Origin of the sequence: Luteimonas sp. MC1750, from assembly GCF_016615955.1 — a bacterium.
Classification (GTDB): domain Bacteria; phylum Pseudomonadota; class Gammaproteobacteria; order Xanthomonadales; family Xanthomonadaceae; genus Luteimonas.
Genome location: NZ_CP067113.1, coordinates 2318142 through 2547882, shown reverse-complemented (window position 1 = coordinate 2547882; position 229741 = coordinate 2318142). Strand labels below are relative to the sequence as shown.

The following is a 229741-nucleotide window of genomic DNA, read 5'->3' as shown; positions in this document are numbered from 1 at the left end:
CAGGCGTCGCCCGAGGGCGGTCGGCACCACGCGTTCGCCGTCGGTGGTGAGCCAGCCGCGACCGATCGCCTCGCCGAGTTCGCCGGCGATCGCCGCGCGCGGCAGGCCGGTGCAGGCTTCGAAGTCGGCCAGGCGGAAGCCCTCGTGGAGGCGCAGGACGTTGAGCATGTACTCGAAAGGCAGGCGGGACGGCTCGACGTCCTCGTCCCCGCCCATGGCCGCCGCGGTCCCGGCCACGCCCATCCAGGCGGTGGGGTGCTTGAGCTTCCAGCGCCGCCGGACGCTCTGCGCGGCACCCAGGCTGATCTTGCCGTGGGCGCCGGCACCGATGCCGAGGTAGTCGCCGAAGCGCCAGTAGTTGAGGTTGTGCGCGCACTGGCGCCCGGGGCGTGCGTAGGCGCTGACCTCGTAGTGGTCGAAGCCGGCCGCGGCCAGCATCGCCTGGCAGTGTTCCTGCATGTCCCAGGCCAGGTCCTCGTCCGGGATCGCCTCGGGAGGCCGCGCGGCGAACAGCGTGTTGGGCTCCAGCGTGAGCTGGTAGTGCGAGACGTGCGCCGGCTGCAGGGCGAAGGCGCGCTCCAGGTCGCGCGCGGCACCGGCCAGGTCCTGGCCGGGCAGCGCGTACATCAGGTCGATGTTGATGTTGTCGTAGCCGGCGTCCTGGGCCAGCTTCACCGCGGCATCGGCCTCGCGGCTGTCGTGGATCCGGCCCAGGCGCTGCAGGCAGCCGTCGTCGAAGCTCTGGATGCCGAAGCTGAGCCGGTTGACGCCGGCCGCCAGGTAGCCCTCGAAGCGGCCGTGCTCGGCCGTCCCGGGGTTGGTCTCCAGCGTGATCTCGCAGCCGGGCGCGAAGCGCAGGCGCGCGCTGGCCTGCTGCAGGAAGTCGTCGATCGCGTCCGCCGGGAACAGCGACGGCGTGCCGCCGCCGAAGAACACGCTGTGCACGGTACGGCCCCAGGCCAGCGGCAGGTCGTGTTCGAGGTCGGCGACGAGCGCCTGCACATAGCCGGCGAAGGGCAGGGCGCCGCGCTGCTCGTGCGAGTTGAAGTCGCAGTACGGACACTTGCGCACGCACCAGGGCAGGTGCACGTACAGCGACAGCGGCGGCGGCACCAGCATGTCAGGCCAGTTCGTGCAGGCGCGCGCGCAGGGCGGCGAGGGCGCGGCCGCGGTGGCTGATGGCGTTCTTGCGCGCGGCCGGCAGCTCGGCGGCGGTCAGGCCGCTGTCGGCGTCCAGGAACACCGGGTCGTAGCCGAAGCCGCCGTCGCCGCGCGGCGCATGCAGGATGCGTCCGCGCCAGTCGCCTTCGACCACCAGCGGCTTCGGGTCGGCGGCGTGGCGCAGGAGCACGATGCAGCAGTGGAAGCTGGCGCCGCGCGCGTCGTCGGCAACGCCGTCGAGCTCGCGCAGCAGGCGCTTGATGTTGCGGCCGGCATCGCCGCCCGGCCCGGCGTAGCGCGCCGAATACAGCCCCGGCGCACCGCCCAGTGCATCCACGCACAGGCCGGAGTCGTCGGCCAGCGCCGGCAGGCCGGTCTCCCGTGCCGCGTGGCGCGCCTTGAGCAGGGCGTTCTCGACGAAGGTGAGGCCGGTCTCCTCGACGTCTTCGACGCCGAACCCGGACTGCGCGCGCAGTGCGAAACCGTCGCCGGCCAGCAGCTCGCGCAGCTCGGCCAGCTTGCCGGCGTTGCCGCTGGCCAGCACCAGGTCCATGGCTCAGCCCGCCAGCGCGGCCTGCTGCGCGGCGAACAGTTCGCGGCAGCCCTTTTCCGCCAGGGCCAGCATCGCGTCCAGTTCGTCGCGGCGGAAGGCGTGGCCTTCGGCCGTGCCCTGGAGTTCGATGAAGCCGCCACCGTCGTTCATCACCACGTTCATGTCGGTGTCGCAGGCGCTGTCCTCGACATAGTCGAGGTCGAGCACGGGCACGCCGGAATGGATGCCGGCCGAGACCGCGGCGATGGCGCCATGGATCGGATCGCGCTTCACGTCGCCGCGCTTCTGCAGCCAGCGCACGGCGTCCACCAGCGCCACGTAGGCGCCGGTGATCGCCGCGGTGCGGGTGCCGCCGTCGGCCTGCAGCACGTCGCAGTCCAGGGTGATGGTGCGCTCGCCCAGGGCATCGCGATCCACGCAGGCGCGCAGCGAGCGGCCGATCAGGCGCTGGATCTCCAGCGTGCGCCCACCCTGCTTGCCGCGGGAGGCCTCGCGGTCGGTGCGGGTGTTGGTGGCGCGCGGCAGCATCCCGTATTCCGCCGTGACCCAGCCGCTGCCCTTGCCGCGGAGGAAGCCCGGGACCCGGTTCTCGACGCTGGCGGTGCACAGCACCCGGGTCTCGCCGAACGCCACCAGCACCGAGCCCTCGGCGTGGCGCGTGAAGCCACGCTCGATGCGGACCTCGCGCATCTGGTCCGGCGCGCGGCCGCTGGGGCGAGGGGTCTGGGACATGTCGATTACCGCTGGAATGGCGTGCGAGTTTACCATCGGCACCCCGAACCACCGGATGCCGGCATGATCCGCAGCATGACCGCCTACGCCTCCGGCGAGCGCGCCACCCCGTGGGGGACGCTCGCCTGCGAGCTCCGCGCGGTCAACCACCGCTTCCTCGAGATCGGCTTCCGCGCGCCGGATGAACTGCGCGCGCTGGAGCCGCAGCTGCGCGAGCGGATTTCGGCGCGCGTCTCCCGAGGCAAGGTCGACCTGTCGCTGCGCCTGCGGCCGGTCGAGGGCGTCGCCACCCTGCACGTGGATCAGGCGCTGCTGTCGCAGCTGTCGGATCTCGCCGTGGACGCGGCGGCGCGATTCCCCGGCCTGCACACCCAGTTCGTCGACCTGCTGCAGTTTCCAGGGGTGATGCGTTCCGCCGCGCCGGAGCCGTCGGCCCTGCAGGCCGAGGTGCTGGGCCTGCTGGAAGAGGTGCTGGAAGCCTTCGTGGCCGCGCGCGAGCGCGAGGGCTCCAAGCTGGTCGCGGCGATGCTGGAGCGGGTGGACGGCATTGAACGCGTGGCCGCCGACGTGCGCGGCCTGGTGCCCGCCATCCGCGAAGGGCAGCGGCTGAAGCTGGAGGCGCGCCTGGCCGACCTGGCGCAGGCCGCCGACCCGGGGCGCATCGAGCAGGAACTGGTGCTCTCGCTGCAGAAGCTCGACGTCGACGAGGAGCTCGACCGGCTCGGCAGCCACGTCGACGAGATCCGGCATGTCTTCGACCAGCCGGAGCCCGTTGGCCGCCGGCTGGACTTCCTGCTGCAGGAGTTCAACCGCGAGGCCAACACCCTGGGCTCGAAGTCGGTCGACCGGCGGACCACCCAGGCGGCGGTCGAGCTGAAGGTGCTGATCGACCAGATCCGCGAACAGGTGCAGAACATTGAATAGCGGCGAAGCCCCGATGCGCGGGACCCTCTTCATCGTCGCGGCGCCCTCGGGGGCCGGGAAGTCCAGCATCGTCAACGCCTGCCTGGCGCGCGACCGCAACATCAGCCTGTCCGTCTCGTTCACGTCGCGTCCGCCGCGCCCCGGCGAGCGCCATGCCGAGCACTACCACTTCGTCGACGCCGCCGGCTTCCAGCGGATGATCGATGCCGGCGACTTCTTCGAGCATGCCCGCGTGCATGGCGACTGGAAGGGCACCGCGCGGCAGTCGGTGGAGCCGCAGCTGGTCGCCGGCCGCGACGTGCTGCTCGAGATCGACTGGCAGGGTGCGCGCCAGGTGCGCACAGCGGTGCCGGACGCGGTCGGGATCTTCATCCTGCCGCCGTCGCGCGCCGCGCTCGACCAGCGCATGCGCAAGCGCGGCCAGGACAGCGAGGAGGTCATGGCGAGGCGCCTGGCCGCCGCGCGCGAGGAGATGTCGCACTACGACGAGTTCGAGTACGTCATCGTCAACGAGCAGTTCGAGACCGCGGTGGACGAGATGTGCGCCGTCTTCACCGCCAGCCGGCTGCGGCGCGAGGCCCAGGCCCGGCGCCACGCGTCGCTGATCGCCGCGCTCCTGGACGGGGAATCCACCCCGGGTTGAGTGCAAGTGGTTGATTTCCGTGCCTTTGCTTGCGGCGCGGTCGGGCTTGCCCTATCATTTCCGGTCCCTCTTACCGTATCGACGGCCTGCCGGCCGCCAGGAGATTTATGGCCCGCATCACCGTTGAGGATTGCCTCCAGGTCATCGACAACCGCTTCGAGCTGGTCATGATGGCCGCCAGGCGCGCCCGCCAGCTTGCCAACGGCGTCGAGCCGCAGCTCGACAACAGCGAGAACGACGACAAGCCGACCGTGCTTGCGCTGCGCGAGATCGCCGCGCGCCGCATCGATGCCGACTACGTCGACGCCGTCGAGAAGTCCGAGCGCGAGCGCCGCGAGCGCGAGGCGCTGGAGTGGGCCGCGGCCGAAGTGGTGGCCGACGACGACCTGTCGAAGGGCGACGACTGACTCCGCCGGCGCCTGCGCGCCGCTGCGACGGCCCCGCTCCGGCGGGGCCGTTTTCGTTGTGGGCCCTGCATGCCCACGCGACCGCGTTGCCGGCCTGCGGGCGCACGCGTAGGCTCAGCGCATGAATGCAGCCGAGCTCGCGCTGGTGAAGGTGACCGTGCCCGGGGATGCGGATGTTCCCGCGTACATGCGCGCCCTCGAGGCCTCCGCGGCCTACCTGCCCGCGGACCAGCTGCGCCTGCTGCGGCGCGCCTGGGCCGTCGGCGCCGCGGCCCACGAAGGCCAGGCGCGCAAGTCGGGCGAACCGTACATCACCCACCCGGTGGCGGTGGCGGGCGTGCTCGCCGAGCAGAAGGTCGATATCGAGACGCTGGTCGCGGCGGTCCTGCACGACACCATCGAGGACACCCCGCTGACCCGCGACGCGCTCGCGGCGGAGTTCGGCGAGCCGGTGGCCGAGCTGGTGGAGGGTGTCACCAAGCTCGACAAGCTCCAGTTCGCCAGCCGCCGCGAGGCCGACGCCGAAAGCTTCCGCAAGATGATGCTCGCGATGGCGCGCGACCTGCGCGTGATCCTGATCAAGCTCGCCGACCGCCTGCACAACATGCGCACCCTGGGCGCGCAGTCGGTCGAGGCGCGCGAGCGCATCGCGCGCGAGACGCTGGAAGTCTATGCGCCGATCGCGCAGCGGCTGGGCATGAACCTGATCAAGGCCGAGCTGCAGGACCTCGGCTTCCGTGCGCTGTATCCGATGCGCCACCGCATCCTGGAAAAGCACATCCGCGCCCAGCCGATGCTGCGCCGCGAGGCGATGGCGCGCATCGAGGCGCAATTCGCCCAGCGCATGGCCAAGGAGGGCCTCGAGTACCGCCTGGTCAGCCGGGTGAAGTCGCCCTGGAGCATCTACAACAAGATGCGCGCCGAGGCCAAGACCTTCGCCCAGGTGATCGACGTCTTCGGCTTCCGCATCATCGTCGGCACGGTGGCTGGCTGCTACCACGCACTGGGCGTCGCGCACTCGGTGTACAAGCCGGTCGACGGCCGCTTCCGCGACTTCATCGCGATCCCCAAGGCCAACGGCTACCAGTCGCTGCACACGGTGCTGTTCGGCCCCTACGGCTCGCCGATCGAGGTGCAGATCCGCACCGAGGAGATGGACCTGATCGCCGAGCGCGGCATCGCCGCGCACTGGGCCTACAAGCACGGCGGCGGCGGGCCCAACAGCGCGCAGCAGCGCGCGCACAGCTGGATCTCCGGCCTGCTCGAGTCGCAGAGCGATACCGGCTCGTCGCTGGAGTTCCTGGAGAACGTCAAGGTCGACCTGTTCCCGGACGAGGTCTACCTGTTCACGCCCAAGGGCGAGATCATGTCGCTGCCGCGCAACGCGACCGCGGTCGATTTCGCCTACGCGGTGCACACCGACATCGGCAACCGCGCGGTGGCGGCGCGCGTGGACAAGCGCCTGGTGCCGCTGCGCACCCGGCTGGCCAGCGGACAGACGGTCGAGATCGTCACGGCGAAATCCTCGCAGCCGAGGCCGCAGTGGCTGGAGTTCGTGGTCACCGGCAAGGCGCGGACCGCGATCCGCCAGCAGCTCAAGCAGCTCGAGCACGAGGACGCGGTCCAGCTGGGCCACCGCATGCTCGACAGCGCGCTGGAAGACCTCGACAGCTCGCTCGAGCGCCTGCCGGCCGCGCAGCTCGATGCCTTCCTCGCCGAATACCGCTATCCGCGGCTGGAAGCCCTGCTGTCCGACGTCGCGCTCGGCAACCGCATGCCGGCGCAGGTGGCCCAGGCGCTCACCCACAAGGCACCGCCGCCGGGTGCGCCGCGCAGCCACCGCGACGACCGCATCCTGATCACCGGTGCCGAGCGCGGCGTGCTGACCTTCGCCAACTGCTGCATGCCGATCCCCGGCGACGACATCATGGGTTACCACACCGCCGGCCGTGGCGTGATGGTGCACCGGATCGAATGCCCGAACGTGGCCGAGTACCGCAAGTCGCCCGACCGCTGGGTCGACATCGGCTGGGACCGCGAGGTCACCGGCGACTACAACGTGGCGCTGCGCTTCCAGGTCGAGAACCGGCCCGGCGTGCTGGCCCAGGTGGCGGCGGCGGTGGCCAAGGCCGAGTCGAACATCGATGCCGTCGAATACCTGGAGCGCGACACCAACGTCGCGGTGATCCAGTTCGCCATCGAGGTCCGTGACCGCTCGCACCTTGCCGACGTCATCCGCAAGGTGCGGCGGCTTGGCGTGGTGCATGGCGTGCAGCGGCTCTGAAGCAAGGCGTGGGGCGCGCTGCGGCCGCGCACGATGGCCGCGGCCACGGGGCGCGGTCATAATCCCCGGCCACGCACCACGAGGATTCCACGCATGTCCAGGCAACCCGTCCGCACCGCCGATGCCCCCGCCGCGATCGGCCCCTATTCGCAGGCCACGCGCTGCGGGAACATGGTGTTCCTGTCGGGCCAGCTGCCGATGGACGCCGCCACCGGCGAACTCGTCGACGGCGACATCGCCGCCCAGGCGCGGCGCGCGTTCGACAACCTGCGCGCGATCTGCCAGGCGGCCGGTGGCTCGCTGGACGACGTGGCGCGCGTCGGCCTGTACCTCACCGACCTCTCGCAGTTCGCGGTGGTCAATGCGGTGATGGCGGAGTATTTCAGCGAACCGTACCCCGCGCGTTCGACCATCGAGGTGTCGGCGCTGCCCAAGGCCGCGCAGTTCGAAGTCGACGCGGTGATGGTCCTCGACTGAGGCAGTGGCAGCGGCGCGACGCAGCGCGGCCACGCCTGCACCCGGACTGGCGCCGGGCGGCAAGGCCGCGCTTTCCACCCTGCCCGGCGTCGGCGCGAGGATCGCGGAGAAGCTCGCCGCGCGCGGGCTCGAATCGCTGCAGGACCTGTGGATGCAGCTGCCGCGCGGCTACGAGGACCGCACGGCGCTGGTCCCGATCCGGCTGTTGCAGCCGGGCGTCGCGGCCCAGGTGGAGGGGCGGGTCGAAGCCGTCGAGCGCGGTTTCCGCTACCGGCCGATGCTGCGCGTCGCGCTCGGCGACGACTCGCGGGCCACCCTCGTGCTGCGCTTTTTCCATTTCCGCGGCCCGCAGGCGGCGCAGTTCCAGCCCGGCGTGCGCATCCGCGCCTACGGCACGCCGCGTCCGGGCCAGCGCGGCCTGGAGATCGTGCATCCCAGCTATACCGTGCTCGGCGATGACGCCGACGACGGGCTCGGCGATCGCCTCGATCCGGTGTATCCGGCCGTGGAGGGCGTCGGGCCGGCGACGCTGAAGCGGCTGATCGGCCACGCGCTGGACCGCCTGCCGGGCGACGACGTGCTCGAACTGCTGCCGGCCGGCCTGCTCGACGGCCTTGGCCTGCCCGGATTGCGCGAGGCGCTGCTCACCGTGCACCGGCCGCCGCGCGACGCGGAGGTGGCCGCCCTGCTTGCCGGGACCCATCCCGCGCAGCGCCGACTGGCGCTGGAAGAGCTGCTCGCGCACCACGTGAGCATGCGGCGACAGCGCATCGCACGCCAGGCGCACGCCGCCGCCCGGCTGGGCGTGGATGTGCTGGCGCAACAATTGCGCCAGCGCCTGCCGTTCGCGCTGACGGCCGCGCAGGAACGGGTCTTCGCCGAAGTACGCGCCGATCTCGCGCGCCCGGTTCCGATGCTGCGCCTGGTGCAGGGCGACGTCGGCTCGGGCAAGACGGTGGTGGCGGCGATGGCCGCGCTGATGGCGGTGGCGGACCGGCGCCAGGCCGCGCTGATGGCGCCGACGGAACTGCTGGCCGAGCAGCACCTGGCCAACCTGCGCGGCTGGCTCGAGCCGATGGGCATCGAAGTGGCCTGGCTGGCGGGCAAGGTCACCGGCCGCGCCCGCAGCCGTGCGTTGGCCGATGTCGCCGAGGGGCGTGCGCAGGTCGTGGTCGGCACGCACGCGCTGATGCAGCAGGGCGTCGCCTTCCACGACCTCGCGCTGGCGATCGTCGACGAACAGCACCGCTTCGGCGTGCACCAGCGCCTTGCCCTGCGCGACAAGGGTGGCGAGGGCGGACGCGTGCCGCACCAGCTGGTGATGACGGCGACCCCGATCCCGCGAACGCTGGCCATGGCCGCCTATGCCGACCTCGACGTGTCCGCGATCGACGAGCTGCCGCCCGGGCGCACGCCGGTGCAGACCGTGGTCATGGCCGAGGGACGGCGCCCGGAGCTGATCGAGCGCATCCGCGCCGCCTGCGCCGAGGGCCGGCAGGCCTACTGGGTGTGCACGATCATCGACGAGTCCGACGAGGTGGTCGCGCAGGCGGCCCAGGCGACCTTCGAAGGTCTGTCGACCGCGCTGCCGGGACTGCGCGTGGGCCTCGTGCACGGGCGCATGAAGGCGGCGGAGAAGCAGGCCGCGATGCGCGCCTTCAAGCAGGGCGAGACCGGCCTGCTGGTCGCAACCACGGTGATCGAGGTCGGCGTGGACGTGCCCAACGCCTCGCTGATGGTGATCGAGAACGCCGAGCGCCTGGGCCTTGCGCAGCTGCACCAGCTGCGCGGACGGGTCGGGCGCGGCAGCGCGGCGTCGAGCTGCGTGCTGCTCTACCAGCCGCCGCTGTCGCGCATGGCGCGCGAGCGCCTGGAAACCATGCGCGAGACCGGCGACGGCTTCGTCATCGCCGAAAAGGACCTCGAGCTGCGTGGCCCCGGGGAGCTGCTGGGCACGCGACAGACCGGCCTGGCCGCGTTCCGCGTGGCCGACCTGGCGCGCGACGCCGGCCTGCTGCCGCTGGTGCACGCGCTCGGCGAACGCCTGCTGCTGGAGCAGCCGGCGGTGGCCGAACGCCTGGTCGAGCGCTGGGTCGGCGGCGCCGCCCGGTACGCCTCCGCCTGATCGGGGATAATCCGCCGATGGACGAACGCATCCCGCTGCTGATCGATACCGACCCGGGCGTGGACGACGCCCTGGCCCTGCTCATGGCGCTGAGGGACACGCGGCACGAGGTCGTCGGCCTCACCATCGCCGCCGGCAACGTCGGACTGGAACACACGGTCGCCAATGCGCTGCGGATCTGCGAAGTCGCGGGTCGTGCCGAGGTGCCGGTGTTCCCCGGCTGCGACCGCCCGCTGCTGCACCCTGCGCCGGATGCCGCCAACGTGCACGGCGTCGACGGGCTCGGCGACGCGGGCCTGCCGCCGGCGGCGACGCGCGCGCAGTCGCGCCACGCAGCGGAGGCGATCATCGAGCTCTCGCACCGGCACGCCGGTCGCCTGCTGCTGGTCGCCCTGGGACCGCTCACCAACATCGCGCTGGCGCTGCGCCTGGATCCCATGCTGCCGACGCGCATCGCGCGCCTGGTGGTGATGGGCGGCGCGGTCACCGGCCACGGCAACATCACGCCCACGGCCGAGTTCAACGTCTTCTTCGATCCGGAGGCGGCGCACATCGTGTTCGACGCCTTCGCGCGCTTCGACCTCAGCGACTGGGAGGCGACGGTCGCCCATGGCTTCCTCCACGGGGACGTCGACCGCTGGCTGGCCGCGCCCGGCGCGGTCGCGGCCTTCTACGAGGCGGTGTCGCGGCATACCCGGCGCTGGTCGGAGGATGCCCGCGGCGACCGCTGGTTCTGCGCCGACGCGCTGGCGATGGCCATGGCGCTGCGACCCGAAGGCGTGGTCGAGGCCGAGGAGCGGCCGGTCGAGGTGGTCCTGGGACGCTCGGCCGCCCGCGGCGCGACCCTGGTGGACTGGCAGCGCCAGCTGGGACGCCCGGACCGCGCCCGGATCCTGCTGCGCTACGACCAGGCGGTGCTGGAGGACCAGGTCCGCGCAGCGCTTGGCTGACCGCGCTTGCAGGCGCTGGGAGCGGCCGCTATAATGCCGCTCTTTCCTCGCTGATTCTGGTGCCGTCATGAAGGCCGACATCCACCCCGCATACCGTGACGTCGTCTTCCAGGACGTGACCTCGGATTTCAAGATCCTCACCCGTTCCACGCTCTCCAGCAAGGAGACCGTGAAGTGGGAGGACGGCAACGAGTACCCGCTGATCAAGATCGAAGTCAGCTCGGCCTCGCACCCGTTCTACACCGGCCAGAACAAGCTGATGGACACCAGCGGCCGCGTGGACAAGTTCCGCAAGCGCTACGCCAAGTAAGTCCGGCGCAGGGTTCGCGTCGACGGCCGCCCCAGGGCGGCCGTTCGCGTTTCCGGGCGCGCGTCGTCGCCCTTCCGGGGGACGCAATGTCCCGCCTCGCGGCGCCGTGCATGCATACGGTGCCGAACGTCGCTATGCGATAATTGCGGCATCGCGTCAGACGCGATCCGCCTGATCCCCGTCCGCGCGCGCGCCTCGCGCCGGGCGTGACGCCAAGAAGGAGTGCGACAGTGTCCGCCATCGAGAACAAGGCCGGCGACGCGCCGACCGCCACCCTGCAGGTCGCCGGAGCTTCGGTCGAGTTGCCCGTGCTGAAGCCGACGCTCGGCAACGAGTGCATCGACATCGCGAAGCTGCCCAAGGCCACAGGCCGCTTCACCTACGATTCCGGCTTCACCGCCACCGCCAGCTGCAAGTCGGCGATCACCTATATCGACGGCGACGAGGGCGTGCTGCTGTACCGCGGCTACCCGATCGAACAGCTGGCCGAGCACTCGAACTTCCTTGAGGTGGCCTACCTGCTGATGAACGGCGAGCTCCCGAACCAGGCCGAGATGGCTTCGTTCGACCACGACGTCACGCATCACACGATGATGCATGAAGCGTTCAAGAGCTTCATCGGCGGCTTCCGCCATGACGCGCATCCGATGGCGATGCTCGTCGGCATGCTCGGCTCGATGGCGAGCTTCTACCACAACGACCTCGACTACGACGATCCGGAGCAGCGCCGCCTCGCCGGCATCCGCCTGATCGCCAAGCTTCCGACGATCGCCGCCGCCTGCTACCGCTATTCGATGGGCTGGCCGCTGAGCTACCCGCGCAACGAGCTGGGCTACGTCGAGCGCTTCCTGCACATGATGTTCGAGCTGCCGAGCGGCCCGCTCGAGCTGTCGCCGGTCGCGGCGAAGGCGATGGACCTGCTGTTCATCCTGCACGCCGACCACGAGCAGAACGCGTCGACCTCGACCGTGCGCCTGGTCGGCTCCACCGGCGCCAATCCCTATGCGTGCATCGCCGCCGGCGTGGCCGCGCTGTGGGGCCCGGCGCATGGCGGTGCCAACGAAGCGGTGCTGAAGATGCTCGGCGAGATCGGCGACGTGAAGAACGTCCAGTCGGCCGTCGACCGTGCCAAGGACAAGGAATCCGGCTTCCGCCTGATGGGCTTCGGCCACCGCGTCTACAAGAACTTCGACCCGCGCGCGAAGCTCATCCGCGAGATGACCCACCAGGTGCTGGGCGAGCTCGGCATCGACGATCCGATGCTCGAGGTCGCGATGCGCCTGGAAGAAGCGGCGCTGAAGGACGACTACTTCGTGCAGCGCAAGCTGTACCCCAACGTCGACTTCTACAGCGGCATCATCTACAAGGCGCTGAAAATCCCGACCGAGATGTTCACGGTGATGTTCGCCATCGCGCGCACCGCCGGCTGGGTCTCGCACTGGCTCGAGCAGCAGACCGACCCCGAGTTCAAGATCGGCCGCCCGCGGCAGATCTACACCGGCGCCGGCCCGCGCGACTACGTGGCGACCGACAAGCGCTGAGCCCAGGCGTTGCGCTGCTGGAAACCGACGCCCCGCACTGCGGGGCGTCTTTCTGTCCGCAGCCGGTAAAACCCGACGCTGAGCCGGGTGCGCTGAGGATGGCGCGTCGCCGTCCGTCCGGAGAGCATCGTCGGGTGACCGCGGCCACGGCGTGGCAGCAGGCGCGCGACGGGCAGGACGCCCGTCGGATCATTCCAGGGAGGACAGGCAGATGCAGGGCAGGACAGGACGTTCGGTATTGGCGGGACTGGTGGTGCTGGTGGCCGCGGCCGTGGGCCCGGCGGGGTCGTCGGAACTCGAGGTCAGGGCAGGCGTCGTGACCACGATCCAGCCGGTTGCCGCGGCAGCGGGCGCGGTCAGTGCCTCGACGAAGCGACAGCTCGGCGGCATGCTGGGTCGCGCGCTGGGCCAGGCGGTCGCCGGTCGCAGCGGCCAGTCGTACGAAGTCACGCGTGTCGCCGGCAACATCGGCGCCGACCTTGCAACCGGCGAGGGCAGCGGGCAGGTGGCGTCGCGCTACCTGCTGCTGGTGCGCTTCGATGACGCCACGGAATCCGCGTTCACCCGTTCGGGTGACCAGGTGGGGCGACTGCGTGCAGGCAGCCGGGTGAAGGTCGTGGGTGCCGGTGACGCGGCCACCCTGCTGCCGGAGTAAGCCGACCCTTGCCCGCGTCGGGCCGGCGGGTGCTCAGGTGCCGGCGCCCGGTGACCCGGGGCCGGCGGTCTCCTCTGCGGCTAGCAGTGTGCGCAGCTGGCTGGCCGAGGCGCGCTGCATCGGGCGCTCGTCGATGCTGGACAGCGGCGCCTGGCGCAGGGCATCCAGTGGCAGGACGACGAGTTCGAACGCCACGCCATCGGCGTGGAAGGCCCAGGCCGGCGCGTCGTGTTCGCGCGCGCGGTCCAGGCGCAGTCGCCGCGAGAGGGCTTCGGCCGGGATGCCGGCGTCGGCCAGGAACCGCGCGACCGCGTCGGCATCGTCCGCATGCAGGTGCAGCACGACCGGGGTGTGCGCGTCGGCCGTGCCGTCGAGCACGCGGCCGGCCAGTCGGGGGTGGAAGGCGTGGAAGAACTCCAGCGCGTGCAGGGCCGCCTCGCGTCGCGTGCGCAGGGCGTCGCTCTGGGCGTCGCGCTGGAACAGGCGCTGGTACTCGCGTAGTGCCTCGTCGATCTCGCGGTTGCGCGGCAGCGACGCGTCATCGCGGATGCCGAGGCGTTCGGCCGCCTTGAGCTTGGCCTGCTGGTAGTCGCGGATGCCGCCCTCGGCCATCAGTCGGGCGGCCTCGTGAGCGAGGCGGTGGCGCCGTTCGCTGGTGCGCCGCTCGGCGTGCTGTCGCGCGTGGTGCATGCGGAACCCTCCCTGCTGGCTCCGCAAGCCTAGCCGATGCCCGGATCAGAAGATGTCGAAGGCTTCCTCCGCCGGGACATCGTCGTCGTAGTCCTCGAACGTCGACTCCATGCGCTCGAGGTCCTCGGCCTTGACCCATTCGGTGATGCCGCCGTCGCCGCCAGGCAGCAGGCGGCCGCTGGCGCTGACCGACACCTTCACCATGCCGTCGGGAGGTTCGTTGGCCGCGATCGGCATGCCTTCCAGGGCGACGCGCATGTAGTCGATCCAGATCGGCAGGGCGGAGCGACCGCCGTACTCGCGGCGGCCCAGCGAGCGGTTGTCGTCACGCCCGACCCAGACCACGGTCGCCAGGCTGCCGCCGAAGCCGGAGAACCAGGCATCGCGGTGGTCGTTGGTCGAGCCGGTCTTGCCGCCGACGTCCTCGCGCCCGAGGGTCTTGGCCGCGGTGCCGGTGCCGCGCTGAACCACGTCGCGCATCATCGAGACCAGCTGGTAGGCGACCCGCGGATCGATCGCACGCGGTGCGATGACCGCGTTCGGGTCCGGCGGCGGCGCCTCCACGGCGCTGTCGGCGGCGGTGTCCGTCGCAGGCGCGGGGGCCGCGGCGCCGAGGTTGAAGCCGTCGACGACCGTGGCCGGCACGCCGGGACGGCCGCCGGCGCCGCAGCCGCGGCAGGCGATCGCCGGGTTCTCCTTGTGGATCACCTGGCCGTCGCGGTCGCGCACCTCGTCGATCAGCCAGGGCGTGACCCGGAAGCCGCCGTTGGCGAACACCGCATAGCCGCGGGTGATGTCGAGCGGGGCCAGCGACGGCGTGCCGAGCGAGATCGACAGGTTGGGCGGAAGCTCCGACTCGTCGAAACCCATGTGGCTGATGTAGCGGCGCGCGTAGTCCACGCCGATGGCGTCGAGCAGGCGCACCGACACCAGGTTGCGCGAGCGCACCAGCGCCTCGCGCAGGCGCATCGGGCCGACGAACCGGCCGTCGTCGTTTTGCGGACGCCAGTCCTGGCCACGGCGCATGCGGAACACCACCGGGGCGTCGAGCACGATGGAGGCGGGGTTGAAGCCGCGCTCGAACGCCGCGGCATAGATGAAGGGCTTGAAGCTCGACCCCGGCTGGCGACGCGCCTGGGTGGCGCGGTTGAACTTCTGGCCGGCGAAACTGAAGCCACCCACGAGGGCGCGCAGCGCGCCGGTGTCGTACTCCAGCGACACCAGCGTCGACTGGCCGCGTGGGAGCTGGTCGAGCTGCCAGGTGGGCTTCGCATCGGCGGCCGGGGCCGCGCCGTCCTTGCCCTTGGGCTCGACGCGGCGCACGCGGGTCAGGTCGCCGCGGGAGAGGAGCGCGGCCGGGTTCTTGCCGGTCCAGCGGCTGGAGGCGGCATCCAGGGTCACGACGGTGCCATCGGAGAGCACCACGTCGGCGGTGCCGGCGTCGGCGCGCAGCACGATCGCGGGCAGCAGTCCGCCCTGCGCCGGGATCCCGCGCAGGCGCGCGGAGGCAGCGGAGGCGTCCTCGTCGGCGGCGAGCTCGAAGCTCTGCTCGACCTTCGACCAGCCGTGGCGATGGTCATAGGCCATCAGCCCGTCGCGGACCGCCTTGTCGGCCGCCGCCTGCATCACCGGATCGATCGTGGTGGTGACGTGGTAGCCGCGCGTCAGCACGTCGCCGCCGTAGCGCTCGATCATCTCCTGGCGGACCATCTCGGCCACGTACGGCGCATAGACCTCCACCGGGCGCTCGTGCGGGCGCGCATGCATGTCCACCGCCTGCGCGGCGGTGGCCTGCGCGCGGGTGATGGAGCCGAGGTCGGCCATGCGCTCGAGCACGTAGTCGCGGCGGATCTTCGCGCGCTCGGGGTTGGAAATGGGATTGCCGCTGGAGGGGAACTTCGGAATCGCCGCCAGCGCGGCGACCTCGTCGAGATCGAGCTCGGCCAGCTGCTTGCCGTAGTAGAACTCGGCCGCCGCCGCAACGCCGTACGAGCGGTTTCCGAAGAAGCTCTTGTTGAGATACAACTCGAAGATCTCGTCCTTGGTCAGCTCGCGCTCCATCTTCATCGCGAGCAGCATCTCCTCGAACTTGCGCGTATAGCTCACTTCCGGGCTGAGGTAGAACTGGCGCGCGACCTGCTGCGTGATGGTCGAGCCGCCCGGCACGCCTTCCTTGGAGCCGGTCTTGGCGATGAGCCAGATCGCGCGCGCCACGCCCTTGTAGTCGATGCCGTCGTGCTCGTAGAAGCGGTTGTCCTCGATCGCGATGAAAGCCTGCTTGACCACGTCGGGCACCTCGGCGATGTCGACGGGGTAGCGGCGCATCTCGCCGAACAGCGCCATGAGGCGGCCGTCGCGGGCGTAGACGTACATCGGCTCCTGCAACTCGATGTTGCGCAGGCTCTCGACTTCCGGCAGGCGTGACGAGACCACGTAGTAGATGCTGCCCGCGGCCAGCGCGCCGAGGAGGATGGCGACGGCGGCGAGCAGCAGCAGCCAGCGGAACAGGCGGCGGAAACGTGACATCGATGGGTCCTGGAAGGGCAGGCCCTTGGCGGGCCGTGTCGAGTCGCGCAGTATATAGAGGAGCTGCCACCCCTCGAGAGGGCTGGCAGCGAGGGGTGACGCAGGGCGTCAGGACGTGACCAAGCGCGCAGTGCGGCACGATTTCGTGTGCCGCTTGTTGCCATCCGGTAAAAACTCCGTTATCTAATGCGTCGGGGCACGAAGCGCACGTAAGCGCCCGTGACATGGGGAGAAAAGCGTGGGGCTGATCACAAAAAGCCAGGCACCGCTCGTCGGGGTCGATATCAGTTCGACAGCTGTAAAGCTGTTGCAGCTGTCCCGGTCGGGCGACCGCTACAAGGTCGAGCACTACGCGGTCGAGCCGCTGCCGCCGAATGCCGTCGTCGAGAAGAGCATCGTCGAGGTCGAGGCCGTCGGCGAAGCCATCCGCCGCGCGATGTCGCGCTCGGGCAGCCGGGCGAAGCATGCCGCGGCGGCGGTCGCGGGCTCGGCGGTCATCATCAAGCTCATCCCGATGCCGTCCGACCTCGACGAGGACGAGATGGAATCGCAGGTCGAGCTCGAGGCCGTCAACTACATCCCGTACCCGATCGAGGAAGTGAACCTCGACTTCGAGGTGGTCGGGGCGATGCCGGGCAACCCGGAAATGGTGCAGGTGATGCTCGCGGCCTCGCGCTCGGAGAGCGTCGAGATGCGCGCGTCCGCGCTGGAGCTTGGCGGCCTCACCGCCCGCGTGATGGACGTCGAGGCCTTCGCGATCGAGAACGCGTTCGCGCTCCTCGCCGACACGCTCAACGTGCCGCGCGACGGCATCGTGGCCCTGGTCGACGTCGGCGCGACGATGACCACGCTCAGCATCCTGCGCAACGGTCGCAGCCTGTACACCCGCGAGCAGGTCTTCGGCGGCAAGCAGCTCACCGACGAGGTGATGCGCCGCTACGGGCTCTCCTACGAGGAAGCCGGCCTGGCCAAGCGCCAGGGCGGACTGCCCGAGAGCTACGAGATCGAGGTGCTGGAGCCCTTCAAGGAGGCGCTGGTCCAGCAGATCAGCCGCCTGCTGCAGTTCTTCTATGCCGGCAGCGAGTTCAACCGCGTCGACCAGGTGGTCCTGGCCGGGGGCTGCGCGTCCATCGCCGGCATCTCCGAGATGGTCGAGGAGCAGCTGGGCGTGCAGACCGTCATCGCCAATCCGCTTGCGCAGATGACGCTCGGTTCGCGCGTGCAGGCGCATGCGCTGGCACAGGACGCGCCGGCCCTCATGATCGCCTGCGGACTGGCCCTGAGGAGCTTCGACTGATGGCCCGCATCAACCTCCTCCCGTGGCGCGCCGAGCGCCGCAAGCAGCGCCAGAAGGAATTCGGCGTCATGCTGGGCTTCGCCGCGCTGGCCGGCCTGCTGCTGTGGTTCCTGGTCAACAGCTACTACAACGCGCAGATCGATGGGCAGAACACGCGCAACGCCTACCTGCAGGACCAGATCAGGCAGGTCGAGGCGAGCATCACCGAAATCGACGAACTCGATCGCCAGAAGGCACGTCTGCTGGCGCGCAAGGAAGTCATCGAGCAGCTGCAGGCCAACCGTTCGCAGATGGTCCACCTGTTCGATTCGCTGGTGCGCACCATTCCCGATGGCGTGGTACTGACCTCGATCAAGCAGGTTGGCGAGGCGCTGACGCTGGAAGGCCGCTCGCAGTCCAACGCCCGCGTCAGCACCTACATGCGCAACCTGGAGGGTTCCGGCTGGATGACCAAGCCCGACCTCTCGATCATCGAGGCGCGTGATGGCGTTGCCGGGCTGCCCTACGCCTTCACCCTTGCGGTGCAGCTGGCCAACCCGAACGCGCCGAAGGACGAGGATGGCGACGGGATCCCGGATGCGGTCCCGCCGGTCGACGCGGCACCCGCCGCGCAGGCCGCCGGCGCCGCGGACGCGACCGGCGTCCCGGAGGCAGCGCCCGCGACCGATGCCCCCGCGGCCGAGCCCGCACCGGTTGAAACAGCGCCCGTTGCCGAAGAAGGAGCCACCTCGTGAGCAAGCGCAAGATGTCGCTCAAGGAGCTGGACTTCAACAACATCGGCTCCTGGCCGCGCGAGTACCGGATCGGCTTCTGCATCCTGGTGGGCCTGCTGATCTTCGGCCTGCTGTGGTGGGTGCTGACCCGCGACAAGGGCGAGCAGCTCAAGGGCCTGGAGCGGACCGAGTCCGACCTGCGCGCGGAGTTCGAGACCAAGCAGGGCCGCGCCGCCAACCTCGAGCCGCTCAAGCTGCAGCTCGCGCAGATGGAGCAGCAGCTCCAGCAGATGCTGCGGCAGCTGCCCAGCCGCACGGAGATGCCCGACCTCATCGTCGACATCTCGCAGACGGCGCTGGCGACCGGCATCCAGAACGAGCTGTTCCAGCCCGGCCCGGAGACGCCCAAGGAGTTCTACGCCGAGAAGCCGATCGCGCTGCGGATGGTGGGGAGCTACCACCAGTTCGGTGCCTTCGTCAGCGGCGTGGCCTCGCTGCCGCGCGTGGTGATCATGACCATGCACGACATCCAGCTGAGGCCGCGGGGCGGCGACAAGGATCCGCGTGCCGGCATCCGTCCGGACTCCCCGCTCGAGCTGGCCGGCACGGTGAAGACCTATCGCTATCTCGACGAGGACGAAGCGGCCGCGCAGGAAGCTGCGGCGACCGCCGCTGCCGCCGGGGGGAGCCGCTGACATGGGTATGACATCCAATGCGCTTCGCGGCATCGCCTGCCTGGCCGCCGTCGCCGCCCTCGCCGGCTGCGGACGCGGCATCACCAGCGAGCCGGCAGGGGCGCCGAACCTCGAGGAGTGGGTCGCCAACGTGCGCGCCCGCCCCGCACCGCCGCTCGATCCGCTTCCGGTGATGCAGCAGTTCGAGACCTTCGAATACGCCGCCCAGGGCATGCGCGATCCGTTCAGCGCCGCCTTCAGCAATGAAGGTGGCGGAAGTGGCCCGCGCCCGGACTCGAACCGGCGCAAGCAGACGCTTGAGCAGTTTCCGCTCGACAGCCTCGACATGGTCGGGTCGCTGGGCGGAGGCAGCAGCCTCACGGCGCTCGTGATGGCGCCCGACAAGGTCACCTACCGGGTTGGCCCGGGCGTGTACATGGGCCAGAACGACGGCCGCGTCACCAGCGTTTCTGAAGACCGTATCGAACTCGTCGAACTCGTGCCCGATGGCGCGGGTGGCTGGCTGGAAAGGCCGGCCTCGATTGCGCTCGAAGACAATTGATTAGGGGAAGCCAGATGACCTTCACCAACGCGCAACGCCGTTCGTCGACCCAGCGGGCGCTGCCCCTTCGGGCAGGCACCTGCGGACTCTTCGTCGGCCTGCTCGCCGCCCTCGGCCCGGTCAGTGCCGCGCCGGCACCGGGCGTGCCGGTGGCCAGCTTTGCCCAGGCCGCCACGGTCGCGGCCGATCCGGCCAAGCAGGTCCCGGCCGAGGTGGCCGTGGCCGCCATCGACTTCAAGCGCGGCGATGGCGGCGCCGGCAAGCTGGTGCTGCGCTTCGACGGAGAGGGCGCCGCGCCCGACCTCCGCACCGAGGGCGGCACCGTCATCGTCAACGTCGGCAACGCCTCGCTGCCTGCAGCGCTGCAGAAGCCGCTCAACGTGACCGACTTCGCAACGCCGGTGCAGCGCATCGACGCGAACCAGGGCAGCAAGGGCACGCAGATCGTGCTGAGCACCCAGGGCGCGTTCGAGCCGCTCGCCTACCAGACCGGTCGCGACTACATCGTCGAGATCGTGCCGCGTGCCGCCGCGCCGTCGCGCGCGGTCGGTGCCGCCGCGGCCAACACGGTCGCGGCCACCGGCCAGACCGCGGTCCAGGCGGCCGCCCAGGGCGACACGCGCGCCTACCGCGGCCGCCCGGTGACGTTCAACTTCCAGGACGTGCCGGTGCGCACCGTGCTGCAGCTCATCGCCGAGCTGTCGGACCTGAACATCGTCGCCAGCGACAGCGTCACCGGTAACGTCACCCTGCGCCTGATCAACGTGCCGTGGGACCAGGCGCTGGACATCGTGCTGCAGGCGAAGTCACTGGACAAGCGTCGCAGCGGCAACGTGGTGTGGGTGGCCCCGCAGGCCGAGATCGCGAAGTTCGAGCAGGACATCGCGAATGCACGTATCGCGCTCGAAGAGAGTGCGGAGATGATCACCGAGTACATCCCGATCTCGTACGGCAGCGCCGAGGACATTTCCAAGTTGCTGACCGACGAAAGCAAGAGCAGCCAAGGTGGTGGCGGGGGGCAGGGTGCGCAGAGCCGCGGATTCCTCTCCGCCCGGGGCAGCCTGAGCCATGACCGTCGTACCAATACCCTGCTGGTCATCGATATCCCGCAGCGCGTGGAGGAAATTAAGCGACTGGTCGCGACCCTCGACAAGCCGGTTGATCAGGTCGTGATCGAGTCGCGCATCGTGATCGCGAATGAGTCCTTTGCCCGGGACCTTGGTGCGCGCTTCGGAATTCGTGGCGTAAAGGATCGTTTGGTTACGTCCGGATCGCTTGACTCCAACAATCAGCTTATAAATTCGTCGATCGCCGCGATCAACGATCCAAATACGACGCCCACATGGGGGCCGTACGATCAGGGGCTCAACAATGACTTCAATATCAATGACCTGAACCCTGCCTCGATCGCGTTCACCATCCTGGGCAACACCATCGACTGGGACCTCGAACTGCAGGCTCTGCAGCAAGAGCAGCGCGGTGAAGTGGTTTCCAATCCGCGCGTCGTCACGAGCAACCAGCGTGAAGCGATCATTCGCCAAGGTCGCGAGGTTGGGTATATGACGGTCACTGGCGGCCAGAGCAACAGCGTTCCTACCGTTCAATTCAAGGAAGCGTTGCTCGAGCTGAAGGTAACTCCGACCATCACGGCGGATGGTCGCGTCTTCCTCAACCTCGCGGTCAAGAAGGACGAGATCCAGGACTACACGACGATCACCGGTTATGGTTCCGTCCCCAACCTGGCCAAGCGCGAAGTCACGACAGCGGTGCTCATCGAAGACGGCCAGACGGTGGTGATCGGCGGCGTGTACGAGTTCGAGGATCGCAACTCGGTGTCCAAGGTACCGTTCCTTGGCGACTTGCCGATCCTCGGCAATCTGTTCAAGACCAAAAGCCGCTCCAAAGCCAAGGCCGAGCTGCTGATCTTCGTCACCCCGCGTGTCCTGCGCGTGGCGCCTCGCAGCTACTGATCCGCTCGCACGGTAGATCCACGACGGGGCCTTCGGGCCCCGTCGTCGTTCCGGGACCTGCGGTTGAACCAATGCCGGGCGATCAGGTCAAACTGGCCCCGGCGCAGTCCGCGCCGCCATCCGGCACTCCATGGACATCTCTTCCAACGAAGGCGCCAGGCTGCATGGCCTCTTCACCGGCCTGCGCGACGCGCTGGCCACCGAGATCATCGGCCAGTCGGCCCTTGTCGAGCGCCTGCTGGTGGCGCTGCTGGCCGACGGGCACCTGCTGGTCGAAGGGGCGCCCGGCCTGGCCAAGACCAGCGCGATCCGCGCCCTGGCCGCACGCGTCGAAGCCGACTTCGCGCGCCTGCAGTTCACTCCCGACCTGCTCCCGGCCGACCTGACCGGGACCGAGGTCTGGCGGCCGCAGGATGGGCGCTTCGAGTTTCTTCCCGGTCCGGTCTTCCATTCGCTCCTGCTGGCCGACGAGATCAACCGCGCGCCGGCCAAGGTCCAGTCGGCGCTGCTGGAGGCCATGGGCGAGCGGCAGGTCACGGTCGGTCGGCAGACCTATGCGCTGCCGGCCCTGTTCCTGGTGATGGCGACGCAGAATCCGATCGAGCAGGAGGGAACCTTCCCGCTGCCCGAAGCCCAGCTCGACCGCTTCCTGATGCATGTCCGCATCGGCTATCCGGAAGCCGAGGCGGAGACGGCCATCCTGCGCCTGGCGCGCGAACGCGCCATCGCGGCGCTGGAGGCACCATCGGTGCCGGCCGAACGGGTGTCCCAGGCCGACGTGATGGCCGCGCGCTCGGCGGTGCTTGCGCTGCACATGGCGCCGGCCGTGGAGCGCTACCTCGTCGAGATCGTGCTGGCCTCGCGCGACGCGGGGCGCTACGACGAAGCACTGGGACGCCGGATCGCCTGGGGCGCGAGCCCGCGCGGCTCGATCGCGCTGGAACGCTGCGCGCGGGCACACGCCTGGCTCGCGGGACGGGATTTCGTCACCCCCGACGACGTCCGCGCGATGGCGCCGGATGTGCTGCGCCATCGCGTGTTGCCCAGCTACGAAGCCACGGCCGAAGGCTGGGACGGCGAGCGTCTGGTGGAGGCGCTGCTGTCGCGGGTGCCGCTGCCGTGACCGGCCGGGTCGCCGCACCACAGGAGGCTGGCTGGAGAGCCCGCGCCAGCATCGCGGCGCCCAGCCCTGCCGGAGGTGCGGTGCATCGCCATGCAGGTCCCGATGCCAGCCCGGCAGCCGAGTCGGGCATCGCCCCGTCGCTCAACGAGCTCATCGCCCTGCGCAGCCTCGCGCACGCGCGTGGACCGGCACGTCGCGGGACCTCGGGACTGCGCGCGCAGGCCGCGTCGACCCTGCGCGGCCGCGGCATGGAATACGCCGAGTCGCGCGGCTACGCGATCGGCGACGACGCGCGCCACATCGACTGGCGGGTCACGGCGCGGACCGGCAGGCCCCACACCAAACTGTTCCAGGCCGAGCGCGAACGCCTCACGCTGCTGGTTGCCGACACGTCCCCGGCGCTCTATTTCGGCACGCGGGTGCGCTTCAAGTCGGTGCAGGCGGCGCGTGCGGGCGCGATCGCGGCCTGGCGTGCGGTCGCCGACGGTGACCGGATCGCGGCGCTGCGTGGCAGCCGCAGCGAGCCCCCGGTGGCGGCCGCGTCGGGCGCGCGCGGCGCGTTGCGCGTGCTCGATGCGCTGGTCCGCTGGTATACACGGCCTGCGGCCGACGATGCGGGCCTTGAGGTGTCGCTCGACCATGCCCGGCGCCTGCTGCGCCCCGGCTCCCGTCTCCTCGTCCTGGCCGATCCGGCGAGCGTTGCCGCGATTCCGGACCAGCGCTGGCCGGCGCTGGCCGCCCACCACGAGGTCGTCGTGGTCCTGTTGACCGATCCGCTGGAGATGCACCCTCCGGACGACCTGCTGGGCTTCGCGGCCGAAGCATCCGGGGGCCAGGAGCCACGCCGCGTCGAGCTCGACCTGGCCGACCCCGACCAGCGGCGGCGCTGGCAGCACGAATTCCCCGCGCAGGTCGCGTCCATCACCGGCGCGCTGGCCGCGCGGGGCGTGCGCGCGGTCGCGCTGTCCTGCGACGCCCCGAGCGATGCCTGGCTGGCGGCTGCCGGAGCGGGGCGCCGCTGATGGACGACGGGCTGGTGCTGCGCGATATCCACCTGTCCTCCGCGCCGCCCTGGTGGCCGCCGGCTCCCGGCTGGTGGTGGCTGGCGGCCGCGCTGCTGCTGCTTGTCGCCGGACTGGTCGCGTGGCGCCTGCACCGGCTGCAGCGTCGCCGGAAGCTCATGGCCTTCTTCGACGCCGAGACCGCGGCCGCGGATCCCGCGGGAACCGTCGCGGCGATCTCCTCCCTGCTGCGCCGCGCCGCCCGCCGGCGCGAACCCGACGGCGACCGCCTGGAGGGGGACGCCTGGCTGGCGTTCCTCGACCAGGGGCAGGACCCCCCGCGCTTCGACGGTGTCCGCGGAGAACTGTTGCTCGACGGCGCCTACCGCCCGCAGCCCGATCCCGGCGCCGTGGCCGACCTGCGCCTGGCCGCACGCGCGCGTTTCGTCGAATGGATGGATCGCCGCTGATGGGCACGTTTCCGGCATTCGGCGCGTTCGCGGGCTTCGCATGGCCGTGGATGCTGGCCGGCCTGCCGCTGCCCTGGCTGCTGCGCGCGCTCCTGCCGCCGGTGCGCGGCGGCGCCGGTCCTGCGCTGCGCGTCCCGTGGTCCGCCACGCGCCTGGCGAAGATCGTGGAGGGGCGGTCGATGGCACCGCGCACCCGGGGCATGCCTTGGCTGGCCTGGCTCGGCTGGGCGCTGCTCTGCCTCGCCGCGGCGAGACCGATGGCGTGGGGAGAGGTGGTGCAGCCGCCGCAGGTGGCCCGCGAACTGATGCTTGCCGTCGACCTCTCGGCCAGCATGGGCGAACGCGACATGCTGGTGGGCAACGAGGTGGTGGACCGGCTGACCGCCGCCAAGGCGGTGATCGCGGACTTCCTCGGCCGCCGCGAAGGGGACCGCGTCGGCCTGCTGGTGTTCGGTCGCGGGGCCTATGTGCTGGCGCCGGCCACGGCCGACCTGGCCACCGTGCGCGAGCAGCTGCTTGCAACCGAGGTCGCGCTGGCGGGTCGCGAGACGGCCATCGGCGATGCGATCGGCCTCGGCGTGAAGCGGCTGCAGGCGCAGCGCAGCGGCGAGCGCGTTCTCGTGCTGCTCACCGACGGCGTCAATACCGCGGGCGCACTCGATCCGGTGAAGGCGGCCGCGATCGCCCGGGACGAAGGCGTGCGCATCCACACCATTGCCTTTGGCGGGGAAGGCGAGGCGCTGTCCGTGTTCGGGTTCCGACTGCCTTCGGGTGGCAGCGAGATCGACGAGGACACGCTGGCGCAGATCGCGAGGATGACCGGAGGCCGCAGCTTCCGCGCCCGGGATACCGACGCCCTGGCCGGCATCTACGGCGAGATCGACCGCATCGAACCGGTGGAAGCGCGTGGCGAAGCGGTGCGGCCTCGCCTGGAGCGCTACCACTGGCCACTGGCGCTGGCGCTGGCCTGCGGAATGTTCGCCGCGGCCTGGTCCTTGCGCAGGCCGCGGCCATGACGCTTCCGTTCGGTGAGCTCGGATTCCTGCGCCCGGCGTGGTTGCTGGCCCTCCTGCTGCTGCCCCTGCTTGCGTGGCAATGGCGGCGCCGCGCGCGACAGCGCAGCGTGTGGCGCGCAGCGGTGGACCCGCACCTGCTGCCGCATCTGCTGGTTCCGGGCCGCGGAGCGGGGCGGGGCGCCTGGGCCGGAACCGTGGTGCTGGCCGGCCTCGGGCTCGCGATCCTGGCGCTCGCCGGGCCGAGCTGGCGCTCGGTGCCGCAGCCGTTGCAGGCAGGCGGCGGCGCACTTGTGCTGGCGCTGGACCTGTCCGGCGCCACCCTGGCCAACGACCTGCAGCCGTCCCGCCTGGCCCAGGCCCGCGCCCGCCTGGACGCGATCCTGCGCGCACACACCGGCGACGTGGCGCTCGTGGTCTATGCCGACGACGCCCACGTGGTCTCGCCAATGACCGATGACGCCGCCAACGTGTCCGTGTTCCTCGACGCCCTGGCACCCGACATCATGCCCGTCGACGGCGCGCGCCCCGGACGCGCCATCGACCTGGCCGTCGAGCTGCTGGTGGGTGCCGGCCATGCCCAAGGCGAGATCCTGCTGCTGGCGCCCGGCGCCGATACGGCCGCGGTCCGCGCCGCCGCCCGCGCCGCGGGCTCGGGCCATCGCGTCTCGGCGCTGGCGATGGGCACGGCGGAGGGCGCCGGCTATCGCGGCCGCGACGGCGGGATCCACCGCAGCGTGCTGGACCGCGGATCGCTGGAGGCGCTCGCGGCAGCCGGCGGTGGACGAGTCCATGACTGGAGCGCGTCGGTCGGCGAAGTGCTTGCCGGCCCGGGTGCCGGCGCGGGGAGGGAAGACGTTGTGGGCGTGGCAGGCAGCGCCCGGGTGCGCGAGGACGGCGGCTACTGGCTGTTGCCGGCGGCCATGGTGCTGCTGCTGGCCGTGTTCCGGCGCGGCGGCGTGCTGGCCGTCCTCGCGGTCTGCATGCTGCTTCCGGTGGCCCCGTCGTCGCTCGCTTCCACGTCCGCAGCCACGCCCGCAGCCAACGCGGCCGCCACCGTACCCCCGACCGCAGCCGCAACCACCGCGCCCGTCGCCACCGCCCGTACCGCCACTGCCCCCACCGCCACTGCCCCCACCGCCACCGCGTGGCGACGCGCCGACCAGGCCGCGCACGCGCGCAGCGTCGAGGCCGAGGCGGCCTATCGCCGGGGCGATTTCGCTGCCGCCGCCCGCGGGTTCGCCGGGCTTCCGGGCGCCGACGCCGCCTACAACCGCGGCAATGCGCTGGCACGCGCCGGCCGCTACGAGGAGGCCATTGCCGCGTACGACGACGCGCTGCGGCAGTCACCGGGGATGCCCGACGCCGCGGCCAATCGCGCCGCCGTGGAAGCCGCGATGCAGCGAGAGCCGCCGCCGGGCGCTGGCGGGGGCGGCGAGCGTCCGCCGGATGCCGGCGGGGACGGGCGCGGCGCCGGCCAGGACGAAGGCAAGCGCGGTGACGACGGGCAGGCACCGCCCGACCAGGACCCGGGCAAGGAGCCGCGTGGCGACGAACCCGGCCCGCAGCCTCCGCCGCGACCGACCGATGGCGGCGAAACCCCGCCGCCACCGGATCCAGCTTCGGAGGCCGACGCCCGGGCGCGCCAGCAGGCCGCCGACGAGGCCCAGCGCGAAGCCATGCAGCGCGCGATCGACGCCGGCGATCCGGATGGCTCGGGCACGGCTGACGATGACCCGCGCCAGCTCGCCGGCCAGAGCGAAACCACTGCCGCCCGCGAGCGCGAGGAGGCCAACGCCGCCTGGCTGCGTCGCGTGCCTGACGATCCCGGCGCGCTGCTGCGTGCGCGCTTCCGCAACGAACATCTGCGCCGCCGCGCCGGAGAGCGCTGACCCATGTCGAACCCGTCCCATTCCCGCCTGGGCTTCGCCAGGGTGCTGCTTGCACTGGTGCTGGCCCTGGCGCCCGCGCTGGCTTCGGCCGAGGTCCGCGCCTGGCTCGACCGCGACCGCATCGAGCTCGGCGAGACGGTCACGCTCAACATCGAGGTCGATACCGGCGGCCGTCCCGACTACGGACCGCTGGCGGGCGATTTCCGCATCGAACAGCGCAGCAGCCGACAGTCCTTCGAACTTCGCAACGGCCAGTCGGTTTCGCGCACGCTGCACGCGGTGGCGCTTCAGCCGCTGCGTGGAGGCGTGCTTACCGTGCCCGCGCTCGCGGTCGGCGGCGAGCGCACGGCCCCGCTCACGCTGACGGTGGCACCCGCCAGCGTCGCGCGGCCGCCCGCGCGCGGTCCCGCCTTCATCGAGGCCGAGGTCGACGATCCGTCGCCCTACGTGCAGCAAGCGGTCGGCCTACGACTGCGGCTCTACTACTCGGTGCAGCTGTTGTCGGGACAGCTCGACCAGCCCGCGGTCGATGGCCTCGGGCTCCAGCGCGCCGGCAGCGACCTGCAGTACACGCGCGAGGTCGGCGGCCGCCGCTTCCAGGTCGTCGAACGTCGCTACCTGCTGATCCCCGAGCGCAGCGGCAGGATCGAGCTGCCCGCCGCCACCTTCCGCGGGCGCGGCGTCGGCGGCTGGCTGGATGACCTCTTCGGCGACGGGCAGCGCGCCCTGTCCGCCGACGGCCCGGCGATCGCACTCGAGGTGAGGCCGGTGCCGGCCGCCGCGCCGCGTCCCTGGCTGCCGCTGCACGGCTTGCAGCTGCGCTGGCTGCAGGCGCCCGACGCCGCACGTGCCGGCGACGCGTTCACCGTCGAACTGGAGCTGGTCGCCGACGGCGCCACGGCGGCGCAGCTGGAGATGCCGATGCTGGCGGCCGATGCCGGCGCGCAGGTGTTCCCGGAGCCGGCCCAGCACGACGAGACGATCGAGGACGGGCGCCCGCGCGTGCGCATGGTGCGCCGCTACTCGGTGCTCCCCGCGCGTGACGGCCCGCTGCGGATCGAGGCGCCGGCCCTGGGCTGGTGGGACGTCGGCGCGAACCGCGCGCGCGAGGCGACGCTGCCCGCGCTCGAGGTCGACGTGGCGCCCGCCGCCGGCGCGGTCGGTGCGGGCGGGACCCGCGGCAACGTCGGGACCGGTGCCGCGCGCGGCATCGGTACGCAGGCGGCGGACGACAGCGGCCCCTGGGTCCGGCTGCCGGGCGTGCAGGGACCCGTGCACCGCTGGGCGCTGGCGACGGTGGTGTTCGCGCTGCTGTGGCTGCTCACCCTGGCCTGGGGCCTGCAGTGGCGCCAGCGCGGCCAGGCTGCGGCGGGGGCCGCCCTGGACGACGGAATCGCGGGTGCGAAGGCTGTGCCCAGGGCCCGCGGTCACGGTGCGGCGCTGCGCAAGGCGCTGGACACCGGCGACCTGGGCGAGGTCTCCGCCGCCCTGTGCGCGCTCGCCTCGCCGCCGGCCGCCGACCTCGACGCGCTGTCGATGCGCGTCGCCCCGGGCCCGCAGCGCGACGCCATCGGCCAGCTGCAGCGCGCGCGCTGGGGCCAGGACGGGGACGGCGCGGCCCAGGCGCGCGCGGCCGTGCGTGCCGCGTTCGCGCGCGGCGCGGACTGGATCGACGCCGACGAGGGCGGGGACGCGCTGCTCCCACCGCACTATCCCCGGTGAAGCGGCCGCTGAAGGCGGCCGCCGAGGGCGGCTGCGCGGCTTTGCTAAGCTCCGCCGTCCACACCGTTCCGGGGAAGACCGCATGACCGAGCCGACCGCGCCCGCCAGGCCGCGCATGCCGCTGCACTGGAAGATCGCCATCGGCTTCGTCGCGGGCCTCGTGCTGGGCCTGTTCGTGCACTACGGCATCGGTCGCGACACCGGCTGGGTGCAGGCCCTGACCGAGTACGTCACGCAGCCGTTCTCGACCCTGTTCCTCAGTCTGATCTTCATGATGATCGTGCCGCTGCTGTTCTCGGCGCTGGTGGTCGGCGTGTCGGAGATGGGCGACGTGAAGTCGCTCGGGCGCATCGGCTGGCGCACGCTGATCGCGACCGTGGTGCTGTCGGGCATCGCGGTGCTGCTCGGGCTGGTGATGGTCAACGTGTTCAAGCCGGGCGTCGGCGTCGATCCGGCGCTCGCGCAGCAGCTGCTGGCCGACAGCGCCGAGCGCACCGCGGCGATCGTCCGCGACAGCGGCGCGCAGCCCACCGGCGTGCAGATGCTGCTCGACATCGTGCCGCAGAACGTGATCGGCGCCGCCGCCAACAACGCCAACATCCTGGCGCTCATGTTCTTCGCGCTGATGTTCGGCGTCGGCATCGTGATGAGCCCGGACACCGCGCCGATCCGGACGCTGCGCCGCGGCATCGAGGGCATCTTCGAGATCTCGATGACCCTCATCGGCCTGATCATCCGCCTGGCGCCGGCGGCGGTGTTCTGCTTCATGTTCAACCTGGCCGTGCTGTTCGGCTGGGACCTGCTGCTGCGCCTGGGCGCCTTCGTGCTGGTGGTGGTGGGCGCGCTCGCGCTGCACATGCTGGTGACCTATTCGCTGGCGCTGAAGTTCGTCGGCGGCTATTCGCCGCTCAAGTTCTTCAAGGGGGTGCAGGAGGCGATGCTGATGGCCTTCTCCACCGCGTCCAGCAACGCCACGCTGCCCACCGCGCTCAAGGTCGCCGACCGCGACCTGCACCTGCCGACCAAGGTGTCGCGCTTCGTGCTCACCATCGGCGCCACCGCCAACCAGAACGGCACCGCGCTGTTCGAGGGCGTGACGGTGATCTTCCTCGCCCAGTTCTTCGGCGTGGACCTGACCTGGGGCCAGCAGTTCATGGTGATGCTGGTCTGCATCCTGGGCGGCATCGGCACCGCCGGGGTGCCCTCGGGCTCGCTGCCGGTGGTGGCGCTGATCTGCGCCATGGTCGGGGTGCCGCCGGAAGGCATCGGCCTGATCCTGGGCGTGAACCACTTCCTCGACATGTGCCGGACCACGGTCAACGTGACCGGCGACCTCGGGATCGCGGCGATCGTGTCCAAGGGCGAAGTGGACGCGCCGACGGACCTGATGGCGGACAGGCCCGAAGCCACGGGCTGACGCGGTCGAGCGGCCACCTTCGCTTCGTTCCAGTGCGCGCGGCCCGTCCCGCGCACAGGGGGTGTGCTCCGCCGGCCGTCTCCGCATCCTGCTCCCAGCGGCCGGGCGCCGGCCATCCATGGCCAGCTCTGCGCACACACCCTGTGCGCGGGACGGGCTCCAGCCATCTCCGGCTTCGGGAGTGAAGGCACGCCCAGCGCCCTCGCGTGCCGCAGCGCTCTTTTCAACCAGACCGCGACACGGGTTGCGTCCGTGGCGGGCGGCCTTGACCCATCCAAACCAGCGAGGTCGGAGCTCGGCTGCGGAAGACTCGCAGGGCAGGGGATGGGACAATGCGCGTTCCGCCGCCGTCCCCGCCCGCCGAGACCCATGACCAGCCCCAGCCGCCGCGACCTCGCCAATGCCATCCGCATCCTCGCCATGGACGCCGTCCAGGCGGCCAACTCCGGCCACCCCGGCATGCCCATGGGCATGGCCGACATCGCCGAGGTGCTGTGGAATGACTACCTGAACCACAACCCGGGCAACCCGAAGTGGTTCAACCGCGACCGCTTCGTGCTGTCAAACGGCCACGGCTCGATGCTGCAGTACGCGCTGCTGCACCTGGCGGGCTACGACCTGCCGATCGAGGAGCTGAAGAACTTCCGCCAGCTCGGCCACCGCACGCCGGGGCACCCGGAGAACTTCGTCACCGGCGGCGTCGAGACCACCACCGGGCCGCTGGGCCAGGGCTTCGCGAACGCGGTGGGTTTCGCGCTGGCCGAGAAGCTGCTGGCGCAGCGCTTCAACCGTCCCGAGTACGCGGTCGTCGACCATCGCACCTGGGTCTTCCTGGGCGACGGCTGCCTGATGGAGGGCATCAGCCACGAAGCCGCCTCGCTGGCCGGCACCTGGGGCCTGGGCAAGCTGGTCGCGTTCTGGGACGACAACCGCATCTCGATCGACGGCGACACCGCGGGCTGGTTCACCGACGACACCCCGGCGCGCTTCGAGGCCTACGGCTGGCGCGTGATCCGCGACATCGACGGGCATGACGCCGCCGCCATCAAGGCCGCGATCGACCAGGCGATGCAGCACGACGACCGGCCGGTGCTGCTCTGCTGCCGCACGACCATCGGCTACGGCTCGCCGGCCAAGGCGGGCAGCGAGTCCTCGCACGGGGCGCCGCTGGGCAAGGACGAGATCGTGGCCACGCGCAAGGCGCTGGGCTGGGAGCACGGCGAGTTCGAAATCCCCGAAACGATCTACGACGGCTGGCGTGCGAACAACGCCGGCACCGTGCGCGAGGAGCAGTGGAACCGGATGTTCGACGCCTACGCGCAGCGGCACCCGGAGCTGGCCGGTGAGCTGTCGCGCCGCTCGCACGGGGAATTGCCGGAAGGATTTTCCGCCGCGGCCGACGCGTACATCGCGAAGCTGCAGGCCGAGAGCCCCAAGGTCGCCTCGCGCAAGGCCTCGCAGATGGCGATCGAGGCCTTTGCGCCGCACCTGCCCGAGCTCGTCGGCGGCTCGGCCGACCTGGCCGGTTCCAACCTCACCCTGTGGAGCGGCAGCAAGTCGGTGGCCGGCGACGATCCCGACGCCAACTACGTCTATTACGGCGTGCGCGAGTTCGCGATGACCGCGATCTCCAACGGCCTGGCGCTGCATGGCGGTTTCATCCCCTATGACGCCACCTTCCTGGTGTTCAGCGATTACGCGCGCAACGCAGTGCGCATGGGCGCGCTGATGGGTGCGCACGTCATCCACGTCTACACCCACGATTCCATCGGCCTGGGCGAGGACGGCCCGACGCACCAGCCCGTCGAGCACCTGGCCAGCCTGCGTGCGATCCCCGGAAATGACGTCTGGCGCCCCTGCGACGCGGTCGAATCCGCCGTTTGCTGGAAGGCCGCGATCGAGCGCCAGGACGGGCCCGCCTGCCTGGTGTTCTCGCGCCAGAACCTTGCACCCCAGGCGCGCGACGAAGCGCAGGTCGCAGCGATCGCGCGCGGCGGTTACGTGCTGAAGGATTCCGTGGGCGCACCGGAGGTGATCCTGATCGCCACCGGCTCCGAGGTCGGCCTGGCCATGTACGCGGCCGCGCAGCTGGGTGACGCCGTGCGCGTGGTGTCGATGCCCTCGACCGATGTCTTCGACCGCCAGGACGCCAGCTATCGCGAATCGGTATTGCCGAACGCCTGCAGGAAGCGCGTGGCGATCGAGGCCGGCGTTTCCGACTTCTGGCGCAAGTACGTGGGCCTGGACGGCGCGGTGATCGGCATCGACCGCTTTGGCGCCAGTGCCCCGGCGGAGGTGCTGTTCCCGCACTTCGGCTTCACGGTCGAGGCGGTGGTCGACGCCGCGCGCGCGCTCTAGGCCGCGCGCGGGGAGGCGGCGGACATGGCGCAGCGCGAGTGGGTGGCCCGCGCCATCCACACCATCGAGGCCGACTTCAACCGCTCGGCCGACACCCACCTGATCCCGATGCCGCTGCCCGGCTATCCGGGCATCGACGTCTACCTCAAGGACGAGTCCAGCCACCCGACCGGCAGCCTCAAGCACCGGCTGGCGCGCTCGCTGTTCCTGTACGCGCTGGCCAACGGCTGGCTGCGCGAGGGCCGTCCGGTGATCGAGGCCTCGAGCGGTTCCACCGCGGTGTCCGAGGCCTATTTCGCCCGCCTGCTCGGCCTGCCCTTCATCGCGGTGATCCCGGCCTCGACCTCGCCGGAAAAGATCGCCGCGATCGAGTTCCACGGCGGCCGCTGCCACCTGGTCGACACCGCCTGCGCGCTCGATGCCGAGTCGCAGCGCGTGGCGCGCGAGAGCGGCGGCCACTTCATGGACCAGTTCACCTATGCCGAGCGCGCGACCGACTGGCGCGCCAACAACAACATCGCCGAGTCGATCTTCCGGCAGATGGCCGAGGAGCCGCACCCGGTCCCGGCCTGGATCGTCTGCAGCCCGGGCACCGGCGGCACCGCGGCGACGCTGGGGCGCTATGCGCGCTACCGCCGCCATGCCACGCGGGTGCTGTGCGTGGATCCGCAGGAATCGGTGTTCCATGACGCCTACCGCGCCGCGCTCGCTGGCGAGCCGTGGCGCGGCTTCACCCATCCGCGTGGCTCGCGGGTCGAAGGCATCGGCCGCCCGCGGGTGGAGCCGAGCTTCATCCCCAGCTGCGTCGACGGCATGCTGAAGGTGCCCGACGCGCTGGCCCTGGCGGCGATGCGCCACGTCAGCGCAACGCTGGGCCGTCGCGTCGGCGGCTCGACCGGCACCAACTTCGTCGGCGTGCTGCACGCCGCGCGCCGCATGCGCGACGCCGGCCAGGACGGTTCGATCGTGACCATCCTCTGCGATGCGGGCGAGCGCTACGCCCACAGCTACTACGACCCGGCGTGGTACCGGGCGAACGGCATCGACACGGAGGGCGCCGACGCGGTGATCGCCGCCGCCGTCGCCGGTGGGACGATCGGGGGCCTGGAACCGCTCGGCGAAGCCTGACTCCGGCGACCTGCGGCGCGCTTGCGGGGCCCGCGGCGGCACTTGACACGGGCGGCCAGGGCCTGGGTGCTGACGCCGGCTCACTCCAGCCGGTGGACCGCTTCCGCCAGCCGGCGCACCTCGTCCGGGTGGTGGCTGACGTAGAGCATCGGCAGCCTGACCTCGTCGCGCACGCGCTGCAGCCAGGGAATCAGCTCCTCGCGCCGCGCGTGGTCCAGGGCCGACAGGGGCTCGTCGAACAGCAGGATGGCCGGCTGGGAGAGCAGCGCGCGGCCGATGGCCACCCGCTGCGCTTCGCCGCCGGACAGGTTGGCGGTGCGTCGGCCCAGCAGCCCGCCGATGCCGAGCAGGGCGACCACCGCATCGAGTTCGAAGCGCGGCCCCTCCGCGCTGCCGGCGTGGCGGCCGTAGAGCAGGTTGCCGCGCACGTCCAGGTGGGGGAACAGCCGCGCGTCCTGGAACACGTAGCCGACTCGGCGCCGGTGCGCCGGCAAGTCGATGCCGCGCGCGCTGTCGAACAGAACACGCCCGTCGACCTCGATGCGTCCCGCGCGCGGCTTGACCAGCCCGGCGATGGCACTGAGCACCGTGGTCTTGCCGGCACCGGACGGGCCGACCAGGGCGATCACCCGCGCGGGGTCCTCGATCGTCACGCGACGCTCGAACCGCCCGCGACGCAGCTGCACGTCGAGGCTCAGCATCGTGCGAGTCCCCCCGGCGGCGTGCGGCTCACGCGTCCTCCCCGTCATCGCGCCGGCCCTGCTGGCGTCGCACCAGCCACTCCGACGCCAGCAGCGCGAGCAGCGAGATCGCCACGGCCACCGCCGCCAGCCGCCAGATGCCGATCTCGCCGCCGGGCACCTGCATCAGCTCGTAGATCGCCGAGGACAGCGTCTGGGTCTCGCCCGGGATGTTGGAGACGAAGGTGATGGTGGCGCCGAACTCGCCCAGCGCCTTGGCGAAGGCGAGCACGCCGCCGGCGACGATGCCCGGCCAGGCCAGCGGCAGGGTGACCGTGGCGAAGACGCGCCACGGACTGGCGCCCAGGGTCGCGGCCGCCTGCTCCAGGCGCCGGTCGACGGCCTCGATCGACAGCCGGATCGCGCGCACCATCAGCGGGAAGCCCATGATCGCGCTCGCCAGCGCCGCGCCGATCCAGTGGAAAGCGAAGCGGATGCCCAGGTGCTCGGCCAGGAAGGCACCCACGGCGCCCTGGCGCCCGAAGAGCACCAGCAGGGCATAGCCGACCACCACCGGTGGCAGCACCAGCGGCAAATGGACCAGCGCGTCGAGCAGCGCCTTGCCGGGGAAGCGCCGGCGCGCGAGCAGCCAGGCCACGGCGATCCCGGGGGGCAGGCTGGCCAACGCGGCCACGCAGGCCACTTTCAGGCTGAGCGCGATGGCCGTGACTTCGGCCGGGCTGAAGGCGGGCATGCTCCCGGCCGCCTGCTCAGAGCAGCCTGAAGCCGCGGCGGGCGAAGATCGCCTGCGCCGGGGGCGTCCGCAGCCAGTCGATGAAGGCCGCGGCCCGCGCATGGCGGCTTGCGCTCACGCGCGCCGCTGGATAGACGATCCCGGGATGCGAGCCTGCCGGGAAGGTGGCCAGCACGCGCACCCGCGGCTCGGCGCGCGCGTCGCTGTCGTAGACCACGCCCAGCGGTGCTTCGCCGCGGGCCACCAGCATCAGCGCCGCGCGTACGTTCTCGACGCCGGCCACGCGCGGCGCCAGCGCGTCCCACATGCCGAGCGAGAGGAAGCCTGCCTTCGCGTAGCGGCCCGCGGGCACGCTGTCGACCATGCCCATGGCGATGCGGCCACGCTGGCCCAGGAGCGGCCGCAGGTCGACGCCTGTGCGCAGCGCCAGCGGCGCCGTCGCCGAAGTGGCCGGGGCGATCAGCACCAGGCTGTTGCCGAGCAGCGCGGTGCGGGTCTCCGCGTCCACCAGGCCACGGGCCTGCAGCTCGTCCATCCAGTCGCTGTCGGCGGGGATGAAGACGTCGGCCGGGGCGCCCTGGGCGATCTGCCGCGCCAGCGCGGAGCTGGCCGCGTAGGAGACGCGAACCCGCTGCCCGGTCGCGCGGCGATAGGCGTCGGCGGCCTCGTCCATCGATTCCTTGAGGCTGGCCGCGGCAAACACCGTCAACGGTGCGTCGTCGGCGCGTGCCGGGCCGGCGGCGACGCCCAGCAGGAGCGTGAGCGCGGCGAGTGCGGCGAGGACCAGGCGGCGGATGGGGGGCATCGATGGGCCTGCGCTGCGCCCGCAACCGGGCCCTGCGACTAGCGGGCCTGCATCGGCGGCGCCAGCGCGTGGTTCAGCAGCTGGGCCAGGCGCACGCCGGCTTCGCGCAGGCGCTGCTCGGCCACCGGCAGGCGGGCCTCGAGGAAGGCCTCGTCGATCACGTGCACGCCATCGGCCGGATAGACCTTGCCGTCCTCGACCAGCTGGCAGGACTCCAGCGCCCAGTCGAGCACGGGGCGATCGGAGGAGAGCGTCGGATCGTGCGGGAGCGGGGTCTCGAGCAGTACGTCGGCGTATTCCTCGGCGGCGAGGTCGCGGCGCTTGATGATCGTGCCGTCCCAGATGCGGTGCAGGTTGCTGCCTTCGCCGCCCAGGTTCACCTGGTAGTCGTTGCCGCCCTTGTCGTCGCGCGGGCTGGCATGCATGGGCTGGTGCAGGTCGCCGACGAAGTGCACCACGAACTTCAGCGCCATGGCACGGTCGGCCGGGTCGCGCGTGGGGTCGGCAAGGATCCGGTAGAGCAGGTTGGTCTGGGTGACGATGCAGTTGTTGCCCTTGCAGTCGCGCGGCGGCTCGAAGCCGCAGCGGCCGTCGAAATTGATGTAGTGCCACTTGGCCGAACGCTTGCCCAGGCCGTCGGGATCGGTGTCGCGCAGCTCGTCGGCCCAGGTGGCCACGCCGGCCAGGGTCGGATCGGCTTCGCCGGCGAGCAGGCGCTCGACCTCGGCGCGCGCGGCCGGGCTGAGGCCGGCATCGGCGATGTGCGCGACGATGCGGTGGCCTTCCGCGCTCCACGCGGAGGCGTCGCCGGCGACGAACGCGCAGGCGAGGGCGAGGACGGGGAGGAAACGGGTCATCGGGCGGTCACGGTTCGGGCGCATGCAGCGATTCTAGCCGCATGCGCCCGGGGTCGCCCGCGCGGTTCAGAAGCGCAGGACGTAGGCCGCGCCGTAGACCAGCGGGTCGATCTTCGCGCTGCCGAGCTTCGCGCCGTCGAGCTTGACGTCGCTGTCGATGTCCATCCAGCGAACGTCGACGCGGATCGCGCCCTTCTGGCCGACCTTGAAGTCCACGCCGGCGTGCAGCGCGAGGCCGAACGAGTCTTCGAGCTCGAGCTTCGAGCCCTGCAGCGGGCCGCGGGTCTCTTCGCTGAAGAAGGTGGTGTAGTTCAGGCCCACGCCCAGCAGCGGCGAAACCTTGCCCTGGCTGTTGAAGTGGTACTGCAGGCTCACCGTCGGCGGCAGGTGCTTCGTGCTGCCGACGCGGCCCAGGCCCTCGATGGCGATCTCGTGCTGGAACGGCAGCGCGGCCAGCACTTCCAGGCCGAGGTTGTCGCGCACGAAGTACTCGAACGCGATGGTCGGGCGGGTGCTGGAGCCGATGTCGAGGGGCAGGGTGCCGCCGGCCAGGGCGCCGTTGTCGGAGTCCGGGTTGACCTGGTGGGCGCCGATCGCGACCGTCCAGTCGCCTGCGGACTGGGCGAGGGCGGCGGGCGCGGCGAGGACGCCGGCGATGGCCAGGGCGAGCAGGGGGAGGGTCTTGCGGAGCATGTGGGACGCCTTCTAGCGGTGGGGATGGCGACATGGTGCGTCGAGCCATACCCAGCCGCATTGACGACGATCAAGTCCGGGCCCCGCGCGCCGGGGCCTGCTAAAATGGGCGTTCTGCGTGTTCCACCCACCCTTGCCGCGGCGCGCGGCGATACGGAGTCTGCATTCCATGGCGATCAAGGTAGGCATCAACGGTTTCGGCCGCATCGGGCGCAACGTCCTGCGTTCGGCGGTGGAGAATTTCGGCAACGACATCGAGATCGTCGCCATCAACGACCTGCTGGAGCCGGACTACCTGGCCTACATGCTGAAGTACGACTCGGTGCACGGCCGCTTCGACGGTGACGTCTCGATCGACAACGGCACACTGGTGGTCAACGGCACGCGCATCCGCCTGACCCAGGAGCGTGATCCGGCCAACCTGAAGTGGGACGAGGTCGGCGCCGACGTCGTCATCGAGTCCACCGGCCTGTTCCTCGACAAGGCCACCGCGCAGAAGCATCTGGACGCCGGCGCGAAGAAGGTGATCCTGTCGGCGCCGTCGAAGGACGACACGCCGATGTTCGTCTACGGCGTGAACCACGAAAAGTATGCCGGCGAGGCGATCGTCTCCAACGCGTCGTGCACCACGAACTGCCTGGCGCCGATCGCCAAGGTGCTCAACGACAAGTGGGGCATCAAGCGCGGCCTGATGACCACCGTGCACGCCGCCACGGCCAGCCAGAAGGTGGTCGACGGCCCGTCCAACAAGGACTGGCGCGGCGGCCGCGGCATCCTCGAGAACATCATCCCGTCGTCCACCGGCGCGGCCAAGGCCGTGGGCAAGGTGATTCCGGAGCTCAATGGCAAGCTGACCGGCATGAGCTTCCGCATCCCGACGTCCGACGTCTCGGTGGTCGACCTGACGGTCGAGCTCGAGAAGGGCGCGAGCTACGCCGAGATCTGCGCGGAGATGAAGGCGCAGTCGGAAGGCGCGCTGAAGGGCATCCTCGGCTACACCGAGGACAAGGTCGTCGCCACCGACTTCCGCGGCGACGCACGCACCTCGATCTTCGACGCCGAGGCCGGCATCCAGCTCGACGACACCTTCGTCAAGCTGGTGGCCTGGTACGACAACGAGTGGGGCTACTCCAACAAGTGCCTGGAGCTCGCCCGCGTGGTGGCCGCGAAGTAAGGCCGCAGCCACGTTGGACCACGGAAGCCCCGCCTCGCGCGGGGCTTCCTGTTTGTGGGTGGGTGCGCCAAGGTGCCCTCTGGGCCGTGGCGACGGCAGGGGAAGGGATCGCACGGATGGAATCGATGCTGATGCTGTTGGGGCTGGCGGTGCTCTCGTTGCCGGTGCTGCTGGTGGTGGCGCTGGTGGGCCTGGGGGACCTGAAGCGGCGGGTGGCTGAACTCGAGGCGGCGCTGGCGCGCGTCCAGACGCCGTCGGTGCAGGCGCAGGCGAAGCCGGGCACCGCACCGCTGCCGGCCGCGTGGTTGGACGCGGCTGCGATGTCACCGCCGTCGCCGAGGTCCGGGTCGACGCCGGAGCCGAGACCGACGCCGACGCCGACGCAGACACCAGCAACGGTTTCGGCATCACGCGCGCCTTCACCCGCACCCGCGCGCCGCGTCGAACCGATCGCGGCGGAAGCGCGACGTGCCCCCGCGTCTCCGCCTCCTTTCGACCGCCTGGCGAACGCGGTGCGCCGCTGGTTCACCGAGGGCAACGTGCCGGTCAAGGTGGGCGTGTTGGTCCTGCTGGCCGGCGTCGCCGCGCTGCTGCGATATGCCAGCAACCAGGGCTGGCTGACTTTGCCCATCGGCCTGCGCCTTGCGGCCATTGCCGCGGCGGCACTGATGGCGCTGGCCTTTGCGTGGCGCAAGCGCAGCAGCCACCGCAGCTTCGCATTGGCGGTGCAGGGCGGGGCGATCGGCGTACTGCTGCTGGTGGTGTACGCGGCCTTCAAGCTGTACGCCATGCTGCCGGCAGGCGCGGCGTTCGCGATCAGCGTGGTCCTGGTGGCGGCGCTGGGCGCGCTGGCCGTGCTGCAGGGTTCGCGCACGCTGGCGGTGCTCGGGATCCTCGCTGGCTTCATGGCGCCGATCTGGCTGTCGTCGGGCAGCGGCAACCACGTGGTGCTGTTCTCGTACTACGCCCTGCTCAACGCGGCGATCTTCGCCATCGCCTGGCTGCGGCCCTGGCGCGAGCTCAACCTGCTGGGTTGGATCTTCACCTGGGGCATCGGGGTCGCCTGGGGCGTGCTGGCCTATGAGCCGTCCAAGTTCGCCACCACGCAGCCCTTCCTGCTGCTGTTCTTCGCCTTCTACCTGCTGCTGCCGATCCTCTACGCCCGACGCAGGCCGCCGGGCCGGCGCGACGTGGTCGACGGCTGCCTGCTGTTCGGCACCCCGCTGATCGCCTTCAGCCTGCAGGCGGCGCTGCTCGAAGGGGAGCGCACGCAGCTGGCACTGTGCGCCGTGGCGCTGGCCGCGATCTATGCCGCGCTGGCCTGGTGGCAGCGGCGGGGCCCGCACGCGGTGCTTGCCGAGGCCTACGTCCTGCTTGCAGGCGGCTTCGCGACGCTGGCCGTGCCGCTGGCGCTGTCGGCGCGTGCGACCGCGGCGGTGTTCGCGGTCGAGGGCGCCGCGCTGGTGTGGCTGGGGCTACGCACCGGGCGGGGTCTGCCGCGCTGGATCGGCACCTGCCTGCAGCTGGCTGCGGCCGTGTCGTTCTCCATCGGTGTGGCGGGGCATGTGCACGATGCGCCCGTGCTTGCCAACGCAAGGTTCACCGGCGCGCTGCTGCTGGCGATGGCGGGCTTCGCCAGCGCGTGGTGGTATCGCGGGGCGGGGCGGACACCGGCTGCGCTGGCGTTCTACCTCTGGGGCCTGGCCTGGTGGCTCGGCAACGCCGTGCAGGAAGTCGACGCTCACGTCGCCAGCGGCCTCCGCGCCGACGTGCTGCTGGTCGCGGTCGCGCTCACCACCCTGCTTGCAGCGGAAGCGCATCGCTGGCGCCCGGCTCCGGCGCTGGTGCTGACGGTGCTCGGTGCCTTCGTACTGGCGGCGCCGCTGGCGATCCTGCAGATGGATGCCCATGGCCAGCCGTTCGCGGGCTGGGGCGCGGCGGCCTGGCTGGCGTTCGCTGCTTGCGGTGTGCGCAGCCTCGCCTGCCTCCGGACGGACGGCGGACAACCGGCAGCCTGGAGCCAGTTCGCCTGGTGGCTGCTGTGGGCGCTGGTGGGTTCGCTGTCCGCGTGGGAGCTCGCGCGCGACATGGCGCTTGGCGGAGGCTGGCGCTTGGCATTGCCCGCGCTGCCATGGCTTGCGCTGCTGGCCCTGGGGCAATTCCGCTGGCGCCGGTTGCGATGGCCGCTGGGCCCAGGGTTCGACGCCATGCACCCGGCGTTCATGGCGACCTGCCTGGCCCTGGTCGGCGTCGGCTGGCTGCGCGCGCTGCGCGATGCCGGCGACAGCGCGCCCCTGCCATGGCTGCCCCTGGTCAATCCCCTGGATCTCGTCCAGCTCGCGGCGCTGGGGCTGTTCGCCCGCTGGCTGTGGTCGTCGCAGGCGCCGGCGTTCGCCCGGCGGCGGGTGGCGCTGCTGTCGTCGGCCGGATTCCTGCTGGTCACGTGCATCACCCTGCGCGCGGTGCACCACTGGGGCGGCGTGCCGTGGGGCGAGGGCCTCTGGTCGACCAGCCTGGCGCAGACCGCGCTGACCGTGGTCTGGAGCGTGCTTGGCGTGGCCGGCTGGATCGGCGGTTCACGCCGGGGGCAGCGCGTGCTGTGGCTGGCCGGCGCGGTGCTGATGGCGGTGGTGCTGGCCAAGCTCGTGCTGGTCGACCGCCAGCACCTGGGCGATCTGCTCGGCATCGGCTCGTTCATCGCCTATGGCCTGCTGTGCACGCTGGTGGGCTGGTTTGCGCCAGCGCCGCCGCGTGCGCCGCCGGGTGCCGCCGGTTCCTGAGCGCGGTGCCCCGGTCAGGCCTCGCAGCCGTCGGGCCCGCAGGCCGCACCGTCGCCCGATGCCGGCGGCGGCGCAAGTTTGCGCAGCGCCTCGGCCAGGGCCTCCGGCGGGTGCGCGCCCTGGATGCCGTGCTGGCCGTCGACGACGAAGGTCGGCACCGCGCGGATCCCCATCGCCTGCGCGCGGGCCAGCGCGGCCTGCACCTCGGCCACGCCCTCGTCGGAATCCAGCATCGCGCGCACGCGCGCTTCCGCGAGGCCGCCCGCGGCGCCGGCCGCAACCAGCACCCCGGGATCGGCCAGGTTGCGGCCCTCGGCGAAGTGCGCGCGGAACAGCGCCTCGCCCACCGCTTCGGCATCGCCCTCGCGCGCGGCCAGCCCCATGAGCCGGTGGCCGTGCAGGGTGGTCACGCGCACCTGGCCGCGGTCGAAGTCCATCGGCAGGCCTTCGGCGCGCGCGGTGGCCTGGGTCTGCGCCAGGAGCTCCGCGGCGCGCGCCTCGCCGCCGAACTTGGCGGCATAGGCCTCGCGCAGGGGGACCGGCGTGGCGTCGGCGTCCGGATCCAGCAGGAAGGGATGCCAGTGCACCGCGACGGCCGGAGCGTCGTCGCCCAATATTGCGAGCGCGCGCTGCAGGCGGTGCTTGCCGATCCAGCACCAGGGGCAGACCAGGTCGGACCAGATGTCGATGCGCATGGGAGTCACCTCGTCGTTTTCGGTTCGTGGACCATGTGCGTGCCCGCCGCGCGGTCGTGCCAGGTCAGGCGGTCGCGGTCGAACCACGCCCACCAGAAGCCAAGTCCGCCCGCCGCCACCGACAGCGTGGCCACCGCGTAGCGCAGCCAGGCGCCGTGCCACGAGAGCGTGGCGCCGCCGGTAGCCGCCACCCGCAGGCGCCACGGACGCATGCCCAGCGTCTGGCCGCCGCGACGCCAGCTGGCCGTCGCATAGGCGCCGGTCACCAGCCAGCAGCACAGCCACAGCAGCCACTGCAGCGGGCTCCAGGGTTCGATGTTCTCGCGCGGCGCGTGTCCGGCAAGGGTGTAGCCCACGGCGAACAGGAAGCCGAGCAGGAACCACATCGACAGCACCGGCAGCAGGTCGTAGACCATCGCGAGCACGCGCTTGCCGAGATGTGCGCCGGCACGCGCGCCGTGTCGGGCTGCTGGCTTGGGGGTGTCGAGCGAGGTGTCCGCGTCCATCGCCACAGGATAGCCGCCGCCGTCCGCGCGCCGCTAAGCTCGTGGCCATGACCGCGACCACGCCCGCCGAGCGCCGCGCCCGTGTGCTGGCCCTGCCGGCACTGCGCGACGCCGATGCGCGTGCCATCGACGGCTTCGTCGATGCCTGGTGGGCCGAGTCGGGTGCCGCACGCCAGACCCTGGATGGCTATCGCCGCGACCTGCAGGGCTTCGCGCGCTGGCGCGACCGCGGCGACATCGCCGACGCCGACCGGGCCGGCCTGTTCGACTACCTCGCCTGGCGCAGCCGCGAGGGCTGGTCGCCGCGCAGCAATGCCCGCCTGCTGTCGGCGCTGCGGGCCTTCTATGGCTGGCGGCTGCGCCAGGGCCTGCGCAGCGACGATCCCACCGCGCTGCTCGAGCCGCCGCGCCTGCCGCGGCTGCTGCCCAAGGCGCTGTCGGAAAGCGACATCGGGCGCCTGCTCGAGGCGCCCGACGCCGACACCGCGGACGGGCTGCGCGACCGCGCCATGCTCGAGCTGATGTATGCCTGCGGGCTGCGCGTGAGCGAGCTGGTCGACCTGCCCGCGACCGGCGTGAACCTGCGCCAGGGCGTGCTGCGCGTGGCCGGCAAGGGCGGCAAGGAGCGCCTGGTGCCGCTGGGCGAGCAGGCGCAGGACTGGCTCGAGCGCTACCTGGCGCGGTCACGGCCGGCGCTGGCCGGGCGCGCCACGCCGGCGGCGCTGTTCCTCACCACGCGCGCGGCAGCGCTCAGCCGCCAGGGCTTCTGGGCGCTGGTGAAGCGCCATGCCGCGGCGGCCGGCGTCGACCCCGCGCGCGTCAGCCCGCACGGCCTGCGCCACAGCTTCGCCACCCACCTGCTCAACCATGGCGCCGACCTGCGCTCGCTGCAGATGCTGCTGGGCCACAGCTCGCTGTCGACCACCCAGATCTACACCCTGGTCGCGCGCGAGCAGCTCAAGCGCCTGCACGCCCGGCATCACCCGCGGGCCTGAAAGCCCGTGCAACGGCGGGCCGGGCGGCCGGCGCCCGCGCCCGGGCCTCGTGCGAGAATGCAGGGTATTGGCGCCGCCGCGCGGCGCTGCCCGGATCGAGACCGCGAATGAAGTCCCTGTTGCCCCTGCTGCTCTGCGCCGTCAGCCTCACCGCCTGCGCCCAGGCTCCCGACACCGCCGCGGGCGAGGGCGCCGCTGCCGTCGAACGCGCGCCTGCGCAGGGACTGGCCAGCGCCGAAGCGGGCTCGGTCGACGCGCGCGCGATCCAGGCGCTGCAGTCGATCAATCCGCGCATCGAGGTCGACCACGTGGGTCCGGCGCCGCTGCCGGGCTTCCGCGAGGCGGTGGTTGGCGGGCAGGTGGTCTACATCAGCGATGACGGCCGCTACCTGCTGCAGGGCGCGCTCTACGACGTGGTCGAGAAGACCGACCTCAGCCAGGCCGGCATGGCCGAAGTGCGGCGCCGGTTGCTGGCCACGATCCCGGCCTCGGAGCGCATCGTGTTCGCGCCCGAGAACCCCGAGTACACGGTGAGCGTGTTCACCGACGTCGAGTGCGGCTACTGCCAGAAGCTCCACCAGGACATCGCCGAGTACAACCGCCTGGGGATCGCGATCGAGTACCTGGCCTTCCCGCGCATGGGCCCGGCCAGCGAGGACTTCGCCAAGATGGTCGCGGTCTGGTGCGCGGCCGATCGTGGCGCGGCGCTGACCGCCGCCAAGGAAGGGCGCAAGGTCGCCTCGCGCGACTGCACCAACCCGGTGGCGCGCCACTACGACATCGGCCGCCGCGTCGGCCTGACCGGCACGCCGATGATCGTCACCGCTTCGGGCGTGCAGATGCCGGGCTACATGCCGCCGGCCGACCTGCGCGCCGCGCTCGACGAACTGGCCGGCAAGGCCTCGCCGGCCGAAGCTGCCGCCGCGCCCGCCGCGCCCGCCGCTCCGGCCGCCGGGGCCGCCGGCAGCCGTTGACCGCCCCCGGCCGCGCCGCGGCCGGCCACCCCTGACCGCCGGACGCCGCGCCGCGCGCGGTCGCCCGGCTTCGCTACAATGGCGGGCCCGTTTCCACGGTCGAACCCGGACATGATCGTCCTCGAGGGCCTGCCCGCCCTGTCGCCGTTCCGGCGCGAACGCCTCCAGGCCCGCCTGCAAGCCATCGATCCCGCGCTGCGCGTCACCGGCGCCTGGCACGTGTACTGGATCGCCGCCGAAGCCGGCGCCACGCCCGACCCGGCGGTGCTGCACCGCATCTTGCAGGCGTCCGCCAGCGTCGAGGCCGCGGCCCCCGGCACCACCACCCGCTTCGTCTCGCCGCGCCTGGGCACGCTGTCGCCCTGGGCCAGCAAGGCCGGCGAACTGCTGCGCGGCGCCGGCGTGCCGGTGAAGCGCGTGGAGCGCGGCACCCGCGTCGACGTCGCCGGCTGGCCGGCCGATGCCGCGGCCGCCGCGGCGGTCGAGCGCCTGCTGCACGATCCGATGACCCAGTCGCTGCTGGTCTCGCACGCGGGCGCGGAAGCGCTGTTCGGCGCGCCGGCCCGGGGCGAGGTCGAGGTGGTCCCGCTGGCGACGCTGGAAGACGCCAACCGGCGCCTCGGCCTGGCGCTGGCCGAGGACGAGATCGCCTACCTGCGCGAGCGCTACGCCGCGCTGGGCCGCGATCCCCACGACGTCGAGCTGATGATGTTCGCGCAGGCCAACTCCGAGCACTGCCGCCACAAGATCTTCAATGCGTCGTGGACCATCGACGGCGAGGACATGCGTGCGCCGTCGGGCGGGCCGCAGTCGCTGTTCCGGATGATCCGGCACACCCACGCGCAGACCCCCGCGCACACGTTGTCGGCCTACAGCGACAACGCTGCGGTGGTCGAGGGCTATCCGGCGCGGCGCTTCCGCCCGGATCCGGACACCGCCATGTACCGCGCCGAAGCGGCGATCGACAGCGCGTTCTGCATCAAGGTCGAGACCCACAACCATCCGACGGCGATCTCGCCGTTCGCCGGGGCCTCGACCGGCGCCGGCGGCGAGATCCGCGACGAGGGCGCCACCGGCCGCGGCGGCAAGCCCAAGGCGGGCCTGGTCGGCTTCAGCGTCTCGCACCTGCGCATCCCGGCGCTGCCGCAGCCCTGGGAACAGCCGCGCGCGCTGAACCCGCGCATGGCCCCGGCGCTGGAAATCATGACCGACGGCCCGTTGGGCGCGGCGGCGTTCAACAACGAATTCGGCCGCCCCAACCTCACCGGCTACTTCCGCAGCTTCGAGCTGCCGGAGGCCGACGGCCTGGTCCGCGCCTACGACAAGCCGATCATGCTCGCCGGCGGCCTGGGCGCGATCGACCGCGACCAGGTGGCCAAGCGCCGGCTGTCGCCGGGCGACGCGGTGATCGTGCTCGGCGGCCCGGCGATGCTGATCGGCCTGGGCGGCGGCGCCGCGAGCTCGGTGGCCTCGGGCGAAAGCGCCGAGGACCTCGATTTCGCCAGCGTGCAGCGCGACAACCCGGAAATGGAGCGCCGCTGCCAGGAGGTCCTCGACCGCTGCGCGGCCAGGGGCGAGGACGGCAATCCGATCAAGTGGTGCCACGACGTCGGCGCCGGCGGCCTGTCCAACGCGATCCCCGAGCTGCTGCACGATTCCGGCGTGGGCGGCGTGGTCGACCTCGGCCGGGTGCCCAGCGACGATCCGTCGCTGTCGCCGATGCAGCTGTGGTGCAACGAATCGCAGGAACGCTACGTGCTCGGCATCGCCGCCGACCGCCTCGACGACTTCGCCGCGCTGTGCCGGCGCGAACGCTGTCCGTTCGCGGTGGTGGGCGTGGCGACGGCCGAGGAGCGGCTGGTGGTCGGCTACGGCGTGCTGGCGCCGTCGGCGTCCGGGCTCGGCCTGGCGCTGCAGCCGCGCGACGCGGCCGCCGAGACGCTGCCGATCGACCTGCCGATGGACCTCATCTTCGGCAAGGCGCCGAAGATGCACCGCGACACCGCGCGCGCCACGCCCCACCGCTGGCCGCAGCTCGACGTCGTCGCGCTCGCCGCGGGCGGCGGTGCCGGCGAGGCCCTGCACGAGGCCGGCCTGCGCGTGCTGGCGCATCCGACGGTCGCCGCCAAGCAGTTCCTGGTCACCATCGGCGACCGCAGCGTCGGCGGGCTGACCGCGCGCGACCAGATGATCGGCCCCTGGCAGCTGCCGGTGGCCGACTGCGCGATCACCCTGGCCGGCTTCCACGGCCATTCCGGCGAGGCGATGGCGATCGGCGAGCGCACGCCGCTGGCGCTGATCGACGCCGCCGCCAGCGCGCGCATGGCCGTGGGCGAGGCGATCACCAACCTGTGCGCCGCGCCGGTCGAGTCGCTGGCGCGCACCAAGCTGTCGGCCAACTGGATGGCCGCCGCCGGGCATCCCGGCGAGGACGCGCGCCTCTTCGACGCCGTGCACGCGGTCGGCATGCAGCTGTGCCCGGAGATCGAGCTGTCGATCCCGGTGGGCAAGGACTCGCTGTCGATGCAGGCGCAGTGGCAGGACGCGGACGGCCAGCAGAAGTCGGTGTCGCCGGTCTCGCTGGTGGTCAGCGCCTTCGCGCCGGTGGCCGACGTGCGCGCGCAGCTGACCCCGCTGCTGGCGCGCCAGGCCGGCACCGAGCTGTGGCTCATCGGCCTGGGCGCCGGCAAGCAGCGCATGGGCGGCTCGATCCTGTCGCAGGTGCACGGCGCATTTGGTGGCGCCTGCCCGGATCTCGACGATCCGCAGCGGCTGCGGGCCTTCTTCGAACTGGTCTGCGAGGCGCGCGAGGCCGGCCTGCTGCTGGCCTACCACGACCGTTCCGACGGCGGGGTCTTCGCCAGCCTGTGCGAGATGGCGTTCTGCTCGCGCGTGGGCCTCGACATCGACCTCGATGCCTGGGGCGACGACCGCACCGAGAACGTCTTCCGGACCCTGTTCAACGAGGAGCTGGGCGCGGTGGTGCAGATCGCGGTCGACGACCGCGTGGAGTTCGCCGACCTGGTCGCGCGCCACGGCCTGGTGGAGTGCGCTCAGCGCATCGCGCGCCCGACCACGGCGTCCTCGGTGCGCGTGCTCGCCGGGGGCGAGGTCATGGCCGAGTGGGTCTGGGAAGACCTGTTCGGCGCCTGGTGGTCGGTCAGCCATGCCATGCAGCGCCAGCGCGACAATCCCGAGTGCGCCGACGCCGAGCGCGCCGCCGCGCTGCGCTTCGACGCGCCCGGCCTGCATCCGGAACTCGGCTTCAATCCCGCCGAGGACATCGCCGCGCCCTATGTCTCCACCGGCGCCGCCCCGCGCGTGGCGGTGCTGCGCGAGCAGGGCGTCAACGGCCAGGTGGAGATGGCCGCGGCGTTCACGCTCGCCGGCTTCGAGGCCGTCGACGTGCACATGAGCGACCTGGTCGAAGGCCGCGCCACGCTGGCCGACTTTGCCGGCCTCGCGGCCTGCGGCGGCTTCAGCTACGGCGACGTGCTCGGCGCGGGCCGCGGCTGGGCGACCTCGATCCTGGAGCGCGAGGCCCTGCGCGAGATGTTCGAACGCTTCTTCGCCCGCGGCGACAGCTTCGCCCTGGGCGTCTGCAACGGCTGCCAGATGCTGTCGCAGCTGAAGGACATCGTGCCGGGCGCCGCGCACTGGCCGACCTTCCTGCGCAACCGCAGCGAGCAGTTCGAAGCGCGGCTGTCGATGCTCGAAGTGCTGGACTCGCCTTCGCTGTTCCTGCGCGGCATGGCCGGCTCGCGGATCCCGGTGGTGGTCTCGCACGGCGAAGGGCGCGCGCAGTTCGCCAGCGATGCCGATCGCGCCGCCGCCCGCGTGGCGCTGCGCTACGTCGAAGGCGACGGGCGGCCCGCGACGGGCTACCCGGCCAATCCGAACGGCTCCGACGACGCCGTGGCCGGGCTGGCCAGCGATGACGGCCGCGCCACCCTGCTGATGCCGCACCCCGAGCGCACCCTGGCCACGGCCAACTTCAGCTGGGCGCCGGCCACGTGGCCCGAAGCCTCGCCGTGGCTGCGCATGTTCAGGAACGCGCGCGTGGCCGTCGGCTGACGCGCCGGCAGGAAGCCGGGGCGCGTTTGCTACAGTGCTGGCCCCCTTCCTGGCGAGCCCCCGCACCGAATGAACGCCGCCGCGGAGCAGACCACCGGAGCCGTCGGCGCCGACGAGCGCATCGTCGCCGCGCTGCTCGAAAAGGGCCGACTGAAAGAGGCCGACCTGGCCCGCGCGCGGCGACTCCAGGAGGAGACCGGGGGCAGCCTGCTCGGGCTGCTGGGTCGCCTTGGCCTGGTGTCGGAACGCGACCACGCCGAGACCTGTGCCGCCGTCCTGGGCCTGCCGCTCGCCAGCGCCAAGGACATGCCGGAACTGCCGCCGGAGGGCACGCCCCTGGGCGTGCGCTTCATGACCCAGTTCCACGTGATCCCGGTGGCCGAGGGCGATGACGTCGTCGACGTGCTCGCGGCCGATCCCCAGGAGTCCTATGCGCTCGATGCCGTGCGCCTGGCGACCGGCAAGCCGGTGCGCACGCGCGTGGCCCTGCGCTCGGAGATCTCGGACCTGATCGAGCGCTGGCACGGCCAGGGCCGCAGCGCGATGGGCGCGATCGTCGAGACCGCCGAGGGCGAAGGCGGCGACATGGACGACGTCGAGCACCTGCGCGACCTGGCAAGCGAGGCGCCGGTGATCCGGCTGGTGAACCTGGTCATCCAGCGCGCGGTCGAGCTCCGCGCGTCCGACATCCACGTCGAGCCGTTCGAGAACCGGCTCAAGGTCCGCTACCGCGTCGATGGCGTACTGGAAGAAGGCGAGAGCCCGCCGACCAACCTCACCGCCGCCGTGATCAGCCGCATCAAGATCATGGCCAAGCTCAACATCGCCGAGCGCCGCCTGCCGCAGGACGGCCGCATCATGCTGCGCGTGCAGGGCAAGGAGCTCGACCTGCGCGTGTCGACCGTGCCCACCGCGCACGGCGAGAGCGTGGTCATGCGCCTGCTCGACCGCGAAACGGTGGTGTTCGACTTCCACCGTCTGGGCTTCACCGACGAGTTCCTGCCGCGCTTCAACCACGTGCTGCAGCAACCGCACGGCATCCTGCTGGTCACCGGCCCCACCGGCTCGGGCAAGACCACGACGCTGTACACGGCGCTCTCCAAGCTCAACCAGCCGACGGTCAAGATCATCACCGTCGAGGACCCGGTCGAGTACCAGATCGAGGGCATCAACCAGATCCAGGCCAAGCCGCAGATCGGCCTGGACTTCGCCAACGCCCTGCGCAGCATCGTGCGCCAGGACCCCGACATCATCATGATCGGCGAGATGCGCGACCTGGAAACCGCGCGCATCGCGATCCAGTCCGCGTTGACCGGCCACCTGGTGCTCAGCACGCTGCACACCAACAACGCCGCCGGCGGCATCACCCGCATGCTCGACATGGGCGTCGAGGACTACCTGCTCACCTCGACCATCAACGGCATCCTCGCCCAGCGCCTGGTGCGCAGGCTCGAGCCGACCCACGCCGAGCGCTATCCCGCCAGCCCGGAAGAGATCGCCAAGTTCGACCTGCGCCGCTTCCAGCCCGAAGGCGAGATTGCCCTGTACCGCCCGCGCGGTTCGGCCATCGCGCCCACCGGCTACCTCGGCCGCACCACCATCGTCGAATTCCTGGTGATGGACGACGCCCTGCGCCGCGCGGTCATGCGCCACGCCGGCATGGGCGAGCTCGAGCAACTGGCGCGCGACGCCGGCATGCAGACGATGTACGAGGACGGCATCCGCAAGGCGCTGGCCGGGCAGACCACGATCGAGGAAGTGCTGCGCGTCACCGAGGACGCCTGAGCATGGCGCTGTACCGCTACAAGGCGCTCAACAGCCGCGGCGAGACCCTGGACGGCCAGATGGAGGCAGCCAGCGACGCCGAAGTGGTGCTGCGCCTGCAGGAGCAGGGCCATCTGCCAGTGGAAGCGAAGCTGGCCAGCGAGGGCGGTGGCGGCGGCAGCCTCAAGGCACTGTTCAAGCCCAAGCCCTTTTCCGGCGAGCGCCTGGTGCAGTTCACCCAGCAGCTGGCGACCCTGCTCGGGGCGGGCCAGCCGCTCGACCGCGCGCTGACCATCCTGCTCGACCTGCCGGAGGACGAGGCCGCGCGGCGCACCATCGCCGACGTGCGCGACCAGGTGCGCGGCGGCACCTCGCTGTCGGCCGCGCTGGAGCGCCAGCACGGCACGTTCTCGCGCCTGTACATCAACATGGTCCGCGCCGGCGAGGCCGGCGGCACCCTGCAGGACACGCTGCAGCGCCTGGCCGACTACCTGGAGCGCTCGCGCGCGCTGCGCGGCCGGGTCATGAACGCGCTGATCTATCCGGTGATCCTGATCGTGATGGTGGGCCTGGCGCTGCTGTTCCTGCTCGGCTACGTCGTGCCGCAGTTCGGCGTGATGTACGAGAGCCTGGACGCGGAACTGCCGTTCTTCACGAAGATCGTGCTCGGGCTGGGCGAGCTGGTGCGCGACTGGTGGATCGTGCTGCTGGCGGTGCCGTCGCTGGCGGCGCTGTGGTTCGACCGCCGGCTGCGCGACCCGGCGTTCCGCGCCCGCTTCGATGAATGGCTGCTGGGGCGCAAGCTCGCCGGCGGCCTGGTCGCGCGCATCGAGACCGCGCGCCTGGCCCGCACCCTGGGCACGCTGCTGAAGAACGGCGTGCCGCTGATCGCCGCGCTGGCGATCGGGCGCAACGTGCTCGGGAACCGTGCGCTGGCCGCCGATGTCGAAGCCGCGGGCGAGGAGGTCAAGAACGGCGTCGCGCTCTCGACCGCGCTGGCGCGCAACAAGCGCTTCCCGCGTCTGGCGCTGCAGATGGTGCAGGTGGGCGAGGAGTCGGGCGCGCTCGACACGATGCTGCTCAAGACCGCCGACACCTTCGAAGCCGAGACCGGGCAGGCGCTGGACCGCATGCTCGCCGCGCTGGTCCCGGTGATCACCCTGCTGCTGGCGGTGGTGGTCATGGTCGTGATCCTGGCGGTGCTGGTGCCGATCTACGACCTCACCAATGTCATAGGCTAGGGGCTTGCCCGGCCCGCGGCCTCCAATCAATGTTCAGGCAGGAATCCATGCAGAAGCGTCCGCTCAACCGTTCCCCCCGTCCGTCCGCGCAGGGCGGCTTCAGCCTCATCGAGATCATCGTCGTGGTCGTGCTGATGGGCGGCATCGTCGCCTTCGCGGCCTCGCGCATCCTCGGCGGCGGCGACCGCGCCAAGGTCAACCTGGCGCGCGCGCAGGTGCAGACCCTGGCCGAGAAGGTCAGCCAGTTCGAGATGGACACCGGCACCCTGCCGGGCGCGCTGTCGGAGCTGGTGACCGCGCCCGGCGGCGCCGGCGGCTGGCTCGGGCCCTATGCGAAGGCCGCCGACCTCAACGATCCCTGGAACACGCCCTTCGAGTACCGCGTGCCGGGCGACAGCGGCCCCTACGACATCGTCAGCTACGGCGCCGACCGCAAGCCCGGCGGCGAAAGCGTCGACGCGGACATCCGCTACGAATAAGGCTGCGCCGCCATGAACGCCGGGCGCGGCGGAAGGCGCCGCTCCGGCGGCTTCTCGCTGCTGGAGCTGCTGCTGGTGATGGTGCTGATCGCCGCGACCGGCGTGCTGGCCGCGGGCATCCTTGGCGGCGGCTTCGCGCGCATGGAGCTGCGCGGCAGCGCGCGCGACATCGCCAGCCAGCTGCGCTACACCCGCGCCCGCGCGCTGGCGACCGGCGTGCCGCAGACCTTCGCGATCGATCCGGTCGGCCATGCCTGGCAGGGCGCCGACGGGCGGAGCGGCGAGGTGCCGGACGCGCTGGGCATCCACTTCACCGGCGCGCGCGAAGTCCAGCCTGCCGACGGCGTCGGCGCGATCGTGTTTTTCGGCGACGGCGCCTCCACCGGCGGCCGGGTGCAGCTCAGCCGCGGCGCGGCCGCGTTCGACATCGACGTGGCCTGGCTGACCGGCGAGGTGACCATGCATCGCACGGAGCCAGGTCGATGAAGGGCTGGTGGCCGGTGGTGTCTGCGGCGAGACCGATCGCGGCTGTAGCCGCTCCTACAGGACCAGGGCCCGCTCCTGTCGGAGCGGCTACAGCCGCGATCCCGCTCCCGGCGCGCCAGCGCGGCTACACCCTGATCGAAGTCCTGGTGGCCTTCAGCGTGCTGGCGCTGGCGCTCACCTTCCTGCTCGGCACGCTGTCGGGTTCGACCCGCCAGGTGCGCTGGTCGGCGGACGCCGGTCGTGCCTCGCTGCACGCCCAGTCGCTGCTGGCCGACGTCGGCGTGGGCGCGGCGCTGGAGCCCGGTCGCGACGAGGGCGACCTCGAGGACGGCCGCTACCGGTGGCAGCTGGAGGTCTCGCCCTGGGTGGACCCGCTGCTGCCGGCCGCCGCGCCGCAGGATCCGTTCGGGGCGCAACTGCTGCACCTGCGCCTCGAGCTGTCCTGGGGCGATGGCGGGCCGGCGCAGCGCCTGGTGGTGGAGTCGCTGCGCCTGGTCCAGCCCGATCCGGGGGCCACGCCGTGAGCCGTACCCGCGCCGTGAGCGGCGCCCACGCCATGGGCCGCGCCCGCTCCACGGGCCGCGCCCGCGCCGCCGCCGGCTTCACCCTGATCGAGGTCCTGCTGGCGACCGTGCTGCTGGCCGCGGGGCTGGCGCTGGGCTTCGGGACGCTGCGCGCCGCCACCGCGACCGTGGAGCGCGGCGAAGCCATGGCCGCGCGCACCGAACGCATGCGCGCGGTCGAAGGCTTCCTGCGCCGACGGCTCGCCGCCGCCCAGCCGATCGCCTTCGCCCCGGACGAGGACACCGGCGGCGCGCTGCGCTTCATCGGCGAGCCCGACCGCATCCGCTTCGTCGCCGACCTGCCCAGCTACCTGGGCCGCGGCGGTCCGCACCTGCACGACATCGCCGTCCATGACGATGCCGGCGGCTCGGCGCTGGCGGTCACCTTCGACATGGTGCTGGCGGGGGAAACCATCCACGAGGACCAGCCGCGGCCGCCCGAGCCGCTGGTGCAGGGGCTCACCGGCCTGCGCATCCGCTACCGGGGACTGGACGAGGAGGGGCTGACCGACTGGCTCGATGCCTGGGACTCCTACGAGCAGCTCCCGCTCCAGGTCTCGATCGAGATCGAGAGCGACCAGGGCGGCGCCTGGCCGCCGCTGGTGGTGGCCCTGCCGCAGGCCGCCAGTGCGCCGGAATTCGGCAGCGGCCGCGCCTCGAGGGTGGCTCCGGGGACGCGCCGCGGACTGGCGCCTGGCGTCCGGCCCGGCCTGGCGCCCGGCGCGCGACCGGGCCCGGACGGCCGGCAGCGCAACCGCCTGCGCGAGCTGCGGGGCCGCCGCTGATGGCCCGCCAGCAGGGCGCGGCCCTGGTGATCGTGATGTGGCTGGTGGCGCTGCTGACCGCGCTGGTCGGTGCCTATGCGGCCACCGCGCGCATCGAATACATGCAGGGCCGCGGCCTGCACGGCGCGGTGGTCGCCGAGTCGGCGGCGCGCGCCGGGCTGGAGTACGCCCTGGTGCGGCTGCAGACCGACCAGCCGGACAGCGCCTGGCTGCCCGACGGCCGGCCCTACCGCTGGGCCTTCGGCGCGGCCGAGGTGGAGGTCCGCATTGTCGACGAGTCCGGAAAGGTCGACCTCAACGCCGCCGACGCCGGCCTGCTCGGCGCGCTGTTCCGCGTGCTGGGGGCCGACGAGGAGCAGGCCGACGCGGTGGCCGGCGCGATCGTCGACTGGCGCGACGGCGACCAGCTCACCCAGCCGATGGGCGGCGCCGAGGATCCGCAGTACGAGGCGGCCGGCCTGCCCTATGGCGCGAAGGACGCGCCATTCGAGACCGTGGCCGAGGTCGAGCAGGTGCTCGGCATGGACCGCGCCCTGTTCGAGGCGGCGGTGCGCCACCTCACCGTGTTCAGCGGCCTCCCGCAGCCCGACCAGCGCTTCGCCAGCGGCGACGTGCTGCAGGCGCTGGGCGCCGATCCCGCGCTGATGCTGCAGCAGCGCGAGGGCGCCACCGGACCCGGGCCGGACCTCGTTGGGGCCGGCAGCGGCACGTATAGTATCGACAGCCGCGCGCGGCTCGCCGACGGCCGCCAGGCCGTGCTGCGGGCGGTGGTTCGCGCGGGTGGGGGCACGTTGCCGGGTTCGGCATACGTGCCACTGGCCTGGGAAGAAGGAGCCGCGCCGCGCTGATGGCAGCCGTAGAGCACACCGCCGGTACACCGCGTCGCCCGGGCACCGCCATGGCCGGGCTCGGCGGCTCGCTGCGCCCGCGCGCGGCCGGGTTCTGGCGCTGGTGGACCCGCGCCCTGGCCACCTGGCTGCCGCAGCGGCTGCGCGAGCTGTTCGGCCTTGCCCGTGAGCGCCTGCTGCTGCAGGTCACCGGTGACGGCCTGCTGCTGGCGATCGAGGGACCCGACGGCGTGCGCCGCCTGGCCGAGCTGCCGCCGCTGTCGACCAGCGCCGACGATCCGCTCGCACCGCTGCTCGCGCAGCGCGTGGCGAGCCTGCCGCGCTGGCTGCTGCTGCCCGCGGAGGCCAGCCTGCGCCGCGCCCTGCCGCTGCCCGCCGCCGCCGCCGACCGGCTGCGCGAGGTGCTGGGCTTCGAGATCGAGCGGCAGACCCCGTTCCCGGCCGCCGACGTCGAGTACGACGCCCGCCTGCTCGGCCGACGCGGCGACGGCCAGGTCGACGCCGAGCTGGTGGTCGTCCCGCGCCAGGCGCTGGAATCGCGGCTGGTCGCGCTGGGACCGCTGGCGAACACGCTGACCGGCGTCGACGTCGAAAGCGCGGCCGGCGGTGGCCTGGGCGTGAACCTGCTGCCGGGCGCGCGCCGCCACCGGCGCGCGGACCCGTGGCTGGGCTGGAACCTCGCCCTGGGCCTGGTGGCCGTGGTCGCGATCGCGGCCGGGCTGTGGCAGGTCCTGGACAACCGGCGCGCCGCCGCCGACGTCTTAGAGGCCGAGGTCGCGCAGGCCGCGTCCCGCGCCCGCACCGCGTCCACGCAGCGCCAGGCGCTGGTCGACCTCGTGGACGGCATGGCCTTCCTGCAGTCCGCGCGCGCCGCGCGCCCGACCACGGTCGAAGTGATGGACGAACTCGCCCGGCGGCTGCCCGATTCCACCTATCTCGAGAAGCTGTCGATCGAGGACACCCGGATCCTGCTCATCGGCCTCAGCAGCGAGGCCCCGGCGCTGGTGCAGCGCCTCGAGGGCTCGCCGCTGTGGCGCTCGCCGGCGCTGGCCGGTGCCCTGCAGCCGGATCCGCGCAGCGGCCGCGACCGCTTCACCCTGACCGCCGAACTGGTGGTCGCGCCGGTCACCGGCGCCGCGGGACAGGCGGGACCGGGCAGGGGGGCCGCCGATGCGCGAAGCGATCCCTGAGCGCGACCGCTGGCTGGCGCTGGCGATCCTCGCCGGCGCGCTCGCGCTGGCCTACGTGCTGCTGGTCCACCCCTGGTGGACGGCACCGATGCTGGAAACCGGCGAGCGCATCGAAGGCCTGCAGCAGCGCGACCTGCGCGTGCGCATGGAACTCGCCCAGGCGCCGCAGGTGCAGGCGCGGCTCGAGCAGGTGCGCGAGGTGGCGTCACGCGTGCCCGGGTTCATGGACGAGCGCAGCGCCGAACTCGCCACCGCCGCCCTCAGCGCACGGCTGGAAACCGCCGTGCTCGAGGCCAGCCCCGGCAACCGCAGCTGCGCCATCCGCAACCGCTCGCCGATGACCGACACCCGCCAGCAGGGCCGCTTCCGCCGCGCCCTGGTGCAGGTGCGCCTGCATTGCGGCAACGGCGAGCTGGCGGCGGTGCTGCACTCGCTCGAGGACGGCTCGCCGCGCCTGTTCGTCGACAACCTCAACGTGCTCGCGCCGCGCCAGGCCTTCGGCCGCGGCGGCGCGGCGCAGGGCGCGGGCCTCGACGTCACCTTCGATCTCTACGGCTACCTGCAGCCGCAGCCGGCCACGGCGGGAGCGGGCGATGCGCGCTGAGAGCGCCGGCGCGCGCACCTGGCTGCTCGGCGCGCTGGCGCTGTGGGCGCTGGCCACCTGGGTGCTGGGCCTGTTCGGGCTCGGCGGCCGGATCGAACGGCTGCCGCCGGATCCGGCCCTGGTCCAGGGCCTGCCCGCGGCCGCGCGGGAAACCGAGGACCGCCTCGGGCCGCTGGCCCAGTACGCCGAGTTCGGCGAGCGGCCGCTGTTCACCACCGATCGCCGGCCGGAACTGTTCGTCATCAATCCGGTCGACGAGGAGGCCCCGGCCGAGTTCGAGTACGTGCTGACCAGCGTGCTGATGACGCCCGGCCTGCAGGTCGCGATCGTGCAACCCGCCGCGGGCGGCGAACCGGTGCGCCTGAAGGTGGGCGAGTCGCCGGCCGGCGTGCAGGGCTGGCAGCTGTCGTCGATCTCGCCGCGCGGCGCCGTGTTCGACGGTCCCGAGGGCCAGCGCACGTTGGAGCTGCGGGTGTTCGATGGCACCGGCGGCGAAGCGCCGACCGCGATCGCCAGCCCGCAGGCGCCGGGGCAGGTGCCCGCGCGTCCCGAGGCGACACCCGCGCGCCGCGCGTCCGCGTCCGCCCAGCCGGCGGCGCCGGGGGCACGCGCCGCCGATGCCGCGGGCAGCCCGGCCGATCCGGCCGGCGGCGGAATTGCCGGTGCCGGCGAGCAGCCGTCGAGCGAGACGCCACCCCCTCCGCCGTCCGCCGACGGTGGAACCCAGGCCCCCCCGCCTGCCCCCCCACCCGACACGCCCACCGCCCGCAGCTCCGACGAGCAGGTGCAGGCGATCCGCGCGCGCATCGAGGCGCGTCGCGCCCGCCTGCGCGAACAGGCCCAGCAGGGCCAGTAGCCGGACGGAACCCCTGGAATGCCCACGATGACCCTGACACGCCCCCTCAAGCCCGCGCTCGCCGCGCTCCTCGCCACGCTGCTGGCCGCCTGCGCCTCGGTGCCGGCGCCGGACGTGCGCCGCGATGCACGCATGCCGCAGCCGGTCATCCAGGTCGACGGCGTGCCGCGCGCGGCCACCGGCCCAGCGGCCATGGCCGCCGACGGCATCGTCGAGGAGCCGCTGGCCGGCGACCCGCGCGCGATCAAGCACCGCGGCGACGGGCGGGTGATCAACGAGTCGCTGGCGGCCTCCGCGCCGCCCAACCTGGCCGGCACCAGCGGCGAGGCCACCTTCAATTTCGAAGGCGAGTCGCTGCATGCCGTGGTCAAGGTGATCCTGGGCGACATGCTAGGGCAGAACTACGTGATCGCGCCGGGCGTGCAGGGCACCGTCACCCTGGCGACGCCGAAGACCGTCAGCCCGGCGCAGGCGCTGAGCCTGCTGGAGATGGTGCTGGGCTGGAACAACGCCCGGATGATCTACGCCGACGGCCGCTACAACATCGTGCCCGCCGACGCCGCCGTGGCCAGCGGCGCGGTGGCCGCGCGCACCGGCACCGCCGCCGGCGCGCGTGGCTTCGAGACCCGCGTCGTGCCGCTGCAGTACGTCTCCGCGGTGGAGATGGAGAAGGTGCTGCAGCCGTATGCGCGCCCGAACGCCATCGTCAACGTCGACGCCGGGCGCAACGTCATCACCGTGGCCGGCACCCGCCAGGAGCTGGAGAACTACCTGCGCACGATCGAGATCTTCGACGTCGACTGGCTGGCCGGCATGTCGGTCGGCGTGTTCCCCCTGGTCGCCGGCCGCGCGCCGCAGGTGGTGGCCGACCTGGAGAAGGTGTTCGGCGAGGGCAGCAACTCGCCGGTCGCCGGCATGTTCCGCTTCATGCCGCTGGAGGGCGCCAACTCGGTCCTGGTGATCACCGCGCAGCCGGCCTACCTCGACCAGATCGAGCAGTGGATCGCGCGCATCGACGGCGCCGGCGGCGGCGTGCAGCTGTTCTCCTACGAGCTCAAGTACGTCACCGCCAAGGACCTGGCCGAGCGCCTGTCCGAGGTGTACGGCCGGCGCGGTGGCGGTGGCAGCAGCGGCGGGCGCCGCGGGGGGGCCTCGCTGATGCCCGGCCTGGAGTCGACGGAGATCGGCGACGGCGGCATGGACGGCACCAGCAGCGCGGGCATCGGTGACCGCGGCAGCGACGGCGGCAGCGGCGGCGGCCTGGGCAGCGGCTCGCTGTCGCTGGGCGAGCGCCAGGGCGGCGACACCTCGGTGACGCTCGAAGTCGACGGCGCCGAAGTCGGCGTGTCGGCGGTCGACGAGACCAACACCCTCCTGGTGCGCTCCACCGGCCAGGCCTGGCGCTCGATCCGCGAGGTCATCGACCGCCTGGACGTGATGCCGCTGCAGGTGCACATCGAGGCGCAGGTGGTGGAGGTCTCGCTGAGCGGCGACCTCAGCTACGGCGTCAACTGGTTCTTCGAGCGCGCGGTGACCGATGCCGGCCTGCCGAGCGCGGTCGGCCGCGACACCTGGAGCGCGATCGCCGGCAACGTGACCGGCACCAACACCGGGGCCGGTCCCGCGGGCCTGGCGTGGACCTTCCTCGGCCGCAACGCCGCGGCGATCATCAATGCGCTCGACGAGGTCAGCGACGTGCAGATGCTGCAGACGCCCTCGGTGATGGTGCGCAACAACTACGAGGCCACGCTGAACGTCGGCAGCCGGATCCCGATCTCGTCGGTGACGGTCAATCCCGGCTTCGGCGGCGACAGCTCCTACAGCCAGGTGCAGTACCTCGACACCGGCACCATCCTCAAGGTGCGCCCGCGGGTCACCCGGGACGGCACCGTGTTCCTCGACATCGTGCAGGAAGTCAGCAGTCCCGGCAGCCAGCCCGACCAGAACGGCAACGTGCGCATCGACACCCGGCGCCTGAAGACCAATGCCGTGGTCCAGAGCGGCGACACGGTGATGCTGGCCGGCCTGATCCAGGACACGACCAGCCGCGGCTCGACCGGCTTCCCGGGCCTGAGCCGCATCCCGGTGGTGGGCGGGCTGTTCGGCCGGCAGTCGTCGAACAGCAGCCGCAGCGAGGTCATCGTGCTGCTGACCCCGACCCTGGTCCGCAACCAGCAGGACGCGCGCAACCTGACCGACGAATACGGCCGCCGCTTCCGCGCGCTGGAGCCGCTCAACCGGTCCGCCGACTGAACATGGCCGGCGGAGGGGGCGCCGGCGTGCCCGAGGTCCCGGTGGTGCTGCTTCCGGTCGCGATCGACGACGGCACGCTCGACGCCTGCCTGGCCGCGCTCGACGCCGGCACGCCCGCGGGCACGCGGGTCTGGCTGGCCGACGATGCGCAGGCGGGCCCGCGCGGACTCGCGATCATCGAGCGCTGGCTGGACCGCACGCCGCTGCGCGCCGAGTACACGCGCCGGCCGCGGCCGCTGGGCGAGGTGGCGCACCTGGACGAGGCGCTGGCGGCCTGCGGCGACGCCGACGTCATCGTGCTGGCGCCCGACGCCGTGCCCGGTCCCGGCTGGGCGCAGCAGCTGGCGGCCTGCGCCGCGCGCGACGGTGCCATCGCCACCGCCACGCCCTGGTGCAACGCCGGCGAAACCGCCGCATGGCCGGACTGCGGCGAGGTCGGCCCGCAGCCCGCAGGCGCCGACCTGGCCCGGCTGGCGCGCGCCGCGGGCGGCATGTCGCCGGTGCATCCCGAGCTGCCGGCGGCGATCGACCATGCGGTGTTCATCCGCGGCCGGGCGCGCGCGAGGGCCGGCGGACTGGATGCCGCCAGCTACGCGTCGCGCTATGCGGCGCTGATCGATCTCTCGCTGCGGATGGCCGGCCTGGGCTGGCGCAACGTGCTGTGCGAAACCGCCTTCGTGGCCCGCGGCGGCGAGGGCGGGCCGGCCGAGGGCGACCTGGATGCGCTGGCCGCGCGCTGGCCGGCGTGGCCGCCGCGGTTGGCGCGCTTCCTGATGCAGGATCCGGCGCGTGGGCTGCGCAGCGCCCTGGCGCGGCGCCTCGACGGCGTGGATCCACCGTCGCAGCACGAGCTGTTCGCGTCGTGAACGCGGTCGCCGCCATCGTGGTGAGCCATGAGAGTGCCGCCAGCATCGACGCCTGCCTGGTCCGCCTGCGCGCCGCCACCGGCGTCGCCGAGATCCGCGTCATCGACAACGCGTCCAGCGACGACACCCTGGCCGTGGTCCAGCGCCACGCGGTGACCGACCCACGCCTGCGCTTCATCGCCAATCCGGACAACCCGGGATTCGCCACCGCCTGCAACCAGGGCGCGGCGGACAGCCAGGCGCCGTGGCTGGCCTTCGTCAATCCCGACTGCCTGGTCGAAGCCGACACCTTCCCGCGGCTGCTGCGCCACGCCGGCGCCGCGGGCGCGGACGTCCTGCTCGGGGCCGACCTGGTCGACGAGGACGGCGTGCGCGACGGCGCCGCCCGGCGCAACGATCCGGACTTCGCCGGCATGCTGCGCGGGCCGCTGCGCGCACGGCGCGGGCGCCCGCTGGACGTGGCGGTGGACGAGGGCGCCGCGCTGCAGCCGGTGGACGCGGTCTCGGGTGCGCTGATGCTGGTACCGCGCGCGCTGTTCGAGCGGATCGGCGGCTTCGATGCCGCCTACCGGCTGCACGCCGAGGACCTGGACCTGTGCCGCCGCGCGCGGATCGCCGGCGCCACCGTCGCCGTGGCCAACGACGTGCGCGTGCTGCACCTGCGCGGCGTGTCCTCGCGCGCGCGGCCGTTCTTCGTCGAGTGGCACAAGCACCGCGGGTTGTGGCGCTACTTCCGCCGCTTCGAGGCACCCGCGCGCGGCGCGTCGGTGCGCGCCGCGGTGTGGCTGGCGATCTGGACGCACTGGCTGTCACGCCTGCCGCGGATCCTGGCGGCATCGCTCCGGGCCGCGACGCCATGATCCGCTCGCTGCTCGATACCGACCTCTACAAGTTCACGATGATGCAGGCGGTGCTGCATCGTTATCCCGCGGCGCACGCGCGCTACCGCTTCCGCTGCCGGTCCGCCGGGGTCGACCTCGCGCGGCATATCGACGTGGTGTCGGATGCGATCGATGTCCTGTGCGAACTGCGCTTCACGGCCGACGAGCTCGATTACCTGCGCGGGCTGCGCTTCATCAAGCCGGACTTCGTCGATTTCCTCGGCCTGTTCCGGCTCGACCGTCGCTACCTGCGGCTGGAGCGCAGCGGGGACGAGCAGGGCGGGCTGTCGCTGACCGTGGAAGGACCGTGGCTGCACACGATCCTGTTCGAGGTGCCGCTGCTGGCGATCGTCAGCGAGGCCTGGTCGGTGGGCGAACACGGGCCGGCCGACGCGGCCGAAGGGCTGCGGCGCCTGCAGGCCAAGGTCGACCGCATCGACGCCGCGGTCGGCTACGAAGACTGCCGCATCACCGATTTCGGCACCCGCCGGCGCTACTCGCGCGCCTGGCAGGAGCGGCTCGTGCCGCGGGTCGCGGAGCTGTTCGGGCCGAAGTTCGCCGGCACCAGCAACGTCGACATCGCGCGGCGCCACGGCCTGGTGCCGCAGGGCACGATGGCCCACGAATGGCTGCAGGCGCACCAGGCGCTGGGTCCGCGGCTGCGCGACTCGCAGAAGGCGGCGTTCGAGGCCTGGGCGCAGGAATATCGCGGCGACCTCGGCATCGCGCTCACCGACGTGATCGGGCTCGAGGCCTTCCTGCGCGACTTCGACCTGTACTTCTGCAAGCTCTTCGACGGCATGCGCCACGACTCCGGCGATCCGCATGCCTGGGGCGAGCGCATGCTGGCGCACCTGGAATCGATGCGGGTCGACCCGCGCACGCGCACCCTGGTGTTCAGCGACGGCCTGGACGTCGGGCAGGTGATGGCGCTCTACGAACGTTTCCGCGGCCGCTGCCGCACCTCGTTCGGAATCGGCACCAACCTCACCAACGACACCGGCCCGAAGGCACTGCAGATCGTGCTGAAGATGGTGGCCTGCAACGGCCAGCCCGTCGCCAAGCTGAGCGATTCCCCGGGCAAGACCATGGTCGACGACGAGGACTATCTGCGCTACCTGCGCCAGGTGTTCGACGTCCCGCAGCCCCCGGCCAATCAGCTCCTGTAAGGGCGGCCACAGCGCCCCTGTAGGAGCGGCTACAGCCGCGATCGCATCATCGCATCGCGTCGGTGTCGACGATCGCAGCATTGCATCGCGGCTGTAGCCGCTCCTACAGGAGCGTTCGTGGCGCAGCGCTGGATCAGCGCGGCGGAATCTCGGCGCGGTGCGGCTCGAACAGGCTGTCGCCGTCCGGGCTGATCACCACCACGCCGGGCTCGAGCGCGCTGATGGTGGCGTTGCCGACCAGCTTGGTGCCCATCGGGAATTCGGCGACCTGCTTCCATGCGCCGTCGACCTCGCGCAGCACGTAGCCGCTGCGGTCATAGTAGTTGCCACCGCCGCCGCAGCCTTCCATCGTGTAAAGCAGCAGGGCCTCGTCGCCGGGACGGCCATCGAGGTCGAGCACGAACAGGCGTTCGCCCTCGGGATAGGTCCCGCATTCGCGCTCGCGTCCGGTCTCGTCGACGATGCGCCGGGCGGCGTCGCGCAGCGCCGGCGTGGCCGGGCGCGCTTCGCTGCGCATGCGCGCGAGCGCGGCGCCGCTGAAGTCGAAGTACTGGGTGTCCTCGGCGTCGCTGCCCGGCGTTGCGGCCAGTTCGTCGGTGGCGGGCTCCGCCGCGGTGGTCGGCGAGCCGGTGCCGGCGATCAGGTCGGGCGCAGGCGAGGGCGCGCTGTCCGCCGTCGGTATGGCGCTGGCGTCGGCAGGCGAAGCCGTGGCCGCCGGAGCGTCGGACGGGCTGCAGGCCGCGAGGGCGATCGCAAGCGCAAGCGCGGCGCACTGTGGCAGAGGGGTCATCGATTCCATCCATCGGCAGGCGGTGGCCCGGTGCCGCGAGGATATCCGGGCCGCGTGATGCCGGTGGCAATCCACGCCCTCGCGCTCAATGGCGGTGGCGGTCCAGCGTGTCGCGCAGCGCGCGCGCGGCGTGCGCAGCGGCGGCGGCGTAGTCGTCGCCCTGCGACGCGTACAGGATCGCCCGCGACGAACTCACCATCAGTCCCGTGCCATCGGCGGTGCGCGCGTTGCGCACCACGGCTTCGGCATCGCCGCCCTGGGCACCGACGCCCGGCACCAGCAGCGGCATGTCGCCGACGATCGCGCGCACGTCGCGCAGCTGCCCGGGCCAGGTTGCACCGACCACGAGCGCCACATTGCAGTTGCCGTTCCACTCCGACGCCGCCTTCGCGGCGACGTGCTGGTACAGCGGCCTGCCGTCGACCAGCAGGTCCTGCAGGTCGCCCGCGCCGGGATTGGAGGTGCGACAGAGGATGACCACGCCGCGGTCCGCGCGGTCCAGGTAGGGCTTCAGCGAATCGCCGCCGAGATAGGGATTGGCGGTGACCGCATCCGCGCGGTAGCGGTCGAAGGCCTCCGCCGCGTAGCGCTGCGCGGTGGAGCCGATGTCGCCGCGCTTGGCGTCGAGGATCACCGGGATGCCCGGGTGCCCGGCATGGATGTGCGCGATCAGCCGCTCCAGAGCGCCCTCGGCGCCCAGCGCCGCGAAGTGCGCGATCTGCGGCTTGAACGCGCAGGCGAACTCCGCGGTCGCATCGACGATGTCCCGGCAGAACCCGAACACCGCATCGGCATCACCCGCGAACCGCGCTGGAAACCGCGCCGGCTCCGGATCCAGCCCCACGCACACCAGCGACCCCGACGTGGCCCAGCGCTGCCGCAGCTGCTTCATGAAATCCATCTGGTCTTTCCTTTTTGCCACGGATGACGCGGATTGCGCGGATTTGCGCGGATCAAGCTGGTCAAGCGGATAAGCGAACCGAGTGGATCAAGTGGATCAAGCAGTTAAGGGGGGTCGCGCGGGTCGAGCCGAATCAGGTGCAGGAACTCGCAGTCCCTACCGACCCCGCCGGACGATTCTCTCTTCTGCTCTATCCGCGCAAATCCGCGCAATCCGCGTCATCCGTGGCAAACGCTTCTCCTGCTTCTCCTACTTGAGCGCCTTGAACCGAAGCCTGCGCGGACCCGCGTCGTCGCCCATCCGGCGGCGCTTGTCTTCTTCGTATTCGCGGTAGTTGCCCTGGAAGAACTCGACGTGGCTGTCGCCTTCGAACGCGAGGATGTGCGTGGCGATGCGGTCGAGGAACCAGCGGTCATGGCTGATCACGAAGGTGTTGCCGGGGAACTCGAGCAGCGCGTCTTCAAGCGCGCGCAGGGTCTCGATGTCCAGGTCGTTGGACGGTTCGTCGAGCAGCAGCACGTTGCCGCCCTGCAGCAGGGTCTTGGCCAGGTGCAGGCGGCCGCGTTCACCGCCCGACAGCGAGCCGACCATCTTCTGCTGGTCCTGGCCCTTGAAGTTGAAGCGTCCGATGTAGGCGCGCGACTGGATCTCGATGCCGTTGATGTTGAGGATGTCGGCACCGCCGGCGACTTCCTGGAAGACGTTGTGGTTGCCCTCCAGCTTGTCGCGGCTCTGGTCGACGTAGGCGATGTTGACCGTCGGGCCCATGTCGATCGAACCCGAGTCCGGCTGTTCCTGCCCCGTGATCATCTTGAACAGCGTGGACTTGCCCGCGCCGTTGGGGCCGATGATGCCGATGATCGCGCCCGGAGGCGCGATGAAGCTCAGGTTGTCGATCAGCAGGCGGTCGCCAAAGCTCTTGGAGACGTTCTTGAACTCGATCACCTTGCTGCCCAGGCGCTCGCCCGGCGGAATGAAGATCTCGTTGGTTTCCTGGCGCTTCTGGTAGTCGACCGCCTGCAGCTCCTCGATCCGGGCCAGGCGCGCCTTGCCCTTGCTGCGGCCGCCCTTGGCGTTGCTGCGCGCCCACTCGAGCTCCTTGGCGATCGCCTTCTGGCGCGCCTTCTCGGTCGACTCCTCGCGCTTGAGGCGGTCTTCCTTCTGCACCAGCCAGTCGGTGTAGTTGCCCTTCCACGGAATGCCGCGGCCGCGGTCGAGCTCGAGGATCCACTCGGCGGCGTTGTCGAGGAAGTAGCGGTCATGCGTCACCGCCACCACGGTGCCGGTGTAGCGGGCGAGGAACTGCTCCAGCCATTCGACCGATTCGGCGTCGAGGTGGTTGGTGGGTTCGTCGAGGAGCAGCATGTCGGGCTTCTGCAGCAGCAGGCGGCACAGCGCCACGCGGCGCTTCTCGCCGCCCGACAGCTTGCCGATGACCGCATCCCACGGCGGCAGGCGCAGCGCGTCGGCGGCGACTTCCAGCTGGTTTTCCAGCGTGTGCGCGTCGCCGGCGGCAAGGATCGCCTCCAGGCGCTCCTGCTCCTTGGCCAGCGCGTCGAAGTCGGCGCCGTCCTCCGCGTAGGCGGCGTAGACCTCGTCCAGGCGCGCCTGCGCCTGCAGGACCTCGCCCACGCCTTCCTCGACGGCCTCGCGGACGGTCTTTTCCGGATCCAGCTGCGGCTCCTGCGCCAGGTAGCCGACCTTGATGCCGGGCTGCGGCCGCGCCTCGCCGGAGAAGTCGGTGTCGACGCCGGCCATGATCTTGAGCACCGTCGACTTGCCGGCGCCGTTCAGGCCCAGCAGGCCGATCTTGGCGCCGGGGAAGAACGACAGCGAGATGTCCTTGATGATCTGGCGCTTGGGCGGAACGGTCTTGGAGACGCCGTTCATGGTGTAGATGTATTGCGACATGGGAGCTCCGGTGCAGCGTGGCCGCCGCCCGGGCCTGGGGCCATGGGCGGAAAGCGCGGATGGGATGGCGCGATTATAGGGCTTGCAGCCGGGGCGCAAGCCGCGGCGGCGCTGGAAAATGAATGGAATCCACCGGAGTGGGGCCGGGCCTTGCCGGTAACGCGATGGTTCAGGCGCGCAACGGGATAGTCGGTTCACACCCCCTCCACCGGAGAGTCGTGATGAATCCGATCCGCACCCTTGGACTTGCCACCCTCGCGCTTGCGCTCGGAGTCGCCTTCGCGGCTCCGGCAGAGGCACGCGACAACCACCGTCGCGGCCATGACCGCGGCCATTCCAGCCAGGACTGGCGCCGCGGCGACGACCGCCGCGAGCACCGTCGCGATGATCGCCGCCGCGACTACCGCCAGGCGCGCCGCCATGACGACCGCCGGCATGACCGCTGGCATGACCGCCGCCACGACCGTCGCGACGTCCGCGTGGTCTATGCGCCACCGCCGCGCATGGTGGTGCGCCACCGCGGCCCGCCGCCGTGGGCACGCGGCCACCACTACCGCCACGCCGGCTATGCGCCCACCTACGTGGTCCACGACTACGGTCCCTACGGCCTGCGCCAGCCGCCGCGGGGCCACCACTGGCGCCGCAGCGACACCGGCGACTTCCTGCTCGTGGCCATCGCCACCGGGATCATCGCCGACGTGATCATGGGCCGCTGAGTTCCGGGGGCGCCCGTCCGCCCGGGGGCGGGGGGCGGGCTACAATGGCCCGTCCCCACGGCCCCTGGAGCTGGCATGTTTCCGCGCGACGCACGCATCGAAGCCTATGACCCCGAACTGGCCGCGGCGATCGCCGCCGAAACCCGGCGCCAGGAAGACCACGTCGAGCTGATCGCCAGCGAGAACTACGCCAGCCCCTGCGTCATGGAGGCGCAGGGCAGCCAGCTGACCAACAAGTACGCCGAGGGCTATCCCGGAAAGCGCTATTACGGCGGCTGCGAGCACGTCGACGTCGCCGAGCAGCTGGCGCTGGACCGCGTGAAGCAGCTGTTCGGCGCCGATTACGCGAACGTCCAGCCGCATTCCGGCTCGCAGGCCAACCAGGCCGTGTACCTGGCCCTGCTGCAGCCCGGCGACACGATCCTCGGCATGTCGCTGGCACATGGCGGCCACCTGACCCACGGCGCCAAGGTCAACATCAGCGGCAAGCTGTTCAACGCCATCCAGTACGGCGTCGACGCTCGGGGCCTGATCGATTACGACGAGGTCGAACGTCTTGCCGTCGAGCACCGGCCGAAGATGCTGGTCGGCGGGTTCAGCGCCTATTCGCAGGAAATCGACTGGGCGCGCTTCCGCGCCATCGCCGACAAGGTCGGCGCGATCCTGTTCGTCGACATGGCCCACGTCGCCGGCCTGGTGGCCGCGGGCGTGTACCCGAACCCGGTGCCGCATGCGCACGTGGTGACCTCGACCACCCACAAGACCCTGCGCGGGCCGCGCGGCGGCATCATCGTCGCCAGCCGCGCCGCGATGGGCGAGCGCGCCGACGACATGGTCAAGAAGCTGCAGTCGATCGTGTTCCCCGGCATCCAGGGCGGCCCGCTGATGCACGTCATCGCGGCCAAGGCCGTGGCCTTCAAGGAAGCGCTGGAGCCGGAGTTCAAGGCCTACCAGCAGCAGGTGGTGAAGAACGCGCAGGCGATGGCCAGGGTGATCATCGACCGCGGCTACAAGATCGTTTCCGGCGGCACGAAGAACCACCTGATGCTGGTCGACATGATCGGCAAGGACGTCACCGGAAAGGCCGCCGAAGAGGCGCTGGGCCGCGCCAACATCACCGTGAACAAGAACGCGGTGCCCAACGACCCGCAGAAGCCCTTCGTGACCTCGGGCCTGCGCCTGGGCACGCCGGCCGTGACCACGCGTGGCTACACCGAGGCCGACTGCATCGAGCTGGCCGGCTGGATCTGCGACGTGCTGGACGCGCCGGCCGACGAGGCGGTCATCGCCGCGGTGCGCGACAAGGTCGTCGCCCAGTGTCGGCGCCTGCCGGTCTACGGCTGATGGGCCCGCGCCGGCGGTTCGCGGCGGTGGCGATGGCCGTTTCGGTGGTCCTCGTCGCCGGATGCGCGGCCGGCGGTGGCGCGACGCCTCGCGTGGTCGCCAGCGGGATGGCGCGCGCGCCGCTGGCAAGCAACGACGGTGCACGCTTCGAGGTGCGCTACCAGGCATCGACCGGCCAGTGCTCGGCGGGCGCACTCCAGCTCGTCGCGCGCGACGAACTGCGCGGCCTGGACGCGGAGTGGGACGAGACCGGCGACGGCTGCAGCCCCGCGCGCAAGCTGGAGGTGCCCGCCAGTGCGGATTACCCGGCCCTGCTCCAGGCCCGTGGCGTCAGCGGCGGCGCGCAGGTGCTGGTGCGCATCGACCGCGAAGGGCGGGTGCACGACGCGCGCGCGGTCTGTGCCAGCGACGAGCGCTTCGCCGCCGCCGCCGAAGCCACCGCGCGCGCGATCGCCTACGCGCCGGCCACCTGCGCCGGCGAACCCAGGCGCGCCGCCTTCCTGCTGCCGTTCAACTACGACATCTGACGCCGCCGACGCGATGCACTGCCCCTTCTGCCAGCACGTCGACACCCGGGTCATCGATTCGCGCGTGAGCGACGACGGCGCCACCATCCGGCGCCGGCGCGAGTGCGAAGCCTGCGGGGAGCGCTTCTCGACGCTGGAAACCATCGAGCTGAAGCTGCCGGCGATCATCAAGTCGGACGGCCGCCGCGAGCACTTCGACGCCCGCAAGCTGCGCCAGAGCTTCGACCGTGCGCTGCACAAGCGTCCGGTCTCGGAGGAGCAGATCGAAGCCGCGGTGCGCGCGGTGATCCACCAGCTGCGCATGACCACCGAACGCGAGCTGGCTTCGCGGCGCGTGGGCGAGTTCGTGATGGCCGAGCTGCGCAAGCTCGACCACGTGGCCTATGTGCGCTTCGCATCGGTCTATCGCTCCTTCCAGGACGTGGCCGACTTCCGCGAGGAGCTCGACCGGCTGGAGCGCGACCTGCCCGAGGACGGCCAGCTGCCGCTGCTCGGCGTGGGTGCCGTGGTCGCCTTCGAGCCGCCTTCCGGCAAGGGCCGGAAGCGCTAGCGCGGTGCAGGGCAGGGGCGAGCCAGGGCGCGATCGCAGGCCGCAGGCGGCCGAGGTGCTGCGCCGTGCGCTGGCGCTGTTCGCCGTGGCCGCGCGGGCCGCGATGGAGGCCGACGCCGCGCGCGCCGACGCCGCCGACTGGCAGGCGCGGATGCTGGCGTGGCTGGCGCGCACCGGACTCGATGCCGAGCTCGAAAACGGTGAACGCGCCCTGCTGCAGGCGCCGCCCGGAAGCCTGGGCGAGGCCGCAGTGCTCGACGCCGGCTGGCGCGCCGAGGGCGTCTACGCGCTGGCCTGGGCACTGGGCGTCCACCCGCCGCTGCCCCACGACCGGCTCGCCGACCCCAACGACCTCGCGGGTCCGCTCGGTTTCCTGGACACGCGCGCGCTCGAGGCCCTCGAGGCGGCCAGCCTGCGCCCCGAGCACGAGATCGACAGCTTCCTGGCGCGCCAGCTCGCGGTGCACTGGCGCCTGCGCGAGTACGCGCTGCGCCCGGGCCCGATGGACTTCGCAGCCGTGGTCGCCACCGGCGGCTGGGCGCGGCTGGACATCGATGCCGCGGCGCTGATCGACCGCGACCTCGCGATCGATGGCGACCCCATCGACCGCGCTGCCTCCGACGCGATCAGCCGCTGCACCAGCATCGCCAGCGAGCGCCATCGCGCCGCCAGCTGGCTGGCGGGCGCCGACCCCCTCTACTCGAACGTGGAAACGATCACCTGATGCACGGCTACTCCGAAACCGACCACGTGATGATGGCGCGCGCACTCCGCCTGGCCGAGCGCGGCGCCTGGACGACGCGGCCCAATCCGATGGTGGGCTGCGTCCTGGCCCACGGCGACGCGGTCGTCGGCGAAGGCTGGCACGAGCGCCAGGGCGGGCCGCACGCCGAGGTGTTCGCGCTGGAGGCCGCCGGCGAACGCGCGCGCGGCGCGACCGCCTACGTCACCCTCGAGCCCTGCGCGCACACCGGGCACACCGGACCCTGCGCGGACGCGCTGGTTGCCGCGGGCGTGTCGCGGGTGGTCTCGGCGATGCGCGATCCCTTCCCGCAGGTCGACGGCAGCGGCTTCGAGCGCCTGCGCACGGCCGGTATCGAGGTCTCGCACGGGCTGATGGAAGCCGCCGCGAAGGCGCTCAATCGCGGCTACCTGTCGCGCGTGGTGCGCGGCCGGCCGTGGCTGCGGGTCAAGCTGGCGATGAGTCTCGACGGGCACACGGCGCTGGCCAGCGGCGAATCGAAATGGATCAGCGGAGAAGCCTCGCGCCGTGACGTGATGCGCTGGCGCGCCCGCGCCGGCGCGCTCCTGACCGGCTCGGGCACGGTGATGGCCGACGATCCCCAGTTGACCGTGCGCCTGGACGACGACGCGGAGTTCGTGCCGCCGCTGCGGGTGGTGCTCGATCCGGGCCTCGCCACGGTGGCGCGCGGACGCGTCCGCGAGGGCGACGCCCCCACGCTCTACGTGCACGCGGCCAATGCCAAGCCGCCGCGCGATTTTTCCAGCGACCGGGTCGCCGTGCCGGCGCTCGGCAATGCGCTCGACCTCGCCGCGGTGCTGCGCGTGCTCGCCGATCGCGGCATCAACGAGGTCCAGGTGGAGGCGGGTGCCACGCTGGCCGGCGCCTTCATGCAGGCCGGGCTGGTCGACGAGGTGCTGCTGTACATGGCGCCGGTGCTGCTGGGCGCGCAGGCGCGGCCGCTGTTCGCCGGACTCGACATCCACGACATGACCCAGCGCATGGCGCTGCGGATCGAAGACATCGTCAGCGTCGGCGACGACCTGCGCCTGCGCCTGGTCCCGGCGCAGCCGGCGGGCGATGCCGGCGCGGCAGGATAGGACGCCCATGTTCACCGGAATCATCGAAGCCGTCGGCCGCCTGGCCGGCCGCGAGGCGCGCGGCGGCGATGCCCGCCTGCGGATCCACGTCGGCACGCTGCCCTTCGCGGACGCGAAGCTGGGCGAGAGCGTCGCGGTCAATGGCGTCTGCCTGACCGTGGTCGCCTTCGACGCGACGCACTTCGAGGCCGACGCCTCCAACGAGACGCTCGCGCTGACCACTCTCGGCGGACTGGCGGAGGGCGCGGCGCTCAACCTGGAGCGCGCCATGCTGCCCACCGACCGCCTCGGCGGCCACCTGGTCAGCGGCCACGTCGACGGCGCGGGTCGCGTGCTCGACGTGCGCGAGGACGCGCGCGCGCAGCGCTGGCGCTTCGCCATGCCGTCGGCGCTGGCGAAGTACGTCGCGCAGAAGGGCTCGATCTGCGTGGATGGCGTCAGCCTGACCGTCAATGCCGCCGAAGCCGGGGCCTTCGAGGTCGCGCTGGTACCGCATACGGTGGCCCACACCGCGTTCTCCGCGACGCGCGTGGGTGACCCGGTCAACCTCGAGGTCGACCTGATCGCACGCTATCTCGAACGCCTGCAAAGCGCCCCGTGAACCACCACTGCAGGAGCGGCTATAGCCGCGATCGAAACCATCATGAAGGGCGATCGCGGCTGTAGCCGCTCCCACAGTCGCCAATAGCCGCTCCTACAGGTGCCAGTCGCCGCCGGGCCTCGCCCGCAACTCCGCAATCCTCAACCCAGGTCGCAGTGACATGCCTTTCGCCCCCATCCCCGAACTGCTCGAAGAACTCCGCGCCGGCCGCATGGTCGTCATCGTCGACGACGAGGACCGCGAGAACGAGGGCGACCTGATCATGGCCGCCGAGCTCGTGCGCCCGGCCGACATCAACTTCATGGTCACCCACGCCCGCGGCCTGGTCTGCCTGTCGCTGACCCGCGAGCGCTGCGCGCAGCTGGGCCTGCCGCCGATGGTCCAGTCGAACACGTCGTCGCACCACACCAATTTCACCGTCAGCATCGAGGCCGCCGAGGGCGTCACCACCGGCATCTCCGCCTATGACCGCGCGCACACGATCCGCACCGCGGTGCGCCCGAACGCGGCGCCGTCCGACCTCGCGCAGCCTGGCCACATCTTCCCGCTGACCGCGCAGCCCGGCGGCGTGCTCGCGCGCGCCGGGCACACCGAGGCCGCGGCCGACCTGGCCCTGCTCGCGGGACTGGAGCCGGCCGGCGTGCTGGTGGAGATCCTCAACCCCGACGGCACCATGGCGCGCCGCCCGGAGCTGGAAGTGTTCGCGCGCGAGCATGGGCTCAAGATGGGCTCGATCGAGGCCCTGATCCGCCACCGCCTGGAGACCGAGCACACGGTCGAGTGCGTCGACAGCCGCGACGTCGAGACCGAGCACGGCGCCTTCCGGCTGCACACCTACCACGACCGCCTGGGCCACGCGCTGCACTTCGCCCTGGTGCGCGGCACGCCCGACGCCGACACGCCCACCCTGGTGCGCGTACAGGTGCGCAACGCGCTGGCCGACGTGCTGCGCTGGCGGCGCCCGGACTTCGGCCCGGCGGTGGGTGACGTGCTGGCGGCGATCGACGCCGAAGGGCGCGGTGCACTGGTCCTGCTCGACGGCGGGCAGACGCCTGACGCGCTGTTGCAGCGCCTGCGTGCCGGCGATGCCGGAGCCGTCTCGTCCGACGAGGCCACGACCGCGGCCACCGGGCGGGGCGGGGCGCTGGCCGAATGGCGCCGCAACGGCGCCGGCAGCCAGATCCTCGCCGACCTCGGCCTGGGCAAGCTGCGCGTGCTGGGGACCCCGCGCAAGCAGGTCGGCCTGGCCGGCTTCGGCCTCGAGGTCGTCGAGTACCTCGAGCCGGACGCCTGCTGAAACCGCGCGCTCCGGGCCGCCGCTGCCCGGCCACGGGTCTCCCGGCCGGCCCCTGCCCCGGGAATGCGCCGTGGACGGACCGGCTAGAATGCGCTCCTCCCCAAGGAACACGCCATGACCCATCACGAAGGCGACCTGCACGCGCCCGAAGGCGCGCGCTTCGCGATCATCGCCAGCCGCTGGAATCCGCGCATCGTCGATGCGCTGGTGGGCGCCGCGCGCGCGACGTTCGAGCGCAACGGCGTGCCGCCCCAGGCGGTGGACGTCGTCCGCGTGCCCGGTGCCTGGGAGATCCCCATGGTCGCCGCGCGCCTGGCCGGTGCCGGCGCGCATTCGGCGATCGTCGCCCTGGGCTGCGTGGTGCGGGGTGACACCCGCCATTTCGAGCACGTGGCCGACAGCTGCGCCGAGGGCCTGGCGCGGGTGCAGCTCGAGCGCGGCGTGCCGGTCGCCAACGGCGTGCTCGCGGTCGACGACATGGCCGACGCGGAGAACCGCGCCGGTGGCAGCCATGGCAACAAGGGCGAGGAATGCGCCCTGGTCGCGATCGAGATGTCCAACCTGCTGGTGAAGCTGCCATGAGGCCGAACAGGACCGGCGGAGGCCGCAGCGGCGGCATCGACACCGTCGCGCGCTCGCGCTCGCGCCGGCGAGCGCTGCAGGCGGTGTACGCGATGCAGCTTTCGGGCGTCGACGCGCGCAACGCGATTGCGCAGTTCGCGCACGAGCAGGCGCACGAAGTCGCCGATCTCGAATACTTCGAGGACCTGGTGCGCGGGGTGGAAACCCACCGCCGCGACATCGACGCCGCGCTCGCGCCCTTCCTCGACCGTCCCATCGGCGAGGTCGATCCCATCGAGCGCGCCATGCTGCGCATCGCCGCCTACGAGCTGCGCCACCGCATCGACGTGCCCTACCGGGTGGTCATCGACGAGGCGTTGAAGACGGTCAAGCGCTTCGGCTCCGAGCACGGGCACACCTACGTCAACGGCGTGCTCGACCACGCCGCCGTCGACTGGCGCGCGGCCGAAGTGCAGTCCGCGCGCGGCTGAGCGCGCGCCCGCCGGCATGGCCGAATTCGGGCTGATCGAACGCATCCGCGCACGCGCCGCGCACCCGCGCGACGACGTGGTGCTGGGGATCGGCGACGACGCCGCGCTGCTGCAGCCCCCGCCGGGCATGCAGCTGGTGGTGGCGATGGACACGCTCAACGACGGCGTGCACTTTCCCCATGGCACGGAGGCCGCGCGGGTCGGCTGGAAGGCGCTGGCGGTGAACCTGTCCGACCTCGCCGCGATGGGCGCCGAGCCGGCCTGGTGCACGCTGTCGCTGTCGCTGCCCGACGGCGATCCGGCCTGGGTGGACGGTTTCCTTGATGGCTTCCTGGCGCTCGCCGGCGAGCACCGCGTCGCCCTGGTCGGGGGCGACACCACGCGCGGGCCGCTGTCGATCTCGGTCACCGTGCTCGGCTTCGTCGATCCCGGCCGCGCACTGCGCCGCGATGGCGCGCGCGTGGGCGACCAAGTGTGGGTAAGCGGAAGCCTGGGGGCCGCGGCGGCGGCGCTGGAGCAGTGGCGCGCGGGTGGCGCCCGTGATGCCGCCCTGGGCGAGCGCCTCGACCGGCCGCGCCCGCGCGTTGCGCTGGGGCGCGCGCTGGGCGGTGTGGCCAGCGCCTGCATCGACGTCTCCGACGGCCTGCTGGCCGACCTCGGGCATGTCTGTGCCGCGAGCGCGGTGGGCGTGCTGCTCGACATCGATGCCCTGCCGGGGGCCGATCGCCTGCGTCGGTGGTTCGGAGGCGAGGCGGTCCGCACGCTGCAGGTAGCGGGCGGGGACGACTACGAACTCTGCTTCACCGTGCCCGCGGGCGCCGATGCGATCGCCAGGGCCGCCGCGGGTGCGGCCGCCACGGGTGTCGAAGTCACCCGCGTGGGTACGGTGGTGGCGGGGCAGGGCGTCCAGGCGGTGGATCGGGATGGGCGGCCCTGGCGGCCCGAGCGCCCGGGGCACGAGCACTTCGCCTGAGCGTTCCGGGCCTCACGTTTCGCTCGGGTCCGAGGCCCTCCGCCCTGTAGGAGCGGCTACAGCCGCGATCGCTCCTCGCGAGGTCGGATCGCGGCTGTAGCCGCTCCTACAGGAAGAGCAGATGCGGGGCTCTGGCCCTCAGGCCTGGTCCAGGCTGAACGCATCGCGGTGCCAGGTGAACGCCGGCGCGTCCGGGTCCCCGCTCGCATCGATCACGTCGAAGCGGCAGTAGTCCTCGGCCAGCGTCGGATGCTGCAGCAGGAACAGCTGCGCGGCGCGCACGATGCGCCGGCGCTTGCCGCGGTCGACCGATTCCGCACCGCCGCCGTACTCGGCGCTGGCGCGGTAGCGGACTTCGACGAACACCAGGGTGTCGCCGTCGCGCATCACCAGGTCGAGTTCACCGAGGCGGTAGCCGGCATTGGCCGCCACCTCCACGAGGCCGGCGCGCAGCAGGTGCGCGCGCGCCGCGGCTTCGACGCCGGCACCGCGCCGGCGTGCGTCGATCAACGGCCGGCGCCGGCCAGCGGCACCACGTGGCCGCCGCTGAAGGTCGACCAGGCGGGCGTGCGCAGCACGTGTCCGTCGGCCGACATGCGCAGCACGCCGCTGGCGCTCGACACCGAGGCGTCGGCACCGCTCGCCAGGTGAGCGAGATAGGCCGACAGCAGCCAGCCGTCGTAGCCGAAGGCGAACAGGCGCGCCGCCGGACCGCGGGCGGTGGGCAGGGCGTCCGCCACGCCGCGCGCCGAGGGCAGGCCCGGCACGCCGGAGACGGTCCAGGCATCGGTCGGGAAGGCGATGCCGTCCAGCGCCGCGTCCTCGCCGGGCTTGCCGGTGCCCGACAGCAGCTGCGAGGTCGCCACGCGCGGGCGGCCCGACAGCCCCGCCGCGGACACCTGGGCCGCGGCCAGGCGCGCCTGCGGCCCGCGCAGCGCGAAGAACACCGCGTCCACGCCGCCTTCGGCCTGCACGGCGGCCTGCATCGGGCCGACGAGGTCGGGCGGGCTGTCGCCCACCACCGCCAGCAACTGGGCGACGCCGCCGCCCAGCTCCTGCAGGCGCGCCGACAGTGCGTCGATGCTGCGGCGGGCGTTGTCGTCGCCGGAACTCAGCACCAGCACGCGCTTCGCGCCGCGCGAGGCCAGGAAGTCGGCCGCGGCCTTGCCCTCGTCCTCGGGCGCAAGCGCGTAGCTGGCGCTGTTCGTCGGCGGGGTGCCGGCGCGGTTCAGCGCCAGCACCGGCACGGTGACCGTGGCCTGCTCGAACACCGCATCGACTTCGTCACGGCCCAGCGGGCCCAGCACCTGGTCGGCGCCCTCGGCGACCGCGCGCTGGTAGGCCGCCACCGCGCCATAACCCGTGCCCAGGGTGTCGTAGAACTCGAGGTCGGGACGGCGGCGCTGTTCGCCGTAGTAACCGGCCAGCAGGCCGTCGCGCACGGGGCCGGCGGCCGTTGCCAGGCTGCCGGTCAGCGGCAGCAGCACCGCCAGCTTGCGCGGCGGGCGATAGCCGTCACGCTCCGCGGGCGGGCGATCGCCGGCGTCGAACTGCCAGTGGCTGGTCGACACCGGCTCGGGCAGGCTGGCCGGCGCCTCGGCGGGACGCGAGACCTGCACGGTGGAACAGCCGGCGATGGCCAGGGCGAGGGCGGTGGCGGCGAAGGCCTGCTTCCAGGGGTGGCGCATCTGGTCGTTCCGGCTGCGAGAATGTCCCGGATTCTACCGTCAGCCCCGCAAGGACACGATGCAGCCCGCAGCCGGCACCCTCCATGTCGTCGCCACGCCGATCGGCAACCTCGCCGACCTCTCGCCGCGTGCACTGGACACGCTGCGCTCCGTGGCCGCGGTCTGCGCCGAGGACACCCGGCATACGCGCCAGCTGCTGGCGCACTTCGGCATCGAACGGCCGCTGCTGGCGCTGCACGAGCACAACGAGGCCGAGGTCGCGGACAGGCTGGTCGCCCGCCTGGCGGCCGGCGATTCGCTGGCGCTGGTGTCCGACGCGGGCACGCCGCTGGTCAGCGATCCCGGCTTCCGGCTGGTGCGCGCCGCGCGCGAGGCCGGCATCCGCGTCAGCCCGGTGCCCGGCGCGAGCGCGATCGTCGCCGCACTGAGCGTCGCCGGGCTGCCCAGCGACCGCTTCACCTTCGAAGGCTTCCTGCCGGCCAAGGCGGGCGCCCGGCGCGAGCGCCTGGCCGCGCTGGCGGGCGAGGTGCGGACGCTGGTCTTCTATGAGTCCTCGCACCGCATCGCCGACACCCTGGCCGACTGCGTCGCGGCCTTCGGCGGCGACCGCCCCGCGGTGGTGGCGCGCGAACTGACCAAGCTGTTCGAAACCGTGCTAGACGGCGACCTGGCGGCGCTGCAGGCGCAGGTCGAGGCCGATCCCAACCAGCGCCGCGGCGAGTTCGTGCTGCTGGTGCAGGGCGCGGGCGAGGATGCCGATGCGCGGATCGCCGAGGGCCGGCGCGTCTACGCCCTGCTGGCGGCGGAACTGAAACCGTCGGTGGCAGCCCGCCTGGCCGCGGAGATCACCGGCGCGCCGAGGAAGGCGCTGTACGGCGGCTAGCCGGAGGCGCGCGTGTCGAGTCGGGGCGCCTCGGCGACGAAGGGCGCGGCCGCCGGCGTGCGACAATGCGCGCGGCGGAGTCGGCCAGACAGTCGCGTCATCCGGAACCACTTCGGTGGAACCGGGTGCCGAGGAAAGTCCGGGCTCCACAGGGCACGGTGCCAGGTAACGCCTGGGCGGCGAGAGCCGACGGAAAGTGCAACAGAAAGATACCGCCGATGGCCGGACGCCCTTCGGGGCGAATGGATCAGGCAAGGGTGAAATGGTGCGGTAAGAGCGCACCGCGAGTCTGGCAACAGACCGGCACGGCAAACCCCACCGGGAGCAAGACCAAATAGGGACCTCATGGCGCGGCCCGCGTCGGGTCCGGGTAGGTTGCTTGAGCGTATCGGTGACGATGCGCCTAGAGGAATGACTGTCCACGACAGAACCCGGCTTATCGGCCGGCTCCGCCACCTCTTTCCTCCGACCGCCCCGGCGCGGGTGGGAGGCGCTTGTGGCGAATGTCCCTCGGCGGCATGGGTGCCGTGGCCCTTCCCGGCATCCAGGCCGCCTCCTCCTTGAATTTCGCCACAAGGGCCTCCCACCCACGCCGGGGCTGCTTCTCTCCCACCCCGAGCATTCGCACACCGCGACGACGTCGCCAGCTTGCGCTGGTGCCCGGCTCTCCCCACCAGTCCACCTCGGCGGTTGGAGCCGGGCGTGGTTGCCCTTGGGTGCGAAATTCAAGGAGGAGGCGGCCTGGATGTCGGGAAGGGCCACGGCATCCATGCCGCCGGGGGACATTCGCACCCAAGGGCAACCACGCCTGGCCGCCCGCCGGGGGACATTCTCACCCAGGGCAACCACGGCCGGCATCGCCAAACCCGACATGTCAAAACCATGTGAAGAAGGTCACGGTTCTCACAATCTGAGACGAATCATGAGCTTGTGGATAAAGCTTGAACAAGTCTCTCAAGTTCGCTGCAAGTCATTGACGGCACTGGCGAAAATTCCCCACAGGAGCTGTTGACAAGGGTGGGGGTCACTCCTAAGGTGGTGTCGTGTGGGGAGACCGGGAATATCGTGGTTTTCCGACGCATGAAACCCGCCGCAGACGGGTATGGAGTGGCAGACGTGTTGCAGGGCGAGAACGCCATCACGATCGACGACAAGGGACGGCTGGCGATTCCGACCGGCTACCGGGAGATCGTCGCGTCCGATTTCGGCAACCGCCTCGTGATCACCTACAACCCCTTCGAGGTTGGCGCCCTCTGGATCTACCCCTACGCCGTCTGGGAAGGCGTGCGTGACAGCGTCAACAAGCTGTCGCGCCTGAAGGCGACCAACCGCGCCATGCAGCTGAAGCTGGTGGGCGCCGCCTCGATCGTCGAGCCGGACGGCAACGGACGCATCGCCATTCCCGCCAGCATGCGCAACGCGCTGGGCCTCGAGAAGAAGGCCGTCCTGCTGGGCATGGGCGACAGGTTCGAACTCTGGAGCGAGCAGGCACATCGCGCGCAGATCGGGACGCCGCTGGGCGACGACGATCTGGGCGACGACCTGGTCGGGTTGCAGCTGTGACCGTGGGTGCCGCGGATGCCCGCTCCGCGCACCTTCCGGTCTTGTTCAAGCAGGTCATGGAAGGGCTGCGCGTGCGTGAGGACGGGACGTACCTGGATGGCACCTTCGGCCGCGGCGGCCACGCGCGTGGCGTGCTGCAGGCGCTGGGGAGTGGAGGCCGGCTGCTGCTGATGGACAAGGATCCCGAGGCCATCGCCGTCGCCGAACGCGGGTTCGGCACGGACCCGCGCGTCTCGATCTTCCGCGGCAGCTTCGCCGAACTGGGCCGCTGGGACGCTGCCTCTTCCGGACTCGATGGCGTGCTGTTCGACCTCGGCGTGTCCTCGCCCCAGCTCGACGTCGCCGAGCGCGGCTTCAGCTTCGGCAAGGACGGCCCGCTCGACATGCGCATGGACCCCGACGCCGGCGAAAGCGCCGCGCAGTGGCTGGCGCGCGCTTCCGCCGACGAGATCGCCGACGTGCTGTGGACCTATGGCGAGGAGCGGATGAGCCGCCGCATCGCCCGCACCATCGTCGAGCGCCGGATCGCGACGCCGCTGACCCGAACCGGGCAGCTGGCCGAGCTGATCGCCTCGGTGATGCCGCGTCCGAAGCCGAGCCGCCACGAGATCCATCCCGCCACGCGCTCGTTCCAGGCCATCCGCATCCACGTCAACCAGGAGCTGGCCGACCTGGAGACCGGCCTGGCCGCCGCGCACGACGCGCTGCGCCCGGGCGGCCGGCTGGCGGTGATCAGCTTCCACTCGCTGGAAGACCGGATCGCCAAGCGCTTCATCGCCGCGCGTGCCAAGCCACCGGCGGGCAATCGCCGCCTGCCCGAAGCCGCGCCGTTCGTGCCGACCCTGCGCGAGATCGGCGGCGCCATCCGCGCCGGTTCCGACGAGCTTGCCGACAATCCGCGTGCGCGCAGCGCCGTGCTGCGCGTGGCCGAGAAGTTGGAGGCGGTGGCATGACCCGCTTCCTGGTCATCGTGCTGCTCGCGGCGAACATCGTCGCGGGCATCGGCGTGGTCCACGCGCGCCACCAGCATCGCCAGCTCTTCGTCGAGCTGACCCGGCTGGTGGACGAGCGCGACGAGCTCAACATCGACTTCGGCCGCCTGCAGCTCGAACAGGCCACCTGGGCCGAGGCCAACCGCGTCGACCAGGTCGCACGCGCGCGACTGGGGATGAAGTTCCCCGAGGCCGACGAGATCGTGGTGGTGCAGCCGTGAGGTTCCGCCGCGACCGCAACGGGACCGTCAGGCCGCGGGGCCGCGCGCAGTTCGACCTGCGCGGGCGGTTGAAGCTGATCGTCGGCGTGCTCGGCGCCTGCGGCGTCATCCTGGTGGCGCGCGCGGTCGACCTGCAGCTGGTCGACAACGCCTACTACCAGCAGAAGGCCGATTCGCGCTTCCTGCGCGAGATCCCGATCGCCACCTCGCGCGGCATGATCACCGACCGCAACGGCGAGCCGCTGGCCGTGTCGTCGCCGGTCGACAGCGTCTGGGGCAATCCGCAGGAGCTGCTCAAGCACCCGGACCGGCTGCCGCAGCTCGCCGAGGCCCTCGGCGTACCGCTGGACCACCTCGAGCGCCGCCTCGCGCAGCGCGCCGACAAGGAATTCGTCTACCTCAAGCGCCGCATCAATCCGAACGAGGCCGAGGCGATCCTGGCGCACAAGGTGCCCGGGGTGTTCTCGCAGCGCGAATTCCGCCGCTTCTATCCGCAGGGCGAGGCGCTGGCCCACGTGCTCGGCTTCACCAACATCGACGACGCCGGCCAGGAAGGCGTGGAGCTTGCGTTCGACGAATGGCTGCGCGGCACGCCGGGCGCGCAGAAGGTGATCCGCGACCGCCGCGGCCGCATCGTCGAGAACGTCGACCTGGTGCGCGCCGCGCAGCCGGGCAAGGACCTCACGCTCAGCATCGACCGCCGCGTGCAGTACCTCGCGCACCGCGAGCTGCGTGCCACGCTCGAGCGGACCGGCGCCAGCGCGGGCTCGGTGGTGGTGATGGACATCAGTACCGGCGAGATCCTCGCCATGGCCAACCTGCCGACCTACAACCCGAACTCGGTCACCGGCGAGCACCGCGATGCGCGCCGCAACCGCGCCGTGACCGACCTCATCGAGCCCGGCTCGACGATCAAGCCGATCACCGTGGCGGCAGGGCTCTCGGCCGGCGTGATCACCCCGCAGACGATCTTCGACACCAACCCCGGCTGGATCCCCAACGGCCGCTACCGCACCACCGACCACCGCAACCTGGGCGTGCTCGACACCACGGGCGTGATCACCAAGAGCTCGAACATCGGCACCTCGCGGATCGTCGCGAAGTTGGACAACGCCTACTTCCACGACTACCTCGCCAGCCTGGGCTTCGGCCGCAGCACCGGCAGCGGCTTCCCCGGCGAAGCCTCGGGCCTGCTGCCGCCGGCCGCCAACTGGAGCGGCACCAGCAAGCAGACCATGAGCTACGGCTACGGCCTGTCGGTCACGCCGCTGCAGATCGCGCGCGCCTACGCCACGCTGGCCAACCACGGGCGCGCCGTGCGCCCGACCCTGGTCAAGGGCCAGCACGAAGAGCCCGCGCAGGTGATGGACGCCACCGTGGCCGACACCGTGCTGAAGATGATGCAGACGGTCACCGAGCCGGGCGGCACCGCGATCCAGGCCGCGATCCCGGGCTACCACGTCGCCGGCAAGACCGGTACCGCGCGCAAGGCCTCGGGCGGCGGCTACTCGCGCCGCTACGTGTCCTTCTTCGCCGGCGTGGTGCCGGTCGAGAACCCGCGCTACTCGATGGTGGTGGTGATCGACGATCCGGATCCCGCCAAGGGCATCTACGGCGGCGCGGTGGCTGGCCCGGTGTTCCAGAAGACCATGGATGGCGCCCTGCGCCTGATGGACGTGCCGCCGGACGACATCGAGACCTGGCTGGCCGAGCAGGCCAAGCAGCAGGCCAAGGAGCGCGCGCGGAGTGCGCCGCGCCAGGCGCGTGCGAGTGCCGCGTTGTCCACGGGCGCGCTGCCGGCCGGTGCCACCCCGGCCTCGTTGCCGGCAGCCGCCGCGCCGGGAGGGCGTCGGTGAGCCGCCGCATGCGCCTGGCCGAACTGCTGCCCGACGTCGACGGCGTGCCGCCGTCGCTCGAGGTGTCGGGCCTGGTGCTCGACAGCCGCAGCGTGCGCGCAGGCGACGGCTTCGTCGCCATCGGCGGCTTCGGCACCCATGGCCTGCACTTCGCCGGGCGCGCGCTGGCCGATGGTGCCGCCGCCGTGCTCTTCGAGCCGCCGGTGCCGGGCGACGTGCCTGCGCCGCCTGCCGGCGCGATCGCCGTCCCCGGCCTGCGCGCGCGCATGGGCGCGATGGCCGATGCCTTCCATGGCCGTCCTTCGGCGGCGATGTCCACGGTCGCCGTGACCGGCACCAACGGCAAGACCTCGACCGTGCAACTGCTGGCGCAGGCCTGGGAGCTGCTCGGCCGCCGCGCCGCGACCATCGGCACGCTGGGCGCGGGCCTGCACGGCGACGTGCGCCCGACCGGCTTCACCACGCCGCTGGTGCTGCAGGTGCACGCGCTGCTCGCCGAGCTGCGCGACGCCGGCGCGCAGGCGGTGGCGATGGAAACCAGCTCGCATGCGCTCGACCAGGGCCGCGTGGACGCGGTGCATTTCGAAGTCGGCGTGTTCACCAACCTCACCCGCGACCACCTCGACTACCACGGCGACATGGCCACCTACGGCGCGGCCAAGGAGCGCCTGTTCGCGGTGCCGGGGCTCGCGGCCGCGGTGGTCAACGTCGACGACGGCTTCGGCCAGGGACTGTTCGCGCGCCTGCCCCCGGGCCTGCGCCGCATCGCCACCAGCGCGCGCGACGACGCGCGGGCCGAGGTGGCGGCATCGGACGTCGTGCTCGACGTGGCGGGGATCGCCTTCGGGCTGCGCGTGGGCCAGGCGCGGCACGCCGTGCGTTCGCCGCTGCTCGGCCGCTTCAACGTCGAGAACCTGCTGGCCGTCGCCGGCGTGCTGCATGCCCAGGGCGTCGCCGCCGACGCGATCGCCGGCGTGCTGGGCCGGCTGCAGCCGATCGCCGGACGCATGAACCGCCTCGGCGGCCACGATGGCCTGCCGCTGGTCGTGGTCGACTACGCGCACACGCCGGATGCCCTCGTGCAGGCGCTGTCCAGCGTCCGTGCCCACGCCGCCGGCCGCATCACCTGCGTCTTCGGCTGCGGCGGCGAGCGCGACCGCGGCAAGCGCCCGGAGATGGCGGCCGCGGCCGAGCAGGGCGCCGACGCCGTGATCGTGACCGACGACAACCCGCGCGGCGAAGAAGGCGATGCCATCGTGGCCGAAATCATGGCCGGGTTCGCCGACGCGTCGCGGGTGACGGTGCAGCGCGACCGCGCCGCCGCCATCGCGCGTGCCGTGGGCGCGGCGGGTCCCGGCGACATCGTGCTGGTCGCGGGCAAGGGCCACGAGTCCTGGCAGGAGATCGGCGGCGTCCGCCATCCCTTCGACGACCGCGACGTGGCGCAGCGCGCCCTCGGAGGCCGGGCATGAAGCCAATGGCGCTCTCGCAGGTCGCGCAGGCCTGCAATGGCCGGCTCCAGGGCGAGGACCTGCTCGTCGACGCGGTCGTGAGCGACAGCCGGACCCTGGCCGCGGGCGGCGCGCCGCTGTTCGTGGCGATCGCCGGCGAGCAGTTCGACGGCCATGCGCATGTCGCGGCAGCGGCCGCCAGCGGCGCGGTCGCGGCCCTGGTGTCGCATCCCGTCGACGCGCCGCTGCCGCAGGTCGTGGTCGGCGATACGGTCGAGGCGCTGGGGTCGCTTGCCCGCACATTGCAGGCCGCGCGCGTCGGGCAGTCGGTGGTCGCGGTCACCGGCAGCAACGGCAAGACCAGCGTCAAGGAGCTCGCCCTGTCGATCCTCGGGCGCTTCGCGACCGTGGTCGCGAGCCCGGGCAACCGCAACAACGAGATCGGCCTGCCGCTGGCGATGATCGACGCCGACGACGCGGCGCGCTTCGCGGTCTACGAGATGGGTGCCGGCAAGCCTGGCGACATCGCGTACCTCGCCGGCATCGCGGCGCCGCGCGTGGCGCTGGTGAACAACATCGCCCCCGCGCACCTCGAGCGCATGGGCACGATCGCCAACGTCGCCGACGTCAAGGGCGCGATCTACGACGCCCTGCCGGCCGATGGCACCGCGGTGGTCAACGCCGACGACGCCTTCGAGTCGTTCTTCGCCGAGCGCGCGCATGGTCGGCGGATCCTGCGCTTCGGCTTCGTGGCCCGCGCCGACGTGCGCGTGCGCGACCTGGTGCTGCGCGAGGACGGCAGCGACTTCGTGCTGGTGACGCCGCTGGGCGAGGCCGCGGTCGCGCTGGCGCTGCCGGGCAGGCACAACGTCGCCAATGCGATGGCCGCGGCGGCGCTGGCCTTGGCCTGCGACGCCCCGCTTGCTGCGATTGCCGAGGGGCTCACGCTGGCCCGGCCGGTGCAGGGTCGCCTGGTGCGCCACCGCCTGCCGGACGCCTGGCTGGTCGACGACAGCTACAACGCCAATCCGGGTTCGCTGGCCGCGGCGATCGACACCCTGGCCACGGCCGGCGGTGGCGGCTGGCTGGTGCTCGGCGACATGCGCGAACTGGGCGAGGACGCCGAAGCGCTGCACGCGGCCGCGGGCCGCCGCGCGCGCGAGGCGGGCGTGGCGCGGCTGTTCGCGCTGGGCAGGCTGGCGGCGAAGGCGGTCGAGGCGTTCGGCGAGGGCGGCCAGGTGTTCGCATCCCACGAAGACCTCGCCGCCGCGGTGAAGGACGCCCTTGTAGGAGCGGCTACAGCCGCGATCGCCACGCCGCGGATGCCAGCTGTCGACGACACCCGGATCGCGGCTGTAGCCGCTCCCACAGGGGCGGGTCGTTCGCCGGCGGTGGCGGGTGATCGGCCGGTGCCCACGGTGCTGGTGAAGGGTTCGCGCGGCAGCGCGATGGATCGCGTGGTCCACGCGCTGCTTGAAGGAGTCGACACCCATGCTGCTTGAACTCACGCGCTGGCTGCAGCAGCTCGAAGGCCTGTTCGGCCTGTTCGGCTACTTGACCTTCCGCGGCATCCTCGCGGCCCTCACCTCGCTGGCGCTGTCGCTCTGGTGGGGTCCGGCGGTGATCCGCAAGCTGGCCCAGTACAAGGGTGGGCAGCCGATCCGCCAGGACGGGCCGCAGACGCATTTCTCCAAGGCCGGCACGCCGACCATGGGCGGTGGGCTGATCCTGATCACGGTGCTGGCCTCGGTGCTGCTGTGGGGCGACCTGCGCAACAAGCACGTGTGGCTGGTGCTGGTGGTGATGGCCGGCTTCGGTGCCATCGGCTGGTGGGACGACTGGATCAAGATCGTCAAGCGCGACCCCAACGGCATGCGCTCGCGCACCAAGTACGCGCTGCAGTCGGTGATCGGCCTCGCCGCCGGCCTGTTCCTGTGGTTCAGCGCCGACACGCCCGTCGCGACCACGTTCTACATCCCGTTCTTCAAGGCGGTGGCACTGCCGCTGGCCGGCGTGTCCTTCGTCGCCATCGCCTACTTCTGGATTGTCGGCTTCTCCAACGCGGTCAACCTGACCGACGGCCTGGACGGCCTGGCGATCATGCCGACCGTGCTGGTGGCCTGCGCGCTGGGCGTGTTCGCCTATGCCTCGGGCAACGCGGTGTTCGCCGAGTACCTGCAGATCCCGCGGGTGCCGGGGGCCGGCGAGCTGGTGATCATCTGCGCCGCGATCGCGGGGTCCGGCCTCGGATTCCTCTGGTTCAACACCTATCCGGCGATGGTCTTCATGGGCGACATCGGCGCGCTGGCGCTGGGTGCCGTGCTCGGCTGCATCGCGGTGATCGTGCGGCAGGAGCTGGTGCTGGTGGTGATGGGCGGCATCTTCGTGATCGAGACGCTGTCGGTGATGATCCAGGTCGCCAGCTTCAAGCTCACCGGCAAGCGCGTGTTCCGCATGGCGCCGATCCACCACCACTTCGAGCTCAAGGGCTGGCCGGAGCCGCGCGTGATCGTGCGCTTCTGGATCATCTCGGTGATCCTCGTGCTGGTCGGCCTCGCCACCTTGAAGGTGCGCTGATGGACAGGACCCACGACCGCAGCAGCCAGGCCGTCCGCCTCGAGTCCATCGGCGGGCGCTACGACCCGTGGATGCTCGGTGCCGCACTGGCGCTGGCGTCGCTCGGCATCGTGATGGTGGGCTCGAGCTCGATCGCCATCGGCGAGGAGCTGGGCGTGGGCCCCAACTACTTCCTGGTGCGCCACGTGGTGTTCATGGGCCTGGGCGGCGTGCTCGCCTTCATGGCGATGCGGCTGGAGCTCAAGACCGTCGAGCGTTACGACCGGCTGCTGCTGCTGGGCTGCGTGCTGGCGCTGCTGGCGGTGTTCATTCCGGGGCTGGGCTCCAGCGTCAACGGCGCGCAGCGCTGGATCAACCTGGGCGTGTCCAAGTTCCAGGCCGTCGAGGCGGTCAAGGTGATGTACATCGTCTGGCTGGCCAGCTACCTGGTGCGCTTCCGCGACGAGGTCAACGCCACCTGGGGCGCCATGCTGAAGCCGATCGGCGTGGCCGTGGTGCTGATGGTCCTGCTCGCGTTCCAGCCCGACTTCGGTTCGCTGGCGCTGATCCTGGCGATCACCGCCGGGATGCTGGTGCTGGGCGGCGTCCACCTGCCGCGGATGGCCGCGCCGGTGGTGCTGCTGCTGCCGGCGCTGGCCGCGGTGGCGATCGCCGAGCCCTACCGCATGCGTCGCCTGACCTCGTTCATGGACCCCTTCGCCGATCCCTTCAACAGCGGCTACCAGCTGGCCAACGCGCTGATGGCGGTCGGTCGCGGCGAGTTCTGGGGCGTGGGCCTGGGCGCTTCGATCCAGAAGCTCAACTACCTGCCCGAAGCGCATACCGACTTCATCCTCGCGGTGATCGCCGAGGAGCTCGGCTTCGTCGGCGTCTGTCTGGTGATCGGGCTGTACGCGCTGCTGGTCGGCCGCGCCTTCCTGATCGGGCTGCGCTGCGTCGAGAACCGCCGCCACTTCGCCGGCTACATCGCCTTCGGCATCGCGCTGTGGATGAGCCTGCAGACCCTGGTCTCGATCGGCGTGAACCTCGGCCTGCTGCCGACCAAGGGGCTGACCCTGCCGCTGGTCTCGTCGGGCGGCTCCAGCGTGATGATGACCTGCGTCGCGGTGGGCCTGCTGCTGCGCGTGTCCTACGAGCTCGACCGCACCCAGCGCCAGGTCGCGCGCCTGCGTGGCGAAGCCGCCTCGCCTGCCGCGCCGCCGGCGCCGATGCCCGCCACCACCCAGCCGGTGCCGTCGCTGGCCGCGCGCGGCACCAGCCGCCTGCGCCAGCGCATCGAGCCCCGCCTCAGCCCCGGAGCCCAGGCATGATCCGCCGCCTTCACGATACCCACGGCGTGCCGATGGCCGACTTCGCGCGGCGGCATTCGCGCGTGCATTTCATCGGCATCGGCGGCACCGGCATGAGCGGCATCGCCGAGGTGCTGTGCACGCTGGGCTACCAGGTCTCGGGTTCGGACATGGCCGACAGCGCGGTGACGCGCCGCCTCGCGGGCCTTGGCGCGACCGTGCATCGCGGCCACGGCGCGGCCAACGTGCTGGGCACCGACTGCGTGGTGGTGTCGAGCGCCATCCAGCCCGACAACCCGGAGCTGCTGGAAGCCCGCGCGCAGCGCATCCCGGTGGTGCCGCGCGCCGAGATGCTGGCCGAGCTGATGCGCTTCCGCCGCGGCGTCGCCGTGGCCGGCACCCATGGCAAGACCACCACCACCTCGTTGCTGGCGAGCGTGCTGGCCGAGGGTGGCCTCGATCCCACCTTCGTCATCGGCGGCAAGCTGCTGGCCGCCGGCGCCAACGCGCGCCTGGGCGGCGGCGACTGGCTGGTGGCCGAGGCCGACGAGAGCGACGGCAGCTTCTTGCGCCTGAATCCACTGGTCGCCATCGTCACCAACATCGACGTCGACCACCTGGAGAACTACGGCGGCGATTTCGCTCGCGTGCAGCAGGCGTTCTCCGAGTTTCTGCACCGGCTGCCGTTCTACGGCCTCGCGGTGCTGTGCATCGACGACCCCGAAGTGGCGGCGCTGGCCGGCACGGTTTCGCGCCACGTGATGACCTACGGCTTCCATGCCGACGCCGACGTGCGCGCCGACAACGTGCGCCAGGACGGCGCCACGATGTACTTCGACCTGGTGCTGCCCGACGGCTCGTCCACGCCGATGGAGCTGGCGATGCCGGGCCGGCACAACGTGCAGAACGCGCTCGCGGCGGCGGCGGTGGCCTGGGAGCTGGGCGTCCAGCCGGACGCGATGCGCACCGCGCTGGCGAAGTTCGCGGGCGTCGGCCGCCGCTTCAACCGCCTGGCCGAGCTCACCACCGCGCGCGGCGCGCGGGTGCAGCTGGTCGACGACTACGGGCACCATCCGCGTGAACTGGCGGCGGTGTTCGAAGCCGCGCGCGGCGGCTGGCCCGAGCGCCGCCTGGTCGTGGCCTTCCAGCCGCACCGCTACAGCCGCACGCGCGACCTGCTCGACGACTTCGCGGGCGTCCTGTCCGACGTCGACGCGCTGGTGCTGACCGAGGTCTACCCGGCCGGCGAGCAGCCGCTGCCGAATGCCGACGCGCGTGCGCTGGCGCGCGCCATCCGCGCCCGCGGCCGCATCGACCCGGTCGTGGTCAACGGACCGGGCGACCTGCGCGACGTGCTGCCCGACATCCTCGAGGACGGCGACCTGCTGCTGGTCATGGGCGCCGGCGACATCGGCCACGCCTCGCAGAGCCTGGCCGCCGACGGCTTCCCGGCCGCGGGGGAGGGCGCATGAGCCTGCACCTGCCCGCACTGCGCGTGACCGATGCCACCGCCTTCGGCCGCGTGGCCGTGCTGCTGGGCGGCGACACCAGCGAGCGCGAGGTGTCGCTGGACTCCGGCGCCGGCGTGCTCGAGGCCCTGCGCTCGCGCGGCGTGGACGCGCACGCCGTCGACGGCGTCCCGACGCTGCTGGCCGAGCTGCAGGCCGGGCGCTACGCCCGCGTGTTCAACATCCTCCACGGCGGCGCCGGCGAGAACGGCACGCTCCAGGGCCTGCTCGACGCGCTTGGCGTGCCGTACACCGGCTCGCGCGTGCTTGGCAGCGCGCTGACCATGGACAAGATCCGCACCAAGCAGGTCTGGCTGTCCGAAGGCCTGCCGACCCCCCGCTACGAGCGGCTGGCGAAGGGCGCCGACCTGGCCGCCGCCGCCGCGCGCCTCGGCTATCCCGTGTTCGTCAAACCGTCGTCCGAAGGCTCCAGCGTCGGCGTGTTCCGCGTGCTGGCCGAGGCCGACCTGGCGCCGGCGATCGCGTTCGCGGCCGCGTACGACGGCGAGCTGCTGATGGAGCAGATGGTGCGCGGCGACGAGCTGACCGTCGGCATCCTCGGCGACGTCGCCCTGCCGTCGATCCGCATCGTGCCGGCCGGCGAGTGGTACGACTACCACGCCAAGTACGTCGCCGAGGACACGCAGTACCTGTGTCCGGGCCTCGACGGCGAGGACGAAGCCGCGATCCGCGACCTGGCGCTGCGCGCCTTCCGCGCGGCGGCGTGCAGCGGCTGGGGCCGCGTCGACGTGATGCGCGACCGCGAGCGCGGCCTGCAGCTGATCGAGGTGAACACCGCGCCGGGCATGACCAGCCATTCCCTGGTGCCCAAGGCCGCCGCGCAGCTGGGTTGTGACTACGCCGAGCTGTGCTGGCGCGTGCTGGAGCAGACGCTGTGAACGCACTGGCGCGCATCCTCGCCTGGACGCTCGCGGTGGCGCTGGTCGCGCTGCCGGTGGTCGCCGTGGTCCAGGGCTGGATCGGCGCCGAGCGCTGGCCGCTACGCACGCTGCGGATCAACGACAACCTCCAGCAGGTCGATCCGGCCGTCGTGCGCGAAGCGGTGCTGCCCTATGCGCAGCAGGGCTTCTTCGCGGTGCGCCTGGACGAGGCGCGCCACGCCGTCGCGCGCCTGCCCTGGGTGGAGCAGGCGGAGGTGTCCAAGCGCTGGCCCGACGTGCTCGAAGTGCGGGTCAGCGAACACCGTCCCTACGCGCGCTGGGGCGAGGGCCGCCTGCTGTCCCAGCAGGGCCGCGTATTCCCCGCCGCGGATGTCGACGTGCCGCAGGGCCTGCCGCTGCTGCACGGCCCCGACGGCCGCGTCGACGAGGTGGTCGAGCTGTACCAGGAAGCCAGCGGCCTGTTCGCGCCGGCCGGCTACAGCGTGCGTGCGCTGCTGCTCGACAACCGCGGCAGCTGGGCGATGGTCCTCTCCAACGGCACCGAGGTGGTCATCGGCAGCCACCAGGCGCGCATCCGCATGGCCCGTTTCGCCCGCCTCCTGCCGCAGCTGCTGCAGCAGGAACAGCTGCCGCTGTCGCGCGCAGATCTCCGATACACGAATGGCTTCGCCCTGACCTGGGCCGAGGAAAGCACTGCATGAACCGCAAAGGCGACAAGGCCCTGATCGTCGGCCTCGACATCGGCACCTCCAAGGTGGTGGCCCTGGTGGGCGAGTACTCGCCGGGCAACCCGATCGAGGTGATCGGCATCGGCAGCCACGAATCGCGCGGGCTCAAGCGCGGCGTGGTGGTCGACATCGAGTCCACCGTGCAGTCGATCCAGCGCGCGATCGAAGAGGCCGAGCTGATGGCCGGCTGCGACATCCGCTCGGTCTACGCCTCGATCTCAGGCAGCCACGTGCAGTGCAAGAACTCGCCGGGCATCGTGCCGATCCGCGACGGCGAAGTGACTTGGTCGGACCTCGACCGCGTGCTCGACGCCGCCAAGGCGGTCGCGATCCCGGCCGACCAGAAGATCCTGCACGCGATCCCGCGCGAATACGTGCTCGATGATTCGCAGGAAGGCATCCGCAACCCCGTCGGCATGACCGGCGTGCGCCTGGAGGTGCATGCGCACCTGGTGGTCTGCGCGCAGTCGGCCGCCGCCAATATCTCGAAGTGCGTGCAGCGCTGCGACCTGCAGATCGACGACCTGGTGCTCTCCTCGCTGGCCTCGAGCACCGCGGTGCTGACCAGCGACGAGCGCGAGCTGGGCGTGGTGATGGTCGACATCGGCGCCGGCACCACGGATCTCGCCGTGTTCGTGCAGGGTGCGATCTGCCACACCTCGTCGCTGCCGATCGCCGGCGACAAGGTGACCGAGGACATCGCGCACATGCTGCGCACGCCCACGCCCGAGGCCGAGCAGATCAAGGTCCGCTACGCCTGCGCGCTGGCGCAGCTGGCGACCAGCGAGGAGTCGATCCAGGTGCCGAGCGTCGGCGACCGCCCGCCGCGGCGCCTGCCGCGCCAGTCGCTGGCCCAGGCCGTGCAGGCGCGCTACGAGGAGATCTTCGAGATGGTGCAGGCCGAACTGCGCCGCTCGGGCTTCGAGCAGCACGTGCGCGCCGGCATGGTGCTCACCGGCGGCGCCGCGAAGATGGAAGGCGTGGTCGAACTGGCCGAGGAAATGCTGCAGATGCCGGTGCGCGTGGGCATCCCGCAGCACGTCACCGGCCTGGGCGAAGTGGTCAACAACCCGGTCCACGCCACCGGCGTCGGCCTGCTGCTCATGGGCAGCCAGATCGAGCACCCACGCCGCCCCGTGCTGCCCACCGGCCGCGCCGGCAGCGTCCTGAAGAAGCTCAAGACCTGGTTCCAGGGGGAGTTCTGACCATGGCCAGCACCCGCCAACACCCCTGTAGGAGCAGCTACAGCTGCGACCCCTCCCACGACACCCGTCGAAAACGAAAACGAAGCATCCGCACCACCCCGCGACACCCATAACAACAAAAACCAGCACCACATCACGACATCAAGAGGACTACGGACATGGCGCACTTCGAACTGGTTGAAAAGATGGCTCCCAACGCCGTCATCAAGGTCATCGGCGTGGGTGGCGGCGGTGGCAACGCCGTCAACCACATGGTCAACAGCAGCGTGGACGGCGTGGAGTTCATCACCGCCAACACCGACGCGCAGGCGATCAAGAACTGCGGCTCCAAGCTGCAGCTGCAGCTCGGCACCAGCGTCACCAAGGGCCTGGGCGCAGGTGCCAATCCGGAAGTCGGCCGCCAGGCCGCGCTCGAGGACCGCGACCAGATCATGGAAGCGCTGCAGGGCGCGGACATGGTCTTCATCACCGCCGGCATGGGCGGCGGCACCGGCACCGGTGCGGCGCCCGTCGTCGCGCAGCTGGCCAAGGAGATGGGCATCCTGACCGTCGCCGTGGTCACCAAGCCGTTTCCGTTCGAAGGCCGCCGCCGCATGCAGGTCGCGCTGAAGGGCATCGAGGAGCTGGCCGCCAGCTGCGACTCGCTGATCACCATCCCCAACGAGAAGTTGATCACCGTGCTCGGCCGCAACGCCACCATGGTGCAGGCCTTCCGCGCCGCCAACGACGTGCTGCTGGGCGCCGTGCAGGGCATCGCCGACCTGATCGTGCGCCCGGGCCTGATCAACGTCGACTTCGCCGACGTGCGCACCGTGATGGGCGAGATGGGCCTGGCGATGATGGGCACCGGCACCGCCCGCGGCGACGACCGCGCCCAGGCCGCCGCCGAGTCCGCGATCCAGAACCCGCTGCTCGACGACGTCAACCTGGCCGGCGCCAACGGCATCCTGGTCAACATCACCGCCGGCCCGGACTTCACCATGAGCGAGTTCGACGAAGTCGGCCGCACGGTGGAGAACTTCGCCAGCGAGGACGCGACCATCGTCATCGGCACCGTGCTCGACCCGGACATGCAGGACGACGTTCGGGTCACGGTCGTGGCGACCGGCCTCAACGCCAGCCGCGCCCGCAGCACCGGCCACGGCCATGGCCGCGCCGACGCCTACCAGGAGCCCCAGCGCCGCTCGCACATCCAGCTGATCAACACCGGCCGCCGAGACGGCACCACCGGCATGCTGATCGAGGATGAGGTGCAGCAGCCGGTCGCGGCCACGGGCGGCTTCGGCCTGCGCCGCGGCTCGGCCGAGCCGGCCGCCGCGCCGGTCACGCCCGCCGTCGCCGACTTCGGCGGTGGCAACGAGTCCGGCTACCTCGACATCCCGGCCTTCCTGCGCCGCCAGGCCGACTGACCGGAAGGGGGCCCCGCCGATGGCGGGGCCCATTGGCCACGGTGTGGTTCGGGGCGCTCCAGCCCCGAGCGCGCGCCCTCGCCACGCCCGGTCCGCCCCTGTAGGAGCGGCTATAGCCGCGATCGCCGCACGTCCTGGTACGCGCGGTCGTCGAGAGCCAACGCCATCGCGGCTATAGCCGCTCCTACAGGTTGCTCTTGCGCTGCCTCTGCCGCCAATCGCACCCATAGCCGCGCCCTGCACGCAGGACAGTGCGTCCACGGCAAGCCCCGCCAACGGCCGCCCCGCACCGTTCAGGTTCAGCCTGTCGCGTGCTAAATTGCGAACCGCTTTCATTTGGCGCCCGCCCTGCGCGGCCGCTCAGGACCCAGAGCCCCCGCGAATGGCCCAGCAGCGCACCATCCGAAACGTCACCCGCGCCACCGGCGTGGGGCTGCACAGTGGCGAGAAGGTCTATATGACCCTGCGCCCGGCGCCGACCGATTCGGGCATCGTGTTCCGCCGCATCGACGTCGAGCCGGCGGTCGAGATCCCGGCCGCTGCCACCCTGGTCACCGAGACCACGCTCTGCACCGGCCTGTCCACCGACGGCGCCAACGTGCAGACCGTCGAGCACCTGATGTCGGCCCTGGCGGGACTCGGCATCGACAACATCATGGTCGAGCTGTCCGCCGCCGAGGTGCCGATCATGGACGGCTCGTCGGGCCCGTTCGTGTTCCTGCTGCAGTCGGCGGGCGTCGTCGAGCAGGACGCGCCCAAGCGCTTCATCCGCGTGACCCGCCCGGTCGAGGTCCGCGAGGGCGACAAGATCGCCCGCTTCGAGCCTTACGACGGCTTCCGCCTCGGGTTCACCATTGACTTCAACCATCCCGCCATCCCGACCACCCGCTCTCGGGCCGAGGTGGAGTTCTCGACCGAGAACTACATCCGCGAGGTCAGCCGCGCGCGCACCTTCGGCTTCATGCGCGACCTCGAGTACATGCGCGACCGCAACCTGGGCCTGGGCGGCTCGATGGACAACGCCATCGTCCTCGACGACTTCCGGGTGCTGAACGAGGACGGCCTGCGCTACGCCGACGAGTTCGTGCGCCACAAGATCCTCGACGCGGTCGGTGACCTCTACCTGGCGGGGCGACCGATCATCGGCGCCTTCGAGGGCTTCAAGTCCGGCCATGCGCTCAACAACAAGCTGGTGCGTGCGCTGCTGGCCGAAGAGGGCGCGTGGGAAGAAGTGACCTACCCCGAGACGGATACCAGCCCGGTCGCCTACGGCGCCCTGCAGCCGGCGGCGTAGCGCGCTCCCCCGGCTCCCCCTGTAGGAGCGGCTACAGCCGCGATCGCCCTCCGCTGTATCCCGGATGCAGACCCTGCGGCGATCCACATCGGCATCCGCGCGGGGCAATGGCACCCATCAGGGTTGCTTTCATCGTTCGAGATCGATCGCGGCTATAGCCGCTCCTACAGGTTCGGCCCTCACGGACCTGTCCTCCACCTGTCCGCCTTCCGGATCATGTGCGCCAGGTGCTCTTTTTAATGAAAAATTAACGGAAATGGCGAAATAACGCCCGGTCCGGTTAACGTTTCACATGCCCGTGACCGCTAGGATGCTCCGTCGGCCCGGAAGCGGGTCGTCGAATTCAGGACCCGTCGCTGTCGTCGTCCAGGGGGACACGCAGCGACGCCAAGGCATCCCGCAGCCCTTGTGGTGCGGATGCCGACAGCGGACGTATGGCCGTTTCGACCCGCGCAGGCGGGAACAGCGGCTGGGTGGTCGTCCTGACCCTGAGCTCCCGGACATCCAGCCCGTGCGAACGGGCGGCGTCCAGAAGCGCTGGAGCGGCAAGCCTGAGGCTGGCGTTCCACAGTGGCGAATCCACCAGGTACACGAGCTTTGCGCCATCCACATTCGCAAGCCGCGCGTGCGCGGCAAGTGAAACCGGAAGATGTGGGCGCAGGGTGCGGTCGAGTGCGTCGAGCCACAACGCGCGCTTGATCGGGGAGCGGCCGCTTGCATCGGCTGCCAGCGCGTCGAGGACGGCGCGCGGACCTTTGGGGGAAGCCACTAGGCTCTACCGGAAGACATGGTGATATGACTCTACAACGTACGCTTCTTCATTCTCAGGCCTGGTGCCTGCATTACCTCCGCCGCGGCGGCAGGCGCATGGCCGGCCTCGGCGCCCGCCAGCCGCTGGCGCTGGTCGCGGCCACCCTGGTGGCCGGCGCGGCGCTCGGCGCCAGCATCCAGTCCAGCGAGGTCAACGCGCTGCGCACGGAGCTCGCGACCCAGGATGCCCAGCTCGAGGACACCCGCGCCGACGCCCAGCGCGAGGTCAATGCCCTGGCGGCGCGCCTGGGCGAACTGCAGGCCGAGGCCACGCGCCTCAACGCCCTCGGCGACCGCCTGACCCAGGTCGCCCAGCTCGGCGACGGCGAGTTTGATTTCAACAGCCCGGTGGGCATCGGCGGCCATGGCCCGGTGCGCGACATGCCGGCGGGCGAGCTGCGCGAGGGCATCACCGGCATCGACGCCGACTTCGCCGCCGCCGGCGGCCAGCTGTCGGTGCTCGAGATGCTGCTGTTCAACCGCGAGCTCGACAAGAACGCCGTACCCTCGCGTTCGCCGGTGGCCTCCAGCTACATCACCTCCGGCTTCGGCCGCCGCGCCGATCCGTTCGGCGGCGGCGCGGCCTGGCACAAAGGCATCGACTTCGATGCGCGCACCGGTGATCCGGTGCTCGCCGTGGCCGACGGCGTGGTCAGCTATTCCGGTTCGCGCTCGGGCTACGGCAACGTGGTCGAGATCGACCACGGCAACGGCTACGTGACCCGCTACGCGCACAACTCCCGCAACACCGTGCAGGTCGGCGACCTGGTGCGCGTGGGCCGCGAGATCGCCAAGGCCGGCAGCACCGGCCGCAGCACCGGCGCGCACGTGCACTTCGAGGTCTGGGAGAACGGCCGCGTGATGAATCCGCGCAAGTTCCTCGGCGAGAAGCACTGACGCAATCAGCCCTGCAGGAGCGGCTGCAGCCGCGATTGCGCGAGCCTGCCCTGTAGGAGCGGCTACAGCCGCGATTGCCGCTTGGCACTGCCAGGCAGCGGGCCATCGCGGCTGTAGCCGCTCCTACAGCAGGGTGTTTCGGCAGGTCAGCCGCGAGGCCTGGTCGCTCCGCGGGGCTTGATAGGCGGTCCCGGGACCCCCACGGTACAATCCCGTGGCCAGCTGGAAAGGGCGCCTCGCGCCCTTTTCCTGTTTCCGGGCCCATGCCAGCGCCATCCACTCCTCCCAACCGGTCACCCAATGCTCAATCGCCTGCTCACCAGCGTCTTCGGCAGCCGCAACGAACGCATCGTCGGTCAGTTCAACAAGGTCGTCGCGAAGGTCAACGCGTTCGAGCCGCAGATGCAGGCGCTTTCCGACGCCGAGCTGCAGGCCAAGACCCCCGAATTCAAGCAGCGCATCGCCAACGGCGAAGCGCTCGACAAGGTCCTCCCCGAGGCCTTCGCCGTCTGCCGCGAGGCCTCGGTCCGCGTGCTGGGCATGCGCCACTACGACGTGCAGCTGGTCGGCGGCATGGTGCTGCACACCGGCAAGATCGCCGAGATGCGCACCGGCGAGGGCAAGACCCTGGTCGCGACGCTGGCGGTCTACCTCAACGCCCTGGAAGGCAAGGGCGTGCACGTGGTCACGGTGAACGACTACCTGGCGCGCCGCGACGCCGCGCAGATGGGCAGGCTCTACAACTGGCTGGGCCTGTCGGTGGGCGTGGTCTATCCGGGCATGCCGCACGGCGACAAGCACGCCGCCTATGGCGCCGACATCACCTACGGCACCAACAACGAATTCGGCTTCGACTACCTGCGCGACAACATGGCGCTGTCGAAGGAGCAGCGTTACCAGCGCGGCCTGCACTACGCGATCATCGACGAGGTCGACTCGATCCTGATCGACGAGGCGCGCACGCCGCTGATCATCTCCGGACCCGCCGACGAGACGCCCGACCTGTACATCAAGGTCAACCGCATCGTCCCCGAGTTCACCCGCCAGGCCGACGAGCAGGCCGAAGGCGACTTCTGGGTCGACGAGAAGGGCAAGCAGGTGCACCTGTCCGAGGCCGGCCAGGAGCTGGCCGAGACCCTGCTGCGCCGCGCCGGCATCCTCGGCGAGGACGATGGCCTGTACGACCCGCACAACATCCACGTGGTGCACCACCTCAACGCCGCGATGCGCGCGCACGCGATCTACCAGCGCGACGTCGACTACATCGTGCGCGACGGCGAGGTCATCATCGTCGACGAGTTCACCGGCCGCACCCTGCCGGGACGCCGCTGGTCCGACGGCCTGCACCAGGCGGTCGAGGCCAAGGAAGGCGTGCCGGTGCAGCGCGAGAACCAGACGCTGGCCAGCATCACCTTCCAGAACCTGTTCCGCATGTACGGAAAGCTGTCGGGCATGACCGGCACCGCGGACACGGAAGCCTTCGAGTTCAACAGCATCTACAGCCTCGAAGTGGTGGTGATCCCGACCCACCGCCCGATGATCCGCGTCGACCATCCCGATGCCGTGTTCCTCAACCGCGCCGGCAAGTACCGCGCGGTGATCAACGAGCTGAAGGAAGCGCATGCCCGCCAGCAGCCGGTGCTGGTCGGCACGACCTCGATCGAAGTCTCGGAGATGCTGAGCCAGCAGCTGACCGAAGCCGGCATCCACCACGAAGTGCTCAACGCCAAGCAGCACGAGCGCGAGGCGATCATCATCGCCCAGGCCGGCCGTCCGGGCGCGGTCACCATCGCCACCAACATGGCCGGCCGCGGCACCGACATCGTGCTCGGTGGTTCGCTGGAGTCGGAGCTGGCCGCACTCGAGGCCGAGCAGGGCGAGATCGACGCCGGAACGCGCACCACGCTGAAGACCGCCTGGCAGGAGCGCCATGACGCGGTGAAGGCCGCTGGCGGCCTGCACATCGTCGGCACCGAGCGCCACGAGAGCCGCCGCATCGACAACCAGCTGCGCGGTCGCTCCGGTCGCCAGGGCGATCCGGGTTCCAGCCGCTTCTACCTGTCGCTCGAAGACAACCTGATGCGCATCTTCGCCGCCGACTGGGTGCAGAAGGTCATGGCGCGCATGGGCCTGAAGGAAGACGACATCATCGAAAGCCCGCTGGTGTCGAAGCAGATCGCCAACGCCCAGCGCAAGGTCGAGGCGCACAACTTCGACATCCGCAAGAACCTGCTCGACTTCGACGACGTCAACAACGACCAGCGCAAGGTCATCTACGGCCAGCGCAACGAACTGCTCGAGGCCGAGGACATCGCCGGCAACATCGCCGGCATCCGCACCGACGTGGTCGGCGACCTGGTCGAGCGCTTCGTGCCGCCGGATTCAGTCGACGACCAGTGGGACATCGCCGGCCTGCAGGCCGCGCTCGATGCCGACTTCGGCATGGCGATCGACGTCGCCGGCTGGGTGGCGGCGCAGGCCGAGGTCGACGCCGAACGCATCCTCGAGCACGTGCAGGAGGCGGTGGAGCAGTCGGTGGCCGCGAAGGAAGCCTCGACCGGCCCCGAAACCATGCGCATGCTCGAGAAGCACATCATGCTCAGCGTGCTCGACGACAACTGGAAGCAGCACCTCGCGCGCATGGACTACCTGCGCCAGGGCATCCACCTGCGCGGCTATGCCCAGAAGCAGCCGAAGCAGGAGTACAAGAAGGAGGCCTTCGAGCTGTTCTCGGAGATGCTCGACAAGGTCAAGCGCGAAGTGGTGATGATGCTCGCGCGCGTACGCGTACGCACCGAAGAGGAAGTGGCCGCGCTGGAAGCACAGGAGCGCGAGCAGGCCGAAGCCCAGGCGCGGCGCATGCAGTTCCAGCACGCCGACAGCGGCGGCTACGGCGCCGACGAGGAAGCCGCCGACCCGGACTACCAGTACGAGGGCGACCCCGCCGACCGCGGCCCCAAGGTGGGACGCAACGACCCGTGTCCCTGCGGCAGCGGCAAGAAGTACAAGCACTGCCATGGGCAGCTCGCCTGACGCCAAAGCACCGCCCCCTGTAGGAGCGGCTACAGCCGCGATCGACCTCGCGGCTAGCTCGGCCAATCCGGTGTTGCGACTCGATCCCGCGGCTGCCCCGGCCAATCCCGTAGTGCTAGGCGATCGCGGCTGTAGCCGCTCCTGCATTGGGGCACGCGGCTTCGGGGCCTATCGATGAAAGTCGTCGAAGTCGTCGCCGCCGTCATCACCGATCCCCGCGGTCGGATCCTGCTGACCCGCCGCACCGAAGGCCGTGACCTCGCCGGTCTCTGGGAGTTTCCCGGCGGCAAGCGCGAGGCCGGCGAGAGCCCGGAGGCCGCGCTGGCCCGCGAGCTGCAGGAAGAGCTCGGCATCGACGCCCGCGTGGGCGAGCATCTGATCACCGTGCCGCAGCGCTATCCCGACAAGCGCCTGCGACTCGATGTCCGCCATGTCGCGCGCTGGACCGGCACCCCGCGCGGCCGCGAAGGCCAGGCCCTGGCCTGGGTGCCGCCGCACAAGCTGTCGAGCTACGCGATGCCCCCGGCCGACATCCCCGTGGTGGCCGCCCTGCAACAGCCCGACCGCTACGCCATCAGCCCCGGCCTGCCGCAGCCTGACGCCTACGCCATTACCGGTCTGCGGTCGCCCGCGATCTCCTGTAGGAGCGGCTATAGCCGCGATCGCACTTGCGGAGATGCGATCGCGGCTATAGCCGCTCCTACAGACACAGATGCCACCGCCGCCGCGGTCGACTGGCTCGCTGGCCTCGACGCCACGCTGGCCAACGGCATCTCCCGCATCCAGCTCCGCCTTCCCGGCGCCGCCCCCGACCTGTTCCGCGAACTCGCGACCGCCGCCGCTGCCCGCTGCCGCCGCGCTGGCGCGGAGCTGCTGGTCAACGCCGACGTCGCCCTGGCCTGCGAACTGGGCACTGGCGTGCACCTGCGCTCGTCGCAGCTCGCCACGATCACCCAACGCCCGATGCTGGCGGAAGGTTCGCTGCTGGCCGCGTCGTGCCATACGGCCGAAGACCTCGCCCACGCCGCGCGGCTGGGCTGCGATTTCGTGGTGCTGGGGGCGGTGAAGGCGACGGCCAGCCACCCTGGCGAGCCGGGCATCGGCTGGGAGGCATTCGCAGCGCTGCGGGAGTCTGTGAGCCTGCCCGTGTATGCGATCGGCGGGCTTGGGCCGGAGGACATGGGCGACGCCAGGCGCCGGGGCGGGCAGGGCATCGCCGGGATCCGTGCACTGTGGGGCTGTCGCGGCGCATAGCGGCTCACGGCCGCGTCGCACACCGGTGCCCGAATCAGGATTCCCCGACGGTGCGTCCGTTGCCGGGCGCGGCATGCTCGATCTCCACCCGGGATGGAGCTCGTCATGGAAGACACGAATGCAGGGGGCGCACATCGCGTGCATCCGCGCCTGCCAGCTGCACTCGCGCTCACGGTGGTCCTCGCCCTGGCGGCCGGACCCGCCGCCGCGACACGCGATGGCGCACCGGGGGCCGGTGCTCAGAGCATCTGGTTCGGGACGCTTGACTGCGGCCGCGACGCGATGCTCCAGCAGGTCCGCCATCCTGCGGAAGCCACGATCCTGGCATCAGGGCGGGTCGCCTTGCCGGGAACCGGATACAGCTTCGCCATCCCCGAACTGCCGGGAGGCGGGAAGCCGGTCGTGACGATCGTCGAGGGCGACCGGTCGCGCCGCTTCATCGATCATTCCATCCTGTTCGCGCGCGACCTCGACGCTCCGCCGATCGCGGCCGTGGTGGTGACCGAATTGCCCGAGCCACTGCAGACGGGCAGCCCCAGCGGCACGCTTGTCGCCATGATGTCCCTGCAGCTCGAGAGCGCCCGGTCCGTGCCGGGCCTGCCCGTCACCTTCGTGCATCTTTCGGAAAACCCGGTCGCGGGCTGGAGATGCTGGTCCCCGGCCGTGCCCCGTCGGCGTGCTTCCCGACGTCCCGCTTCAACGCCCAGGAAGACCTCCTGACCACCATGGGCATCAGCCAGTTCGTCGTCGATGGCCAGTACCTGCTCGAGGTCTCGCTCATCGTGCCGCAGGTTCCCGGATCCAGCCAAGCCACGCCGGCGCAGGCGCGCGCGGAGATGGACAGGTTCGCGCAGGCCATGGCTGGTGGCCGGACGTCCGGGCTGACGCCGCCGCCGGCAGAGGCGCGCGCGCCGGGACGTCCGCACCAGCCCGGCTTGACGGTCGGGGGCGCGAGCGACTAGCGTCGAATCGAGCCCATACGGACATGGACGCATGCACACACGACGTGACTCGCGCGCGGCACGCCTCGCCCGGACCGCCGCCGTTCTGATCCTGGCTGCCGCGCTGCTGCAAGCGTGCAGCTCGAGGGCGCCTTCTTCGCCGGACAACATGAAGCCGCCGCCTGGGCATGGTCCGTATACGGGGACGGTGGCGGATTGGCCGCTGTGGTTTCCGTTTCACAGCTTCGGTGCGTACTGTTTTGGCGTGGCGTCCTGCCAGATCAGCTATGCAGGGCAAATGCATGGCAGCGACCAGCCCAGACCACCGATCACATCGCTGGAACGGCCGCTGAGGGAAGCCCTTCATGCTGGCAGGGGACCGATCAGAAACTTCCCGCCACCCGCCGAAGTGGAGTGGACAACCATCGACGGCACAAGGCTCATGGCACGCGTGGATATCGCCGACATTTTCGCCGATCGTATGGTCCGTCATACCGTGGCCAGAGAAGACATCATGGAGGACTCACTTATCCCTCGACCCGGCATCATCCTCGTTGTGAACGATCGTACGATCAATACCTACATGAGTACCTGGATCCCTTTGAAGGAACTCCAGGATCCTGCGAATCCACACAGCGACCTTCATACAGGTCTGGTGCTCGTGCATTCGAAAACACATTGATCCGGCGGCGCGATCAAGGAGGATCGCATGAACGAATACAGGCTCACGCCCGACGGCGTGCAAGCGCGCGTGCTGAGCAAGGAAGAGCATTCCATGCTCGACCTTACGCGCGCCCGGATGCAGCAGGTACGCGCGCCAAGGCTGATGACATCGCCTCACGACAGGCTGTATGTCGCTGCACTGGACGGCACCAGCAACAGCCGTCTCAAAGACGGACTTGAAGCACTGTCGGTAGTTGCCGTTATTGGTCGTGCAATCGAATCACTCGCCGATTCCTCAGTGAAAGTCGGATACCTCGAAGGTGTGGGCACGCAAGCGGGACCTGTACGGCGCATCCTGGACGGGGCACTGGCATTCACGCTTGAAGAAAGGGCTGAGCATGCGTACCTCGAGTTTTGCGTGCAGGCCAGCCAATGGTTGCGTGAAGACCCCAATGCCCGCATCCACCTCGCCGGAATCGGGTTCAGCCGCGGTGCGGAGACCGTCGCGCTGTTGGAGCGTCTTGTGCACGAGCGCGGTATCCGGGATCCGGACGGGGCCGTCGCCCGGTACGACGGCGACGGAATCCTGAAGAGCATCGCCTGGGCGGACCGGCCGCCGCTGGTGCCGCCAGGGCGGACCGCGCAGGTGGCTTTCCTCGTAGATCCCGTCGGCACCGGTGTCTATGACACCGACCGCGGCATGCCGGCATCGAACGTCAGTGCGGTGCAGATCACCAGCCGGGACGAAGGACGGAGCCATTTCACCTCGACCCAGCACCTGCCGCCGGGCCTGTCCGACCAGGGGCGGATGGCGAATCTCGAAGTGCCCGGCGCCCACTCCGACCTGGGTGGTACGTACCTGCTCGACGGCACCGGGCGCGTCGTCCACAACTTCGCGATCGACTACTTCAACACGCTGCTCGGCGGAGAACGCCTGGGCAAGGTGGCGGAGGCGCTGGATCCCAGGCTCTACGCCGTGCATCGCTCCGAACAGCATCTGTACGGCCTCTGGCCAGACCACCACTACCGCACGCATGGCGAGCGCGAGCTGCACACCCGGCTCGGCCCCGCCTGTCCCCGGATGCCCACGCCGTGCCTGCGCGACGCGGTCGATCCTCGCGTCGCCGCCACGCTGGAGTTCGAGCATGTCGGCAGGGCGCGCCTGCCCGGCGGCAGCGACCCCAAGATGGACACGGCGATGCAGGCCGTGCGCGGCATGTTCCAGCACGACAGCGGGGTCGTGGACCAGGCGGTGGCCTTCACGCGGTTTCCCCTGCGCGCGCAGGCGCTGGAACATGCCCAGGACCTGAAGGCGAGCTTTTCCCAGCTGGTCGCAGCCGCCGTCCGCAACGACCTGCCCGGAATGGACGCTGCCACGGCGATGTACAGGGCGACGCCTGCGGGCCACGCGTTCATGGCGGCATCCTTCGTCAGTGGCGTGGTGCGGGAAGGGATGGCCACGGACCGATCCTGGCAGGTCGAGCGGGAAGGTCTTCACCCGCCCGAACGGTCTTCAGCGCCGCGCAACCCGGCGGCGGCGCCAGCACAGGTATCGCCGTGAGCATTGGTCCGGAGCGCGGTGATCCGCGCGAGTTCGCCCTGCAACTCGCGATCGTCGCGGAGCGCCTGGACGAGCGCAGCGCCCGCGCCGTCCAGCGCGTGGAGGCCGTGGCTGCCGCGTTCGCCGCCGAGGTCGCACGGATGTCTGACGCCTTGGCCATCGACAACGCCCGTGCGGTCGCGGCGCAGCAGGCATCGATGCGCACCCGGATGCGGGCGTCGCGGATGGTCTCGGGCAGCCTCCTCGTCGTCGCCGTGTTGGCGGCCGCCGCCGCGGGCGTCACGGTGGCATCGGCGTACCGGGAACTCGGCTCGGTCGCGCGCGACCAGGCCTTGCTCGACGCCATCAACCGCGCCGACGTGACCTCCTGCGACGGACGGCTGTGCGCCCGGATCGACGGTGATGCGCGCGGTGTCGACGCGGACGGCTATCGCCGGATCGCACTGCGCACGGATCCAGCGGGACCATGACGGCCCTCCTCGCGCTGTTGAATGCCCGGACGCTGCTGCTGTACAGCCTGGCGGGTCCGCCGATGACCGTGCTGGCCTGGCTGTGCCTGGTTGGGCCGCCAATGCTGGGCGACACCTGGCGCCCGCCCGGCGGGTTGCTGCTGTGGCTGACCAGGGTGACCTACGGGCTGATGTTCATCCCCGCGTTCATCGTCGGTGTCCTGGTGTCGCTGCTGCAGCACCTGCCGCGAGTCGCAGCGAGCCCGTGGTTGCAGGTCGCAGTCGGGATGTCGGCTGGAAGCGCGGTCGGATTCGCGTACGCATGGGACCTTCGGCCGGCACTGGATGGTTCCGCCGGACTCGGCCTTGTGGGCGCATCCGCGGCCGGCATGTGCGCGCTTGCGCAGGTTGGCTGGGACGGGGCGTGCCGCTACTCGGAGGCGTCGGCTGCAGCGCGTGAACGCTCGCGGGGGATGTAAGACCGAACCCCTTGTGAGGGGGCTGCCTCAGCGTGATGTCACCGACCCGCCAAGCGCGGCTTCCGCCAGCCGCAGGTACCGCGCGTGTAGCCGCGAGACCGTTCCGGTGAGTTCATCCAGCGGGCCTTGGTTGGCGATCACGTCATCCGCCACCGCCAGCCGCTGCTCGCGCGTGGCCTGCGCGCGGATCATCTCCCATGCCAGCGCCTCGTCGATGCCGTCGCGCCGCAGCAGGCGTTCGAGCTGCACCTCCACCGGCACGTCCACCACCAGCACGCGGTCCACCCAGGGGGCGTAGGCCTCAGCCCCGGCCTCCGCGTACAGCGGGATGGCGGCGATCGCGTAGGGCCCTGGCGCGGCTTCGCAGGCGGCGCGCAGCGCGGCGCGGACGCGCGGGTGGATGATGGCTTCGAGGCGGCGGCGCGCAACGTCGTCGGCAAATACCCGTCGCCGCATCGCGGGGCGATCCATTGCACCGTCCGGCCCAAGGACTTCGGGGCCAAAGGCTCGGACGACTTCGGCAAGGCCTGGGGTGCCGGGGGCCACAACCTCTCGCGCGGCCAGGTCGGCATCGGCGACGTGCACGCCCAGGGCGCGAAAGCGGCGTTCGACCTCGGACTTGCCTGAGGCGATGCCGCCGGTCAGCGCTACGGTGTAGTCGGCCATGCCGGAAAGTCTGGCTGGAAATGACGGCGATCGCCAGCGCGCAGGATCGCGGCTGTAGCCGCTCCTACAATCGCGCAGGGCATCGGCGCTAGAACCCGGCGATGCCCCGATACCAGTCGATCAGGCCACCGCCCCACATGAAGGTGATCCAGCCCGCGATCGCCAGGTAGGGGCCGAACGGGATCGGCGTGGCGCGGTCGCGGCCCTTGAGGAACAGCCAGGCGCTGCCGATCACCGCGCCCACCAGCGACGAGATCAGGATGATCGGCAGCACGCCCGCCAAGCCACACCAGGCGCCCAGCGCGGCCAGCAGCTTGAAGTCGCCGTGCCCCATGCCTTCCTTGCCGGTGAGCTGCTTGAACACCCACCACACGCTCCACAGGCTGACGTAGCCCGCGATGGCGCCCAGCAGCGCCGGCTTGGGCTCGATGTAGAGGTTCTCGACGGCCGCGATCAGGCCAAGCCACATCAGCGGCAAGGTGAGGGAGTCGGGCAGCAGCTGGGTGCGTAGATCAATACCCGAGAGGGCAATCAGGAAGCAGGTCAGCAAGCCGGCTCCGAAGCCCTGCCAGCCGAAGCCGAAGCGCCAGACGCAGGCCACCAGCAGCACCATGGTGAGCAGCTCGACCGCCGGGTACTGCACCGAGATCGGCGCCTTGCAGCTGCGGCACTTGCCGCCCAGTGCCAGCCAGCTCAGCACGGGAATGTTCTCGTACCAGCTCAGCTGGTGGCCGCAACTCGGGCAGTGCGAGCGCTCGACGACGATGCCAGGCGGGGGCGGATCATAGAGCTCCGGCTCACCCAGCATCTCGCGGCTGTCGCGCTTCCACTGCCATTCCATGCGCCGGGGCAGGCGCAGGATGACCACGTTGAGGAAGCTGCCGACGAGCAGGCCGAGGCCTGCGACCAGCGGATAGCCGAGTTCGGGGTTCTGGTCGAGGAAGGCCATTCGTCAGATGGTGGCGGCGAGCTTGAAGATCGGCAGGTACATGCCGATGACCATGCTGCCGACCACAACGCCGATGAAGACCATGATGAGCGGCTCGATCAGGCTCGCCAGCGCGTCGACGGCATTGTTGACCTCTTGTTCATAGAATTCCGCCACCTTGAACAGCATCGTGTCCAGCGCACCGGCTTCCTCGCCAATGGCCGTCATCTGGATGACCATGTGCGGGAACAGGTTGACCTGCTTCATCGACATGTTGAGCTGGTAACCAACGGCGACGTCGCTCTGCACCTCAAGCACGGCCTTTTCGTACACCGAGTTGCCGGTGGCCCCGGCCACGATGCCCAGCGCTTCGACCAGCGGCACGCCGGCCGCGAAGGTGGTTGCCAGCGTGCGCGCATACCGGGCGATGGCGGAGTTGTGCATGATCTGGCCGATGATCGGCACCTTCAGGATCATCCGGTCGACGAAGTGCTGGAACGCCGGCGAACGCTTGAACGCGGCGATCGCCACGAATGCGGTGCCGCCCAGGATCAGCACGATGAGCCACCACCAGGCGACCATGAAGTCCGAAGCCGCCACGATCAGCTGCGTGAATGCCGGCAGCTCGGCGCCGAACCCGGCGAACACCGATTCGAACTGCGGGACCACGAACACCAGCAGGATCGAGCTCACCAGCAGCGCCACCGCGACCACCGTGGCGGGGTAGAACAGGGCCTTCTTGATCTTGCCCTTCAGCGTCTCGATGTTTTCCTTGTAGTTGGCGATGGTCTCAAGCACCGTTTCCAGCACGCCCGCGCCCTCGCCAGCCTTGACCAGGTTGCGGTACAACTCGTCGAACTGGACGGGGTGCTTGCTCATCGCCTCGTAGATCGACAGACCACCCTCGAGGTCCAGGCGCAGGCTGTCGACCATCGCCTTCATGCGGGTGTTCTTGTTGCCGTTCGCGATGATCTCCAGCGACTGCACGATCGGCACGCCGGACTTGATCATCGTGGCGAGCTGACGGCTGAACACCGCGATGTCCTTCGAGGAGATGGTTTTCCCGGCACCGCCCAGCAGCGGCTTGGACTTTGCCTTGACGACCGTGGGCGTGATGCCCTGCCGGCGGAGTTCGGCGCGCAGCAGGTTGGCATTCTTCGCCGTCTGCTCGCCCTTCATCTTCTTCCCGCGCTTGTCCGTACCTTCCCATACGAACGGTGCCATCTCGACGCCCGTGCGCGTGGGCGCAGCCGGCTTCTTCGCAGCGGAGCGCGCAGCGCCACCTGTCACAGCCATAGTCAATCCCCTAAAGGCCCGGAACCCCGGTCGGGCAGCCAACCTGCATCCTAAACCCTTGGCGCGAAAAGTGAAATTTTCGTATGTGACCGGATGCTGGATTCAGGCAACTCAGTCCACGGTCACGCGGTTGATCTCGGCCAGGCTGGTCAGCCCGCTCTTCACCTTCACCAGGGCCGACTGGCGGAGATCCTTGACGCCGGCTCCTTGCGCCGCTTCGGCGATCTGCAGGGCGTTGCCCCCCTGGAGCACGATGGTCTGGATCTCCTCGCTCATCGGCAGCACCTGATAGATGCCCAGGCGCCCCTTGTAGCCGCTGGTGCACTCGTCGCAGCCCACGGCCTCGTAAACGGTAAAACCCTCTCGGATGTCATCGGTCGCGAAGCCCTCCGCCAGCAGCGCGTTGTCCGGCAGCTCCTGGGGGCGCTTGCACTTGGGACAAAGCCGCCGGCACAGGCGCTGCGCGATGACCAGGGTCACCGAGCTGGTAATGTTGAAAGGCGCAATGCCCATGTTCATCAGGCGGGCGATGGTCTGGGGGGCGTCATTGGTGTGCAGGGTGGAGAGCACCATGTGGCCGGTCTGCGCGGCCTTGATCGCGATTTCGGCGGTCTCGATGTCGCGGATTTCGCCCACCATGATGATGTCCGGATCCTGACGCAGGAAACTGCGCAGCGCCGCGGCGAAGGTCATGCCCCGCTTGACGTTCTGCTGGACCTGGTTGACGCCTGGAAGGCGGATTTCCACCGGGTCCTCCGCCGTGGAGATGTTGCGGGTCTCGTCGTTCAGGATGCCCAGGGCGGTGTACAGGCTGACCGTCTTGCCGGAGCCGGTGGGGCCGGTCACCAGGACCATGCCGTAGGGCTTGTGGATGGCGTCCAGGAACAGCTTCTGCTGCTCGGGCTCATAGCCAAGCTTGTCGATGCCGAGCTTGGCTGCGCTGCCGTCCAGGATACGCAGCACGACCTTTTCGCCGAACAGGGTCGGCAAGGTGCTGACACGGAAGTCAATCTGCTTGGTCTTGCTGATGTTGAGCTTGATGCGGCCGTCCTGGGGCACCCGCTTCTCGGCGATATCCAGCTGCGCCATGACCTTCAGGCGCGCGGTAATCCGCTGGTTCAGCTTCACCGGCATCTTGGCAACCTGCTTGAGGATGCCGTCGATGCGCAGGCGCACCCGGTAGTCGTTCTCGTAGGGCTCGAAATGGATGTCCGACGCGCCCTTCTTGATGGCATCGATCAGGACCTTGTTCACGAACTTGACTACCGGCGTGTCGTCGCCCTTGGCGTCGACGCCGCCCTCCGCGCCGTCCTCCTCCCCGCCGGTGATGTCGAGGTTGTCCAGCCCCTCGGAATCGTCCAGCGATTCGCCGAAGCTGTCGCCGGCGTCCTGCCACAGCTCCAGGCAGCGGCGCAGCTTCTCCTCGTCCACCAGGATCGGCTCCACCACCAGGTTGGTGTGGAACTTCACCTCGTCCAGCGCATGGGTATTGGTCGGGTCGGGCGTCCCTACGAACAGCCGCCCGCCGCGCTTGAACAGCGGCAAGATGGGGTGCTTGGCCAGCAGCTCCTCGCTGACCAGCTTGAGGCCGCTCTGGCTGCCGTCCATCACTGACGGGTCGAAGACGGGCATCCCGAACTCGATCGAGTTGGCGGCGGCCATCTGGGCCGCGGTGGCCAGCTTGTGCTCGCGCAGGTACTGGGACACGGGCTTGCGCTCCCGGGTGGCCTTGTCCAGCGCGTCACGGGCTGTGGCATCGTCCAGGACCCCGTCGAGGACGAGGCGACGGGCGATGCCGGTGATGCCGACCAGGTTGGCCGATGGGACTGCGTTCATGGGGGTCCTCCGCAATGCGCAGACTTTAGCGCAAGCAATGCCTGTGCCACAGCCTGACGGACGTCACGCTCCGGTCCGCCGCACTGACGTGGGCCAGGCATTCCGGCTACCCTTTCCGGCAAAGGGGAAGCCATGCAAGTTTCGATCATCCTGCCCGCCAAGAACGAGGCCGAAGGCCTGCGCCGCACCTTGCCTGCGCTCAGGGCCATCCTGCCGGGGGCCGAGGTCATCGTGGTGGACGACGGGTCAGACGATGCGACCGCCGAGGTCGCCTCCGCCCATGGCGCCAAGGTGCTGTCATCGCCTTACCCGATGGGGAACGGCGCTGCCATCAAGAGAGGAGCGCGCGCCGCCACGGGTGACACCCTGGTCTTCATGGATGCAGACGGACAGCATGATCCGGCCCACATCGCAACGCTGCTGGCCAGGTTCGAGCAGGGCTATGACATGGTGGTCGGAGCTCGCCGCTGGAGTGATCAGGCGGGCATGCACCGTGGCGCCGCCAACGCGTTCTACAACTGGCTGGCGAGCCGCATGACCGGATTCGATGTGAAGGATCTGACATCGGGCTTCCGGGTCGTGCGCGCGGACAGGTTCCGTGAATTCCTGCATTTGCTGCCAAACGGGTTCAGCTATCCGACGACGTCCACGATGGCGTTCTTCAGAAGCGCGTATGCCGTCGCGTACGAGCCCGTACCCGTTGCCCGCCGCATCGGCCGCAGCCATATCCGCCCGCTCCGCGACGGCGTCCGCTTCCTGCTCATCATCTTCAAGATCGCGACGCTGTATTCGCCGTTGAAGCTGTTCGTTCCGGTATCGATGGTGTTCTTTCTGACAGCTCTCGGATACTACGCGTATACATATTTCACCGAAGGCCGCTTCACCAACATGAGCGTGTTGCTGTTCAGTGCGTCGGTGATCATCTTCCTGATCGGGCTGATCTCCGAGCAGATCACGTCCCTGACTTACCGGCGCGACACGTGAACCCACCACTCCAGCGCGTCCGCAGCTGGCTCCTGCCATTGAGGCGAACGCCGCTGCACCCGCAATGGCTGTTGGGCAGCCAGGCAGGCACTGCAAGTTGGGTCGGACAGCATGCCCAGGGCCGCGTGCTCGACATCGGGTGCGCCGACCGCTGGATCGTTCCCCACCTTCGGGCCGACAGTCAGTACCTGGCACTCGACTATCCTGCTACCGGCGGCGTGCTTTACGGAGCAAAACCGGACGTGTTCGGCGACGCAGGCCGGTTGCCGTTCCCGGATGCCTCCATCGACACCGTGCTTCTGCTTGAAGTGCTCGAGCACCTTCGTCATCCGGAGGCTGCATTGCCGGAGATCGCGCGAGTGCTGAAGCCTGGAGGGGTCCTGCTGATGACGCTGCCGTTCCTGTACCCGGTGCACGACGCGCCTCACGACTACCAGCGTTACACGGCGCATGGACTGCAGCGGGAACTTCAGGCGGCGGGCCTCGCAGCCAGCGAGTGTTCGCCCACGTTGGGAAGTGTCGAAAGCGCCGGCTTGCTGTTCAGTCTTGCGCTCGGCGGGACGGCGGGAGAAGCAATCCGCCGGCGCAGCTACGCGATTCTTCTGCTGCCGCTCCTGACCGTTGTGATTCCGCTGGTCAACATCGCTTCTTGGCTGCTGGGCAGGCTTCTTCCACCCTGGCCCGCCTTGACGGCGGGTTATCGAGTGCTGGCCGTGCGGCCATGAACGAGTTGCCAGCGCTTGTCCTGGTGACATCATCGTTTCCGATCACCGGTGACGGGAGCGAAGCTGCGGGCGCGTTCGTGGCCGATCTGGCCGAGGAGCTGGCGCAGCACATGCCGATCCGCGTGGTCGCGCCCGGAGGCGTGGAGGCCGTCGAGTCCTGGTCAGAGAACGTCGATGTGTTCCGTTACCGTACTCCGGATCAGCCGCTCTCGACGCTTCGGCCCTGGCAGCCGTCTGATGCCCTGAAGATCGCCCGCGTGATGGTGGGCGGCGCGCGCGCAACGGAGCAAGCGGCTTCTGCGGGTCCTGTCGCACACATCCTGGCGTTATGGGCCCTGCCGTGCGGCGAGTGGGCGCGCAGGTCGGCGCGAAAGCACGCCTGCGGGTACTCGGTATGGACGCTCGGTAGCGACATATGGAGCCTGGGACGGATCCCGGTGGTGCGCGGCCTTCTCCGGAGAATTCTCGCTGGAGCCACGCACTGCTGGTCGGATGGATTGAAGCTCATGGAAGACACGCGTGCCATCGCAGGGCGGGAGGTGGCCTTCCTGCCCAGCACGCGCAGGATCGACCGTGTGCGCCTGGAGCCGATGCGCAGCCTGCCGCCGTACCGCTTCCTGTTCCTGGGGCGCTGGCATCCCAACAAGGGGGTGGATCTTCTGCTGGAAGCGCTGGCGCAGCTGTCGGCGTCCGACTGGGGCGGCATTGAGCGGGTCGTGGTGGCCGGAGGCGGCCCCCTTGATGTCGAAGTGCGTGCCGCCGTGCGGAAACTGCAGGATGACGCGAAACCGGTGGAACTGACGGGTTACCTGACCCGCGACCAAGCCCAGGACGCCATGCTGGCGTCCGATTACCTGCTGATTCCGTCGAGGATCGAGAGCATTCCGGTGGTGTTCTCCGATGCGATGAAGCTGGGCTTGCCGGTCGTCGTCACACCGGTGGGCGACTTTCCTGGTCTTCTGGCCCAGACCCCTGCCTGTGGCGTTCTCGCTCCGAAGGCGACTGCAGATGGGATCGTGCACGCGCTGCGTGAGGCTATCCAGGCTTCGCCGATCCAGCACGCCTCAGGATGTGTCGCTATGGCGGCGAGGTTCGACGTCAAGGCCTCGGCCACTTGCATTCTGGCCAAGGCATCGAGCAGAACCCATGTCTACTGAACCGCGCTGGGGTGCCAAGAACAGGGACCGGAAGGCCGCCGCAATCTTGCGCACCATGCGGATGATATGCGGGGACACTGTGGTAGGGGGGCGATGGCTGGACGCGGGTTGCGGCAGTGGCGGCATCGCTCGGGCACTGGCGGACCAAGTGCAGTATGTAGAAGGTGTTGATCCGGACTCGTGGACTCATTGGCGGACGTTTGAAGCCGAAACCGAAAACCTGCGCTTCCATGTTGGTGAATGTGATGGCCCCGAGCCGCCTTTACCTGCCGCGAGGTACGACATCGTGGTCTGCAATCAGGTTTACGAACATGTGCGCGATCCGTTCGCGCTACTGGTGAACATTCACCGGATGCTGAAGCGCGATGGACACTGCTACTTTGCTGGTCCAAACCTGTGGTGGCCCATCGAGCCGCATGTATTCTGGCCGTTCGTGCATTGGCTGCCCAGAACGACCGCACATCGTTGCATGACCGCACTTGGATCGCACAGGGCCAGGGAACTCGACGCGTACTCTTCCAGCTATTTCCGGCTGGCCCGCTGGTTTCGCGAGGCGGGTTTCGAGTACCGCAACGTCTTTGCGGAAAGGCTGGAAGCCGGGTTCCCGGAAGACGCTATGTCGGGACGCGCGTTTGGACTTGCTGCGCGTGCCGGCAGAGCGCTGGCGCCAGTGCAACCAGGATTCGTATTCCATCTGCGGCATGCGCGGTGATATGCGTGTTGGTAACCTGACAGCCCCACGGAGTGACAATTGACACAGACTCCATTCTCTCGCGCTAGCTTTCTCCGCGCGATGGTCATCGTCGGACTGTTGTTCTTCAGCTATTTGGTCTACCGCTCAAGAGACGCATTTCAGGACGCCATCTCGACTACAAGCACGCAGGCATTTGCAACATCGATCTTCGCGCTCGTGCTCGCGAATGTGTTCGTAGCTGTGCTGTTTGCCACCATGTTGGGGCGTCCGGAAGGCGATGCCGGTTCTCAGCGGCGAATGGCCGGCGTCTTCTTGTTCACTCAATTGGGCAAGTACGTTCCGGGCCGCGTGTGGGGCATGGTTGCGCAGGCGTCCATAATCCGCGCCGAATCGCCAGCACGGCTGGTTCTTGTCAACGTTGAGCTTGCGGTGATCGTGCTTTTCACGACCTGCGGTATCGGTGCAGCCCTGCTCCTCGCTCACTGGTATGGAACTACCATCGGACTGGGGGCGTTGTTGCTGGCGTTCGCTGTGACTGCATCGACGCTGCAGCGCTCTTGGGTGTTCAACCTGCTCAACTTTGCAATTGTCCGGCTGCCGCTTCCGAAGAAGTTGGCAGCCGTACGGGACGTCGGGTTGCCTGTCTCCCGGGTTGGAATAACCTTGGCCCTCCAGCTCGCCGGATTCTGGGCGATGTACCTGATCGGATGGTGGCAGCTTGCCAGCACGCTCCCTGGTGTCGCCGAGGTTGGTACGGGGCTGGTCGTGGCATGTTTGTCACTGTCCTACGTTGCGGGGCTCGCGAGCATGCTGCCTGCCGGTCTTGGCGCCCGTGAAGCGGTGCTGCTACTTCTCGGCCCGTCTTCCGGCGTACCTTTCGAACTGATGGCGCTCCTCGCCGTTACGTCCAGAATTGCGTTGCTGTTAGTGGACGGGATCGGTGCCGGGGTAGGATTTCTCGCACTCAGGACGTCGGAGGGAAACAAAAGTGCATGACCTGAAGTACGGCCTTTTCTTGGTCGTAGAGATATTGCTACGGTTATGTATCAATCCGCGCTTGCGTGCCCGGCTTTTGTCAATGCTCGGCGCCGCCATAGGGCGTAACGCGAGGATCTACGACTGCCGTTTCATCAACCTGCAGCGAGGATTCTCCAATCTGTCGATTGGCAACGATGTGCATGTCGGCACCGACTGCCTGTTTGACCTCGCGGGGCCAGTGCGGATCGGCGACGGCGCGGTGCTTTCGCCACGCGTAACGCTCATGAGTCATTCGGACGCAGGCGAATCCCACGCGTCTCCGCTTTCGGTGCGGTACCCGTCTGAGAACAACGGCATATGCATTGGTGCGAATTGCTGGATCGGAGCATCAGCGACCCTTCTGTCCGGTTCGAAGGTTGGTGAAGGCACGGTCGTCGGCGCGGGCGCACTCGTGAAGGGCGCGCTTGAACGGCACAGCGTCTACGTGGGCGTTCCCGCCGTAAGGACGGGTTTGCGTAGCTGACCGCAATCTGATCACCCGGGCATGGTGGCAATTTCGCAGTGCGTCGCACGACGGACACCGCAACTGCTGCCTCCTGGGCTCACGCGAGTGAGGCTGAAACTCCTTCAAGAACCCGAAGCACGTCGGCGTCTTCGAGTTTGGGTGAAAGCGGCAAGCTCACAGTGCGGCGACCAATCTCCATGGCATTGGGCCATTGCTCTGGGCGCCAACCAAAGCGCTCGCGATAATAGTGATGCTCAGGAACTGCCAGGTAGTGCACGCCGGTGCCGATCCCAAGCGCGTGCATCCGATCGAGGAAGGAATCGCGGGTCACGCCGCACCGTTCGACGTCTATCATGACGGTGTAGAGGTGGTGGGCGTGCCTGGTGTCAGGTGCGGGATCGAGCGGTGTGCCAACAGGGGCGTCGACAAGTGCCGCCTGATACTGCTGCCAGACTTTCTGTCGCCTCAGCCAGTTCTGCTCCACGCGCGCAAGCTGGTGAAGGCCCAGCGCTGCCTGCAAGTCGGTCAAGTTGTACTTAAAGCCGCACTCAACTACCTGATAGTGCTTGTAGCCAGCGTCCCCGAATCGGTGCCATGCATCCTTGCTCATGCCGTGCAGCGCAAGTACCTTGGCCCGCGCTGCCAGTGACTCGTCTCTTGCCAGGATCATGCCGCCTTCGGCGGTGACGACGTTCTTGGTGACATAAAAACTGAAACAGCCGAAGTCGCCGAACGTGCCCGCCTTGCGTCCCCTGTACTCGGTTTCGATGGCGTGCGCGCAATCCTCTATGACCACCAGCCTGTGCTTCTCGGCGATCGCCATGATGCGATCCATGTCGCACGGACGTCCGCCGAAATGTACAGGCAGAATCGCTTGAGTACGCGGCGTGATGGCGGCCTCGATCGCTTCGGGGTCGATGCATTGCGTGGCAGGATCGACATCGGCGAGGACGGGAGATAGGCCCGCGTGGAGGATTGCGTTGACAGTGGCACAGAATGTCAGCGGGGTGGTGATCACTTCGGCCCCTGGATCCAGCCCAGCCGCCACCATGCTCACGTGCAAGGCGGCAGTGCACGAGTTCACCGCGGCGACGGATGAACTGCTGACGCCTTTGTACGCCGCAAAGTCTTGTTCGAATTGCGCAACTTTCGGCCCGGTTCCCAGCCACCCGCTGCGCATCACCAAGCCGACTTCTGTGATTTCCTCTTCACCGATGCTGGGGGCGCCGAAAACAAGGTAGGGCTTATTAGAGGCCATGAGAGACTCCGTGGAAGATCTTTCTGAGGTAGACGAAGCTGACGTCTATTTGCTACTGCGATTGCGTGTTCTTCAGCGATTCCTCGATGCTGTCGCGCCACGCAACGATCAAGGGTCGATTCGCGTCATCTGCAATGTCTACTGCCTTGGTCGCGGCGGCAATCGCTTCATCCAACTGCCCAGTGTTGAAAAGCGCCTTGGCAAGATCGACCTGCGCTGAAAGCTGGCCTGGATGGAGTTCGATTCCAGAGCGGAGCAGTTCGACCGCTGCGAGGTTTCTTTCTTGCGACAGAGCGAGACGCCCTGCAGTCAGAAAGTAGTCGCCACGAACGTCAAGATTCACGGCGGTCTCCGGAGCGTCCCGGATACGGTCAACCAGTTCTGCTGCGCGACGGATGTCGCCGTTATTCAACTCGATGCTTGCGACCAGTAGGTCGCAACGGGTGCACGCCTCGTCCCCTGCCGCAAACCTATCGATTTGCGCGCTTGCTTTCGCCAGTTTTCCATTGCGAAGCAGGGCAGCAACGGCATTGTATTGCGCGAGTTCACTTGTTGGATTGTCTTCCAGCGCCCAAAGCCAGAGTCGCTCGTCGTCGAGCCAAAGAGGCAACGTGGCACGTATCGTCAGAATGGAACTTCCAAGCCAGACGATTGCCGCGGCGGACAGCAGCATGCGCGTGAGCCGTGGCGAAACGACGCGTGGACGTGGCCAGGAAAGCAACGGCAACAGCGCGGTGCCAAACGCCAACGCGTTGATGGCGTATCGCTCGTGGTAGAGACTGAGCGCGAACGCGGTGGGCACGATATTCAGGACTGGCAACAAGGCAGACGCAATGACAAGAACCACGCAGGCGGCTGCCGATGCTCGCCTGTAAACGGCCACTGTCGCCCAGAACAGTAGTGCCACAAGGCCGGCAAGAATGAGTGCGATAGTGGGTCGGAACGATGTGAAGTAGGACGGATCGTAGGAGTGGATCGGATTCAAGCCGTTCCAAGGGTAGATCAGCACCCTCAGGTAGGTGAAGAGTGTCCAGGCGATTTTCTGGAGACTTCCCAAGATCGACAGGTCGCCCCCACCTACCGCTACATGCTGCAGCAGATGTCCGAGCCCGAAGTTGCGGAACAGCAGGTATCCGACCGAAGCGATCACGATGGCGATGATCGCCGCCGAGTTCCGGCGCAGGAAGCTGCGACGCAGGGCCGCCATGCCCGTTCCTCGCGATGACTTCGCGAAGACCACCCAGTCCAGCAGCAGGAACAGCACTGGGAAGGACGCGGCTGATTCCTTCGAGCAGATGGCCAGGAAGAAGCACAGCCCGACCATGCTTGCTCGAACGAACCTCCGCCGCAACGAAAGTGCGGCGCAGGCTCCCAACAGCATGAATCCCGTTGCGAGCTGATCGTATTGGGTACCAACCCACGCGACGGTCTCGATCAGCACCGGGTGCAGGCCATAGAACAGCATGCAGCCAGCCAGCCAGGCCAAGCGGGCGTGTCGGCCCAAGGCCTTCAGCGGGCCCATCACTCGCGCTGCGAGAGTTCCAACCAGCGCGGTGTTGAAAAGGTGCATGCCCAGCGAGACCAGATGCATTGGGCCTGGCTGGTTGTCGAACAAGCGGACTTGTATGGTGAACAGGCCGACACCCACGGGCCTGAAATAGTTCGTCCAGCCGTTGAAGTCACGAAGAATGTAGTGCTGCCACTGGGATCCCGCCTGGAGCCAGTCATTCTCGACGAAGTTGATGATGTCGTCCCAGACGAAGCCTCCGTGACGCACCGGCCAGTACACAACGGCAATGAGGAGCACAGCGGCGGCGGTGATCATCCATCGATGGCGGGTGTCTTCCTCTCCGCGGGTCGCAGGAGGCGGGCCAAGGAGGCTGGATGATGCGGCCGCAGGCCGCGTATTGCGCTGGTCCATTGCTCGGTGTTGTCGACGATCGGAATCAGCGGTCGGCCTGGAGTTCCAGGAGTGCCGTTGAGACCTCATGGTGACCTTCAGCTCGGAGGATCTCCGCGGTCTTTCGAATGAAGCGTGGGTCCAACCCGGACTTGCGCGCGCAGGTGAGGAACATGTGCTTTCCGAACTCCGTGTCGCCCAGCCGGTTCAGGGCATGATCGCCGATGTTGCAATAGACATGCGCGGGAAGGTCGCCTCTGTCGACAAGCGAGCGATACGCAGTCGAGAGCCGCTGGTCATCGATCTGGAATCCCTTCTGTCGCTCCGACAGCAACCCGGTGACAGCCATCTGTTCTTGGGGGGAGATCGGGCGCACCTGCAGCTTGTGGATCAGGCCGTCCCACCACGCGTCAGATGCAGGCAGCCCGACACTCGCATTCATCAGGATCAGGCCATGCTCGGGCAGCGGGGACGACCCCTGCAAGGCCGCGCCACGCTCGAACTCCTGCGTTGCCAGCGTCCACTCCCGTGAGCCGGGGTCGCCTTCCGCCAGGCTGAAGTAGAGTGTCGCCAGGTCGTTGCTGGCGCGCGGCGAGCCCGGATTTGTGGCGGTCATGTCCATCGCCAGCAGGAGCGGAGACCCCCAGGTCATCGACCTGATCAGGGTGATGGCGAAGAGTCCGGCGATAACCGCTACCGGTGCCGCGCGGATGATCGGCGAGGCAGTCACCTTGCGCACCCATTCGGAAGCCAGCACGTAAATAGCAAGCAGGATCCCGAACAGCGCGAGGTAGTTGCGATGCTCGTAGACGAGTTCCAGCGGAATGATGCCGCTGGTCAGCGCGTGGGCCGCCAGGAACCAGAAGATGCCCAACGCCGCAAGCGGCAATCGTGTCCTGAGCCAGAGGGCCAGTCCGGTCATTGCTGCGAGGACTGCGATGCTGGCCGCCGTTGTCCAGGGCTGGAATAGACCAGCGGAGTGCGGATAGTTGTCGTAGTAGAACGGCATCCTCGAGGGAATGGGCAGGACGATCTGCTTCAGATGCAGGACCAGCACGCGGGCCTGGGTCAGCAGGCGTTCCCACGCGGAGTATTCGCGGTACGCGTAGGCCTCCGGATTGCCGTAGTGCCAGAAGGCGACGCCGAGCAGCGCTAGGCCGAGTGCACCGCCTAGTACATACAGCACCCGCAGCACCTGCTGCGTGCGAGCCGATTGCGCCTTCCAGTGGAACAGGCACGCCTCCAGCACCAGCGCCAGCAGCGGCGTGATGGCGGCGGATTCCTTTGCGAACAGGCCCACGACCGTGAGGGCGGCGGAGAGGGCCAGCCACCCCCAGCCATGCGAGCGGCCCTCAAGCTGGTCAAGTCGCCCTCTGCAGTAGGCGAGCAGGGCCAGCAGGATGAAGCAGGCGGACAGCGTCTCCATGCGCTGCACGACATAGAGCACCGACGAGACCTGCAGCGGGTGTATGGCCCAGGCCGTCGCCAGCAACGCCGCCGCAGGCAGGATTCGCCTGGATTCGTCTGCCGATCGCACGCCGCCCGTGGATAGCAGCACTCGTGCGAGTGCAAACACCAGGCAGGCGTTGAGGACGTGGATCAGCAGGCCGTGCAGCTTGTACGTGAGAGGATCGCCGCCGCCGAGGTAGTGGTCCAAGGCGAAGCCGATCGTGGCCAGGGGGCGGCCGTAGGGCCCCGGCTCATAGGCGCCTGCGGCGGCCGACAGGCTGTCCAGCGTCAACGCGCTGGCGTGGACGCGTGGATTGGTGACGATGTTGGGGAAATCGTCGAACAGGAAGCCGCCCGACAATCCCGGGAGATAGGCCAGGATCGCAATTGCGACGACCAGGCATAGCCATCCGGATGTCATCCAGGATGCCCAACCGGGTCTGATTGTTGTCATGAACATCCTTCTGGCCGGTGCTTGGCCAAAGCGCCCGCTGGCGCGTGACAGGTCCATGTGCCTGATGCCACGCGTGTCAGCCGGATCGTTTCCCCCTGTATCAGGGGGTGTCCGGCCAGCGTGCATGAGATGTTTCCAGTATCACCCGGCGTAATGGAGATAGAGCTGCAACGCGGGGTACTGGCAGGCAGTCCAACGTCGCTCGGTGAAAAGGTGATCATGCTGTCGGCGACGATACGGGACTCAAACAATGCTTTGCCGGATGCGATGTCTGCCAGTCCCGAAGTCACTTGAGTTCGGACTGCGTAATCCTGGTACGCGGGGAGGGCAATTGTCATCAGAATCGCGAGAATCGCGATCACGATCATTAGCTCGATCAGAGTAAACCCGGACGATCTCATGCGTTTGTCCCCTGTTCCGCAAACAGCGCAGCCCCAAAAAAAGAGGGGACGACTTTGGTAGCCGCCCCCTCCCGGTCGTCACGCGTAAAGCTTGGCGTTGCCGCCATAGTCGGTCAGAGTGAATCTCTTAACCGCAGTGGGCGGGACGGTGCTTCGCCTCGGTGATGTTGGTCGTGCACGGCCACTGGCCACTGGCATTACGGGTCAGGGTAACGTGCGAGCCGCTCACCCGCGGATTGCCCACCAGAGTGCAGGCGAGGGAGGGCGTGGTCGCGTTTGCGGTAGCGACAATGGTGCAGCGCGTCGTCGGGCTCGTCAGGCCAACGTTGTTCAGCGAAATGGCTGCGCCGCTACCACGCTGCACCATCTCTTCCGCCGCCGTCACACCGCCACGGATATCAGCCAGACCAGCAGTGGCCTGCGAGCGGGCCATGTAGTCCTGGTACGCCGGCAGCGCGATCGCGGCCAGGATGGCGATGATCGCAACCACGATCATCAGTTCGATGAGGGTAAAGCCCTGCTGCTTCTTCATGTGTATCCCCTAGGAGTGGAGTGAACTTCACGTGCTGCGAAGCCGGCTTGGGTTCCGGAACCGCATTTGCCGTGCAACGTTGCACGTGCAGGGAAGTGTATGCAGAACCCGTGCCAAGTGTGGGCTTCGCGACGCGGATGAACCGTTGTGCAACGGGATTCACGGTCTTGGTTGTCGCTGATGGGAATTAGTGGACCTGGAGCGTCACTTTGCGCGCACGGAAGTGACGTGATTTGTCAGCTGTTCGATGGGCTTCGTGACGGACTTCGCGGGCGGTGATCGCGGCTGTAGCCGCTCCTACAGGGGGGGGGCGCGAGGGTCAGTCGATGCCGAGCTTTTTCAGTTTGTAGCGCAGGGCTCGGAAGGTGATGCCGAGGGCCGCCGCGGCCTTGGTCTTGTTGTAGCGGCTCTCCTGGAGCGCCTGCTGGATCGCGGCTCGTTCGATCTCCTCGATGTACGAGGGCAGGGCGCTGGAGGCGGTCTCGCGGGGATTGAGGTTGGCGGGATTGGCTGCGCCGCCGTGCGCGGCCAGTCCGCCAGGCTGCGGCACGGCGCGCGCCGGGCTGTTGATTCCGCTCCCGCCCGGCAGGCGCAGGTCGGCGGCGGTGATGCTGTCGCTGTCGGCCATGGCCATTGCGCGCTCCAGCACGTTCTCCAGCTCGCGCACGTTCCCGGGGAACGCGTACTCGTTCAACGCCGCCAGCGCATCCGGCCCCAGCCTCGGCGCCGCGCGATGCATCGCCTGCGCCAGCCTGGCGAAAATCGCGTCCGACAGGATCGGCAGGTCGCCGTCGCGGTCGCGCAGCGCCGGCACGTGCAGCTCGATCACGTTGATCCGGTAGTAAAGGTCATGCCGGAAGCTGCCGGCGTTCACCAGCGCGCCGAGGTCCTTGTGGGTCGCCGACAGGATCCGCACGTCGACGTCCACTTCGTTCTGCGCGCCCACCGGGCGCACCTTCTTTTCCTGGATCGCGCGCAGCAGCTTGACCTGCATCGCCAGCGGCAGCTCGGCCACTTCGTCCAGGAACAGGGTGCCGCCGTCGGCGCTCTGGAACAGGCCGGGCTTGTCGGCGTGGGCGCCGGTGAAGCTGCCCTTCTTGTGGCCGAAGAATTCGCTCTCCATCAGCTCGGTCGGGATGGCGCCGCAGTTGACCGGGATGAAGGGGCCGTTGGCGCGCGAGCCCTGGGCGTGGATGGTGCGGGCCACCAGCTCCTTGCCGGTGCCGGACTCGCCGCTGATGTGCACGGGTGCCTGGCTGCGGGACACCTTGGCGATGGTCTCGCGCAGGGCGACCATGGCCGGCGAGCCGCCCAGCAGGCGGCCGGCCTCTTCGGGCTGGGCCTGGCGGCGGGTGTGGAGCTCGAGCGCCTGGCGCACGAGGCCGCGCAGCACGTTGATGTCCACGGGCTTGCTGACGAAGTCGAAGGCGCCGGCCTTGAGCGCCTCGACCGCCGCTTCGACGTTGCCGTAGGCGGTGATCATCGCCACGGGGGTCTCGGGAAAGCGGGTGGTGATGTCGCTGATCAGCTCGAGGCCCGAGCCGTCGGGCAGGCGCATGTCGGTCAGGCAGAGGTCGTAGCGGTTCTGCGCGAGCATCTGCCGGGCGGTGCCCAGGCTGGCGGCGGTGTCGGTGCGGAGTCCCATGCGCCCGAGGGTCAGGACCAGGAGCTCGCGGATGTCGTGCTCGTCGTCGACGATGAGGGCGCTGCGGGCTTCGGTCATGGCAAAAAAGACTGGCTTCCGGTCCGGGTGACCAATTTTGGCACTTTTTTGCAGACTGTGACGAGTGTCAAAGGCTTGGGACCAGCCTGTAGGAGCGGCTACAGCCGCGATGGCAAGGTCTTGGGCCAGGGCGATCGCGGCTGTAGCCGCTCCTACAGGGGGTGTTCGGCCAGGGCGATCGCGGCTTTAGCCGCTCCTACAGGGGTGGTCGGCCGGGGCGATCGCGGCTTTAGCCGCTCCTACAGGGTGGGGCGGCTTCAGGCCAGCATCACCGAGCCGCCGCGCAGGGTGATGCGGAAGCAGGCGCCGCCGCCGGGGACGGAGACGTACTCCAGGCGGCCGTCGTTGGCGCGGCACAGCTCGTGGGCGATGTAGAGGCCCAGGCCCGTGCCCTGCTCGGAGGTGGTGAAGAACGGGCGGAACAGCTGGTGGCTCACCGCGTCGGGGATGCCGGGGCCGCGGTCGGTCACCTCGATCACCGGACGGCCTTCCAGCACGTCGACGTGGAAGATGATCCGCGCGGCCTCGCCGGGCTGGTGGCCGTGGCGCACGGCGTTGTTGGCCAGCGAGGTCAGCACCTGCTGCAGGTGGCGCGGGTCGACCATCGCCGGCACTTCGGGCAGCTGGCCGCCCTGGCGCAGGCTGGCGTTCTCCTCCGGGCAGGTCTGGCGGTAGTCGTCGATGAAGGCGCGTACCTGGCCGACCAGGTCGACGTTCTCCGGCTGGGCGCGCTCGCGGCGGGCCAGGCCCAGCACGCTCTCGACGATCGCATTGGTGCGCAGGCATTGCTGGTGGACGATCTGCAGCAGCCGCCGGTCGCTGTCGCCGATGTCGCGCGACTCCTCGAGCAACTGGGTGGCGTAGCTGATCGCGGCCAGCGGGTTGCGGATCTCGTGCGCCAGGCTGGCGGAGAAGCGGCCCATGGCGGCCAGGGTCAGCGATTCGGCGCGGCGCGAGACCAGCGCGGTGTCGTCGAGGAAGATCAGGGTGGTGTCGTCGGTGGCCAGGAGCCGCGTGAAGCGTGGCAGCACCTCGTTGCCGTCGTCGCCGATGGTCAGGGGCGTGTCGTCGGTCTGGCCGCTGCGCCGCCATTCGGCCACGCGCATGGCCAGCGCCGGGGAGATCTGCGGGAGGGTGCGCGGGGTGGCCTCGGAGTCGGCACCGGACTCGCCCAGCAGGATGCGCGCGGCCTCGTTGGCCATGCGGATGCGCCCCGAGCCGTCGACCATCAGCACGCCCACGCGCATGCGGCGGATGATCAGTTCGTTGACCTCGGCCAGGTTGGCGGCCTCGGCGCCGCGCCGTTGGGCCAGGTCGCGGCTTTCGCGCATGTCGCGCCCGAGCAGGTTGGTCAGCGTGGCCATCGCCAGGTAGCTGACCGAGAACATCAGCACCTCGGCCAGCGGGCGCTCGCGCATGGAATTGCCGTCGGTGACCACCAGGACGTACTGGAACACCAGCGCGCCCGAGGCCAGCGCGGCCGCCGCGAGCCCGAGATGCAGCGGCAGCAGCAGGGCCGCGGCGCCGACGTTGAACAGCAGCATCATGGCGATGCCCGGGCCGGCGAACGGCAGGGCGTGGGTGGCCAGCGTGGCGACCGCGATATCGATCAGCACGCCGAACACCACGTGCGAGGTCAGCGGCACCGAGCGCCGCCCCGACAGCAGCAGCAGGACCGCCGACGCGACGAGATAGGTCGCCGCGACCGCCACCGCCAGCGCCGGGTCGCGGGCCTCGCCTCCGAACGTGTTCTTCAGCGGCCCGAACACGGCCAGCGCGAGCAGCGCGGCCTCCAGCGTGCGGTACAGGGCGAGCAGGTAAAGCTCGCGCCGCATGGCGCGATCGGGGGCTTCTGGGGGCACGGGCGGGCTCCGGGGGCGTCTGGGCACTATAATGGCTGGCGCTGTGTCCCACTTTCCCACGACGGACCCCACATGAACTTCCACGAGTACCAGGCGAAGCAGCTGTTCGCCGATTACGGCATCGCAGTCCCCGCCGGGCGTGTCGCCCGCACCCCCGAAGAAGCGGTCGACGCCGCCAAGGCCATCGGTGGCGACTTCTGGGTGGTCAAGGCCCAGATCCACGCCGGCGGCCGCGGCAAGGCCGGCGGCGTGAAGCTCTGCCGCTCGCTCGACGACGTGCGCGAGCACGCCAAGGGCATGCTCGGCAAGAAGATGGCGACCTACCAGACGGCCGGCATCGAGCTGCCGATCGACTCGGTGCTGGTGACCCAGGCCACCGACATCGACAAGGAGCTCTACCTGTCGGTGCTGGTCGACCGCTCCACGCAGTCCATCACCTTCATCGCGTCGAGCGAAGGCGGCATGGACATCGAGCAGGTGGCGGCCGAGACGCCGGAGAAGATCCAGTCGCTCAACGTCAACTTCATCCAGGGCCTGCAGCCCTACCAGTGCCGTGACATGGGCTTCGGCCTGGGCCTGACCGGCAAGCAGGTCAACCAGCTCACCAAGATCATGATGGGCCTGTACAAGCTGTTCAACGAGAAGGACCTGGCCCTGGTCGAGCTGAACCCGCTGGCCATCCTCACCGACGGCAACCTCGCGGTGCTCGACGGCAAGGTCGACTCCGACGACAACGCCGGCTTCCGCCATCCGGAACTCGTCGCCATGCGCGACATCCGCCAGGAAGACGAGACCGAGGTCAAGGCCAGCCAGCACGACCTGAACTACGTGACCATGGACGGCAACATCGGCTGCATGGTCAACGGCGCGGGCCTGGCGATGGCGACGATGGACGTGATCCAGCTGGAAGGCGGCTCGCCGGCCAACTTCCTCGACGTCGGCGGCGGCGCCACCAAGGAGCGCGTGACCGAGGCGTTCAAGCTGATCCTGTCGTCCGACGACGTGAAGGCGATCTTCGTCAACATCTTCGGCGGCATCGTGCGCTGCGACATGATCGCGGAAGGCATCATCGCCGCGGTCAAGGAAGTCGACGTCAAGGTGCCGGTGATCGTGCGCCTCGAGGGCACGAACGTGGACGCCGGCAAGGAGCTGCTGAAGAACTCCGGCCTGGCGATCACCGCCGCCGACAACATCAACGACGGCGCGAAGAAGGCCGTCGAAGCCGCCAAGGCCGCCTGAGCCGAATTCCAAGGATCCTGAAGAAATGAGCGTTCTCGTCAACAAGAACACCAAGGTGATCGTGCAGGGCTTCACCGGCCAGCAGGGCACCTTCCACGCCGAGCAGATGCTCGACTACGGCACCAAGGTCGTGGGTGGCGTCACCCCGGGCAAGGGCGGCACCGAGCACCTGGGCCTGCCGGTCTTCAACACCGTGGCCGATGCCGTCACCGAGACCGGCGCCAATGCCTCGGTGATCTACGTGCCGCCGCCGTTCGCGGCCGACGCCATCCTGGAAGCGGCCGAGGCCGGCATCCAGGTGATCGTGTGCATCACCGAGGGCATCCCGGTGCTGGACATGCTGCGCGTCAAGAAGACCCTGGTCACGACCTATCCGGAGACGGTGCTGGTGGGGCCGAACTGCCCCGGCATCATCACCCCGGGCGAGTGCAAGATCGGCATCATGCCGGGCCACATCCACCAGCCGGGCAAGATCGCGATTGTGTCGCGCTCGGGCACGCTGACCTATGAAGCGGTCAAGCAGACCACCGACGCCGGCCTTGGCCAGTCGACGGTGATCGGCATCGGCGGCGACCCGATCAACGGCCTGAACTTCATCGACTGCCTGAAGCTGTTCCAGGACGACGAGCAGACCCAGGGCATCATCATGGTCGGCGAGATCGGCGGTTCGGCCGAGGAAGAAGCGGCCGAGTTCATCGCCGAGTACGTGACCAAGCCGGTGGTCGGGTTCATTGCCGGTGCCAGCGCGCCGAAGGGCAAGCGCATGGGCCACGCCGGCGCGATCGCCTCGGGCGGCTCGGGCACGGCCGAAGGCAAGTTCGCCGCGATGGAGAAGGCCGGTGTCACCACCGTGCGTTCGCCGGGCGACCTGGGTGCCGCGATCGCCAAGCGCCTCGCCGGCTGACCGCAGGAACTGTAGGGAGCGGCTATAGCCGCGATCGACGACCCGGCATGGAGCAATCCTGGCCGCGATCTGTCGGATCCGATCGCAGCTTTAGCTGCTCCTACAGAGGCAGGAGGAGAAGGCCGCCGCAAGGCGGCCTTCTTCACTCCCGGCGTTTGACAGGGGCGGTCGAATGCGCATGATGGATGCGCATCCATTCAAGTAAGCCGCCATGCGCATCTCCGACGAATATGCCGCTTACGGCAAGCGAGCCACCAACGTCAGCATCAACGAGGGCCTGCTGGAGGCCGCGCGGGCACTCGACATCAACCTGTCCGCCACGCTGGAGAAGGCGCTCGATGCCGAGGTCCGGGCGCGTCGGCGCGAGAAGTGGCTGGAGGAGAACCGCGAGGCGATTGCCGCCTACAACGAACGCATCGCGCGGGACGGCATGTTGAGCGACCACGTGCATGCCTTCCTGTCCAGGACCGGCGAGTGACCCAGTTCGTGGTGTACGCCAACGCGGATGCCATCTCGCGAAGGCGGATTCCGTGCTTCCTGGACGTGCAGAGCGATCTGATCGAGACCTTGGGTTCGCGCGTCGTCGTGCCGCTGGTGGCGATCGAGCACGTTGGCGGGGTGATCGAACGCCTGATGCCGCGTCTGCACGTCGATGACGGCCACCTGGTGATGGACACGGCGCAGGTCATGGGTGTGCCAGTGCGCATGCTCGGCAAGCAGGTCGCCGACCTGTCGCAGGAGCGGCATGCGATCCTTGCCGCCATCGACATGCTGACGCATGGGATCTGACATGACCGAACCGCTCCGCATCGCCCTGGCCCAGTTCGATTTCCCCGTGGGCGACATCACCGGCAACACGACGCGCATCGCCGCCATGATCGGCGAGGCGCGAGACGAGTACGGCGCCGACATCGTGGTGTTCCCGGAGCTGGCCGTCAGCGGCTATCCGCCGGAGGACCTGCTGATGCGGCCGGCCTTCCTGGCCGACTGCGAGCAGGCGCTTCGGACCATCGCGGATGCGGCCACGGGCATCGTCGCCGTCGTCGGCTGGCCGGAATCGTCCGGCAGCAGCCTCTACAACTCGGCGAGCGTGCTGCGCGACGGCCGCATCGCCCACACCTACCGCAAGCGCGAGCTGCCCAACTACAACATCTTCGACGAGCGTCGCTATTTCCACGTCGATCGCCACGGCGGCTCCTGCGTGTTCGACGTCAAGGGCGTGCCGGTCGGTCTGCTCGTCTGCGAGGACCTCTGGTTCGCCGAGCCCATCGCCGACACGGTGGCGCAGGGCGCGCAGCTGGTGCTGGTGCCCAACGCCTCGCCCTTCGAGCGGGGCAAGCACGCCCAGCGCGACGCGATGATCGCCGCGCACACGCGCGACACCGGCGCCGCGCTGGCCTACCTCAACGTCGTCGGCGGGCAGGACGCGCTGGTGTTCGACGGCTCGTCGGTGGTGGCCGACGGCGACGGCACGGTGCACCCGGCCGCGGCGGCCTTCACCGACCAGTGGCTGGTGCTCGACTACGCCCCGGAGCGCCGCGCGTTCACGCCGGTGGTCTGGATGGACGACGGCGACGAAAGCATGGACGCGCTGGCTTGGCGCGCGGTGGTGCGCGGGATCCGTGACTACTTCGGCAAGAACGGCTTCCGCCGCGCCTGGCTGGGGCTGTCCGGCGGGATCGATTCGTCGATCGTGCTGGCGATGGCGGTCGAGGCGCTGGGCGCCGAAAACGTCACCGCGGTGCGCATGCCGTCGCGCTACACGGCGAACCTCAGCAACGACCTGGCGGCCGAGCAGTGCCGCGCGCTGGGCGTGGAGATGATGACGGTGCCGATCGAGCCGGCGTTCGACGGCCTGCTGGCCAGCCTTGGCGAGGCCTTTGAAGGCCGCGACGTCGACGTCACCGAAGAGAACCTGCAGTCGCGCGCGCGGGGGGTGATCCTGATGGCGCTGTCGAACAAGCTCGGGGGCCTGGTGCTGACCACCGGCAACAAGAGCGAGTACGCGGTGGGCTACGCCACGATCTACGGCGACATGGCCGGTGCCTATGCGCCGATCAAGGACCTGTACAAGACGGAGGTCTACGGCCTGGCGAAGTGGCGCAATACAGTCGGCGGCGCGCCGGTGATTCCGCCCGCGGTCATCGCCCGCCCGCCTTCGGCCGAGCTGCGCGCCAACCAGCTCGACCAGGATTCACTGCCGCCCTACGACGTGCTGGACGCGATCCTGCTGCGCTTCGTCGACCAGGAGCAGTCGAGCGAGGAGGTGCGCGCGGCCGGCTTCGACGCCGCGGTCGTGGACCGGGTGGTGAAGCTGGTACGCAACAGCGAGTGGAAGCGCCAGCAGGCGGCTCCCGGCCCGAAGATCTCCCGCCGCGCGTTTGGTCGCGAGCGGCGCTACCCGATCAGCAACCGCTACCCGCATTGAGGTAGCCACCGCCCTGTAGGAGCGGCTATAGCCGCGATGGATCGTCTCGGTATCCCGGAACGTGGATCGCGGCTGTAGCCGCTCCTACAGGGGCGCGGGGGCAGCGTGGCCGTCCGGCTTACTGGATCGCGGTCTTCTCGGGCGCGAAGGGGTTGAGCTTGCGGATCGTCCACGGGTAGTCCGGCCACTTGCCCGTGAGGTACGGGTGGTCGGGCTCGTTGAGCTGCAGCACGCGGCGGGCGTCCGCCGCCAGGGTCTCGTTGCCGAGCTCGGTGTAGGCCGCGGCCAGCACGGCCACCGCGTCGTTCTGGTACTCGCTCTGCGGATAGGTCTCCAGCAGGTAGCGGGCGCGCTCGGTGGCGCCGACCCAGGCATCGCGACGCATGTAATAGAGCGCGGTCTCGATCTCGTGGCGGGCGAACATGTTGCGCAGCGCGACCATCCGGTTGGCGGCGTCGGCGGCGTAGCGGCTGTTGGGGTAGCGCTCGACCACGGTGCGCAGGTCGTTGTAGCCCTGCATCGGGGTGGCCAGGTCGCGGCGGCTGGCGTCGAGGTTCCAGGCGCGCTGCAGGAAGACGGTGTCGCGCGACGAGTTCACCAGGCCGCGCAGGTAGTACATGTAGGGCACGTGGCGATGCGTCGGATAGGTGCGGATGAAGCGGTCGATGGTCGACACCGCGTCGTCGTGGCGGCCCATCTTGTACTGCGCGTAGGCCGTCTCCATCAGCGCCTGCTCGGTCTGCGCGCCGTACGGGTACTGCGCCACCAGGCGCCGGTAGACCGTGGTCGCGCCGCTCCAGTTGCCGCGGCGCATCAGCGTGTGGCCGCGGTCGTAGAGCGTCTCGACCGCCACGCCCTCGTTGGCATCCTCGTCCTTCAGGGCGCCCTTCAGCCGCGCGCAGCCGGACGTCGCGAGCGCTGCCAGCAGCACGAGCAGCAGGGCGCGGCGGAACAGGGTGGTGCTTCGGGTCATGGTGCGTCCGGGACGGGGATGGCGTGGAGCGGGGATAATAGCAGCCAGCCCCGCGCCACCAGCGGGCCACGCCTGAACCGGACCCCGCCATGACCGACGACCACGACGCCGACGCCCCCGATGCGGCGGACGCCGCCCCCGACGCCCCCCGTACGGCCCGGGTGCCCGACGCCATGGCCGGCCGCCGGTTCGACGCCGTGCTGGCCGAGCTGTTCCCCGAGTACTCCCGCTCGCGGCTGGCGACCTGGGTGAAATCCGGGGACGTGCTGCTGGACGGTGCGACCGTGCGCCCACGCGAAGCGGTGCGCGGCGGGCAGGAGGTGATGCTGACCGCGACCCTCGAGCCCCAGGTCAGCGCCGGCCCCGAGGACATCCCGCTGTCGGTGCTCTACGAGGACGCCGAGGTCCTGGTCATCGACAAGCCCGCCGGCCTGGTGGTGCATCCCGGCGCCGGCAACCACACCGGCACCCTGGTCAACGCGCTGCTGTTCCGCGACCCGGCGCTGGCCGCGATCCCGCGCGCGGGCATCGTGCACCGGCTCGACAAGGACACCTCCGGGGTGATGGTCGTGGCTCGCACCCTGCAGGCCCAGGCCGCCCTGGTGGCCCAGCTGTCGGCGCGCGAGGTCCACCGGCAGTACCTGGCGATCGTCGTCGGCGCCCTGGTTTCCGGCGGCACCGTGGATGCGCCGATCGACCGCCACCCGCGCGACCGCCTGCGCATGGCCGTGCGCGACGACGGCCGCGAGGCCAAGACCCACTACCGCCTGCAGGAGCGTTTCCGTGCGCACACGGCGCTGGAGTGCCGGCTGGAGACCGGGCGCACGCACCAGATCCGCGTGCACATGACCCACCTGCGCTATCCGATCGTCGGCGACCCGCTGTACGGCGGCCCGGTGAAGCTGCCGCGCGGGGCCTCCGACGCGCTGGTCACCGCCCTGCGCGGCTTCAAGCGCCAGGCCCTGCACGCCCAAGTGCTCGAGTTCGTGCATCCCTCGACCGGCGAGACCGTGCGCTGCGAGGCGCCGCTGCCGGCCGACATGCAGGTGCTGATGCGCGAGCTGCGCGCCGATTCCGCGGCGCATGCCGTGACCGGTGCCGGGGTGCGGCGGTGATCACCGGGCACTCGCGCAGCGCCTGGCTGGATGCGGGCTGGCCCGCGCCGCCCGGCGTGCGCGCGCTGACCACCCTGCGCCACGGCGCCGGGGCCTCGATGGTGCCGTTCGACCGCTTCAACCTGGGCAACGCCCGGGGCGACGCCGGCGATGATCCGATCTGCGTGGCCGCCAACCGCGCGGAATTCACCCTGCGCGCCGGGCTGCCTTCGGCGCCGCACTGGCTGCGCCAGGTGCACGGCACCGGCGTGCTGCGCGTGGACGACGTGCTGCCCGAGGGCGACGCGACGGCCGAGCGCCGGCGCATGGAGGCCGAGCCCGAAGCCGACGCCGCGGTGACCTCGGTCGCGGGCGCGGTGCTCGCGGTCCTGACCGCGGACTGCCTGCCGGTGGTCTTCGCCGCGCGCGATGGCCGCGAGGTCGGGGTCGCGCATGCCGGCTGGCGCGGGCTCGCCGCCGGCGTGCTGGAGGCGACGATCGATGCGATGCGTGCGCCCGCGGGCGGGCTGGTCGCGTGGCTGGGCCCGGCCGCCGGCCCCGACGCCTATGAAGTCGGCGGGGAGGTGCGCGCGGCGTTCACCGACCGCGATCCGGACGCGGCGTCCGCCTTCGTCGCGACCCGCCCTGGCCACTGGCACGTGGACCTGTACGCCCTGGCGCGGCGCAGGCTGCGCGCGGCCGGAATCGCGGAGGGCGACATCCACGGCGGCGACCTGTGCACGATCTCGGACGGGAAGCGCTTCTTCTCGCACCGGCGCGACGCGCGCACCGGTCGCATGGCGACCGTGGCCTGGCTGTAGCCGCTCCTACAGGTAGCCTCCGACGCTTCAGCCAGCTCCCATCTCCCCCAGCCATGAGGATCGCGACCATGACCGACACCGTTGCCACCTTGTCCAGCACCCCCGGCGTCTCCCCGCGCGACGCGGCCACGCAGGGCTTCGTCTTCAACCACACCATGCTGCGGGTCAAGGACGCGAAGGCGTCGCTGGACTTCTACACCCGCGTGCTCGGCTTCAGCCTGGTGCGGCAAGGCCACTTCGCCGAAGCGGCGTTCTCGCTGTACTTCCTTGCGCTCGTCGACCCGGCCGACATTCCCGACGATGACGCGGCGCGCAAGGCCTGGGTGGCCGGCCTGCAGGGCGTGCTGGAGCTGACCCACAACCATGGCACCGAGTCGCAGGACGGCCCGGTCTACCACGACGGCAATGCCGAGCCGCGCGGCTTCGGGCACATCTGCCTGAGCGTTCCCGACCTGCGCGCCGCCTGCGAGCGCTTCGAGGCGCTGGGCGTGACCTTCCAGAAGCGCCTGACCGACGGCCGCATGAAGGACATCGCCTTCATCAAGGACCCCGACGGCTACTGGGTCGAAGTCATCCAGCCCACCCCCATGCCCACCCTGTAGGAGCGGCTACAGCCGCGATCGCCGTCCCGTCGCACGAGGGCGGCGGATCGCGCCGGATGGGGCTGATCGCGGCTATAGCCGCTCCTACAGGTGGCACCCGCTCCTACAGGTGGCAGCGGAGCGGCCCGGGCTCGATGGTCAGACCGCGTCGGTCCAGGGCCGGGACAGGCGCATCGCGGCGATCACGATGCCGACGTGGGAATAGGTCTGGGGGAAGTTGCCCCAGGCTTCCCCGTCCTCAAAGGCCATGTCCTCCGACAGCAGGCCGAGGTGGTTGCGCCGTGCCAGCAGGCTTTCGAACTGCTGGCGGGCCTCGTCGACGCGGCCGATCGCGGCCAGGGCGTCGATGTACCAGAAGCTGCAGATGGTGAAGCTGGTTTCCGGCGAGCCGAAATCGTCCGGGGCGATGTAGCGGAACAGTCCCGTGCCGCGTCGCAGCTGGCTGCCGATCGCCTCGACCGTGGCGACGAAGCGCGGATCCGAGGCCTCGATGAAGCCGAGCTCGGCCAGCAGCAGCAGGCTGGCATCCAGGCGCCGGCCCTCGGCCGACTCGACGAAGTGCCCCAGCTCCGCGTCCCAGGCGCGCGCCAGGATCGCCTCGCGCATGGTGTCGGCGCGCCCGCGCCAGTGCGCGCCGCGCTCGGCGAGCCCGAGGTGCGTCGCGATCCGTGCAAGCCGGTCGCAGGCCGCCCAGCACATCACGCTGGAATAGGTATGCACCTCGGCGCGTCCGCGGAATTCCCAGATGCCGGCGTCGGGCTGGTCGTAGAGCTCCCAGGCCTGCTCGCCGACCGGTTCCAGGCGGTGGAAGGCGTCGACGTCACCGGGGCGCGCCAGCCGCTGGTCGAAGAACAGCTGGGTCGCGGCCAGGACCACGCTGCCGTAGACGTCGTGCTGCTTCTGCACCCAGGCCAGGTTGCCGCGGCGCACCGGGCCCATGCCGCGGTAGCCGGCCAGGTCCGGCACCTCGTGTTCTTCCAGTTCCTTCTCGAACGCGATGCCGTACAGCGGCTGCAGCCCGTCCTCGCCGGTGGCGAGGTTGAGCACGTAGCGCAGGTAGCCCTCCATCGTGCGCGTGGCGCCGAGGCGGTTGAGCGCGCGCACCACGAAGGCCGAATCGCGCAGCCAGCAGTAGCGGTAGTCCCAGTTGCGCTGGCTGTGCGGCGCCTCCGGGATCGACGTGGTGATGGCGGCGACGATCGCGCCGGTTTCCTCGTACTGGCAGAGCTTGAGGGTGATCGCGCTGCGGATCACCGCGTCCTGCCATTCCAGCGGGATCGAGAGGTAGCGCACCCAGTCGCGCCAGTACTCGACGGTCTGGCGCTCGGCGTTGCGGACGAAGCGGTCGACCGGCTCGGTCAGGGTCTCGTCGGGGCCGAGCACCAGGTGGCGGTCGCCGTCGAGCTCGAAGGGCAGGGACTCGCGCAGCAGGCGCACCGGCACGTCGCCGGTCAGGCGGAGCGTGAACCCCGGCAGCAGGTAGCGCACATGGTTGCTGCCCCAGGTCTGCTCCGGCACGTCGGCGCCGTAGTTCGCCAAGGGACGCAGCACGATGCGGATACGCGGGCGCCCCGACAGGGGACGCAGCCGGCGCACCAGCATCACCGGCCGGTAGAAGCGCCCGTGCTGGCGCCAGCGCGGGGCCAGGTCGGTGATCTCCACCGCGCCGCCGTGGCGGTCGCGCAGCACGGTGCGCAGCACCGCGGTGTTGTTCACGTACTCCTGGGTCGCGCCGGCGAAGTCCTCGAGCTCGATGGCGTAGTCGCCGCCGCCGGCCTTGGGCGACAGCAGGGCGCAGAAGGCCGGGTCGCCGTCGAAGGCCGGGATGCAGCACCAGGACACGCGCGCCTGCGCGTCGATGAGCGCGGCGATGCTGCCGTTGCCGACCAGGCCGAGGTCGAGGCTGGTTCCTCCGTTCATGCCGCTTGCGCTCATGCCGCGACTCCGATCCAGGCGTGCACGTCGGCGGTGCCGGACAGCGCGAAGTGGGCGGCGCTCTCGCGCGGCGGACCCACCAGCACGCTGATGCCGTCTTGGGCATTGACCGCCGCGAAGCCGGCCTCGTCGGTCACGTCGTCGCCGGCGAACACCGGCCGGCGGCCTGCGAACGGCGCCTCCAGCATGAAGGCGAGGATGGCCGCGCCCTTGTCGGCCCGCAGGCCACGCGTGTCCGCCGGCCGCAGCTCGATCACCGCCTTGCCCGGCTGCAGCCGGTAGCCGGGCAGCCGCGGCAGCGCGGCGCGGGCGAAGGCCTGCAGCTCGGCGCCGGCATGGGGGCCGGCCGCGCGCCAGTGCAGCGCCACCGCGGAACCCTTGTCCTCGACCACGGCGCCGGGGTGGCGTGCAGCCAGGCGTACGGCTTCGCTGCGCACCAGGTCCAGCGCGGCGGGTGCGCGCGGCGCGCGCTGCAGGCGACGGCCATGCCGCCGCTCCAGGCCATGCAGGCCGGAGGCGGGCAGGCGCGGCGGGGCGAGCAGGGTGTCGAGCATGGCCAGCGAGCGGCCGCTGACCAGCGCGACCGCGCCGTCGAGGCGCTGCTGCAGGGCCGCCAGGGCCTCGCGCAGGCGGTCCGGCACCTCGACGTCATCGGGCCTCGGCGCGAAGTCCAGCAGGGTGCCATCGACGTCGAGGAACAGCGCGCAGCTGTCGTCGATGGGCGGCGGTGGTGGAAGCAGGGTGGGCACGGCCATGGTCAGCGAGTCTGGCCGACCCCGTGTGAGCATTCCCTGTAGGAGCGCCATGGCCGCTCCTGCAGGGGGCGCACGGCGCGGCTTGAATCGCCGGGCGGAAACCGCATCTTTGGGGTATTGCCGGCGCGGCCGGCCCCGATCCTGGAGTCACCCCATGCGGATGGACAAGCTCACCTCGCGGTTCCAGCAGGCGCTGGCCGACGCGCAGTCGCTGGCCGTGGGCCGCGACCACAACCTCATCGAGCCGGCGCACGTGCTGGCGGCCCTGCTCGACCAGCCGGGCGGCGGCAGCGGGCCACTGCTGGCCCAGGCCGGCGTCAACGTGCCCCTGCTGCGCGAGCGGCTGGGCGAAATTCTCGAAAAGCTGCCCAAAGTCTCCGGGCAAGCCGGCCAGGTCTCGCTCGGCAACGACCTGGGGCGCCTGCTCAACCTCAGCGACAAACTCGCCCAGCAGCGCGGCGACGGCTTCATCGCGTCCGAACTCTTCCTGCTGGCGGCGCTCGAGGACGGTGGCGATGCCGGCCGCGCGCTGAAGGCGACGGGCGCCGACAAGTCGCGGCTGGAAGCGGCCATCAGCGCCATGCGCGGCGGCGCGAAGGTCGACGACGCCAGCGCCGAAGAAGCCCGCCAGGCGCTGGAGAAGTACACCATCGACCTCACCGCGCGCGCCGAGTCGGGCAAGCTCGACCCGGTGATCGGCCGCGACGAGGAGATCCGCCGCACCATCCAGGTGCTGCAGCGGCGCACCAAGAACAACCCGGTGCTGATCGGCGAACCCGGCGTCGGCAAGACCGCGATCGCCGAGGGCCTGGCGCAGCGCATCGTCAACAACGAGGTGCCCGAGGGCCTGCGCGGCAAGCGCGTGCTGTCGTTGGACATGGGTGCGCTGATCGCCGGCGCCAAGTTCCGCGGCGAATTCGAGGAGCGGCTGAAGGCTGTGCTCAACGACCTGGCCAAGAACGAGGGCCAGATCATCCTCTTCATCGACGAGCTGCACACCATGGTCGGCGCCGGCAAGGCCGAGGGCTCGATGGATGCCGGCAACATGCTGAAGCCGGCGCTGGCGCGCGGCGAGCTGCACTGCATCGGCGCAACCACGCTCGACGAGTACCGCAAGTACGTGGAGAAGGACGCGGCGCTGGAGCGGCGCTTCCAGAAGGTGTTCGTGGGCGAACCGTCCGTGGAGGACACGATCGCGATCCTGCGCGGGCTGAAGGAGAAGTACGCCGTGCACCACGGCGTCGAGATCACCGACCCGGCGATCGTGGCGGCGGCCACGCTCTCGCACCGTTACATCGCCGACCGCAAGCTGCCCGACAAGGCCATCGACCTGATGGACGAGGCGGCGAGCCGCATCCGCATGGAGATCGACTCCAAGCCCGAAGAGCTCGACCGCAAGGAACGCCGCCTGATCCAGCTCAAGATCCAGCGCGAGGCGCTGAAGAAGGAGAAGGACGCCGAGTCGAAGCAGCGCCTGGCCGACCTCGAGGCGGAGATCGAAGGGCTCGAGCGCGCCTACAACGATCTGGAGGAAGTGTGGAAGGCCGAGAAGGCCACCGTGCAGGGCGCGACCAGGGTCAAGGAGCAGATCGAGGCCGCCAAGCTCGAACTCGAGGCCGCGCAGCGCCGGCAGGACTTCGCGAAGATGAGCGAGATCCAGTACGGGCGGATGCCGCTGCTGGAGAAGCAGCTCAGCGCCGCCCAGGAGGCCGAAACCACCGGCTTCACCCTGCTGCAGGACAAGGTCACCGCCGAGGAGATCGCCGAGGTGGTCGCGCGCTGGACCGGCATCCCGGTCAGCAAGATGCTGGAAGGCGAACGCGACAAGCTGCTGAAGATGGAGGACGCGCTGCATGCGCGCGTGGTCGGCCAGCATGAAGCGGTGAAGGTCGTCTCCGATGCGGTGCGCCGTTCGCGCGCCGGGCTGAGCGACCCGGACCGGCCGTCGGGTTCGTTCCTGTTCCTGGGCCCCACCGGCGTCGGCAAGACCGAGCTGTGCAAGGCGCTGGCGGAATTCCTGTTCGACTCCAGCGACGCCATGGTGCGCATCGACATGAGCGAGTTCATGGAGAAGCACGCGGTGTCGCGGCTGGTCGGTGCGCCCCCGGGCTATGTCGGCTATGAAGAGGGCGGCTACCTGACCGAGGCCGTGCGCCGGCGCCCCTACAGCGTGATCCTGCTCGACGAGGTCGAGAAGGCGCATCCGGACGTGTTCAACATCCTGCTGCAGGTGCTCGACGACGGCCGCCTGACCGATGGACAGGGCCGCACGGTGGACTTCCGCAACACCGTGATCGTGATGACGTCCAACCTCGGCAGCCAGATGATCCAGGAGCTGGACGGCGACGATTCGCCCGAGGCCTATACGCAGATGAAGGCGGGGGTGATGGCGGTGGTGCAGTCGCACTTCCGCCCCGAGTTCATCAACCGGCTGGACGACATCGTGGTCTTCCATGCGCTGGACAAGGCGCAGATCAGGGAGATTGCGCGGATCCAGATGCGCGGACTGGAGAAGCGGCTGGGCGAGCGCGGGATCCGCATCGAGGTCAGCGACGCGGCCTTCGAGCTGCTGGGCAACGTCGGCTTCGATCCGGTCTATGGCGCCCGCCCGCTGAAGCGGGCGATCCAGCAGCAGCTGGAGAACCCGCTGGCGCAGAAGATCCTGTCCGGCGCGTTCGGCTCCGGCGACACGGTGCGGGTGGACGCCGAGGGCGGGAAGCTCGCCTTCAGCTGAGCGGGTCGCTCTTCTAGGAGCGGCTATAGCCGCTCCTACAGAACCCCGGCGGGCTGGCGCTGGGGGCGGTAGGGGGGAGTGGCCATGACCATCTCGGCCAGGGAGTAGGCCAGCTCGCGCTCGGCCAGCACCGCGCCGTCGGCGCCGTGCTCGAGCAGGTGCTTCACCTCGGCCTCGCTGTGCGCGCGGGCCAGCACGGTGACCGCCGGGTTGAGCGCCTTGAGCCGCGCGATGGTCTCGCCGGCCTCCAGCGCGTTGGGGATGGCGAACACCGCCATCGCCGCGCGCTGCGGCGCCGCTTCCAGCATCACCGCCTCGGCCGCCACGTTGCCGCGCACCGCGTGCAGGCCGGCGGCGCGTGCGGCGTCGACCCGGTCGGCATCGTCTTCCACCACCACCAGCGGCACGCCGCGGCCGTGCAGCAGGCTGGCCAGCTGCTGGCCCACCCGTCCGTAGCCGACCACGATGGCGTGGCCGGCCAGCGAGTCGGGCAGGTGGTGGCTGGCCGCATCCGCGGCGATCTCGCGGTCGTTGGCCGCGCTCGCCTCGGCACTGGCCGAGGCTTCCTGCCGCGCGATCCAGCGGTCGACCACCGCGAACGAGACCGGATTGAGCATGATCGAGATCAGCGCGCCCGCCAGCACCAGGTCCTGGCCCTCTTCCGGCAGGATCCCGAGCGTCACGCCCAGCGCCGCGATGATGAAGGCGAACTCGCCGATCTGCGCCAGGCTGGCCGAGATCGTCAGCGCGGTGGACTTGGGGTGGCCGAAGGCGCGCACGATCAGGTAGGCCGCCGCCGACTTGCCGAACATGATGATCAGCGTGGTCGCCAGCACCAGCAGCGGCTCGCGCACCAGGATCGCCGGGTCGAACAGCATGCCCACCGAGACGAAGAACAGCACCGCGAAGGCGTCGCGCATCGGCAGCGAATCCTGCGCCGCCTTGTGGCTGAGCTCGGACTCGTTGAGCAGCATGCCGGCGAAGAACGCGCCGAGCGCGAACGAGACGCCGAACAGCTCCGCCGAACCCAGCGCGATGCCCAGCGCGATCGACAGCACCGCCAGCGTGAACAGTTCGCGCGAGCCGGTGCCCGCGGTGCGCTCGAGCATCCACGGGATCACCCGCCGCCCGACCACCAGCATCACCGCGACGAACAGCGCCACCTGCACCAGGGTCTTGCCGATCTCGAGCGTCAGCCGGGCCGCGGACACCGGCTCGCCCGCGGCGTTGCCGAACACGCTCGCCACCGCCGGCATCAGCACCAGGGCGATGACGCAGGCCAGGTCCTCGACGATCAGCCAGCCCACCGCGATCCGGCCGCGCGTGGTTTCGAGCAGGCGGCGCTGCTCCATGGCCCTCAGCAGCACCACGGTGCTGGCGGTCGCCAGCGAGAAGCCGAAGACGATGCCCTGCAGCGTCGGCCAGCCCATCAGCGCGGCCAGGCCCCAGCCGAGCAGGGTCGCCACCGAGATCTGCACCACCGCGCCCGGAATCGCGATGTGCTTCACCGCCATCAGGTCGCGGATCGAGAAGTGCAGGCCGACGCCGAACATCAGCAGGATCACGCCGATCTCGGCGAGCTGCGGCGCCAGCGCCTGGTCGCCGACGAAGCCCGGCGTGAACGGCCCGGCGATGATGCCCGCGACCAGGTAGCCGACCAGCGGCGACAGCCGCAGCCGGTGCGCGGCCAGCCCCAGGACATAGGCCAGCACGAAGCCGACCGTCAGGATCGCGATGAGTTCGGTGTGGTGCGGCATCCGCGTATCCGCGTGGGGGAAGGACAGGATAGAGGACGCCGCGCGGGACGGCTCGCGGCCGTCGAGGAGCGGCTACGCCCGCCCCCGGGCCGGCAGGTTTGTAGGAGCGGCTACAGCCGCGATGGCGGCCAGGCCGATCGCGGCTTTAGCCGCTCCTACAGGGCTGTGGTTACCACGTGTACGCGACGCGGCCGTAGACGAAGGCGCCGTTGAAGCCGAACGGCGACAGGTTGCTGTACGGAAACTGGCCGTTGGTCGAGTTGGCGAAGCTGTTCTCGTCCGGGTATTCGTTGAGCACGTTGTCCGCGCCCAGGGTCAGCGTCCAGCGGTCGGCCTTCCACGACGCCGCGGCGTCGAGCAGCCATTTCGCGTCGTAGGTCTGGTCGTTCACCGGGTTCGCCTGGCGCGTGGTGACGCTGCCGTAGCGGGTGCCGGTCAGGCTGAAGTTCCACGACGCCAGCGACCAGGTGCCCGAAAGCAGCAGCTTGGTGTTGGGGAAGCCGTCCTCGATGCGGCCGATCTCGGTGCGGTCGATGCGCTCGAGGTCGAGTCCGGCCGACTCGAGTTCCTCGGGATTGGGCGCGATGCGGGTGATTTCCGTGTCCGTGTAGTTCCAGCCCGCGGTCAGGTCGAGGGTGCCGCCGCCGAGGTCCAGGCCGTAGTTCGCCACCACGTCGACGCCCTGAGTGCGGGTGTCGATCGCATTGGTGAAATAGCGGCCGCCGTTGACGCCGAAGATGCCGCGCGACTCCAGCAGTGCGCGCACCGCGTTGCCGGTGAGGTTGGACGACAGCGCGATCCGGTCGTCGACCTCGATGTGGTACGCGTCGACGGTGACGTAGAGCCGGTCGGCCGGCTGCAGCACCAGGCCGAGGCTGTACGACAGCGACTCCTCCGGCTGCAGCGGCTCGGCGCCAAAGGCCTGGGCCACCGCGCTGGACGCGGGGAAGGTGCGGATCTCGAACGGGTCGGGGATGCCGGCCAGGAAGACCGTGCTCACGGTCTGGAAGTACTGCTGGGCCAGCGACGGCGCGCGGAAGCCGCTGGACACCGTGCCGCGCAGGGCGACCGCATCGGTGAACGCGTACCGCGCGGAGAGCTTGCCCGAGGCCTGACTGCCGAAGTCGTCGTAGTCCTCGTAGCGGCCGGCGATGCCGGCGGAGAACTGTTCGCTGACGTCGGCCTCGAGGCTGGCGTAGACCGCATGGCTGTCGCGCGAGTAGGCGCCGGAGACCTCCGGCGCGAAGCCGCCAAAGCCCTGCGCCCCGCCCGGCCGCGACAGGTCGGGCTGCGTGTACGAGCCGTATTCGCCCGGCGACTGGTTCCACTTCTCGTTGCGCAGCTCCACGCCCACGGCCAGCGCGGCCGGATAGGCGAGACCCCAGTCGAGCTGCCGGCTGAGGTCGAAGTTGGCGATGTTCTGGGTGGTCTCCAGCGCGCCGTCGTAGAACGCGGTCGGCGAATCGGCGCCGATGCTGGCGTTGAGCGTGTTGCGGGTGAAGAACTCGAGGTGGTTGTAGCCGTGGTTGAAGCCGAGATCCCAGCTCCAGGCCTCGCCAAGGCCGCCCTTCAGGCCGGCGACGATGGCGCGGTCGCGCGAGACGTTGTTGATCTCCGGCAGGAAGCCGTCCGGGTAGATCGACGGGATGTTCTGCGTCGGATTGCGCGGCGCGCGGAAGAACGCGAACGAGGTGATGTCGCGGTTGCTGATCGAGCCGAAGGCGTACAGCGCAAGCGCGTCGCCGATGTCGAAGCCGGCGTTGAACGCGGCCGCGCCGGCGTCCACCTCCGGGTCGCCGATCACGAAGGCCTTCTGGCCCAGCGCCGGCTGGGTCGCGGCCGGCGTGCCGGCGAACGGCCGCGCGCGGTTGGTGCGGTCCTGCTGGTCGAGCTGCGCGGAGAGGTGGAGGAAGCCGCGGTCGCCGCCCAGCGCCAGCCCGGCATCGCCGGCCAGCTGGGTCTGGGCGCCGTCGCCGGCCGAATAGCGGCCGTGGCGGACCGACACGCTGCCCGTGCCCGGCGCGCCCTTCAGCACCACGTTGACCACGCCGGCGATGGCGTCGGAACCGTACTGCGCCGACGCGCCGTCGCGCAGCACCTCGACGCGTTCGATCGCCGCCAGCGGGATGGTGTTGAGGTCCACCGGCGCCGAGCCGCGGCCGATCGTGCCGTTGAGGTTGAGCAGCGACGAGGCGTGGCGGCGCTTGCCGTTGACCAGCACCAGCACCTGGTCGGGCGCCAGCCCGCGCAGCTGGGCCGGGCGGATGGCGCTGGTCCCGTCGGTCAGCGCGGGCCGGGGGAAGTTGAGCGAGGGCAGGGCGCGCGCCAGGGCGGTGGCGAGCTCGGTGGTGCCGGTGGCCTGCAGGGCCTCGCTGGTGATGATGTCGATCGGCGACTGCGATTCGGCCACGGTGCGGTCGCTGACGCGGGTGCCGGTGACGATGACGTTGTCGAGGCTGGTGGCGGGGCGGGTGTCCTGGGCCTGGACGGCGGCGGGAAGCAGGGCGGCAAGCAGGGCGAGGCGGAGCGGATGAGGGGACATGCGGAACTCCGGTGGGGGACGGGGGGAAATCGCTCAGACGTACTCGCGCTCGCGCATCCAGCGGGTCGCGATCCACTTCTCGCCGCGGGTCACCGGGGCACCGGCGTGGTAGGACATCGGGTCGGTGCGCGACTGGGCGTCGGTATAGGCGAAGAACACCGCGCTGCCCTTGCGCGGCCCGACGGCCAGGCCGCAGCGGGGAAAGGTGGTTTCGCCGCCGGCCTCGACGTCGTTCAGGTAGACCACCAGGCTGGCGATGCGCTGGCCGCCATTGCGCAGGTTGGCGGCCTGTCCCGGCCGTCCCAGGTCGAAGTAGTCGTAGTGCGGCTGGTATTCGGCGCCGACGCCGTAGCGCATCACCTGCAGCGGCTCGCCCTGCGCCAGCGGCACGCCGGTGATGGTGGCGATGCGCGCATCGATCCGCGTCACCAGCGGCGAGGCGCCCCGCTGCACCACGGCCAGCTCGCTGGTGCGGCGCTCGTCGATCTTGCTGCCGCCGCGTTCGGAGTCGACCACGCCGGCGCGCCGCAGCCGCGGCTGGGCTTCGGCGATGAGCGCATCGCACTCGTCCGCGGTCAGCACGTTCTCGAACAGCACCACGTGCGGGCGCTGCAGCCGGAAGGCGACGTGGACCGCGCCGTGGTCGCAGGCGATGGCGTGGCCGCCGGTGCGGATCAGGGCCGCCGGGACGAACGGGGGCTGGGGAGCGCCGCCGGTCGCCGGCGCCGGGGCGATCGGCGCGTGGACTTGCCCCTCGGGCAGCTTGTGGGCCACCCCGGGCTCGCCGGCGGCCACGCGCGAGAACCCGGCCTTGAACCCGTCCGGATCCGACAGCACCGCGTTGTAGATCCGCCGCACCTGCAGTTCGTCGAAGCCCTGGCGCAGCAGGGCGGGCAGCACCTGGTCCAGCGGGGCCCCGCCGGTCACCTGGGAATGGAGCCAGGCCGCCACCTGCACGTTGAGCTGCATCGCCATCGGTCCGGACCTCCGCCACGCGCCCCGGCGGCGCGCCCCCGACGTTACCGCAGGCGGGGCGGCGGCGCGCAGCCCGGTAAACTGTCGGGATGATTTCCTTCCGCAATTTCGCCCTGCGCCGCGGCGAGCGCCTCCTGCTGTCCGAAGTCGACCTGTCGCTGCACGCCGGCTGGCGGGTCGGCGTGGTCGGCCGCAATGGCACCGGCAAGTCCTCGCTGTTCGCCGCCGTGCGCGGCGAGGTCGAGCCCGACCGCGGCGACCTCGACCTTCCCTCGCGCCTGCGCATCGCCTCGATCGCGCAGGAGATGCCCTCGCTGCCCGATCCGGCCATCGACTTCGTGCTGGCCGGCGACACCGCCGTGCACGCGGCGCTGCAGGCCGAGGCCAACGCCTTCGCCGCCGAGGACTGGGAAGCGGTCGCGGAAGCGCACCAGAAGCTGGAGGAAGTCGGCGGCTATGACGGCGCGGCGCGCGCGGGCCGGCTGCTGCACGGCCTGGGCTTCCCGGGCGAGGCGCAGCAGCGCCCGGTGTCGAGCTTCTCCGGGGGCTGGCGCGTGCGCCTGAACCTGGCGCGCGCGCTGATGACCCCCTCCGACGTGCTGCTGCTCGACGAGCCCACCAACCACCTCGACCTCGACGCCGTGCTGTGGCTCGAGCAGTGGCTGATGAAGTACCAGGGCACCTTGCTGCTGATCTCGCACGACCGCGAGTTCCTGGACAACGTCAATACCCACACCCTGCACCTGCACGGCGGCAAGGCGAAGCTCTACATCGGCAACTACACCGCCTTCGAACGCCAGCGCGCCGAGCAGCTGCGCCAGCAGCAGATCACCCACGAGAAGGTGCAGGCCGAGCGCGCGCACCTGCAGAGCTTCATCGACCGCTTCAAGGCCAGCGCCGCCAAGGCCGCGCAGGCCCAGTCGCGGGTCAAGCGCCTGGCCAAGCTGGCCGACACCGAGGCGGTGCGCGCCGAGCGCGAGGTGCGGATCGATTTCCCGGCGCCGGCCAGGCTGCCGCACGCCCTGCTGCGGCTGAACCACGCCGACTGCGGCTACCCGGGCCTCGCTTCCGCCCCTGTAGGAGCGGCTATAGCCGCGATGGCCGCAGCCCCGATCGCGGCTATAGCCGCTCCTACAGGGGCCGCCGCGGGCCCGATCGCGGCTATAGCCGCTCCTACAGGGGGTGCGCCTACGGTCATCCTCCACGACGCCAACTTCGGCCTCGAGGCCGGCGACCGCATCGGCCTGCTCGGCCCCAACGGTGCCGGCAAGTCCACCCTGGTGAAGTCGCTGGTCGGCGACCTGCCGCTGCTCACCGGCGAGCGCTACGCGCATCCCGACCTGCGCATCGGCTACTTCGCCCAGCACACGGTCGAGGCCCTGGTCGCCGGCACTTCGCCGATCGACCACCTGCGCGAGATCTCGCCCAACGCCTCCACCCAGGACTTCCGCAATTTCCTCGGCAAGTGGAGCTTTCCCGGCGACCGCGCCTTCGAGTCCATCGACGGCTTCAGCGGCGGCGAGCGCGCGCGCCTGGCGCTGGCGCTGATCGCCTGGCGCCAGCCCAACGTGCTGCTGCTCGACGAGCCGACCAACCACCTCGACCTCGAGATGCGCGAGGCGCTGGCCGAGGCGCTGTCCGACTTCCCCGGCGCGATCGTGCTGGTCTCGCATGACCGCCATCTGATCGGCCTGGTCAGCGATACCTACTGGCGCGTGGCCGACGGCCGGGTGCAGCCCTTCGATGGCGACCTCGACGACTACGCCGCATGGCTGCGCTCGCGGCCACAGGACGCCAGGGCGGCCGAGGCGTCGGGCGGCGCCGCCGCGGCGAAGCCCGTGGAACCCGCGCTGCCGGCGCCACCGCCGGTCCCCGTGGCCAAGGTCCCCAAGGTCAACCCGCACCGCCTGTCCAAGGCCGAAGAGCGGGTTGCCCAGCTGGAAGGCGAGCTTGCCGCGCTCGAGGTCGCGCTTGCCGACCCCGCCGCCTATGCCGACGGCGGCACGCGCGGGCAGGAGCTCACGCGCCGGCAGCAGGCGGTGCGCAAGGAACTGCAGGACGCGGAAGAGGCGCTGCTCGACCTCTACGGCTGAATGCGACGGCGCGCGCCCTCCGGCCTATAGTCGGGGCTCCAGCAGAGGAAGGGGCAGGGCATGGACCGATCCGCACCCTGGACCGTGGTGGCCGTCGCCGTGCTCCTGGCGATGCTCCCCACGGCCGCCACCCAGGCGGCACGCCTGCGCACCCCGCCAGCCGCGCCGGGAACGGTGCTGCTGGTGGGCGAGGTCGACGTCGGCGGCACGCATTCCGGAATGATCGAGCTGCTGCTCGATGGCGAGCTGCAGGCCCGGGTGCCGGCCGGGCAGGGCGCGTTCCAGATCGAACTGCCGGCGACGGGCGCGGCCGGCATGGTGAGCCTCGAATACCTCGCGCCGGGCGTGCGGCTCAGGTCGCTGCTGGGCGGACAGCAGCGCCTGGCCTGGCTGGCCGGCAGGGACGGCCGGCTGACCGCGCAGGACGCGGATGGGCTGCGCGTCACGCCGCTGGCGACCGCGGTCGCCGTGCTCGCAACGACCGTCGACGGCGTGCCGCCGGCCACCGACGCCGATCTCGCCGAGGCCATCCGCGCGGCCTGGGGCTCCGACCTCCAGGTCGTGGCGACCGCGCTGGAGCGCCTGGCGGTCGATCCGGGCCGGCTACCGGCCGGCTTCCCCGACGGGCTGTCGCTGGTCGCCGACGTCGCCGCGTTCAACGCCGCGCTCCGTGCTGACCCGGGCCTCGCCGCATCCCCGCAACTGGTGTTCGACCCGATGCCGGTGAGCTCCGTCGGGCTCGCCGACACCCGGCCCGTGCTGGCACTGGCCGGACCGCATGGTGCTCCGGGTACGCCGCTGGAGAGCAACGGCGCACTGCTGATGGAGCCGCACGGGCAGGGCGACGTCCTGCTGCACGGCATGGACGATCGCCCGCAGCTCTACGCCCCCCGGCCCGAAATGTCCGGCACCATCCAGCTCCTGCCACTGCAGTCGGTGCCGACGTGGGTGGGCTATGCGCCCTGCCGGGGGGACGAAAAGGCCACGGGCATGCTGGTGGCGACCGTCCTCGGCCGCGACCTGCGCCGGCACTGGCGCGGACAGGGCGTGTCGCTGTGGCAGATCGGGACCGACGTCGTCTACGAGCAGCCCGACTGTCCGGACCCGCAGCCCTGGCAGGAGCGCCGGATCGAACTCTGGGCCGCGCCCGGCATCCCGCGCACGCGCTCCCATGATGCGCCGGCGATGCTGGTCGGCCGCCATGCGCTGCCCATGGTCTGCGGCGTGGACTATCCACACCACCTCGTGGTGGAAGCCTGCGGCCGCGCCGATCACGTGCTCGCGCGCGGCGGCAGCGGCACCGCCTACCCCGTCGGCGAGGCGCCGGTCGCGCTGACCTGGGGGCGGGACGCCAGCGGTGCGATCCGCTTCGCTTACGCGGACGGGCGCGTCTCCCGCCAGTGGCTGATCGATGCCGGGGACGGCGTTGTCCAGACCGTGGCCTGGGTTGCCGAGGCCGTCATCGACGGCTACACGGCGACCGGCAGCGGCCACGCCACGCGCATCCGCGGGGCCGGCATGAAGGCGGGCAGGCGCGCCGCGGCCCCGGTCCCCGCGGGCCCGCGCCATGGAGCCGGCGCGCCCTGACCTGGATCAATGTGCCCCGTGCGAAGCGGGTGCACGGTGTGCGGGAGCAGAGGAGGAATGACATGTACAGGCAGATCCTGATTCCCACCGACGGTTCCGAGCTGTCGCTGTCCGCCGTCGACCAGGGCGTCGCGTTCGCGAAGGCAACCGGAGCGGGCGTGCATTTCTTCACCGTGACCGCGCCGATCCGGGTCTACGGCGTGACCGGCGAACAGCTGGTCGGCGGCTATGACGACTACACCCGCGCGGCCCGCGAAGAGGGCGGACGCCGCCTGGCCGCGGCCGAGGCGCGCGCGACGGCGGCCGGCGTCCCCTGCAGCTCGAGCATGGTCGAGAGCGACCATGCCTGGGAGGCGATCATCAACGCCGCGGACGACGCCGGCTGCGACCTGATCGCGATGGCTTCGCACGGCCGCCGCGGCCTCAGCGGGCTGGTGCTGGGCAGCGAGACGCTCAAGGTGCTGACGCATTCGACCATTCCGGTGCTGGTGTACCGCGAGCCGAAGCCGCGCTGACAGCGGCCGCGCGTGCCGGGTTTGCCCGCCGCGCGCGCGGCGGTTAGGGTGGCCGGATGAATACGATCCGGATCTCCGTGCTTTCCGCCGCGCTGGTGGCCCTTGCCGCCTGTGCCCCTTCGACCGACCAGGCCGGCACCGCCGGCGCCGGGGCCGCGCCCGCCGAGGCCCTCGACGCCCCCGTGCCCGAAGCCGCTCCCGCGGACGCCTTCCTCGCCGCGCTGGCAAGCCACTGCGGCCAGGCGTTCGCCGGGCGCATCGTCGCCAACGAGCCGGCATCGCCCGAGCCCGACGCCTTCGAGGGCAAGGACCTGGTCATGCACGTGCGCGGCTGCGACGACCCGACCCGCGAACTGCGCGTGCCCTTCCACGTCGGCGACGACCACTCGCGCACCTGGGTGCTCACCCGCACCGACGGCGGCCTGCGCCTGAAGCACGACCACCGCCACGAGGACGGCAGCCCGGACGAGCAGACCATGTACGGCGGCGAGTCCGCGACCGCCGGCACCGCGGTGCGCCAGGAGTTCCCGGTGGATGCGGAGTCGATCGAACTTTTCGGCCGCACCGGCGCCGATGTCTCGACCACCAACACCTGGGCGATGGAAATCGAGCCCGGCAGCCGCTTCCTGTACGAGCTGTCGCGTCCGGGCGGTCGCATGTTCCAGGTGGAGTTCGACCTGGCCACGCCGGTCGCGGCGCCGCCGGCGCCCTGGGGCGCGACCGACTGACCGGTCGCGGCACCCGCGCATGCGGGGCCGCGGTTGGTTTCCACCGACGCGGCCCCATCTTGCGGGGCTGTATCCCGCCCTGTCCGGTGTCTGTCCGCCATGCCGATCTACGCGTTCCGCTGCTCCGCCTGCAACCATGAGTTCGACCGCCTGCAGAAGCTGTCGGATCCCGACCCCGACACCTGCCCGGCGTGCGGCGCGGCCGGTGGCGTGGGTCGCAAGCTGACCGCCCCGTCGTTCCGTCTCGCCGGCAGCGGCTGGTACGAGACCGACTTCAAGAAGGACGGCGACAGGAAGCGCAATCTCGCCGAAGGCGGCGAAGGCGCCCGCAAGCCGGAGGGCGGCGCCGCGGCCGGCGATGCGCCGGCGAAGACGGACAGTCCCGCTGCGCCGGCGGCCCCGGCTGCCGGAAAGACCGAGGCCAAGCCGGCGGTGGCCAAGCCCGACGCCGGCTGATTCAGTGGGCCTCCTGGCCCTCCGGTTCCGCTATGTCCACCTCGGGCAGCAGCTCGATCGCGGTGGGCGTGGTGCGCAGCATCAGGTGGAAGACCGACGGCGTGTCGTTGTCGCGCGGCCGCAGCAGGCGCCGGCCACCAGCCACCAGGGCGGCGAGGAACAGCGTCGCGGCGAAGAAGGCCGGCAGCGCCTCGGGGCCGTAACGCGTCATCGCCACGCCGGCCAGCGCCGGGCCGAACGCCGAGCCGACGCCATTGAGCAGCAGCAGGCTGCTGCCCGCCGCCAGGGTCTTTTCCGGCGGCAGGTGGTCGAGCAGATGGGCCATGCAGATCGGATAGATGGCGAAGGCCAGGCCGCCGAAGCAGAACCACAGCGCATACAGCGGCAGGCCGGACTGGCCCGCGGGCAGCATCATCGCCAGGCCGATGGCCGCGGCGAGCACGCAGACCACCACCAGCGCCGTGCGGCGGTCGGTGCCGTCAGACAGGCGGCCGATGGGCCACTGCAGCGCCGCGCCACCGAGGATGGTCGCGCTGACCAGCAGCGCCACGCCGTCCACGCCCAGTCCGAGCCGGCTGGCGAACACGGCGCCCAGGCCCCAGAAGCTGCCCACCGCCATGCCCGCCAGCAGCGCCCCAAGCGCGGCGGCCGGGGCCGCGCGGAACAGCTGTTTCAGCTCCAGCCGCGGCATCGGCGGCAGTTCCGGCTGCACCATCCGGCTCGCGGTCACCGGCAGCGCCGCCAGGCAGACCAGGATGGCGACCAGGTTGAACAGCACGAAGCCCGACGCCGACCACAGCCCGATCAGCCACTGGCCCGCCGCCAGCGCAAGCAGGCTCACCGCCATGTAGACCGCGAATACCTGGCTGCGCTGCTCCGGCGGCGCCTGCACGTTGAGCCAGCTCTCGATCACCGTGTACAGGCCGACCAGCGCGATGCCGGTCCCCAGCCGCAGCAGGGCCCAGGCCCAAGGCGAGACCAGGATCGGATGCAGGAGCACGGTGGCCGCGCACAGGGCGGCATAGAAGGCGAAGGCGCGGATGTGGCCGATGCGCTGGATCAGCCCGGGCGCGGCATAGGTGCCGAAGAAGAAGCCCGCGAAATAGGCCGACATCACCAGGCCGAGCGTCTGGTCGTCGTAGCCCTCGATCCGCCCGCGCAGCGCCAGCAGGGTCCCGAGCAGGCCGCTGCCCATCAGCAACAGGGCCACGCCAGCCAGCAGCGCGGCCAGCGGACGGACGGTGGCGATCATGCTGCGGGGGTGCAGGGAAGGGGGCGGGGCGTGCGGCGTATCGATGCCGACATTCTAAACCCCGCCGCCGACCCGCTAAAATGCAGGGTTTCCGCGCACCTGCGCGGCGCCCTTCCGGAGTTTCCATGCGCACCCACTTCTGCGGCCTGATCGACGAGTCCCTGCTCGGCCAGACCGTCACCCTCTGCGGCTGGGCCGACGTCGCCCGCGACCTTGGCGGCCTGTGCTTCATCGACCTGCGCGACCACCACGGCATCGTGCAGGTGGTGGCCGAGCCGTCGGACGCCGAGGGCAATGCCGGCGTGGTCGCCACGGCCGCGAAGGTGGGCTACGAGGACTGCCTGCGCGTCACCGGCACCGTGCGCCGCCGCGAATCGGTGAACGCGAAGATCGCGACCGGCCAGGTGGAAGTGGTCGCGACCGCGATCGAGGTGCTGAACAAGGCCGAGCCGCTGCCCTTCCACCACCACGAGAACCCGGGCGAGGACGTGCGCCTGAAGTACCGCTACCTCGACCTGCGCAGCCCGGAGATGCAGCGGCGCATGCGCACGCGCACGAAGCTGGTCGCGGCGCTGCGCCGCTGGCTGGACGCGCGCGACTTCCAGGACATCGAAACCCCGATCCTGACCAAGGCCACGCCCGAGGGCGCGCGCGATTTCCTGGTGCCGGCGCGCATGCACGAGGGCGAGTTCTACGCGCTGCCGCAGAGCCCGCAGCTGTTCAAGCAGATCCTGATGATGGCCGGCTTCGACCGCTACTACCAGATCGCGCGCTGCTTCCGCGACGAGGCCCTGCGCGCCGACCGGCAGCTGGAGTTCACCCAGCTCGACATGGAGTTCGCGTGGGTGGACGAAGCGATCGTGCAGGACACCGTCGAGCAGATGGTGCGGGACGTGTTCCGCGAGGTGGTCGGCGCCGAACTCGGTGCCTTCCCGCGCATGACCTGGGCCGAGGCCATGCGCCGCTACGGCTCGGACAAGCCGGACCTGCGCATCGCGCTGGAGCTGGTGGACGTGGATGCGCAGGTTCGCAACTCGCAGTTCAAGGTGTTCACCGATGCCGCCGGCGTCGACGGCATGCGCGTGTGTGCGCTGCGCATTCCCGGCGGCGCGGCGCTGAGCCGCAAGCAGATCGACGAGTACGCCGCGCACGCCGCGAAGTACGGCGCCAAGGGCCTGGCTTACGCCAAGCGGGGCGAGGACGGCGCGGTGAACTCGCCGGTGGCGAAGTTCTTCGACGAGGCGGCGTTCTCCGCGCTGCTGGCGCACGTGGGCGCCGGCGAGGGCGACATCGTGTTCTTTGGCGCCGGCGCGTACAACACGGTCAGCGACTTCATGGGCGCGGTGCGCCTGAAGGCCGGCAGGGATTTGAACCTGGTCGAGGCCGGCTGGAAGCCGCTGTGGGTCACCGACTTCCCGATGTTCGAATGGGACGACGAGGCAAAGCGCTACGTCGCCCTGCACCATCCCTTCACCGCGCCGGCGGTGGACGACATCGACGACCTGCGCGCCAACGCGCGCACGGCTACCAGCCGCGGCTACGACATGGTGCTCAACGGCAACGAGATCGGCGGCGGCTCGATCCGCATCCACCGGCCGGCGATGCAGGCGGCGGTGTTCGAGCTGCTGGGCATCGGTGCCGACGAGCAGCAGGCCAAGTTCGGCTTCCTGCTCGACGCGCTGAAGTACGGCGCCCCGCCGCACGGCGGCATCGCCTTCGGCATCGACCGCATCGCCGCGCTGATGGCGGGCACGGAGTCGATCCGCGACGTGATCGCGTTCCCGAAGACGACCACCGCCCAGTGCCTGATGACCGGCGCCCCGTCGCCCATCGAGGACGCGCAGCTGGCCGAAGTCCACGTCACCGTCCGCCCCAAGGGCCGCTGAGCGGCCTGCGGGAGCCGCGACAGCCGCGATCGCCCCCGCGGCGATGCCGCCACCACCCTGTAGGAGCGGCTACAGCCGCGATCGCACTTGCCGGTCGTTCCGCAATCGCGGCTGTAGCCGCTCCTACAGCCGCTCCTGCAGCCGGTCCTACAATGGCGGGCATGTCCGCGTCCTCACCGACCATTCGCCGCGCCACCGCCGACGACGCGGGGACGCTGTCGCGGCTCGCGGCGCGCACGTTCACCGGGACCTTCGGACACCTCTATCCTCCCCGGGACCTCGCCGACTTCATCGCCGAGGCCTACGCCGAGGAGCGGCAGCGGGTGATCCTGTCGCACCCGGACTACGCGATCTGGCTGCTGGAAGACGCGGGCGAAGCGGTCGGCCACGCCGCCGCCGGGCCCTGCGGCCTGCCGCATCCGGACGTGGCCTCCGGGGACGGGGAGCTCAAGCGCCTCTACCTGCTCGCCGCCTACCAGGGCGGTGGCTGGGGAGGCGCGCTGTTCGACACGGTCATGGCCTGGTTGCAGCGCAATGGTTCCTGCGGCCTCTGGATCGGCGTCTGGTCGGGCAACCATGGCGCCCAGCGCTTCTACGCACGCCGCGGCTTCGACCGGGTGGGTGAGTACCTGTTCCCCGTGGGCCGGACCCGCGACCTCGAATACATCCTGCGCCGCACCAGGCCGTACACCGCCGATGACGCCGACGCCACGCGGTCCTGAGTCCGCGGCCGATGCCGCCGGGGTGCAGGCGGTCCGCCGCGTGCTGCTGGTGCACGGCTTGTGGATGCCGCCGCTGGCGATGCGCACGCTCGCCGCGCGACTGCGCTCGGCCGGCTACGAACCCGCGATCTTCGGCTATCGCAGCATCGTCGGCAGCACCCGCGCCGCGGTCGACGCCGTGCGCGACCGGCTGCGCCACGGGCCGCCCACCCACGTCGTCGGCCACAGCCTCGGTGGCCTGATGGCGCTGGAGGCGCTCCGGGCCGAACCGACCCTGCCGGTGGTACGCGTCGCCTGCCTGGGCACGCCGCTGTGCGGCAGCGGGGTGGCGCAGGTGATGTCGCGGAACCCGCTCACCACGCTCTACCTCGGGCGCAGCGCGGCATTGCTCCGGTCGGGCTGTACGTGGCTGCCGCCCGGCGTCGAGGTCGGCATGGTCGCGGGCAGCCGGCCGCGCGGATTGGGGGCACTGGTCGCGCGGTTCGATGGCGTGCACGACGGCACGGTGCAGCTCGACGAAACCCGCGTCCCGGGGCTGGCGGACCATGTGCTGATCGACGCCTCGCACAGCGGCCTGCTGGTTTCCCGCGAAGCGGTGCGGCAGGTGCTGGCGTTCCTCGGGTCTGGCGCCTTCCTGCGCTGAACGTCCCGGCCGATCCAATCGGGGTTCCGCCGGCAGGACAGGTAGAATCGACGGGTCGCAGCCGTACAGAGGATGGGTAGCACGCATGGGCAGGGGTCCCTCGATCGAGGCCCGCAAGGGCGCGGAAGACGCGCGCCGCGGGAAGATCTTCACCAAGCTGATCCGCGAGATCTCGGTCGCCGCGCGCGCCGGCGGCGGTGACCCCGGGGGCAACCCGCGCCTGCGCAGCGCCATCGACAAGGCCCTGTCGGCCAACATGACCAAGGACGTGATCGAGCGCGCGGTCAAGAAGGCCACCGGCGAGCTCGAGGGTGTGGACTACGAGGAGATCCGCTACGAGGGCTACGCCCCTGGCGGCGTCGCCGTGATCGTGGACTGCCTGACCGACAACAAGGTGCGCACCGTGGCCGACGTGCGCCATGCCTTCGGCAAGTTCGGCGGCAACCTGGGCACCGACGGCTCGGTCGCCTTCATGTTCCGCAAGCAGGGCATCCTGCGCTACGACGCCGGCGCCGACGAGGACGCGGTCACCAACGCCGCGATCGAGTCCGGCGCCGAGGACGTGGTGGTCTATCCCGAGGACGGCGCCATCGACGTGCTGACCTCGCCCGACGACTTCGCCGCGGTGCGCGACGCCATGGCCGCCGCCGGCCTGCCCGCGGCGCACGCCGAGGTCACCCTGCGCGCCGACAACGACATCGCCGTCGAAGGCGAGACCGCCCAGCAGGTGGTGAAGCTGCTGCGCTGGCTGGAAGACATCGACGACGTGCAGGCGGTCTATTCCAACGCCGGGCTCGGCGACGACGCATACGCGTAAGCTGGACAGGTGACCAGGATCCTCGGCATCGACCCCGGCTCGCAGCGCACCGGCGTCGGCATCATCGACGTCGACGCCGCGGGACGCACCACCCACGTCTACCACGCGCCGCTGGATCTGCTGGCGGGTGCCGCCGCGGTGCCGGGCGACCTTCCGCAGCGTCTGCGCCGGCTGCTCGATGGCCTGCGCGCCGTGGTCGAGGCGCATCGGCCCGACGAGGTCGCGATCGAACAGGTGTTCGTGTCGAAGAACGCCGACTCCGCGCTCAAGCTCGGCCAGGCCCGAGGCGCCGCGATCTGCGCCGTGGTCATGCACGGCCTGCCCGTGAGCGAGTACGGCGCGCGCCAGGTGAAGCTGGCCCTGGTCGGCAAGGGCGCCGCTGACAAGGCCCAGGTGCAGCACATGGTCGGGGCGATCCTTGGCCTCAAGGGCCGCCTGCAGGCCGACGCCGCCGACGCCCTGGCCATTGCCATCACCCACGCCCATACCCGCGCCAGCGCGCAGCGCATGGGCATCGACACGCGCCTGGCCTGGAGCCGCCGATGATCGGCCGCCTGAGGGGCCTGCTGGCGCACAAGTCGCCGCCGTGGCTGGTGCTGGACGTCAACGGCGTCGGCTATGAACTCGAAGCGCCGATGAGCACCTTCTACGAGCTGCCGGTGCTCGGGAAGGAGATCACCCTCTTCACGCACTACGCGCAGAAGGAGGATTCGGTCTCCCTCTACGGGTTTGCGACCGAGGCCGAGCGCCGCCTGTTCCGCGACGTCCAGCGGGTCACCGGCATCGGCGCGAAGATCGCGCTGGCGATCCTGTCGGGTGCCAGCGTCGAGGAGTTCGCGCGCCTCGTGCAGGCCGGCGACGTCACCGCGCTGACCCGCATTCCCGGCATCGGCAAGAAGACCGCCGAACGCATCGTGGTCGAACTGCGCGACCGGGCCGAGGCGATCATGGGCGGGGCCCTGGCGACGCCACTGGCCGGCGTGCCCGCCGACCCGCTGTCCGAGGCCACCGTCGCGCTGCAGCAGCTGGGCTACAAGCCGGCCGAAGCGCAGCGGATGGCACGCCAGGCGCACGTCGACGGCGACCCTGCGGAATCCATCATCCGGAAGGCGCTACAGTCCGCGCTTCGCTGAGCCGGCCTCGATCGGGAACCCCATGTCCGCAGCTGCATCCAAGCCCCACGCGGGGCCGCAGTCCGTGCCCGGCAGCGACCACGGCCAGGGCCATGCCCGTGGCCATGGCCGGATCGGGCTGTTCGGGCTGGTGGTCGGCGCCATCGGCGTGGTCTTCGGTGATATCGGCACCAGCCCGCTGTACACCCTGCGCGAGGCCTTCAACCCGCACTACGGCCTGACCGCCAACCACGACACCGTGCTGGGCATCCTGTCGCTGATCTTCTGGGCGCTGACCGTGGTGGTGACCTTCAAGTACGTCACCATCATCATGCGCGCCGACAACGAGGGCGAGGGCGGGATCATGGCGCTGATGGCGCTGGCCCAGCGCAGCCTCAAGCCGGGGTCGAAGTCCGGCTACCTGGTCGGCATCCTCGGCGTCTTCGGCGCCTCGCTGTTCTTCGGCGACGGCGTGATCACCCCGGCGATCTCGGTGCTGTCGGCGGTGGAGGGCCTGGAAGTGGTCGCGCCGCAGCTGCATGACTGGATCGTGCCGATCACGGTGGCGGTGCTGGCGGCGCTGTTCGCGACCCAGCGCTATGGCACCGAGAAGGTGGGCCGCGTCTTCGGCCCCATCACCATCCTCTGGTTCCTGTCGCTGGCGGCGCTGGGCGTGCTCAACATCGTCCACGAGCCGGAAGTGCTCAAGGCGATCAATCCGCTGTGGGCGGCGCGGTTCTTCATCGAGCACAGCTGGGGCGGCGTCTTCATCCTCGGCGCGGTGGTGCTGGCGGTCACCGGCGGCGAGGCGATCTACACCGACATGGGCCATTTCGGCGCGCGGCCGATCCGCCTGGGCTGGTACTGGTTCGTGCTGCCCTCGCTGATGCTGAACTACCTGGGGCAGGGCGCGCTCGTGCTCGAGGACCCGGCGGCGATCCGCAACCCCTTCTTCATCGGCGTGCCCGAATGGGGGCGCTGGCCGATGATCGTGCTTGCGACCATGGCCACGGTGATCGCCTCGCAGGCGGTGATCACCGGCGGTTTCTCGGTGGCGCGCCAGGCGATGCAGCTGGGCTACATCCCGCGCATGCGCGTGAAGCACACCTCCAGCGAAACCATCGGCCAGATCTACATCCCCGCGATCAACTGGTCGATGGCGGTGATCGTGATCCTGCTGGTGCTGAGCTTCGGCTCCTCCTCGTCGCTGGCGGCCGCCTACGGCATCTCGGTCTCGATGACGATGCTGATCGACACGCTGCTGCTGGCGATCGTGGCGCGCGCCCTGTGGCCCAGGGCGCGGCGCTGGGTGCTGCCCTGCTGCCTGGTCTTCCTGGTGATCGACGTCGCCTTCGTGGTCGCCAACGGCGCCAAGGTGCTGCAGGGCGCGTGGTTCCCGCTGGTGCTGGGCATCGTGCTGTTCACCATGCTGCGCACCTGGCGGCGCGGGAAGCAGCTGCTGCGCGAGGGCGTCCAGGCCGGAGGCCTGCGCCTGGATACCTTCATTTCCGGGCTGATGCTGGCGCCGCCGGTGCGCGTGCCGGGCACGGCGATCTTCATGACCAGCGACCCGGGCGTGGTGCCGCACGCCTTCATGCACAACCTCAAGCACAACAAGGTGCTGCACGAGCGCAACCTGTTCCTGACCGCCGAGACGCTCGCCGTGCCCTACGCCCCGCGCGAGCGCCGGCTGGAGCTGCGCGGCATCGGCGAGGATTTCTACCGGGTGACGGTGCGCTTCGGCTTCATGGACACGCCCGACATCCCGCTGGCGCTGATGCGTGCCTGCGACATCGAGGGCCTGGACCTCGACCCCATGGACACGACCTATTTCGTCGGCCGCGAGACGGTGGTGGCCAGCCGGCGCGTCGGCATGCCGGTCTGGCGCGACAAGCTGTTCGCGCTCATGCACCGCAACGCCGCGCCCGCGAACGCCTACTTCCGCATCCCCGGCAACCGGCTGGTGGAGCTGGGCGCCCAGGTCGAGATCTGAGCCGGGCTGGCATCCGGTGCCCGGCGGCCCCATGTCGTGGGGAACCCCCGCTGCGAGCCCCGCCATGATCCCGTACTCCCTGCTCGACCTGGCCCCGGTCTTCGAAGGCGACACGCCGGCGCAGGCGTTTGCCAAGAGCCTCGACCTGGCGCGCCACGCCGAGCGCCTGGGCTACCGCCGCTTCTGGCTGGCCGAGCACCACAACATGCCGGGCATTGCCAGCGCGGCGACCGCGGTGCTGATCGGGCACATCGCCGGCGGCACCTCGACGATCCGGGTGGGCGCGGGCGGCGTGATGCTGCCCAACCACGCACCGCTGCAGGTGGCCGAACAGTTCGGCACTCTGGCCTCGCTGTACCCCGATCGCATCGACCTCGGCCTGGGCCGCGCCCCGGGCACCGACCAGGCGACGGTGCGCGCCCTGCGGCGCTACTACGACGGTGCCGACGCCTTCCCGTACGACGTCGGCGAGCTGCTCGCGTATTTCGGGCCGGTGCGACCGGGCCAGAAGGTCCAGGCGGTGCCCGGCGCCGGCCTCGAGGTGCCGGTGTGGCTGCTCGGCTCCAGCCTCTTCAGTGCTCGCCTGGCCGCGGCGATGGGCCTGCCGTTCGCGTTCGCTTCGCACTTCGCGCCGGCGATGATGGAGCAGGCCGTGGCCCTCTACCGCCACGAATTCCGGCCGTCCGAACGCCTGGCGGCACCGTACGCGATGCTCGCGCTCAACGTGGTCGGCGCGGGGACGGATGCCGAAGCCCGCCGGCTGTTCACCACCATGCAGCAGACCTTCGTGCGCCTGCGCCGGGGCGAGATCGGCCTGGTGCCGCCGCCGGTGGACGACATCGACGGCTGGTGTGCGCCGGTCGAGCGCGCGACCGCCGATGCGGCCCTGGCCTGCTCGGTCGTGGGCGACGAGGCAGCGGTACGTGCGGGCATCGCGGACTTCGTCGCGCGCCATCGACCCGACGAGCTGATCCTGACCGCCAACATCTTCGACCACGACGCGCGCCTGGCCTCGTTCGCGATGGCCGCGCGTGCCTGCGCCGCACCGATGTAGACGCCTGCATCCCTGCACCCGCGACCGGCGGGGAGACGGCCGCGTGCGTGGCTGCGTGCGCAACTTGGGACTTCGCGTCTGGCCTCGCCGGGTGAATGTGGCTAATCTTTCCGCATGCAGCCGCAGCGGGAGGAGCGCGATTTGGAGGCGAACACCGGCCAGTCAGGCAAGCGCAGGGAGCTGATCCTCTTCCTCTTCATCACCGTGGTGCTGTTTCCGATCCTCTCGGTGATGATCGTGGGCGGATACGGGTTCGCGGTCTGGATCTTCCAGATGTTCACCGGCCCTCCGGTGGCCTGAGGCCGTGGGCGAGGTCGCGACCGCTGCTGCCGTTCCTCCACCGGACCGCTCGCGCAGGGCGCTGCTGCGCGGTGGCCTGCACGCGGCGCCCCTGCTGCGCCCGCCGTGGGCGCTGGACGAGGGCCGCTTCGCGTCCGCCTGCACCGGCTGCGATGCCTGCATCCAGGCCTGCCCGCCGCGCGTGCTCGCGAGAGGCGAGGGCGGGCTGCCCGAATTCGATCCGGCGCGCGGCGAATGCACCTTCTGCGGCGATTGCGCCGCCGCCTGCGGCGAGCGCGCCTTTGGCCCGGTCACCGCCAGGCCCTGGGGGCTGCAGGCCCAGGTCGGCGAGGCCTGCCTGGCCGCGCGCGGCATCGTCTGCTGGAGCTGCCGCGACGCCTGTGGCGCATCCGCGATCCGCTTCGCGCCCACGCGCGCGGTGCCGCTGCCGCGGATCGAAACCGATCTGTGCACCGGCTGCGGCGCCTGCGTGGGCGCCTGCCCGACGTCGGCCATCGCGCTGGCCGCGTTCCCGTTGGAGTCCCCCGTTGAAGCCTGAAGCATCGCCCGAGTGGCACGTCGCCAGCCTGGTCGTCCGCCACCATGCGGATGCACTGCCCGCGCTGGTCGAGGCCGTCGCCGGCGCGCCCGGCCTGGACCTGGCCCTGCAGGACGGCAGCTGCAGCGTGCTGGTGCAGGAGTGCGACGGCACCCGCAGCCTGATGGCCAGCATCGACCTGCTGCAGGCGGTGCCGGGCGTGATCACCGTCAACCTTGTCTATCACCACGTCGAGCGGCAGGAGCCGCGCGGCGATGTCCCCGCATCCGATCCACAGGAGTCCCACGGATGAGCACCAGCCGCCGCGAATTCATCCGCAACAGCGCCATCGCCAGCGCCGCCGTCGCCGCCGGCATCCCGGTCCCGGGCCATGTCCAGGAGGCCGTGGTCGAGGGCGACAAGGGCCTGAAGTGGAGCAAGGCGCCGTGCCGCTATTGCGGCACCGGCTGCGGCATCAACGTCGCGGTGCGCGACGGCCGCGTGGTCGCCACGCATGGCGACGTCAAGGCCGAGGTCAACCGCGGACTCAACTGCGTCAAGGGCTACTTCCTGTCCAAGGTGATGTACGGCAGCGACCGCCTCACCACGCCGCTGCTGCGCAAGACCAACGGCGTCTACGACAAGGAGGGCGACTTCACCCCGGTGACCTGGGACGAGGCCTTCGATGTCATGGAGGAGAAGTTCCGCGCGACGCTCAAGGCCAAGGGCGGCGACGGCATCGGCATGTTCGGCTCCGGACAGTGGACGGTCTGGGAGGGCTACGCCGCCAACAAGCTGATGAAGGCCGGCTTCCGCAGCAACCACATCGATCCCAATGCGCGCCACTGCATGGCGTCGGCGGTGACCGGGTTCATGCGCACCTTCGGCATGGACGAGCCGATGGGCTGCTATGACGACATCGAGGCGGCCGACGCCTTCGTGCTCTGGGGCTCGAACATGGCCGAGATGCACCCGATCCTGTGGACCCGGGTGACCGACCGCCGGCTGTCGAACCCGCACGTCAAGGTCGCGGTGCTGTCGACCTACGAGCACCGCAGCTTCGACCTCGCGGACATCCCGATGGTGTTCACGCCGCAGACCGATCTGGTGATCCTGAACTACATCGCCAACCACATCATCCAGTCCGGCAAGGTCAACAGGGACTTCGTCGACAGACACACCACCTTCAAGCGCGGCAACGACGACATCGGCTACGGCCTGCGCCCGGAACATCCGCTGCAGGTGGCGGCGAAGAACGCAGACGACGCCAATGGCGGCACGCCCATCGACTTCGACGAGTTCGCGCGCTTCGTCGCGCCGTACACGCTGGACAGGGCCGTGGAGATGAGCGGCGTCGAGCGCGGCTGGCTGCAGCAGCTGGCCGAGCTGTACGCCGACCCGAAGGTCAAGGTCATGTCGTTCTGGACCATGGGCTTCAACCAGCACACGCGCGGCACGTGGGCCAACAACATGGTCTACAACATCCACCTGCTGACCGGGAAGATTGCGACGCCCGGCAACAGCCCGTTCTCGCTCACCGGCCAGCCGTCCGCCTGCGGCACCGCGCGCGAGGTCGGCACCTTCAGCCACCGGCTGCCAGCGGACATGGTGGTGACCAATCCCGAGCACCGCGCGATGGCCGAGGACATCTGGAAGATCCCGCGCGGGATCATCAAGGACAAGATCGGCTACCACGCGGTGGAGCAGAACCGGGCGCTGAAGGACGGCAAGCTCAACGCCTACTGGGTGCAGGTCAACAACAACATGCAGGCCGGCGCGAACATTCTTGAAGAGGGCTATCCGGGCTATCGCAACCCGGACAACTTCATCGTGGTGTCGGACGCCTATCCCACGGTGACCTGCCAGGCGGCCGACCTGATCCTGCCCACGGCGATGTGGGTGGAGAAGGAGGGCGCCTACGGCAACGCCGAGCGCCGCACCCACTTCTGGCACCAGCTGGTGCATGCGCCGGGCGAAGCGAAGTCCGACCTCTGGCAGCTGATGGAGTTCTCCAAGCGCTTCACCACCGACGAGTGCTGGCCGGAGGAGATCCTGGCGGCCAACCCGCAGTTCCGCGGCAAGACGCTGTTCGACGTGCTCTACCGCAACGGCAAGGTCGACGCCTTTGGCGTCGGCGAGATCGAGGCCGGCTATGCCAACCACGAGTCCGCGGACTTCGGCTTCTACGTGCAGAAGGGCCTGTTCGAGGAATACGCCGAGTTCGGCCGCGGCCACGCCCACGACCTCGCGCCCTTCGACACCTACCACCAGGTGCGCGGGCTGCGCTGGCCGGTGGTCGACGGCAAGGAGACGCGCTGGCGCTACCGGGAAGGAGCGGATCCCTACGTGAAGCCGGGCACCGGCTTCGAGTTCTACGGCAACCCCGACGGCCGCGCGGTGATCTGGGCGCTGCCCTACGAGCCGCCGGCCGAGTCGCCGAACGGCGAATACGACCTGTGGCTGGTGACCGGGCGCGTGCTCGAGCACTGGCATTCGGGCTCGATGACCATGCGCATCCCCGAGCTGTACAAGGCGGTCCCGTCGGCGGTGGTGTACATGCACCCCGACGACGCGCGCGAGCGCGGCCTCAAGCGCGGCGACGAGGTGGAGGTCGCCTCGATCCGCGGCGCGATGCGCACCCGGGTGGAAACCCGCGGCCGCAACCGCATGCCGCGCGGCGTGGTCTTCGTGCCCTGGTTTGACGCGGCGCAGCTCATCAACAAGGTCACGCTGGACGCGACCGACCCGATCTCCAAGCAGACCGACTTCAAGAAATGCGCGGCCAAGGTCGTCGCGGTGGGAGCCTGAGATGCGCCACATGCTGAAGCCTTTCGCCCTGCTGCTGGCAGCCCTGGTGCTGGCGCAGCTCCTTGCCGCCTGCGGTGACCGCGAGCCGAAGCAGTACGCGGCCGCACCGGCGCCGCCGGTCAGCGCGCGCGGTAATCCCGCGCAGGACATCGACGCGCTGCGCCGCAATGTGCCGATCACCAGCGAGATCACGCCGCTGCCGATGGCCACGGTCGAGAACTTCGACATGACCCGCGGCCGTGCCTACCCGATGCAGCCGCCGACCGTCCCGCACAGCATCGACGGCTACCAGGTCGACCTGAACTCGAACCGCTGCATGCTCTGCCACGCGCGCAGCACCGCGGCGCAGTTCCAGGCGCCGCCGGTGAGCGTGACCCACTACATGGATCGTGACGACCAGTTCCTGGCCGAGGTCTCGCCGCGGCGCTACTTCTGCGTGCAGTGCCACGTGACCCAGACCAATGCCAGGCCGCTGGTGGCCAACGGCTTCCGCGACATCGACGAGGTGCTGCGCTCGGAGCGCGTGCAATGAGGCTGGTGCAACGCGCGCGCGACACGGTCGTCGGCTTCTGGAAGCAGTTCAGCCGCCCGGCGCGGCACCTCAGCCTGGGCTTCCTGACGCTCGGCGGCTTCATGGCCGGCGTGTTCTTCTGGGGCGGCTTCAACACCGCGCTCGAAGCCACCAACACCGAGGCCTTCTGCACCAGCTGCCACGAGATGGACGCCAACGTCTTCGAGGAGCTGAAGAGCACGATCCACTACACCAACCGCTCGGGCGTGCGCGCGACCTGTCCCGACTGCCACGTCCCGCACGACTGGACCGACAAGATGGCGCGCAAGATGCAGGCCTCGAAGGAAGTCTGGGGCAAGATCTTCGGCACCATCAACACCCGCGAGAAGTTCCTCGACAACCGGCTCAAGCTGGCCCAGCACGAATGGGACCGGCTGAAGGCGAACGATTCGCTGGAATGCCGCAACTGCCACGACTACGACTCGATGGACCTGACCCGCCAGGCCAGCCGCGCCGCCTTCATCCACCGCAGCTACCTCGCCACCGGCGAGGCGACCTGCATCGACTGCCACAAGGGCATCGCCCACAGGCTGCCCGACATGACCGGTGTCCCCCAGGGCGTCCAGGCCGCCCAGTCCCTCCCATCCCCCCACTGACCCCAAGTCCTGCAGGAGCGGCTACAGCCGCTGCTGTAGGAGCGGCTACAGCCGCGATAGGGGCCGCGGTGCAGGCGATCGCGGCGATAGCCGCTCCCGCGGGTTGTCGTGATCGCGGCTATAGCCGCTCCTACAGGGGGTGGCATGCGAACATGGGCACATGACTGAAGACCGCATCATTGGCCCCGGCGCCACGCGCGAGGACGCCGCCATCGAGGCCTCGATCCGGCCCCAGCGGCTGGCGGACTACCTGGGCCAGCAGCCGGTGCGCGAGCAGCTCGGGATCTACATCGAGGCCGCGAAACAGCGCGGCGAGGCGCTGGACCACGTGCTGATCTTCGGGCCGCCGGGCCTGGGCAAGACCACGCTCAGCCACGTCATCGCCAACGAGCTAGGCGTGAGCCTGCGCGTGACCTCCGGCCCGGTGATCGAGAAGGCGGGTGACCTGGCGGCGCTCCTGACCAACCTGCAGCCGCACGACGTGCTGTTCATCGACGAGATCCACCGTCTCTCGCCGGTGGTCGAGGAAGTGCTGTACCCGGCGATGGAGGACTTCCAGCTCGACATCATGATCGGCGAGGGCCCGGCCGCGCGTTCGATCAAGCTCGACCTGCCGCCCTTCACCCTGGTGGGCGCCACGACCCGCGCGGGCCTCCTGACCGCGCCGCTGCGCGACCGCTTCGGCATCGTGCAGCGGCTCGAGTTCTACAGCGCGGCCGAGCTGACCCGCATCGTGCGCCGCTCGGCGCAGATCCTCGGGATCGACTGCGCGCCCGAGGGCGCCGACGAGATCGCGCGCCGCTCGCGCGGGACCCCGCGCATCGCCAACCGCCTGCTGCGGCGGGTGCGCGACTTCGCCCAGGTGCGCGCCGCGGGTCGCATCGACCAGGAGGTCGCCGACGCCGCCATGAAGATGCTGCAGGTCGACCCCGAGGGCTTCGACGACCTCGACCGGCGCCTGCTCAACCTGATCATCGGGAACTTCGATGGCGGGCCGGTGGGCGTGGAGTCGCTGGCCGCCGCGCTGAGCGAGGAGCGCGGCACGCTGGAGGACGTCATCGAACCCTACCTGATCCAGCAGGGCTATCTCGTGCGCACCGCGCGCGGGCGGATGGCCACGCTCAAGGCCTGGCGCCACCTGGGCCTGCAGCCACGCGGACCGGCCACGGAGACGCTGTTTTGAACGACCTTGTACGGCCTCTGTTCAGCCTCCCGACAAGGGTCTACTGGGAAGATACCGACGCGGGTGGCGTGGTCTACCACGCGCGCTACGTCGCCTATCTGGAACGTGCCCGCAGCGAATGGATGCGCACGCTCGGGCATGGACAGCAGTCGCTGATCGACGGGCTCGACCTGGTGTTCGCCGTGCGCGACATGCAGCTCGACTTCCGTCGGCCTGCACGCCTGGACGACGCGCTGGACGTCACCGTGGCGCTCGCGCGGGTGCGCCGTGCCAGCGCCGAGTTCGCGCAGGAGGTGCGGCGCGGCGACGAGCTGCTGGTGGCGGCGCGGGTGCGGGTCGCGGCGCTGGACGCCGGCGGCTTCCGGCCCCGGGCCATCCCCGACGAGATGTACGGACTGTTCAAATCCCTGGAATCGAACGCGGAGCAACATCGATGAGTGCAACGGCCATCCTGATGCAGGTGAGCAACGTGGAACCCCTGCCCGAGGAGGCGCCGGCGGATACCGTCGCGCTGGCGGCCGACGCGGCGGGCCAGGCCGCAAGCGCGCCGGTGACCGGCGGCGAGCTCGACTTCGTCCAGCTGATCCTGCACGCCTCCCTTCCGGTGCAGCTGGTCATGCTGCTCCTGCTGTTGGCCTCGATCGCCTCGTGGGTGATCATCTTCCGCAAGAAGCGCATGCTCGACCGCGCCGAGAAGGAGGCCGACCGCTTCGAGGAGCGCTTCTGGTCCGGCGCCGACCTCGGCAAGCTGTACGCCGCGGCCAGCGAGCGCAACCGCGAGGTCGAGGGCCTGGAGTCGATCTTCGAGGCCGGCTTCCGCGAATACACCCGCAGCGGCCAGCGCCGCGGCGCCGACAGCCGGGCCAAGCTCGAAGGCGCGCAGCGCGGCATGCGCGTGGCCAGCTCGCGCGAGCTCGACGGCCTCGAGCACAACCTCGAATTCCTCGCCAACGTCGGCTCGATCGCGCCCTACGTCGGCCTGCTGGGCACGGTGTGGGGGATCATGATCGCCTTCCACAGCCTGGCCAACGTCAAGGAAGCCACCATCGCCAGCGTCGCGCCGGGCATCTCCGAGGCGCTGATCGCGACCGCCATGGGCCTGTTCGCGGCGATCCCGGCGGTCTGGGCCTACAACCGCTTTGCCACCAAGGTCGAGCGCGTGGCCGGCCGCTACGACGCCTTCTCCGAGGAGTTCTCGTCGATCCTGGAGCGCCAGTCCTCGGCCGGCGAGGCCTGATCCATGAGCGTCCGTGCCCGTCGCGGCAAGCGCCGCAAGCTCAAGAACGAGATCAACGTCGTTCCCTACATCGACGTGATGCTGGTGCTGCTGATCATCTTCATGGTGACCGCGCCGCTGATGAACCTCGGCGTGGACGTGCAGCTGCCCGAGTCCAACGCCAAGTCCATCACCGAGCAGAAGGACCCGGTGGTGGTCAGCGTCGACCGTGACGGCAACTTCTTCCTCGCCATCGAGGCCGGCAGCAACGAGGCGGTCGACAAGGAGTCGCTGCAGGCCCGGGTGCGTGCGCTGGCCGCCAACAATCCCGACCTCGCGGTCTATGTCGCCGCCGACGGTGCCGGCAGCTACCAGAACGTCATGGACGCGATGGCGCTGCTGCAGAACGCCGGCGTCGAGCGCGTCGGCCTGATGAGCCAGCCCAGGCAGGACGGCACGCCCTGATGCGAGAGCAACGCGCCGATACCACGCGCGCGGTGGTGCTGGCCCTGCTGCTGCACGTGGCGCTGTTCGCACTCATGTTCGCCGGACTGTGGTGGACGCGCACCGCCGCGCCGCCGTCGGCCGCTGGTTCGCCGGTCAGCGCCGAACTGATCGATGCCAGCGACCTGTCGCCGGCGATGCAGCGCACGCTGCAGAGGCGGCCCGAACCCGTGCCGCCGGACCCCGAGCCCGAACCGGAGCCCGAGCCCGTGGTCGAGGACGCGGCCCCCGAGCCGCAGCCGATCCCGGTGCCGCTGCCCGAGGACGCGCCGGTGGCGCCGCAGCCCACGCCCCAGGTCCAGGTGCCCGAACCGTCGCCCGTCGACCAGGAGGAGGTGCGCCGCGACGCCATCTCCCGCGAGCGGGCGGAGCGCGAGCAGGAAGAGAAGCGCCGGCAGGAGCAGATCGACCTCACCGAGCGCCAGCGCCAGGAAGAAGCCGAGCAGAAGCGCCGACTGGCCCAGCAGAAGCTGGCCGAGATCCGCCGCCAGCAGGAGCAGGTCCAGCGCGAGCAGCGCGAAGCCGAGCGGCGACTGGAGCGGATCGCCCAGAGCCGGGCGGAACAGGCCTCCGAACAGGCGCCCGCCGCAGGCACCCCGCCGCCGGGCAACGAAGGCGTGGATCCGGGCCTGTCGGCGCGCTACGCGGCGGCGATCCAGGAGGCGATCCTGCAGAACTGGACCCGCCCGGAGAACGTGCCGCTCGGCCAGCGCTGCCGGATCATCATCACCCAGGTGCGCGGCGGCACCGTGGTCCGCGCCGAGGTCGCACCCTCGTGTCCCTTCGACGAACTGGGCCGGCGCTCGGTGGAGGCCGCCGTGCTGAAGGCGCAGCCGCTGCCCTACAACGGCTTCGAAAGCGTCTTCAACCGCACCCTCAACCTCAATTTCGAGGCCCAGGATCGGTAAGCCACCTGTAGGAGCGGCTACAGCCGCGATCGCCCCGCCAGGTCCGATTGTCCGGACAGGTGCGATCGCGGCTGTAGCCGCTCCTACAGGGGGCACCGTTCATCCTTGTGAGCGCCTTCACGGCCATCCTGTCAGCCTTTCGCACGTTCACCCCCCGGAGCCCGGTATGACCCGAATCCAACGCCGGCTGGCCACCACGCGCGCGTGGCTGATCGCCTGCCTTGCACTCCTCCTGCCGTTCGCCGCCAGCGCGCAGCAGGGCGGCCTCGAGATCGACATCGTCGGCGGCAACGCCCAGGCGCTGCCGATCGCGGTGGTGCCCATGCCCTACCAGGGCAGTGGCGCCGCACCCGACACCGACGTCGCGCGCGTGGTGCGCGAGGACCTGTCGCGCTCCGGCCAGTTCCGCGGCCTGCCCGAGCAGGACATGATCGAGCGGCCGACCCGCGGCGGCGAGGTCAACTACGCCACCTGGCGCACGCTGAGGCAGGACTTCCTGGTCGTCGGCCGCGTGGTCGACGCCGGCGGCGGCGCCTACCGCGTCGAGTACGAGCTGTTCGACGTGGCCAAGCAGGAGCGCCTGATCGGCATCGCCATGACCGGCCGCGCCAATGCCATGCGCGACGTCGGCCACCAGATCGCCGACGCCATCTACGAGAAGATCCTCGGCGTGCGCGGCGCGTTCTGGACCCGCATCGCCTACGTGACCTCGACCGGCACCGGGGATGCCACGCGCTACGCGCTGATGGTCGCCGACGCCGACGGGCACAACCCGCAGGTGGTGGTGCGCTCGTCCGAACCGCTGATGTCGCCCAGCTGGAGCCCCGACGGCCGCCGCCTGGCCTATGTCTCCTTCGAGCACAACAACAATTCGGCCATCTATATCCAGAACCTCGGCACCGGCGCGCGCGAGCGCGTGGCCAGCTTCCGCGGGATCAACAGCTCGCCGGCCTTCTCGCCGGACGGCAACCGGCTGGCGCTCACTCTGTCGCGCAGCGGCAATCCCGAGATCTACGTGATGGATCTCGGCAGCAAGGCGCTGACCCAGCTGACCAACCAGATCGGCATCGACACCGAACCGGTGTGGAGCGCCGATGGCCGCAGCGTGTACTTCACCTCCGACCGCGGCGGCCGGCCCCAGGTCTACCAGGTTCCGGCGGGCGGCGGCAGCGCCACGCGGGTGACGTTCCAGGGCAACTACAACGCCAGCCCCACGGTGTCCTTCGACGACAAGAAGATCGCCGTGGCGCAGGGTTCAGGAAACGTATACCGTATCGCACTGCTGGACCGCAGCCTCGGGACGCCCCGCTGGTCCACGCTGTCGCCCGGGTCGCTCGACGAATCGCCGAGCTTCGCCCCGAACGGCAGCATGGTGCTGTATGCGGGGCGGGAAGGCAGCAGGGGAGTCCTGTATGCCGTATCCGCCGATGGACGCGTGCGCCAGCGGCTGGTGCTTGCCGACGGTAACGTCCGCGAGCCGGCGTGGGGACCGTACCGCGAGCGGTGACGCCGCGTACACGGCCGATACAGCAATGTGAAGCACTGACCATCTGCAGAAGGATCGACGAGAGATGAAGACCCCAACCCGCGTACTGCTCACGGCCCTGCTCTGCACGGCCGCCGTTGCCTGCTCCAAGAAAGTGAAGGAAGAGGCCCCGGTCGACACCGGTCCGTCCACGCCCGTGACCACCCAGCCGTCCACCGCCGCCGGCGCCTATGGCCCGGAGGACCTGGACACCGACGCCTGCCTGCGCCAGCGCACCGTGTACTTCGATTTCGACCAGGAGTCCCTGCGTCCGGAGTTCCAGGCCGCGATGGCCTGCCACGCCAAGTACCTGCGTGACCGTCCGTCGGCGCGCATCACCCTGGAAGGCCACGCCGACGAGCGCGGCAGCCGTGACTACAACCTCGGCCTCGGCGAGCGCCGCGGCAACGCGGTGTCGTCGGCCCTGCAGGCGAACGGTGGTTCGGCCGGCCAGCAGACCGTGACCAGCTACGGCGAAGAGCGTGGCGCGTGCAGCGCTTCGAACGAAGACTGCTGGGCCAAGAACCGCCGCGTCGAGATCACCTACACCGCCCGCTGAACCGGCGGTACGTGGAAGCGATGCATCGGCAGCTGGCGGGAACCCCGCCAGCTGCCGATTGTCTTTGAAGAGTCCGAACAACGGTGACAGGCCCATGATCCGCAGCCATTTCCTGACCAGCATCGTCCTCGCAGCCGCGGTGACGCTGGCCGCGCCGCCGGCAGCCGCGCAGCGCGCGAGCCTCGCCGAGCGCGTCGCCTCGCTCGAATCGCAGGCCGCGAACAACCAGGGCAATATCGACCTGCTCAACCAGCTGACCGCCCTGCGCGAGGAAGTCCGCGCGCTGCGCGGCCAGGTGGAGGAGCTGCAGCAGCAGAACCAGGCGCTGGAAACCAGCGTCCGCAACCAGTATCTCGACGTTGACGACCGCCTGAACCGGCTCGAGGGCGGCGCGCCCGTCGCGGCCCCGGTCGGGGCGGCGCCTGCTCCCGCTCCCGTTGCAAAGGCCCCGGCCGCCGCGACCGAGCGCGCGCCCGCGGTGTTCGGCGATGCCGGCCTGCTGGCTAACGCCGCCGACGAGCGCGGCGCATACGAGACCGCCTTCGCCGCCCTGCGAGCCGGCGACTACGCCAAGTCCGCGACCCTGTTCAGCGAGTTCCTGAGCCTGTATCCGACCGGGTCGTATGCGCCCAACGCCACCTACTGGCTGGGCGAGAGTTATTACGTGACGCAGGACTACGGCAATGCCCAGGCGCGGTTCCGCGCGCTGCTCGAGCGCTGGCCGACGCACGACAAGGCACCGGGCGCCCTGCTCAAGGTCGGGCTCTCGCAGTACGGGCAGCGCGACCTGGTGGCGGCCGAAGCCACCCTGGTGCGCGTGACCGAGCAGTACCCCGGCACCGATGCGGCGCGCACCGCGGACGACCGCCTGCGCTCGATCCAGCTCAACAGCCTGCGCTGACCCCCGCGGGGGCCTCCGCGCGCCGGCCGGCACGCGGCCGCACGGTACAATTCCCGCCATGGATACCCCTGTCGCCGGCTCCGGCGCGGCCGCTGCCGCGGTGCCGGACCGTCTCCGCATTACCGAGATCTTCCTGTCGCTCCAGGGCGAGGCGCGCGACGCCGGCTGGCCGACGGTCTTCGTGCGCCTGACCGGCTGCCCCTTGCGCTGCCGCTACTGCGATACCGCGTACGCCTTCCACGGCGGTGAATGGCGCGATGTCGACGCCATCCTGGCCGAGGTCGCCGGGCACGGCGTGCGCCATGTCTGCGTGACCGGCGGCGAGCCGCTGGCGCAGAAGCGCTGCCTCGGCCTGCTGGCGCGCCTGTGCGTTGCCGGCCACATCGTTTCGCTGGAGACCTCGGGCGCGCTCGACATCGCCGACGTCGATCCGCGCGTCTCGCGCGTGCTCGACATCAAGACCCCCGGTTCCGGCGAGGAGGCCCGCAACCTGTGGAGCAACCTCGCCCTGCTGGCGCCGCACGACCAGGTCAAGTTCGTGATCTGCAGCCGCGCCGACTACGACTGGGCCCGCGGCGTAGTGGCCGCGCACGCGATACACCAGCGCTGCGACGTGCTGTTCTCGCCCAGCAAGTCCGAGGTCGACCCGCGGGCACTGGCCGACTGGATCGTCGCCGACCGCCTGCCGGTCCGCTTCCAGATGCAGCTGCACAAGCTGCTCTGGGACGACGCGCCCGGGCGCTGACATGAAGAACGCAGTCGTCCTCGTCTCCGGCGGCATGGATTCCGCCGTCGTCCTCGCGATCGCCCGCGAGCAGGGCTTTGCCGTGCACGCGCTGAGCGTGGCCTATGGCCAGCGGCATACCTCGGAGCTCGAGGCCGCGGCCACGCTGGCCTCGGCGCAGGGCGCACTTGCGCACAAGACCGTCAGCGTGGACCTGCGCGCGATCGGGGGCTCCGCGCTGACCGCCGACATCGACGTGCCCGAGCCCGGCAGCGCCGGCGTCCCGGTGACCTACGTGCCGGCGCGCAACACCATCATGCTGTCGATCGCGCTGGGCTGGGCCGAAGTGCTGGACGCGGCCGACATCTTCTGCGGCGTCAACGCGGTGGACTATTCCGGCTACCCGGACTGCCGCCCGGAGTTCATCGAAGCCTTCGAGCGGCTGGCCAACCTGGCCACGCAGACCGGCGTCGAAGGCGCCGGGATCCGCATCCACGCGCCCCTGCAGCACATGTCCAAGGCCGACATCGTGCGTGAGGGCCTGCGCCTGGGCGTCGACTTCGCGCAGACCGTGTCCTGCTACAGCGCCGATGCATCGGGCCGCGCCTGCGGCCACTGCGATGCCTGCGCCCTCCGGGCCGAAGGCTTCGGCGGGGCCGGCGTTGCCGACCCGACGCGCTACGTGGGCTGAGGGTCCGGATCGGCGTCGGCCCGGCGATGCAGGCAGGCCGGCTCACCGTCTGCGCGGCGCAGCCGCCGCAGCGGATCGATCTCGAGGCCGACGCGCAGCGAGCGGCCGATGCGCGCGGCGGTATCGAAGACATGCCGGGCCTGCGCGGGCGGGAGCACGTCGCGCGCGGTGCGATCCCACAGCGCCAGCCAGCGCGCGAAGTGCTGGTCGTCCAGGCCAAGCGGCCGGTGCGCGGACATCGGATTGCCGCGGTAGCTGCCGGCGCGCAGCAGCACCGAGCACCAGAAGCGGACGAGCGTCTCCAGATGCGCGTCCCAGTCGTCGATGGCCGCCTCGAACACCGGGCCCAGCAGCCAGTCGTGCCACGCGCGGGCATAGAACGCGTGCACCAGGCGGGTGATGCCGGCCTCGTCGGGCAGGTGGGCGTGGGGCAGCGCCGGGGATGGGTCTTGCACAACCATGGCGCCGAGTATGGGCACCCGACGCTGCACCACGCCTTGACCCGGGTCAGGCGCTGCGACTGCCCGGACGGCGTGACATAATCCGCTGTCCCGTGGGCCGTTAGCTCAGTCGGTAGAGCATCGGACTTTTAATCCGCTGGTCGATGGTTCGAATCCATCACGGCCCACCATCCTGGTCCCGCGGCGTGCATCGCGCTCGCCACGGCGTCGTCATATGACCACCTCGCCATCCTCCTTGGCGAAGGGACGGTCGACCGGCGGCAGGATGTCGAGCACGATCTCCGAGGGCCGGCACAGGCGGGTGCCCAGCGGCGTCTCGACGAAGGGCCGGTTGATCAGGACCGGGTTCGCCAGCATCGCATCGAGCAGGTGCTCGTCCGACAGGGATGCATCCTCCAGCCCGAGCTCGAGGTAGGGCGTGCCCTTCTGGCGCAGCGCGTCACGCACGTCCAGGCCAGCGGCGGCGATCAGCGCGGCCAGGCGTTCGCGCGTGGGCGGCGCCACCAGGTATTCGATGACCTCCGGTTCGATGCCGGCGTGGCGGATCAGCGCCAGGGTGTTGCGCGAAGTGCCGCAGGAGGGGTTGTGGTAGATCGTCGCCTTCATGGATGGGTCCTCGTCCGTGGTCAGGTGGCGCCGCAGGATGCGGCCAGGGCCGCGGCGGCGGCGTCACCCTTGCGTTCGCTGTAGCGGCTGGTCAGGTAGTCGCTGCGGTCGCGCACCAGGAGGGTGAACTTGACCAGCTCCTCCATGACGTCCACGACCCGGTCGTAATAGGGCGAGGGCTTCATCCGGCCCTCGCCGTCGAACTCCTGCCATGCCTTGGGCACGGAAGACTGGTTCGGGATGGTCACCATGCGCATCCATCGGCCGAGCACCCGCAGGGCATTGACCACGTTGAACGACTGCGAGCCGCCGCAGACCTGCATGACCGCCAGGGTCCGGCCCTGGGTCGGGCGCAGGCTGCCGATTTCCAGCGGCAGCCAGTCGATCTGGTTCTTGAACACGGCGGTGACGCTGCCGTGGCGTTCCGGGCTGACCCAGACCTGGCCTTCGGACCATTGCGACAGCGCGCGCAGCTCCTGCACCTTGGGGTGGTCCGCGTCGACGGTGTCGAGCAGCGGCAGGTCGCGCGGATCGAAGACCCGGACGTCGGCCCCGAAGTGGCGCAGCAGGTGCCCGGCTTCGAGCGCGAGCTTGCGGCTGTAGGACTGGGGCCGGAGCGAACCGTAGAGGATCAGGATCCGCGGCGGGTGGCTTGCGCCATCCACGCCCAGCTTGCCGGCTGTTGGAACATCGGCCAACGCGGAGGCCAGGTTGGGGAGGTCGCCCTGCGCGCCGCAGGTTGCTTCGTCGGATTTCATTCCAGTATTCTAGAAAGATGGAACTGACCAATGCAAGCACCGCGCTGGCCGCGCTCGGGCATCCCACCCGCCTGTCCGTCTTCCGCCTGCTGGTGGAGGCAGGGCTCGAGGGCACCACGCCCGGCCAGATCGCCGATGCCCTGGCGCTGCCCGGTGCCACGCTGTCCTTCCACCTCAAGGAGCTCACCTCGGCCGGGCTGATCGGCGGCGAGGCGCACGGGCGGAGCATCATCTACCGCGCCGACTTCGATGCCATGAATGGCCTTATCGGCTTCCTGACCCGCAACTGCTGTGGCGGCGATGCGAGCCGGTGCCTGCCTGCCGCCCGACCGTCGCGCAAGCGGACCCCCACCGTGCGCGAGGCCTGAGCCGTGCTGCCTGCGCTGCTGATCTTCGTCGCCACCATCGTCCTGGTCATCTGGCAGCCGAAGGGCCTGGGAGTCGGCTGGAGTGCCTCGTTCGGCGCGGCGCTGGCGTTGCTGACCGGCGTGGTCGGCGTGTCCGACATTCCCATCGTCTGGGGCTTCGTGTGGAACGCCACCTTCACCTTCGTGGCAGTGATCCTGATCAGCCTGGTACTCGACGAGGCGGGATTCTTCGAATGGGCGGCGCTGCACGTCGCGCGCTGGGGCGGCGGAAGCGGACGCAGGCTGTTCGTCTACCTGGTGCTGCTGGGCGCGGCCGTGTCGGCGCTGTTCGCCAACGACGGCGCGGCCCTGATCCTGACGCCGATCGTGATCGCGATGCTGCTCGCCCTGAAGTTCAGCCCCGCCGCCACCCTGGCCTTCGTGATGGGCGCGGGCTTCATCGCGGACACCGCGAGCCTGCCGCTGGTCGTCTCCAACCTGGTCAACATCGTGTCGGCGGATTATTTCGACATCGGTTTCGGTGCCTACGCCTCGGTCATGTTTCCGGTGAACCTGGTCTCGGTGGCCGCCACCCTGGCCGTGCTGCTGTGGTTCTTCCGCCGCGACATCCCGGCGACCTACGACGCCACCCAGCTGCGCGCGCCGGCCTCCGCGATCGTCGACCGCGCCACCTTCAACGCCGGCTGGATCGTGCTCGCGCTGCTGCTGGTCGGATTCTTCGGACTGGAACGGCTGGGCGTGCCGATCAGCGCGGTGGCGGGCGCCGGCGCGCTGGCGCTGCTCGCCGTGGCCGCCAGGGGACACAGGATCTCGACCCGCAAGGTGGTGCGTGAAGCACCCTGGCAGATCGTGGTGTTCTCGCTCGGCATGTACCTCGTCGTCTACGGCCTCCGGAACGCCGGGCTGACCGGCCACCTGGCCGGCCTGCTGGACGGGTTCGCCGGACACGGCCTGTGGGCGGCGACCTTCGGCACCGGCCTGCTGACCGCGTTCCTGTCCTCGGTGATGAACAACCTGCCGACCGTGCTGGTGGGTGCGCTGTCCATCGACGCCAGCCAGGCCGAAGGCACGATCCGCGAGGCGATGCTCTACGCCAACGTCATCGGCAGCGACCTGGGTCCGAAGTTCACCCCGATCGGCAGTCTGGCCACCCTGCTGTGGCTGCACGTGCTGGCGCGCAAGGGCATCCGGATCACCTGGGGCTACTACTTCAGGGTGGGCGTGGTCCTGACCCTGCCGGTGCTGCTGGCGACGCTGGCGGCGCTGGCGCTGCGGCTCGCCTGACCCTCGCGATCACCCCTCCCTGACGCCACCGCGCCGAGGATCGGGCGGACCCCCGAGGAGAACACGGATGAACGCCACCCACCGGCCGCGACTGGCCCGACTCACGCCCCTGCCCCTGGCCGTGCTGGTCCTGGCCGCCTGCGCGCAAAGCGGTGACGTGCGCGAACGCGCGGGCGTCGACGCAGGCAGTGGCTCCGGCGCGGCCGCCGTCCTCAGCGACTGGTCGGATGATGCCCCCGGCGCGATGCGGCACATCCGCGCCGCCGACATTCCGGCACCGGCCATGGGCATGGATCCGGAAGGTTCGGTGGCGGGCAACGTGGAGGTGGTCGCGCCACCGGCCGGGACGCTGCCCAAGGTGCCCGCCGGCTTCAGCGCCGAGGTGTTCGCGAGCGGCTTCAAGCAGCCGCGCACCCTTCGTGCGGCGCCCAATGGCGACATCTTCCTCGCCGAGAGCGGGGCGGGGCGCGTGCTCGTGTTCCGCAAGGGGCAGGGCGGAACCGCGACGCCCGAGGTGTTTGCCACCGGCCTGGACCGGCCCTACGGAATCGCCTTCGTGCCGGCGACCAACCCGACCCACGTCTACGTCGCCGCGGCCGACCAGGTGGTGCGCTACCCGTACCGCAGCGGCGAAGCCAAGGCCCCCGGCCCGGCCGAGGTGATCATCGCCGGCATCCCGACCAAGCGGCACTGGACCCGCGACCTTGCGGTCTCCGCCGATGGCGAGCGCCTGTTCCTTTCGGTCGGCTCGGCCTCCAATCTCGGCGTTGCCGGAATGCCGGCGATGACGCCGGCGCAGATCCGCGCGCATGAAGCGACCGATGGCCTCGGCGCGGCCTGGGGCGAGGAGAAGGACCGCGGCGTGGTGCGCGTCTTCGACCGCGACGGCAAGCGCGTGCAGAACTACGCCACCGGGCTGCGCAATTGCTCGGGCATGGCGGTGCAGCCGGGCACCGGCAACCTCTGGTGCGTCGTCAACGAGCGCGACCACCTGGGTCCCAACGTCACTCCGGACTTCATGGTGCGCATCGAGGAGGGCTCCTTCCACGGCTGGCCCTGGTTCTATCTCGATGGCCGCGAGGACCCGGCGCGGGCCGGGCAGCGGCCCGACCTCGCGGGCAAGGTGACGGCGCCCGACGTGCTGTTCCAGGCACATTCCTCCGCGCTCAGCGTGGCCTTCCATGACGGCCGGGGATTCCCGGCCGACTACCGCGGCGATGCCTTCGTGGCCCTGCACGGCTCGCACAGCCGGCCCGACATCACCGGCTACAAGGTGGTGCGCGTGCCCATGTCCAATGGCCGTCCGTCCGGGGCCTACGAGGACTTCATGACCGGCTTCGTGCTGGACAACGGCCGGGTCTGGGGCCGCCCGGCCGGCGTTGCGGTCGACTCGGAGGGCGCCCTGCTGGTGAGTGACGACGCCAATGGCACGATCTTCCGCGTGACGCATGGCGGGGGAACGGCGCGCTGAAGCGTTGCAGGCGGGTGTGCCAGGCCGCCGGGTGATGCGCGGGGCGGCTCAGGCCGCCTCGGCCTCCGACACCACGTCCAGGACCTCGTCGCCGTAACGCTCGATCTTGCCGGCGCCGATGCCGCCGATCAGCGCCAGGTCGCCCGGCGTGCGCGGGCGCAGCCGGGCGATCTCGCGCAGCGTGGCGTCGTGGAAGATCACATAGGGCGGCACGCCCTGTTCGCGGGCCAGGCGCGTGCGCAGCGCGCGCAGCGATTCGAACAGCGGCTGGTCTGCGCGGGGCACCTCCACGACCGTCCGCGCCCGCGTTTCGCCGTCGCGCCCGCGGCCGCGCGCCGTGCGCGGCGCTTCCTTGCGCAGCAGGACCTCCCGACGGCCCTGCAGCACCTCGCGGCTGTCGGCGGTGAGGCGCAGGCCGCCGTAGCCTTCGGTATCCACTTCCAGGAGGCCCGCCGCGACCAGCTGCCGGAATACCCCGCGCCAGGCGCGTGCGTCGAGGTCGGTGCCGATGCCATAGGTGCTGATGCCGTCGTGGCCGAACTGGCGGATCCGCTCGGACTCCGAGCCGCGCAGCACGTCGATCAGGTGGGCGGCGCCGAAGCGCTGGCCGGTGCGGTAGACGCAGGACAGCGCCTTTTGCGCCGCCACCGTGGCGTCCCAGGTCTCCGGCGGATGCAGGCAGTTGTCGCAGTTGCCGCAGGGCTCGCCGGCGCCCCGGCCGGCATAGTCCTCGCCGAAGTTGGCCAGCAGCACCTGGCGCCGGCAGCGCGTGGTTTCGCAGTAGCCCACCAGGGCATCGAGCTTGCGGTGCTCCAGGCGCTTGCGATCCTCGCCCGCCTCGGACTGGTCGATCATCTGACGCAGCAGCACCACGTCGCCCAGGCCGTGGCACATCCAGGCCTCGGCCGGATCCCCGTCGCGGCCGGCGCGGCCGGTCTCCTGGTAGTAGCCCTCGATCGACTTCGGCAGGTCCATGTGCGCCACGAAGCGCACGTCCGGCTTGTCGATGCCCATGCCGAAGGCGATCGTCGCCGCCATCACCACGCCGTCCTCGAGCAGGAAGCGGCGCTGGTTGGCGGCGCGCACCGAGGCGTCCAGCCCGGCGTGGTAGGGCAGGGCGTCGACGCCGGCCTCGACCAGCAGGGCCGCGGTCTTTTCCACCTTGTTGCGCGACAGGCAGTAGACGATGCCGGCCTCACCACGGTGGCCGGCGATGAAGTCCAGCAGCTGGCGGTTGCCGCTGTCCTTGTTGACCACGGTGTAGCGGATGTTGGGGCGGTCGAACGAGCTGGTGAAGCGCTGCGCGCCTTCGAGCTGCAGGCGCTCGGCGATCTCGCGCTGGGTCGGCGGATCGGCGGTGGCGGTGAGCGCGATCCGCGGCACCTGCGGCCAGCGTTCGTGCAGCACGGTGAGCTCGCGGTACTCGCGGCGGAAATCGTGGCCCCACTGCGAGACGCAGTGCGCCTCGTCGATCGCGAACAGCGCGATCCGGCTGGCATCCAGCAGCGACATGAAGCGCGCGGTCAGCAGCCTCTCGGGCGCCACGTAGAGCAGGTCGAGGGTGCCTTCGCGCAGCTCGCGCTCGACCGCCGCGGCTTCGGCGCCTTCCAGCGTGGAGTTGAGGAAGGCCGCGCGCACGCCGAGCTGGCGCAGGGCTTCGACCTGGTCCTGCATCAGCGCGATCAGCGGCGACACGACCACCGCGGTGCCCTCGCGCAGCAGGGCCGGCACCTGGTAGCACAGCGACTTGCCGCCACCGGTGGGCATCAGCACCAGGGCGTCGCCGCCGTCGGCCACGTGCCGGATGATCGCGGCCTGGTCGCCACGGAAGGTCTCGTGGCCGAAGACCTGCTGCAGGATGCGGTGTGCGGCGTCGCTCATCCTGCAAGGATACCGGGCGCGCGTCTCAGCCCCCGGAATGCGAACGCCCGACGCGTGGTCGGGCGTTGCGCGGCGGGGCTGCCGGGAAAACCCGGCCCTTGGGCCTTACTGCAGCAGCGAGCGCAGCATCCAGGCGTTCTTCTCGTGCACGTGCAGGCGCTGGGTCAGCAGGTCGACCGTCGGGTCGTCGCCGGCATCGTCGGCGTTCGACAGCGCGCGGCGCGCGGTGCGGCAAACCGCCTCGTTGCCCTCGACCAGCTGGCGGACCATGTCGCGCCAGTCCGGTGCCTCGGTCAGGCCGGGCTCCTCGGTGATCGACGACAGGCGGATGAACTCGGCATACGAACCCGGGGCGTTGTAGCCCAGCGCGCGGATGCGCTCGGCGGTTTCGTCCAGCGCGTTCCACTGCTCGGTGTACTGCTCCATGAACATGGCATGCAGCGAGTTGAACATCGGCCCGGTCACGTTCCAGTGGAAGTTGTGCGTCTTCAGGTACAGCGTGAAGCTGTCGGACAGGAATTGCCCCAGGTCCTGCGAGATCGCCTTGCGATCGCGGTCGCTGATCCCGATATCGACGCCCGGGGCCATCGAGGTGCGGGCGGGAGAGGCCGCGGGCATCGCTTCCTTGGGGTTGCTGGCGCTGCCCTTCTTCGGCTTCGCCGCGGTTTTCGGATTGCTCTTGGTCTTGGCCATCACTGTGTCCTTTCTGTTTGACGCGCGACAATGGGCGCGATGGGTGAGGGAGTCTCAAGGGCCGGCTACGGCGCACGTGCATGAATGAACTGGAGTCTAGTCCCCTGAATGCAAGCCCTGCGTCAAGGCGCGCGGGCCGGCGCGCGATCGACGATGCGCTGGCTCGCGACCGAGGGCGGCTGCTCGGACTGTGGCGGCGCTGGGACCAGGCGGCAGGCGATGCGCTGCGTCAGACCGCGTTCGAGGACGCGCTGGCGCGCTCGCTGGCGCAGCGCGAGGCGCGTGCGCAGCGGCTGCCGCGGGCCGAGGTCGACCCGACGCTGCCGATCGCCACGGAAGCCGGGCGCATCGTCGAGCTGCTGCTCGCGCACCAGGTGGTCGTCGTTGCCGGCGAAACCGGCTCCGGCAAGACCACCCAGCTGCCCAAGCTGTGCCTGGCCGCGGGCCGCGGTGCCGCGGGCATGATCGGCTGCACCCAGCCGCGCCGCATCGCCGCGCGCGCGGTTGCGCGCCGCGTGGCCGAGGAGCTGCAGGTGCCGCTGGGCGGGGCCGTGGGCTACCAGGTGCGCTTCAGCGAGAACGTCGGCGAGCAGACCGCGATCAAGTTCATGACCGACGGCATCCTGCTGGCGGAGATCCAGTCCGACCGCTGGCTGTCGCGCTACGACACCCTGATCATCGACGAGGCGCACGAGCGCAGCCTCAATATCGACTTCCTGCTCGGCTACCTGAAGCAGCTGCTGGCGCGGCGCACCGACCTGAAGCTGGTGGTGACGTCGGCGACGATCGACACCGCGCGTTTCTCCGCGCATTTCAACGATGCACCGGTGGTCAACGTGGAAGGCCGCGGCTATCCGGTCGAGACGCGCTACCGTCCGCTCGACGGCAGCGCCGGCGGTGATGGCGACGGCGACGATGGCGCGCTGTCGACCACCGACGGCATCGTCGCCGCCTGCGACGAGATCATCCTGGGTAGAGGCAGCCTGGGTGGAGGCAGCCTGCGCGGCGGAAGCGGCATGGGCGGCGACGTGCTGGTGTTCCTGCCCGGCGAGCGCGAGATCCGCGACGCGCACCGCGCGCTCGAGGGTCGCAAGTACCGCCATACCGAGGTGTTGCCGCTGTACGCGCGCCTGTCGGTGCGCGACCAGGACCGGGTGTTCAACCCGGGGTCGCCGCGGCGCATCGTGCTCGCGACCAACGTGGCCGAAACCTCGCTGACAGTGCCGCGCATCCATTACGTGGTCGATCCGGGGCTGGCGCGGGTCAAGCGCTACAGCCCGCGGCAGAAGCTCGATCGCCTGCACCTCGAGCCAATCAGCCAGGCCAGCGCCAACCAGCGCGCCGGGCGCTGCGGCCGCATTGCGCCGGGCGTCTGCTACCGGTTGTACGACGAGCCCGATTTCGCCGCGCGTCCGGAGTTCACCGATCCCGAGATCCGCCGCGCCGCGCTGGCCGGCGTGATCCTGCGCATGCTGTCGCTGGGTCTGGGGGCCATTGAAGATTTCCCGTTCCTCGAGCCGCCCGACGCGCGCGCCATTGCCGACGGCTGGCAGCAGCTGGCCGAACTGGGCGCGGTGGACACGGCGCGCAAGCTCACCGCGCACGGCCAGGCGATGGCGAAGCTGCCGGTGGACGTGAAGCTCGCGCGCATGCTGGTGGCCGCGAACGCGCACCGCTGCCTGCGCGAGATGCTGGTGATCGCGAGCTTCCTCGGCATCCAGGATCCGCGCGAGCGCCCCGCCGACCAGCGCGGCGCGGCCGACGCCGCACATGCCGCGTTCCGGGACCCGAAGTCGGAGTTCGTGGCCATCCTGCGCCTGTGGGAGGCCTATCGCGTCGCGCACCAGGACCTGACCCAGTCGCAGCTGCGCAAGTGGTGCGAGCGCAACTTCCTGGGCTTCCTGCGCATGCGCGAGTGGCGTGAGCTGCATCGCCAGCTGAAGCTGCAGTGCGAGGGCTTGGGCTGGAGCGAAGAAGATCGGGCCGGGGACGTGCTGTTCGCCGCGTCCGGTGACGATGCGCCGGCGCAGGCGGCTGTCGGAGCGCCGTCCGTGCAGGATGCGCCGGCTCCCCGACGGCGCCGGCGCGGGGGCCGCGGCCAAGGCCAAGGCCAAGTCCAAGGCCACCGCGACGGCGTGCCGGCCAGCCCGGACAAGGACGCGGCCGCCCAGGCACGCGATCTCTACCAGAGCGTCCACCGCGCGCTGCTGGCCGGGCTGCCGACCCAGGTCGGCCACGTGCTGCCCGAGCGCGACAAGCGCCGCCAGGCCAGCTACGAAGGTCCGCGCGGGCGCCGTTTCCAGCTGTTCCCCGGCTCGACCCTGGGCTCGCGGCCGCCGCCATGGCTGCTCACGGCGACGCTCCTCGACACCGAGAAGGTCTGGGCGCTGACCAATGCCGCGATCGAGCCGGAGTGGGTCGAAGCCGAGCTGCCGCACCTCCTTTCGCGGCGCCACTTCGATCCGCGCTGGTCGCGGAAGCAGGGGCGCGTGGTCGGCAGCGAGCAGGTCGGCCTGTTCGGCCTGGTGCTGGCGGCCGCGCGGCCGTTCCACTACGGCGCGCATTATCCGGAGGAGGCGCGCGAACTGTTCCTGCGCGACGGCCTGGTGGCCGGCGAGATCAACCTGCGCGCCGACGTCGTCGCCCGCAACCGCCGCACGCTGGAGTCGGCCGAAGAGGAAGAGGCCAAGCAGCGCCGCACCGGGCTGGTCGTCGATGAGGACTGGATGCTGCGCTGGTACCGCGACCGCATCCCGGCGGAGATCACCAGCGCACAGGCCCTCGACGCCTGGTACGCGGGGCTGCCGAAAGAGCAGCGCCGCGCGCTGCAGTGGACGCGCGACGACCTGCTGGTCGCCGACGGCAGCGATGCCGAACGGTTCCCGGCGTACTTCCCCCTGGGCGACGCGCGGCTGGCGCTGCACTACCGCTTCGAGCCGGGCGCGCCCGACGACGGCATGACGGTGGTGGTGCCGCTGCACCTGCTCAACGCCATGGATGGACCGCGGCTGGGCTGGCTCGCCCCGGGCTTCGTGCAGGAAAAGGCCACGGCACTGCTGCGCGGCCTGCCCAAGGCGCTGCGCCGCAACTTCGTGCCGGCGCCGGACTTCGCGCGCGCGTTCGCCGAGGCGCACGGCACGGCCGAGGCTGCGACCGACAGCATCACCGGCGCGCTGGCACGCTTCCTCAAGCGCATGACCGGCGTCGAGCTGGCCGCCACCGACTTCGACGAATCGACGCTGGAGCCGCACCTGCTGGCCAACCTGCGCCTGCTCGACGCCGATGGCCGCAGCGTGCTCGCGGAGTCGCGTGCGCTCGACGCGCTGCGCGCGCGATTCGGCGCGCGGGCGTCCGAGGCCTTCGCCGCGCACGCCGCGGCCGGGCTCGCGCGCGAGGCGCTGACCGCCTTCCCGGGCACCGCCATCCCGGTCTCGGTTCCCGGGGCCGGCGGCGTGCCCGCGTTCCCCGCGCTGCAGGACGACGGCGGCAGCGTGTCGCTCGACGTGCATGCCGACCGCGCCGAGGCCGAGCGCCTGCATCCGGGCGGCGTGCGCCGGCTGCTCGCCATCGCGCTGTCCGACCGCATCCGCCACGCGCGCCGGCAGCTGCCGGTGCAGCCCAAGACCGCGCTGTTGTATGCCGCCATCGAGTCCACCGCGCCCCGCGAGGCCGGCGGAAGCCGCCCGGCCGACACCCTGCGCGAAGACCTGGTGGACGGGGCGTTTGCCGCGCTCACGGCCGATGGCCTCGCCGACGTGCGTGATCCCGCGGCCTTCGCGGCCCTCGTCGACGCCGTTGGCAAGGCCCTGTTCCCCGAAGCCATGCGCCGCCTGCAGCAGGCCGAGGGAATCCTGGCCCAGGTGGCCGAGGTGCGCGCCGCGCTCGAAGGCAGGCTGATGGGCTGGGCGCGCGGCAACCTCGACGACCTGCAGGCCCAGCTGGCGGCGCTGGTCCCGGCCGGATTCCTGCGCGACGTGCCGGCCGACGTCCTGGCCTCCTACCCGCGCTACCTGAAGGCGATGGCGGTGCGCGCCGGGCGCGCGCTCAACGATCCCTCGCGCGACCAGCAGCGCATGCTCGAGCTGAAGCCGTTCGCCGATGCGCTGGCCCGCGCGCGGGCAGACGGCCGCGCCGAGGAGCCCGGCTGGCAGGCGCTGCGCTGGGAGCTGGAGGAGCTGCGCGTGCAGCTCTTCGCCCAGGAGCTGGGGGCGAAGGGCGGCGTGTCGCCGAAGAAGCTGGCGGCGCGGCTGTCCGCGCTTACTTGACGCGTTCGACCTTGGCGCGGGTGTTGGAGCCCTCGACCGCCATGTACCAGGCGTTGCCGACCAGGCTCGGGGTGATCCGCACCGTGGGAGCCTCGCGGCGGACGCCGGCCAGGCTGGCGCCATCGATCTGGCGCCAGACCTGGCCGTTGTCGAGCGTGTACTCGCGGCCGCGGGCAAAGCCGCTGAAGGTGCCGGCGATGCGTCCGGTCACCGGCTCGCTGGAGCCGAAGCTCAGGAAGCCGCGGTTCTCGTCCTCGACCTTGCGCTTGGCGGTGGCGGCGGCCTTCTCCGTCTCGCCCTCGATGGTGCGGCCCAGCCAGGCGTTGAGGCGCGCGAGTTGCGCCGCGTCGAGCTGGTCAAGCCCGGTGGCCTTGAACTCCTCCGGCGTCATCCTGGATTCGATCGGCTGCTGCTGGGCAAGCGCCGGCGCGGCGGCCACGAGCAGGGCGGCAAGGAGGAGGCGGCGTACCGGCATGGCGGCTGTTCCCGATTGCGAGGTCGGGCTAGTGTAGACCGTCCCATCCCCCGTTCTGGCAGTGGCTGCACGTGGTCGACAACGTGGACATCGAGGACCTGCTGGCGCGTCCCGCGCTGCGCACCCTGCCGCCGCCGGTCGCAGCCCTGCTGCGCGTGGCCGCCGCCGACGGTCCGGCGCCGTGCATCGACCCCGCGGGCGTGCTCGAGGACACGCTGGATGCGCTGGCCCTGCTGGATGCCGACGGCGAAGTGATGGCCGCCGCCATCCTGCACGCGGTGCCCGCGTGGGGCGCACGCCATGGCGCGCCCGCGCAGGGTCCCGGAGCGGCGATCCCGGCCCTGCTCGAGGGCCAGGAGGCCGCCAACCAGGTCTGGGCGCTGCACGCGGAGCAGGCCGCCGCCCGCGGCCACGAAGGCCTGCGCAGGCTGCTGCTGGCCCTGGTGCGCGACCTGCGGGTGGTGCTGGTGCTGCTGGCGCGGCAGCTGGCGCGGATGCGCGCGGCCACCGCGCTGCCCGACGACCAGCGCAAGGCGCTGGCGCGGCTCACCCGCGACATCCATGCCCCGCTGGCCAACCGGCTCGGCATCTGGCAGCTCAAGTGGGAGCTGGAAGACCTCGCCTTCCGCCACCTCGAGCCCGACACCTACCGGCGCATCGCCAAGCTGCTCGACGACAAGCGCGCAGGGCGCGAGCGCTACATCGCCGGCGTCACCGGCCTGCTGGGCGATGCGCTGCGTGCCGCGGGCATCGGGGGCGACATCGCCGGCCGTCCCAAGCACATCCACAGCATCTGGAAGAAGATGCAGAAGAAGGACGTGCCGATCGGCGAGCTCTACGACCTGCGCGCGGTGCGCGTGCTGGTCGACGACGTCCAGGCCTGCTATGCGGCGCTGGGCGTGGTGCATGCGCTGTGGACCCCGGTGCCCGGCGAGTTCGACGACTACATCGCGCGGCCGAAGAACAACGACTACCGCTCGCTGCACACCGCCGTGGTCGGCCCGGAGGGCAAGACGCTGGAGGTGCAGATCCGCACCCGCGAGATGCACGAGCAGGCCGAGCGCGGCGTGGCCGCGCACTGGCGCTACAAGGAGTCGGGTGGTTCGCAGCGCTCCGCCGCCGGCGAGGCCGCGGTCAACCGCAAGATCGAATGGATGCGCAACCTGCTCGAGGCCACCGCCGAGGGCGCCGACAGCGGCGATGGCGCGCTGGCCGGCGCCTTCGACACCGAGCTGCTGGAAGACCGGATCTATGCGCTGACGCCCAGGGGCGAGGTGATCGACCTGCCGCGCGGTTCGACGCCGCTGGATTTCGCCTACCGCGTGCACACCGAGGTCGGCCACCGCTGCCGCGGCGCCAAGGTCGACGGCCGCATCGTGCCGCTGGACCACGTGCTGCGCTCGGGCGACCGCGTCGAGATCCTCACCGGCAAGGTTTCGGAGCCGCGCCGCGACTGGCTGATGGCGACCAGCGGCTACCTCGCCAGCCCGCGCTCGCGCGAGAAGGTGCGCGCCTGGTTCCACAAGCTCGACCGCGCGCGCAACCTGCAGGACGGCCGCGAACTGCTCGACCGCGAGCTCAAGCGCGTGGGCCTGGGCCAGGCCGAGCTGGCGCCAGTGCTGAAGCGCTTCAACGTCGAGGCCGCCGACGACCTGCACGTGCTGGTCGCGCTGGGCGACGTCGGCCCGCACCAGGTGGCGCGCGCGCTGGCCGAACACGAGCGCGCACAGCGCGACGCCGCTGCAGGTCCGGCCGGGGACGAGGTGATTGCCCTGCGTGCGCCCAGGCGCCTGCGCCGGGTCGGCAGCCAGGACTTCACCGTCGTCGGCGTCGACAACCTGCTGGTGCAGATCGCGCGCTGCTGCCAGCCGCTGCCCGGCGAGGCGATCGCCGGCTACCTGACCCGGGCGCGCGGCATCACCGTGCATCGCGCCGACTGCGCGGCGTTCGCACGCCTGGCGGCGCGCGAGCCGCAGCGCGTGCTGCCGGTCGAGTGGGGCGCATCGGGTGGCGGTCACGAGGCTTCGGTGGTGCTGGACGCGGTCGACCGCAAGCACCTGCTCAAGGACGTGACCAACCTGATCGCCCAGGAGGACGCCCACGTGCTGTCGATCGACGGCGGTGGCGCGGGGCGCAGCCAGGGCCGGGTGCAGCTGCGGCTGGCGCTGCGCGTGGCCGACTTCGGCCAGCTCTCGCGCCTGCTGGGGCGGCTGGAGGCGCTGCCCGGGGTGGAGCGCGCGCAACGCGCCTGAGCCACGCGTTCACCGTGGCCGCCTTATGCTGCCGCGCGTGAACTCACCCCGGCACCTCGATCCTTTCCCCGAGCCACCCAGCGCCGGCGCCATCCTGCGCTGGCTCGCGGCGCTGCCGGTGCGCCTGGGCATGGTCCGCCACTGGCGCTGGTGGCTGATCGGCTCGATGCTCGCGATCGTGCTGCTGGCGGTGCTGCGCGCGCCGATCGGGGCGCTGCTGTGGCCGCAGACGCGGGCCCAGGCCCTGCGCGCCGACGCCGGGCAGGCGCTGGCCGAGGGCCGCCTCACGGCCGCCGACGGCAGCGGTGCGCGCGAGCTGTTCGAAGCAGCGCTGGCCATGGATCCCGACCGGGCCGAAGCCCGCCAGGGGCTGGCGCAGGTGGCGCTGGCCGCGCTGGAGCAGGCGCGCATCGCCCTGGCCGGGGACCGCTTCGACGATGCCCGGCGGAACCTCGCGCTCGCCCGCGCGCTGTCGGTGCCGCGCGCGGAAGCCGATGCCCTGGCCGATGCGCTGCGCCAGCGCGAGGCCGGGCACGCCGGCGTCGACGGCCTGTTCGCGCATGCCGAGGACGCGCATGCGCAGGGCCGCCTGGACGGCGGCGTCGGCAGCGCCCTGCCGCTGTACGCGCATGTGCTCGCGCTCGAACCGGCGCATGCCGGCGCGCTGCGCGGGCGCGAGGACGCGCTGGCCGAGCTGCTGGCGCAGGCGCGCGAGGCGCTGCGTGCCGGCGATGTGGTCGACGCCGCGCGCCTGGTCGCGACGGTGCGCACCTACGACCCCGGTCACGTCGACCTGCCCGACACGCTGGCGCGCCTGATGGAGGAGGCCAGGCTCGATGACGAGGGCCTCGCGCGCCTGCTGGCCGGCGAAGGCCAGGCGGTGCGCGCCGATCCCCGCGGCGTGGCCGCGGCGGCGGGCGGCGGCGCGGGAATCGACGCCGGCGAGCGCGCGCGGCGCGTGCGCGCGCTGCTGGCCCAGGCGGACGCCGCGCTGTCCGCGGGAAACCTCGTCGATGCCACCGGCAGCGGCGCGGCGGACAGGGTCGCCGCGGCGCGGGTGCTCGATCCCGCTTCGGCGGACGTGGCCGCGGCGGCCCTGCGCCTGCTGCCGCTGGTCCGCGAGTGCCATCTGCTCGAGCTGCGCAGCAACAGCCTGCGCCGCGCCGGCATGTGCCTGGAGGCGCGCGAGGCGCTCGGCGACGACACGGGCGAGCTGTCCATGGCCCGTCGCCAGCTGGCCGAACGCTGGCTGGCGGTCGGCGACGAGCGGCTGGGCGCGGGCGAGATCGCCAACGCACGCAGCGCGCTGGCGGCCGCGCGGGTGGCCGATCCGCTGGTGCCCGGCCTGTCCGACTTCGAGCTGCGCGTGCGCGCGGCGGCGGCGGCGCACCGGATGGAGTGACCGGAACCGGTCGACGAAGGCCGGTCGAAGAGGACCTCAGTCGAAGAACACGCGGCGCACGACCTCGCGCGCGGCGTTGGCCGAGAAGTGCCGCGCGACGTTCTCCAGGCCGTTGGCGGCCAGCTGCTCCCACAGTCCCCGGTCGCCGTAGGCGCGGACGACGGCCTCGGCGAAGCCCTGCGCATCGTCGGCCACCAGGACGTCATGGCCATCGACCAGGTGCATGCCTTCGGCGGCGCAGGACGTGGCGACCACCGGCTGCCCGTGCGCCATGCTGAGGTTGACCTTGCCCTTGACCCCGGCGCCATAGCGCAGCGGCGCCACCGCGAGCCGGCAGCCATCCATGTAGGGCGTGATGTCTGGCACGTAGCCGTGCACCAGCACGCCGGGCGCGTCGGCCAGCGCCGCGACCTCCGGCGGCACGTCGGCCCCGATGCAGTGCAGGCGCACGCCGGGAAGCCGCTCGCGGATCCGCGGCAGCACGTCGCCGACGAACCAGCGCATCGCGTCGACGTTGGGCGGATGGCGGAATCCGCCGACGAAGACCAGGTCGTTGCGCGCGTCGAAGGCCAGCCCGGGCCCCGCCACCTCGTGCACGTTCGACAGCACGTCCACGCGTGCGCCGGGCGCGTCGGCCCCGAGGACGTCGCGCTCGACGCTGCTGACCACCAGGGTGGTATCGGCCGCGGCGATCACGCCGAGCTCGCGCCGCCGGGTACGCTCGGCGGCGCGGGCCATGGTGGCATCGGCGGTGACTTCGGCGGTGCGCGTCTCGCGCAGGTAGTGCAGGTCGATGCTGTCGAACACCAGCCTGGCCTGGGGCGCGTGCCGGCGCAGCAGCGGCAGGAATTCGCTGGCGACGTAGTGGCGGCAGACCATGGCGACGTCGAAGCGCGGCCCGTGTTCCGCCAGCCATGCGGGTGCGCGCGCACCGTGCGGCGCGCACCAGACTTCCACCCCGAGCTGGCGCAGGGCGTCGGTATAGCGGCCGTCGTAGTGGCGGTTGGCCGGCAGGAAGACCACGTGCGCGCCTTCGCGGCGCAGCAGCCGCATCAGGTTGCACAGCCGCACCGAGCCCGAATCGCGATCGGGCTGCGGGGTCAGCGCGTCGATCACCAGGACCTGGCGCTGCCCCGCGTGCAGGGTCGCCGGCGACGGCTCGTGCGGCGGGCGCAGGCGCGCGAGCGCCTCGCGGCGGTGCGCCAGGAAGACCTCGCGGTTGCGCAGCTGGTTGGCCTTGACGCCGCTGGAGGTGTCGGTGCCGGAACTGGTGCCTTCGTCGTGCACGACCCGCGCCGCCGGCTGGTAGAGCACGCGGCGGCCCGCCGCGCGCACGGCGAAGGCCATGTCGGTGTCTTCGTAGTAGGCCGGCGCGTAGCGCGTGTCGAAGCCGCCGAGCCCGAGGAAGAGCGCGCGCGGCAGGGCGATGGCCGCGCCGCTGGCGTAGTCGACGTCGCGCAGGTAGGCGTAGCGCGGATCGGCGGGATCGCCGAAGCGGCCATAGTTCCAGGCGTTGCCGTCGCAGAACACCACGCCGCCGGCCTCCTGCAGGCGGCCGTCGGGATACAGGAGCTGGGCACCGACCAGGCCCGCATCCGGGTGTTCGCGGAAGGTGGCGACCAGCGCATCCAGCCATCCGGGCTGCGGCACGGTGTCGTTGTTGAGCAGCAACAGGAACTCGCCCCGCGCCAGCGCGGCACCGTCATTGCAGGCGGCGATGAATCCGCCGTTGCTGGCGCGGCGGTGGTAGCGCAGGCCGTCCACCTGCGGCAGCGACTCCGGCGTCGCGTCGCTCGAGCCGTCGTCGACCACGATGACCTCGAAGGCGACCTCCGGCGGATGCGCGGCCAGCGCGCGCAGGCAAGCGAGGGTGTGGTCGAACTGGCCGTAGACCGGGATCACCACGCTGGCCACCGGCTGGTCGCTGGTCGGCAGCGCGAAGGGCGCGAATGGCGTCGCGGGCGGCAGGTACAGGCCGTCGCGCAGCGCCTGCGAAGGCGGCACCAGCTGGGCACGCGCACGCTCCCAGCTCGCGCGCATGCCGCGGGTGCGCAGGCTGAGCAGCGTGCGATGGGCCAGGCCTGCGGCGCGTGCGAGGAGGAAGCGCGCGTCGGCGAGCGTGTAGGGCATCCAGCGACAACTCCGGCTGAAGATCAGGGCGTGCGGGCTCCGGGCGGCGACGGGCGCTGGGCTAGACTCCGCACGATTCCGGGCATTCTCGCATCCCGGCACCCCGCCGGAGGCTCCGGCGCTCCCGCATCCACGGCCGCCGAGCCCACATGGCACGCATCGATTACGACGAAGACGACCACGACGACGCCGCCGGCAGCCCACGCCGCGACTGGCGTCGCACGCTGCTGACCTGGGTGCTGGCTGCCGCCGGACTCGGCCTCGGTTTCCTCGTTCCCTACATGCTGTACCTGAACCACCAGGTCGGCGAACGCTTCGGCCAGCTGCAGTGGCAGGTGCCCACGCGCGTGTACGCACGGCCGCTGGAACTCGTGCCCGGCGTGGCGATGGATGCGCGCGCGCTGCGGCTCGAGCTGGAAGCCGCCGGCTATCGCGAGGGCGACGGACAGCGACCCGGTACCTGGGCCAGCGACGACGGCCGCTGGACCATCGCCAGCCGCGGCTTCACCGACGTCGGCGGCGAAGTGCCGGCCAGCCGCGTCGAGGTGCAGCTGGCCAAGGGCACGGTGGCCAGGATGCGCGACCTGGCCGGCGGCCGCGACGCGGCGCGCGTGCGCCTGGATCCCGCGCGCATCGCCACGCTCTACGGTCGCCAGCAGGAAGAGCGCCGCCTGGTGCGCGTGCAGGAGGTCCCGCAGCAGCTCACCGACGCATTGCAGGCGGTCGAGGACCGCGACTTCGCTCATCACCACGGCATCGACGTGCGCGGCATCGCGCGTGCGGCCTGGGTCAACCTGAAGGCCGGCGAGGCCCGCCAGGGCGCCAGCACGCTGACCCAGCAGCTCGCGCGCAGCGGCCTGCTCGGCATCGGCCGCGAGCAGACCTGGACCCGCAAGGTCAACGAAGTGCTGTACGCGCTGATCATCGAGGCGCGCTACGGCAAGGGCGTGATCCTCGAGGCCTACCTCAACCAGGTCTACCTCGGGCAGCGCGGCAACCAGGCCATCCGCGGGGTGGCCGCGGGCGCCGAGTACTGGTTCGGGCGCCAGCTCGACGACCTCTCCACCGAGCAGGTGGCGCTGATGGTGGGCATCATCCGCGGCCCGTCGCACTACGATCCGCGCCGCCATCCGGAGCGGGCCAAGACGCGCCGCGACTTCGTGCTCGGCGAGATGCTCGAAACCGGCCTCATCGACCAGGCCACCCACGACCGCGCCGTGGCCGCGCCGCTGGGCGTGACCAGCGCACCGGGCAGCATCGCCGCCAACCGCTTCCCGGCCTATATCGACGTGGTCCGCCGCCACCTCGCGAGCGACTACTCCTCCGACGAGCTGCAGGGCGCGGGGCTGGTGGTGATGACCGCGATGGCGCCGTCGGCGCAGGCCTATGCGGAAAGCGCAGTCACCAGGACGCTGGGCGCGCTCGACAGCAGCAAGCGGCCCGCGCTCGAGGCCGGCATGGTGCTGACCGACGTGCACAGCGGCCAGGTGGTCGCGGTGGTCGGCAGCCGCGACTTCGCCATGCCCGGCTTCAACCGCGCGATCGAGGCCCACCGGCCGGTCGGCTCGCTGCTCAAGCCCTTCGTCTATCTGCTCGCGCTCGCGCTGCCCGACCGCTACTCGCTGGCGAGCTGGGTCGACGATTCGCCGGTGACCGTGACCCTGCAGAACGGCAAGCGCTGGACCCCCGGCAATTCCGACGGCAAGAGCCACGGCAGCGTGCGCCTGATCGACGCGCTGGCGCGCTCCTACAACCAGGCGACGGTGCGCGTGGGCATGGCGATGCGTCCCGAGCGGCTGGCACAGCTGATCCAGCAGCTGGCCGGGATCGAGGCGGTGGCCAACCCGGCGCTGATCCTGGGTTCGGTCGACCAGACGCCGTATGCGATGGCCCAGCTGTACCAGTTCCTGGCCTCGGACGGCGAGATCCAGCCGCTGTACACCGTGCGCGGCGTGCTCGACCCGGAAGGCCGCGTGCTCAACCGCTACGACAAGGCGCCCCGGCAGCCCGAGGACGGCGACCGCACCGCGGCGCGGCTGGTGACCGTGGCGCTGCAGCACGCGGTCAGCTCGGGCACCGGACGGCAGCTGGTGAACGATGGCCTCGGCCGGCTGGACTCGGCCGGCAAGACCGGCACCAGCAACGACGGCCGCGACAGCTGGTACGCCGGCTGGACCGGCGACCACCTGGCCGTGGTCTGGGTGGGCAACGACCGCAACGAGCAGACCGGGCTGTATGGCGCCACCGGTGCGATGCGCGTGTGGTCGGCGACCTTCGCGCGCCTGCCCAGCGCGCCGCTGCGCGTGGATGCCAAGGGGCTGGAGTGGACCTGGGTGGTGGCCGGCCACAGCACCGACGCCGGGTGCGCCGGCGCGCGGCGCTTCGCATTCGCCGAGGGTTTCGCGCCGCCGTGGCAGCCCTGCGTGATCGCGCCTCCGCCGGCGGAAGACGCCTCCGGTGGCGGATGGCGCGAGTGGTTCGGCTTCGGCAGCGGCCGCGATCCGGCCACCGAGCCGCCGCCGCAGCCCGTCACCGGTGATCCGGCGAACCAGCCGCCACCGCCGCCCCAGGACATCGAGCCATGACACGCCTTGAAGCCAGCCGCCGTGCGCGCATCCTGCGCGCCGCGCCCGCCGCCCTCGCGCTTGCGCTCGCGGCCTGCGCCAGCGCGCCCCTGTCTCCGGCCACGCCGCCGCTGACCACGGCCACGCCGGCGCAGATGGTCGCGTACATCCGCGCCACGGCCGGCGACGGCGAAGGCGAGCTCGACGTGCAGCCGCTGCGCGACAGCCAGGTCGAAGACCTGCGTCAGCGCGCCGATCGCCTCCAGGAGCAGGGCCACCATGCCGACGCCGCGGCGGCGCTGGACCAGGCCATTGCCCTGGTCGACGACGATCCGGCGCTGCTGCAGGAGCGCGCCGAGGTGGCGATCCTGCTGGGCGACACCGCCCGGGCAGGCGAGCTGGCGGCTCGCGCGCAGGCGCTGGGCTCCGGTGTCGGACCGCTGTGCCGTCGCCACCAGGCGACGCTGGAGCAGGCGGCGCTTGCCCGCGGCGATGCCGAGGCGGCGGCCGTTGCCAAGGCCGCGATCGAGGCCTGCCGGGTCGCGCCGCCGCCGCGCTGGTGAGGCGCGGGGCTCGCGCGGCGCCAAGGCCGACAGCCGCGCGCGTCAACCGGCGACCCCGCCGGTCGCGGTTTGCAGCGATCATGGCGGCCTGATGAGCCCTTCCGGATCCACCGCGGCCGTGCCCGCCGTTCCCGATCACCCCGCCCACGACCCGGCCACAGCGGGCTCCGGGCCTGCGCCCGCGGCCCCGCCCGCGCACGAAAGCGCGCTGGCGCGCAGCAGCCGCGCCGCGCTGTCCGACGACGGCCTGCTGGCCTCGGTGCTGCCCGGCTTCCGGCCGCGCAGTGCCCAGCAGGACCTGTCCGCGGCGGTCGCGACCGCATTCGAGGACCGCGAGCCGCTGCTGGCCGAGGCCGGGACGGGCACCGGCAAGACCTTCGCCTACCTGGTTCCGGCCCTGCTGTCCGGGCGCAAGACGATCGTCTCCACCGGCACCCGCGCGCTGCAGGACCAGCTCTACCATCGCGACCTGCCGCGGGTGCGCGACGCGCTCGGCCGCGGGCTGCGCACGGCGCTGCTGAAGGGCCGCGCCAATTACCTCTGCCGGCACCGGCTGGAGCGCGCGCGCGGCGAGAACCGCTTCCAGACTCCGGCGCAGGCCGTGCATTTCCAGCGCATCGTGGCCTGGAGCGGGCGCACGCGCATGGGCGATCTGGCGGAGCTCGAATCGCTGCCCGAGGATTCACCGCTGCTGCCGATGGTGACCTCGACCGCCGAGAACTGCCTGGGCAGCGAATGCCCGTTCTGGGGCGAGTGCTTCGTGGTCCAGGCCCGCCAGCGCGCCCAGGAGGCCGACGTGGTGGTGGTCAACCACCACCTGCTGCTGGCCGACCTGGCGCTGAAGCAGGAGGGCTTCGGCGAGATCCTGCCCGGCGCCGAGGCCTTCGTGATCGACGAGGCCCACCAGCTGCCCGAACTGGCGGCGCAGTTCTTCGGCGAAGGCCTTTCGGCGCGCCCGCTGGTCGAGCTCGCGCGCGACGCCATCTCCGAATGCCGCGAGGTGGCCGGCGCCCTGGCCATGCTGCAGGAGCCCGCGCGTGCGCTGGAACAGGCGACGCGCCAGCTGCGCGCGGCCATGGACGTCCTGCCGCTGCGTGGCACCCGCCCGCAGCTGCTGGCGGTGCCCGAGGTCGTCGAGGAGCTCGATGCGCTGGACGCCGCGCTGCTGGCGCTGGCCGTTGCGCTCGCGCCGCTGGCCGACGCGGCCCCCGGGCTCGAAGCCTGCCTGCTGCGCGCCCGCGACCAGCACGGTCGGCTGGGGCGCTGGCGCGACCTCGACGATGGTGGCCGCGACGCCGGCGAAGCGCAGGCGGCCGACGCCGGCACGGGTGAGTCGCAAGCCGCCGCGGGCGCTGGCGCTCCGGCTGCGCCCACCCGTGACGACGATGTCCGCTGGTACGAGCTCTCGCCGCGCGGCTTCCGCCTGCAGCGCACGCCCCTCGACGTGTCCGGTCCGCTGCGCGCCCACCGCGAGCGCTCGCGCGCGGCCTGGGTGTTCACCTCGGCGACCCTGGCGGTCGAGGGCCGCTTCGACCATCTCGCGCGCCGGCTGGGCCTGTACCAGCCGCGCACCCTGCTGGTGCCGAGCCCCTTCGACTGGTCCACCCAGGCGCTGTGCTACCTGCCGCCCGGTCTTCCGGAGCCGTCGGCGCGCGACTACACCGCCGCGATCACCGACGCGGTGCGCCCGGTGCTGGAAGCCTCCGGCGGTCGCGCCTTCCTGCTGTTCGCCTCGCACCGCGCGCTGCGCGAGGCCGCCGAGGCGCTGCGCGACGGCCCGTGGCCGCTGTTCGTGCAGGGCGAGGCGCCGCGCCACGTGCTGCTGCAGCGTTTCCGTGAATCCGGCAACGGCGTGCTGCTGGGGGCGGCCAGCTTCCGCGAGGGCGTCGACGTCGCCGGCGGCGCGCTCAGCGTGGTGGTGATCGACAAGCTGCCCTTCGCCTCGCCCGACGATCCGGTGTTCGAGGCGCGGCTGGAAGCCATCCGACGGGCGGGCGGCAACCCCTTCCGCGACGAGCAGGTGCCGCAGGCGGTGATCGCGCTCAAGCAGGGCGTGGGCCGGCTGATCCGCACCGAGACCGACCGCGGCGTGCTGGTGCTCTGCGATCCACGCCTGCTCGGCAAGGGCTATGGCAAGCGCTTCCTCGATTCGCTGCCGCCGTTCCCGCGCACCCGCGACGCCGCCGATGCGGTGGCGTTCTTCGGCGAAGCCTGATCCCGGCGCGCACGCGCTAACCTGTCGCACCCCGATTCCGGTTTTGTCGCGCATGCGCCTGCTCGCCATCGAGACCTCCACCGAAGCCTGCTCCGTCGCCGTGATGGTCGATGGCGAGGTGTGCGAGCGCTTCGCGATCGCCCCGCGCCGCCACGCCGAACTGGTGCTGCCGTGGGCCGAGGCACTGCTCGCCGAGGCCGGCACGCATCGCAGCGCACTCGATGCGGTCGCCGTGGGTCGCGGCCCGGGCGCGTTCACCGGCGTGCGGCTGGGGATTTCGATCGCCCAGGGCATCGCGCTCGCGCTCGGGCGCCCGCTGCTGCCGGTCTCGACCCTGGCCGTGCTGGCCATGGACGGGCTGCGCGACGGCGGTGACCGCGTGCTCGCCGCGATCGATGCGCGCATGGGCGAGGTCTATGCGGGTGCCTTCGCGCGCGACGGCGCCGGCCTGCGCGCGCTCGGGGCGGAGCGGGTGTCGGCTCCCGACGCCGTCGAGCCACCGGATGGGGGGCCGTGGACCGGCGTGGGGACCGGCTTCGCCGCCGCGGACGCGGCCCTGATGCGCCATCTCGGTGACCGGCTGGGCCCGGTCGACGCCGCGGCGCTGCCGCGTGCGGGCCAGCTCGTGCGCCTGGCCGCGCTGTCGATGGCGGCGGGCGGGGCGGTGGCGCCCGAGCTGGTGGAGCCGGCCTATCTGCGCAACCAGGTGGCCCTGACGCTGGCCGAGCAGGCCGCCGCGCGCGCCGCCCGCGGCTGAGGCTCAGTCGTCGACCAGCTCGCCGCCGGGCAGGAAGTTCCAGGTGCGGGTGACGTGGAGGACGTCGATCTCCTCCTCGGTGCGGGGCAGCGGCGGATAGGGCTCGGCCAGGCGCGCGATGCGCAGCGCGGCGGCGTCGAGCAGGCGCACGCCGCTGGACTGGATCACCTCGGCGCGCTCGACCGAGCCGTCGCGGCGGATGGCCACGCTGATCACCAGGGTGCCCGACAGCTGCCGGCGGCGGGCTTCGTCGGGATAGTTGAGGTTGCCCACGCGCTCGACCCGGTCCACCCACGCGCGCAGGTAGGTGGCATAGGCCCACTCCTGGGTCGAGGCCGAGACGAACTTGCGCTTGGGGCGCTTGGCGTAGCGTTCGGACTGCAGGTGGATCTCGGCCGCCAGCCGCGCCATGGCCAGGTCGCGCTCGATCTTCTCCGGCCCGCGTGGCAGCACCTGCTCCTCGACCTGCGGGGTGGCTTCGGGCGCCGCCACGGCGGCCTCGCCGCGGCGGCTGGCGACGACGCGCGCTTCCGGTGGCGGCGCGAGGTCGGGCGACTGCGCACGCACCGCGCGCTGCGCGACGCCGTCCTCGTCCTGCGGCAGCTGCCCGGCCTGGGCGTCGCGCGGCCGCCGGCTGGCCTCGTCCTCGCCGCCGCCCTGGTTGCTGGCCTGCGCGAGGAAGTCGGCCTGGGCCTGGGTCAGCGGACTGCTGGTGCGCGTCAGGATCACGTCGAGCGTGGGCAGCACCGGCGCCGCCTCCTCGAGCGCGAAGCCGACGCCGAGCACCACCATCGCGTGCACCAGCAGCGACAGCACCATGGTCGCGCCCAGGCGCTGCCGCTCGCCGACGCCCCCGGGGGCGACCATCGTGCTCACGTCCGCCCGGGATCCCGCGCCGCGGTCATGCCTGGACGCCCGGCGCCCCGCGCTCGATCGCATCGAACAGCAGCCCGGCGATGTTGAGCCCGAACTCCGCGTCGAGTTCGCGGATGCAGGTCGGACTGGTGACGTTGACCTCGGTGAGCCAGTCGCCGATCACGTCCAGGCCGACGAAGCGCATGCCGCGCCTGACCATCTCCGGTCCGACCTGCGCCGCGATCCAGCGGTCGCGTTCGCTCAGCGGGCGGCCTTCGCCGCGGCCACCGGCGGCGAGGTTGCCGCGGAACTCGTCGCCCTGCGGGATCCGCGCCAGGCAGTAGTCCACCGGCACGCCGTCGATCAGCAGGATGCGCTTGTCGCCTTCGCTGATCTCGGGCAGGTAGCGCTGCGCCATGGCCAGGTGGCGGCCGCCGTCGGTGAGCGTCTCGAGGATCACGTTGAGGTTGGATTCGCCGGTGGTGGCGCGGAAGATCGAGCGACCACCCATGCCGTCGAGCGGCTTCAGCACCGCCTGTCCGTGTTCGGCCACGAAGGCCTTGAGCGCCGCGGCCTCGCGGCTGACCAGGGTCGGCGGGCAGCACTGCGGGAACAGCAGCGCGGCCAGCTTCTCGTTGAGGTCGCGCAGGCCGCGCGGGTCGTTGACCACGTTGGCACCGGCCATCCGCGCGATGTCCAGGATCTGGGTGTCGTGCACGTAGTCGGCATCGACCGGTGGGTCGGTGCGCATCAGCACGACGTCGCCGGCCTGGAACTCGCGATGTGACGCAGCTCCCAGTTCGAACCAGTCGCGGGCGTCGTCGCGGACCGAGAGCGGGGCCGCGAGCGCGCGGGCGCGGCCCTGGTCCATCGACAGGCCTCCGGGCACGACGTAGTGCAGGCGATGGCCGCGGCGCTGCGCCTCGAGGAGCATGGCGAAGGTGGAGTCCTTCGCGACCTTGATCGACCCGATCGGATCCATCACGACGACGACATCAAGCGGCATACGGGCCTTCCACGGCAGTTAGTGACAAATGTTATCAGCTGTCGCGGGGAGCCATGCGCCGGACGCGCGTTTGCATGCGCGAAATGCCGCACGGCGCGCTTGACACCGGTGCGGCGGACTGCAAGATAGACGCTCGCAATGGGGCCGCAGTGCAGGCGCCATGCACGGGGAGACACGATGACGCAGGACCAAAGCCGCGCTGGCAGCCTGGAAGGCCTGCGCGTGATGGTGATCGACGACTCGAAGACGATCCGCCGGACGGCGGAGACGCTGCTGCGTCGCGAGGGCGCCGAGGTTGTGACCGCGACGGACGGGTTCGAGGCGCTTGCCAAGATCGCCGACCAGCGGCCGCAGATCATTTTCGTCGACATCATGATGCCGCGCCTGGATGGCTACCAGACCTGCGCGCTGATCAAGAACAACCAGCTGTTCAAGCACACGCCGGTGATCATGCTGTCCTCCAAGGACGGCCTGTTCGACAAGGCGCGCGGCCGCATCGTCGGCTCCGAGCAGTACGTCACCAAACCTTTCACGCGCGAGGAACTCCTCGACGCGATCCGAACGCACGTCAACACCTGACCGGGGGGACAGGGACACCATGGCAAAGATCCTGCTGATCGAGGATTCGCCGACCGACACCGCGGTGTTGACCCAGCTCCTCGAGCGCAACGGGCACCAGGTGATCGCGCGCACCAACGCCGAGGACGGCATCGAGGCGGCGCGTGCCGAGCTGCCCGACCTGGTCCTGATGGACGTCGTGCTGCCCGGCATGAACGGCTTCCAGGCGACCCGCGCGTTGTCGCGCGACTCCGCCACCACCGCCATCCCGGTGCTGATCGTCAGCACCAAGGGCATGGAGACCGACAAGGCCTGGGGCATGCGCCAAGGCGCGCGCGGCTACGTGGTCAAGCCTCCGGTCGAAGCCGACCTCATCGAGCGCATCAACGCGCTGCTGGGCGGCTGAAGTGGGCCGCCGCGACACCGGCCGCCGCGCGGGCGACCCCTTCGAGGTCCTCGCGGGCTTCGAGCGGCGCAGCCTGGCGCACGTCGTCGGGCTGCCCGAGCAGCTCGACGCGCCCGGCCTGTGGCGTGGCGTCGGCTACCGCGTCGGCCCGCGCCTGCTGGCCTCCGGCTTCGACGAGGTGGTGGAAATCCTGCCGCTGCCGCCGCTGACGCCGGTGCCCGGCGCGCAGTCGTGGATGCTCGGCGTGGCCAACATCCGCGGCAGCCTGCTGCCGGTGGTCGACCTGCGCCTGTTCCTCGAGGGCGAGCGCACGGTGATCCACGAAGGCCAGCGCGTGCTTGTGGTGCGCCAGCCCGGCGGCAACGTGGCGGTGACCATCGACGAACTGTTCGGCCAGCGCAGCTTCCTGGAAGAACAGCAGTCGTCGCACGAGGCCCTCGCCGAGGGGCGCTATTCCGGCTTCATCGATCGCGCCTACAAGGTGGGCGGCCACGCATGGGGCGTCTTCAGCCTGGACCGGCTGTCGCGCACTCCCGAATTCAGACAAGCAGCGGCCTGACGCCGCATCCGACAGGCCAGAGGTAATCCATGAGCAACGTCATCGACAACGAGACCGGCAAGGGTCGGACCATCGGCGCCAGGGTCTGGATCTGGCTGCTGATCGCCTCGCTCGCGATCTTCGCCGGCAACACGATCTACGCGATGACCAAGGCCTCGCGCCTGGGCGGTGCCAGCACCGCGGCCTCGAGCCTGCAGGTGAACTCGCAGCGCCTGGCCAACCAGGGCCGGGAAGCGGTGGACGGCAGCGCCGAATCCTACGCGGCGTTCAAGGCCACCAAGGCGGCGGTCGACAGCGACATCCAGCAGCTGGTCGCCAACTTCGGCGGCACGCCCGACGTCGCCGGCGAGATCCGCACCGTGGCCGCGACCTGGGAGCCGCTGTCGGCAAGCGCCGAGCAGGTGATCGCGTCCGAAGGCGCGGTCGTGGCCTTCGCCGGCAACGCCCAGCGCTTCACCCAGGCGGTTCCGCAGCTGCAGGCGCAGCTCGACGAAGTGGTGCGCGCGATGTCGGCCAGCGGTTCGCCGTCGTCGCAGATCTACATCGCGCTGCGCGAGGTGGTGCTGGCCTCGACCATGGCCCGTCGCGTGACCGAGATCCAGGCGGGCGGTGCCGCGGCATCGGTGGCCGGTGACGCGCTGGCGCGCGACGCGGGCGTCTTCGAGCAGGTGCTGACCGGCCTGCGTTCGGGCGACGAGGCCATGAACGTGCAGCCGCTGGCGAACGCCGGCGCGCTGGCCGCGCTGGCCCAGGCGACCACGCAGTGGGAGGAGATGAAGAAGGACCTGGACGCGATCCTGGCCAGCTCGCAGAACCTCTTCGGCGCGCAGACCGCGGCCGCCTCGCTGGCCACCGGTTCCAACAAGCTGCTGTCGGACAGCGAGTCGCTGTTCCAGTCGCTGACCACCTTCGGCTCGCTCAACGACACGTCGATCCTCGGCAACATCTGGATCTCGATCGTGTTCGGCGCGCTGGCGCTCTTGGCCATCGTCGGACTGCTGCGCGAACTGAGCCGCGACCAGCGGGTCCGCTACGAGACCACGATGGAGCTCAACAACCGCAACCAGGAGGCGATCATGCGCCTGCTGGACGAAATGGGCTCGCTCGCGGAAGGCGACCTCACGGTGAAGGCCACGGTGACCGAGGACATGACCGGCGCCATCGCCGACTCGATCAACTTCGCCGTCGAGCAGCTGCGCAGCCTGGTGCAGACGATCAACGACACCTCGGTGCAGGTGGCGTCCAGCGCGCAGGAAACGCAGGCCACCGCCATGCACCTGGCCGAGGCCGCCGAGCACCAGGCGCAGGAGATCAGCTCCGCGTCGGACCGCATCAACGAGATGGCGCAGTCCATCAACCAGGTGTCGCGCAACTCCGCCGAGTCCGCGGACGTGGCGCAGCGCTCGGTGCAGATCGCGACCAAGGGCGCGGGCGTGGTGCGCGAGACGATCGCCGGCATGGACACCATCCGCGGCCAGATCCAGGAGACCTCCAAGCGCATCAAGCGGCTGGGTGAAAGCTCGCAGGAAATCGGCTCGATCGTCGAACTGATCAACGACATCTCGGAGCAGACCAACATCCTGGCGCTGAACGCGGCGATCCAGGCGGCGTCGGCCGGTGAGGCGGGCCGCGGCTTCGCGGTGGTGGCCGACGAAGTGCAGCGACTCGCGGAACGCGCCTCGAACGCCACCAAGCGCATCGAGACCCTGGTCGAGACCATCCAGGCCGACACCAACGAGGCCGTCAGCTCGATGGAGCAGACGACTTCCGAGGTGGTCGCCGGTGCGCGCCTGGCCGAGGACGCCGGTACCGCGCTGGGCGAGATCGAAAACGTCTCGACCAGCCTGGCGGCGCTCATCGAAGGCATCTCGAGCGCTTCGCAGCAGCAGTCCGCCGCGGCCTCGAACATCACCGAGACGATGAACACGATCCAGTCGATCACCGCGCAGACCTCGCAGGGTGCCAACCAGACGGCGGCCTCGATCGGAAACCTCGCGCAGCTGGCGGCGGACCTCCGCCGCTCGGTTGCCGACTTCAAGCTGCCGGCCTGATTCCAGTCCGATGACCGCCCTGCGCGACGCGATCGACTACACCACGCTCGGCTGGGTCAAGCCGGAGCTCGACGAGACCCTGCGCCAGGCGCGGATCGAGATCGAGGACTTCGCCGCCGACCCGACCGACACCAGCCGCATGCGCTTTTGCGCGGGCTACCTGCACCAGGTGCAGGGCACGCTGCGCATGGTCGAGCTGTACGCGCCGGCGATGGTGGCCGAGGAAATGGAGCGCCTGGCCCAGGCGCTGCAGGACGGCGCCGTGGCCGACCGCGACAGCGCCTGCGCGATGCTGATGCGCGGCGTGGTGCTGCTGCCCGACTACCTGGAGCGCCTGCAGAGCGGCCACAAGGACATCCCGATCGTCCTGTTGCCCCTGCTCAACGACCTGCGCGCCGCGCGCGGCGAGCCGGGACTGTCGGAAAGCGTGCTGTTCGCGCCCGACCTGCAGCGTCCGCTGCCGGGCGACCTGGCGCAGGCCGTGGTCGCCAACGATCCGGTGCCGGTGCGCAACGCACGCGCCCAGCCGCTGCTGGCCGACCTGCGTGCTTCGATGGCCGATTGGCCCGAGTCGGGAACGGTCGCGGATCCGAACGCGCTGTCGTCCGCACTCGAACACCTGCTGGGACATGTCCAGGCGGAGCCGGCACGGCGCATGCTGTGGGTCGCCGCTTCGGTGGCCAAGGCCGTGGCCGATGGCGCGCTGCCGTCGACGCCCGCGCTGCGCCAGGCCTTTGCCAGCGTCGAGCGCGAATCGCGCCGGCTGTTCGAGGACGATGGCTTCGGCGTGCCGCGCGCGGAGTCCGCGCTCGAGCCGACCCGCCAGCTGCTCTACCACGCGGCCCACGCGACCACCGACCATGCCGCGCTGCGTGCGCTGCACGAGACCTTCGAGCTGCAGCAGCAGCTCCCGACCGACTCCGAAATCAGCCACGCCCAGGGCAGCATGAGCGGGCGCAACCGCGCGCTGCTCGACACCGTGGCCGCGGCCGTCAAGGAAGACCTGCTGCGGGTCAAGGACGCGCTCGACCTCTACCTGCGCACCGCCGAAACCGACCTGTCACGCCTGGCGCCGCAGGTCGAGGCGCTGGGGCGCGTGGCCGATACGCTGGGCATGCTCGGCCTCGGCGTCGCGCGCGGCGTGGTGGAACAGCAGCGTACCGCCATGGCGCAGATCGTCGGCGGCCAGCGGGCGGCCGACGAGGGTGCGCTGCTCGACGTCGCCGGCGCGCTGCTGTACGTCGACGCCACGCTGGACGACCAGGTCGCGCGCCTCGGCGCCGGCGACCAGGGCGCGCCCGAGCAGGGCGACCTGGCCGCGGGCGAGGCCGACAAGGTGCTCGACGTGCTTGCGCGCGAGGCGATCGCGAATTTCGCCGATGCCCGACAGGCCTTCGTCGCCTTCATCGAGACCGGCTGGGACCATGCCGAGCTCGCCGAGGTGCCGCGCCTGCTCGGCGAGGTGTCCGGTGCGCTGCAGATGCTCGAGCTGCCGCAGCCGGCCGCCTACCTGACCGGCGTCCGGCGCTACATCGAGGACGAACTCATCGCCAGCCGGCGCGTGCCCAACGGCCGCCAGCTGGACACCTTCGCCGACGCGCTGGCGAGTCTGGAGTACTACCTCGAGGCGCTGCGCGAGCGGCGCTTCAACCGCGACGAGATCCTGGACGTCAGCCGGCACAGCCTGGAAAGCCTGGGCTACTGGCCGCTGCCGGCAAGCCGGGCGCACGACGCGGTGTCGCCGGACGCCGGCGAGGCTCCGGCGGTCGTGAGCAGCGCCGACATCGAGCGCACGATCGAGGCGCTCATCGATCGCGGCCCTGCCGGTGCCGCCGAGGCGACCGCGTCCGGCGCGGCGTCGGCCGACGCTGCAGCCGACGCCCGACCGGCCCCCGCGCCGGCGCCGGCATCCGGAGCCGCCGCAGGCCAGGGTGGCTTCGAGGCGACCGGAGACGAGATCGACGACGACATCCGCGAGGTCTTCCTCGAGGAGTTCGCCGAAGAGATCGACAACCTCGACCAGCTGCTGCCGCTCTGGCGCGCGCAGCCCGCGGACCTGGAGCGCCTGCGCCCGATCCGCCGCGTCTTTCACACGCTGAAGGGCAGTGGCCGGCTGGTCGGCGCACGCACGCTCGGCGAGTTCAGCTGGAAGATCGAGAACATGCTCAACCGCGTGCTGGACGGCACGCGCGTGGCGAGCCCGGCGGTGGTCGCGATGGTCGACCAGGCCTTCTACACCCTGCCGCAGCTGCAGGCCGCCCTGCGCGGCGATGGCACCGTCCAGGCCGACCTCGAGCGCATGCAGGGCTCGGCCGACCGCATCGCGGCGGGTGACGAAGGCATGCCCGAAGAGGCCAGTGCCGGCCAGGCGACGACGCCGTCGGCGCCGGTCGCGCCGGTTGCCGCGGCGGAACCTGCGGTCGTCGAGCCGCCGGTCGCGGTGCCGCCCGTGGACGCTCATGACGAGCCCGTCGCGTCCGTGCCGGTGGAGGCCACTGAGGCCGAGCCTGCGGCCGACGCGGCGGAATCGCTGGACATGGTGCCCGCCTCGGTGGACGCCCTGCTGCTCGAGATCCTCGATGCCGAGGTCACCGGCCACCTGGTGACCGTTGACGCGTGGGTCGATCGGGCCGGTGCGGGCGACGCGCGGGCGTCGGAAGAACTGCTGCGCGCGCTGCACACCATGAACGGCGCGTTCGCGATGACCGAGCTGCCGACGGTCGCGCAGGCACTGACGCCGGCCGAAGGCTACGTCCGTCGACTCCTGGCCGCCGGTACGCCGGCGTCGGGCGAGGGCGTGGCCGCGATCGGCCAGCTGGCCGCGGTCACGCGTGCCGCCATCGTCGGCCTGCAGGCGACGAGCCCGCAGGTGCCGGTCGCCGCCGCGCTGGCCGCGCGCCTGCTGTCGCTGCGCGACGACCTGCCCGAACCCGCGCCGCTGGATTTCGAGGCCCTTGCCGCGGCTGCGCGGGATCCGGACGACGCGATCATCGAAGGCGCCACCCCGGAGCTGGTCGACATCGACCTGAGCGAGTACGCAGGCTTCGGCTCCGCGCCGGCGATGGGCGACGGGGCTGCGACGCTCGTTGAAGCGGAACGCCTGGAGGGGGAGCGCGTCGAGACCGAGCGCCTTGAAGCGGAGCGACTTGAAGCGGAACGCGTTGAAGCGGAACGCATTGAAGCGGAGCGGCTCGACGCTGAGCGCATCGAAAACGAGCGCGTTGAAGCAGAGCGGCTTGAAGCCGAGCGGATTGAAGCAGAACGCCTCGAAGCAGAACAGCTTGAAGCGGAACGGCTTGAAGCGGAGCTTCTCGAAGCCGAACGCATCGAAGCCGAGCGTCTCGAAACCGAGCGTCTCGAAAGCGTGCGCCGCGAAGCCGAGGCGCTCGAAGCCGAACGCGCCGAGGCGGCACGCCTGGCCGAGGCGATGGACGAGGCAGCAGAGCTCGAGGCGCAGCAGCTCGCGGCCGCGCGTCTGGTCGAAGAAGCGCGCGAAGCCGAGCTCGAAGCGGCGCGCATCGAGGCGGAACGGGTTGAAGCCGAGCGCATCGAGTCCGAGCGTCTCGACGCCGAGCGCGCCGAAGCCGAACGCCTCGAAGCCGAACGCCTCGAGCTGGCCGAGCTCGAAGCCCAGATCCTCGAGCTCGAGCGGCTCGACGCCGAACGACTCGAGGCGGAACGCGTCGAAGCCGAGCGGCTCGAAGCCGAACGCCTGGACGCCGAGCGCCGCGAACAGGAGCGCCTGGACGCCGAACGCGCCGAGGCCGAGCGCCTGGAGGCCGAACGCCTCGCCGCCGAGCAGGCCGAAGCCGATCGCCTGGAGGCCGAACGCCTCGAAGCCGAGCGCGCGGAGGCTGCGCGCATCGAGGCCGAACGCCTGGAACTGGAACGCGCCGAAGCCGAGCGCCAGGCCGCCCAGCGCATGGACGCCGATCGCGAGATCGCCGCGGCCAGCGCCGCGATGCTGGCCGCCATTCCGACCGACGAGGATCCCGACGCCAGCTTCGATTTCACCGGCCTGGATACCGAGCTGGTCGACATTTTCGTCGAGGAAGGCCGCGACCTGCTGGACCATTCCGACGGCCTGCTCGCCAGGCTGCGCGAGTCCGCGGACGACCGGGAGTCCCTGGTCGGCCTGCAGCGCGACCTCCATACCCTCAAGGGTGGCGCGCGCATGGCCGGCGTGTTCGCCATCGGCGAGCTCGGGCACTCCATGGAGTCGCTGCTCGAGGCGGTGTCCGAACAGCGCTTCGACCTGTCGCGCAGCGACGTGCCCCTGCTCGAGCGCGGCTTCGACCGGCTGCACGCCATGGTCACCCGCGTCGGCGAAGGCCGCGCGATCAATCCTTCGCAGGGCCTGATCGACGCGTTCGACGCCCGTGCCCGTGGCGAGGAGCTGTCCGCCGAGGCGCTGGCCTCGCCCGCGCCGCGCGTCCCGGCGCCGGCGGTCGCGCTGAAGCCGCTGACCGCGCCGATCAGCGATCCGCTGCAGTCGGACGAGGACGACATCACCATCCGCGCGCCGCAGGAACAGGTGCGCATCCGCGCCGACCTGCTCGACCGCCTGGTGAACTACGCCGGCGAGGTGGCCATCTACCGCGCGCGACTCGAGCAGCAGCTCGGTGCGTTCCGCGGCGCGATGGGCGAGATGGAGCAGACCAACATGCGTCTGCGCGACCAGCTCCGCCGCCTCGACATCGAGACCGAAGCGCAGATCATCGCGCGCTACCAGCGCGAGCAGGACAGCGCGGACGCGACCTTCGACCCGCTCGAACTCGACCGTTTCTCGACCCTGCAGCAGCTTTCGCGCGCGCTGGCCGAGTCCGCGGCCGACCTGTCGAGCCTGCAGGGCACGCTCGACGACCTGACCCGCCAGTACGAGACCCTGCTGCTGCAGCAGTCGCGGGTCAGCTCGGACCTGCAGGAAGGCCTCATGCGCACGCGCATGGTGCCGTTCGACTCGCTGGTGCCGCGCCTGCGCCGCGTGGTCCGCCAGGCGGCGTCCGAAACCGGCAAGCACGCCCAGCTCAGGCTGGACGGCGCGCAGGGCGAGCTCGACCGCAACGTGCTGGAGCGCATGACCGCGCCGCTGGAGCACATGCTCCGCAACGCGGTTGCGCACGGCCTGGAGAAGCCGGGATCGCGCCGCGACGCCGGCAAGGCCGACGAGGGCACGGTGCGCATCTCGGTGCGCCGCGAAGGCTCGGAAGTCGTGCTCGAGGTCGCGGACGACGGCAGCGGCCTGGACCGCGAGGCGATCCGTCGCCGGGGCATCGAGCGCGGACTGCTGCGCGAAGACGCGATCCTGGCCGACAGCGACCTCGACAGCCTGATCTTCCAGCCGGGCTTCTCCACCGCCGACGAGGTCAGCCGGCTGTCGGGCCGCGGCGTCGGCATGGACGTGGTGGCCAGCGAAGTCCGCCAGCTGGGCGGCGCGCTCGACATCGCCAGCCAGCGCGGCAAGGGCACCACCTTCACCATGCGCCTGCCGCAGACGCTGGCGGTGACCCAGGCGGTGTTCGTCAGGATCGGCGAGACCAGCTTCGCGGTGCCGATCGCATCGGTCCGCGGCGTCGGCCGCATCGCCCGCGAGGACTTCGAGCGCGAAGGCGCGACCTATGCCTACGGCGGCGAGGACTACGCGGTGCACGACCTCGGCGGCCTGGTCGGGCATGCCGCGGCGCGCGCCGAAGGCCACCTGCAGATGCCGCTGCTGCTGATCCGCTCCGGCGAGCTGCGCGTGGCGGTGGCGGTGGACCAGATCACCGGCAACCGCGAGATCGTGGTCAAGCCGGTCGGCCCGCAGGTCGCCTCGGTGCCGGGCATCTTCGGCGCCACGATCATGGGCGACGGCAGCGTCGTGGTGATCCTCGACGTCGCCCCGCTGGTGCGCCGCCAGCAGGTCGCCCTGCCGCGCGACGTGACCCCGGTGGAGACGCCGGAACAGCGCCGCGTGCCGCTGGTCATGGTGGTCGACGACTCGATCACCATGCGCAAGGTCACCGGTCGCGTGCTCGAACGCCACAACTACGAGGTTTCGACCGCGAAGGACGGCCTGGATGCGCTGGAGCGGATGGTCGAGCGCGTGCCCGACCTGATGCTGCTCGACATCGAGATGCCGCGGATGGACGGCTACGAGCTGGCCACGGCGATGAAGGCCGACCCGCGCCTGCGCAACGTGCCGATCATCATGATCACCTCGCGTACCGGCGAGAAGCATCGCCAGCGTGCGTTCGAGATCGGCGTCGAGCGCTACCTCGGCAAGCCGTACCAGGAGAACGAGCTGCTGCGCAACGTCAACGACCTGCTGAAGAGCGTCCGCAATGGCTGAGCCGGTCCACCAGGCCGTGCGCGTGCTGCTGCTGGCCCGCGAAGGCGAGGCGAGGCTGCGGCTCGAGGCGGCGCTGGCCGATGCCGGCGCGGAGCTGCTGGGCGCGGTCGATCCGGCCACGGGCGATCCCGATGAGGCGCGCGCGCTGCGCCCGGCGGTGGTGCTGGTGGCGCTCGAGCCCGCGATCGAGGATGCGCTGGAGCGCTACGACGCCCTGCTGTCGGATCCGGCGGTGCTGGTGATGTTCGACGAGGCCGACGTGGCCGCGCGCCGCGACGGCTGGGACGCGGCGCGCTGGGTGCGCCACCTCGCGGCCAAGCTCCACGGCCACGAGGACGTGCTGCCGCCCGGTGGCGAATCCGAGGACACGGTGCATCCGGTCCCGGGCGGGCTGCCGGAGCGTGCGTTCGATCCGCAGAGCATCGACATCGGCGCCATGGCCGATGCGGCACAGGACCTGGCCGCCGAAGTGCCGCGCGCGGACGACTTCGACGCCTCGCCCGCGGACGCGCCTGCGGGTTTCTCCGGCCTGGTGGCCGCGGAGGACATGGACTGGTCGTCGGCGGGTGGCGACGAACTCTCGCTCGCCGACGATCCGGCGCTGGCGGAGCTGATCGCCAGCGCCGCCGCATCGCGCGAAGGCATCGAGGGCGACGCCGACCGCGCGGAAGACAGCTTGGCCGGCCGCGACGGCGGATCCACCTTCGACACCGCAGGGCTTTCCTTCGCGGAAGAACCCGCTGTCCCGGCCGGCAACGAGCCGCCAGTTGATGCGCACGCGTCCGCGCCTGCCCGCGATCCGCTGTCGCTGGGCGACGGCCTGTCGCTGGCAGACGATGACGCGCCGCTGGCCACGCGCGAGCCGGCCGGCACGATCGACCTGGACGCCCTCGAGTCGCGCCTGGAAGGGCTGTCCCTGGCCGACGACGAGTCAGGGCCGATCGCCACGCGTGATGCGGGTGCGAACGCGATCGATCTCGACGCCCTGGGTTCGCGGCTCGACGGCATCTCGCTGGCCGATCCGGACAGCTACGGCCACGGGCAGCTTCGCGGCGCCGTGGTGGTCGAGGCCGGCCTCGGCGGACCCGATGCGGTGCGCCAGCTGCTCGGCGGCCTGGGTGAGGAGTTCGCCCGCACCGTGCTGGTGCGGCTGCAGCTGGATGGCGGCCGCTACGAGCGGCTGGTGCAGCAGATGCAGCGGGCCAGCGCACTGCCGGTCGCGCTGGCCGAGACCGGCCACCTCGCCGAGGCGGGCACGGTGTACTTCCTGGCGCCGGGCGTCACCATCGTCGACGATCGCGCGCGGCTGCGTTTCGCCGATGCCGGCGGCGACCAGGCGACCGGCTATGACGCACTGCCGGCGACGGACAGCGCACTGGTGTTCCTGAGCGGCGCCAGCGTCGAGCGCGTGGAGCGCGCCGCGGCGATGGCCGATGCCGGCGCCCTGGTGCTCGCGCAGGCCCCCGGGAGCTGCTACGACGGCGCGGCGGTGACGGCGCTGGTCGCACAGGGCGCGGTGTCGGCCGAACCCGGCGACCTGGCCCAGGCCCTGATCGACCGCTGGCCCTGACGAGACACGACATGACGACCACTGCCATCCAGGACATCCGCGGCGTGCTGATCCAGGTCGAGGGCGCGCGGCTGCTGCTGCCCAACGCCACGATCGCCGAGGTGCTGTCCTATGCCGATCCCGAGCCCGTGGCCGACGCGCCGGAGTGGCTGCTGGGCCGCATCCGCTGGCGCGGCTGGCAGCTTCCGCTGGCCTCGTTCGCGCGCCTGGCCGGGATCGCCGACGAAGCCGGCGGGCTGGGCAGCAAGGTGGTGGTGCTCAAGGCCCTGGGTGGCGACGCCCACGTGCCCTACGTGGCGGTGCTGACCAAGGGCTTCCCGCGACTGGTGACGGTGTCGCGCGACGCGCTGGTGGCCGATGCCGGCGAGGGGGATTCCGCACAGGCCGGGGCACTGCCGCTGGGCGTGCTGATGCGCGTGCTGCTCAACGGCGAACCGGCGCTGCTGCCCGACGTCGACGCCATCGAAGGCGCCATCCGCGAGGCGCTGGCAGCCTGAGCGACCCGGCGGGTCCGCTCAGGCGAGGTCGCCGAAGGCCGCCTGCAGCGCGCTGATCGCGGCGATGCCGGCCGTCTCGGTGCGCAGGATGCGCGGACCCAGCCGCAGTCCTTCAAAGCCCGCTTCCGCCAGCACCGTCCGGTCGCGCGGCGACCAGCCACCCTCCGGTCCGATCGCAACCACCACGGGACGACCCGAGGGATCCGCCAGTGCGCGAACCGCGGCCGAGGCCGCCGGGTCGAGGGTCAGCCGAAGCGCATCCGCCGGCAGGCCTGCCGCCGCTTCGGCAAGTGGACGGGGGGCCGCGACGTCTGGGATCACCGCGCGTCCGGCCTGCGCACAGGCCGAGGCCACCACGCCCTGCCAGTGCGCCAGCCGCTTCTCGGCGCGTGCCGCGTCCAGCCGCACTTCGCTGCGATCGCTGGCCACGGGCACGAAGCCCGCGACGCCCAGCTCGGTCGCCTTCTGCAGGATCCAGTCCATCTTCTCGCCGCGGGCCACGCCCTGCAGCAGCACGATCCTGAGCGCCGACTCGTTGCGGACCTCGTGCGCGGCCAGCACCTCGACCTCGCCCCCGCGCTTGCCGGCGGAGACGATCCGGCAGGCGTAATCGAACCCGTCGCCGTTGAACAGAACGCAGGGGTCACCCGCGCCCAGGCGCAGGGTCCGCAACAGATGCCCGACCGCGGCCTCCGGCAGGGCCAGGCGCGTGCCGACCGCGAGCGGTTCTTCGACGTGGGAACGGATGACGCGCATGGGGCTTCCTCTTCTTGCCTCGGCTCTACGCGGAGCTGTCCCGCCCGGCCTGCAGGATCGCCACCCGCGTCGCATCCGTCAGCAGCGCCAGCTGGCTGTCATCGATGCAGTACGGCGGCATCCAGTAAAGGATGTCGCCCAGCGGGCGCAGCAGGACGCCGTGGTCCAGGGCCGCGCGATAGGCGTGCAGGCCGACGCGGTCCGCGGGGTCGAACGGCGTCGACCGGTCGCCGTCGCGGGTGAGTTCGAAGGCCACGACCATGCCGGCCTGGCGCACTTCGGCCACGTGCGGCAGGTCGGCGAGCGTGGCGGCGGCGTCGGCCATCTTCGCGGCCGTCGCGCGATTGCGGGCGAGGACGTCGTCGGACTCGAAGATGTCGAGCGAAGCCAGCGCCGCGGCGCAGGCCAGGGGATTGCCGGTGTAGCTGTGCGAGTGCAGGAAGGCACGTTCGCGCGACTCGTCGAGGAAGCCGTCGTAGATCGACTGCGTGGCCAGCACCGCGGCCAGCGGCAGGAAGCCGCCGGTGAGGCCCTTGGACACGCACATCAGGTCGGGCATCACGCCGGCCTGCTCGAAGGCGAACAGGGTCCCGGTGCGGCCGAAGCCGGTCGCGATCTCGTCGGCGACCAGGAAGACGCCGTGCACGTCGCAGAGCTCGCGCGCACGCTTCAGGTACACCGGGTGGTGCATGCGCATGCCGCCCGCGCACTGCAGGCGCGGCTCCAGGATCAGCGCGCAGATCTCGCCGGGATGTTCGTCGAACAGGCGCGCCAGCGCGTCGGCCGCCTCTTCGGCGCAGTCCTCGTCCGACTGGCCCGGCCGCGCGTTCCAGGCGTCCGGCGAGGGCGCGAACATCGCCTCCATCAGCAAGGGTGCGTAGATGCGCCGGTACAGCGGGATGTCGCCCACCGACAGCGCGCCGATGGTCTCGCCGTGGTAGCCGTTGCGCAGGGCGACGAACTTCGTGCGCCGCGGTTCGTCGCCGCGGTTGCGGTACCAGTGGAAGGCCATCTTCAGGGCCACTTCGACGCCGGCCGAGCCGTTGTCGGCGTAGAACACCTTCGACAGCGGCGGCCGCCCCGGCTGGCGCGGTGCGATCGCGAGCAGGCGTTCGGCGAGCTCGATCGCGCCCTCGTGCGTGGCGCCGGCGAGGATCACGTGTTCCAGCCGCCGCGCCTGGCGCGCGATGGCCTCGGCGATGCGCGGCTCCGCATGGCCGTGGATGTTGGTCCACCAGCTGCTCACCGCATCCAGCGTGCGGCGGCCGTCGTGGCCGACCAGCCAGGCGCCGTCGCCGTGCGAGACGGTCAGCAGCGGCAGGGTGTCGGGGTGCTCGCGCATCTGCGTGCAGGGGTGCCAGAGCACGGCCAGGTCGCGGGATCGCCAGCGGTCGCCCTCGGCTAGAATGGCGGGATCGTGGGAAGACTTGTCGGACATCGCCGCATTATCGCCCCGGATGGCGCCTGGGGGCGGCCGTGAGCCGTCGGCTGCCGGTCATCCACTCGGTCACCGAGTCGGACGCCGGACCCTACCGCCTCGAGCGTCTGGACCTGGAGTTTTCCAACGGCGAGCGCCGGCGCTATGAGCGCCTGCATGGCCGCGGCCACGGCGCGGTGGTGGTGGTGCCGATGATCGACGACGACACCGTGCTGCTGGTGCGCGAGTACGCGGCCGGCGTGCACCGCTACGAACTGGGCCTGGTCAAGGGCCGCATCGATGCCGGCGAGACGCCGCTGCAGGCGGCCGACCGCGAGCTGAAGGAGGAGGCCGGTTACGGCGCCCGCCGGCTCGAGGTGCTGCGCGCGCTGACCCTGGCGCCCACCTACATGAGCCACTCGACCCACCTCGTGGTGGCGCGCGACCTGTATCCGCAGCGCCTGCCGGGCGACGAGCCGGAAGAGCTCGAAGTGGTGCCGTGGAAGCTGGCCCGCCTGCACGAGCTGATCCTGCGCGAGGACTTCTCCGAAGGCCGCTCGATCGCCGCGCTGTTCATCGCCCGCGACTGGCTGGAACACCATGCGCGATGAGGCCCTGCGCGAGGGCGTGGTCGCGATCGCCCGTGACGCGGGCGCGGCGATCATGGCGGTGCACGACGGCGACGACTTCGGCGTGCGCGCCAAGGCCGACGCCAGCCCGGTCACCGCGGCCGACCTCGCCGCGCACCACTGCATCGTCCATGGCCTGACGCGGCTGACGCCCGACATCCCCGTGCTGTCCGAGGAATCCGCGCATGCGGTGCCGACCGGGCGGCGCCGCGCGTGGTCGCGCTTCTGGCTGGTCGATCCGCTCGACGGCACCCGCGAATTCCTCAAGCGCAATGGCGAGTTCACCGTCAACATCGCGCTGGTCGACCACGGCGTGCCGGTGTTCGGCGTGATCCAGGCGCCGGTCGGCGGTGCGGTCTGGCACGGCGCGCCGGGCGAGGGTGCCTTCCGACGCGACGGCGACGCCGAACGCCCGATCGCCACCCGCCGACCCGCAACCGCCCCGCTGCGCGTCGCCGCCAGCCGCTCCCATCTCGACCCGCGCACCGCGGCCCTGCTGCAGCGCCTCGGCGCGCACGAAACGATCGGCCTGGGCTCTTCGCTCAAGTTCTGCCTGCTGGCCGAGGGCGGCATGGACGCCTATCCGCGCATGGGCCCGACCAGCGAATGGGACACCGCCGCCGGCCAGGCCATCCTCGAAGCCGCGGGCGGCTGCGTGCTCGACCTCCAGGGCCGACCCTTCCGCTACAACCAGCGCGACACCCTGCTCAACGGCCATTTCATCGCCCTGGGGGATCCCGCGTTGCCGTGGCGGAGCTGGATGTAGAGCTTTTTGCCACGGATCTACGCGGATCTTTCGCGGATTTCCACGGATCGAGCAGGAAGGTCGAAGCGCTTTTTTCGCCATGGATGACGCGGATTGCGCGGATTTGCGCGGATCAAGCCGAATCCTTGAGGTGGCTTCCGTGCATGCCGACGGGGACGCCATTTCCCACTGACTGAAACACCGCAGGATTTCCTCGGCCAGATCCGCGCAAATCCGCGTCATCCGTGGCAAATCCTTTCCCTCCAACCGCTTGATCCGTGGAAATCCGCGAAAGATCCGCGTAGATCCGTGGCAAAAAAAAGGAACCCGCATGTCCACCCAGCTGCACCGCCTGCTCGAGATCATGGCGAAGCTCCGCGACCCCGAGGGCGGGTGTCCATGGGACCTCGCGCAGGATTTCTCGACGATCGCGCCCTATACGATCGAGGAGGCCTACGAAGTGGCCGATGCGATCGATCGCGGCGACATGGACGATCTGCGCGACGAGCTCGGCGACCTGCTGCTGCAGGTGGTGTTCCATGCGCAGATGGCGCGCGAGGCCGGGCACTTCGGCTTCGATGAGGTGGCGCAGGCGATCGCGGACAAGATGGAGCGGCGCCATCCGCACGTGTTCGGCGACGATGGGCGGCACGACGATGCCGATGCGGTGCGCGCGAGCTGGGAGGAGATCAAGCGCGCCGAGCGCAGCGCGGCCGGCGTCGACGACCGCTCGGCGCTGGCCGGCCTCTCGCGTGGCCTTCCCGAGTGGCAGCGCGCGGTGAAGCTGCAGGATCGCGCGGCCAGGGTCGGCTTCGACTGGCCCGGGCCGGCGCCGGTGCTGGACAAGCTGGCCGAGGAGCTGGAAGAAGTCCGCGCGGAGTTCGAAGCGGTTGCCGCCGCGCCTGGCGACGCCGCTGCGCAGGCGCGGCTCGAGGCCGAGCTCGGCGACCTGCTGTTCGTCGCCGCCAACCTCGCGCGCCACGCCAAGGTCGATGTCGGCACGGCGCTGCGGCACGCGAACCGGAAGTTCGAACGCCGCTTCCGCGCCATGGAAGTACTGTCCGAGCGCGACGGCGCGCCGCTGTCCGCGCGTCCGCTCGAAGCGCAGGACGCGCTCTGGACCAGGGTCAAGGACGCCGAGCGCGACGGCGACGGCTGAGGCATCATCCAGCCGTCGGCCACACCGGGAGGCGACATGGCCCGCTACTCGAGTTTCCGCGAGTTCTACCCGTACTACCTGTCCGAACACCGCAACGCGACCTCGCGCCGCCTGCACTTCGCCGGCAGCTGCGCGGCGCTCGCCTTCGTTTGCGTGGCGATCGCCTCCGGCAACGCCTGGTGGCTGCTGGCGGCGCTTGGCTCCGGCTACGGTTTCGCCTGGATCGGCCACTTCTTTTTCGAGAAGAACCGGCCGGCGACCTTCAGCCACCCGCTGTACTCGTTTGCCGGTGACTGGGTGATGTTCCGCGACATCCTCGCCGGTCGCATCCGGCTCTGATCTTCACGCGATCTGGACGCGTCTCCCGGCAGCCTTTCACAAAGCTGAAGACTGTCCCTTTGGAGGACTCATGCGCGGATCGCAGGAACCCGGTGGCCTTGTCCTGATCGTCGAGGACAACCGGAACATTTCGGAGATGGTGGGCGAATACCTCGAGGGCCGCGGCTTCGAGGTCGACTACGCCGCCGATGGCCTGGACGGCTACCGGCTGGCGAGCGAGAACAACTACGATGTGATCGTGCTCGACCTGATGCTGCCGCGCCTGGACGGCATCGAGGTGTGCAAGCGCCTGCGCGAGGAAGCCCGCAAGTCGACGCCGGTGCTGATGCTGACCGCGCGCGACACGCTCGACGAGAAGCTGACCGGCCTGGGCGCCGGCGCCGACGATTACCTGGTCAAGCCCTTCGCCGTGCAGGAGCTCGAGGCCCGCCTGCGCGCGCTGATCCGCCGCGAGCGCCGCCAGGTGGGCTCGGAAGTGCTCAAGGTCGCCGACCTGGTGCTCGACCCGGCCAGCCTGCGGGCGACGCGCTCCGGCACCGAGCTGCAGCTGTCGCCGATCGGCCTGAAGCTGCTGACGATCCTGATGCGCGAGTCGCCCCGGGTGGTCAACCGCCAGGAGATCGAGCGCGAGATCTGGGGCAACAGCCTGCCCGACTCCGACACCCTGCGCAGCCATCTGTACAACCTGCGCAAGACCATCGACAAGCCGTTCGACAAGCCGCTGCTGCACACCGTGCAGAGCGCAGGCTACCGGATCGCCGACATCGAACAGCCGCCCGCCTGACGGCGGCCAGGTCATTGGCAATGCCCCAGGGACTCCCGCGCAAGCTGCGGCGCTTGTTCGTGCTGCAGGCCGTGCTGGCGATCGTCGCGGTCGTCACGTGCATGTACGTGGCGACCGTGTTCGCGCGCGGGCAGATCGCGTCCGACTGGATGCGCACCGAAGCGCAGCGCTTCTGGCACGAGCGCGCCCGCGATCCCACGTATGCGCCGCCGTGGACCCAGTCGGTGAACAGCTACTTCGTCGCCGACGGCGTGGATGCCCTGGCGCTGGGCGTGCCGCGGGCCTTCGTCGAAGCCGGGCCGGGCCTGCACCGGCTCAGGGGATCGGGGCCGTCGCAGCGCCTGCTGGTCGAGGACGCCCAGGGCGGGCGGCTCTACCTGCGTGTCACCTTCATGCTGATGGATCGCGTGGGGGTCTGGTCGCTCGGAATCGCGGCGCTGCTGTCACTGCTGGCGATCGCCACGGTGAGCTGGCTCAGCTACCGCATTGCCCGCCGGCTGGTGCTGCCGTTGACGGTGATGGCCGGGGAGGTGGCGCGCTGGGATCCCCGGACGCCCGACCTCGACGCGATCGCGCCGGCGGGTCTTCCCGGCGAGGTGGGGACCGAAGTGCGGCTGCTCGGCGGCGCGATCCGCGGCCTGGCGGAGCGCACGCAGTCGTTCATCCGCCGCGAGCGCGATTTCACCCGCGAGGCCAGCCATGAGCTGCGCACCCCGCTGACCGTGGTGCGCGTCGCCACCGACATGCTGCGCCGCGACCCCGAGCTGCCGACGCGCATGCACCGGTCGCTCGACCGCGTGCACGTGGCGGCCCGTGACATGGAATCGGTCATCGACGCGCTGCTGATCCTCGCGCGCGAGGACGAGCCGGTGCAGACCGAGGAGTTCGACCTGCTGGACGTGGCGGTCGAAGCCGCGCGGGTGGGCGAGGCCATGCTCGAGGAGCTGGGCAATGCGGAGGCGGTCGACGTCCGGCTGGTCGAACAGGCCGCGCCCGTGCTCCACGGCTCCCGGCGCGCGATGACGGTCATCCTCGAGCAGCTGGTGCGCAATGCCTGCACGTTCACCGCGGCCGGCAGCATCGAGGTGCTGGTGGGTGCCGACCGCGTCGAAGTCCGTGACACCGGCGTGGGCATGGACCGCGACGTGCTGGAGCGCGTCTTCGAACCGTTCTACCGCGCCGACCAGTACGTCGGCGGCCGCGGCCTGGGGCTGGCGGTGGTGCGCCGCCTGGCCGCGCGCTTCAACTGGACGGTGGCCATCGACAGCGCCCCGGGCCGGGGCACGCTGGTGACCCTGAGGTTCGCCCGCGCGGACTGAGCGTCAACCGGGACGGCGCCGGTGCGTTAGCCTCCCCGACCCCAAGCCGGATCCCCGACTCGAATGAGCTCCCGCCCGAACCCCGCCGCCAGGCGTTCCCGCAAGCCGCTCGCCGCCATCGTCGCCATTGTCATCGCCCTCGGCGCCGGCGGCTGGTATGTCACCCAGCGCAACGCCGATGCCCAGGCGGGCACCTGGCGCACCGTCGAGGTGGAGCAGGGCGACATCCGCGTCGCCATCTCGGCCACCGGCACGCTGAGCGCGATCTCCACCGTCGTCGTGGGCAGCCAGATCTCCGGCCAGGTCACCGAAGTGCTGGTGGACTTCAACGACAAGGTCGAGCAGGGCCAGGTGCTGGCGAAGATCGATCCCAGCAGCTACCAGGCGCAGATCGAGCAGGGCTCGGCGCAGATCGCCAGCGCCCGCGCCAGCCTGGCCCAGGCCCAGGCCAGCCTCCGGAACGCCGAGCTCGACCACCGGCGCAAGGCGGAACTCGGCGCCCGCCAGCTGGTGTCGCGCAGCGACATCGACCTGGCGCGCGCGGCGCTCGACCAGGCCCGCGCGCAGGTGGCGTCGGCGCAGGCCCAGATCGGGCAGCAGACCGCGGCTACCCAGACCACGCGCATCAACCTCGGGCGCACGGTGATCCGCTCGCCGGTGGACGGCATCGTGCTCACGCGCACCATCGAGCCGGGCCAGACCGTTGCGGCCAGCCTGCAGGCGCCGGAGCTGTTCACCATCGCCGAGGACCTCTCGAAGATGAAGATCGAACTCGCGGTCGACGAGGCCGACATCGGCCAGGTCCAGGCCGGGCAGCGCGTCAGCTTCACCGCCGACGCCTTCGCCGACCGCCAGTTTTCCGGCGTGGTCGACCAGGTGCGGCTGAGCGCGACCAATACCAGCAACGTCGTCACCTATCCGGTGGTGGTGACCGTCGACAACAGCGACGGCACCCTGCTGCCCGGGCTGACGGTCAATGCCGAGATCGAAGTGAGCCGCCGCGACGGCGTGCTCAAGGTCTCCAACGCCGCGCTGCGCTACAAGCCCACCAGCTCCGAGGGCGCGGCATCGGCGACGCCGCAGCGCGGCGCGGGCGCCGGCATGGCCGACGACCTGCGCCGGGAGGCCGCGGCGCTTTCGCTGTCGGCCGCGCAGCAGTCGGCGTTCGACGAGGCGATCGCGGCGGTCCAGGCCCGCCAGCAGGCACGTGCCGCGGCGCCGCGCACCGGCGGCCCCGGAGGCGGGCCGGGCTTCGGGCCGTCGGGCGGCGGCGCGCCGTCGGCCGGGATGGCCTCGCAGCTGCGCCAGCGCATGCTGCAGCGCTACCGCGAGGACTTCTCCGCCTTCCGCGCCAGCCTCGACGACGACCAGGCGCGCCGCTGGGACGCCGCCATGGCCAACCTCGTCGGCGCCACCCGCGCCACGGTCTACCGCCTGGCCGGGGGCCAGCCCGAGGCGGTGATGGTGCGCGTGGGCGCCACCGACGGCACCACCACCGAGATCTCCGGCGGCGTCCAGGCCGGCGACGTGCTGGTGACCGGCGAGCGTGCCGCGCGATGAGCGCCGATGTCCCGATCATCGAGACCCGGGCGCTGGGCAAGGTCTACTCCGCCGGCACCGAGGCGGAAGTCGTGGCCCTGAAGGACGTCGACCTGCGCATCGAGCACGGGTCCTTCGTCGCCATCATGGGACCGTCGGGTTCGGGCAAGTCGACGCTGATGAACCTGATCGGCTGCCTGGACACGCCCAGCACCGGGAGCTACCACTGCGACGGCGTGGACGTGTCGACGCTCGACGCCGAGGCGCTGGCCGCGCTGCGCCGCGAGCGCATCGGCTTCGTCTTCCAGGGCTTCCACCTGCTGCCGCGGATGACGGCGCTGGAAAACGTCGCCATGCCGCTGTCGTACGCCCGCGTGCCGGTGGCCGAGCGGCATCGCATGGCGGCCGAGGTGCTGGAGGCCGTGGGCCTCGGCGGCCGCACGGGCCATCGCCCGAACGAGCTCTCGGGCGGCCAGCAGCAGCGCGTGGCGATCGCGCGCGCGCTGGTCAACCGGCCGCCGCTGCTGCTGGCCGACGAGCCGACCGGCGCGCTGGACTCGAAGACCGGCGAGGAGATCCTGGCGCTGTTCAAGCGCCTGCGCGACGAGGGCCATACCGTGGTCCTCATCACCCACGATGCCGAAGTCGCCGCGCATGCCGACCGCACCTACGTGATCCGCGACGGCGAGCTGCATCCGGAGCACGCGGAGGCCGCGGCATGACCTTCGGCGACGTCATCCGCACCGCCGTCCACGCCCTGCGCGGCAACTGGATGCGCAGCGTGCTCACCTCGCTCGGCGTGATCATCGGCATCGCGGCGGTGATCGTCATGGTCTCGGTGGGGCAGGGCACCCAGGCCGAGATCGACAAGATGGTCTCGGGCCTGGGCTCGCAGCGCCTCGACGTCTCGCCCGGTTCGCGTCGCGGTCCCGGCGGCGTCCGTCAGAGCGGGGTGAGCTACTACACGCTGACCGAGGGCGACGTCGAGGCGATCCGCAGCGACATCCCCGAAGTGCAGTACGTGTCCGGCTCGCTCAACGGCAGCACCCAGGTGGTCTATGCCGAGAACAACTGGTCCAGCCGCTGGCAGGGCGTGCAGCCCGACTACTTCGACATCAACGCCTGGACCCTGGTCGAGGGCGAGGCCTTCGATGCCCAGGACTACGGTGGCGCGGCGAAAGAGGTGATCGTGGGCGAGACCGTGCGCCGCGAGCTCTTCGGCGACGAGCCGGCGATCGGGCAGACCGTGCGCCTGGGCCGCGTGCCCTTCGTGGTCGTCGGGGTGCTCGCGCCCAAGGGCCAGGGTGGCTGGGGCCAGGACCAGGACGACGTGGTGATGGTGCCGATGCAGACCGCGCGGCGCCGGCTGCTCGGCTCGATGGGCCTGCCGCCCGGCGCGGTGATGCAGATCGCGCTGACCGTGGCCGATGCCGACGACCTGGGCTACGTGCAGGGCGAAGTGGAATCGCTGCTGCGCCAGCGGCACCGGATCGCGCCGGGCGGCGAGGACGACTTCAGCGTGCGCAACATCTCCGAGATCGTGGCCACGCGCACCGCCACCACGCGGCTGATGTCGCTGCTGCTGGGCGCGGTGGCGACGATCTCGCTGATCGTGGGCGGCATCGGGATCATGAACATCATGCTGGTGTCGGTCACCGAGCGCATCCGCGAGATCGGCCTGCGCATGGCGGTGGGCGCGGGACCGTCCGACGTGCGCCGGCAGTTCCTTGCCGAGGCCATGCTGCTGTCGCTGGTCGGCGGCGCGCTGGGCATCGTGATCGGGGTGGCCGGCGCGCTGCTGGTGGGCCGCTTCGGCGACCTCCCGGTGGTACTCAACGGCCAGGTGGTGGCGATGGCCGCGGGCTTCTCGGTGGCGACCGGCCTGTTCTTCGGCTACTACCCGGCGCGCAAGGCCTCGATGCTCGATCCGATCGAGGCGCTGCGCTCGCAGTAGCCCACCTCGGGTCAACCCCATCCGGGGTGGCCCCGGGTTGGCGGGTCGGCGCGCGGGCGGGAGACTGCCCGCAACGCCAGCCGCCGCGCACGCGGACGGAGACACCCGATGACCGCCATCCACAACATCGCCTGGGGCGATACCCTCTCCCAGATCGCCCAGCGCTACGGCACCTCGGTCAACGCGCTGATGGACGCCAACGCGCAGATCAAGGACGCCGACCTGATCTACGCCGGCGACGCGCTCAGCATCCCGGGAACGACCGGCAGCGCCGGCAACGCGTCGGGACCGGGTGCAAGCGGCGTCGACGGGGTCAAGGGCGGTGGCCCGGTCAGCGGCAACAACGCCGCGGCCATCGCCGAGCAGTTCATCGGCCGCAACGCGGGCGAACTCAAGTTCAGCGACGAGCTTCCGATGCAGAGCTGGGTGCCGAACAACGTCAACTGCGCCAACTTCGTCTCGGCCTGCCTGCAGAAGGCCGGCCTGATCGATGCGGGCCAGGCGAGCGCGTCGGTGGACCAGCTGGCGAACAACCTCAAGGGCGACGGCTGGCAGACGGTGTCGCTGGCCAACGCCAGCCCGGGCGACGTGGTGCTGATGCAGCGCAACGGCCAGTCACACGTGGTGCTGTTCGCCGGCTTCGAGAACGGCCAGCCGAAGTTCATCGGCTCGAACAACGTCAATGCCGACGGTTCGCAGCGCATCAGCTGGGGCGGTGCATCGGGGAACTACGAGATCATCACGCCGCCGCGCTGACCCCGGTCGCGGCACGTGGGGCAGGGAGCCGGCGGATGCCGGCTCTTTCACGTTGACGGCCCAAGGGGCCGCCTAGAAGCCGAAGAGCGCGCGCGGTGCCGCGTGTTCCTGCGGCCATCCCAGCCAGGCCACGTCGCCGGGCCCGATCGCGAAGTCGACCATGTCCCAGGCTCCGTCCGCAGCGCCCGCCGGCGCGCCGGTCGTGGCCTCGGCCGCCTGCGGCAGGGCGGCCTGGTCGCGCGCGGCGGCTTCGGCCGGCGCCGCGGGACTGGCTCCGGTGGCCGCCACGCCGTCGCCGCCAGCGGCGGCGGCGTCGTCCGCGGAGATGGCCTCGCGTCGCAGCAGCGCGGCGTAGACATCCGACATTGCGCCCTGGCCGGCGGCTTCGGCGAAGCGCGTGCCCGAGACATCCGGGCGGCCGCCGCCCGGCGAGCGCATGTTGCCGAGCACGAAGACCCAGTTGCCGAGGCGGTCCATGCGTTCGACCGCGAGCTCCACCGAGGAGCCGAATTCGTCGCGCAGCGGGGCCGTCGCGGCCTGGAGCGCGGCGTCGTAGCCGGCCTCGCCGGCGCCCATCGGCTGTGGCTGGGCCTGTGCGAACGAAGGATTCATGCTGGCTCCCATGGCGAGGACGGTGATCGTCCCGAGGATAGCAGCGGCTCGGCGCATGGCTGGTCTCCTGTCCCGGCACTGTGACAGCGGCATCATCGCAGCCGCGCGTTTGTCCCCGGGTGAAGTGCCCTGGCGCCGCGACCCGGCCCCGCGCGCCGCCTTGTGGCAAAATTGGCCGCTTACTGGTCGGACGCGGCGGCTGATTCGCATGCAGTTCCCAACCCCGCGGTGCCCCATGGGCATCCGCATCCCCGCCGCCGGTCCTGCCGGCGCCCTGCCGGTCGCGCCGCCGCCCCGCAGTGCCGCGCGCTGAGCGGGTGGAACACGATGGCGGACGAAACCGGACACCTGCCGCGCGGCCCGGCGCGCATCCTGAAGGCGGCAGGCTGGTCGCTGCAGGGCCTGCGCGCGGCCTGGCTGCACGAGTCCTCCTTCCGGCTCGAGGTCTGCCTGTTCGCAGTGCTCGCGCCGCTGGGCGCGTGGCTCGGGCAGGGCGGGGTCGAGCGTGCCCTGCTGGTCGGTTGCCTGCTGCTGGTGCTGGCGACCGAGTTGCTGAACTCCGCGGTCGAGGCCGTCATCGCCCGCTATGGCGACGAACACCACGAACTCGCGGGACGCGCCAAGGACATGGGCTCGGCCGCCGTGTTCGTGCTGATGCTCAACGTGCTGCTGGTATGGGGCGCCATCCTCCTGCCGCGACTGCCATGACCGCCGCGCCCGCCGCGGCACCCGTTTCCCTCAGGACAAGCAAGCCATGATCGAACTCATCACCGACCCGCAGGTATGGATCCTGCTGGTCACGCTGGCCACGATCGAGATCGTGCTCGGCATCGACAACCTGGTGTTCATCTCGATCGCCGTGAGCCGGCTGCCGGCCGAGCGCCGCGAGTTCGCGCGCAAGTTCGGCATCGCGGTGGCCTGCATCACGCGCCTGGGCCTGCTGCTGACGCTGGCCTGGCTGGCCGGGCTGACCAGCGACATGTTCACGCTGTTCGGGCAGGGGATCTCGGTCCGCGACCTGGTGCTGATCCTCGGCGGCCTGTTCCTGATCGTGAAGGGCGCGATGGAGATCCGCTCGATCGTGATCGGCGAGCACGAGGACGTCGACGGCACCGGCAAGGTCGCGACCTCGTTCGGCATGGTGATCGCGCAGATCGCGGTGATCGACATCGTGTTCTCGCTCGACTCGGTCATCGCGGCGGTCGGCATGGCCGGCGACTACGTGCCGGTGATGGTGGCGGCGATCCTGATCGCGGTGGGCGTGATGCTGCTGGCGGCCGAGCCGCTGGGCCGCTTCATCGACAACAACCCGACGGTCAAGATGCTGGCGCTGGCCTTCATCGTGCTGATCGGCGTCTACCTGCTGACCGAAGGCTTCGACCTGCACATCCCGCGCGGCTACATCTACGGCTCGATGGCCTTCTCGGCCTTCGTCGAGGGCCTGAACCTCTGGGCCAAGCGCCGCGCCCTGAGGGGCGTGGCCAGCGAGTGAGTCGCACGGCATGAGCCTCCTGCACCTGGTCGATCCGATCGCGGTCCAGTCGCCGGCCTTCGAGCTGTTCGGGCGCAGCTTCGAGCCGGGCATCCACTGGTACGGGCTCATGTATGCACTGGCCTTCCTCAGCGCCTGGCTGCTGGGCCGCGCGCGGATCCGCGCCGGCCGCCTGCCCGGCGTCGACGAGAACGGCTTCGGCGACCTGCTGTTCTACGGCATGCTCGGCGTGGTGCTGGGCGGCCGCATCGGCTACGTGCTGTTCTACGGCTTCGCCGATTTCCTCGCCAATCCGCTGATGCTGCTGCGGGTGTGGGAGGGCGGCATGAGCTTCCACGGCGGGCTGCTCGGCGTGCTGCTGGCCAGCTGGCTGTGGTCGCGCCAGCGCCGGCTGCACTTCATGGACACGATGGACTTCGTGGCGCCGCTGGTGCCGCTGGGCCTGGGCTTCGGCCGCATCGGCAACTGGATCGGCGGTGAGCTCTGGGGCAAGCCGAGCGACCTGCCGTGGGCGACGGTGTTCCGCAGCGCGCTGCCACAGGACCTCGCCTGGCTCGACGCTGCGTCGCTGCGGGCGCTGCACCAGGCCGGCGAGCTCGAGCAGTATGCGCGCCACCCCTCGCAGCTCTACCAGGCCTTCCTCGAAGGCGTGGCGATGTTCGCGCTGCTGTGGTGGTTTTCGGCCCGTCCGCGGCCGCGCCATGCGGTGTCGGGCATGTTCGCGCTGCTGTACGGCGCGTTCCGCTTCCTGGTCGAGTTCGTCCGCGAGCCCGACGCCCACCTCGGCTACCTCGCCTTCGGCTGGCTGACCATGGGCCAGGTGCTGAGCACCCCGCTGATCCTGCTCGGCCTCTACTGGCTGTGGCGCTCGCACCGCAGCCCCACCCTGCAGCCCACCCCCGCCGCCCCGGTCGCCCCTGCCGCGCCCCTGTAGGAGCGGCTACAGCCGCGATCGGCCCTCTCTTCAACGATCCCCGGAAGGACCGACCATGCGCCAGTACCTAGACCTCCTCCGCCACGTCCTCGAACACGGCAGCGAAAAGTCCGACCGCACCGGCACCGGCACGCGCAGCATCTTCGGCTGGCAGATGCGCTTCGACCTCGCCGAAGGCTTCCCGCTGGTCACCACCAAGAAGCTCCACCTGCGCTCGATCATCCACGAGCTGCTGTGGTTCCTGAAGGGCGAGACCAACACCGCCTACCTGCGCGACAACAAGGTCACCATCTGGGACGAGTGGGCCGACGCCGACGGAGAACTCGGCCCGGTCTACGGCAAGCAGTGGCGGCGCTGGGCCGACGGCCGCGGCGGCGAGATCGACCAGATCCGCTGGGTCGTCGACGAGATCCGCCGCAATCCCGACTCGCGCCGGCTGGTCGTGAGCGCCTGGAACGTCGCCGACCTGCCGGCGATGGCGCTGCAGCCCTGCCACGCGCTGTTCCAGTTCTACGTGGTGGACGGCAGGCTCAGCTGCCAGCTCTACCAGCGCAGCGGCGACATCTTCCTCGGCGTGCCGTTCAACATCGCAAGCTATGCGCTGCTGACCCACATGGTGGCGCAGGTGACCGGCCTGGGTGTTGGCGATTTCGTGCACACGCTCGGCGACGCGCACCTGTATTCCAACCACGACGAACAGGCGCGCGAGCAGCTTGCGCGCGCGCCGCGGCCGCTGCCGAAGCTGGTGCTCAACCCCGCGATCGACGACGTCTTCGCCTTCACCGGCGACGACATCGCGATCGAAGGCTACGACCCGATGCCGGCGATCCGGGCGCCGGTGGCGGTCTGAGTGTCTCCGTGAGCGGCCCCGCGCCCGTGATCAGCCTCGTCGCCGCGGTCGACCGCAGGCTCGCCATCGGCCGCGACAACGGGCTGCCCTGGCACCTGCCCGACGACCTCGCGCGGTTCAAGGCCCTGACGCTGGGCAAGGTCCTGCTGATGGGCCGCAGGACCGCCGACTCGCTGGGCCGGGCGTTGCCCAAGCGGCGCAATCTGGTGCTGACGCGCAGCGGCCGCGCGCCCTTCGCCGGCATGCAGGCGGTCGCATCGCTGGACGAAGCGCTGGCGCTGGCGGCCGGCGACGGCGCGGGCGAGCTGGCCGTGATCGGCGGCGGCGAGATCTACGCCTTGGCGTTGCCGCGTGCCCACGTGCTGCACATGACCCACGTCGATACGGTGGTCGAGGACGCGCATGCCTTCTTCCCGGCCTTTGACGCAGGCGGCTGGCAGGCGGTGTCGCGCGAGCCGCATGCGGCCGATGGCCGCCATGCGTTCGCCTTCGAGTTCGTCGAGTACCGGCGCACCTGAGCGGGTCGCGGGCGCGCAACAACAGGCGCGCGGGTCGCGTTTGACGGCCGGGTTGGCTCAGTCCGGCTTCGGCCGCCCGGGCACCTGGACCACGCACAGCGCGTCGCCGTCCAGGCGCAGCGCGGTGAGCGTGCCGCCCCAGACCGCCCCGGTGTCGAGGGCGTGGATGCCGTGGCCGATGAACAGTCCGAGCGAGGACCAGTGGCCGCAGGCGAGCTTCAGCCCGCGGTCGACCCGGCCCGGGACCTCGTACCACGGGTACAGGCCCGGCTGCTGGGTCCCCGGCGCGCCCTTTTCCTCGAACGCGATGCGTCCGCGCGGGCTGCAGTAGCGCATGCGGGTGAAGATGTTGATGATCGCGCGCAGGCGGTCGGTGCCGCGCAGGCCGGGCGACCACGCCGGGCGGTCGCCATACATGTTGCGCAGCAGGCCCTGGCGGTTGTTCCCCTGCAGCACGCGTTCGACCTCGCCGGACATCGCCAGCGCATCGTCCGCGGTCCACTTCGGCGCCAGGCCGGCATGCACCATCATCCAGCCCAGTTCGCGGTCGGCATGGACCAGCGGCTGGGTGCGCAGCCAGTCGAGCAGCTGGTCGCGATCGGGCGCGAACAGCACCCGCTGCAGGTCGGGATTGACCTTGCGCTGGTCGGCTTCGCGGCGCTCGGCGATCGCCAGCAGCGACAGGTCGTGGTTGCCGAGCACGGTCACCGCGCTGTCGCGCAGCGAGTGCACCAGGCGCAGGGTTTCCAGTGATTCGCCGCCGCGGTTCACCAGGTCGCCGCAGAACCACAGCCGGTCGCGCGCGGGATCGAACGCGATGCGCTCGAGCAGCCGCTCGGTAGGCCCCAGGCAGCCCTGGAGGTCGCCGATCGCCCAGACCGCCATGTCAGTGCAGGGTGCGCGGGACGGCGAGGGTGAAGGGCGGGATCGGCGCGTCGAAGCGGGTGCCGTCGTCACCCACCATGCCGTAGCTGCCTTCCATCGTTCCGACCGCGGTCTCGAGCACAGCGCCGGAGGTGTAGGTGTACTGGTCGCCCGGTTCGATGCGCGGCTGCTCGCCGACCACGCCGTCGCCGCGGATTTCCTCGACGTGGCCGTTGCCATCGGTGATCACCCAGTGGCGATCCAGGAGCTGCGCGGCGTGCCGGCCGAGGTTGCGGATGCGGATGGTGTAGGCGAAGACATAACGGTCGTCTTCCGGCGCCGATTCCTCGGCGAGGAAGCGCGTCGCGATCTGGATCTCCAGTGTGTAGTCGGCGGTGTCGTCCATGTCACGAGTGTAAGCGCTGCGCGTGAATGACGGGACTAGGCGCGCGGAAGCGAGTTCGCCAGGCGGATGAAATCCGCGACGTCCAGCTGCTCCGCGCGACGCGTCGGATCGATGCCCGCGGCGCTGATCGCGTCCGCATCGCACAGGGTCTGGAGCGCGTTGCGCAAGGTCTTGCGGCGCTGGCCGAAGGCCGCGCGCACGACGGACGCGAAGCGCGCCGGGTCGTCGATGCCGACCTCGCCGGGATCGCGCGGCACCAGTCGGACCACCGCGGAGTCCACCCTCGGCGGAGGCCTGAATGCGTCGGGGCCGACGTCGAACAGGGCGGTGACCCGGCACCAGGCCTGCAGCATCACGCTGAGTCGGCCGTAGACCTTGCTGCCGGGGCCGGCGGCCATGCGGTCGACCACTTCCTTCTGCAGCATGAAGTGCATGTCGCGCACCGCCGCGGCATGGTCGAGCGCGTGGAACAGGATCGGCGAAGACAGGTTGTAGGGCAGGTTGCCGACCAGGCGCAGCGGCGTGCCCGCGGCCAGCGCGGTGAAGTCGACGTCGAGCACGTTGGCGTGGACCAGGGTGAGCTCGCCGTGGGCGCGCGCGCGCACCGTGAGCGGTGCCAGCAGGTCGCGATCGAATTCGATCGCGGTCAGGCGCCCGTGGCGCTCGAGCAGCGGGAAGGTCATCGCGCCCTGGCCCGGGCCGATCTCCACGATGTGCTCGTCCGGCCTGGGATCCACCGCGAGGATGATCCGGTCGACCACCCCGCGATCGTGCAGGAAGTGCTGGCCGAGCGCCTTCTTGGCGGGTTCGCGGAAGCGGCCGTCGTGGCCGTCGTGCTGGTTCATGGCGTGGGGTTCCGTGCGGCGCGCGTGGCGGCCAGGCGGGTGCAGGTGTCGATGGCGGCGAACAGGCTCGAGGGGTCGGCGCGGCCGCTGCCGGCCAGGTCGAAGGCGGTGCCATGGTCGACCGCGACCCGCGGCCAGGGCAGGCCGAGGCTGATGTTGACCGCCTGTTCGAAGCCCGCGTGCTTGAGCACCGGCAGGCCCTGGTCGTGGTACATCGCCAGGATCGCGTCGAAGCGCGCGAGCTTCGCCGGCAGGAAGGCGGTGTCGGCGGGCAGCGGGCCCTCGAGGCGCATGCCCTCCAGCCGCAGGCGTTCGAGTACCGGGATCACCACCTCGATCTCCTCGCGGCCCAGATGCCCATCCTCGCCGGCGTGCGGGTTCAGGCCGAGCACGGCGATGGCCGGGGCGTCGATGCCGAAATCCTCGCGCAGCGCCGCGTGCAGGATGCGCAGCGTGCGTTCGAGCAGGGCCGGCGTCAGCGCGTCGGCGACCGCGCGCAGCGGCAGGTGCACGGTCGCCAGCGCCACGCGCATGGCCGGATTGGCCAGCATCATCACGACATCGCGTGCGACATGCGCGGCCAGCAGGCCGGTGGTCCCGGTGTAGGCGATGCCGCCGTCGTTGACCGCGCCCTTGTGCACCGGCCCGGTGACCATGCCATGGCAGTCGCCGCGGCTGCAGGCATCCGCGGCGGCCAGCAGGGCGGCCACGGTGGAGGCGGCGTTGGCAGGGGCGGGGCAGCCCGGATCGACGGCGACGGCCGCCGGCAGCGGGCACAGTCCGAAGCGGCCGCCGGGCGCCACCAGGAGGTCAGGGGCCGGCTGCTCCAGCGGCAGCCCGAGGCGGCGCGCGGCCGTCAGCAGCGCGCGCGGGTCGCCGAACACCTGGAGGTCCGCGGTCCACGACCGCTGCAGTGCGCGTACGCACAGCTCCGGACCCACGCCGGCCGGTTCACCCGGGACCAGCGCGAGCCGGGGTCGCTGCATCTCAGCTGCCGTCGGAGACGCCGGCGGCGCCCGAAGCGGGGCGGATGTCGATATAGGCCTCGCTGCGCATCTGGCGCAGGAAGCGGTTCCACTCGTCTTCCAGCTTGCGCTGGCCGATGGTCTCGCGCATCTGGTTGCGGCGGTTCTCGGCGCCGACGTCGGCCTGGCGCGTCCCCGTGCGACGCACGATGTGCCAGCCGGCCTCGGTGCGGAAGGGCTGCGAGACTTCGCCGTCCTGCAGCGCCGCGACCTGGGTGCCGAACTGCGCGCCGAAGTCGTCCTGCATGAACCAGCCGAGGTCGCCGCCCTGTCCGCGGGTCACCGCGTCGTCGGAGCCGGTGTTCGCCACGGCGGCGAAGTCCTCGCCGGCGGTGATGCGCGCGCGCAGCGCGTCGACTTTGGTCCTGGCCGCCGCGTCGTCGCCGCGGACGAGGATGTGCGCCGCCTGGTACTGCGTGACCGTTGCGCCGGACCCGGTGGCGCCGGCGTCGCGGGTCTCGCGCAGCTGCAGCAGCTGGAAGCCGCTGGGGCCGCGTACCGGACCGAACACCTGGCCCGACTGCATGCCGCCGACGACGTTCGCGAAGGCCGAGGGAATCTCGTCCGCGCTGCGCCAGCCGAGGTCGCCGCCTTCAAGCGCGTTGGGACCGTCGGAATAGCGCACGGCCGCGGCCTGGAAATCCATCTCGCCACGGTCGAGCAGCGCCTTGACGCCGTCGATCTTCTCCTGCGCGGTGGCGATCTGCTCCGGCGTGGCGCCGTTGGGCAGGGCGACCAGGATGTTCGCCAGCTGGTACTGGGTGCCGCCGGCCTGGCTCGCCAGGGCCGAGTCGAGTTCGGCATCGGTCACCACGATCGAGGACTGCGCGAAGCGCTGGCGCAGGCGCTGGATCGCCAGCTCGTCGGACAGCGAGCCGCGGAATTCGGTGAAGGACATGCCGTCGGCGGCGAGCTGCTGGCGCAGCTGGTCGGGGGTCATGTTGTTCTGGCGCGCGATCGCGGCCAGCGCCGAGTCGATCTCGTCCTCGCCGACGCGCACGCCGGTGGACTTGGCGCGCGAGGTCTGGAGCTGCACCAGGATCAGGCGCTCGAGCACCTGGCGGCGGAGCACCGCCTCGGGCGGCAGCTGGCCGGCGCGGTCGCCGTACTGGGCGGTGATGTTGCGCACCGCGCGGTCGAGTTCGCTCTGGAGGATGACGTCCTCGTCGACGATCGCGGCGATGCCGTCGATCGGCTGGACGTCCTGCGCGTAGGCATGCGGCAGGCACGCGGCGAGGACGAGGGCAACGGTCAGGAAACGGTTCTTCATGGGAGATTGTCGGCCGGTGGCGGGGCGCCGACGTCGCTGCGGACCTCGGGCGGAGGCACCAGGTACAGGTCCTCGCGGTGATAGCCGAGGATAGCACGGCGCAGTCGGTCGGTCGTTTTCGGGCCGGCGGAACCGAGGCCCTTGAACTCGATCTCGAGCTGGATGGCGTCGTTCATTTCGCCCTGGAAGTTGCGCACGTAGCGGCGCGCCACCAGGCGCGCGGCCATGCAGCAGCTGTCCCACTGCACGCCGGCGATGCCTTCCAGCAGCTGGTTGTCGAGCAGCGAGTAGTAGTAGCGCCCGACCAGGCTCCACGACGGGTTGAGCGGGTACAGGAAGGAGAAGTCGACCTGTTCCAGCAGGTCGGCGCCGCTGCCGGCGTCGCGGCGGTAGCGGTAGGCGAGGTTGACGATGCCGTCGTCGCCGAGCAGGTAGCGGGTGCGCAGGCTGGCGAGGTCTTCCTGCTGGCTGGCGGGATTCCAGTGGTAGGTGGCGCCGACGCTCCAGCGGTCGTTGACCTCGTAGTCGGCATCGGCGATCCAGGTGGACTTGCCCTCGGGGATCACCGGCGAGCCGGGCACCAGGCCCACGCGGGAGTCCTCGAAGTAGCGGATCTGGCCGATGCTGGCGGACAGCTTCTCGCGACCGGTCTCGGCGCTGACCAGGCGCGTGGTCAGCGCCAGCGTCAGCTGGTTCGCGTCGGCCTGGCGGTCGGCGCCGGTGAAGCGGTTGTCGCGGAACAGCTGGCCCCAGCTGTAGGACATCGCCTGGGTGTCGAACAGCGGCAGCCCGGACTGGTCGCGGTAGGGCGTGTTGACGTAGAACAGGCGCGGCTCGAGGGTCTGCACGTGTTCTTCGCCGCGGAACATCGTGGTGCGGTCGAAGTACACGCCGGCATCGACCGTGGCGATCGGCAGGCTGCGCGAGGGCGAGGTGTCGGGCGCGGCACCGGTATACGCGGTCAGCCCCTGCGCCAGCTCGTCCTCGAGCTGGTAGCCGGTGTAGCGCCAGGCCAGGGTGGGCGTGACGAACCAGGCCGCGCCTTCCAGCGGCATCGACACCCACGGCCGGACGTCCACGCGGCTGCCCCCGGGGCGGCTGCGGCTGTCGATGTGCTCGAAGCGCGTGGCGTCCA

The 229741-nt window shown here is 70.8% G+C and carries 206 protein-coding genes, 1 tRNA gene, 1 other RNA gene and 3 pseudogenes (2 of these 211 only partly in view); 157 read left to right on the top strand and 54 right to left on the bottom strand.

Features of this window, described 5'->3' with window-relative positions; translation table 11 throughout:
- The 3 genes in view from hemW to rph are tightly spaced (at most 3 nt apart) and all read right to left on the bottom strand, a layout consistent with a single transcriptional unit that may run on beyond the window.
- Window positions 1–1119, bottom strand: partial view of a radical SAM family heme chaperone HemW gene (hemW, locus tag JGR68_RS11945; protein ID WP_199359990.1) — the 5' portion only. Its footprint begins 33 nt before the window's first position; only the first 1119 of its 1152 coding nucleotides appear in the window; its start codon is at window positions 1117–1119; the stop codon falls past the left edge of the window.
- A 1-nt stretch (window position 1120) separates the two neighbouring features.
- Window positions 1121–1714: an RdgB/HAM1 family non-canonical purine NTP pyrophosphatase gene (rdgB, locus tag JGR68_RS11940; protein WP_199359991.1), complete on the bottom strand. Its 594-nt coding sequence runs from the start codon at window positions 1712–1714 to the stop codon at window positions 1121–1123.
- A gap of 3 nt (window positions 1715–1717) precedes the next feature.
- Window positions 1718–2446: a ribonuclease PH gene (rph, locus tag JGR68_RS11935; protein WP_199359992.1), complete on the bottom strand. Its 729-nt coding sequence runs from the start codon at window positions 2444–2446 to the stop codon at window positions 1718–1720.
- Between the two features lie 63 nt (window positions 2447–2509).
- Between rph and JGR68_RS11930 the strand changes: the two genes are divergently transcribed.
- The 10 genes from JGR68_RS11930 to JGR68_RS11885 all read left to right on the top strand — a co-directional run bounded on the left by JGR68_RS11930 (window position 2510) and on the right by JGR68_RS11885 (window position 12762).
- The gene (locus JGR68_RS11930; RefSeq protein WP_199359993.1) at window positions 2510–3370 is read left to right on the top strand and encodes a YicC/YloC family endoribonuclease; all 861 of its coding nucleotides are present in this window, start codon (window positions 2510–2512) and stop codon (window positions 3368–3370) included.
- A gap of 13 nt (window positions 3371–3383) precedes the next feature.
- On the top strand, window positions 3384–4013 hold the full coding sequence (gene gmk / locus JGR68_RS11925; protein ID WP_199359994.1) for a guanylate kinase: 630 nt from the start codon (window positions 3384–3386) through the stop codon (window positions 4011–4013).
- 107 nt (window positions 4014–4120) lie between these two features.
- Window positions 4121–4420 carry a DNA-directed RNA polymerase subunit omega gene (rpoZ, locus tag JGR68_RS11920; RefSeq protein ID WP_199359995.1) on the top strand — a complete coding sequence of 100 codons (300 nt, stop codon included), beginning with the start codon at window positions 4121–4123 and terminating at the stop codon, window positions 4418–4420.
- Between the two features lie 121 nt (window positions 4421–4541).
- Window positions 4542–6704: a bifunctional (p)ppGpp synthetase/guanosine-3',5'-bis(diphosphate) 3'-pyrophosphohydrolase gene (locus tag JGR68_RS11915; protein ID WP_199359996.1), complete on the top strand. Its 2163-nt coding sequence runs from the start codon at window positions 4542–4544 to the stop codon at window positions 6702–6704.
- Window positions 6705–6797: 93 nt separating this feature from the next.
- Complete coding sequence (locus JGR68_RS11910; protein WP_199359997.1) at window positions 6798–7181, top strand: RidA family protein; 384 nt, start codon at window positions 6798–6800, stop codon at window positions 7179–7181.
- A 4-nt stretch (window positions 7182–7185) separates the two neighbouring features.
- The gene (gene recG / locus JGR68_RS11905; RefSeq protein WP_199359998.1) at window positions 7186–9306 is read left to right on the top strand and encodes an ATP-dependent DNA helicase RecG; all 2121 of its coding nucleotides are present in this window, start codon (window positions 7186–7188) and stop codon (window positions 9304–9306) included.
- Window positions 9307–9323: 17 nt separating this feature from the next.
- Entirely contained in the window at window positions 9324–10256 is a 933-nt protein-coding gene (locus tag JGR68_RS11900) for a nucleoside hydrolase (RefSeq protein ID WP_199359999.1), read from the top strand.
- Between the two features lie 67 nt (window positions 10257–10323).
- Entirely contained in the window at window positions 10324–10566 is a 243-nt protein-coding gene (locus tag JGR68_RS11895; protein ID WP_199360000.1) for a type B 50S ribosomal protein L31, read from the top strand.
- A 275-nt stretch (window positions 10567–10841) separates the two neighbouring features.
- Complete coding sequence (locus tag JGR68_RS11890) at window positions 10842–12107, top strand: citrate synthase (protein ID WP_199360831.1); 1266 nt, start codon at window positions 10842–10844, stop codon at window positions 12105–12107.
- A gap of 211 nt (window positions 12108–12318) precedes the next feature.
- Window positions 12319–12762 carry a hypothetical protein gene (locus JGR68_RS11885; protein ID WP_199360001.1) on the top strand — a complete coding sequence of 148 codons (444 nt, stop codon included), beginning with the start codon at window positions 12319–12321 and terminating at the stop codon, window positions 12760–12762.
- A 33-nt stretch (window positions 12763–12795) separates the two neighbouring features.
- On the opposite strand, the gene JGR68_RS11880 is transcribed toward JGR68_RS11885, so the two are convergent.
- Together JGR68_RS11880 and JGR68_RS11875 are read right to left on the bottom strand one after the other, a co-directional pair.
- A complete protein-coding gene (locus tag JGR68_RS11880; protein ID WP_199360002.1) occupies window positions 12796–13452 on the bottom strand; it encodes a hypothetical protein in 657 nt (218 codons plus the stop codon).
- 45 nt (window positions 13453–13497) lie between these two features.
- Complete coding sequence (locus JGR68_RS11875; protein ID WP_199360003.1) at window positions 13498–15978, bottom strand: penicillin-binding protein 1A; 2481 nt, start codon at window positions 15976–15978, stop codon at window positions 13498–13500.
- A 238-nt stretch (window positions 15979–16216) separates the two neighbouring features.
- Between JGR68_RS11875 and JGR68_RS11870 the strand changes: the two genes are divergently transcribed.
- The 14 genes and pseudogenes from JGR68_RS11870 (at window position 16217) to JGR68_RS11805 (ending at window position 33318) form a co-directional block, all read left to right on the top strand.
- Window positions 16217–17275, top strand: coding sequence for a pilus assembly protein PilM (locus JGR68_RS11870; protein WP_199360004.1), 1059 nt, complete (start codon window positions 16217–16219; stop codon window positions 17273–17275).
- Entirely contained in the window at window positions 17275–18009 is a 735-nt protein-coding gene (locus JGR68_RS11865; protein WP_199360005.1) for a PilN domain-containing protein, read from the top strand. The genes JGR68_RS11870 and JGR68_RS11865 overlap by 1 nt, the downstream gene beginning before the upstream one ends.
- On the top strand, window positions 18006–18683 hold the full coding sequence (pilO, locus tag JGR68_RS11860) for a type 4a pilus biogenesis protein PilO (protein ID WP_199360006.1): 678 nt from the start codon (window positions 18006–18008) through the stop codon (window positions 18681–18683). The genes JGR68_RS11865 and pilO overlap by 4 nt, the downstream gene beginning before the upstream one ends.
- A gap of 7 nt (window positions 18684–18690) precedes the next feature.
- Entirely contained in the window at window positions 18691–19224 is a 534-nt protein-coding gene (locus JGR68_RS11855; RefSeq protein WP_199360007.1) for a pilus assembly protein PilP, read from the top strand.
- A gap of 14 nt (window positions 19225–19238) precedes the next feature.
- Window positions 19239–21194: a type IV pilus secretin PilQ gene (gene pilQ / locus JGR68_RS11850; RefSeq protein WP_199360008.1), complete on the top strand. Its 1956-nt coding sequence runs from the start codon at window positions 19239–19241 to the stop codon at window positions 21192–21194.
- Window positions 21195–21324: 130 nt separating this feature from the next.
- Window positions 21325–22317, top strand: a complete 993-nt coding sequence (locus JGR68_RS11845) for a MoxR family ATPase (RefSeq protein ID WP_199360009.1) — start codon at window positions 21325–21327, stop codon at window positions 22315–22317.
- Window positions 22318–22397: 80 nt separating this feature from the next.
- Complete coding sequence (locus JGR68_RS11840; RefSeq protein ID WP_234446509.1) at window positions 22398–23339, top strand: DUF58 domain-containing protein; 942 nt, start codon at window positions 22398–22400, stop codon at window positions 23337–23339.
- Complete coding sequence (locus JGR68_RS11835) at window positions 23339–23788, top strand: DUF4381 family protein (RefSeq protein WP_199360010.1); 450 nt, start codon at window positions 23339–23341, stop codon at window positions 23786–23788. Before JGR68_RS11840 ends, JGR68_RS11835 begins: the two co-directional genes overlap by 1 nt.
- Window positions 23789–24804, top strand: a pseudogene (locus tag JGR68_RS11830) (VWA domain-containing protein); the annotation flags it as partial.
- A complete protein-coding gene (locus tag JGR68_RS14115; protein ID WP_199360012.1) occupies window positions 24801–26693 on the top strand; it encodes a VWA domain-containing protein in 1893 nt (630 codons plus the stop codon). The pseudogene JGR68_RS11830 and the gene JGR68_RS14115, both read left to right, overlap by 4 nt.
- A gap of 3 nt (window positions 26694–26696) precedes the next feature.
- Window positions 26697–28415 carry a BatD family protein gene (locus JGR68_RS11820; RefSeq protein WP_199360013.1) on the top strand — a complete coding sequence of 573 codons (1719 nt, stop codon included), beginning with the start codon at window positions 26697–26699 and terminating at the stop codon, window positions 28413–28415.
- Window positions 28416–28497: 82 nt separating this feature from the next.
- Window positions 28498–29832, top strand: coding sequence for a dicarboxylate/amino acid:cation symporter (locus tag JGR68_RS11815; protein WP_199360014.1), 1335 nt, complete (start codon window positions 28498–28500; stop codon window positions 29830–29832).
- Between the two features lie 369 nt (window positions 29833–30201).
- Window positions 30202–32190, top strand: a complete 1989-nt coding sequence (gene tkt / locus JGR68_RS11810; protein ID WP_199360015.1) for a transketolase — start codon at window positions 30202–30204, stop codon at window positions 32188–32190.
- A 24-nt stretch (window positions 32191–32214) separates the two neighbouring features.
- Complete coding sequence (locus tag JGR68_RS11805) at window positions 32215–33318, top strand: PLP-dependent cysteine synthase family protein (RefSeq protein ID WP_199360016.1); 1104 nt, start codon at window positions 32215–32217, stop codon at window positions 33316–33318.
- 80 nt (window positions 33319–33398) lie between these two features.
- On the opposite strand, the gene JGR68_RS11800 is transcribed toward JGR68_RS11805, so the two are convergent.
- The 5 genes from JGR68_RS11800 to JGR68_RS11780 are packed head-to-tail and all read right to left on the bottom strand — an operon-like array spanning window position 33399 to window position 37107.
- Window positions 33399–34019: an ATP-binding cassette domain-containing protein gene (locus JGR68_RS11800; RefSeq protein WP_199360017.1), complete on the bottom strand. Its 621-nt coding sequence runs from the start codon at window positions 34017–34019 to the stop codon at window positions 33399–33401.
- Window positions 34020–34047: 28 nt separating this feature from the next.
- Window positions 34048–34752, bottom strand: a complete 705-nt coding sequence (gene modB, locus JGR68_RS11795; RefSeq protein ID WP_199360018.1) for a molybdate ABC transporter permease subunit — start codon at window positions 34750–34752, stop codon at window positions 34048–34050.
- Between the two features lie 16 nt (window positions 34753–34768).
- The gene (gene modA, locus JGR68_RS11790; protein WP_199360019.1) at window positions 34769–35557 is read right to left on the bottom strand and encodes a molybdate ABC transporter substrate-binding protein; all 789 of its coding nucleotides are present in this window, start codon (window positions 35555–35557) and stop codon (window positions 34769–34771) included.
- 38 nt (window positions 35558–35595) lie between these two features.
- Window positions 35596–36438 (bottom strand): S1/P1 nuclease, encoded by an 843-nt coding sequence (locus JGR68_RS11785; protein ID WP_199360020.1) that lies wholly within the window; start codon window positions 36436–36438, stop codon window positions 35596–35598.
- A 42-nt stretch (window positions 36439–36480) separates the two neighbouring features.
- On the bottom strand, window positions 36481–37107 hold the full coding sequence (locus JGR68_RS11780; protein WP_199360021.1) for an OmpW family outer membrane protein: 627 nt from the start codon (window positions 37105–37107) through the stop codon (window positions 36481–36483).
- 169 nt (window positions 37108–37276) lie between these two features.
- Here JGR68_RS11780 and gap point away from each other — a divergent pair, with 169 nt between their 5' ends.
- Window positions 37277–38281, top strand: coding sequence for a type I glyceraldehyde-3-phosphate dehydrogenase (gene gap, locus JGR68_RS11775; protein WP_199360022.1), 1005 nt, complete (start codon window positions 37277–37279; stop codon window positions 38279–38281).
- Between the two features lie 116 nt (window positions 38282–38397).
- The gene (locus tag JGR68_RS11770) at window positions 38398–41061 is read left to right on the top strand and encodes a DUF2339 domain-containing protein (protein WP_199360023.1); all 2664 of its coding nucleotides are present in this window, start codon (window positions 38398–38400) and stop codon (window positions 41059–41061) included.
- A 14-nt stretch (window positions 41062–41075) separates the two neighbouring features.
- Here the strand turns inward: JGR68_RS11770 and JGR68_RS11765 are convergent, their stop codons facing one another.
- Together JGR68_RS11765 and JGR68_RS11760 are read right to left on the bottom strand one after the other, a co-directional pair.
- Window positions 41076–41756, bottom strand: a complete 681-nt coding sequence (locus JGR68_RS11765; RefSeq protein ID WP_199360024.1) for a DsbA family oxidoreductase — start codon at window positions 41754–41756, stop codon at window positions 41076–41078.
- A 5-nt stretch (window positions 41757–41761) separates the two neighbouring features.
- Entirely contained in the window at window positions 41762–42172 is a 411-nt protein-coding gene (locus JGR68_RS11760; RefSeq protein ID WP_234446652.1) for an RDD family protein, read from the bottom strand.
- Window positions 42173–42303: 131 nt separating this feature from the next.
- Here JGR68_RS11760 and xerD point away from each other — a divergent pair, with 131 nt between their 5' ends.
- From xerD to pncB, 17 genes and pseudogenes are all read left to right on the top strand, one after another.
- The gene (gene xerD / locus JGR68_RS11755) at window positions 42304–43257 is read left to right on the top strand and encodes a site-specific tyrosine recombinase XerD (protein ID WP_199360026.1); all 954 of its coding nucleotides are present in this window, start codon (window positions 42304–42306) and stop codon (window positions 43255–43257) included.
- A 107-nt stretch (window positions 43258–43364) separates the two neighbouring features.
- Window positions 43365–44231, top strand: a complete 867-nt coding sequence (locus JGR68_RS11750) for a DsbC family protein (protein ID WP_199360027.1) — start codon at window positions 43365–43367, stop codon at window positions 44229–44231.
- A gap of 111 nt (window positions 44232–44342) precedes the next feature.
- Window positions 44343–48305, top strand: coding sequence for a phosphoribosylformylglycinamidine synthase (purL, locus tag JGR68_RS11745; RefSeq protein WP_199360028.1), 3963 nt, complete (start codon window positions 44343–44345; stop codon window positions 48303–48305).
- Window positions 48306–48374: 69 nt separating this feature from the next.
- Window positions 48375–50090 carry a type II secretion system ATPase GspE gene (gspE, locus tag JGR68_RS11740; protein WP_199360029.1) on the top strand — a complete coding sequence of 572 codons (1716 nt, stop codon included), beginning with the start codon at window positions 48375–48377 and terminating at the stop codon, window positions 50088–50090.
- Window positions 50091–50092: 2 nt separating this feature from the next.
- On the top strand, window positions 50093–51310 hold the full coding sequence (locus JGR68_RS11735; protein WP_199360030.1) for a type II secretion system F family protein: 1218 nt from the start codon (window positions 50093–50095) through the stop codon (window positions 51308–51310).
- A 47-nt stretch (window positions 51311–51357) separates the two neighbouring features.
- On the top strand, window positions 51358–51789 hold the full coding sequence (gene gspG, locus JGR68_RS11730; protein ID WP_199360031.1) for a type II secretion system major pseudopilin GspG: 432 nt from the start codon (window positions 51358–51360) through the stop codon (window positions 51787–51789).
- A 12-nt stretch (window positions 51790–51801) separates the two neighbouring features.
- A complete protein-coding gene (locus JGR68_RS11725; RefSeq protein ID WP_199360032.1) occupies window positions 51802–52275 on the top strand; it encodes a GspH/FimT family protein in 474 nt (157 codons plus the stop codon).
- A gap of 98 nt (window positions 52276–52373) precedes the next feature.
- A complete protein-coding gene (locus JGR68_RS11720; protein ID WP_234446651.1) occupies window positions 52374–52799 on the top strand; it encodes a prepilin-type N-terminal cleavage/methylation domain-containing protein in 426 nt (141 codons plus the stop codon).
- A 32-nt stretch (window positions 52800–52831) separates the two neighbouring features.
- A pseudogene (locus JGR68_RS11715) lies at window positions 52832–53491 on the top strand (prepilin-type N-terminal cleavage/methylation domain-containing protein); the annotation flags it as partial.
- Window positions 53492–53622: 131 nt separating this feature from the next.
- A complete protein-coding gene (locus JGR68_RS11710) occupies window positions 53623–54471 on the top strand; it encodes a type II secretion system protein GspK (protein ID WP_199360034.1) in 849 nt (282 codons plus the stop codon).
- 50 nt (window positions 54472–54521) lie between these two features.
- Window positions 54522–55661: a PilN domain-containing protein gene (locus JGR68_RS11705; RefSeq protein ID WP_199360836.1), complete on the top strand. Its 1140-nt coding sequence runs from the start codon at window positions 54522–54524 to the stop codon at window positions 55659–55661.
- A complete protein-coding gene (gene gspM / locus JGR68_RS11700; RefSeq protein ID WP_199360035.1) occupies window positions 55642–56265 on the top strand; it encodes a type II secretion system protein GspM in 624 nt (207 codons plus the stop codon). Before JGR68_RS11705 ends, gspM begins: the two co-directional genes overlap by 20 nt.
- Entirely contained in the window at window positions 56255–57121 is an 867-nt protein-coding gene (locus JGR68_RS11695) for a general secretion pathway protein GspN (protein WP_199360036.1), read from the top strand. The genes gspM and JGR68_RS11695 overlap by 11 nt, the downstream gene beginning before the upstream one ends.
- Before the next feature lie 27 nt (window positions 57122–57148).
- Window positions 57149–59374, top strand: a complete 2226-nt coding sequence (gene gspD / locus JGR68_RS11690; protein WP_199360037.1) for a type II secretion system secretin GspD — start codon at window positions 57149–57151, stop codon at window positions 59372–59374.
- A 2-nt stretch (window positions 59375–59376) separates the two neighbouring features.
- Window positions 59377–60240: a glycosyltransferase gene (locus JGR68_RS11685; protein ID WP_199360038.1), complete on the top strand. Its 864-nt coding sequence runs from the start codon at window positions 59377–59379 to the stop codon at window positions 60238–60240.
- On the top strand, window positions 60237–61100 hold the full coding sequence (locus JGR68_RS11680) for a glycosyltransferase family 2 protein (RefSeq protein ID WP_199360039.1): 864 nt from the start codon (window positions 60237–60239) through the stop codon (window positions 61098–61100). Before JGR68_RS11685 ends, JGR68_RS11680 begins: the two co-directional genes overlap by 4 nt.
- Complete coding sequence (gene pncB, locus JGR68_RS11675; protein ID WP_199360040.1) at window positions 61097–62290, top strand: nicotinate phosphoribosyltransferase; 1194 nt, start codon at window positions 61097–61099, stop codon at window positions 62288–62290. The genes JGR68_RS11680 and pncB overlap by 4 nt, the downstream gene beginning before the upstream one ends.
- Before the next feature lie 133 nt (window positions 62291–62423).
- Here the strand turns inward: pncB and JGR68_RS11670 are convergent, their stop codons facing one another.
- The 3 genes from JGR68_RS11670 to ettA form a co-directional block, all read right to left on the bottom strand.
- Window positions 62424–63080: a hypothetical protein gene (locus JGR68_RS11670; protein ID WP_199360041.1), complete on the bottom strand. Its 657-nt coding sequence runs from the start codon at window positions 63078–63080 to the stop codon at window positions 62424–62426.
- An 85-nt stretch (window positions 63081–63165) separates the two neighbouring features.
- Entirely contained in the window at window positions 63166–63981 is an 816-nt protein-coding gene (gene pyrF, locus JGR68_RS11665) for an orotidine-5'-phosphate decarboxylase (RefSeq protein ID WP_199360042.1), read from the bottom strand.
- Window positions 63982–64230: 249 nt separating this feature from the next.
- The gene (ettA, locus tag JGR68_RS11660; protein ID WP_199360043.1) at window positions 64231–65892 is read right to left on the bottom strand and encodes an energy-dependent translational throttle protein EttA; all 1662 of its coding nucleotides are present in this window, start codon (window positions 65890–65892) and stop codon (window positions 64231–64233) included.
- A 221-nt stretch (window positions 65893–66113) separates the two neighbouring features.
- On the opposite strand from ettA, the gene JGR68_RS11655 reads away from it, so the two are divergent.
- The 11 genes from JGR68_RS11655 (at window position 66114) to thiL (ending at window position 74794) form a co-directional block, all read left to right on the top strand.
- On the top strand, window positions 66114–66608 hold the full coding sequence (locus JGR68_RS11655) for an RcnB family protein (protein WP_199360044.1): 495 nt from the start codon (window positions 66114–66116) through the stop codon (window positions 66606–66608).
- 75 nt (window positions 66609–66683) lie between these two features.
- On the top strand, window positions 66684–67952 hold the full coding sequence (gene glyA, locus JGR68_RS11650; protein ID WP_199360045.1) for a serine hydroxymethyltransferase: 1269 nt from the start codon (window positions 66684–66686) through the stop codon (window positions 67950–67952).
- Window positions 67952–68479 (top strand): TonB family protein, encoded by a 528-nt coding sequence (locus JGR68_RS11645; RefSeq protein WP_199360046.1) that lies wholly within the window; start codon window positions 67952–67954, stop codon window positions 68477–68479. The genes glyA and JGR68_RS11645 overlap by 1 nt, the downstream gene beginning before the upstream one ends.
- A 13-nt stretch (window positions 68480–68492) precedes the next feature.
- A complete protein-coding gene (gene nrdR / locus JGR68_RS11640) occupies window positions 68493–69029 on the top strand; it encodes a transcriptional regulator NrdR (RefSeq protein ID WP_199360047.1) in 537 nt (178 codons plus the stop codon).
- On the top strand, window positions 68980–69753 hold the full coding sequence (locus JGR68_RS11635; RefSeq protein ID WP_255531848.1) for a DUF4272 domain-containing protein: 774 nt from the start codon (window positions 68980–68982) through the stop codon (window positions 69751–69753). The genes nrdR and JGR68_RS11635 overlap by 50 nt, the downstream gene beginning before the upstream one ends.
- Window positions 69753–70871: a bifunctional diaminohydroxyphosphoribosylaminopyrimidine deaminase/5-amino-6-(5-phosphoribosylamino)uracil reductase RibD gene (gene ribD, locus JGR68_RS11630; protein ID WP_199360049.1), complete on the top strand. Its 1119-nt coding sequence runs from the start codon at window positions 69753–69755 to the stop codon at window positions 70869–70871. Before JGR68_RS11635 ends, ribD begins: the two co-directional genes overlap by 1 nt.
- Window positions 70872–70878: 7 nt before the next feature.
- A complete protein-coding gene (locus JGR68_RS11625; RefSeq protein ID WP_199360050.1) occupies window positions 70879–71472 on the top strand; it encodes a riboflavin synthase in 594 nt (197 codons plus the stop codon).
- Between the two features lie 160 nt (window positions 71473–71632).
- A complete protein-coding gene (gene ribB, locus JGR68_RS11620) occupies window positions 71633–72769 on the top strand; it encodes a 3,4-dihydroxy-2-butanone-4-phosphate synthase (RefSeq protein ID WP_199360051.1) in 1137 nt (378 codons plus the stop codon).
- Window positions 72770–72883: 114 nt separating this feature from the next.
- Complete coding sequence (ribH, locus tag JGR68_RS11615; RefSeq protein ID WP_199360052.1) at window positions 72884–73351, top strand: 6,7-dimethyl-8-ribityllumazine synthase; 468 nt, start codon at window positions 72884–72886, stop codon at window positions 73349–73351.
- The gene (gene nusB, locus JGR68_RS11610; protein ID WP_199360053.1) at window positions 73348–73821 is read left to right on the top strand and encodes a transcription antitermination factor NusB; all 474 of its coding nucleotides are present in this window, start codon (window positions 73348–73350) and stop codon (window positions 73819–73821) included. Before ribH ends, nusB begins: the two co-directional genes overlap by 4 nt.
- A gap of 16 nt (window positions 73822–73837) precedes the next feature.
- A complete protein-coding gene (gene thiL, locus JGR68_RS11605; RefSeq protein ID WP_199360054.1) occupies window positions 73838–74794 on the top strand; it encodes a thiamine-phosphate kinase in 957 nt (318 codons plus the stop codon).
- Between the two features lie 138 nt (window positions 74795–74932).
- Here the strand turns inward: thiL and JGR68_RS11600 are convergent, their stop codons facing one another.
- Window positions 74933–75304, bottom strand: coding sequence for a YraN family protein (locus JGR68_RS11600; protein WP_199362685.1), 372 nt, complete (start codon window positions 75302–75304; stop codon window positions 74933–74935).
- Window positions 75301–76482, bottom strand: a complete 1182-nt coding sequence (locus JGR68_RS11595; protein ID WP_199362686.1) for a penicillin-binding protein activator — start codon at window positions 76480–76482, stop codon at window positions 75301–75303. The genes JGR68_RS11600 and JGR68_RS11595 overlap by 4 nt, the downstream gene beginning before the upstream one ends.
- Window positions 76483–76540: 58 nt before the next feature.
- Here JGR68_RS11595 and rsmI point away from each other — a divergent pair, with 58 nt between their 5' ends.
- The 16 genes from rsmI (at window position 76541) to lpxC (ending at window position 94360) form a co-directional block, all read left to right on the top strand.
- Complete coding sequence (gene rsmI / locus JGR68_RS11590) at window positions 76541–77365, top strand: 16S rRNA (cytidine(1402)-2'-O)-methyltransferase (RefSeq protein WP_199362687.1); 825 nt, start codon at window positions 76541–76543, stop codon at window positions 77363–77365.
- A gap of 76 nt (window positions 77366–77441) precedes the next feature.
- Window positions 77442–77820: RNase P RNA component class A (gene rnpB, locus JGR68_RS11585), an RNA gene on the top strand.
- A 652-nt stretch (window positions 77821–78472) separates the two neighbouring features.
- The gene (locus tag JGR68_RS11580; RefSeq protein WP_199362688.1) at window positions 78473–78928 is read left to right on the top strand and encodes a division/cell wall cluster transcriptional repressor MraZ; all 456 of its coding nucleotides are present in this window, start codon (window positions 78473–78475) and stop codon (window positions 78926–78928) included.
- Window positions 78925–79881: a 16S rRNA (cytosine(1402)-N(4))-methyltransferase RsmH gene (rsmH, locus tag JGR68_RS11575; RefSeq protein ID WP_255531847.1), complete on the top strand. Its 957-nt coding sequence runs from the start codon at window positions 78925–78927 to the stop codon at window positions 79879–79881. Before JGR68_RS11580 ends, rsmH begins: the two co-directional genes overlap by 4 nt.
- A complete protein-coding gene (ftsL, locus tag JGR68_RS11570; protein ID WP_199362689.1) occupies window positions 79878–80141 on the top strand; it encodes a cell division protein FtsL in 264 nt (87 codons plus the stop codon). The genes rsmH and ftsL overlap by 4 nt, the downstream gene beginning before the upstream one ends.
- Window positions 80138–81997: a penicillin-binding protein 2 gene (locus JGR68_RS11565; protein WP_199362690.1), complete on the top strand. Its 1860-nt coding sequence runs from the start codon at window positions 80138–80140 to the stop codon at window positions 81995–81997. The genes ftsL and JGR68_RS11565 overlap by 4 nt, the downstream gene beginning before the upstream one ends.
- Window positions 81994–83469 carry a UDP-N-acetylmuramoyl-L-alanyl-D-glutamate--2,6-diaminopimelate ligase gene (locus JGR68_RS11560; protein WP_199362691.1) on the top strand — a complete coding sequence of 492 codons (1476 nt, stop codon included), beginning with the start codon at window positions 81994–81996 and terminating at the stop codon, window positions 83467–83469. The genes JGR68_RS11565 and JGR68_RS11560 overlap by 4 nt, the downstream gene beginning before the upstream one ends.
- Complete coding sequence (murF, locus tag JGR68_RS11555) at window positions 83466–84950, top strand: UDP-N-acetylmuramoyl-tripeptide--D-alanyl-D-alanine ligase (protein WP_199362692.1); 1485 nt, start codon at window positions 83466–83468, stop codon at window positions 84948–84950. Before JGR68_RS11560 ends, murF begins: the two co-directional genes overlap by 4 nt.
- A complete protein-coding gene (gene mraY / locus JGR68_RS11550; RefSeq protein WP_199362693.1) occupies window positions 84940–86025 on the top strand; it encodes a phospho-N-acetylmuramoyl-pentapeptide-transferase in 1086 nt (361 codons plus the stop codon). Before murF ends, mraY begins: the two co-directional genes overlap by 11 nt.
- Complete coding sequence (gene ftsW / locus JGR68_RS11545; protein ID WP_199362694.1) at window positions 86025–87335, top strand: putative lipid II flippase FtsW; 1311 nt, start codon at window positions 86025–86027, stop codon at window positions 87333–87335. Before mraY ends, ftsW begins: the two co-directional genes overlap by 1 nt.
- Complete coding sequence (gene murC, locus JGR68_RS11540) at window positions 87332–88786, top strand: UDP-N-acetylmuramate--L-alanine ligase (protein WP_199362695.1); 1455 nt, start codon at window positions 87332–87334, stop codon at window positions 88784–88786. The genes ftsW and murC overlap by 4 nt, the downstream gene beginning before the upstream one ends.
- Window positions 88783–89721 (top strand): D-alanine--D-alanine ligase, encoded by a 939-nt coding sequence (locus tag JGR68_RS11535; RefSeq protein WP_199362696.1) that lies wholly within the window; start codon window positions 88783–88785, stop codon window positions 89719–89721. Before murC ends, JGR68_RS11535 begins: the two co-directional genes overlap by 4 nt.
- Window positions 89718–90425, top strand: a complete 708-nt coding sequence (locus JGR68_RS11530) for a cell division protein FtsQ/DivIB (protein WP_199362697.1) — start codon at window positions 89718–89720, stop codon at window positions 90423–90425. The genes JGR68_RS11535 and JGR68_RS11530 overlap by 4 nt, the downstream gene beginning before the upstream one ends.
- Window positions 90422–91657, top strand: a complete 1236-nt coding sequence (gene ftsA / locus JGR68_RS11525) for a cell division protein FtsA (RefSeq protein WP_189498659.1) — start codon at window positions 90422–90424, stop codon at window positions 91655–91657. The genes JGR68_RS11530 and ftsA overlap by 4 nt, the downstream gene beginning before the upstream one ends.
- A gap of 158 nt (window positions 91658–91815) precedes the next feature.
- Complete coding sequence (gene ftsZ, locus JGR68_RS11520) at window positions 91816–93066, top strand: cell division protein FtsZ (RefSeq protein WP_199362698.1); 1251 nt, start codon at window positions 91816–91818, stop codon at window positions 93064–93066.
- A 382-nt stretch (window positions 93067–93448) separates the two neighbouring features.
- Window positions 93449–94360, top strand: a complete 912-nt coding sequence (gene lpxC / locus JGR68_RS11515; protein ID WP_199362699.1) for a UDP-3-O-acyl-N-acetylglucosamine deacetylase — start codon at window positions 93449–93451, stop codon at window positions 94358–94360.
- Between the two features lie 343 nt (window positions 94361–94703).
- Here the strand turns inward: lpxC and JGR68_RS11510 are convergent, their stop codons facing one another.
- A complete protein-coding gene (locus JGR68_RS11510; protein ID WP_199362700.1) occupies window positions 94704–95129 on the bottom strand; it encodes a DciA family protein in 426 nt (141 codons plus the stop codon).
- A 98-nt stretch (window positions 95130–95227) separates the two neighbouring features.
- Here JGR68_RS11510 and JGR68_RS11505 point away from each other — a divergent pair, with 98 nt between their 5' ends.
- The 10 genes and pseudogenes from JGR68_RS11505 to JGR68_RS11465 all read left to right on the top strand — a co-directional run bounded on the left by JGR68_RS11505 (window position 95228) and on the right by JGR68_RS11465 (window position 104447).
- Window positions 95228–96067 (top strand): M23 family metallopeptidase, encoded by an 840-nt coding sequence (locus JGR68_RS11505; protein ID WP_199362701.1) that lies wholly within the window; start codon window positions 95228–95230, stop codon window positions 96065–96067.
- Between the two features lie 300 nt (window positions 96068–96367).
- On the top strand, window positions 96368–99100 hold the full coding sequence (gene secA, locus JGR68_RS11500; protein WP_199362702.1) for a preprotein translocase subunit SecA: 2733 nt from the start codon (window positions 96368–96370) through the stop codon (window positions 99098–99100).
- A gap of 174 nt (window positions 99101–99274) precedes the next feature.
- Window positions 99275–99703, top strand: a pseudogene (mutT, locus tag JGR68_RS14150) (8-oxo-dGTP diphosphatase MutT); the annotation flags it as partial.
- A complete protein-coding gene (locus JGR68_RS14145) occupies window positions 99686–100354 on the top strand; it encodes a thiamine phosphate synthase (protein ID WP_343225159.1) in 669 nt (222 codons plus the stop codon). The pseudogene mutT and the gene JGR68_RS14145, both read left to right, overlap by 18 nt.
- Before the next feature lie 105 nt (window positions 100355–100459).
- Entirely contained in the window at window positions 100460–101074 is a 615-nt protein-coding gene (locus tag JGR68_RS11490; protein WP_199362704.1) for a hypothetical protein, read from the top strand.
- 5 nt (window positions 101075–101079) lie between these two features.
- Window positions 101080–101316, top strand: coding sequence for a hypothetical protein (locus JGR68_RS11485; RefSeq protein ID WP_199362705.1), 237 nt, complete (start codon window positions 101080–101082; stop codon window positions 101314–101316).
- 31 nt (window positions 101317–101347) lie between these two features.
- On the top strand, window positions 101348–101977 hold the full coding sequence (locus tag JGR68_RS11480; RefSeq protein ID WP_199362706.1) for a hypothetical protein: 630 nt from the start codon (window positions 101348–101350) through the stop codon (window positions 101975–101977).
- 27 nt (window positions 101978–102004) lie between these two features.
- The gene (locus JGR68_RS11475; RefSeq protein ID WP_199362707.1) at window positions 102005–103519 is read left to right on the top strand and encodes a DUF2235 domain-containing protein; all 1515 of its coding nucleotides are present in this window, start codon (window positions 102005–102007) and stop codon (window positions 103517–103519) included.
- Entirely contained in the window at window positions 103516–103989 is a 474-nt protein-coding gene (locus JGR68_RS11470; protein ID WP_199362708.1) for a hypothetical protein, read from the top strand. Before JGR68_RS11475 ends, JGR68_RS11470 begins: the two co-directional genes overlap by 4 nt.
- The gene (locus JGR68_RS11465) at window positions 103986–104447 is read left to right on the top strand and encodes a hypothetical protein (protein WP_199362709.1); all 462 of its coding nucleotides are present in this window, start codon (window positions 103986–103988) and stop codon (window positions 104445–104447) included. Before JGR68_RS11470 ends, JGR68_RS11465 begins: the two co-directional genes overlap by 4 nt.
- A gap of 27 nt (window positions 104448–104474) precedes the next feature.
- On the opposite strand, the gene coaE is transcribed toward JGR68_RS11465, so the two are convergent.
- The 4 genes from coaE to pilB form a co-directional block, all read right to left on the bottom strand.
- A complete protein-coding gene (coaE, locus tag JGR68_RS11460) occupies window positions 104475–105113 on the bottom strand; it encodes a dephospho-CoA kinase (RefSeq protein WP_199362710.1) in 639 nt (212 codons plus the stop codon).
- Window positions 105114–105201: 88 nt separating this feature from the next.
- Complete coding sequence (locus JGR68_RS11455) at window positions 105202–106062, bottom strand: A24 family peptidase (protein ID WP_199362711.1); 861 nt, start codon at window positions 106060–106062, stop codon at window positions 105202–105204.
- 3 nt (window positions 106063–106065) lie between these two features.
- Window positions 106066–107265 carry a type II secretion system F family protein gene (locus JGR68_RS11450; protein WP_199362712.1) on the bottom strand — a complete coding sequence of 400 codons (1200 nt, stop codon included), beginning with the start codon at window positions 107263–107265 and terminating at the stop codon, window positions 106066–106068.
- Between the two features lie 183 nt (window positions 107266–107448).
- The gene (gene pilB, locus JGR68_RS11445) at window positions 107449–109173 is read right to left on the bottom strand and encodes a type IV-A pilus assembly ATPase PilB (RefSeq protein ID WP_199362713.1); all 1725 of its coding nucleotides are present in this window, start codon (window positions 109171–109173) and stop codon (window positions 107449–107451) included.
- A gap of 132 nt (window positions 109174–109305) precedes the next feature.
- Between pilB and JGR68_RS11440 the strand changes: the two genes are divergently transcribed.
- The 6 genes from JGR68_RS11440 to JGR68_RS11415 all read left to right on the top strand — a co-directional run bounded on the left by JGR68_RS11440 (window position 109306) and on the right by JGR68_RS11415 (window position 114234).
- Window positions 109306–110157 (top strand): glycosyltransferase family 2 protein, encoded by an 852-nt coding sequence (locus JGR68_RS11440; RefSeq protein ID WP_199362714.1) that lies wholly within the window; start codon window positions 109306–109308, stop codon window positions 110155–110157.
- Window positions 110154–110882, top strand: a complete 729-nt coding sequence (locus JGR68_RS11435; protein WP_199362715.1) for a methyltransferase domain-containing protein — start codon at window positions 110154–110156, stop codon at window positions 110880–110882. The genes JGR68_RS11440 and JGR68_RS11435 overlap by 4 nt, the downstream gene beginning before the upstream one ends.
- A complete protein-coding gene (locus JGR68_RS11430; protein WP_199362716.1) occupies window positions 110879–112039 on the top strand; it encodes a glycosyltransferase in 1161 nt (386 codons plus the stop codon). The genes JGR68_RS11435 and JGR68_RS11430 overlap by 4 nt, the downstream gene beginning before the upstream one ends.
- On the top strand, window positions 112029–112751 hold the full coding sequence (locus JGR68_RS11425) for a class I SAM-dependent methyltransferase (protein WP_199362717.1): 723 nt from the start codon (window positions 112029–112031) through the stop codon (window positions 112749–112751). Before JGR68_RS11430 ends, JGR68_RS11425 begins: the two co-directional genes overlap by 11 nt.
- Before the next feature lie 81 nt (window positions 112752–112832).
- On the top strand, window positions 112833–113729 hold the full coding sequence (locus JGR68_RS11420) for a hypothetical protein (protein ID WP_199362718.1): 897 nt from the start codon (window positions 112833–112835) through the stop codon (window positions 113727–113729).
- A complete protein-coding gene (locus tag JGR68_RS11415; RefSeq protein ID WP_199362719.1) occupies window positions 113722–114234 on the top strand; it encodes an acyltransferase in 513 nt (170 codons plus the stop codon). Before JGR68_RS11420 ends, JGR68_RS11415 begins: the two co-directional genes overlap by 8 nt.
- Window positions 114235–114313: 79 nt before the next feature.
- Here JGR68_RS11415 and JGR68_RS11410 read toward each other — a convergent pair whose 3' ends face one another.
- The 7 genes from JGR68_RS11410 to JGR68_RS11380 form a co-directional block, all read right to left on the bottom strand.
- Window positions 114314–115474, bottom strand: coding sequence for a DegT/DnrJ/EryC1/StrS family aminotransferase (locus tag JGR68_RS11410; protein ID WP_199362720.1), 1161 nt, complete (start codon window positions 115472–115474; stop codon window positions 114314–114316).
- Window positions 115475–115526: 52 nt separating this feature from the next.
- Window positions 115527–117299, bottom strand: a complete 1773-nt coding sequence (locus JGR68_RS11405) for a tetratricopeptide repeat protein (RefSeq protein WP_199362721.1) — start codon at window positions 117297–117299, stop codon at window positions 115527–115529.
- A 121-nt stretch (window positions 117300–117420) separates the two neighbouring features.
- Window positions 117421–119334, bottom strand: coding sequence for a hypothetical protein (locus tag JGR68_RS11400; RefSeq protein ID WP_199362722.1), 1914 nt, complete (start codon window positions 119332–119334; stop codon window positions 117421–117423).
- Window positions 119274–119678 (bottom strand): pilin, encoded by a 405-nt coding sequence (locus JGR68_RS11395; protein ID WP_199362723.1) that lies wholly within the window; start codon window positions 119676–119678, stop codon window positions 119274–119276. The genes JGR68_RS11400 and JGR68_RS11395 overlap by 61 nt, the downstream gene beginning before the upstream one ends.
- 127 nt (window positions 119679–119805) lie before the next feature.
- Window positions 119806–120210 carry a pilin gene (locus JGR68_RS11390; protein WP_199362724.1) on the bottom strand — a complete coding sequence of 135 codons (405 nt, stop codon included), beginning with the start codon at window positions 120208–120210 and terminating at the stop codon, window positions 119806–119808.
- A gap of 319 nt (window positions 120211–120529) precedes the next feature.
- Entirely contained in the window at window positions 120530–121933 is a 1404-nt protein-coding gene (locus tag JGR68_RS11385) for a sigma-54 dependent transcriptional regulator (RefSeq protein ID WP_199362725.1), read from the bottom strand.
- Between the two features lie 257 nt (window positions 121934–122190).
- The gene (locus JGR68_RS11380) at window positions 122191–123768 is read right to left on the bottom strand and encodes an ATP-binding protein (RefSeq protein ID WP_199362942.1); all 1578 of its coding nucleotides are present in this window, start codon (window positions 123766–123768) and stop codon (window positions 122191–122193) included.
- Between the two features lie 99 nt (window positions 123769–123867).
- On the opposite strand from JGR68_RS11380, the gene sucC reads away from it, so the two are divergent.
- The 5 genes from sucC (at window position 123868) to JGR68_RS11355 (ending at window position 128366) form a co-directional block, all read left to right on the top strand.
- The gene (sucC, locus tag JGR68_RS11375) at window positions 123868–125034 is read left to right on the top strand and encodes an ADP-forming succinate--CoA ligase subunit beta (protein ID WP_199362726.1); all 1167 of its coding nucleotides are present in this window, start codon (window positions 123868–123870) and stop codon (window positions 125032–125034) included.
- Window positions 125035–125059: 25 nt separating this feature from the next.
- Window positions 125060–125938 (top strand): succinate--CoA ligase subunit alpha, encoded by an 879-nt coding sequence (gene sucD, locus JGR68_RS11370; RefSeq protein ID WP_199362727.1) that lies wholly within the window; start codon window positions 125060–125062, stop codon window positions 125936–125938.
- A 211-nt stretch (window positions 125939–126149) separates the two neighbouring features.
- A complete protein-coding gene (locus tag JGR68_RS11365) occupies window positions 126150–126416 on the top strand; it encodes a type II toxin-antitoxin system CcdA family antitoxin (protein WP_199362728.1) in 267 nt (88 codons plus the stop codon).
- The gene (locus tag JGR68_RS11360) at window positions 126413–126727 is read left to right on the top strand and encodes a CcdB family protein (protein WP_199362729.1); all 315 of its coding nucleotides are present in this window, start codon (window positions 126413–126415) and stop codon (window positions 126725–126727) included. The genes JGR68_RS11365 and JGR68_RS11360 overlap by 4 nt, the downstream gene beginning before the upstream one ends.
- A gap of 1 nt (window position 126728) precedes the next feature.
- Window positions 126729–128366 (top strand): NAD+ synthase, encoded by a 1638-nt coding sequence (locus JGR68_RS11355; RefSeq protein WP_199362730.1) that lies wholly within the window; start codon window positions 126729–126731, stop codon window positions 128364–128366.
- Between the two features lie 118 nt (window positions 128367–128484).
- On the opposite strand, the gene JGR68_RS11350 is transcribed toward JGR68_RS11355, so the two are convergent.
- Window positions 128485–129339 (bottom strand): outer membrane protein assembly factor BamD, encoded by an 855-nt coding sequence (locus JGR68_RS11350; protein ID WP_199362731.1) that lies wholly within the window; start codon window positions 129337–129339, stop codon window positions 128485–128487.
- 89 nt (window positions 129340–129428) lie between these two features.
- Between JGR68_RS11350 and rluD the strand changes: the two genes are divergently transcribed.
- From rluD to gloA, 3 genes are all read left to right on the top strand, one after another.
- Window positions 129429–130454, top strand: a complete 1026-nt coding sequence (gene rluD, locus JGR68_RS11345) for a 23S rRNA pseudouridine(1911/1915/1917) synthase RluD (RefSeq protein WP_199362732.1) — start codon at window positions 129429–129431, stop codon at window positions 130452–130454.
- Window positions 130451–131254 carry a peptidoglycan editing factor PgeF gene (pgeF, locus tag JGR68_RS11340; protein ID WP_234446507.1) on the top strand — a complete coding sequence of 268 codons (804 nt, stop codon included), beginning with the start codon at window positions 130451–130453 and terminating at the stop codon, window positions 131252–131254. Before rluD ends, pgeF begins: the two co-directional genes overlap by 4 nt.
- 68 nt (window positions 131255–131322) lie before the next feature.
- On the top strand, window positions 131323–131856 hold the full coding sequence (gloA, locus tag JGR68_RS11335; RefSeq protein ID WP_199362733.1) for a lactoylglutathione lyase: 534 nt from the start codon (window positions 131323–131325) through the stop codon (window positions 131854–131856).
- Between the two features lie 138 nt (window positions 131857–131994).
- Here gloA and JGR68_RS11330 read toward each other — a convergent pair whose 3' ends face one another.
- Window positions 131995–133776: a glycoside hydrolase family 15 protein gene (locus tag JGR68_RS11330; RefSeq protein ID WP_199362944.1), complete on the bottom strand. Its 1782-nt coding sequence runs from the start codon at window positions 133774–133776 to the stop codon at window positions 131995–131997.
- Window positions 133777–133787: 11 nt separating this feature from the next.
- Window positions 133788–134546 (bottom strand): trehalose-phosphatase, encoded by a 759-nt coding sequence (otsB, locus tag JGR68_RS11325; protein ID WP_199362734.1) that lies wholly within the window; start codon window positions 134544–134546, stop codon window positions 133788–133790.
- 154 nt (window positions 134547–134700) lie between these two features.
- Here otsB and clpB point away from each other — a divergent pair, with 154 nt between their 5' ends.
- Window positions 134701–137280 (top strand): ATP-dependent chaperone ClpB, encoded by a 2580-nt coding sequence (gene clpB, locus JGR68_RS11320; protein WP_199362735.1) that lies wholly within the window; start codon window positions 134701–134703, stop codon window positions 137278–137280.
- Between the two features lie 35 nt (window positions 137281–137315).
- On the opposite strand, the gene ybaL is transcribed toward clpB, so the two are convergent.
- The 3 genes from ybaL to JGR68_RS11305 all read right to left on the bottom strand — a co-directional run bounded on the left by ybaL (window position 137316) and on the right by JGR68_RS11305 (window position 142554).
- Window positions 137316–139037 (bottom strand): YbaL family putative K(+) efflux transporter, encoded by a 1722-nt coding sequence (gene ybaL, locus JGR68_RS11315; RefSeq protein WP_199362736.1) that lies wholly within the window; start codon window positions 139035–139037, stop codon window positions 137316–137318.
- A gap of 169 nt (window positions 139038–139206) precedes the next feature.
- Window positions 139207–141579: a TonB-dependent receptor gene (locus JGR68_RS11310; protein ID WP_199362737.1), complete on the bottom strand. Its 2373-nt coding sequence runs from the start codon at window positions 141577–141579 to the stop codon at window positions 139207–139209.
- Window positions 141580–141612: 33 nt separating this feature from the next.
- Window positions 141613–142554 carry a 2OG-Fe(II) oxygenase gene (locus JGR68_RS11305; protein WP_199362738.1) on the bottom strand — a complete coding sequence of 314 codons (942 nt, stop codon included), beginning with the start codon at window positions 142552–142554 and terminating at the stop codon, window positions 141613–141615.
- An 89-nt stretch (window positions 142555–142643) separates the two neighbouring features.
- Here JGR68_RS11305 and JGR68_RS11300 point away from each other — a divergent pair, with 89 nt between their 5' ends.
- The 5 genes from JGR68_RS11300 to JGR68_RS11280 all read left to right on the top strand — a co-directional run bounded on the left by JGR68_RS11300 (window position 142644) and on the right by JGR68_RS11280 (window position 147933).
- Window positions 142644–144647: an ABC-F family ATP-binding cassette domain-containing protein gene (locus JGR68_RS11300; RefSeq protein ID WP_199362739.1), complete on the top strand. Its 2004-nt coding sequence runs from the start codon at window positions 142644–142646 to the stop codon at window positions 144645–144647.
- A 60-nt stretch (window positions 144648–144707) separates the two neighbouring features.
- Entirely contained in the window at window positions 144708–146234 is a 1527-nt protein-coding gene (locus tag JGR68_RS11295; RefSeq protein WP_199362740.1) for a hypothetical protein, read from the top strand.
- Between the two features lie 62 nt (window positions 146235–146296).
- Entirely contained in the window at window positions 146297–146749 is a 453-nt protein-coding gene (locus JGR68_RS11290) for a universal stress protein (protein ID WP_199362741.1), read from the top strand.
- A gap of 56 nt (window positions 146750–146805) precedes the next feature.
- The gene (locus JGR68_RS11285; RefSeq protein ID WP_199362742.1) at window positions 146806–147477 is read left to right on the top strand and encodes a hypothetical protein; all 672 of its coding nucleotides are present in this window, start codon (window positions 146806–146808) and stop codon (window positions 147475–147477) included.
- Between the two features lie 99 nt (window positions 147478–147576).
- A complete protein-coding gene (locus tag JGR68_RS11280; protein WP_199362743.1) occupies window positions 147577–147933 on the top strand; it encodes a zinc ribbon domain-containing protein in 357 nt (118 codons plus the stop codon).
- 1 nt (window position 147934) lies between these two features.
- On the opposite strand, the gene JGR68_RS11275 is transcribed toward JGR68_RS11280, so the two are convergent.
- A complete protein-coding gene (locus JGR68_RS11275) occupies window positions 147935–149185 on the bottom strand; it encodes an MFS transporter (protein WP_199362744.1) in 1251 nt (416 codons plus the stop codon).
- Window positions 149186–149310: 125 nt separating this feature from the next.
- Between JGR68_RS11275 and aspS the strand changes: the two genes are divergently transcribed.
- The 24 genes from aspS to queC all read left to right on the top strand — a co-directional run bounded on the left by aspS (window position 149311) and on the right by queC (window position 170415).
- A complete protein-coding gene (gene aspS, locus JGR68_RS11270) occupies window positions 149311–151071 on the top strand; it encodes an aspartate--tRNA ligase (protein ID WP_199362745.1) in 1761 nt (586 codons plus the stop codon).
- A 161-nt stretch (window positions 151072–151232) separates the two neighbouring features.
- Window positions 151233–151793 carry a GNAT family N-acetyltransferase gene (locus JGR68_RS11265; RefSeq protein ID WP_199362746.1) on the top strand — a complete coding sequence of 187 codons (561 nt, stop codon included), beginning with the start codon at window positions 151233–151235 and terminating at the stop codon, window positions 151791–151793.
- Window positions 151768–152436, top strand: a complete 669-nt coding sequence (locus JGR68_RS11260) for an alpha/beta fold hydrolase (protein ID WP_199362747.1) — start codon at window positions 151768–151770, stop codon at window positions 152434–152436. The genes JGR68_RS11265 and JGR68_RS11260 overlap by 26 nt, the downstream gene beginning before the upstream one ends.
- Window positions 152437–152521: 85 nt before the next feature.
- Entirely contained in the window at window positions 152522–153253 is a 732-nt protein-coding gene (locus JGR68_RS11255) for a YebC/PmpR family DNA-binding transcriptional regulator (RefSeq protein WP_199362748.1), read from the top strand.
- A gap of 9 nt (window positions 153254–153262) precedes the next feature.
- Window positions 153263–153799 (top strand): crossover junction endodeoxyribonuclease RuvC, encoded by a 537-nt coding sequence (ruvC, locus tag JGR68_RS11250; protein ID WP_199362749.1) that lies wholly within the window; start codon window positions 153263–153265, stop codon window positions 153797–153799.
- Window positions 153796–154386, top strand: a complete 591-nt coding sequence (gene ruvA / locus JGR68_RS11245; protein WP_199362750.1) for a Holliday junction branch migration protein RuvA — start codon at window positions 153796–153798, stop codon at window positions 154384–154386. The genes ruvC and ruvA overlap by 4 nt, the downstream gene beginning before the upstream one ends.
- Before the next feature lie 22 nt (window positions 154387–154408).
- Window positions 154409–156358 (top strand): potassium transporter Kup, encoded by a 1950-nt coding sequence (locus JGR68_RS11240; RefSeq protein ID WP_199362751.1) that lies wholly within the window; start codon window positions 154409–154411, stop codon window positions 156356–156358.
- A 64-nt stretch (window positions 156359–156422) separates the two neighbouring features.
- Window positions 156423–157412, top strand: coding sequence for an LLM class flavin-dependent oxidoreductase (locus JGR68_RS11235; protein WP_199362752.1), 990 nt, complete (start codon window positions 156423–156425; stop codon window positions 157410–157412).
- A 114-nt stretch (window positions 157413–157526) separates the two neighbouring features.
- Complete coding sequence (gene napE / locus JGR68_RS11230; protein ID WP_199362753.1) at window positions 157527–157712, top strand: periplasmic nitrate reductase, NapE protein; 186 nt, start codon at window positions 157527–157529, stop codon at window positions 157710–157712.
- 4 nt (window positions 157713–157716) lie between these two features.
- Complete coding sequence (gene napF / locus JGR68_RS11225; RefSeq protein WP_199362754.1) at window positions 157717–158250, top strand: ferredoxin-type protein NapF; 534 nt, start codon at window positions 157717–157719, stop codon at window positions 158248–158250.
- Window positions 158240–158542 carry a chaperone NapD gene (locus JGR68_RS11220; RefSeq protein ID WP_199362755.1) on the top strand — a complete coding sequence of 101 codons (303 nt, stop codon included), beginning with the start codon at window positions 158240–158242 and terminating at the stop codon, window positions 158540–158542. Before napF ends, JGR68_RS11220 begins: the two co-directional genes overlap by 11 nt.
- On the top strand, window positions 158539–161037 hold the full coding sequence (napA, locus tag JGR68_RS11215) for a periplasmic nitrate reductase subunit alpha (RefSeq protein WP_199362756.1): 2499 nt from the start codon (window positions 158539–158541) through the stop codon (window positions 161035–161037). Before JGR68_RS11220 ends, napA begins: the two co-directional genes overlap by 4 nt.
- Before the next feature lie 10 nt (window positions 161038–161047).
- A complete protein-coding gene (locus tag JGR68_RS11210; protein WP_234446506.1) occupies window positions 161048–161569 on the top strand; it encodes a nitrate reductase cytochrome c-type subunit in 522 nt (173 codons plus the stop codon).
- Window positions 161566–162204, top strand: coding sequence for a cytochrome c3 family protein (locus JGR68_RS11205; RefSeq protein WP_199362758.1), 639 nt, complete (start codon window positions 161566–161568; stop codon window positions 162202–162204). The genes JGR68_RS11210 and JGR68_RS11205 overlap by 4 nt, the downstream gene beginning before the upstream one ends.
- A 160-nt stretch (window positions 162205–162364) precedes the next feature.
- A complete protein-coding gene (gene ruvB / locus JGR68_RS11200; RefSeq protein ID WP_199362759.1) occupies window positions 162365–163387 on the top strand; it encodes a Holliday junction branch migration DNA helicase RuvB in 1023 nt (340 codons plus the stop codon).
- On the top strand, window positions 163384–163824 hold the full coding sequence (ybgC, locus tag JGR68_RS11195; RefSeq protein WP_234446505.1) for a tol-pal system-associated acyl-CoA thioesterase: 441 nt from the start codon (window positions 163384–163386) through the stop codon (window positions 163822–163824). The genes ruvB and ybgC overlap by 4 nt, the downstream gene beginning before the upstream one ends.
- Window positions 163821–164624 carry a protein TolQ gene (gene tolQ / locus JGR68_RS11190; protein WP_199362760.1) on the top strand — a complete coding sequence of 268 codons (804 nt, stop codon included), beginning with the start codon at window positions 163821–163823 and terminating at the stop codon, window positions 164622–164624. Before ybgC ends, tolQ begins: the two co-directional genes overlap by 4 nt.
- Before the next feature lie 3 nt (window positions 164625–164627).
- The gene (gene tolR, locus JGR68_RS11185) at window positions 164628–165068 is read left to right on the top strand and encodes a protein TolR (RefSeq protein ID WP_199362761.1); all 441 of its coding nucleotides are present in this window, start codon (window positions 164628–164630) and stop codon (window positions 165066–165068) included.
- Window positions 165068–166015, top strand: coding sequence for a TonB C-terminal domain-containing protein (locus JGR68_RS11180; RefSeq protein WP_199362762.1), 948 nt, complete (start codon window positions 165068–165070; stop codon window positions 166013–166015). Before tolR ends, JGR68_RS11180 begins: the two co-directional genes overlap by 1 nt.
- A 166-nt stretch (window positions 166016–166181) precedes the next feature.
- A complete protein-coding gene (gene tolB / locus JGR68_RS11175; RefSeq protein WP_199362763.1) occupies window positions 166182–167522 on the top strand; it encodes a Tol-Pal system beta propeller repeat protein TolB in 1341 nt (446 codons plus the stop codon).
- A 64-nt stretch (window positions 167523–167586) separates the two neighbouring features.
- Window positions 167587–168099, top strand: coding sequence for a peptidoglycan-associated lipoprotein Pal (pal, locus tag JGR68_RS11170; protein ID WP_199362764.1), 513 nt, complete (start codon window positions 167587–167589; stop codon window positions 168097–168099).
- Between the two features lie 94 nt (window positions 168100–168193).
- Window positions 168194–169000 (top strand): tol-pal system protein YbgF, encoded by an 807-nt coding sequence (gene ybgF / locus JGR68_RS11165; RefSeq protein WP_199362765.1) that lies wholly within the window; start codon window positions 168194–168196, stop codon window positions 168998–169000.
- 58 nt (window positions 169001–169058) lie between these two features.
- Complete coding sequence (queE, locus tag JGR68_RS11160) at window positions 169059–169745, top strand: 7-carboxy-7-deazaguanine synthase QueE (protein ID WP_199362766.1); 687 nt, start codon at window positions 169059–169061, stop codon at window positions 169743–169745.
- Between the two features lies 1 nt (window position 169746).
- Window positions 169747–170415, top strand: coding sequence for a 7-cyano-7-deazaguanine synthase QueC (gene queC / locus JGR68_RS11155; RefSeq protein ID WP_199362767.1), 669 nt, complete (start codon window positions 169747–169749; stop codon window positions 170413–170415).
- Here queC and JGR68_RS11150 read toward each other — a convergent pair.
- The gene (locus JGR68_RS11150; RefSeq protein WP_199362768.1) at window positions 170403–170876 is read right to left on the bottom strand and encodes a group III truncated hemoglobin; all 474 of its coding nucleotides are present in this window, start codon (window positions 170874–170876) and stop codon (window positions 170403–170405) included. The two genes, queC and JGR68_RS11150, sit on opposite strands and share 13 nt — an antisense overlap.
- Window positions 170877–170970: 94 nt before the next feature.
- Here JGR68_RS11150 and JGR68_RS11145 point away from each other — a divergent pair.
- Window positions 170971–171046: transfer RNA gene (locus JGR68_RS11145), tRNA-Lys, on the top strand.
- 40 nt (window positions 171047–171086) lie between these two features.
- Here the strand turns inward: JGR68_RS11145 and arsC are convergent.
- Window positions 171087–171482 carry an arsenate reductase (glutaredoxin) gene (arsC, locus tag JGR68_RS11140; protein ID WP_199362769.1) on the bottom strand — a complete coding sequence of 132 codons (396 nt, stop codon included), beginning with the start codon at window positions 171480–171482 and terminating at the stop codon, window positions 171087–171089.
- A 20-nt stretch (window positions 171483–171502) separates the two neighbouring features.
- Window positions 171503–172240: an arsenical resistance protein ArsH gene (gene arsH, locus JGR68_RS11135; protein ID WP_199362770.1), complete on the bottom strand. Its 738-nt coding sequence runs from the start codon at window positions 172238–172240 to the stop codon at window positions 171503–171505.
- Window positions 172241–172257: 17 nt separating this feature from the next.
- Between arsH and JGR68_RS11130 the strand changes: the two genes are divergently transcribed.
- From JGR68_RS11130 to JGR68_RS11120, 3 genes are all read left to right on the top strand, one after another.
- A complete protein-coding gene (locus JGR68_RS11130) occupies window positions 172258–172608 on the top strand; it encodes a metalloregulator ArsR/SmtB family transcription factor (RefSeq protein WP_199362771.1) in 351 nt (116 codons plus the stop codon).
- Between the two features lie 3 nt (window positions 172609–172611).
- Complete coding sequence (locus tag JGR68_RS11125; protein WP_199362772.1) at window positions 172612–173892, top strand: arsenic transporter; 1281 nt, start codon at window positions 172612–172614, stop codon at window positions 173890–173892.
- Between the two features lie 67 nt (window positions 173893–173959).
- Window positions 173960–175363, top strand: a complete 1404-nt coding sequence (locus JGR68_RS11120; RefSeq protein ID WP_199362773.1) for a PQQ-dependent sugar dehydrogenase — start codon at window positions 173960–173962, stop codon at window positions 175361–175363.
- Window positions 175364–175411: 48 nt separating this feature from the next.
- Here JGR68_RS11120 and recQ read toward each other — a convergent pair whose 3' ends face one another.
- Complete coding sequence (gene recQ, locus JGR68_RS11115) at window positions 175412–177244, bottom strand: DNA helicase RecQ (RefSeq protein ID WP_199362774.1); 1833 nt, start codon at window positions 177242–177244, stop codon at window positions 175412–175414.
- A 105-nt stretch (window positions 177245–177349) separates the two neighbouring features.
- On the bottom strand, window positions 177350–177862 hold the full coding sequence (locus JGR68_RS11110; protein WP_234446649.1) for a Dps family protein: 513 nt from the start codon (window positions 177860–177862) through the stop codon (window positions 177350–177352).
- Window positions 177863–178017: 155 nt separating this feature from the next.
- Between JGR68_RS11110 and hrpA the strand changes: the two genes are divergently transcribed.
- Window positions 178018–182202: an ATP-dependent RNA helicase HrpA gene (hrpA, locus tag JGR68_RS11105; RefSeq protein ID WP_199362777.1), complete on the top strand. Its 4185-nt coding sequence runs from the start codon at window positions 178018–178020 to the stop codon at window positions 182200–182202.
- Here hrpA and JGR68_RS11100 read toward each other — a convergent pair.
- The gene (locus JGR68_RS11100; RefSeq protein WP_199362779.1) at window positions 182195–182677 is read right to left on the bottom strand and encodes a hypothetical protein; all 483 of its coding nucleotides are present in this window, start codon (window positions 182675–182677) and stop codon (window positions 182195–182197) included. The two genes, hrpA and JGR68_RS11100, sit on opposite strands and share 8 nt — an antisense overlap.
- 71 nt (window positions 182678–182748) lie before the next feature.
- Between JGR68_RS11100 and JGR68_RS11095 the strand changes: the two genes are divergently transcribed.
- Window positions 182749–184929: a RelA/SpoT family protein gene (locus JGR68_RS11095; protein WP_234446504.1), complete on the top strand. Its 2181-nt coding sequence runs from the start codon at window positions 182749–182751 to the stop codon at window positions 184927–184929.
- A gap of 37 nt (window positions 184930–184966) precedes the next feature.
- Window positions 184967–186331, top strand: coding sequence for a hypothetical protein (locus tag JGR68_RS11090; RefSeq protein WP_199362781.1), 1365 nt, complete (start codon window positions 184967–184969; stop codon window positions 186329–186331).
- 36 nt (window positions 186332–186367) lie between these two features.
- On the opposite strand, the gene JGR68_RS11085 is transcribed toward JGR68_RS11090, so the two are convergent.
- Window positions 186368–188461: a glycosyltransferase gene (locus tag JGR68_RS11085; RefSeq protein ID WP_199362783.1), complete on the bottom strand. Its 2094-nt coding sequence runs from the start codon at window positions 188459–188461 to the stop codon at window positions 186368–186370.
- 149 nt (window positions 188462–188610) lie between these two features.
- Here JGR68_RS11085 and mrcB point away from each other — a divergent pair, with 149 nt between their 5' ends.
- The 4 genes from mrcB (at window position 188611) to tsaB (ending at window position 194560) form a co-directional block, all read left to right on the top strand.
- The gene (gene mrcB, locus JGR68_RS11080) at window positions 188611–191046 is read left to right on the top strand and encodes a penicillin-binding protein 1B (RefSeq protein WP_199362786.1); all 2436 of its coding nucleotides are present in this window, start codon (window positions 188611–188613) and stop codon (window positions 191044–191046) included.
- A complete protein-coding gene (locus JGR68_RS11075) occupies window positions 191043–191588 on the top strand; it encodes a hypothetical protein (RefSeq protein WP_234446503.1) in 546 nt (181 codons plus the stop codon). Before mrcB ends, JGR68_RS11075 begins: the two co-directional genes overlap by 4 nt.
- A gap of 208 nt (window positions 191589–191796) precedes the next feature.
- Window positions 191797–193803 carry an ATP-dependent DNA helicase gene (locus tag JGR68_RS11070; RefSeq protein WP_234446648.1) on the top strand — a complete coding sequence of 669 codons (2007 nt, stop codon included), beginning with the start codon at window positions 191797–191799 and terminating at the stop codon, window positions 193801–193803.
- Between the two features lie 52 nt (window positions 193804–193855).
- On the top strand, window positions 193856–194560 hold the full coding sequence (tsaB, locus tag JGR68_RS11065; protein WP_199362790.1) for a tRNA (adenosine(37)-N6)-threonylcarbamoyltransferase complex dimerization subunit type 1 TsaB: 705 nt from the start codon (window positions 193856–193858) through the stop codon (window positions 194558–194560).
- A gap of 3 nt (window positions 194561–194563) precedes the next feature.
- Here the strand turns inward: tsaB and JGR68_RS11060 are convergent, their stop codons facing one another.
- Together JGR68_RS11060 and gshB are read right to left on the bottom strand one after the other, a co-directional pair.
- Entirely contained in the window at window positions 194564–195436 is an 873-nt protein-coding gene (locus JGR68_RS11060; RefSeq protein ID WP_199362793.1) for a TonB family protein, read from the bottom strand.
- Between the two features lie 25 nt (window positions 195437–195461).
- Window positions 195462–196421, bottom strand: a complete 960-nt coding sequence (gene gshB, locus JGR68_RS11055; protein ID WP_199362795.1) for a glutathione synthase — start codon at window positions 196419–196421, stop codon at window positions 195462–195464.
- Between the two features lie 177 nt (window positions 196422–196598).
- On the opposite strand from gshB, the gene pilG reads away from it, so the two are divergent.
- From pilG to JGR68_RS11020, 7 genes are read left to right on the top strand one after another with little or no spacing between them, the layout of a single operon-like run.
- The gene (pilG, locus tag JGR68_RS11050; RefSeq protein WP_199362798.1) at window positions 196599–197000 is read left to right on the top strand and encodes a twitching motility response regulator PilG; all 402 of its coding nucleotides are present in this window, start codon (window positions 196599–196601) and stop codon (window positions 196998–197000) included.
- A gap of 19 nt (window positions 197001–197019) precedes the next feature.
- Window positions 197020–197385 carry a response regulator gene (locus tag JGR68_RS11045; protein WP_199362801.1) on the top strand — a complete coding sequence of 122 codons (366 nt, stop codon included), beginning with the start codon at window positions 197020–197022 and terminating at the stop codon, window positions 197383–197385.
- 1 nt (window position 197386) lies between these two features.
- Complete coding sequence (locus tag JGR68_RS11040) at window positions 197387–197944, top strand: chemotaxis protein CheW (RefSeq protein ID WP_199362803.1); 558 nt, start codon at window positions 197387–197389, stop codon at window positions 197942–197944.
- A 29-nt stretch (window positions 197945–197973) separates the two neighbouring features.
- Window positions 197974–199995, top strand: a complete 2022-nt coding sequence (locus JGR68_RS11035; protein ID WP_199362805.1) for a methyl-accepting chemotaxis protein — start codon at window positions 197974–197976, stop codon at window positions 199993–199995.
- 10 nt (window positions 199996–200005) lie between these two features.
- Window positions 200006–206326, top strand: a complete 6321-nt coding sequence (locus tag JGR68_RS14130) for an Hpt domain-containing protein (RefSeq protein ID WP_199362808.1) — start codon at window positions 200006–200008, stop codon at window positions 206324–206326.
- Window positions 206319–207896: a chemotaxis protein CheB gene (locus tag JGR68_RS11025; protein WP_199362810.1), complete on the top strand. Its 1578-nt coding sequence runs from the start codon at window positions 206319–206321 to the stop codon at window positions 207894–207896. Before JGR68_RS14130 ends, JGR68_RS11025 begins: the two co-directional genes overlap by 8 nt.
- 11 nt (window positions 207897–207907) lie before the next feature.
- A complete protein-coding gene (locus JGR68_RS11020) occupies window positions 207908–208393 on the top strand; it encodes a chemotaxis protein CheW (RefSeq protein ID WP_199362812.1) in 486 nt (161 codons plus the stop codon).
- 18 nt (window positions 208394–208411) lie between these two features.
- Here JGR68_RS11020 and JGR68_RS11015 read toward each other — a convergent pair whose 3' ends face one another.
- Window positions 208412–209149 carry a 16S rRNA (uracil(1498)-N(3))-methyltransferase gene (locus JGR68_RS11015; protein ID WP_199362814.1) on the bottom strand — a complete coding sequence of 246 codons (738 nt, stop codon included), beginning with the start codon at window positions 209147–209149 and terminating at the stop codon, window positions 208412–208414.
- A gap of 25 nt (window positions 209150–209174) precedes the next feature.
- Complete coding sequence (gene bioA / locus JGR68_RS11010; RefSeq protein ID WP_199362816.1) at window positions 209175–210587, bottom strand: adenosylmethionine--8-amino-7-oxononanoate transaminase; 1413 nt, start codon at window positions 210585–210587, stop codon at window positions 209175–209177.
- 38 nt (window positions 210588–210625) lie between these two features.
- Here bioA and nudE point away from each other — a divergent pair, with 38 nt between their 5' ends.
- The 10 genes from nudE to JGR68_RS10960 all read left to right on the top strand — a co-directional run bounded on the left by nudE (window position 210626) and on the right by JGR68_RS10960 (window position 219790).
- Window positions 210626–211177: an ADP compounds hydrolase NudE gene (gene nudE, locus JGR68_RS11005; protein ID WP_199362818.1), complete on the top strand. Its 552-nt coding sequence runs from the start codon at window positions 210626–210628 to the stop codon at window positions 211175–211177.
- Complete coding sequence (cysQ, locus tag JGR68_RS11000) at window positions 211167–211961, top strand: 3'(2'),5'-bisphosphate nucleotidase CysQ (protein ID WP_199362820.1); 795 nt, start codon at window positions 211167–211169, stop codon at window positions 211959–211961. The genes nudE and cysQ overlap by 11 nt, the downstream gene beginning before the upstream one ends.
- A 310-nt stretch (window positions 211962–212271) precedes the next feature.
- The gene (gene mazG, locus JGR68_RS10995) at window positions 212272–213099 is read left to right on the top strand and encodes a nucleoside triphosphate pyrophosphohydrolase (RefSeq protein ID WP_199362823.1); all 828 of its coding nucleotides are present in this window, start codon (window positions 212272–212274) and stop codon (window positions 213097–213099) included.
- A 36-nt stretch (window positions 213100–213135) separates the two neighbouring features.
- On the top strand, window positions 213136–213438 hold the full coding sequence (locus JGR68_RS10990) for a DUF962 domain-containing protein (RefSeq protein WP_199362825.1): 303 nt from the start codon (window positions 213136–213138) through the stop codon (window positions 213436–213438).
- A 70-nt stretch (window positions 213439–213508) separates the two neighbouring features.
- Complete coding sequence (locus tag JGR68_RS10985; RefSeq protein WP_199362827.1) at window positions 213509–214222, top strand: response regulator transcription factor; 714 nt, start codon at window positions 213509–213511, stop codon at window positions 214220–214222.
- Between the two features lie 20 nt (window positions 214223–214242).
- Window positions 214243–215541 (top strand): HAMP domain-containing sensor histidine kinase, encoded by a 1299-nt coding sequence (locus JGR68_RS10980; RefSeq protein WP_199362829.1) that lies wholly within the window; start codon window positions 214243–214245, stop codon window positions 215539–215541.
- A gap of 63 nt (window positions 215542–215604) precedes the next feature.
- Entirely contained in the window at window positions 215605–217101 is a 1497-nt protein-coding gene (locus JGR68_RS10975; RefSeq protein ID WP_199362832.1) for an efflux RND transporter periplasmic adaptor subunit, read from the top strand.
- Window positions 217098–217802, top strand: a complete 705-nt coding sequence (locus JGR68_RS10970) for an ABC transporter ATP-binding protein (protein WP_199362835.1) — start codon at window positions 217098–217100, stop codon at window positions 217800–217802. The genes JGR68_RS10975 and JGR68_RS10970 overlap by 4 nt, the downstream gene beginning before the upstream one ends.
- Entirely contained in the window at window positions 217799–219034 is a 1236-nt protein-coding gene (locus JGR68_RS10965; protein ID WP_199362838.1) for an ABC transporter permease, read from the top strand. The genes JGR68_RS10970 and JGR68_RS10965 overlap by 4 nt, the downstream gene beginning before the upstream one ends.
- 108 nt (window positions 219035–219142) lie before the next feature.
- Window positions 219143–219790 (top strand): LysM domain-containing protein, encoded by a 648-nt coding sequence (locus JGR68_RS10960; RefSeq protein WP_199362841.1) that lies wholly within the window; start codon window positions 219143–219145, stop codon window positions 219788–219790.
- Window positions 219791–219862: 72 nt separating this feature from the next.
- Here the strand turns inward: JGR68_RS10960 and JGR68_RS10955 are convergent, their stop codons facing one another.
- On the bottom strand, window positions 219863–220402 hold the full coding sequence (locus JGR68_RS10955) for a hypothetical protein (RefSeq protein WP_199362843.1): 540 nt from the start codon (window positions 220400–220402) through the stop codon (window positions 219863–219865).
- A gap of 327 nt (window positions 220403–220729) precedes the next feature.
- Here JGR68_RS10955 and JGR68_RS10950 point away from each other — a divergent pair, with 327 nt between their 5' ends.
- The 5 genes from JGR68_RS10950 to JGR68_RS10930 are packed head-to-tail and all read left to right on the top strand — an operon-like array spanning window position 220730 to window position 224196.
- Window positions 220730–221110: a diacylglycerol kinase gene (locus JGR68_RS10950; RefSeq protein ID WP_199362846.1), complete on the top strand. Its 381-nt coding sequence runs from the start codon at window positions 220730–220732 to the stop codon at window positions 221108–221110.
- 46 nt (window positions 221111–221156) lie between these two features.
- The gene (locus tag JGR68_RS10945) at window positions 221157–221894 is read left to right on the top strand and encodes a TerC family protein (protein WP_199362848.1); all 738 of its coding nucleotides are present in this window, start codon (window positions 221157–221159) and stop codon (window positions 221892–221894) included.
- Window positions 221895–221904: 10 nt separating this feature from the next.
- A complete protein-coding gene (gene lgt / locus JGR68_RS10940) occupies window positions 221905–222828 on the top strand; it encodes a prolipoprotein diacylglyceryl transferase (RefSeq protein WP_199362850.1) in 924 nt (307 codons plus the stop codon).
- Window positions 222829–222883: 55 nt separating this feature from the next.
- Entirely contained in the window at window positions 222884–223678 is a 795-nt protein-coding gene (locus tag JGR68_RS10935; protein WP_199362853.1) for a thymidylate synthase, read from the top strand.
- A 29-nt stretch (window positions 223679–223707) separates the two neighbouring features.
- On the top strand, window positions 223708–224196 hold the full coding sequence (locus JGR68_RS10930) for a dihydrofolate reductase (RefSeq protein WP_199362948.1): 489 nt from the start codon (window positions 223708–223710) through the stop codon (window positions 224194–224196).
- Window positions 224197–224253: 57 nt separating this feature from the next.
- Here JGR68_RS10930 and JGR68_RS10925 read toward each other — a convergent pair whose 3' ends face one another.
- The 6 genes in view from JGR68_RS10925 to lptD are tightly spaced (at most 35 nt apart) and all read right to left on the bottom strand, a layout consistent with a single transcriptional unit that may run on beyond the window.
- On the bottom strand, window positions 224254–225081 hold the full coding sequence (locus JGR68_RS10925; RefSeq protein ID WP_199362855.1) for a symmetrical bis(5'-nucleosyl)-tetraphosphatase: 828 nt from the start codon (window positions 225079–225081) through the stop codon (window positions 224254–224256).
- A gap of 1 nt (window position 225082) precedes the next feature.
- Entirely contained in the window at window positions 225083–225466 is a 384-nt protein-coding gene (gene apaG, locus JGR68_RS10920; protein ID WP_199362857.1) for a Co2+/Mg2+ efflux protein ApaG, read from the bottom strand.
- 35 nt (window positions 225467–225501) lie between these two features.
- Entirely contained in the window at window positions 225502–226311 is an 810-nt protein-coding gene (gene rsmA / locus JGR68_RS10915; protein ID WP_199362859.1) for a 16S rRNA (adenine(1518)-N(6)/adenine(1519)-N(6))-dimethyltransferase RsmA, read from the bottom strand.
- Window positions 226308–227297, bottom strand: a complete 990-nt coding sequence (gene pdxA / locus JGR68_RS10910; RefSeq protein WP_199362862.1) for a 4-hydroxythreonine-4-phosphate dehydrogenase PdxA — start codon at window positions 227295–227297, stop codon at window positions 226308–226310. The genes rsmA and pdxA overlap by 4 nt, the downstream gene beginning before the upstream one ends.
- Before the next feature lies 1 nt (window position 227298).
- On the bottom strand, window positions 227299–228606 hold the full coding sequence (locus tag JGR68_RS10905) for a peptidylprolyl isomerase (protein WP_199362865.1): 1308 nt from the start codon (window positions 228604–228606) through the stop codon (window positions 227299–227301).
- Window positions 228603–229741, bottom strand: partial view of an LPS-assembly protein LptD gene (lptD, locus tag JGR68_RS10900; protein WP_234446646.1) — the end only. Its footprint extends 1219 nt past the window's final position; 1139 of the gene's 2358 nt are visible here — the last part of the coding sequence; its start codon lies off the right edge, out of view; its stop codon occupies window positions 228603–228605. Before lptD ends, JGR68_RS10905 begins: the two co-directional genes overlap by 4 nt.

Bases quoted from the DNA above. Each gene is read 5' to 3' on its own strand.
- rdgB (WP_199359991.1), bottom strand. From the start codon at position 1,714: ATGGACCTGGTGCTGGCCAGCGGCAACGCCGGCAAGCTGGCCGAGCTG.
- rph (WP_199359992.1), bottom strand. From the start codon at position 2,446: ATGTCCCAGACCCCTCGCCCCAGCGGCCGCGCGCCGGACCAGATGCGC.
- JGR68_RS11930 (WP_199359993.1), top strand. From the start codon at position 2,510: ATGATCCGCAGCATGACCGCCTACGCCTCCGGCGAGCGCGCCACCCCG.
- gmk (WP_199359994.1), top strand. From the start codon at position 3,384: ATGCGCGGGACCCTCTTCATCGTCGCGGCGCCCTCGGGGGCCGGGAAG.
- rpoZ (WP_199359995.1), top strand. From the start codon at position 4,121: ATGGCCCGCATCACCGTTGAGGATTGCCTCCAGGTCATCGACAACCGC.
- JGR68_RS11915 (WP_199359996.1), top strand. From the start codon at position 4,542: ATGAATGCAGCCGAGCTCGCGCTGGTGAAGGTGACCGTGCCCGGGGAT.
- JGR68_RS11910 (WP_199359997.1), top strand. From the start codon at position 6,798: ATGTCCAGGCAACCCGTCCGCACCGCCGATGCCCCCGCCGCGATCGGC.
- JGR68_RS11900 (WP_199359999.1), top strand. From the start codon at position 9,324: ATGGACGAACGCATCCCGCTGCTGATCGATACCGACCCGGGCGTGGAC.
- JGR68_RS11895 (WP_199360000.1), top strand. From the start codon at position 10,324: ATGAAGGCCGACATCCACCCCGCATACCGTGACGTCGTCTTCCAGGAC.
- JGR68_RS11885 (WP_199360001.1), top strand. From the start codon at position 12,319: ATGCAGGGCAGGACAGGACGTTCGGTATTGGCGGGACTGGTGGTGCTG.
- JGR68_RS11880 (WP_199360002.1), bottom strand. From the start codon at position 13,452: ATGCACCACGCGCGACAGCACGCCGAGCGGCGCACCAGCGAACGGCGC.
- JGR68_RS11875 (WP_199360003.1), bottom strand. From the start codon at position 15,978: ATGTCACGTTTCCGCCGCCTGTTCCGCTGGCTGCTGCTGCTCGCCGCC.
- JGR68_RS11865 (WP_199360005.1), top strand. From the start codon at position 17,275: ATGGCCCGCATCAACCTCCTCCCGTGGCGCGCCGAGCGCCGCAAGCAG.
- JGR68_RS11855 (WP_199360007.1), top strand. From the start codon at position 18,691: ATGACATCCAATGCGCTTCGCGGCATCGCCTGCCTGGCCGCCGTCGCC.
- pilQ (WP_199360008.1), top strand. From the start codon at position 19,239: ATGACCTTCACCAACGCGCAACGCCGTTCGTCGACCCAGCGGGCGCTG.
- JGR68_RS11845 (WP_199360009.1), top strand. From the start codon at position 21,325: ATGGACATCTCTTCCAACGAAGGCGCCAGGCTGCATGGCCTCTTCACC.
- JGR68_RS11835 (WP_199360010.1), top strand. From the start codon at position 23,339: ATGGACGACGGGCTGGTGCTGCGCGATATCCACCTGTCCTCCGCGCCG.
- JGR68_RS14115 (WP_199360012.1), top strand. From the start codon at position 24,801: ATGACGCTTCCGTTCGGTGAGCTCGGATTCCTGCGCCCGGCGTGGTTG.
- JGR68_RS11820 (WP_199360013.1), top strand. From the start codon at position 26,697: ATGTCGAACCCGTCCCATTCCCGCCTGGGCTTCGCCAGGGTGCTGCTT.
- JGR68_RS11815 (WP_199360014.1), top strand. From the start codon at position 28,498: ATGACCGAGCCGACCGCGCCCGCCAGGCCGCGCATGCCGCTGCACTGG.
- tkt (WP_199360015.1), top strand. From the start codon at position 30,202: ATGACCAGCCCCAGCCGCCGCGACCTCGCCAATGCCATCCGCATCCTC.
- JGR68_RS11805 (WP_199360016.1), top strand. From the start codon at position 32,215: ATGGCGCAGCGCGAGTGGGTGGCCCGCGCCATCCACACCATCGAGGCC.
- JGR68_RS11800 (WP_199360017.1), bottom strand. From the start codon at position 34,019: ATGCTGAGCCTCGACGTGCAGCTGCGTCGCGGGCGGTTCGAGCGTCGC.
- modB (WP_199360018.1), bottom strand. From the start codon at position 34,752: ATGCCCGCCTTCAGCCCGGCCGAAGTCACGGCCATCGCGCTCAGCCTG.
- modA (WP_199360019.1), bottom strand. From the start codon at position 35,557: ATGCCCCCCATCCGCCGCCTGGTCCTCGCCGCACTCGCCGCGCTCACG.
- JGR68_RS11785 (WP_199360020.1), bottom strand. From the start codon at position 36,438: ATGCGCCCGAACCGTGACCGCCCGATGACCCGTTTCCTCCCCGTCCTC.
- JGR68_RS11780 (WP_199360021.1), bottom strand. From the start codon at position 37,107: ATGCTCCGCAAGACCCTCCCCCTGCTCGCCCTGGCCATCGCCGGCGTC.
- gap (WP_199360022.1), top strand. From the start codon at position 37,277: ATGGCGATCAAGGTAGGCATCAACGGTTTCGGCCGCATCGGGCGCAAC.
- JGR68_RS11770 (WP_199360023.1), top strand. From the start codon at position 38,398: ATGGAATCGATGCTGATGCTGTTGGGGCTGGCGGTGCTCTCGTTGCCG.
- JGR68_RS11765 (WP_199360024.1), bottom strand. From the start codon at position 41,756: ATGCGCATCGACATCTGGTCCGACCTGGTCTGCCCCTGGTGCTGGATC.
- JGR68_RS11760 (WP_234446652.1), bottom strand. From the start codon at position 42,172: ATGGTCTACGACCTGCTGCCGGTGCTGTCGATGTGGTTCCTGCTCGGC.
- JGR68_RS11750 (WP_199360027.1), top strand. From the start codon at position 43,365: ATGAAGTCCCTGTTGCCCCTGCTGCTCTGCGCCGTCAGCCTCACCGCC.
- purL (WP_199360028.1), top strand. From the start codon at position 44,343: ATGATCGTCCTCGAGGGCCTGCCCGCCCTGTCGCCGTTCCGGCGCGAA.
- gspE (WP_199360029.1), top strand. From the start codon at position 48,375: ATGAACGCCGCCGCGGAGCAGACCACCGGAGCCGTCGGCGCCGACGAG.
- JGR68_RS11735 (WP_199360030.1), top strand. From the start codon at position 50,093: ATGGCGCTGTACCGCTACAAGGCGCTCAACAGCCGCGGCGAGACCCTG.
- gspG (WP_199360031.1), top strand. From the start codon at position 51,358: ATGCAGAAGCGTCCGCTCAACCGTTCCCCCCGTCCGTCCGCGCAGGGC.
- JGR68_RS11725 (WP_199360032.1), top strand. From the start codon at position 51,802: ATGAACGCCGGGCGCGGCGGAAGGCGCCGCTCCGGCGGCTTCTCGCTG.
- JGR68_RS11710 (WP_199360034.1), top strand. From the start codon at position 53,623: ATGGCCCGCCAGCAGGGCGCGGCCCTGGTGATCGTGATGTGGCTGGTG.
- JGR68_RS11705 (WP_199360836.1), top strand. From the start codon at position 54,522: ATGGCCGGGCTCGGCGGCTCGCTGCGCCCGCGCGCGGCCGGGTTCTGG.
- gspM (WP_199360035.1), top strand. From the start codon at position 55,642: ATGCGCGAAGCGATCCCTGAGCGCGACCGCTGGCTGGCGCTGGCGATC.
- JGR68_RS11695 (WP_199360036.1), top strand. From the start codon at position 56,255: ATGCGCGCTGAGAGCGCCGGCGCGCGCACCTGGCTGCTCGGCGCGCTG.
- gspD (WP_199360037.1), top strand. From the start codon at position 57,149: ATGACCCTGACACGCCCCCTCAAGCCCGCGCTCGCCGCGCTCCTCGCC.
- JGR68_RS11685 (WP_199360038.1), top strand. From the start codon at position 59,377: ATGGCCGGCGGAGGGGGCGCCGGCGTGCCCGAGGTCCCGGTGGTGCTG.
- pncB (WP_199360040.1), top strand. From the start codon at position 61,097: ATGATCCGCTCGCTGCTCGATACCGACCTCTACAAGTTCACGATGATG.
- JGR68_RS11670 (WP_199360041.1), bottom strand. From the start codon at position 63,080: ATGACCCCTCTGCCACAGTGCGCCGCGCTTGCGCTTGCGATCGCCCTC.
- pyrF (WP_199360042.1), bottom strand. From the start codon at position 63,981: ATGGATTTCATGAAGCAGCTGCGGCAGCGCTGGGCCACGTCGGGGTCG.
- ettA (WP_199360043.1), bottom strand. From the start codon at position 65,892: ATGTCGCAATACATCTACACCATGAACGGCGTCTCCAAGACCGTTCCG.
- JGR68_RS11655 (WP_199360044.1), top strand. From the start codon at position 66,114: ATGAATCCGATCCGCACCCTTGGACTTGCCACCCTCGCGCTTGCGCTC.
- glyA (WP_199360045.1), top strand. From the start codon at position 66,684: ATGTTTCCGCGCGACGCACGCATCGAAGCCTATGACCCCGAACTGGCC.
- JGR68_RS11645 (WP_199360046.1), top strand. From the start codon at position 67,952: ATGGGCCCGCGCCGGCGGTTCGCGGCGGTGGCGATGGCCGTTTCGGTG.
- nrdR (WP_199360047.1), top strand. From the start codon at position 68,493: ATGCACTGCCCCTTCTGCCAGCACGTCGACACCCGGGTCATCGATTCG.
- ribD (WP_199360049.1), top strand. From the start codon at position 69,753: ATGCACGGCTACTCCGAAACCGACCACGTGATGATGGCGCGCGCACTC.
- JGR68_RS11625 (WP_199360050.1), top strand. From the start codon at position 70,879: ATGTTCACCGGAATCATCGAAGCCGTCGGCCGCCTGGCCGGCCGCGAG.
- ribB (WP_199360051.1), top strand. From the start codon at position 71,633: ATGCCTTTCGCCCCCATCCCCGAACTGCTCGAAGAACTCCGCGCCGGC.
- ribH (WP_199360052.1), top strand. From the start codon at position 72,884: ATGACCCATCACGAAGGCGACCTGCACGCGCCCGAAGGCGCGCGCTTC.
- nusB (WP_199360053.1), top strand. From the start codon at position 73,348: ATGAGGCCGAACAGGACCGGCGGAGGCCGCAGCGGCGGCATCGACACC.
- thiL (WP_199360054.1), top strand. From the start codon at position 73,838: ATGGCCGAATTCGGGCTGATCGAACGCATCCGCGCACGCGCCGCGCAC.
- JGR68_RS11595 (WP_199362686.1), bottom strand. From the start codon at position 76,482: ATGCGCCACCCCTGGAAGCAGGCCTTCGCCGCCACCGCCCTCGCCCTG.
- rsmI (WP_199362687.1), top strand. From the start codon at position 76,541: ATGCAGCCCGCAGCCGGCACCCTCCATGTCGTCGCCACGCCGATCGGC.
- ftsL (WP_199362689.1), top strand. From the start codon at position 79,878: ATGACCCGCTTCCTGGTCATCGTGCTGCTCGCGGCGAACATCGTCGCG.
- murF (WP_199362692.1), top strand. From the start codon at position 83,466: ATGAAGCCAATGGCGCTCTCGCAGGTCGCGCAGGCCTGCAATGGCCGG.
- mraY (WP_199362693.1), top strand. From the start codon at position 84,940: ATGCTGCTTGAACTCACGCGCTGGCTGCAGCAGCTCGAAGGCCTGTTC.
- ftsW (WP_199362694.1), top strand. From the start codon at position 86,025: ATGGACAGGACCCACGACCGCAGCAGCCAGGCCGTCCGCCTCGAGTCC.
- murC (WP_199362695.1), top strand. From the start codon at position 87,332: ATGATCCGCCGCCTTCACGATACCCACGGCGTGCCGATGGCCGACTTC.
- JGR68_RS11535 (WP_199362696.1), top strand. From the start codon at position 88,783: ATGAGCCTGCACCTGCCCGCACTGCGCGTGACCGATGCCACCGCCTTC.
- ftsA (WP_189498659.1), top strand. From the start codon at position 90,422: ATGAACCGCAAAGGCGACAAGGCCCTGATCGTCGGCCTCGACATCGGC.
- ftsZ (WP_199362698.1), top strand. From the start codon at position 91,816: ATGGCGCACTTCGAACTGGTTGAAAAGATGGCTCCCAACGCCGTCATC.
- lpxC (WP_199362699.1), top strand. From the start codon at position 93,449: ATGGCCCAGCAGCGCACCATCCGAAACGTCACCCGCGCCACCGGCGTG.
- JGR68_RS11505 (WP_199362701.1), top strand. From the start codon at position 95,228: ATGGCCGGCCTCGGCGCCCGCCAGCCGCTGGCGCTGGTCGCGGCCACC.
- secA (WP_199362702.1), top strand. From the start codon at position 96,368: ATGCTCAATCGCCTGCTCACCAGCGTCTTCGGCAGCCGCAACGAACGC.
- JGR68_RS11490 (WP_199362704.1), top strand. From the start codon at position 100,460: ATGGAAGACACGAATGCAGGGGGCGCACATCGCGTGCATCCGCGCCTG.
- JGR68_RS11485 (WP_199362705.1), top strand. From the start codon at position 101,080: ATGGGCATCAGCCAGTTCGTCGTCGATGGCCAGTACCTGCTCGAGGTC.
- JGR68_RS11480 (WP_199362706.1), top strand. From the start codon at position 101,348: ATGCACACACGACGTGACTCGCGCGCGGCACGCCTCGCCCGGACCGCC.
- JGR68_RS11475 (WP_199362707.1), top strand. From the start codon at position 102,005: ATGAACGAATACAGGCTCACGCCCGACGGCGTGCAAGCGCGCGTGCTG.
- JGR68_RS11465 (WP_199362709.1), top strand. From the start codon at position 103,986: ATGACGGCCCTCCTCGCGCTGTTGAATGCCCGGACGCTGCTGCTGTAC.
- coaE (WP_199362710.1), bottom strand. From the start codon at position 105,113: ATGGCCGACTACACCGTAGCGCTGACCGGCGGCATCGCCTCAGGCAAG.
- JGR68_RS11455 (WP_199362711.1), bottom strand. From the start codon at position 106,062: ATGGCCTTCCTCGACCAGAACCCCGAACTCGGCTATCCGCTGGTCGCA.
- JGR68_RS11450 (WP_199362712.1), bottom strand. From the start codon at position 107,265: ATGGCACCGTTCGTATGGGAAGGTACGGACAAGCGCGGGAAGAAGATG.
- pilB (WP_199362713.1), bottom strand. From the start codon at position 109,173: ATGAACGCAGTCCCATCGGCCAACCTGGTCGGCATCACCGGCATCGCC.
- JGR68_RS11440 (WP_199362714.1), top strand. From the start codon at position 109,306: ATGCAAGTTTCGATCATCCTGCCCGCCAAGAACGAGGCCGAAGGCCTG.
- JGR68_RS11430 (WP_199362716.1), top strand. From the start codon at position 110,879: ATGAACGAGTTGCCAGCGCTTGTCCTGGTGACATCATCGTTTCCGATC.
- JGR68_RS11425 (WP_199362717.1), top strand. From the start codon at position 112,029: ATGTCTACTGAACCGCGCTGGGGTGCCAAGAACAGGGACCGGAAGGCC.
- JGR68_RS11420 (WP_199362718.1), top strand. From the start codon at position 112,833: ATGGTCATCGTCGGACTGTTGTTCTTCAGCTATTTGGTCTACCGCTCA.
- JGR68_RS11410 (WP_199362720.1), bottom strand. From the start codon at position 115,474: ATGGCCTCTAATAAGCCCTACCTTGTTTTCGGCGCCCCCAGCATCGGT.
- JGR68_RS11405 (WP_199362721.1), bottom strand. From the start codon at position 117,299: ATGATCACCGCCGCCGCTGTGCTCCTCATTGCCGTTGTGTACTGGCCG.
- JGR68_RS11400 (WP_199362722.1), bottom strand. From the start codon at position 119,334: ATGGACCTGTCACGCGCCAGCGGGCGCTTTGGCCAAGCACCGGCCAGA.
- JGR68_RS11395 (WP_199362723.1), bottom strand. From the start codon at position 119,678: ATGAGATCGTCCGGGTTTACTCTGATCGAGCTAATGATCGTGATCGCG.
- JGR68_RS11390 (WP_199362724.1), bottom strand. From the start codon at position 120,210: ATGAAGAAGCAGCAGGGCTTTACCCTCATCGAACTGATGATCGTGGTT.
- JGR68_RS11385 (WP_199362725.1), bottom strand. From the start codon at position 121,933: ATGACCGAAGCCCGCAGCGCCCTCATCGTCGACGACGAGCACGACATC.
- JGR68_RS11380 (WP_199362942.1), bottom strand. From the start codon at position 123,768: ATGCGGCGCGAGCTTTACCTGCTCGCCCTGTACCGCACGCTGGAGGCC.
- sucC (WP_199362726.1), top strand. From the start codon at position 123,868: ATGAACTTCCACGAGTACCAGGCGAAGCAGCTGTTCGCCGATTACGGC.
- sucD (WP_199362727.1), top strand. From the start codon at position 125,060: ATGAGCGTTCTCGTCAACAAGAACACCAAGGTGATCGTGCAGGGCTTC.
- JGR68_RS11365 (WP_199362728.1), top strand. From the start codon at position 126,150: ATGCGCATCTCCGACGAATATGCCGCTTACGGCAAGCGAGCCACCAAC.
- JGR68_RS11355 (WP_199362730.1), top strand. From the start codon at position 126,729: ATGACCGAACCGCTCCGCATCGCCCTGGCCCAGTTCGATTTCCCCGTG.
- JGR68_RS11350 (WP_199362731.1), bottom strand. From the start codon at position 129,339: ATGACCCGAAGCACCACCCTGTTCCGCCGCGCCCTGCTGCTCGTGCTG.
- rluD (WP_199362732.1), top strand. From the start codon at position 129,429: ATGACCGACGACCACGACGCCGACGCCCCCGATGCGGCGGACGCCGCC.
- gloA (WP_199362733.1), top strand. From the start codon at position 131,323: ATGACCGACACCGTTGCCACCTTGTCCAGCACCCCCGGCGTCTCCCCG.
- JGR68_RS11330 (WP_199362944.1), bottom strand. From the start codon at position 133,776: ATGAACGGAGGAACCAGCCTCGACCTCGGCCTGGTCGGCAACGGCAGC.
- otsB (WP_199362734.1), bottom strand. From the start codon at position 134,546: ATGGCCGTGCCCACCCTGCTTCCACCACCGCCGCCCATCGACGACAGC.
- clpB (WP_199362735.1), top strand. From the start codon at position 134,701: ATGCGGATGGACAAGCTCACCTCGCGGTTCCAGCAGGCGCTGGCCGAC.
- ybaL (WP_199362736.1), bottom strand. From the start codon at position 139,037: ATGCCGCACCACACCGAACTCATCGCGATCCTGACGGTCGGCTTCGTG.
- JGR68_RS11310 (WP_199362737.1), bottom strand. From the start codon at position 141,579: ATGTCCCCTCATCCGCTCCGCCTCGCCCTGCTTGCCGCCCTGCTTCCC.
- JGR68_RS11305 (WP_199362738.1), bottom strand. From the start codon at position 142,554: ATGGCGATGCAGCTCAACGTGCAGGTGGCGGCCTGGCTCCATTCCCAG.
- JGR68_RS11300 (WP_199362739.1), top strand. From the start codon at position 142,644: ATGATTTCCTTCCGCAATTTCGCCCTGCGCCGCGGCGAGCGCCTCCTG.
- JGR68_RS11295 (WP_199362740.1), top strand. From the start codon at position 144,708: ATGGACCGATCCGCACCCTGGACCGTGGTGGCCGTCGCCGTGCTCCTG.
- JGR68_RS11290 (WP_199362741.1), top strand. From the start codon at position 146,297: ATGTACAGGCAGATCCTGATTCCCACCGACGGTTCCGAGCTGTCGCTG.
- JGR68_RS11285 (WP_199362742.1), top strand. From the start codon at position 146,806: ATGAATACGATCCGGATCTCCGTGCTTTCCGCCGCGCTGGTGGCCCTT.
- JGR68_RS11280 (WP_199362743.1), top strand. From the start codon at position 147,577: ATGCCGATCTACGCGTTCCGCTGCTCCGCCTGCAACCATGAGTTCGAC.
- JGR68_RS11275 (WP_199362744.1), bottom strand. From the start codon at position 149,185: ATGATCGCCACCGTCCGTCCGCTGGCCGCGCTGCTGGCTGGCGTGGCC.
- aspS (WP_199362745.1), top strand. From the start codon at position 149,311: ATGCGCACCCACTTCTGCGGCCTGATCGACGAGTCCCTGCTCGGCCAG.
- JGR68_RS11265 (WP_199362746.1), top strand. From the start codon at position 151,233: ATGTCCGCGTCCTCACCGACCATTCGCCGCGCCACCGCCGACGACGCG.
- JGR68_RS11260 (WP_199362747.1), top strand. From the start codon at position 151,768: ATGACGCCGACGCCACGCGGTCCTGAGTCCGCGGCCGATGCCGCCGGG.
- JGR68_RS11255 (WP_199362748.1), top strand. From the start codon at position 152,522: ATGGGCAGGGGTCCCTCGATCGAGGCCCGCAAGGGCGCGGAAGACGCG.
- ruvA (WP_199362750.1), top strand. From the start codon at position 153,796: ATGATCGGCCGCCTGAGGGGCCTGCTGGCGCACAAGTCGCCGCCGTGG.
- JGR68_RS11240 (WP_199362751.1), top strand. From the start codon at position 154,409: ATGTCCGCAGCTGCATCCAAGCCCCACGCGGGGCCGCAGTCCGTGCCC.
- JGR68_RS11235 (WP_199362752.1), top strand. From the start codon at position 156,423: ATGATCCCGTACTCCCTGCTCGACCTGGCCCCGGTCTTCGAAGGCGAC.
- napE (WP_199362753.1), top strand. From the start codon at position 157,527: ATGCAGCCGCAGCGGGAGGAGCGCGATTTGGAGGCGAACACCGGCCAG.
- napA (WP_199362756.1), top strand. From the start codon at position 158,539: ATGAGCACCAGCCGCCGCGAATTCATCCGCAACAGCGCCATCGCCAGC.
- JGR68_RS11210 (WP_234446506.1), top strand. From the start codon at position 161,048: ATGCTGAAGCCTTTCGCCCTGCTGCTGGCAGCCCTGGTGCTGGCGCAG.
- JGR68_RS11205 (WP_199362758.1), top strand. From the start codon at position 161,566: ATGAGGCTGGTGCAACGCGCGCGCGACACGGTCGTCGGCTTCTGGAAG.
- ruvB (WP_199362759.1), top strand. From the start codon at position 162,365: ATGACTGAAGACCGCATCATTGGCCCCGGCGCCACGCGCGAGGACGCC.
- tolQ (WP_199362760.1), top strand. From the start codon at position 163,821: ATGAGTGCAACGGCCATCCTGATGCAGGTGAGCAACGTGGAACCCCTG.
- tolR (WP_199362761.1), top strand. From the start codon at position 164,628: ATGAGCGTCCGTGCCCGTCGCGGCAAGCGCCGCAAGCTCAAGAACGAG.
- JGR68_RS11180 (WP_199362762.1), top strand. From the start codon at position 165,068: ATGCGAGAGCAACGCGCCGATACCACGCGCGCGGTGGTGCTGGCCCTG.
- tolB (WP_199362763.1), top strand. From the start codon at position 166,182: ATGACCCGAATCCAACGCCGGCTGGCCACCACGCGCGCGTGGCTGATC.
- pal (WP_199362764.1), top strand. From the start codon at position 167,587: ATGAAGACCCCAACCCGCGTACTGCTCACGGCCCTGCTCTGCACGGCC.
- ybgF (WP_199362765.1), top strand. From the start codon at position 168,194: ATGATCCGCAGCCATTTCCTGACCAGCATCGTCCTCGCAGCCGCGGTG.
- queE (WP_199362766.1), top strand. From the start codon at position 169,059: ATGGATACCCCTGTCGCCGGCTCCGGCGCGGCCGCTGCCGCGGTGCCG.
- queC (WP_199362767.1), top strand. From the start codon at position 169,747: ATGAAGAACGCAGTCGTCCTCGTCTCCGGCGGCATGGATTCCGCCGTC.
- JGR68_RS11150 (WP_199362768.1), bottom strand. From the start codon at position 170,876: ATGGTTGTGCAAGACCCATCCCCGGCGCTGCCCCACGCCCACCTGCCC.
- arsC (WP_199362769.1), bottom strand. From the start codon at position 171,482: ATGAAGGCGACGATCTACCACAACCCCTCCTGCGGCACTTCGCGCAAC.
- arsH (WP_199362770.1), bottom strand. From the start codon at position 172,240: ATGAAATCCGACGAAGCAACCTGCGGCGCGCAGGGCGACCTCCCCAAC.
- JGR68_RS11130 (WP_199362771.1), top strand. From the start codon at position 172,258: ATGGAACTGACCAATGCAAGCACCGCGCTGGCCGCGCTCGGGCATCCC.
- JGR68_RS11120 (WP_199362773.1), top strand. From the start codon at position 173,960: ATGAACGCCACCCACCGGCCGCGACTGGCCCGACTCACGCCCCTGCCC.
- recQ (WP_199362774.1), bottom strand. From the start codon at position 177,244: ATGAGCGACGCCGCACACCGCATCCTGCAGCAGGTCTTCGGCCACGAG.
- JGR68_RS11110 (WP_234446649.1), bottom strand. From the start codon at position 177,862: ATGCCCGCGGCCTCTCCCGCCCGCACCTCGATGGCCCCGGGCGTCGAT.
- hrpA (WP_199362777.1), top strand. From the start codon at position 178,018: ATGAATGAACTGGAGTCTAGTCCCCTGAATGCAAGCCCTGCGTCAAGG.
- JGR68_RS11100 (WP_199362779.1), bottom strand. From the start codon at position 182,677: ATGCCGGTACGCCGCCTCCTCCTTGCCGCCCTGCTCGTGGCCGCCGCG.
- JGR68_RS11085 (WP_199362783.1), bottom strand. From the start codon at position 188,461: ATGCCCTACACGCTCGCCGACGCGCGCTTCCTCCTCGCACGCGCCGCA.
- mrcB (WP_199362786.1), top strand. From the start codon at position 188,611: ATGGCACGCATCGATTACGACGAAGACGACCACGACGACGCCGCCGGC.
- JGR68_RS11075 (WP_234446503.1), top strand. From the start codon at position 191,043: ATGACACGCCTTGAAGCCAGCCGCCGTGCGCGCATCCTGCGCGCCGCG.
- tsaB (WP_199362790.1), top strand. From the start codon at position 193,856: ATGCGCCTGCTCGCCATCGAGACCTCCACCGAAGCCTGCTCCGTCGCC.
- gshB (WP_199362795.1), bottom strand. From the start codon at position 196,421: ATGCCGCTTGATGTCGTCGTCGTGATGGATCCGATCGGGTCGATCAAG.
- pilG (WP_199362798.1), top strand. From the start codon at position 196,599: ATGACGCAGGACCAAAGCCGCGCTGGCAGCCTGGAAGGCCTGCGCGTG.
- JGR68_RS11045 (WP_199362801.1), top strand. From the start codon at position 197,020: ATGGCAAAGATCCTGCTGATCGAGGATTCGCCGACCGACACCGCGGTG.
- JGR68_RS11035 (WP_199362805.1), top strand. From the start codon at position 197,974: ATGAGCAACGTCATCGACAACGAGACCGGCAAGGGTCGGACCATCGGC.
- JGR68_RS14130 (WP_199362808.1), top strand. From the start codon at position 200,006: ATGACCGCCCTGCGCGACGCGATCGACTACACCACGCTCGGCTGGGTC.
- JGR68_RS11025 (WP_199362810.1), top strand. From the start codon at position 206,319: ATGGCTGAGCCGGTCCACCAGGCCGTGCGCGTGCTGCTGCTGGCCCGC.
- JGR68_RS11020 (WP_199362812.1), top strand. From the start codon at position 207,908: ATGACGACCACTGCCATCCAGGACATCCGCGGCGTGCTGATCCAGGTC.
- JGR68_RS11015 (WP_199362814.1), bottom strand. From the start codon at position 209,149: ATGCGCGTCATCCGTTCCCACGTCGAAGAACCGCTCGCGGTCGGCACG.
- bioA (WP_199362816.1), bottom strand. From the start codon at position 210,587: ATGTCCGACAAGTCTTCCCACGATCCCGCCATTCTAGCCGAGGGCGAC.
- cysQ (WP_199362820.1), top strand. From the start codon at position 211,167: ATGCGCGATGAGGCCCTGCGCGAGGGCGTGGTCGCGATCGCCCGTGAC.
- mazG (WP_199362823.1), top strand. From the start codon at position 212,272: ATGTCCACCCAGCTGCACCGCCTGCTCGAGATCATGGCGAAGCTCCGC.
- JGR68_RS10990 (WP_199362825.1), top strand. From the start codon at position 213,136: ATGGCCCGCTACTCGAGTTTCCGCGAGTTCTACCCGTACTACCTGTCC.
- JGR68_RS10985 (WP_199362827.1), top strand. From the start codon at position 213,509: ATGCGCGGATCGCAGGAACCCGGTGGCCTTGTCCTGATCGTCGAGGAC.
- JGR68_RS10980 (WP_199362829.1), top strand. From the start codon at position 214,243: ATGCCCCAGGGACTCCCGCGCAAGCTGCGGCGCTTGTTCGTGCTGCAG.
- JGR68_RS10975 (WP_199362832.1), top strand. From the start codon at position 215,605: ATGAGCTCCCGCCCGAACCCCGCCGCCAGGCGTTCCCGCAAGCCGCTC.
- JGR68_RS10970 (WP_199362835.1), top strand. From the start codon at position 217,098: ATGAGCGCCGATGTCCCGATCATCGAGACCCGGGCGCTGGGCAAGGTC.
- JGR68_RS10965 (WP_199362838.1), top strand. From the start codon at position 217,799: ATGACCTTCGGCGACGTCATCCGCACCGCCGTCCACGCCCTGCGCGGC.
- JGR68_RS10960 (WP_199362841.1), top strand. From the start codon at position 219,143: ATGACCGCCATCCACAACATCGCCTGGGGCGATACCCTCTCCCAGATC.
- JGR68_RS10955 (WP_199362843.1), bottom strand. From the start codon at position 220,402: ATGAATCCTTCGTTCGCACAGGCCCAGCCACAGCCGATGGGCGCCGGC.
- JGR68_RS10950 (WP_199362846.1), top strand. From the start codon at position 220,730: ATGGCGGACGAAACCGGACACCTGCCGCGCGGCCCGGCGCGCATCCTG.
- JGR68_RS10945 (WP_199362848.1), top strand. From the start codon at position 221,157: ATGATCGAACTCATCACCGACCCGCAGGTATGGATCCTGCTGGTCACG.
- lgt (WP_199362850.1), top strand. From the start codon at position 221,905: ATGAGCCTCCTGCACCTGGTCGATCCGATCGCGGTCCAGTCGCCGGCC.
- JGR68_RS10935 (WP_199362853.1), top strand. From the start codon at position 222,884: ATGCGCCAGTACCTAGACCTCCTCCGCCACGTCCTCGAACACGGCAGC.
- JGR68_RS10925 (WP_199362855.1), bottom strand. From the start codon at position 225,081: ATGGCGGTCTGGGCGATCGGCGACCTCCAGGGCTGCCTGGGGCCTACC.
- apaG (WP_199362857.1), bottom strand. From the start codon at position 225,466: ATGGACGACACCGCCGACTACACACTGGAGATCCAGATCGCGACGCGC.
- rsmA (WP_199362859.1), bottom strand. From the start codon at position 226,311: ATGAACCAGCACGACGGCCACGACGGCCGCTTCCGCGAACCCGCCAAG.
- pdxA (WP_199362862.1), bottom strand. From the start codon at position 227,297: ATGCAGCGACCCCGGCTCGCGCTGGTCCCGGGTGAACCGGCCGGCGTG.
- JGR68_RS10905 (WP_199362865.1), bottom strand. From the start codon at position 228,606: ATGAAGAACCGTTTCCTGACCGTTGCCCTCGTCCTCGCCGCGTGCCTG.